200 protein-coding genes, 5 tRNA genes, 1 other RNA gene, 4 pseudogenes and 1 riboswitch (1 of these 211 cut by a window edge) are annotated in these 230,686 nt (G+C 40.6%); of the genes and pseudogenes, 141 read left to right on the plus strand and 69 right to left on the minus strand.

Annotation, left to right across the window (positions count from 1 at the left end):
- Window positions 1–522: 522 nt before the first annotated feature.
- Complete coding sequence (gene glsB / locus KG708_RS00005; RefSeq protein WP_213607568.1) at window positions 523–1,446, plus strand: glutaminase B; 924 nt, start codon at window positions 523–525, stop codon at window positions 1,444–1,446.
- A gap of 22 nt (window positions 1,447–1,468) precedes the next feature.
- Here glsB and KG708_RS00010 read toward each other — a convergent pair whose 3' ends face one another.
- Window positions 1,469–2,773: an inosine/guanosine kinase gene (locus KG708_RS00010; RefSeq protein WP_213607569.1), complete on the minus strand. Its 1,305-nt coding sequence runs from the start codon at window positions 2,771–2,773 to the stop codon at window positions 1,469–1,471.
- Between the two features lie 177 nt (window positions 2,774–2,950).
- Between KG708_RS00010 and tadA the strand changes: the two genes are divergently transcribed.
- Window positions 2,951–3,457 carry a tRNA adenosine(34) deaminase TadA gene (gene tadA, locus KG708_RS00015; protein WP_213607570.1) on the plus strand — a complete coding sequence of 169 codons (507 nt, stop codon included), beginning with the start codon at window positions 2,951–2,953 and terminating at the stop codon, window positions 3,455–3,457.
- Here tadA and KG708_RS00020 read toward each other — a convergent pair.
- Both KG708_RS00020 and mltF read right to left on the minus strand, forming a co-directional pair.
- Window positions 3,454–3,624, minus strand: a complete 171-nt coding sequence (locus tag KG708_RS00020) for a hypothetical protein (protein WP_213607571.1) — start codon at window positions 3,622–3,624, stop codon at window positions 3,454–3,456. The genes tadA and KG708_RS00020 overlap by 4 nt on opposite strands.
- Window positions 3,625–3,749: 125 nt before the next feature.
- A complete protein-coding gene (gene mltF / locus KG708_RS00025; protein ID WP_213607572.1) occupies window positions 3,750–5,189 on the minus strand; it encodes a membrane-bound lytic murein transglycosylase MltF in 1,440 nt (479 codons plus the stop codon).
- 211 nt (window positions 5,190–5,400) lie between these two features.
- On the opposite strand from mltF, the gene purL reads away from it, so the two are divergent.
- From purL to KG708_RS00045, 4 genes are all read left to right on the plus strand, one after another.
- Window positions 5,401–9,291, plus strand: coding sequence for a phosphoribosylformylglycinamidine synthase (gene purL, locus KG708_RS00030; RefSeq protein ID WP_213607573.1), 3,891 nt, complete (start codon window positions 5,401–5,403; stop codon window positions 9,289–9,291).
- Between the two features lie 96 nt (window positions 9,292–9,387).
- Window positions 9,388–11,844, plus strand: coding sequence for a YdbH domain-containing protein (locus tag KG708_RS00035; protein WP_213607574.1), 2,457 nt, complete (start codon window positions 9,388–9,390; stop codon window positions 11,842–11,844).
- Entirely contained in the window at window positions 11,841–12,038 is a 198-nt protein-coding gene (locus tag KG708_RS00040) for a YnbE family lipoprotein (RefSeq protein WP_028835526.1), read from the plus strand. Before KG708_RS00035 ends, KG708_RS00040 begins: the two co-directional genes overlap by 4 nt.
- A gap of 11 nt (window positions 12,039–12,049) precedes the next feature.
- Window positions 12,050–12,379, plus strand: coding sequence for a YdbL family protein (locus KG708_RS00045; RefSeq protein WP_008468219.1), 330 nt, complete (start codon window positions 12,050–12,052; stop codon window positions 12,377–12,379).
- 35 nt (window positions 12,380–12,414) lie between these two features.
- Here the strand turns inward: KG708_RS00045 and KG708_RS00050 are convergent, their stop codons facing one another.
- Together KG708_RS00050 and waaA are read right to left on the minus strand one after the other, a co-directional pair.
- Complete coding sequence (locus KG708_RS00050; RefSeq protein ID WP_213607575.1) at window positions 12,415–12,963, minus strand: DUF1415 family protein; 549 nt, start codon at window positions 12,961–12,963, stop codon at window positions 12,415–12,417.
- Window positions 12,960–14,243 (minus strand): lipid IV(A) 3-deoxy-D-manno-octulosonic acid transferase, encoded by a 1,284-nt coding sequence (gene waaA, locus KG708_RS00055; protein WP_213607576.1) that lies wholly within the window; start codon window positions 14,241–14,243, stop codon window positions 12,960–12,962. The genes KG708_RS00050 and waaA overlap by 4 nt, the downstream gene beginning before the upstream one ends.
- Window positions 14,244–14,927: 684 nt before the next feature.
- Here waaA and KG708_RS00060 point away from each other — a divergent pair.
- The 3 genes from KG708_RS00060 to KG708_RS00070 all read left to right on the plus strand — a co-directional run bounded on the left by KG708_RS00060 (window position 14,928) and on the right by KG708_RS00070 (window position 18,638).
- On the plus strand, window positions 14,928–15,518 hold the full coding sequence (locus KG708_RS00060; RefSeq protein WP_213607577.1) for an SIS domain-containing protein: 591 nt from the start codon (window positions 14,928–14,930) through the stop codon (window positions 15,516–15,518).
- Window positions 15,518–16,957: a bifunctional D-glycero-beta-D-manno-heptose-7-phosphate kinase/D-glycero-beta-D-manno-heptose 1-phosphate adenylyltransferase HldE gene (hldE, locus tag KG708_RS00065; RefSeq protein ID WP_213607578.1), complete on the plus strand. Its 1,440-nt coding sequence runs from the start codon at window positions 15,518–15,520 to the stop codon at window positions 16,955–16,957. The genes KG708_RS00060 and hldE overlap by 1 nt, the downstream gene beginning before the upstream one ends.
- A 265-nt stretch (window positions 16,958–17,222) precedes the next feature.
- Window positions 17,223–18,638 (plus strand): IS4 family transposase, encoded by a 1,416-nt coding sequence (locus KG708_RS00070; protein ID WP_213607579.1) that lies wholly within the window; start codon window positions 17,223–17,225, stop codon window positions 18,636–18,638.
- A 97-nt stretch (window positions 18,639–18,735) separates the two neighbouring features.
- On the opposite strand, the gene KG708_RS00075 is transcribed toward KG708_RS00070, so the two are convergent.
- Window positions 18,736–19,849, minus strand: a protein-coding gene (locus KG708_RS00075) for an IS630 family transposase (protein ID WP_213607580.1) whose coding sequence is annotated in 2 segments (ribosomal slippage) — window positions 18,736–19,408 and window positions 19,407–19,849 — 1,116 coding nt in all. Because the reading frame shifts where the segments join, the coding sequence is not laid out codon by codon here.
- A gap of 59 nt (window positions 19,850–19,908) precedes the next feature.
- Here KG708_RS00075 and KG708_RS00080 point away from each other — a divergent pair.
- Both KG708_RS00080 and KG708_RS00085 read left to right on the plus strand, forming a co-directional pair.
- A complete protein-coding gene (locus tag KG708_RS00080; RefSeq protein WP_213607581.1) occupies window positions 19,909–20,160 on the plus strand; it encodes a MarR family transcriptional regulator in 252 nt (83 codons plus the stop codon).
- A gap of 121 nt (window positions 20,161–20,281) precedes the next feature.
- Window positions 20,282–21,042, plus strand: a pseudogene (locus tag KG708_RS00085) (glycosyltransferase); the annotation flags it as partial.
- Here KG708_RS00085 and KG708_RS00090 read toward each other — a convergent pair.
- Window positions 21,039–21,761: a 3-deoxy-D-manno-octulosonic acid kinase gene (locus KG708_RS00090; protein WP_213607582.1), complete on the minus strand. Its 723-nt coding sequence runs from the start codon at window positions 21,759–21,761 to the stop codon at window positions 21,039–21,041. The pseudogene KG708_RS00085 and the gene KG708_RS00090 sit on opposite strands and share 4 nt — an antisense overlap.
- Window positions 21,762–21,884: 123 nt before the next feature.
- On the opposite strand from KG708_RS00090, the gene KG708_RS00095 reads away from it, so the two are divergent.
- The 4 genes from KG708_RS00095 to tdh all read left to right on the plus strand — a co-directional run bounded on the left by KG708_RS00095 (window position 21,885) and on the right by tdh (window position 25,950).
- On the plus strand, window positions 21,885–22,946 hold the full coding sequence (locus KG708_RS00095) for a glycosyltransferase family 9 protein (protein WP_213607583.1): 1,062 nt from the start codon (window positions 21,885–21,887) through the stop codon (window positions 22,944–22,946).
- Window positions 22,943–23,512, plus strand: a complete 570-nt coding sequence (gene gmhB, locus KG708_RS00100; RefSeq protein WP_213607584.1) for a D-glycero-beta-D-manno-heptose 1,7-bisphosphate 7-phosphatase — start codon at window positions 22,943–22,945, stop codon at window positions 23,510–23,512. Before KG708_RS00095 ends, gmhB begins: the two co-directional genes overlap by 4 nt.
- A gap of 163 nt (window positions 23,513–23,675) precedes the next feature.
- Window positions 23,676–24,872, plus strand: coding sequence for a glycine C-acetyltransferase (locus KG708_RS00105; protein WP_213607585.1), 1,197 nt, complete (start codon window positions 23,676–23,678; stop codon window positions 24,870–24,872).
- A 52-nt stretch (window positions 24,873–24,924) separates the two neighbouring features.
- On the plus strand, window positions 24,925–25,950 hold the full coding sequence (gene tdh, locus KG708_RS00110) for an L-threonine 3-dehydrogenase (protein ID WP_010390995.1): 1,026 nt from the start codon (window positions 24,925–24,927) through the stop codon (window positions 25,948–25,950).
- Between the two features lie 78 nt (window positions 25,951–26,028).
- On the opposite strand, the gene KG708_RS00115 is transcribed toward tdh, so the two are convergent.
- A complete protein-coding gene (locus tag KG708_RS00115) occupies window positions 26,029–26,997 on the minus strand; it encodes an IS30 family transposase (RefSeq protein WP_213607586.1) in 969 nt (322 codons plus the stop codon).
- A 105-nt stretch (window positions 26,998–27,102) separates the two neighbouring features.
- Here KG708_RS00115 and glpE point away from each other — a divergent pair, with 105 nt between their 5' ends.
- Window positions 27,103–27,420 (plus strand): thiosulfate sulfurtransferase GlpE, encoded by a 318-nt coding sequence (gene glpE / locus KG708_RS00120; RefSeq protein WP_008468201.1) that lies wholly within the window; start codon window positions 27,103–27,105, stop codon window positions 27,418–27,420.
- The gene (gene glpG / locus KG708_RS00125; protein ID WP_213607587.1) at window positions 27,417–28,238 is read left to right on the plus strand and encodes a rhomboid family intramembrane serine protease GlpG; all 822 of its coding nucleotides are present in this window, start codon (window positions 27,417–27,419) and stop codon (window positions 28,236–28,238) included. Before glpE ends, glpG begins: the two co-directional genes overlap by 4 nt.
- Here glpG and KG708_RS00130 read toward each other — a convergent pair.
- Complete coding sequence (locus tag KG708_RS00130; RefSeq protein ID WP_213607588.1) at window positions 28,235–28,633, minus strand: flagellar basal body-associated protein FliL; 399 nt, start codon at window positions 28,631–28,633, stop codon at window positions 28,235–28,237. The two genes, glpG and KG708_RS00130, sit on opposite strands and share 4 nt — an antisense overlap.
- Window positions 28,634–29,035: 402 nt before the next feature.
- Between KG708_RS00130 and KG708_RS00135 the strand changes: the two genes are divergently transcribed.
- Window positions 29,036–29,581, plus strand: a complete 546-nt coding sequence (locus KG708_RS00135; RefSeq protein ID WP_213607589.1) for a chorismate lyase — start codon at window positions 29,036–29,038, stop codon at window positions 29,579–29,581.
- Window positions 29,578–30,456 carry a 4-hydroxybenzoate octaprenyltransferase gene (ubiA, locus tag KG708_RS00140; protein WP_213607590.1) on the plus strand — a complete coding sequence of 293 codons (879 nt, stop codon included), beginning with the start codon at window positions 29,578–29,580 and terminating at the stop codon, window positions 30,454–30,456. Before KG708_RS00135 ends, ubiA begins: the two co-directional genes overlap by 4 nt.
- On the opposite strand, the gene KG708_RS00145 is transcribed toward ubiA, so the two are convergent.
- From KG708_RS00145 to KG708_RS00155, 3 genes are all read right to left on the minus strand, one after another.
- Entirely contained in the window at window positions 30,453–31,073 is a 621-nt protein-coding gene (locus tag KG708_RS00145; RefSeq protein WP_213607591.1) for a 2OG-Fe(II) oxygenase, read from the minus strand. The two genes, ubiA and KG708_RS00145, sit on opposite strands and share 4 nt — an antisense overlap.
- Before the next feature lie 265 nt (window positions 31,074–31,338).
- Window positions 31,339–32,217: a LysR family transcriptional regulator gene (locus KG708_RS00150; protein ID WP_213607592.1), complete on the minus strand. Its 879-nt coding sequence runs from the start codon at window positions 32,215–32,217 to the stop codon at window positions 31,339–31,341.
- Window positions 32,218–32,391: 174 nt separating this feature from the next.
- On the minus strand, window positions 32,392–32,829 hold the full coding sequence (locus tag KG708_RS00155) for a DUF2721 domain-containing protein (protein ID WP_213607593.1): 438 nt from the start codon (window positions 32,827–32,829) through the stop codon (window positions 32,392–32,394).
- A gap of 84 nt (window positions 32,830–32,913) precedes the next feature.
- Between KG708_RS00155 and KG708_RS00160 the strand changes: the two genes are divergently transcribed.
- From KG708_RS00160 to tsaD, 3 genes are read left to right on the plus strand one after another with little or no spacing between them, the layout of a single operon-like run.
- Window positions 32,914–33,276 (plus strand): DUF2007 domain-containing protein, encoded by a 363-nt coding sequence (locus tag KG708_RS00160; RefSeq protein ID WP_213607594.1) that lies wholly within the window; start codon window positions 32,914–32,916, stop codon window positions 33,274–33,276.
- On the plus strand, window positions 33,260–33,850 hold the full coding sequence (locus tag KG708_RS00165; protein ID WP_213607595.1) for a YjaG family protein: 591 nt from the start codon (window positions 33,260–33,262) through the stop codon (window positions 33,848–33,850). Before KG708_RS00160 ends, KG708_RS00165 begins: the two co-directional genes overlap by 17 nt.
- Before the next feature lie 40 nt (window positions 33,851–33,890).
- Window positions 33,891–34,904, plus strand: a complete 1,014-nt coding sequence (gene tsaD / locus KG708_RS00170; protein WP_213607596.1) for a tRNA (adenosine(37)-N6)-threonylcarbamoyltransferase complex transferase subunit TsaD — start codon at window positions 33,891–33,893, stop codon at window positions 34,902–34,904.
- Window positions 34,905–34,907: 3 nt separating this feature from the next.
- On the opposite strand, the gene plsY is transcribed toward tsaD, so the two are convergent.
- Window positions 34,908–35,513, minus strand: a complete 606-nt coding sequence (gene plsY, locus KG708_RS00175; RefSeq protein ID WP_213607597.1) for a glycerol-3-phosphate 1-O-acyltransferase PlsY — start codon at window positions 35,511–35,513, stop codon at window positions 34,908–34,910.
- A 207-nt stretch (window positions 35,514–35,720) separates the two neighbouring features.
- Here plsY and folB point away from each other — a divergent pair, with 207 nt between their 5' ends.
- The 8 genes from folB (at window position 35,721) to KG708_RS00215 (ending at window position 41,923) form a co-directional block, all read left to right on the plus strand.
- Window positions 35,721–36,080, plus strand: a complete 360-nt coding sequence (gene folB, locus KG708_RS00180) for a dihydroneopterin aldolase (RefSeq protein WP_213607598.1) — start codon at window positions 35,721–35,723, stop codon at window positions 36,078–36,080.
- Window positions 36,081–36,569: a 2-amino-4-hydroxy-6-hydroxymethyldihydropteridine diphosphokinase gene (folK, locus tag KG708_RS00185; RefSeq protein WP_213607599.1), complete on the plus strand. Its 489-nt coding sequence runs from the start codon at window positions 36,081–36,083 to the stop codon at window positions 36,567–36,569.
- Window positions 36,566–37,366, plus strand: coding sequence for an undecaprenyl-diphosphate phosphatase (locus tag KG708_RS00190; RefSeq protein WP_213607600.1), 801 nt, complete (start codon window positions 36,566–36,568; stop codon window positions 37,364–37,366). The genes folK and KG708_RS00190 overlap by 4 nt, the downstream gene beginning before the upstream one ends.
- Window positions 37,367–37,580: 214 nt before the next feature.
- Complete coding sequence (gene mpl / locus KG708_RS00195; protein ID WP_213607601.1) at window positions 37,581–38,936, plus strand: UDP-N-acetylmuramate:L-alanyl-gamma-D-glutamyl-meso-diaminopimelate ligase; 1,356 nt, start codon at window positions 37,581–37,583, stop codon at window positions 38,934–38,936.
- A 1-nt stretch (window position 38,937) separates the two neighbouring features.
- On the plus strand, window positions 38,938–39,561 hold the full coding sequence (locus tag KG708_RS00200) for a flavin prenyltransferase UbiX (RefSeq protein ID WP_024601858.1): 624 nt from the start codon (window positions 38,938–38,940) through the stop codon (window positions 39,559–39,561).
- Window positions 39,558–40,487 carry an ABC transporter ATP-binding protein gene (locus KG708_RS00205; protein ID WP_213607602.1) on the plus strand — a complete coding sequence of 310 codons (930 nt, stop codon included), beginning with the start codon at window positions 39,558–39,560 and terminating at the stop codon, window positions 40,485–40,487. The genes KG708_RS00200 and KG708_RS00205 overlap by 4 nt, the downstream gene beginning before the upstream one ends.
- Window positions 40,488–41,255, plus strand: a complete 768-nt coding sequence (locus KG708_RS00210; RefSeq protein ID WP_213607603.1) for an ABC transporter permease — start codon at window positions 40,488–40,490, stop codon at window positions 41,253–41,255.
- Window positions 41,255–41,923 carry a methyltransferase domain-containing protein gene (locus KG708_RS00215; RefSeq protein ID WP_213607604.1) on the plus strand — a complete coding sequence of 223 codons (669 nt, stop codon included), beginning with the start codon at window positions 41,255–41,257 and terminating at the stop codon, window positions 41,921–41,923. Before KG708_RS00210 ends, KG708_RS00215 begins: the two co-directional genes overlap by 1 nt.
- A 14-nt stretch (window positions 41,924–41,937) precedes the next feature.
- On the opposite strand, the gene KG708_RS00220 is transcribed toward KG708_RS00215, so the two are convergent.
- Window positions 41,938–43,791, minus strand: a complete 1,854-nt coding sequence (locus KG708_RS00220) for a GGDEF domain-containing protein (RefSeq protein ID WP_213607605.1) — start codon at window positions 43,789–43,791, stop codon at window positions 41,938–41,940.
- A gap of 260 nt (window positions 43,792–44,051) precedes the next feature.
- Between KG708_RS00220 and panP the strand changes: the two genes are divergently transcribed.
- On the plus strand, window positions 44,052–45,677 hold the full coding sequence (gene panP, locus KG708_RS00225) for a pyridoxal-dependent aspartate 1-decarboxylase PanP (RefSeq protein ID WP_213607606.1): 1,626 nt from the start codon (window positions 44,052–44,054) through the stop codon (window positions 45,675–45,677).
- Between the two features lie 58 nt (window positions 45,678–45,735).
- Here panP and argE read toward each other — a convergent pair whose 3' ends face one another.
- Window positions 45,736–46,881, minus strand: a complete 1,146-nt coding sequence (gene argE / locus KG708_RS00230; RefSeq protein WP_213607607.1) for an acetylornithine deacetylase — start codon at window positions 46,879–46,881, stop codon at window positions 45,736–45,738.
- Between the two features lie 221 nt (window positions 46,882–47,102).
- Here argE and argC point away from each other — a divergent pair, with 221 nt between their 5' ends.
- The 7 genes from argC (at window position 47,103) to KG708_RS00265 (ending at window position 53,937) form a co-directional block, all read left to right on the plus strand.
- A complete protein-coding gene (gene argC, locus KG708_RS00235; protein ID WP_213607608.1) occupies window positions 47,103–48,116 on the plus strand; it encodes an N-acetyl-gamma-glutamyl-phosphate reductase in 1,014 nt (337 codons plus the stop codon).
- A complete protein-coding gene (gene argB / locus KG708_RS00240; protein WP_096038244.1) occupies window positions 48,113–48,880 on the plus strand; it encodes an acetylglutamate kinase in 768 nt (255 codons plus the stop codon). Before argC ends, argB begins: the two co-directional genes overlap by 4 nt.
- A gap of 7 nt (window positions 48,881–48,887) precedes the next feature.
- Window positions 48,888–49,820, plus strand: coding sequence for an ornithine carbamoyltransferase (locus KG708_RS00245; RefSeq protein WP_016900252.1), 933 nt, complete (start codon window positions 48,888–48,890; stop codon window positions 49,818–49,820).
- Window positions 49,817–51,019, plus strand: a complete 1,203-nt coding sequence (locus KG708_RS00250) for an argininosuccinate synthase (RefSeq protein WP_213607609.1) — start codon at window positions 49,817–49,819, stop codon at window positions 51,017–51,019. The genes KG708_RS00245 and KG708_RS00250 overlap by 4 nt, the downstream gene beginning before the upstream one ends.
- Before the next feature lie 52 nt (window positions 51,020–51,071).
- Window positions 51,072–52,937 carry an argininosuccinate lyase gene (gene argH / locus KG708_RS00255; protein ID WP_213607610.1) on the plus strand — a complete coding sequence of 622 codons (1,866 nt, stop codon included), beginning with the start codon at window positions 51,072–51,074 and terminating at the stop codon, window positions 52,935–52,937.
- Between the two features lie 253 nt (window positions 52,938–53,190).
- The gene (locus KG708_RS00260; RefSeq protein ID WP_213607611.1) at window positions 53,191–53,388 is read left to right on the plus strand and encodes a hypothetical protein; all 198 of its coding nucleotides are present in this window, start codon (window positions 53,191–53,193) and stop codon (window positions 53,386–53,388) included.
- A 15-nt stretch (window positions 53,389–53,403) separates the two neighbouring features.
- Window positions 53,404–53,937, plus strand: coding sequence for a hypothetical protein (locus KG708_RS00265; RefSeq protein ID WP_213607612.1), 534 nt, complete (start codon window positions 53,404–53,406; stop codon window positions 53,935–53,937).
- Window positions 53,938–54,916: 979 nt separating this feature from the next.
- Here the strand turns inward: KG708_RS00265 and coaD are convergent.
- Window positions 54,917–55,408, minus strand: coding sequence for a pantetheine-phosphate adenylyltransferase (gene coaD, locus KG708_RS00270; protein WP_213607613.1), 492 nt, complete (start codon window positions 55,406–55,408; stop codon window positions 54,917–54,919).
- Window positions 55,409–55,579: 171 nt separating this feature from the next.
- On the opposite strand from coaD, the gene KG708_RS00275 reads away from it, so the two are divergent.
- Together KG708_RS00275 and thiI are read left to right on the plus strand one after the other, a co-directional pair.
- Window positions 55,580–56,233 (plus strand): TetR/AcrR family transcriptional regulator, encoded by a 654-nt coding sequence (locus tag KG708_RS00275; RefSeq protein WP_213607614.1) that lies wholly within the window; start codon window positions 55,580–55,582, stop codon window positions 56,231–56,233.
- A 100-nt stretch (window positions 56,234–56,333) separates the two neighbouring features.
- Window positions 56,334–57,791 carry a tRNA uracil 4-sulfurtransferase ThiI gene (thiI, locus tag KG708_RS00280; protein ID WP_213607615.1) on the plus strand — a complete coding sequence of 486 codons (1,458 nt, stop codon included), beginning with the start codon at window positions 56,334–56,336 and terminating at the stop codon, window positions 57,789–57,791.
- 20 nt (window positions 57,792–57,811) lie between these two features.
- On the opposite strand, the gene KG708_RS00285 is transcribed toward thiI, so the two are convergent.
- A complete protein-coding gene (locus KG708_RS00285; protein ID WP_213607616.1) occupies window positions 57,812–58,714 on the minus strand; it encodes a 2-dehydropantoate 2-reductase in 903 nt (300 codons plus the stop codon).
- A complete protein-coding gene (locus KG708_RS00290) occupies window positions 58,707–59,060 on the minus strand; it encodes a VanZ family protein (protein ID WP_213607617.1) in 354 nt (117 codons plus the stop codon). The genes KG708_RS00285 and KG708_RS00290 overlap by 8 nt, the downstream gene beginning before the upstream one ends.
- 150 nt (window positions 59,061–59,210) lie before the next feature.
- Here KG708_RS00290 and KG708_RS00295 point away from each other — a divergent pair, with 150 nt between their 5' ends.
- Both KG708_RS00295 and KG708_RS00300 read left to right on the plus strand, forming a co-directional pair.
- On the plus strand, window positions 59,211–59,693 hold the full coding sequence (locus tag KG708_RS00295; RefSeq protein ID WP_013464315.1) for a YajQ family cyclic di-GMP-binding protein: 483 nt from the start codon (window positions 59,211–59,213) through the stop codon (window positions 59,691–59,693).
- A 225-nt stretch (window positions 59,694–59,918) separates the two neighbouring features.
- Window positions 59,919–60,082: riboswitch (cobalamin riboswitch) on the plus strand.
- A gap of 36 nt (window positions 60,083–60,118) precedes the next feature.
- Entirely contained in the window at window positions 60,119–61,948 is a 1,830-nt protein-coding gene (locus tag KG708_RS00300) for a TonB-dependent receptor (RefSeq protein ID WP_213607618.1), read from the plus strand.
- 56 nt (window positions 61,949–62,004) lie between these two features.
- On the opposite strand, the gene msrA is transcribed toward KG708_RS00300, so the two are convergent.
- The 3 genes from msrA to KG708_RS00315 all read right to left on the minus strand — a co-directional run bounded on the left by msrA (window position 62,005) and on the right by KG708_RS00315 (window position 66,772).
- On the minus strand, window positions 62,005–62,541 hold the full coding sequence (msrA, locus tag KG708_RS00305) for a peptide-methionine (S)-S-oxide reductase MsrA (RefSeq protein WP_213607619.1): 537 nt from the start codon (window positions 62,539–62,541) through the stop codon (window positions 62,005–62,007).
- Window positions 62,542–62,617: 76 nt separating this feature from the next.
- Complete coding sequence (locus KG708_RS00310; RefSeq protein WP_213607620.1) at window positions 62,618–65,716, minus strand: efflux RND transporter permease subunit; 3,099 nt, start codon at window positions 65,714–65,716, stop codon at window positions 62,618–62,620.
- A gap of 3 nt (window positions 65,717–65,719) precedes the next feature.
- Complete coding sequence (locus tag KG708_RS00315; RefSeq protein WP_213607621.1) at window positions 65,720–66,772, minus strand: efflux RND transporter periplasmic adaptor subunit; 1,053 nt, start codon at window positions 66,770–66,772, stop codon at window positions 65,720–65,722.
- A 303-nt stretch (window positions 66,773–67,075) separates the two neighbouring features.
- On the opposite strand from KG708_RS00315, the gene KG708_RS00320 reads away from it, so the two are divergent.
- The 6 genes from KG708_RS00320 to KG708_RS00345 all read left to right on the plus strand — a co-directional run bounded on the left by KG708_RS00320 (window position 67,076) and on the right by KG708_RS00345 (window position 72,471).
- On the plus strand, window positions 67,076–67,780 hold the full coding sequence (locus KG708_RS00320; RefSeq protein ID WP_213607622.1) for a DUF2982 domain-containing protein: 705 nt from the start codon (window positions 67,076–67,078) through the stop codon (window positions 67,778–67,780).
- A gap of 32 nt (window positions 67,781–67,812) precedes the next feature.
- A complete protein-coding gene (locus tag KG708_RS00325) occupies window positions 67,813–68,145 on the plus strand; it encodes a hypothetical protein (protein WP_213607623.1) in 333 nt (110 codons plus the stop codon).
- 62 nt (window positions 68,146–68,207) lie between these two features.
- Entirely contained in the window at window positions 68,208–69,851 is a 1,644-nt protein-coding gene (locus KG708_RS00330) for a DUF1566 domain-containing protein (protein ID WP_213607624.1), read from the plus strand.
- Between the two features lie 9 nt (window positions 69,852–69,860).
- Window positions 69,861–70,376, plus strand: coding sequence for a DUF1566 domain-containing protein (locus tag KG708_RS00335; protein WP_213607625.1), 516 nt, complete (start codon window positions 69,861–69,863; stop codon window positions 70,374–70,376).
- Window positions 70,377–70,525: 149 nt separating this feature from the next.
- Complete coding sequence (locus KG708_RS00340) at window positions 70,526–71,443, plus strand: AAA family ATPase (RefSeq protein WP_213607626.1); 918 nt, start codon at window positions 70,526–70,528, stop codon at window positions 71,441–71,443.
- Window positions 71,444–71,454: 11 nt separating this feature from the next.
- Complete coding sequence (locus KG708_RS00345; protein WP_213607627.1) at window positions 71,455–72,471, plus strand: general secretion pathway protein GspB; 1,017 nt, start codon at window positions 71,455–71,457, stop codon at window positions 72,469–72,471.
- A 7-nt stretch (window positions 72,472–72,478) separates the two neighbouring features.
- Here the strand turns inward: KG708_RS00345 and KG708_RS00350 are convergent.
- Window positions 72,479–73,335: pseudogene (locus tag KG708_RS00350) on the minus strand (HD domain-containing phosphohydrolase).
- A 111-nt stretch (window positions 73,336–73,446) separates the two neighbouring features.
- Window positions 73,447–77,250, minus strand: coding sequence for a bifunctional proline dehydrogenase/L-glutamate gamma-semialdehyde dehydrogenase PutA (putA, locus tag KG708_RS00355; RefSeq protein WP_213607628.1), 3,804 nt, complete (start codon window positions 77,248–77,250; stop codon window positions 73,447–73,449).
- Window positions 77,251–77,420: 170 nt separating this feature from the next.
- On the opposite strand from putA, the gene KG708_RS00360 reads away from it, so the two are divergent.
- Window positions 77,421–77,903, plus strand: a complete 483-nt coding sequence (locus KG708_RS00360; protein ID WP_008110899.1) for a winged helix-turn-helix transcriptional regulator — start codon at window positions 77,421–77,423, stop codon at window positions 77,901–77,903.
- A gap of 91 nt (window positions 77,904–77,994) precedes the next feature.
- Here the strand turns inward: KG708_RS00360 and KG708_RS00365 are convergent, their stop codons facing one another.
- Window positions 77,995–78,600 carry a TIGR04211 family SH3 domain-containing protein gene (locus tag KG708_RS00365; RefSeq protein WP_213607629.1) on the minus strand — a complete coding sequence of 202 codons (606 nt, stop codon included), beginning with the start codon at window positions 78,598–78,600 and terminating at the stop codon, window positions 77,995–77,997.
- Between the two features lie 212 nt (window positions 78,601–78,812).
- On the opposite strand from KG708_RS00365, the gene KG708_RS00370 reads away from it, so the two are divergent.
- The gene (locus tag KG708_RS00370; protein WP_213607630.1) at window positions 78,813–80,333 is read left to right on the plus strand and encodes a CYTH and CHAD domain-containing protein; all 1,521 of its coding nucleotides are present in this window, start codon (window positions 78,813–78,815) and stop codon (window positions 80,331–80,333) included.
- Window positions 80,334–80,458: 125 nt separating this feature from the next.
- Here KG708_RS00370 and KG708_RS00375 read toward each other — a convergent pair whose 3' ends face one another.
- The gene (locus tag KG708_RS00375) at window positions 80,459–81,976 is read right to left on the minus strand and encodes a carboxypeptidase (protein WP_213607631.1); all 1,518 of its coding nucleotides are present in this window, start codon (window positions 81,974–81,976) and stop codon (window positions 80,459–80,461) included.
- Window positions 81,977–82,460: 484 nt separating this feature from the next.
- Here KG708_RS00375 and KG708_RS00380 point away from each other — a divergent pair, with 484 nt between their 5' ends.
- The 3 genes from KG708_RS00380 to mrcB all read left to right on the plus strand — a co-directional run bounded on the left by KG708_RS00380 (window position 82,461) and on the right by mrcB (window position 86,510).
- Window positions 82,461–82,799 (plus strand): P-II family nitrogen regulator, encoded by a 339-nt coding sequence (locus KG708_RS00380; protein WP_010391070.1) that lies wholly within the window; start codon window positions 82,461–82,463, stop codon window positions 82,797–82,799.
- 9 nt (window positions 82,800–82,808) lie between these two features.
- Window positions 82,809–84,038, plus strand: a complete 1,230-nt coding sequence (locus tag KG708_RS00385; protein WP_213607632.1) for an ammonium transporter — start codon at window positions 82,809–82,811, stop codon at window positions 84,036–84,038.
- Between the two features lie 138 nt (window positions 84,039–84,176).
- Window positions 84,177–86,510 (plus strand): penicillin-binding protein 1B, encoded by a 2,334-nt coding sequence (gene mrcB, locus KG708_RS00390; protein WP_213607633.1) that lies wholly within the window; start codon window positions 84,177–84,179, stop codon window positions 86,508–86,510.
- 229 nt (window positions 86,511–86,739) lie between these two features.
- Here mrcB and hemL read toward each other — a convergent pair whose 3' ends face one another.
- The 4 genes from hemL to KG708_RS00410 form a co-directional block, all read right to left on the minus strand.
- The gene (gene hemL / locus KG708_RS00395; protein WP_213607634.1) at window positions 86,740–88,020 is read right to left on the minus strand and encodes a glutamate-1-semialdehyde 2,1-aminomutase; all 1,281 of its coding nucleotides are present in this window, start codon (window positions 88,018–88,020) and stop codon (window positions 86,740–86,742) included.
- A gap of 38 nt (window positions 88,021–88,058) precedes the next feature.
- Window positions 88,059–89,075 (minus strand): aspartate carbamoyltransferase, encoded by a 1,017-nt coding sequence (locus tag KG708_RS00400; RefSeq protein ID WP_213607635.1) that lies wholly within the window; start codon window positions 89,073–89,075, stop codon window positions 88,059–88,061.
- Between the two features lie 111 nt (window positions 89,076–89,186).
- The gene (locus tag KG708_RS00405) at window positions 89,187–89,621 is read right to left on the minus strand and encodes a CopD family protein (protein WP_213607636.1); all 435 of its coding nucleotides are present in this window, start codon (window positions 89,619–89,621) and stop codon (window positions 89,187–89,189) included.
- Between the two features lie 16 nt (window positions 89,622–89,637).
- Window positions 89,638–91,320, minus strand: coding sequence for a chloride channel protein (locus tag KG708_RS00410; protein ID WP_213607637.1), 1,683 nt, complete (start codon window positions 91,318–91,320; stop codon window positions 89,638–89,640).
- 238 nt (window positions 91,321–91,558) lie between these two features.
- On the opposite strand from KG708_RS00410, the gene erpA reads away from it, so the two are divergent.
- Window positions 91,559–91,897: an iron-sulfur cluster insertion protein ErpA gene (erpA, locus tag KG708_RS00415; RefSeq protein ID WP_002958911.1), complete on the plus strand. Its 339-nt coding sequence runs from the start codon at window positions 91,559–91,561 to the stop codon at window positions 91,895–91,897.
- A gap of 57 nt (window positions 91,898–91,954) precedes the next feature.
- On the opposite strand, the gene KG708_RS00420 is transcribed toward erpA, so the two are convergent.
- Complete coding sequence (locus tag KG708_RS00420) at window positions 91,955–92,143, minus strand: hypothetical protein (protein WP_013464338.1); 189 nt, start codon at window positions 92,141–92,143, stop codon at window positions 91,955–91,957.
- Window positions 92,144–92,504: 361 nt separating this feature from the next.
- Between KG708_RS00420 and KG708_RS00425 the strand changes: the two genes are divergently transcribed.
- Complete coding sequence (locus tag KG708_RS00425) at window positions 92,505–92,744, plus strand: helix-turn-helix transcriptional regulator (RefSeq protein WP_008111877.1); 240 nt, start codon at window positions 92,505–92,507, stop codon at window positions 92,742–92,744.
- A 64-nt stretch (window positions 92,745–92,808) separates the two neighbouring features.
- Here the strand turns inward: KG708_RS00425 and KG708_RS00430 are convergent, their stop codons facing one another.
- The 4 genes from KG708_RS00430 to KG708_RS00445 are packed head-to-tail and all read right to left on the minus strand — an operon-like array spanning window position 92,809 to window position 96,572.
- Window positions 92,809–94,188, minus strand: a complete 1,380-nt coding sequence (locus tag KG708_RS00430; protein ID WP_213607638.1) for an MFS transporter — start codon at window positions 94,186–94,188, stop codon at window positions 92,809–92,811.
- A 51-nt stretch (window positions 94,189–94,239) separates the two neighbouring features.
- Complete coding sequence (locus KG708_RS00435) at window positions 94,240–94,860, minus strand: peptidylprolyl isomerase (RefSeq protein WP_213607639.1); 621 nt, start codon at window positions 94,858–94,860, stop codon at window positions 94,240–94,242.
- Window positions 94,861–94,862: 2 nt separating this feature from the next.
- Entirely contained in the window at window positions 94,863–95,423 is a 561-nt protein-coding gene (locus tag KG708_RS00440; protein WP_213607640.1) for a YajG family lipoprotein, read from the minus strand.
- Complete coding sequence (locus KG708_RS00445) at window positions 95,424–96,572, minus strand: methyltransferase (RefSeq protein WP_213607641.1); 1,149 nt, start codon at window positions 96,570–96,572, stop codon at window positions 95,424–95,426.
- 43 nt (window positions 96,573–96,615) lie between these two features.
- Here KG708_RS00445 and KG708_RS00450 point away from each other — a divergent pair, with 43 nt between their 5' ends.
- From KG708_RS00450 to cyoE, 17 genes are all read left to right on the plus strand, one after another.
- The gene (locus KG708_RS00450; RefSeq protein WP_213607642.1) at window positions 96,616–97,209 is read left to right on the plus strand and encodes an alpha-ketoglutarate-dependent dioxygenase AlkB; all 594 of its coding nucleotides are present in this window, start codon (window positions 96,616–96,618) and stop codon (window positions 97,207–97,209) included.
- 72 nt (window positions 97,210–97,281) lie between these two features.
- Window positions 97,282–97,593: a BolA family protein gene (locus KG708_RS00455; protein WP_213607643.1), complete on the plus strand. Its 312-nt coding sequence runs from the start codon at window positions 97,282–97,284 to the stop codon at window positions 97,591–97,593.
- 109 nt (window positions 97,594–97,702) lie between these two features.
- Window positions 97,703–98,896: an enoyl-ACP reductase FabV gene (gene fabV / locus KG708_RS00460; RefSeq protein ID WP_213607644.1), complete on the plus strand. Its 1,194-nt coding sequence runs from the start codon at window positions 97,703–97,705 to the stop codon at window positions 98,894–98,896.
- A 354-nt stretch (window positions 98,897–99,250) separates the two neighbouring features.
- Window positions 99,251–100,594 carry a Na(+)-translocating NADH-quinone reductase subunit A gene (locus KG708_RS00465; RefSeq protein ID WP_213607645.1) on the plus strand — a complete coding sequence of 448 codons (1,344 nt, stop codon included), beginning with the start codon at window positions 99,251–99,253 and terminating at the stop codon, window positions 100,592–100,594.
- A 1-nt stretch (window position 100,595) separates the two neighbouring features.
- The gene (locus tag KG708_RS00470; protein ID WP_213607646.1) at window positions 100,596–101,801 is read left to right on the plus strand and encodes an NADH:ubiquinone reductase (Na(+)-transporting) subunit B; all 1,206 of its coding nucleotides are present in this window, start codon (window positions 100,596–100,598) and stop codon (window positions 101,799–101,801) included.
- Window positions 101,794–102,546 (plus strand): Na(+)-translocating NADH-quinone reductase subunit C, encoded by a 753-nt coding sequence (locus tag KG708_RS00475; protein WP_213607647.1) that lies wholly within the window; start codon window positions 101,794–101,796, stop codon window positions 102,544–102,546. The genes KG708_RS00470 and KG708_RS00475 overlap by 8 nt, the downstream gene beginning before the upstream one ends.
- Entirely contained in the window at window positions 102,546–103,178 is a 633-nt protein-coding gene (locus KG708_RS00480; protein WP_213607648.1) for an NADH:ubiquinone reductase (Na(+)-transporting) subunit D, read from the plus strand. Before KG708_RS00475 ends, KG708_RS00480 begins: the two co-directional genes overlap by 1 nt.
- Window positions 103,179–103,188: 10 nt before the next feature.
- Window positions 103,189–103,797: an NADH:ubiquinone reductase (Na(+)-transporting) subunit E gene (gene nqrE / locus KG708_RS00485; protein ID WP_213607649.1), complete on the plus strand. Its 609-nt coding sequence runs from the start codon at window positions 103,189–103,191 to the stop codon at window positions 103,795–103,797.
- Window positions 103,798–103,814: 17 nt separating this feature from the next.
- Window positions 103,815–105,038: an NADH:ubiquinone reductase (Na(+)-transporting) subunit F gene (gene nqrF, locus KG708_RS00490; RefSeq protein ID WP_213607650.1), complete on the plus strand. Its 1,224-nt coding sequence runs from the start codon at window positions 103,815–103,817 to the stop codon at window positions 105,036–105,038.
- A 100-nt stretch (window positions 105,039–105,138) separates the two neighbouring features.
- Complete coding sequence (locus tag KG708_RS00495; protein ID WP_213607651.1) at window positions 105,139–106,161, plus strand: FAD:protein FMN transferase; 1,023 nt, start codon at window positions 105,139–105,141, stop codon at window positions 106,159–106,161.
- Window positions 106,162–106,258: 97 nt separating this feature from the next.
- Entirely contained in the window at window positions 106,259–106,471 is a 213-nt protein-coding gene (gene nqrM / locus KG708_RS00500; RefSeq protein WP_010391098.1) for a (Na+)-NQR maturation NqrM, read from the plus strand.
- Window positions 106,472–106,781: 310 nt separating this feature from the next.
- Window positions 106,782–107,210, plus strand: coding sequence for a hypothetical protein (locus KG708_RS00505; RefSeq protein ID WP_213607652.1), 429 nt, complete (start codon window positions 106,782–106,784; stop codon window positions 107,208–107,210).
- A gap of 326 nt (window positions 107,211–107,536) precedes the next feature.
- Window positions 107,537–108,490, plus strand: a complete 954-nt coding sequence (gene cyoA / locus KG708_RS00510; protein ID WP_213607653.1) for a ubiquinol oxidase subunit II — start codon at window positions 107,537–107,539, stop codon at window positions 108,488–108,490.
- A 2-nt stretch (window positions 108,491–108,492) separates the two neighbouring features.
- Complete coding sequence (cyoB, locus tag KG708_RS00515; RefSeq protein WP_213607654.1) at window positions 108,493–110,481, plus strand: cytochrome o ubiquinol oxidase subunit I; 1,989 nt, start codon at window positions 108,493–108,495, stop codon at window positions 110,479–110,481.
- Window positions 110,478–111,110, plus strand: a complete 633-nt coding sequence (gene cyoC / locus KG708_RS00520) for a cytochrome o ubiquinol oxidase subunit III (RefSeq protein ID WP_213607655.1) — start codon at window positions 110,478–110,480, stop codon at window positions 111,108–111,110. The genes cyoB and cyoC overlap by 4 nt, the downstream gene beginning before the upstream one ends.
- On the plus strand, window positions 111,110–111,466 hold the full coding sequence (gene cyoD, locus KG708_RS00525) for a cytochrome o ubiquinol oxidase subunit IV (protein WP_013464355.1): 357 nt from the start codon (window positions 111,110–111,112) through the stop codon (window positions 111,464–111,466). The genes cyoC and cyoD overlap by 1 nt, the downstream gene beginning before the upstream one ends.
- A gap of 9 nt (window positions 111,467–111,475) precedes the next feature.
- Entirely contained in the window at window positions 111,476–112,360 is an 885-nt protein-coding gene (cyoE, locus tag KG708_RS00530; RefSeq protein ID WP_008111919.1) for a heme o synthase, read from the plus strand.
- A 95-nt stretch (window positions 112,361–112,455) separates the two neighbouring features.
- Here the strand turns inward: cyoE and KG708_RS00535 are convergent, their stop codons facing one another.
- From KG708_RS00535 to ettA, 4 genes are all read right to left on the minus strand, one after another.
- Complete coding sequence (locus tag KG708_RS00535; RefSeq protein ID WP_213607656.1) at window positions 112,456–113,121, minus strand: hypothetical protein; 666 nt, start codon at window positions 113,119–113,121, stop codon at window positions 112,456–112,458.
- A 51-nt stretch (window positions 113,122–113,172) separates the two neighbouring features.
- Window positions 113,173–114,081, minus strand: a complete 909-nt coding sequence (locus KG708_RS00540) for a histone deacetylase (protein ID WP_213607657.1) — start codon at window positions 114,079–114,081, stop codon at window positions 113,173–113,175.
- Window positions 114,082–114,138: 57 nt separating this feature from the next.
- Entirely contained in the window at window positions 114,139–114,501 is a 363-nt protein-coding gene (locus KG708_RS00545; protein ID WP_013464365.1) for a PilZ domain-containing protein, read from the minus strand.
- Between the two features lie 136 nt (window positions 114,502–114,637).
- Window positions 114,638–116,311 (minus strand): energy-dependent translational throttle protein EttA, encoded by a 1,674-nt coding sequence (gene ettA / locus KG708_RS00550; protein ID WP_213607658.1) that lies wholly within the window; start codon window positions 116,309–116,311, stop codon window positions 114,638–114,640.
- Between the two features lie 224 nt (window positions 116,312–116,535).
- Between ettA and metA the strand changes: the two genes are divergently transcribed.
- The 4 genes from metA to ggt all read left to right on the plus strand — a co-directional run bounded on the left by metA (window position 116,536) and on the right by ggt (window position 123,591).
- On the plus strand, window positions 116,536–117,483 hold the full coding sequence (gene metA, locus KG708_RS00555) for a homoserine O-succinyltransferase (protein WP_008111930.1): 948 nt from the start codon (window positions 116,536–116,538) through the stop codon (window positions 117,481–117,483).
- Window positions 117,473–118,543 carry a homocysteine S-methyltransferase family protein gene (locus KG708_RS00560; protein WP_213607659.1) on the plus strand — a complete coding sequence of 357 codons (1,071 nt, stop codon included), beginning with the start codon at window positions 117,473–117,475 and terminating at the stop codon, window positions 118,541–118,543. Before metA ends, KG708_RS00560 begins: the two co-directional genes overlap by 11 nt.
- A gap of 10 nt (window positions 118,544–118,553) precedes the next feature.
- On the plus strand, window positions 118,554–121,184 hold the full coding sequence (gene metH / locus KG708_RS00565) for a methionine synthase (RefSeq protein ID WP_213607660.1): 2,631 nt from the start codon (window positions 118,554–118,556) through the stop codon (window positions 121,182–121,184).
- A 742-nt stretch (window positions 121,185–121,926) separates the two neighbouring features.
- On the plus strand, window positions 121,927–123,591 hold the full coding sequence (gene ggt / locus KG708_RS00570; protein ID WP_213607661.1) for a gamma-glutamyltransferase: 1,665 nt from the start codon (window positions 121,927–121,929) through the stop codon (window positions 123,589–123,591).
- A gap of 69 nt (window positions 123,592–123,660) precedes the next feature.
- Here the strand turns inward: ggt and KG708_RS00575 are convergent, their stop codons facing one another.
- Together KG708_RS00575 and KG708_RS00580 are read right to left on the minus strand one after the other, a co-directional pair.
- Window positions 123,661–124,863 carry an aromatic amino acid transport family protein gene (locus KG708_RS00575; protein WP_213607662.1) on the minus strand — a complete coding sequence of 401 codons (1,203 nt, stop codon included), beginning with the start codon at window positions 124,861–124,863 and terminating at the stop codon, window positions 123,661–123,663.
- Window positions 124,864–125,152: 289 nt separating this feature from the next.
- On the minus strand, window positions 125,153–126,031 hold the full coding sequence (locus tag KG708_RS00580; RefSeq protein ID WP_213607663.1) for an OmpA family protein: 879 nt from the start codon (window positions 126,029–126,031) through the stop codon (window positions 125,153–125,155).
- A 200-nt stretch (window positions 126,032–126,231) separates the two neighbouring features.
- On the opposite strand from KG708_RS00580, the gene rnt reads away from it, so the two are divergent.
- Window positions 126,232–126,906 (plus strand): ribonuclease T, encoded by a 675-nt coding sequence (gene rnt, locus KG708_RS00585; protein ID WP_213607664.1) that lies wholly within the window; start codon window positions 126,232–126,234, stop codon window positions 126,904–126,906.
- 331 nt (window positions 126,907–127,237) lie between these two features.
- Here the strand turns inward: rnt and KG708_RS00590 are convergent, their stop codons facing one another.
- Window positions 127,238–128,863, minus strand: coding sequence for a FapA family protein (locus tag KG708_RS00590; RefSeq protein ID WP_213607665.1), 1,626 nt, complete (start codon window positions 128,861–128,863; stop codon window positions 127,238–127,240).
- 246 nt (window positions 128,864–129,109) lie between these two features.
- Between KG708_RS00590 and ssrA the strand changes: the two genes are divergently transcribed.
- Both ssrA and KG708_RS00600 read left to right on the plus strand, forming a co-directional pair.
- Window positions 129,110–129,466: a transfer-messenger RNA gene (ssrA, locus tag KG708_RS00595) on the plus strand.
- 265 nt (window positions 129,467–129,731) lie between these two features.
- Entirely contained in the window at window positions 129,732–130,490 is a 759-nt protein-coding gene (locus KG708_RS00600) for a sulfite exporter TauE/SafE family protein (RefSeq protein WP_213607666.1), read from the plus strand.
- Here KG708_RS00600 and KG708_RS00605 read toward each other — a convergent pair.
- Together KG708_RS00605 and mnmC are read right to left on the minus strand one after the other, a co-directional pair.
- Window positions 130,483–131,118: an SDR family oxidoreductase gene (locus KG708_RS00605; protein WP_213607667.1), complete on the minus strand. Its 636-nt coding sequence runs from the start codon at window positions 131,116–131,118 to the stop codon at window positions 130,483–130,485. The two genes, KG708_RS00600 and KG708_RS00605, sit on opposite strands and share 8 nt — an antisense overlap.
- Before the next feature lie 290 nt (window positions 131,119–131,408).
- Window positions 131,409–133,418, minus strand: a complete 2,010-nt coding sequence (gene mnmC, locus KG708_RS00610) for a bifunctional tRNA (5-methylaminomethyl-2-thiouridine)(34)-methyltransferase MnmD/FAD-dependent 5-carboxymethylaminomethyl-2-thiouridine(34) oxidoreductase MnmC (RefSeq protein WP_213607668.1) — start codon at window positions 133,416–133,418, stop codon at window positions 131,409–131,411.
- 179 nt (window positions 133,419–133,597) lie between these two features.
- On the opposite strand from mnmC, the gene fabB reads away from it, so the two are divergent.
- The 10 genes from fabB (at window position 133,598) to purF (ending at window position 148,214) form a co-directional block, all read left to right on the plus strand.
- A complete protein-coding gene (gene fabB / locus KG708_RS00615; protein WP_213607669.1) occupies window positions 133,598–134,809 on the plus strand; it encodes a beta-ketoacyl-ACP synthase I in 1,212 nt (403 codons plus the stop codon).
- Window positions 134,810–134,917: 108 nt separating this feature from the next.
- Window positions 134,918–136,039 carry a 4-phosphoerythronate dehydrogenase gene (locus tag KG708_RS00620; protein ID WP_213607670.1) on the plus strand — a complete coding sequence of 374 codons (1,122 nt, stop codon included), beginning with the start codon at window positions 134,918–134,920 and terminating at the stop codon, window positions 136,037–136,039.
- A gap of 45 nt (window positions 136,040–136,084) precedes the next feature.
- Window positions 136,085–137,101 (plus strand): aspartate-semialdehyde dehydrogenase, encoded by a 1,017-nt coding sequence (locus KG708_RS00625; protein WP_213607671.1) that lies wholly within the window; start codon window positions 136,085–136,087, stop codon window positions 137,099–137,101.
- A 349-nt stretch (window positions 137,102–137,450) separates the two neighbouring features.
- The gene (locus KG708_RS00630; protein WP_213607672.1) at window positions 137,451–141,944 is read left to right on the plus strand and encodes a FimV/HubP family polar landmark protein; all 4,494 of its coding nucleotides are present in this window, start codon (window positions 137,451–137,453) and stop codon (window positions 141,942–141,944) included.
- 158 nt (window positions 141,945–142,102) lie between these two features.
- Window positions 142,103–142,897, plus strand: a complete 795-nt coding sequence (gene truA, locus KG708_RS00635; RefSeq protein WP_213607673.1) for a tRNA pseudouridine(38-40) synthase TruA — start codon at window positions 142,103–142,105, stop codon at window positions 142,895–142,897.
- Window positions 142,898–143,061: 164 nt separating this feature from the next.
- The gene (accD, locus tag KG708_RS00640) at window positions 143,062–143,937 is read left to right on the plus strand and encodes an acetyl-CoA carboxylase, carboxyltransferase subunit beta (RefSeq protein ID WP_213607674.1); all 876 of its coding nucleotides are present in this window, start codon (window positions 143,062–143,064) and stop codon (window positions 143,935–143,937) included.
- Window positions 143,938–143,962: 25 nt separating this feature from the next.
- Window positions 143,963–145,228, plus strand: a complete 1,266-nt coding sequence (gene folC / locus KG708_RS00645; RefSeq protein WP_213607675.1) for a bifunctional tetrahydrofolate synthase/dihydrofolate synthase — start codon at window positions 143,963–143,965, stop codon at window positions 145,226–145,228.
- A gap of 11 nt (window positions 145,229–145,239) precedes the next feature.
- On the plus strand, window positions 145,240–145,860 hold the full coding sequence (locus tag KG708_RS00650; protein ID WP_213607676.1) for an SPOR domain-containing protein: 621 nt from the start codon (window positions 145,240–145,242) through the stop codon (window positions 145,858–145,860).
- A 314-nt stretch (window positions 145,861–146,174) separates the two neighbouring features.
- Window positions 146,175–146,669 carry a CvpA family protein gene (locus KG708_RS00655; protein WP_028834032.1) on the plus strand — a complete coding sequence of 165 codons (495 nt, stop codon included), beginning with the start codon at window positions 146,175–146,177 and terminating at the stop codon, window positions 146,667–146,669.
- Between the two features lie 18 nt (window positions 146,670–146,687).
- A complete protein-coding gene (gene purF / locus KG708_RS00660) occupies window positions 146,688–148,214 on the plus strand; it encodes an amidophosphoribosyltransferase (protein ID WP_213607677.1) in 1,527 nt (508 codons plus the stop codon).
- 88 nt (window positions 148,215–148,302) lie between these two features.
- Here the strand turns inward: purF and KG708_RS00665 are convergent, their stop codons facing one another.
- Window positions 148,303–148,902 carry a Yip1 family protein gene (locus KG708_RS00665; protein ID WP_213607678.1) on the minus strand — a complete coding sequence of 200 codons (600 nt, stop codon included), beginning with the start codon at window positions 148,900–148,902 and terminating at the stop codon, window positions 148,303–148,305.
- 199 nt (window positions 148,903–149,101) lie between these two features.
- On the opposite strand from KG708_RS00665, the pseudogene miaE (KG708_RS00670) reads away from it, so the two are divergent.
- The 8 genes and pseudogenes from miaE (KG708_RS00670) to KG708_RS00705 all read left to right on the plus strand — a co-directional run.
- Window positions 149,102–149,236 (plus strand): annotated as a pseudogene (gene miaE / locus KG708_RS00670) (tRNA isopentenyl-2-thiomethyl-A-37 hydroxylase MiaE); the annotation flags it as partial.
- Window positions 149,237–149,276: 40 nt separating this feature from the next.
- Window positions 149,277–150,953, plus strand: coding sequence for a recombinase family protein (locus KG708_RS00675; protein WP_213607679.1), 1,677 nt, complete (start codon window positions 149,277–149,279; stop codon window positions 150,951–150,953).
- Complete coding sequence (gene miaE, locus KG708_RS00680) at window positions 150,953–151,723, plus strand: tRNA isopentenyl-2-thiomethyl-A-37 hydroxylase MiaE (RefSeq protein WP_213607680.1); 771 nt, start codon at window positions 150,953–150,955, stop codon at window positions 151,721–151,723. The genes KG708_RS00675 and miaE (KG708_RS00680) overlap by 1 nt, the downstream gene beginning before the upstream one ends.
- 271 nt (window positions 151,724–151,994) lie before the next feature.
- Complete coding sequence (locus tag KG708_RS17415) at window positions 151,995–152,339, plus strand: hypothetical protein (protein WP_301002928.1); 345 nt, start codon at window positions 151,995–151,997, stop codon at window positions 152,337–152,339.
- Window positions 152,336–152,683 carry an IS66 family insertion sequence element accessory protein TnpB gene (gene tnpB, locus KG708_RS00690; protein ID WP_213607681.1) on the plus strand — a complete coding sequence of 116 codons (348 nt, stop codon included), beginning with the start codon at window positions 152,336–152,338 and terminating at the stop codon, window positions 152,681–152,683. Before KG708_RS17415 ends, tnpB begins: the two co-directional genes overlap by 4 nt.
- 87 nt (window positions 152,684–152,770) lie before the next feature.
- A complete protein-coding gene (locus tag KG708_RS00695; protein ID WP_301002929.1) occupies window positions 152,771–154,354 on the plus strand; it encodes an IS66 family transposase in 1,584 nt (527 codons plus the stop codon).
- 54 nt (window positions 154,355–154,408) lie between these two features.
- Window positions 154,409–154,954 (plus strand): hypothetical protein, encoded by a 546-nt coding sequence (locus KG708_RS00700; RefSeq protein WP_213607682.1) that lies wholly within the window; start codon window positions 154,409–154,411, stop codon window positions 154,952–154,954.
- Window positions 154,947–155,918 (plus strand): hypothetical protein, encoded by a 972-nt coding sequence (locus tag KG708_RS00705; protein ID WP_213607683.1) that lies wholly within the window; start codon window positions 154,947–154,949, stop codon window positions 155,916–155,918. Before KG708_RS00700 ends, KG708_RS00705 begins: the two co-directional genes overlap by 8 nt.
- A 116-nt stretch (window positions 155,919–156,034) precedes the next feature.
- Here KG708_RS00705 and KG708_RS00710 read toward each other — a convergent pair whose 3' ends face one another.
- From KG708_RS00710 to KG708_RS00750, 9 genes are all read right to left on the minus strand, one after another.
- Window positions 156,035–156,796, minus strand: a complete 762-nt coding sequence (locus KG708_RS00710; RefSeq protein ID WP_213607684.1) for a phosphoribosyltransferase — start codon at window positions 156,794–156,796, stop codon at window positions 156,035–156,037.
- Between the two features lie 320 nt (window positions 156,797–157,116).
- Window positions 157,117–158,406, minus strand: coding sequence for a hypothetical protein (locus KG708_RS00715; RefSeq protein WP_213607685.1), 1,290 nt, complete (start codon window positions 158,404–158,406; stop codon window positions 157,117–157,119).
- A 646-nt stretch (window positions 158,407–159,052) separates the two neighbouring features.
- Entirely contained in the window at window positions 159,053–162,166 is a 3,114-nt protein-coding gene (locus KG708_RS00720) for a CusA/CzcA family heavy metal efflux RND transporter (RefSeq protein ID WP_213607686.1), read from the minus strand.
- A 53-nt stretch (window positions 162,167–162,219) separates the two neighbouring features.
- Window positions 162,220–163,158: an efflux RND transporter periplasmic adaptor subunit gene (locus KG708_RS00725; protein WP_182752807.1), complete on the minus strand. Its 939-nt coding sequence runs from the start codon at window positions 163,156–163,158 to the stop codon at window positions 162,220–162,222.
- Window positions 163,155–164,477: a TolC family protein gene (locus KG708_RS00730; RefSeq protein WP_213607687.1), complete on the minus strand. Its 1,323-nt coding sequence runs from the start codon at window positions 164,475–164,477 to the stop codon at window positions 163,155–163,157. The genes KG708_RS00725 and KG708_RS00730 overlap by 4 nt, the downstream gene beginning before the upstream one ends.
- Window positions 164,478–164,550: 73 nt before the next feature.
- Complete coding sequence (locus KG708_RS00735; RefSeq protein ID WP_182671361.1) at window positions 164,551–164,946, minus strand: hypothetical protein; 396 nt, start codon at window positions 164,944–164,946, stop codon at window positions 164,551–164,553.
- Between the two features lie 87 nt (window positions 164,947–165,033).
- Window positions 165,034–165,918: a cation diffusion facilitator family transporter gene (locus tag KG708_RS00740; RefSeq protein ID WP_058549644.1), complete on the minus strand. Its 885-nt coding sequence runs from the start codon at window positions 165,916–165,918 to the stop codon at window positions 165,034–165,036.
- Complete coding sequence (locus KG708_RS00745; protein WP_058549645.1) at window positions 165,911–166,270, minus strand: DUF3703 domain-containing protein; 360 nt, start codon at window positions 166,268–166,270, stop codon at window positions 165,911–165,913. Before KG708_RS00745 ends, KG708_RS00740 begins: the two co-directional genes overlap by 8 nt.
- Window positions 166,267–166,902, minus strand: a complete 636-nt coding sequence (locus KG708_RS00750; protein ID WP_182671358.1) for a cation transporter — start codon at window positions 166,900–166,902, stop codon at window positions 166,267–166,269. Before KG708_RS00750 ends, KG708_RS00745 begins: the two co-directional genes overlap by 4 nt.
- Before the next feature lie 81 nt (window positions 166,903–166,983).
- Between KG708_RS00750 and cadR the strand changes: the two genes are divergently transcribed.
- Window positions 166,984–167,373 carry a Cd(II)/Pb(II)-responsive transcriptional regulator gene (gene cadR, locus KG708_RS00755; RefSeq protein WP_058549647.1) on the plus strand — a complete coding sequence of 130 codons (390 nt, stop codon included), beginning with the start codon at window positions 166,984–166,986 and terminating at the stop codon, window positions 167,371–167,373.
- Between the two features lie 596 nt (window positions 167,374–167,969).
- Window positions 167,970–169,150 (plus strand): IS3 family transposase gene (locus KG708_RS00760; protein ID WP_213607688.1). Its coding sequence is split into 2 segments (ribosomal slippage): window positions 167,970–168,228 and window positions 168,228–169,150, totalling 1,182 coding nucleotides; the frame shifts between segments, so codons are not numbered across the junction.
- Here the strand turns inward: KG708_RS00760 and KG708_RS00765 are convergent.
- Window positions 169,143–170,162, minus strand: coding sequence for an AAA family ATPase (locus KG708_RS00765; RefSeq protein WP_213607689.1), 1,020 nt, complete (start codon window positions 170,160–170,162; stop codon window positions 169,143–169,145). The genes KG708_RS00760 and KG708_RS00765 overlap by 8 nt on opposite strands.
- 182 nt (window positions 170,163–170,344) lie before the next feature.
- Here KG708_RS00765 and miaE (KG708_RS00770) point away from each other — a divergent pair, with 182 nt between their 5' ends.
- Window positions 170,345–171,010: a tRNA isopentenyl-2-thiomethyl-A-37 hydroxylase MiaE gene (gene miaE, locus KG708_RS00770; protein WP_301002930.1), complete on the plus strand. Its 666-nt coding sequence runs from the start codon at window positions 170,345–170,347 to the stop codon at window positions 171,008–171,010.
- A 35-nt stretch (window positions 171,011–171,045) separates the two neighbouring features.
- Here miaE (KG708_RS00770) and KG708_RS00775 read toward each other — a convergent pair whose 3' ends face one another.
- Both KG708_RS00775 and KG708_RS00780 read right to left on the minus strand, forming a co-directional pair.
- Window positions 171,046–171,780: a UDP-2,3-diacylglucosamine diphosphatase gene (locus KG708_RS00775; protein ID WP_213607690.1), complete on the minus strand. Its 735-nt coding sequence runs from the start codon at window positions 171,778–171,780 to the stop codon at window positions 171,046–171,048.
- 67 nt (window positions 171,781–171,847) lie between these two features.
- The gene (locus tag KG708_RS00780; protein WP_213607691.1) at window positions 171,848–172,339 is read right to left on the minus strand and encodes a peptidylprolyl isomerase; all 492 of its coding nucleotides are present in this window, start codon (window positions 172,337–172,339) and stop codon (window positions 171,848–171,850) included.
- 569 nt (window positions 172,340–172,908) lie between these two features.
- On the opposite strand from KG708_RS00780, the gene cysS reads away from it, so the two are divergent.
- Window positions 172,909–174,288, plus strand: coding sequence for a cysteine--tRNA ligase (gene cysS, locus KG708_RS00785; protein WP_213607692.1), 1,380 nt, complete (start codon window positions 172,909–172,911; stop codon window positions 174,286–174,288).
- 115 nt (window positions 174,289–174,403) lie between these two features.
- The gene (locus tag KG708_RS00790; protein ID WP_213607693.1) at window positions 174,404–175,300 is read left to right on the plus strand and encodes an EamA family transporter; all 897 of its coding nucleotides are present in this window, start codon (window positions 174,404–174,406) and stop codon (window positions 175,298–175,300) included.
- A 196-nt stretch (window positions 175,301–175,496) separates the two neighbouring features.
- On the opposite strand, the gene folD is transcribed toward KG708_RS00790, so the two are convergent.
- A complete protein-coding gene (gene folD / locus KG708_RS00795) occupies window positions 175,497–176,351 on the minus strand; it encodes a bifunctional methylenetetrahydrofolate dehydrogenase/methenyltetrahydrofolate cyclohydrolase FolD (protein ID WP_213607694.1) in 855 nt (284 codons plus the stop codon).
- Window positions 176,352–176,697: 346 nt separating this feature from the next.
- On the opposite strand from folD, the gene KG708_RS00800 reads away from it, so the two are divergent.
- The 11 genes and pseudogenes from KG708_RS00800 (at window position 176,698) to KG708_RS00850 (ending at window position 186,146) form a co-directional block, all read left to right on the plus strand.
- Window positions 176,698–176,774: transfer RNA gene (locus tag KG708_RS00800), tRNA-Pro, on the plus strand.
- 54 nt (window positions 176,775–176,828) lie between these two features.
- Window positions 176,829–176,905, plus strand: a tRNA-Arg gene (locus KG708_RS00805).
- Between the two features lie 24 nt (window positions 176,906–176,929).
- Window positions 176,930–177,005, plus strand: a tRNA-His gene (locus KG708_RS00810).
- 18 nt (window positions 177,006–177,023) lie between these two features.
- Window positions 177,024–177,100 (plus strand) — tRNA-Pro (locus KG708_RS00815).
- Between the two features lie 54 nt (window positions 177,101–177,154).
- Window positions 177,155–177,231: transfer RNA gene (locus KG708_RS00820), tRNA-Pro, on the plus strand.
- A gap of 352 nt (window positions 177,232–177,583) precedes the next feature.
- Window positions 177,584–178,888 (plus strand): trigger factor, encoded by a 1,305-nt coding sequence (gene tig / locus KG708_RS00825; RefSeq protein ID WP_213607695.1) that lies wholly within the window; start codon window positions 177,584–177,586, stop codon window positions 178,886–178,888.
- 159 nt (window positions 178,889–179,047) lie between these two features.
- The gene (gene clpP / locus KG708_RS00830) at window positions 179,048–179,665 is read left to right on the plus strand and encodes an ATP-dependent Clp endopeptidase proteolytic subunit ClpP (RefSeq protein ID WP_013465450.1); all 618 of its coding nucleotides are present in this window, start codon (window positions 179,048–179,050) and stop codon (window positions 179,663–179,665) included.
- A gap of 130 nt (window positions 179,666–179,795) precedes the next feature.
- The gene (gene clpX / locus KG708_RS00835; protein ID WP_213607696.1) at window positions 179,796–181,079 is read left to right on the plus strand and encodes an ATP-dependent protease ATP-binding subunit ClpX; all 1,284 of its coding nucleotides are present in this window, start codon (window positions 179,796–179,798) and stop codon (window positions 181,077–181,079) included.
- Between the two features lie 149 nt (window positions 181,080–181,228).
- Window positions 181,229–183,589 carry an endopeptidase La gene (gene lon / locus KG708_RS00840; protein WP_213607697.1) on the plus strand — a complete coding sequence of 787 codons (2,361 nt, stop codon included), beginning with the start codon at window positions 181,229–181,231 and terminating at the stop codon, window positions 183,587–183,589.
- A 176-nt stretch (window positions 183,590–183,765) separates the two neighbouring features.
- Window positions 183,766–184,071: pseudogene (locus tag KG708_RS00845) on the plus strand (HU family DNA-binding protein); the annotation flags it as partial.
- A 173-nt stretch (window positions 184,072–184,244) separates the two neighbouring features.
- On the plus strand, window positions 184,245–186,146 hold the full coding sequence (locus tag KG708_RS00850; protein WP_213607698.1) for a SurA N-terminal domain-containing protein: 1,902 nt from the start codon (window positions 184,245–184,247) through the stop codon (window positions 186,144–186,146).
- A 52-nt stretch (window positions 186,147–186,198) separates the two neighbouring features.
- Here the strand turns inward: KG708_RS00850 and KG708_RS00855 are convergent, their stop codons facing one another.
- The 6 genes from KG708_RS00855 to pspF are packed head-to-tail and all read right to left on the minus strand — an operon-like array spanning window position 186,199 to window position 192,550.
- Window positions 186,199–186,960, minus strand: a complete 762-nt coding sequence (locus tag KG708_RS00855; RefSeq protein ID WP_213607699.1) for an ATP-binding cassette domain-containing protein — start codon at window positions 186,958–186,960, stop codon at window positions 186,199–186,201.
- A complete protein-coding gene (locus KG708_RS00860) occupies window positions 186,960–187,952 on the minus strand; it encodes an oligopeptide/dipeptide ABC transporter ATP-binding protein (protein WP_213607700.1) in 993 nt (330 codons plus the stop codon). Before KG708_RS00860 ends, KG708_RS00855 begins: the two co-directional genes overlap by 1 nt.
- Window positions 187,953–188,846, minus strand: coding sequence for an ABC transporter permease subunit (locus KG708_RS00865; RefSeq protein WP_213607701.1), 894 nt, complete (start codon window positions 188,844–188,846; stop codon window positions 187,953–187,955). It abuts the gene before it with no gap.
- The gene (locus KG708_RS00870; protein WP_213607702.1) at window positions 188,833–189,867 is read right to left on the minus strand and encodes an ABC transporter permease; all 1,035 of its coding nucleotides are present in this window, start codon (window positions 189,865–189,867) and stop codon (window positions 188,833–188,835) included. The genes KG708_RS00865 and KG708_RS00870 overlap by 14 nt, the downstream gene beginning before the upstream one ends.
- Window positions 189,867–191,474: an ABC transporter substrate-binding protein gene (locus KG708_RS00875; RefSeq protein WP_213607703.1), complete on the minus strand. Its 1,608-nt coding sequence runs from the start codon at window positions 191,472–191,474 to the stop codon at window positions 189,867–189,869. The genes KG708_RS00870 and KG708_RS00875 overlap by 1 nt, the downstream gene beginning before the upstream one ends.
- Before the next feature lie 11 nt (window positions 191,475–191,485).
- Complete coding sequence (gene pspF / locus KG708_RS00880; RefSeq protein ID WP_213607704.1) at window positions 191,486–192,550, minus strand: phage shock protein operon transcriptional activator; 1,065 nt, start codon at window positions 192,548–192,550, stop codon at window positions 191,486–191,488.
- Between the two features lie 186 nt (window positions 192,551–192,736).
- Here pspF and pspA point away from each other — a divergent pair, with 186 nt between their 5' ends.
- From pspA to KG708_RS00920, 8 genes are all read left to right on the plus strand, one after another.
- A complete protein-coding gene (gene pspA, locus KG708_RS00885) occupies window positions 192,737–193,396 on the plus strand; it encodes a phage shock protein PspA (RefSeq protein ID WP_213607705.1) in 660 nt (219 codons plus the stop codon).
- A gap of 63 nt (window positions 193,397–193,459) precedes the next feature.
- Complete coding sequence (gene pspB, locus KG708_RS00890; protein WP_008111014.1) at window positions 193,460–193,693, plus strand: envelope stress response membrane protein PspB; 234 nt, start codon at window positions 193,460–193,462, stop codon at window positions 193,691–193,693.
- Entirely contained in the window at window positions 193,690–194,088 is a 399-nt protein-coding gene (gene pspC, locus KG708_RS00895; RefSeq protein ID WP_013465440.1) for an envelope stress response membrane protein PspC, read from the plus strand. The genes pspB and pspC overlap by 4 nt, the downstream gene beginning before the upstream one ends.
- A gap of 62 nt (window positions 194,089–194,150) precedes the next feature.
- A complete protein-coding gene (locus tag KG708_RS00900) occupies window positions 194,151–195,569 on the plus strand; it encodes a YcjX family protein (protein ID WP_213607706.1) in 1,419 nt (472 codons plus the stop codon).
- Complete coding sequence (locus KG708_RS00905; RefSeq protein WP_213607707.1) at window positions 195,566–196,594, plus strand: TIGR01620 family protein; 1,029 nt, start codon at window positions 195,566–195,568, stop codon at window positions 196,592–196,594. Before KG708_RS00900 ends, KG708_RS00905 begins: the two co-directional genes overlap by 4 nt.
- A 135-nt stretch (window positions 196,595–196,729) precedes the next feature.
- Window positions 196,730–197,911, plus strand: a complete 1,182-nt coding sequence (gene megL / locus KG708_RS00910; RefSeq protein ID WP_213607708.1) for a methionine gamma-lyase — start codon at window positions 196,730–196,732, stop codon at window positions 197,909–197,911.
- A gap of 238 nt (window positions 197,912–198,149) precedes the next feature.
- Complete coding sequence (gene phhA / locus KG708_RS00915; RefSeq protein WP_213607709.1) at window positions 198,150–198,947, plus strand: phenylalanine 4-monooxygenase; 798 nt, start codon at window positions 198,150–198,152, stop codon at window positions 198,945–198,947.
- Between the two features lie 34 nt (window positions 198,948–198,981).
- A complete protein-coding gene (locus KG708_RS00920; protein ID WP_013465435.1) occupies window positions 198,982–199,326 on the plus strand; it encodes a 4a-hydroxytetrahydrobiopterin dehydratase in 345 nt (114 codons plus the stop codon).
- Between the two features lie 63 nt (window positions 199,327–199,389).
- Here the strand turns inward: KG708_RS00920 and KG708_RS00925 are convergent, their stop codons facing one another.
- Window positions 199,390–201,420 (minus strand): BCCT family transporter, encoded by a 2,031-nt coding sequence (locus KG708_RS00925; protein WP_213607710.1) that lies wholly within the window; start codon window positions 201,418–201,420, stop codon window positions 199,390–199,392.
- A gap of 254 nt (window positions 201,421–201,674) precedes the next feature.
- Here KG708_RS00925 and KG708_RS00930 point away from each other — a divergent pair, with 254 nt between their 5' ends.
- The gene (locus tag KG708_RS00930) at window positions 201,675–202,466 is read left to right on the plus strand and encodes a hypothetical protein (RefSeq protein ID WP_213607711.1); all 792 of its coding nucleotides are present in this window, start codon (window positions 201,675–201,677) and stop codon (window positions 202,464–202,466) included.
- A gap of 144 nt (window positions 202,467–202,610) precedes the next feature.
- Here the strand turns inward: KG708_RS00930 and KG708_RS00935 are convergent, their stop codons facing one another.
- The 4 genes from KG708_RS00935 to map all read right to left on the minus strand — a co-directional run bounded on the left by KG708_RS00935 (window position 202,611) and on the right by map (window position 208,307).
- A complete protein-coding gene (locus tag KG708_RS00935) occupies window positions 202,611–203,633 on the minus strand; it encodes a tetratricopeptide repeat protein (protein ID WP_213607712.1) in 1,023 nt (340 codons plus the stop codon).
- Between the two features lie 265 nt (window positions 203,634–203,898).
- A complete protein-coding gene (gene dapD, locus KG708_RS00940) occupies window positions 203,899–204,726 on the minus strand; it encodes a 2,3,4,5-tetrahydropyridine-2,6-dicarboxylate N-succinyltransferase (protein WP_008467531.1) in 828 nt (275 codons plus the stop codon).
- A gap of 9 nt (window positions 204,727–204,735) precedes the next feature.
- Window positions 204,736–207,354: a [protein-PII] uridylyltransferase gene (glnD, locus tag KG708_RS00945; RefSeq protein ID WP_016899280.1), complete on the minus strand. Its 2,619-nt coding sequence runs from the start codon at window positions 207,352–207,354 to the stop codon at window positions 204,736–204,738.
- Window positions 207,355–207,521: 167 nt separating this feature from the next.
- A complete protein-coding gene (gene map, locus KG708_RS00950) occupies window positions 207,522–208,307 on the minus strand; it encodes a type I methionyl aminopeptidase (RefSeq protein WP_213607713.1) in 786 nt (261 codons plus the stop codon).
- 272 nt (window positions 208,308–208,579) lie between these two features.
- Between map and rpsB the strand changes: the two genes are divergently transcribed.
- The 19 genes from rpsB (at window position 208,580) to KG708_RS01045 (ending at window position 230,127) form a co-directional block, all read left to right on the plus strand.
- Window positions 208,580–209,308 (plus strand): 30S ribosomal protein S2, encoded by a 729-nt coding sequence (gene rpsB, locus KG708_RS00955; protein WP_008467525.1) that lies wholly within the window; start codon window positions 208,580–208,582, stop codon window positions 209,306–209,308.
- A 104-nt stretch (window positions 209,309–209,412) separates the two neighbouring features.
- Window positions 209,413–210,264 carry a translation elongation factor Ts gene (gene tsf, locus KG708_RS00960; RefSeq protein WP_213607714.1) on the plus strand — a complete coding sequence of 284 codons (852 nt, stop codon included), beginning with the start codon at window positions 209,413–209,415 and terminating at the stop codon, window positions 210,262–210,264.
- 158 nt (window positions 210,265–210,422) lie between these two features.
- Window positions 210,423–211,172: a UMP kinase gene (gene pyrH, locus KG708_RS00965; protein ID WP_016899281.1), complete on the plus strand. Its 750-nt coding sequence runs from the start codon at window positions 210,423–210,425 to the stop codon at window positions 211,170–211,172.
- Between the two features lie 14 nt (window positions 211,173–211,186).
- On the plus strand, window positions 211,187–211,744 hold the full coding sequence (gene frr, locus KG708_RS00970; RefSeq protein ID WP_008467521.1) for a ribosome recycling factor: 558 nt from the start codon (window positions 211,187–211,189) through the stop codon (window positions 211,742–211,744).
- 77 nt (window positions 211,745–211,821) lie between these two features.
- Complete coding sequence (locus KG708_RS00975; RefSeq protein ID WP_213607715.1) at window positions 211,822–212,583, plus strand: isoprenyl transferase; 762 nt, start codon at window positions 211,822–211,824, stop codon at window positions 212,581–212,583.
- Between the two features lie 21 nt (window positions 212,584–212,604).
- Complete coding sequence (locus KG708_RS00980; protein WP_213607716.1) at window positions 212,605–213,471, plus strand: phosphatidate cytidylyltransferase; 867 nt, start codon at window positions 212,605–212,607, stop codon at window positions 213,469–213,471.
- Window positions 213,468–214,670: a 1-deoxy-D-xylulose-5-phosphate reductoisomerase gene (gene ispC / locus KG708_RS00985; RefSeq protein WP_213607717.1), complete on the plus strand. Its 1,203-nt coding sequence runs from the start codon at window positions 213,468–213,470 to the stop codon at window positions 214,668–214,670. The genes KG708_RS00980 and ispC overlap by 4 nt, the downstream gene beginning before the upstream one ends.
- A 1-nt stretch (window position 214,671) precedes the next feature.
- On the plus strand, window positions 214,672–216,024 hold the full coding sequence (gene rseP, locus KG708_RS00990; RefSeq protein ID WP_213607718.1) for a sigma E protease regulator RseP: 1,353 nt from the start codon (window positions 214,672–214,674) through the stop codon (window positions 216,022–216,024).
- 105 nt (window positions 216,025–216,129) lie between these two features.
- The gene (bamA, locus tag KG708_RS00995; protein ID WP_213607719.1) at window positions 216,130–218,601 is read left to right on the plus strand and encodes an outer membrane protein assembly factor BamA; all 2,472 of its coding nucleotides are present in this window, start codon (window positions 216,130–216,132) and stop codon (window positions 218,599–218,601) included.
- A gap of 11 nt (window positions 218,602–218,612) precedes the next feature.
- A complete protein-coding gene (locus KG708_RS01000; protein ID WP_213607720.1) occupies window positions 218,613–219,131 on the plus strand; it encodes an OmpH family outer membrane protein in 519 nt (172 codons plus the stop codon).
- Between the two features lie 7 nt (window positions 219,132–219,138).
- On the plus strand, window positions 219,139–220,161 hold the full coding sequence (lpxD, locus tag KG708_RS01005) for a UDP-3-O-(3-hydroxymyristoyl)glucosamine N-acyltransferase (RefSeq protein ID WP_213607721.1): 1,023 nt from the start codon (window positions 219,139–219,141) through the stop codon (window positions 220,159–220,161).
- A gap of 27 nt (window positions 220,162–220,188) precedes the next feature.
- Complete coding sequence (gene fabZ / locus KG708_RS01010) at window positions 220,189–220,641, plus strand: 3-hydroxyacyl-ACP dehydratase FabZ (protein ID WP_008110974.1); 453 nt, start codon at window positions 220,189–220,191, stop codon at window positions 220,639–220,641.
- Window positions 220,642–220,643: 2 nt separating this feature from the next.
- Window positions 220,644–221,414: an acyl-ACP--UDP-N-acetylglucosamine O-acyltransferase gene (lpxA, locus tag KG708_RS01015; protein WP_213607722.1), complete on the plus strand. Its 771-nt coding sequence runs from the start codon at window positions 220,644–220,646 to the stop codon at window positions 221,412–221,414.
- Between the two features lie 719 nt (window positions 221,415–222,133).
- Complete coding sequence (gene lpxB / locus KG708_RS01020; protein WP_213607723.1) at window positions 222,134–223,291, plus strand: lipid-A-disaccharide synthase; 1,158 nt, start codon at window positions 222,134–222,136, stop codon at window positions 223,289–223,291.
- Window positions 223,281–223,880, plus strand: coding sequence for a ribonuclease HII (gene rnhB / locus KG708_RS01025; protein ID WP_213607724.1), 600 nt, complete (start codon window positions 223,281–223,283; stop codon window positions 223,878–223,880). The genes lpxB and rnhB overlap by 11 nt, the downstream gene beginning before the upstream one ends.
- 2 nt (window positions 223,881–223,882) lie before the next feature.
- Window positions 223,883–227,374 carry a DNA polymerase III subunit alpha gene (dnaE, locus tag KG708_RS01030; protein WP_213607725.1) on the plus strand — a complete coding sequence of 1,164 codons (3,492 nt, stop codon included), beginning with the start codon at window positions 223,883–223,885 and terminating at the stop codon, window positions 227,372–227,374.
- Between the two features lie 16 nt (window positions 227,375–227,390).
- The gene (gene accA, locus KG708_RS01035) at window positions 227,391–228,347 is read left to right on the plus strand and encodes an acetyl-CoA carboxylase carboxyl transferase subunit alpha (RefSeq protein ID WP_008467493.1); all 957 of its coding nucleotides are present in this window, start codon (window positions 227,391–227,393) and stop codon (window positions 228,345–228,347) included.
- A gap of 122 nt (window positions 228,348–228,469) precedes the next feature.
- A complete protein-coding gene (gene tilS / locus KG708_RS01040) occupies window positions 228,470–229,780 on the plus strand; it encodes a tRNA lysidine(34) synthetase TilS (protein ID WP_213607726.1) in 1,311 nt (436 codons plus the stop codon).
- Window positions 229,777–230,127: a hypothetical protein gene (locus tag KG708_RS01045; RefSeq protein ID WP_213607727.1), complete on the plus strand. Its 351-nt coding sequence runs from the start codon at window positions 229,777–229,779 to the stop codon at window positions 230,125–230,127. The genes tilS and KG708_RS01045 overlap by 4 nt, the downstream gene beginning before the upstream one ends.
- 52 nt (window positions 230,128–230,179) lie before the next feature.
- Here the strand turns inward: KG708_RS01045 and KG708_RS01050 are convergent, their stop codons facing one another.
- Window positions 230,180–230,686: the 3' portion of a diguanylate cyclase gene (locus tag KG708_RS01050; protein WP_213607728.1), read on the minus strand. Its footprint extends 390 nt past the window's final position; only the last 507 of its 897 coding nucleotides appear in the window; the start codon falls outside the window, past its right edge; its stop codon occupies window positions 230,180–230,182.

The raw sequence follows: 230,686 nt of genomic DNA on the forward strand, positions 1-230,686 counted from the left end.
ATGGCTTGCTCAATCGGCGTTTAGAAAATAAACCGAAGGGATAGAAGAATACAGGAGCCGTATACGAGGCCCGTACGTACGGTTCTGTGAGAGGGATGAGGCAAAAGCCTCACCCTACTCGATGTTGTCTGAGCTAAAGTAAAGCATCAAGCCAAGACTGTATATTGAACTCAGTAGTGGCCGTTCTTGCACATCCTATGCTTCACGGCATTCGTATTCCTATACATCAAACAAAACAGCTCGAAGCTCAACAAAATAGTAGGACACTTTACTGTATTGTCGCTATAAATTAGCGCACTGGCTCCAAATAACAGAACCACGTTACAGCAAAATGCTGTTTTTTATTGTTTTAAATTTAAAGATAAATTACTTAATATCTTAAAAAATAGACTGTCCGCTAATCTCATCATGTATATGCTCCCTATCAGATTACTAATAACTTATAGACTCAACATTCTCATGCAGTTATAGATCCTACGTGTTAAAATTTGATTTTAACTTTGCATATTATTGAGGTGTCTATTGCCAACCAGTGATTATCAACGAGTGCTAAATGAGATAACTCAAGAGGTTAAACCTTTATTGAGCCAAGGTAAGGTTGCTGATTATATCCCTGCTCTTGCTGAAGTTGATCTTGAGCAGTTTTCTATTGCCATTTACACCACTGAGGGGGAGATATTTTGCGCGGGTGATTGTGAACAGCGTTTTACTATTCAATCTGTTTCTAAAGTAATGACTCTTACATTAGCGCTGCAACGTTATGGCGATGAACTATGGAGTAGAGTGGGTAAAGAGCCCTCAGGAACAGCATTTAATTCACTGACACAGCTTGAGTTTGAAAAAGGCATACCCCGTAACCCATTTATTAATGCGGGTGCCATAGTTACCTGTGATGCGTTATATAGCCGTTTATCTGCACCTATGCACTCAATGCTGGAAACATTCCGCAATTTATCAGGTAACCGAAGTATTGTCATTGATAAACAAGTGGCTAATTCAGAATATGAATTTAGGCATAGAAATGCGGCAATGGCACACTTGATGAAATCCTTTGGTAACTTTGAGAATGAAGTGGATGATGTGCTTTGGTCATACTTTAACTTTTGCGCAATAGAACTTAATTGTATTGAGCTTGCTAAGGCATACAATTTTTTAGCTAATAAAGGGATAGACTATAGTTCTTCTAAACGAGTGCTTTCTAGTCGTCAGAATAAGCAACTAAATTCGTTGTTGTTTACTAGTGGTTTATATGATGCGGCTGGGGATTTTGGTTATCGAGTAGGTATGCCAGGTAAGTCAGGGGTTTCTGGCACTATATTAGCGGTATTACCCAATAGATTTACAGTGGCTGTATATTCTCCTGGGTTAAACTCTTTTGGTAACTCAGTAGCGGGAATAGCAGCATTAGAGCTGCTATCTAAAAAGCTTGATATATCGATATTTTAATTACATTTAGTGTAATGGGATCTTATTGATCCCAATACACTTGCTCTAAACAATCTTCACGCTCTGGTAGGCCACGCGATAAGCGTGGAGAGTGCTGAACCAGGACCTCAAAACTTGCGCGATTAGCGTATTTGCTAATTTGTGCAAGTGAAGAGTAAGTAATTGCTTTTTGCTGATGCTTTGCTGAGTTAGCCACATTTAACTTATGATAAACATTAGCTGATAAGTCATGTAAAACAGCGGCAAGGGCACAATCACCTGCGCCATTAGTATTTTTTATCGAGTCAGGTCCGCCCATGAACGGAGCAGTATGACTGTAAGCTTTTATTGGATTTTCACAGTCAACTTTACGCATTCCACGTGAAAACTCATAACGATTAAAATCAGCAATCGCACCAGGCAAAAGTGGGTATTCTGTTTCGCGTTTACAGCTGTCATCAACATAACCGGCCATAAATAAACCTTTTTCTCCCGCGGTACAAATCACTAAATCAACCCAGTCTAATGCTTTGTCGGCAGCAAGTAGTGGATCTTCAAATCCAGTAATTGCTTGGCCTTCTTCTTCGTTCATAGCAAGAATATCAACATGCTTTTCTACAAAGTTAGCCCACCATGTCGGATCCTGCTCGATAAGAAACTTAGTACCGAGTGTTAATACAACCGGTACATCTGCATCGTTAGCATACTTGATTGCTTGCATGGTCGCTTCGGTCATGGTTTCATCACCTTGAGTACGCATTAAATAAGCGCTAATCACTAATGCCGATGAACCTTCTATTAGTTCTTTATCAATTGACTCTGGTTTTAGGTAATTCATTAAACCAGCACTAATAGCAAAGGTGCGCTCACCTGTTTCATCAATCAAGGTAAAACAGCGACCTATCGGACCATCTACAGGTTGTAAGTAATCTAAGTCTACGCGACTTGAGTTATTACATAAAAAACGATAAGCATAACTGCCTATTTTTATGTTTTCACTCATTACACCTAATAATACCGAGCGGTCATCAGCAAGTACGGAATAATTGTGCATCGTATTGCCAACGGTCCCCCCTGCGAATTCGTAATCGACCATATCATTTAGTTTTAAGCGATCGTATAAAGCATTGGTGATGTCATTATCTATAACTTGCGACATCCCTCGGCGCAATTGAAATTCATCAAGAAAAGCTTGGTCAACCTTAGCTTCTATATCAACAACGATTTGATCGATCCCCGTAATATAGCTGCGGTGTAATCGCTCAGTGGCGTTCAGTTGATTGGTCAGTGGATCTTTGGCTTCCACTGGAAAATAATGTTTATGCCTGCGGCGTCCAGGAAATTTCATTTGCTACCCGTGTTGTGAGCTAAATAAAAAAAGCGTGAGATTATAGCGTAAATCCTGCCTTATGAGCCATGGCAAACCACTTAAATTTGTTTTATTTTTGCAATAAAGTGATCAATTGCGCATTTTATTACGCTAAGTTGGTATAATTACGGCATAAAAAATAGTTAAGAAATAACAATGACAGAGCCATTTGACGACCAATATTGGATGGAACAGGCGCTTGTGTTCGCTAAACAAGCAGAGCAGCTAGATGAGGTCCCAGTAGGGGCTATTATTGTCAAAGATAATCAGCTAATTAGTGCAGGTTATAATCGCTCAATTACCGATAATGACCCATCGGCTCATGCTGAGATGATAGCGGTACGTGAAGCAGGAAAAGTACTTAATAACTACCGCTTAATTGATTGCACTCTTTATGTCACATTAGAGCCATGCTCTATGTGCGCAGGCTTATTAGTACATAGTCGAATCAAACGTTTAGTGTACGGTGCTGCTGATGGTAAAACGGGTTCTGCTGGTTCAATTATGAACCTTTTACAAGAACCTCGTTTAAACCATCAAGTAGAAATAACGGGTGGGGTATTAGAAACACAATGTGCGGAAACTATTTCTAGTTTTTTTAAGTGTCGCCGAGCACAAATAAAAGCAGCAAAGCTAGCCGCTCGTAATTATAAATGCGATTAATCAGCGGCTGCTATTAAAGCGTCTAATTCGGCCATTTGCTGCATTGCGAACATGCGACGGCGCCATATTACTTTTTTGTGTAAATTTTTTAACATTATTCGACGACGCGTAGCCGTTGAATGTTTTATGCAACGTTTAAGCTGGTGTGTACGTCTACGTTTAAGCATAACTTATCCTTATGTACTTGGCGATAGTATAATATTTTATACAATCGAAGCAGGTTATTGAATAATGGATTACAAGTAAACAACTAATTAACTCTCTATGACTTAATTTAAGTAACGATTTATTTTTATTTTTTATCCTCACTCTCATTACGTAACGTTGAATCATCTGGTTTGGTTGTTTGCTTTTCTATTTTATTTGATGAAGTGGCCGGCGTCATTGCATTATTTTCATCAAGCCAAACCAGCGCATCATAATAGCGGCGTATATTATCAACATAAGTAACCGCTACGTCACCGCGAGCATAACCATAGCGCGTGTTACGGTAGTAACGCTTTTTTACTAATAGTGGTAAACGCTTTTTAACATCTGCCCACTTGTCCGGGCTAGCTCCTTGCTGTTTTGTTATTATGCGTGCGTCATTTACGTGTCCCCAGCCTACATTGTAAGCTGCAAGTGCAAGCCAAGTACGATCGGGCTGAGGGATTCTATCCGGAACACGTTTAATAAGTTTGCTGAGATACAGCGCGCCTCCGCGTATATTCTGCTCAGGCTCTAGTCTATTTGTTACTCCGACATACTTTGCGGTGCGTAGCGTTAGCATCATGATACCCCGAACCCCCGTTGGTGATTTAGCTCGCGGATTCCACATTGATTCCTGATAACTCAACGCTGCGAGTAATCGCCAATCAAGGCTACCTGCATATTGCATAAACCAAGGTTGATACTTAGGCAGTGTTTTTTTGATTGCATCTATATAGGCTAAGGTATTGACATAATTAAATTGGCGGACATGACCGAAGTATTTTTCTTCGAGCACATAAAGTTGATTATTTTGTTTTGCTTCACCAAAAAAAGGGACTAATAATGCGTATAGGGAATCATCATTCGACTTTCTTAGTATCCATGCAATTGAATCATTTCGGGTAACTGAAAAGCCAATACTTAAATTAGGGTGATAGCGACGAAATAGCGCTAAAGTATGTGAATCCGCTAAGGTGTAATCTATTTCGCCGTCAATAACTGCTTGCAGTAATTCTTCTTCATCAAACTCTTCGGTTTCATTCCAGCTTAAGTTTGGGTTTGTTTGCTGTATTTCTTCTAATGTTAATGAATGGCTACTTTTAGCGATAACGGTGAAGTTTCCGGTTAAATCATCAAAATCACGAGGGCGTTCACGGCCTTGTTTAAAGACTAGTTTTTGGCTAATTGTTCTGTATGTAGGGCCATAGCGATAGCGCTCAGCACGAACTTTATTGTAGGTAAGGCCTGAAGCAATTAAATCTAAATCACCACTGTCTAAACGCGCAAACATGTCAGATAGATTAAAAAAGGGCACAATTTCAAGCTCTACACCTAAGTAGTCGGCAAACGCTTGGGAGAGCTCAAATTCAAATCCTTGTTCCCCTTGAACGGCTTGATAGTAATTACTTGCACTGGCAAGTGTGCCAACACGAATTTTATTGTCAGATTTGATTTGGGCAAGCTGTGTTGATTGCTCTTGTGTATTACATGCACACAAAAGTATGACTAACGTAATGATTGTTATTAGCTTTATCTTCAACATATTCGCCTCTTTAGCATCGTATCTCCTGTTATAACAAAACTTACTGATTACGTCACTTATCGTTTAATCGCAGTGAGTAAAAAATAGGTGTAAACAAAAAGAAAAAGTTAATTTAATGAAAAGCGCATTTTTGAGTTAAATCTGAGAGTAATTTGGACTATAATACGCGCCTAAAATATCGTTCAATCCCTAACCCCGGGTGAAATTACTTATGTTGATCCTTCGTGGTGCACCAGCACTTTCAGAGTTCAGAGTTAATAAAATTTTAGCGCGTTGCCAACAATCGCAACTTCCTGTCACCAATGTATATGCCGAATACGCTCACTTTGCCGATTTAACATCGCCATTAAACGCTGATGAGCACACCAAACTTGAAAAGTTATTAACCTATGGCCCAACAATTGCTGAGCATGCGCCAGCAGGTCAGTTGGTATTAGTAACGCCTCGTCCTGGTACAATTTCGCCATGGGCTTCAAAAGCGACTGATATCGCTCATAACTGTGGGCTTAAACAAGTTCATCGCGTAGAGCGCGGTATTGCTTACTATGTTGAAGGTGATTTAAGTGCAGAACAGTTAGCACAAGTTGCAGCACTTCTTCATGACCGCATGACTGAAGCTACTCACAGTAAATTAGAGGATGCCGCGCAGTTATTTCGCAGCGATGCACCTCGTCCAATGTCATCAGTTGATATTTTAGGTGGCGGCCGTGAAGCATTAGCCACAGCAAATATAGAGCAAGGGTTTGCGCTTGCTGATGATGAAATTGATTATTTAGTTGAAAACTTTATTAAGTTAGGGCGTAACCCTAACGATATTGAACTGTTTATGTTTGCTCAAGCGAACTCAGAGCATTGTCGTCATAAAATATTTAATGCTGATTGGACTATTGATGGCATTGAACAACCAAAGTCGTTGTTCAAAATGATTAAAAACACCTTTGAGCATAATCCTGAAAATGTATTATCTGCTTATAAAGATAATGCAGCCGTAATGAAAGGCTCAAAGGCGGGTCGCTTCTTCCCGAATGCACAAGGTGAATATGCGTATCACCAAGAAGACATTGAAATATTAATGAAGGTTGAAACCCATAACCACCCAACGGCTATTGCGCCTTTCTCTGGTGCGGCAACAGGGTCGGGTGGTGAGATTCGCGATGAGGGCGCAACTGGTCGTGGTTCAAAACCAAAAGCGGGTTTAGTGGGCTTTACTGTATCTAATTTACGTATTCCTGGTTTTGAACAACCTTGGGAAAGTGATTTTGGTAAGCCTGGCCGTATTGTTAATGCTCTAGATATTATGACTGAAGGCCCATTAGGTGGTGCTGCGTTTAATAACGAGTTTGGCCGTCCTAATTTATTAGGTTATTTCCGTACTTACGAAGAAAAAGTGACCAGTCACAATGGTGAAGAGGTGCGTGGTTACCACAAGCCAATTATGCTTGCCGGTGGTTTAGGTAATATCCGTGCTGATCATGTTCAAAAAGGCGATATTCCAGTTGGTGCAAAACTCATTGCACTAGGCGGCCCTGCAATGAACATTGGCTTAGGCGGTGGCGCTGCATCAAGTATGGCATCGGGTCAATCAAATGAAGATTTAGATTTTGCCTCTGTACAGCGTGAAAACCCAGAAATGGAACGTCGTTGCCAAGAAGTCATCGACAAATGTTGGCAGCTAGGTGATGCAAATCCAATTGCGTTTATTCATGATGTGGGTGCAGGTGGTTTATCTAACGCATTCCCTGAACTTGTTAGTGACGGTGGACGTGGCGGTAAATTTCAGCTTCGCAATATCCCAAATGATGAACCGGGCATGGCACCACACGAAATTTGGTGTAATGAATCGCAAGAGCGCTATGTACTCGCTGTCGCTGTTGAAGATTTTGATCGTTTTGAAGCTATTTGTAAGCGTGAAAGAGCGCAATATGCTGTCATTGGTGAAGCAACTGCAGAGCCTCATTTAACGGTTGCTGATAGTCACTTTGAAAATAATCCTGTTGATTTACCGCTCGATGTTTTATTAGGGAAAGCACCTAAAATGCATCGTGATGTAACATCACAACAAGTGTTAGGTAAAGCACTCGACGTTGAAAATATCAGTGCTGCTGATGCTGCAGAACGTTTATTACGTTTACCAACCATTGCTGAAAAAACCTTCCTCATTACTATTGGCGATCGCTCGGTAACAGGTTTAGTAGCACGCGATCAAATGGTAGGCCCATGGCAAGTACCAGTAGCTAACTGTGCAGTAACCGCAGCAACGTATGACACTTACCATGGTGAAGCAATGTCACTGGGTGAACGTACGCCTGCAGCACTACTTAACTATGGCGCTTCAGCGCGTTTAGCAGTGGCAGAATCGTTAACGAATATTGCCTGTGCAAACATTGGCTCTCTTGAAAATATTAAGTTATCTGCAAACTGGATGGCCGCAGCGGGACACCCAGGAGAAGATGCCGGTTTATACGAAGCGGTAAAAGCGGTGGGTGAAGAGTTATGTCCGGCACTTGGGTTAACAATTCCTGTAGGTAAAGATTCTATGTCGATGAAAACGACATGGAAGAACGAAGATGATGCTACAGAGCAATCTGTAACATCACCGTTATCGCTTATTATCACTGCGTTTGGTCGTGTTGAAGACGTACGTAAAACAGTGACCCCACAGTTACGAACAGATAAAGGCGATACATCGCTTATTTTAGTTGACTTAGGCGCGGGCAAAAATCGACTGGGCGCATCAAGCCTTGCTCAGGTTTATAAGCAATTAGGTGATACAACACCTGATGTAGATAGCCCAGAGCTACTAAAAGGCTTTTACAATGCTATGCAAGCACTTGTCGCTGATAGTAAGTTACTTGCGTATCATGACCGTTCAGACGGTGGCTTGTTTACTACTATCGCAGAAATGGCGTTTACCGGACATACCGGTGTTACGGTTGATTTAGCGACTTTGACCGGCTCTGATATTGAAGCGCTTTATAACGAAGAGCTAGGTGCTGTAATTCAAGTAGCGAATAGCGATTTGGAGGCTGTAAATGCGGTATTTGAGCAGCATGGAGTTGCCGCAATTAGTCATGTGATTGGCTCGCTAAATAACGACGATAACATAGTGTTTAATCGTGGTGAGCAAACAGTACTTAATCATACTCGTACTGAACTTCGTACAATGTGGGCTGAAACAACGTATCAGATGCAAGCGCGTCGTGATAACCCTGATTGTGCTAAGCAAGAGTTTTACGCTAAGTTTGACGCAAAAGATCCTGGCTTAAATGTAAAACTTAACTTTGATTTAAATGAAGATGTTGCAGCTCCATATATTGCAACCGGTGCTAAACCGCAAATGGCTATTTTACGTGAGCAAGGTGTAAACTCTCATTTAGAAATGGCAGCTGCATTTAACCGTGCAGGCTTTGCAGCGGTTGATGTGCACATGAGCGACATTTTAGAAGGGCGCTTAACACTTGAGCAATTTAAAGGCTTAGTGGCGTGTGGCGGTTTCTCTTACGGTGATGTGCTTGGTGCGGGTGAAGGTTGGGCTAAGTCAATATTGTTTAATGACGTGGCACGCGATCAGTTCCAAAGCTTTTTCCACCGTGAAGACACCTTTAGCTTAGGGGTTTGTAACGGTTGTCAAATGCTATCAACATTAAAAGAGTTGATCCCGGGTACTGAGCATTGGCCACGTTTTGTAACGAACAAGTCAGAGCGTTTTGAAGCACGCTTTAGCTTAGTTGAAATACAAGAGAATCCATCGGTATTCTTTAATGGTATGGCGGGCTCGCGGATGCCAATTGCGGTATCTCATGGTGAAGGCCATGCAGAGTTTGCAAACGACGCAGCAACAAAAGCAGCGCTTGCAAGTGGTACTGTAGCGGTTAAATTTGTTGATAACTACGGCAACCCTACAACGCAATACCCAGCGAACCCGAACGGCTCGCCAGAAGGTATCACAGGTATTACTTCAACAGATGGTCGTGCAACTGTAATGATGCCACATCCAGAGCGTGTATTTCGTACTGTTGCTAACTCTTGGCACCCAGATGAGTGGAAAGAGGATAGCCCATGGATGCGTATGTTCCGTAATGCACGTAAAAATGTAGGTTAATATACACACTAGATTCATGATCTGGATGTAAAATAAAAAAGGCTGCCTTGTGCAGCCTTTTTTGATTATAGTGATTAAAAAACATGTAAGGATAATATGTTTAAGCGCATTGGTTTAATTGTCGGCACTCTTTTACTGAGTCTATTATTACTCGGGTATGTATTTCGCTTGCCTTTATTACAATGGGCCATTGCCCCTGAGCTTAAAAAAGCAGGTGTCACATTAAGCTGCCTCGATTTTTCAATTACCTCAAAGCTAAATGTTCATGCCGACACAGTGTGTTTAAATTACCAAAACCAACAATTACAACTCTCTGATATTACTGCAAATACAAAGCATGTCAGTGTTCAAAGTGCAATATTAACGCTCAATCCATTACCTAAAAGTGATAACGCTAATCAACCGGCTAAACAGCTTAAGATAACGCTACCTTCAAATCGCCCACTCATTAATATTAAACAGCTTGTAGTAAACAGTGAACAGCTCAATAAACCATTAAAATTTAGTGTATTAGAACCTGTGCTAAATCAATTTAATGTAACGGGCGATATAAATGCGCGTGCTACTTTAACCTCCAATAAAATAAGTGGTCAGCTAGCAGTTGATGACATTCTTTTAAAACAGGTAATAAACACTAAAAACACCTTACTCGATGCTGTTAACTTTAATACTCAACAAGCGTTTAGTTTTGACGGGATTGAGCTTAAGTTGAACGGGGGGATTAGCGCTCAATTTGCTCATACGTTTGAGCAATGCCAATTTAATTTATTAACCACTGGCCAGATGGCTACTCGCTTTAATTTAAATAACCAAGCGTTAATCCTAGATACCGGTTCACTTAATAACAAAATTAATTTAACCCCTCGCTGTACTGAGTTAATCCCACCAACTGAGTACGCAGATTTTGTAAGCAAACAAGTTCCTTTAAATTGGCAGGTTAAGCTTTCTCAAGCTCTTCGCATAGAAGAGGGGGAGCTGAGTATTCCAGTAATCAATTTGATGAGTGAAGGTAATAAACACTTTGATATTTTAATAACAGATACCGCCCTCACTATTAACGCTTTGCTTGATAATATGCAGGCAAAGGTGTCTGCTCAAATAAGCACGCCAGATATAAACAGCATTAATATAAGCGCTCAGCTAAATGGTACTAAAGTTAAAGGTGATTACAACGTTGAGCTTGAAAGGCTACCCGCATTTATCCCTGTTACTGCTAATATGCTTAATTTCAGTGGTTACTTTGAATTAAGTGAATTTATTGACTCAAAACCCGTCGGGTACACACAGAGTAAATTTTCCGTTGCTAGCTTTGAAGCTTTTGATGTAAAAGCAGTGCATTATCAAGGTGGTTTAACCGCGAAAATGGATAAACAACTAAATGCAGAGATTACATTAACTAATCAGTTAAAAAATGCGGCATATAAAGAATTTAAACTTACCAATATAAATAATAGTCTCACGGCAAAAGCAAACCTAGGTGTAGGTGAGTTATTTGCTCATTTAACTGCGAAAACGCAAATTAAGGCTCTTAATAGCGCTGATATAAGACTGAATAATATAAAAATAGACTCGAGTGGATTACAAAGCCGTGCACTTAAAGCGTCGCACCATGCGTTTATAGATGATATTGAGTTGGTGGTAAATCATCATATATCGTCACAGGCACATCCGTTTGAGGTGATTGTGCCAGCGCAAAGTGTGTTGCCATTAAACACCTTTATTAATCAGTTTTATCCACTTGCTAAGCTGACAAAAGGTACTTTTAACGGCAATATTAGTGGCGATGTCAATTTACAAAGGGCATCCTTTGGTATAGATATTCGCCAATTAAGTGGACTTTATAATGACTACCTTGCAAGTGATTTTAGTAGTGTATTTAGCGGGGAGTTTAATTCAGGTAGGCTTAATGTAAAACCGACTACCTTTCATTTAAATGAGTTTAGAGCGGGCGCAGTTATCAAAGGCCTTAAAGGGCAATGGCTCGTCAATAACAATAATGTGCTTGTTAGTAATGTTGAAGGTAATGTGCTTGGCGGTACATTTTTATTAGATAACTATACGCTTGGACAAGAAACCCAAGTTAGCACTTTAACGTTTAATAATATTGATGCAAGTAAGCTGATCACCCTTGATGATAAGTCGGGTATTACTTTAACAGGGCGTTTGGCAGGTACACTGCCAGTGAGCGTTAATAAAAATGGTGTGCACATTAGCCAAGGCAGTCTGTTTAGCCAAGGTGAGGGCAATTTAAAAATTAGCAATAATGCTGCATTTGATTCTGAGATGCAGCACCAGCAAGAGTTGCAACCTGTACTAGGGTTATTGACTGATTTAGATATTCAAAAACTCAATAGCAGCGTTGTACTTAAAAATGATGGTTGGTTAAAGCTTGGAGTTAATTTACAAGGTTATAATCAGCAAGCGCAGCAGCAAGTTAACTTTAATTACAACCATGAAGAAAACATATTTACGCTTTTACGAGCACTGCGTTTAAGTGATGAAATTACCCAAAAAGTTGAGCAACAATTTTCACAAAAAGGAAATGGGCAATGAGACAGTCGTTATCGATAAAAGTGCTGCTCGCGTTAGCAGCAATATCAGCGCTAAGTGCGTGCACGCATCGTGTTGAGGTGTCGGCTAAAGAGCCAATCACTATTAATTTAAATGTTAAGGTTGATCATGAAATTCGTGTCAAAGTAGATAAAGAGCTCGATAATTTATTTAGCGATGACAGTGAGTTATTTTAAGGAGCTAGAATATGAATATTAAAAATAAATTAAATATAGTAACCCTAATCAGTGCCGTTTGTATGTCATTTTCAGTTTGGGCTATGAGTTTAGATGAAGCTAAAAGCCAAGGCTTAGTTGGTGAAAACAGCTCAGGCTACCTTGGATTAGTTGTACAAAATACAGAAGCAAAAGCGGTTGTTGATGACGTTAACGAAAAACGTAAGGCACAGTACTTAAAATTAGCTAAAAAGAATAACTTGTCACTTGCACAAGTTGAGGCATTGGCAGCGGCGAAAACAATCGAAAAAACGCAAAGCGGCCACTACATTGAAGTAAATGGTAGCTGGGTCAAAAAATAACCCTACGTATCATTTAAAGAAACTAAAAACCGAGCTTATACGCTCGGTTTTTTACAGCTCTCTAATAATTGTTGCCAAAAATCAATACCTTTTCGGCGTGCTAGGTTTATATTATGCTCAGGAATAGACTCAGGTTCGTCATAATTTTCAAGTGCTTCACTCATACTTGCTTCACGAATTAGGTGCAAGGTAGGAAACGGCGCTCTATTTGTGTAGTTGGCCGCATCGGTTTCATCGCTATCGGCAAATACATAATCAGGATGAAAATTAGCAATTTGATATTTACCTTCAAAGCCTTGTGCAACCAATAGCGCATTTGCTAAATCGACTAAATCTAAAAAGTATTCAAAGTCACTAAAACCGTTATCGAACATGATTAGCGTGGTTTCTCGTTCGCTCTCGCGGTCAAGCTCGATACATTGCTCAAGCATATCCATTACAGCATCATCGATAGTATTGGCGTTACTTACAATGTAATGAATACAGTTGTTTTCGACTTCTTTACGGGCAAACGGGCAAAAGTTATATTTTACAATAACGGACGAAACCCATTCTCGGGTTTGGCTAATAGCTATGTTAGTCACTGTTTTGGCTCTAAGTATTGATTAATAATAGTGAGTGTTTTTTTTATGGCGCCTTGGTTTTTAGCAACACATTGCGCAGCTTTTGTGCCGAGCGTTTGGCATGCCTTTTTATTTTGGCTAAAGGTAATGAGTTGTTGTGCCAGTTCACCTGCATTTTCTACCACGCATGCCCCTTTAAGCTTTGTTAACTCAGGATAGACATGATCAAAGTTATATGTGTGAGGGCCTGTTATTACACCGACCGAAAATGCGGCAGACTCAAGTGGGTTATGACCACCACGACGAATTAAACTACCGCCAATATAACTAACACTAGCCGCGCCGTATAAGCACTGTAATTCACCTAGCGTATCGGCAAGTAAAACGTGTTCGCTTTGGTAATTATTTTGGCTACGACGACTAAAGCTTAAAGTACTTTGTGTGAGCAGTTCAGCTACTTTATCAAATTGCTCTGGGTGTCGTGGGGCAATAATCAATAAAGCATCAGGCTGCTTTTTTAACAACTGCTGGTGGGCATCGAGTATTAATTCATGCTCTATAGGATGAGTAGAGCCTGCCACCCATATAAAACGCTGCTCGCTATTATAAAGCTGTTTAAGCGCGCTTATTTTTGTTAATTGCTCTTGGTTTGGGGTTATATCAAACTTGATTGAACCTGTTACATGGCTTTTTGAAGGCTCAAGTCCTAGTGTAATAAAACGCTCTGCATCGGTTTTGTTGTGACTGGCTAACGCAGTAATAGAGTGCATTATAGTCTGGGTTAACTGGGGCACTTTTTGATAACCCTGCTGCGACTTCTCAGAAAGCCTGGCATTAACAACCAATACGGGGATTTTTTTGTTATGCGCATTAGCCATGATATTTGGCCACAATTCAGTTTCTAAAATGCACAGTAACTTAGGTTTAAGACGTTTTAAAAATCGCGCTGTGGCAAAAGGAAAATCAATAGGTAAATAGCTGACAGCGACGGTATCTTTAAATTGTGCGGTTATTTGTGCGCGCCCTGTGGGGGTGTTGCACGTGATCAGCATATTTAGCTGCGGGTGCTCATTTTGCAATGCTTTAATTAATGGCGTTGCTGCCAATACTTCACCTACAGAGGCACAATGAATAACAACAGGTGTCGTGTCATTAGAAAATAGGCTGTGACTTACAAAACCAAAGCGTTCCTTAAAATGCGCGCGATACCCCGAATTTTTTTTACCACGTAATACATATAAATAAAATATGATCAAAGGGCTAATAATGATTAGTGCAAGTGAATAAAAAGTGCGTGCCATACTGAGCTTTGTTTAAGGTGATTGTAGCTAGTTTATCGTGAAACGGCTTATTTCTAAACATACAAAGTATAAAAGTTGGTTTGAGTTCAGTTACTAGGGTATAAAATAGGGTCTGTTGACCTTTCAAGGTTGAATTTGCAGCAGTTTGTTTGGTATTTAGGCAAGGCAGAGCCTATGTGGTGTGGTTATTCCCCATAAATAGGCGATAACGCAGCATCAATGCCAAACAGGCGCTGCCCTTCGGGTTCTGCCTAGGAGCGATTTACTCTTTATTGCCACCATGGATGGTGGTAAGGGGCGTGAGCAGGACGCACAAGCTTTGCTCGGTTTTTACTTATTCTTACAGGGATGTAAGCCAGTAGAATAACGCAGGAGCAGTTATCGAGCCCACTAGGTTACAAACCTCTTGGGGCGATTAAACAGCTCCTAGTTTGAACAAATTTTAATCCGCAAAGGTCAACAGACCCTAAATGAATGTTATTCAAATCACGCTATTGCATCAGTTTCATGATATTAGGGAATGCTTATGGTTACATTTATAACAAAACGACTTCCATGCAGTAAGTCCTTGATATTAGTTTCTGTAGAACATTTAATTTAATTATATTGAGGTGATTTGGGTATAAAATTATGGAATAATGAAATTAATTTTTCCTGCCATTTCGGTTCCAAGAGGAATATCTCATGTCAATTATAGATTCAGTGGCAACCAGCTACCTAGAAAGTTTAAACCGTCATCAAGAGTTGTTTGAAACAATGGAGGCGTATCATCACGAGGTAATGCAGTTGCTAGAAGCATGTCATAGTGCTTTACAAGCTGGTGGTAAGGTTGTTTGGTTTGGTAATGGCGGCAGTGCTGCCGATGCTCAGCATTTAGCTGCAGAATTTGTGGTGCGTTATAAATTAGAGCGCGGGCCGTTAGCGTCTATTGCTTTAACCACAGATACCTCTATTTTAACCGCGCACAGTAACGACTACCATTTTGATACCGTGTTTGAACGCCAAGTGCAGGCATTGTGTAAACCTGAAGATATCGTGATTGGTTTAACAACATCAGGCACCAGCAAAAACATCAACTTAGCATTAAACGCAGCTAATAAAATAGGGGCGTTCACGGTTGCATTTACTGGACGTGACGGCGGACAAGTAAAAGATATCGCAAAGTTACCTATTATTATTAAAAACGACGAAACCGCGCGCATTCAAGAAGCGCACATGTTTATTGGCCATTGGTTATGTGAAGCCATGGATATGGTTGTTGCGGAGCAGCAGTAATGGATTTATCTTTACTAAAGAACTTATCAGCAGCACGTATTTTAGTGGTGGGCGACGTGATGCTCGATCGCTATTGGTATGGTGATTCAGGGCGTATCTCACCAGAAGCGCCAGTACCGGTTGTGAAGGTAAGTAAATTTGAAGACAAGGCCGGCGGTGCGGCTAACGTGGCTAAAAATATAGCCCGTTTAGATGGCAAAGTGGGATTGTTAGGCCTTATTGGTGAAGACGAAAGCGGACAAATTTTAGAAAACATTCTTGAAGGTGAAAAAATAAACTCACAACTTGTCAGCGTGTGTGATTTACCAACCATCTCTAAAATGCGGGTGATCAGTCGTCATCAGCAAGTGGTACGTTTAGATTTAGAGGAAACCTTTAAGGACTCTCATAGCCAGCTTTTATTAAATCGATTAGAGCGTGTGCTGGATGATTACGACTTTATTGTGTTTTCTGATTACAACAAAGGCTCGCTATCGCTGATCAAACAGATGATCAGTGTTGCTAAAAAAGCAGGTAAAACGGTACTTGTTGATCCTAAATCATCAGATTTACACTTATACCGAGGTGCTGATTATATAACACCAAATTTAAATGAATTTAAATTAGCGGGCGGGCTGGTTGGCTCCGAAGAGACGCTTGCGAGCAGTGCACGAACCCTGATTAATGATGCAGGTATAAAAGCGATGTTACTTACCCGTTCAGAGCAAGGTATGTCGCTAATTAATGCCACTGAAAAACACGATTTTGCAGCTCAAGAGCTTGAAGTCAGTGACGTAACTGGCGCTGGGGATACTGTTATTGCAACCCTTGCAGTCATGTTAGGTGCTGGCATGACACCTAAAGATGCGGTAGAAATTGCTAATTTAGCAGCTGGTATTGCGGTAAGTAAATTGGGGGCGGCTACAGTTTCTCCAGAAGAGTTAAGCCGTAAACTGGGGCAATACTTACAAGCCACTGGCGAGCATTACCAAACTCCGTTTGATGATGTACTCCAGCATATAGAATTTGCCAAGCAAAATGGTGAAACGATAGTATTTACTAATGGTTGCTTTGATATTTTGCATGCAGGGCATGTGCGCTATTTAGCACAAGCTAAAGCCCGTGGGGACAGATTAGTCGTTGGTTTAAATAATGATGAATCTATTGCTCGTTTGAAAGGCCCAGAACGCCCAATTAACCCATTGGATGAACGCGCCATGGTTCTCAGTGCGCTTGCCTCCGTTGATTGGGTTATCCCGTTTGGGAGTGCTGATGAAAATGACACGCCGGCAAAACTTATCGAGCAAATAAGTCCTGATATTCTCGTCAAAGGTGGCGACTATACGGTAGAACAAATAGCTGGTGCGGAGCATGTGCTGCGCCATGGTGGAAAAGTCGAAGTGCTTGAGTTTTTAGATGGCTGTTCAACATCAAAAGTGATTAGCAAAATAAAAAGCTAGTTTAGGGCCTGTTAATCTTTCAAGGTTAAATTTGCAGCAGTCTGTTTGGTATTTAGGCAAGGCAGAGCCTATGTGGTGTGGTTATTCCCCATTAATAGGCGATAACGTAGCATTTATGCCAAACTGGCGCTGCCCGAAGGGTTCTGCCTAGGGGCAATTTACTCTTTGTTGCCTACAAGGATATAGGTCTGTCTCTTATACACAAGTCTTTGAATATCGATAAATCTGTGATCTAATCGATCATCATCACTCATAGATTTATCGTATGCACATAAACACTTCTGAAGAATGGGCTCAATTAATTTTTGGTAATGCTAATTTAGGAGATCCGAGACGCACCCGACGATTAGCTCTACTAGCAAGCGATATGGCTGAGAATGCAGACAGCTCAATTGTTAAGGCTTCTGATACACCCGCAAAAATTGAAGCCGCTTATCGTTTCATTAGAAATGAGAAAATATCCCCTCAAGCGATTGCCGATTCGGGGTTCTCACAAACGAGTGAAGCGGTAAAGCAGTTGCCTTTGGTTCTCGCTATCCAAGATACGACAGGATTGACATTTAAACACAGTGTTTGTAAAGAATTAGGCGATGTGAACTGTGCAAATACATTAGGAAAACCATCAAAAACAAGAACGCTATATGCGCATTCAACTTTAGCAATTGATGCAGATACGGAGCACGTTATTGGTTTACTCGACCAATACTATTGGTTTAGGAAATCAAAGGTTAAAGGGACTAAAGATCAACAACAGCAACGCCCTTACGAAGAGAAAGAAAGCTATCGCTGGCAACAAACATTAATGGATATAAAAAAACGTACAGGTGAATTATCAAATATACTTAACATCTGCGACAGAGAGGCTGACATTTATGAGTACATGACTTACCAAAAAGATGAAGGGCATCGATTTTTAGTCAGAGCAAAAGAAAATAGAAAATTAATAGAGCCTCAATGCAATCTCAACCAGTTAATAGAAACAGCGCAGGGTCAGTGTTGTTACACTATTAATATAGCGCAACGTGCGGGAAGAAAAGCGCGTCAGGCCCGAATTACATTGAGCTATCAACCTATAACACTAGCCAAGCCTAAGCGAGTTCAAGGGCAAGAATCACCGACATTGAGTGTTAATGTCATTGTCTGTCAGGAAAAAGAAAGCACGCAAAAAAATCCATTATGTTGGATTTTATATACGACAGAGCCCATAAACACAGCAAAAGATGCCCAGAAATTAGTAAGATACTATGAACTTCGCTGGCGTGTAGAGGAGTTTCATAAAACATGGAAAACAGATGGAACCGAAGTAGAAGATTTACGTTTGCAGCACAGTGATAATATTTTACGAATTGCGATCATTAAAGCGTTTATTGCTGTCAGGTTATTACAGCTGCAAAATATGGCGCAAAGGAGTGAATTAGACAAAGAAGTGAGATGTACAGCTTGTGTTAAAGAGATGACGTGGAAATTACTATGGGCAAAGGTTGAAAAGGATGTGTTGCCGGATAAAGTACCGTCTCTTCATTGGCTATACTATAGTTTAGCGAAATTGGGAGGGTGGTATGACAGTAAAAGAAATGGTCGAGTTGGCGTAAAAGCACTCTGGAAGGGGTGGTTGAAATTAGCAGAAATGGTCGAATCTGCCGAATTGTTAATATCAATTCAGCAGACAGAAAAGTTGTGATCAAGAGACAGGGATGTAGGTAAGGGGCGTGAGCAGGACACAGAAGCTTTGCTCGGTTTTTACTTAGCCCACTAGTACTTCGTCACACAAATTTTGACTAGTTGAGAGCACCGTAAGCTCTCTCTAGTTTTTCACGTGCTGAATCAACATTAAACATCCAATTTATACTGGCGCCTTCTTTATTTCGGCGCCATTCCCACGCCGTGAGCTCCTTCTTTAACTCTTCCATACTTGCTATGCGCCGATCTAAGCATTGCTTATTCATATTGCCAATTTCTATCTCGACCATATTCAACCAACTCGCATGTTTAGGTGTGTAATGGAACTCTATTTTATTTAAAATACGTCGTGCTTCTTGCGGTGAAAATGCTTTATATAACGCACCTTCCGTATGAGTCGATAAGTTATCTAGCACGACACGAACTTTATTCGCATGTGGGTAGTGTTCATCGACTAAGTCCTTCATACAGTGAGCAAAATCAACTTTCGTTTTCCTCTGTGTTGCTTTAACGTGCCGCCAACCCCGATGACGGTCAAAGAATACAAATAAGTTAGCCACGCCAACCCGTTTATATTCATAATCTAGGCGTTTTACCTGTCCCTTTTTCATCGGTTGTACTGGCCGTGTATCATCAATAAGTTGCTTCATCGCCTCATCAAAATTAATAATAGGATTGAGCTCATCCGCTGGCTCAGCATATAATTCAAGTACATGCTCCATTCTTGCAATATACTCAGCGTCTATTGTCGCCACACACCACATTTTTTTGCCATGGCTTTAACGCATTTTCTTTAAGGCGTCTACGAACCGTTTCATATGAAATACTGTCTAAATCCGTTAATGTTATTAATCGCTCGCCAAGTAACGCTAATGTCCATCGGCAGTGTCCTGTTGGCGGCTCAGAACAGGCTGTGGCTATTAAAGTTACTTCATCTTTCGCGGATGTTTTTCTCATAGCACCACTTCGTGCACCTTCATTTAAAGCGGCTTCTAAACCGTCTTCGACAAACTGACGTTTGACTCGAAATACAGTTGAAGAGCTCACTTGAACCGCTTCACATATTTGATCTGTTGTATATCGACAACGGTCCGCTTTTAATAAAATGGCGGCTCGTTTGTACTTTCGAACATTGACCATGCCTTTTTTGCAGTAGTTAACTAATTCGCATTTTTCTTCTGCTGATAATTCAACAATATACTTTCGGTTCATAGCAATATTAAATGAGTAAATATGAGTTAAAGGATCGTCAATTAGGATAAAAGTTCATTATGAATAAAGAAGAGTTGCCGTCGTTCACTGTGAAACAAGGGCAGTATTTGGCATTTATTTATTACTACACAAAAGTGAATGGTGTTGCACCTGCTGAAAATGATTTTGAGCGTTATTTTGGAACTGCATCATCAAGTGTTCATGCAATGATTTTAACGCTTAAAAAGAAAGGGTTCATCACTTCAACTGGTGGAAAAAGCCGAACGATAAAGCTATTGATAGGAATAAATCAGTTGCCTGAATTTAAGTAAGGCAACTGATCAGAACTTCTGTGAACGAGTAATAGGTTACAAACCTCTTGGGGCGATTAAATCGCCCCTAGTTTGAACAAATTGTAATCCACAAAGGTCAACACGCCCTGGCAAAGAGTAAAATATCCATTTTGTTGTTCATAACTCAGTGAATGCTGAGCTGGCTAGGCAAAAAAATTAGGTCCGTTTTCATATTTATACCTTAAAAAGAGTAAACAAAACTTAAGTGGTAAATCACTGATTTGTGTTTCCAAAGGGGTGGAAGAAGAAATACAACAAGGTAACTTAATAACCCCTAGTGCTATTACCACTATTTATAACCCGTTCAACTTTGCGGTTATTAACGAGCAAGCAAATGAGGCTAATACCCAAATACCCGACTCACCTTACCTTATTCATGTGGGGCGTTTAGCAAAGCAAAAACGTCACGATATTTTGTTTGCAGCGTTTGCTAAGCTTGATAAAAAATATAAGCTGGTATTGTTGTGTAATAAAAAAGATAAAGCGTTTAAGCTAGCTAAACACTATGGCATCGAAGATCAGCTTATTGTTCCTGGATTTGTGCAAAACCCATATAACTGGATTAAGCACGCTACAGCATTGGTTTTAAGTTCTGACTTTGAGGGATTGCCGACAGTATTAATAGAAGCTTTAGCGGTAGGCACACCAATTGTCAGTACTAACTGTTCTCATGGGCCTAGTGAAATATTGACCGGTGAGCTTAGTAAGTATTTAGTGCCAACAGGGGAGGTTAATCAGTTAGCGCAGGCTATTGAGCAGGTGATAGCTGATAACCCTGATGTAACACGTGCAGCCATTTTGAAACAAGTGTCTGCCGATACAGTTGCTGAGCAATATTTAGCTATGGCGCACTCTATTTAACACATTAGTGTTTGAATATAATAGTTATTTAAAGTTTGCCAATCTGATATTTGCCAGTGAAAAGTGCTATTACGGCCTTGCTCCTTTAAAAAGGAGCGCTTTAGGCGCAACATATTATTTTGCTGCCATTTTTTATCAGGTGTTTTTATTTCGCCGCGGTCAAAATCGATAATAAAAACGTTACCACTGTCATCAAATAAAATATTATTAATATTTAAATCAGCGTGATAAACCCCTTTATTATGAAATTGTGCAATAGTTTGCGCTATTTTTTTAATCTCAATATCACTCAATGCGCGTTCAATCAATATATCTAATACGCTTTTAGCGCCGCTTACCGCTTCGGTAATAATATCACCGCGATAAATAAGACCATGGCGGCTCACCTTAGCGGCGATAGGCTTAGGTACATTTAAACCAAGCTCTATTAATTGCGTCATTAAGCTAAACTCTTGATAAACACGGGTATGTTTAAGTCCCCGATATAAGTATTGGTCACTGAGTAGCTTGCCAATTAGGCCACCACGCCAATAATGGCGCAATACAGCCGTTATATCTGCGTGTTTAAAAAACCACGCGGTTGCACGTCCCTTTTTAGCGCCAACAATTTTTTGCTGTTGCTGCCAGAAGTCGGGGTTAAACCAATCTAACTCTATCTGGCTGCTATATTGAGGATGGCTCAAAATGACATGGTTATTTTTGACGTGTTGATTAAACATAGCTCATAGGGTTCGCGTTAATATGTGCACATATTAACGTGTTTTAACGCTAAGGATAAGTACTTGCAATGACGCGATTATAATTTAAGATCAGGGTTTATTATTTTACCTCCAAGGAAACGTGTGATTTCAGCGCCTATTTACACTTCTATTTGTATTTTACGTCTTTCTGCTATTGGTGATGTATGCCATGCAGTGAGTGCGGTACAAGCCATTCAAAAAGCGCATCCAAACGCTAAAATTACCTGGGTGATAGGTAAAGTCGAGGCGATGCTGTTAGCTGATTTACCTGGGGTTGAGCTTGTTGTATTTGATAAAAAACAAGATAAAGCCGAATTTAAACACTTAAGGCAAACCTTTAAAGGACAGCATTTTGACGTATTACTTAATATGCAAGTGGCATTAAGAGCTGGCTTTGTTGCGCGTTGTATTCCTGCCAAGGTAAAAATAGGTTTTGATTGGGCTCGTTCAAAAGAGCTACATAGTTTATTTATTAATAAACGCATTAAAGCCCAATCTCAGGCGCATGTTTTAGAGGGATTTAAAGGGTTTGCCCAAGCGATTGGTGTTGATGATTATGTCCCTGTATGGAGTATGCCCTTTACCAACAAAGATCAAGCTAAAGCTGATGAGCTGTTAGGTGACGATTATTTATCAAATAAGCTATTTGTTATTTCGCCAGCAGCAAGTAAAGCACAGCGTAACTGGTTAGCCGATCGCTATGCTGCGCTTGCGGATTATGCACATACACAGGGGTTTAAAATAGTATTAACTGGTGGACCGACTGAACTGGAAATTAATTTAGCAAATAACATCATTAAACACTCTGATTCACCCATTCTGAACTTGGTGGGTAAAACAAAACTCAAAGAATTATTGTGCGTACTTAAGCGTGCAGACTTAGTACTGGCACCTGACACAGGCCCAGCTCATATGGCGGTGACTGTGGGCACACCGGTTATTGGCTTATATGCGCATTCAAACCCAGCGCGAACGGGGCCTTATTTATACCAAGACTACGTGGTTGAGGTTTACCATCAAAACTTAGTAAAGCAAACAGGTAAAACCGCCGAGCAATTGCCTTGGGGTACTCGTGTTAAAGGCGATGATTTAATGAGTCAAATAACCACGGATGCAGTAAAACAAATGTTTGATCATGTTGTTAAAAAAGAGTCACTGTTATGAATCAAGAAAGCATTAACAAGGCGCTTTTTTTAGATCGTGATGGCGTAGTAAATGTTGACCATGGTTATGTGTTTAAAAGCGAAGAGTTTGAATTTATAGACGGTGTGTTTTCAACATGTAAAGCGTTTTATGATGCGGGCTATAAAATAATTATAGTGACTAATCAGTCAGGCATTGGCCGTGGTTATTATTCTGAGAGCGAATTTTTAGCGCTTAGCGAGTGGATGAAAGCGCAGTTTAGCGCTCATCAAATTGAAATTACGGACGTTTATTTTTGTCCCCATCATCCTAAAAACGCATTACCAGATTATTTAAAAGAGTGCGATTGCAGAAAACCAGCGCCTGGCATGTTACTTCAAGGAATAAAAGATCATCATATCAACCCTGCACTTAGTGTGATGGTGGGTGACAAATTAGGTGACATGCACGCTGCCATTAGCGCTAATGTGCGTACCAAAGTACTGGTACGTTCAGGGCAAAAATTTGATGACAAAGCTGTAAACTCTGCCGATTATGTGTGTGACTCAATCAACGACCTTCCGGCTTTGTTTGCTGATCTAACGTAGTACACACCTCAAGCCTGTAAACTGGCAGCTTTTCCTGCCAGTTAGGCAATTTGCGACGAATGACAAACAGTGCAATTTGGCGCTTAAACTTTTACAATACCCGCATTATAAATAGCAGCAACACGTCTGCTGTTTAACCCGTTCAACCAAATGGAGATCACAGATGAGAGCATCTGCTTTTTTTAGCCAATTACAACAGCAAATCGAAGACGTTAAAGCGGAAGGTTTGTATAAAAATGAACGTGTTATCACTTCGCAGCAGCAAGCTCAAATTGAGGTTGCATCCGGCGATACAGTTATTAATTTTTGTGCTAATAACTACTTAGGTTTGGCTAATAGTCCAGAGCTTATCAAAGCTGCCCAACAAGGCTTAAATGATCACGGTTTTGGTGTAGCGTCTGTGCGTTTCATTTGTGGTACACAAGATATTCATAAAACGCTCGAGAAAAAAATCAGTCAATTTTTAGAAACTGAAGACACCATTTTGTACTCATCATGTTTTGATGCCAATACGGGGTTGTTTGAAACCATATTAGGTGCAGACGATGCGATTATTTCTGATTCATTAAACCATGCTTCTATTATTGATGGAGTACGTTTATGCAAAGCAAAACGTTTCCGTTATGCAAATAACGATATGGCTGATTTAGAAAAGCAATTAATTGCAGCCGATGAAGCCGGCGCTAAAACTAAATTAATTGCAACCGATGGCGTATTCTCAATGGATGGCGTTATTTGTAACTTAGAAGCCGTATGCGACTTAGCTGATAAATACGACGCACTTGTTATGGTTGATGACTCACATGCAGTTGGTTTTGTTGGCGAAAACGGTAAAGGTACACCTGAGTACTGCAACGTGCTTGATCGTGTTGATATTATTACTGGTACCTTAGGTAAAGCACTAGGTGGAGCCTCGGGTGGTTATACCTCAGGTAAAAAAGAAATTGTTGAGTGGCTTCGTCAGCGTTCTCGTCCTTACTTATTCTCAAATTCGTTAGCGCCTTCAATTGTAACGGCGTCAATTAAAGTGTTAGAAATGCTTGAAAATGGCGGTGAGATTCGCGCTAAGCTATGGTCAAATGCTAAATACTTCCGTGAGCAAATGGAAGCGGCTGGTTTTACCTGTGCAGGTAAAGATCATGCGATTATTCCTGTGATGCTAGGAGACGCCAAAGTAGCGTCACTTATGGCTGATAAATTATTGGCTGAAGGGATTTATGTAACCGGCTTTTCATTCCCTGTTGTACCAAAAGGGCAGGCGCGTATTCGTACCCAAATCTCTGCAGCGCACAGCAAAGAACAGCTTGATACAGCCATTGCAGCATTTACCCGTATTGGTAAAGAGATTGGTGTTATTTAATTTTCTTGTTAAATCGCGGCTAAAGTCGCGATTTTTTAATTGAGTGTGAATTATGAAAGCATTATCAAAGTTAAAAGCAGAGCCAGGCATTTGGATGACAGATGCACCAAAGCCTGAAGTGGGTCATAACGACCTGTTAATTAAGATTCGTAAAACGGCTATTTGTGGCACAGATGTTCATATTTATAAGTGGGATGAGTGGGCACAAAATACCATTCCGACCCCTATGGTGGTTGGCCACGAATACGTGGGTGAAGTAATCGACATGGGACAAGAAGTTCGCGGTTTCGAAGTTGGCGACCGTGTATCAGGTGAAGGTCATATAACCTGTGGCCATTGTCGTAACTGTCGTGCTGGGCGCGTTCACTTATGTCGTAATACAACAGGGGTCGGTGTAAACCGCGAAGGCGCATTTGCAGAGTATTTAGTGATACCTGCATTTAATGCGTTTAAAATCCCAGATAATATTAGCGATGAACTTGCCTCTATTTTTGACCCATTTGGCAATGCAGTACACACGGCTTTATCTTTCGATTTAGTCGGTGAAGATGTCTTGATCACAGGTGCTGGCCCTATTGGTATTATGGCAGCAGCAGTGGCTAAGCATGTGGGTGCACGTCATGTGGTTATTACTGATGTAAATGAATACCGCTTAGACTTAGCACGTAAAATGGGCGCAACGCGTGCTGTAAACGTCGCGAATGAAAAGCTTGAAGATGTAGCTAAAGAGCTGGGCATGACTGAAGGCTTTGATATTGGCCTAGAGATGTCAGGTGTACCAAGTGCATTTAATGCCATGCTAAATAACATGAATCATGGCGGCAAAATTGCCATGTTAGGTATTCCTCCATCAGATATGGCGGTCGATTGGAATCAAGTTATTTTTAAAGGCTTAGTGATCAAAGGTATTTACGGTCGTGAGATGTTTGAAACTTGGTACAAAATGGCCAGTTTGATTCAATCAGGGCTTGATTTAAAACCAATTATTACTCATCAGTATTCAATAGATGACTTCCAAGCTGGCTTTGATATGATGATTTCAGGCCAATCGGGTAAAGTAATTCTTAACTGGGATTAATTACCCCTTGTTAAGAGAATTAAAGGCGGCATTTGTCGCCTTTTTTGTAATCTTGAATTCAAGTATTAAGTGCAATCATTATGCAGCCACCAGAACTTCTGATTGCCCGGTAAATAATTCATGAGGAGTTTTATACCCTCTTGTCTTTCTTGGCCGATGGTTGAGCTTATCAACTGCCGCCTGTATTTCTGACTCACTTAGCGCCATAAAGTCAGTTCCCTTGGGGAAGAAGCGCCTGAGTAAGCCGTTGGTATTCTCATTTATGCCCCTTTCCCATGATGAATATGGGTGAGCGAAATACACATCCGCTTCTAATTTTTGTGCAATATGCTCATGGTAAGCAAACTCTTTTCCATTATCTAAAGTCACGGTAATAACCTTATCTTTATATGGTGTCATACACTTTATCAGCGCATCGGCTGTTATTTGCGCATGTTTGCTTTCAATTCTGTGAACGATTGTATATAACGTTTTACGTTCAACCATTGTGACAAAGGCATTTTTACGCCCTTTGCCTATCACTGTGTCACCCTCCCAATCACCAATCCTAGACTTTGCATCCACAATACTTGGGCGTTCATCAATACTGACTCGATTAACTATCTGCCCACGTTTATCGTAGCTTCCATAGCGTTTTTTATACTTTTTACATGCACGAGTGAGTGTCTTATGTAGTTCACCACCACGCGCCTTGTCCCTGTAAATATATTGATAAATCGTTTCATGATGTAAAACGACCTTTTTCTCTAAAGCTAAGCGACCTGCCACCTGCTCTGGCGAAAGTCCGTTAAGCAACAATTTATTAATCCATTCAGTAACTTCATCTGTTAACTTACTTGCTTTGAAAGATGATTTGCGTCTTTGCTCTGCAAAATTATTGGCTTGGTTAGGCCGATAGCCTTTAAGCCCTTTATTGCGTTTTAACTCTCTGGAAATAGATGACGGTGAACGAGTTAGTTCATCAGCAATTTGTTTTTGGTTATTTCCTGCTTTTATTAACGCGTAAATCTGGTATCTTTCTTCTTGTGTCAGCTGTTTATATTTCATTAAAGCAATTTCCTTTGGCGAGAAAATGGCCGAATTATAACAGCTGGCCATCTAATCTGAGAAATTGCACTTATTATCCGAATTTAGGAATTATAAGAGAGTACTATGGCATTTAAACATATATCAATCGCACAAACCCTTGAACTACTCGATAAAGAAGATGTAGTGATTGCTGATATTCGCGATCCTAATTCTTATCAAGCGGGTCATATTCCGGGTTCAGAGGCATTATCTAATGCGAATATTGCCCAATTTATGATGGAAAAAGAGTTTGACCAGCCGATTATTATTGTCTGTTATCACGGTATGAGCTCACAAGGCGCTGCCAGCTACTTAGTAGAGCAAGGCTTTGAAGATGTTTACAGTATGGATGGCGGTTTTACTGCATGGGAAGCCGCTTACAAGGATAAAGTATCACGATGATAGAGCTAGGCAGCCTAACTAACCCTCGCGCTGCACAGGGCTTTATAGATTACTTAAAAAGCCAAGGGTTTAGTGGGCAAATTCGTACTGAGGATGGCCATACGCTTGTCATTAGTGTGGCGCCTGAGGACTTTCATGCGGTGCAACCGTTGTGGAATGAATTTGCTAAAAACCCTAATCATGAACGTTATCAACAAGCGTCATGGCAAGTAGGCAGCACGCAATCACCATTAAAATATCAAGGCCAGTCGCTTAATTTAGTCGCGCGGTTTAAAGCCTTAAGTTGGCTTAATCAAAGCGTTAGTATTCTCAGTATTATTGTTTATATTGCCTTTTTATTTGGTGCGTTTGAACCTATTTACATGGCGTTGCAGTTTAATCCTGCGTCACCACTTACTTGGTTAACCCCGGCTATTGTGCATTTTAGCGCCATGCATATCGTGTTTAATCTAATTTGGTGGGTTTCACTGGGTGACAATATTGAAAAGCAATGTGGCAAGTCAAGTTTAATAGGCTTATTTTTAGTGACTGCTTTAATAAGTAATTGGGCACAGTACTTAATGGTCGGTCCTAACTTTGGTGGGCTTAGCGGTGTTGTATATGGGTTGTTAGGCTTTTGTTGGATTTACAGCACCCTTAACCCTAAACAGCCTGCACTGGTTACAACTGCAATTGTTGGATTTATGCTGGTATGGTTAGTACTTGGTTTTGCAGATGTATTATTTGTTGGAATGGCTAATTGGGCACACTTAGGTGGATTACTTAGCGGTATGGGGTTTGCCTATACCGCTTGGCTTTTTAAAACAAAAAGTAGCTAATGATATAAATACTTAGTGAATAGGAGATCACGGATGATCTCATGGCCTGTTTCTTCTTTGAGTAAGCTTTTTAGTTTTTCTGTGCTTTTAACGCGGATTTGTTCGCGTCCAGTTAAAGACTTTATTTTGTTTTCAGGTTCTTTTGATAATATCTCCACCAAGGCATCACGTAACAGTGGTGTGTGGTGTTCCACTATTGCAATATCAGATGTTTTGTTGACCATTAAATCAACAGTGACGCGTACGTAGCCCATTTTTTTATTGGATGAGCCAATGTAGTTGGTAATAATATCAGGCTCGAATCCAAAGTAACCCACAGTAGATTCAGCCCGTGCTGATAAGCTAGTTAGGCTAACTAAAAGAATAAAAAGGCCTGCAAATACTGTTTTTTTCATTTCAAAAGCGTTTCCGTAAACTGGGTATAAATAGTTTATACCTATTAATGAGTAATACCAATTTAATTAAAATATCATCATTCTAGTAAATAACTACCTGCGTTAAAAATTATTTATATAGAACAATGACGTGTCATAACTTTTGCTGTGTTATTGAGTTATTTTCTCGTCGCTATTAAAGCTCACTCATTAAATACAATTGGTATAAGATACAGCGAGATAGCGTTGTTTATTGTGTTATATAAAAGCACTAGGCCTCAAGTTTGAAACAGGAAATTACCAGAGTCAAATGTTGATTAGCTTTTTATAACAACAGGGTGTACTTGGTAGTGAGTAAATCACGCTTTTTCAAATCTGTCAGCAATGGTATGATCTTGCTGATTTTTATCAAGTAGAGTTATTGTGATTACGTTTCCTCTTTCTTTATCTGCTCATTGGCAGAGCATCTGTGAAGTTCGTGGCTTATCTAACACTGAGCAAGAGTGGTTATTTGAACCGCATTCTTTAACAGCTAAATTAAAAAGTCAGTCGCAGCGCTTTGCTGTAAAAGTGCTGAGCGAGCAAAAAATTATCCTCTCGCAACCACAGCAAGCTTTATTAAGTAATGAGGCGAACAGCGTGCTTAATCGTGAGGTTTTATTATTGTGTGATGATAAACCGATTGTTTATGCTCAAAGTTGGTTGCCAATAAGTAGTAATAATATAAATAATCAGCTGCACAATATGGGAGAGCGCCCGTTGGGTGATGTTATATTTCAAGACTCAGCTTTAACACGTGCAGGTATTGAAATAGCGCGCTTTGATAAAAATCATCCTTTGCAATCACTGGTAAGAGAGCTTAATTTACCGATACATTCTTTATTAGGACGGCGTAGCGTATTTTCTTTACATGATTACCAATTTTTGGTCTGTGAAGTTTTTTTACCAGGCGCCCATTTATACTCATGAAACTAGCCCCTTTATCAATAAACCATATTTCGTACTACATTCAGTTAATGCGAATAGATAAGCCAATAGGTACGTTATTGTTACTTTGGCCGACGTATTGGGCGCTGTGGATAGCAAATGAGGGAATACCAAGCCTAACAAACTTCATTGTATTTACTCTTGGGGTAATTGTTATGCGCAGTGCTGGCTGTGTTATTAATGACTTTGCAGACAGAAAAATAGATGGCTCTGTAAAGCGAACGTGCCAGCGCCCATTAGCAACTGGGGCTGTAAGTAGTGGTGAAGCGATTAGCTTATTTTTGCTGTTGGTTATTTTTGCTTTTGTATTAGTGTTAATGCTCAATGCCAATACTATTTTGTTGTCTTTTGGCGCGCTTGGGCTCGCGTTTTGTTATCCTTTTATGAAACGTTACACACAACTTCCCCAAGTTGTACTAGGAGCGGCTTTTGGGTGGGCCATTCCTATGGCTTTTATGGCATCAACAAATTCATTGCCTGTGCAAGCTTGGCTGTTATTCGTTGCTAATATTTGTTGGACAGTCGCTTACGACACTATGTATGCCATGGTTGATAGAGACGATGACTTGAAAATAGGAGTGAAATCAACCGCTATTTTATTTGCCAGTTATGATCGCCATATTATTGGGCTGCTCAATGTTAGCTTTTTTGCTCTGATGTGCTTAATTGGGTTTATGAATGAGCTAGGGGAAAGCTTTTGGTTTGGATTGGCAGTTGCGGCGGCGTTACTCATTTATCAACAGCGTTTGATTCATTTGCGCCAACGAGACGACTGTTTTAAGGCGTTTTTAAACAATCATTACGTGGGGCTTGCCATATTCACTGGCTTGTTGTTTTCTTACCCCGTTTTATCTTAACGGGGTGGGTCGATAATACCACTTATTGATGCATTTTTTCGGAACCAACCAGCGATCGAATAGCGATTATCAAATGCGGGAAGTACTTCATGCACAAAGCGTTCGCTTTCAAATAACACTAATGTGCCTGCAGTGGGTTTTATTACAACCTCTATGTCTTTGCTTTTGGGCTTGTAAATAACGAGCTCACCTCCTTTTTCAGGAGTATTTAAATATAATACCGTGGTGAAAACACGATTTGAGCGGCCTTTAAATGCATCTACATGCTTTTTATAAAAGTCGCCTTGGGTATATTTTGCATAGTGACATTCGTAATCAAATAAACCCATGAAAAAGCATCGGTTAAGGGTGATACGAATAGTTTCCATTATGTGTTGATACTCAAGCTGTGCATTTGAGCTGCCATCAAACCAGTAGGTTTTGTCTTTACGAATGGAATCGTCAATTTGTAAATTGTTTAATCGTCCAATACCAGCAAGGCTAAAGTGGGGGTTTATTCTATAACAATCAGCCATTAACTCAGAGATTAAATTACTATCAATGGCGTTTTCAATAATGGCGTAGCCTTGTGCTTCAATGTGCTCTAGGTACGTACCACAGGGTGTAAAGTTGTTCATTAACGCTAGTCATAATATAAGAGAGCGTTAGTTTAGTATAAAAAAACTTTAAAGCTACAAATTTATTAGGATTGAGCTTAGGTTAAAAAATTTACAATCTCGTGAACCATTATGAGATTGGTGTTTATTATTCTGATGGCCCACTTGTAGTAACAATAAGGCAGATTTACGTGTCAATAACGAACCTATTGCAAGTAAATTCAGCGCTGTTTACGCTAAAAATAGTTGCCTAAGAACCCGATTTATTGACACGTAAAGCGTGTTTTTATGCCTTGGATACTTTCTTAATTAGCGACAGTAGATGGTCAACATGTTCGCCTGCCTCTATCTGTTTGCTAGTTTGTACTATAAGCTGTTCATGGCTAAGATCGTTATTGGTTTTGAGCTGAATTAAGTTGTGGTTTTCTGCTACTGAGTTAGTGTGTTCAATGCCAGCAATTGCAAAATGATCCGACTTTTCAAGCCCTGCCATAACCTGCTCAATACTACCTACTTTAATGGTTGATGTTTTATTTAACGAGTCAATGACTTCATTAAGCATCGATTGCACTTGTTTTGATTGCGAAAAACAACTAAACATGGGGTAGCTTTCAAGCTCTTTTTTACTAATATCGCTTTTATTTGCTAACGGGTGTTGTTTTGAGCAAAACAAAATTAGTTGATCAGGTAATTGTATATCGCTGCCAATACTATTGACTACCTGTGAGCAGACGCTGATATCAATTTCGCCTTGAAGCAGTTTTCTATTGAGATCAGTTTTATTTTGCAGCTGCATTTCAATTTTAATATGAGGATACTGATTCAAAAACTCACCACAGGTGATTGGTACTATGCTACTGGTTGTGGTGGTATAACCGATAACGAGCTTTTTCTCTTCAGTCCCATTAATCGACTGAAAAGCTCGGTGTTTTATTTGCTCTAATTCATTTAGGGTGTTTTTAGCAAAATCGAAAAAGAGTTCACCTGCTTGAGTTAATTTAACCGAGCGGGTAGAACGTTTAACGAGTTCGTAACCGAGTTCTGTTTCAAGAGTTTGAATACTGCGCGTTAAGGCTGATGTGCTAATTTGAGTTTGTTCGGCGGCTTGTCTAAAGTGACGAAGTAAGCCAAGTGCAACAAATTGTTCTAATTGTTCGAATCTCACTATATAGTCCTTTTTTATAAGTAAGGTTGGGATCTTACAGATTTAATACTGATATTTATCCCTACAGATCAGTTGAAACAAGGTTTTAAACCTTTTGTTAAGATTAACTTTCTTTTTACTTTAATTAAAGAGAATTGTTGCTAAATATTGCTATAACTTTGTTCGTTACTGTTTTTATTTTTTGTTATTAGGCCCTATAAAGTTTTTGCTTACTCGATTGCTCAAAGGTTTATTTTCAATGTTTTGTAATTCAATCTCTATTGCATCGCAAGAAATATGAATTTCAAATAAAGAGGTAAGTAATGATAAGCTCAAGCAGCTTAAGCTCACACCAAATAAAATAATACCTGTGGTATTAAACTCTATAAATAATGCGAACATCGATAACGTACACAATAAAAAAGAGGCCACTCCATATACTTGCATAGTTCTTATTAGTTTTATTCGTTTTCTGAGGTTCGTTATTTGCGCCACTACAACAGGACGAATAGACTCACCTTCACGGGCATTGAGCTCTCGTATTAGTTGCGCGAGTACTAAAAATCGGTTTGTATAGGCAAGCAATAACAGCGAGATGGCTGGAAAAAGTAAACCAGGGGTCGTCAGCGTCATAATGTGTCCTCAAATCATATTATTGGCTTTAATTACTATAGGTTATGCTGGTTTATTGTATAGATAAAGTAAATGAGGTGGATATTGCAAAATATTAATAATAGCGACTCAAAGGTAACATCATTTGATTGGGTAACACTTTATAACGCAGAAAATAGTTTAGAGGCCAATATAATAAAAGGGCTGATCCTTAATGCGGGAATCGAATGCCAGATTAAAGGAGAAATGCTACAAGGGGCAATGGGCGAGATCCCGTTTGAGCAAACACAGGTTAGTGTGCAGGTTTATGCGATAAAAGAGCGCCATGCACGTGAAATATTGGTAAACTACCAACAAGTAAAACAATCCGCTCCAGATTGGGTATGCACTCACTGTAGCGAGCATAATGGATCAACATTTGATTTTTGTTGGTCATGTGGGACCTTAAAGAATGACAAAAGCGAATAATTTTCAGCGTATTAGAGAGCTAAATTACTTACAAAAAGCGGTATTAGCCAGTGCGTTAATAGAGCGTATGTTGCCTAATTATGGGTTATTTAGTGAGGCCACCGGTTTTGGTGATGAAGTTATTTTACGCAATGCTTTAAACGTTTGTTGGGAAAAAATACTTCTCCCTAAAAGTAAAATAGATTTAGAAAAACAAGTTGAAAAAATAGAGCCCCATGTACCTGAGCTGGCTGATTTTGATATGTTTGGTACTTATCCGGCAATTGACGCCGCTACTTCATTGTTGAGCTTAATGCATGGTTTGTTAGCGCAAGATGAGCAAGAGTTTGTTAACGTGAGTAAAATATCACAGGCTACAGTGGCGCGCTTTATTGAGTACCAAATGACGGTTGAAGGTGATGTGGCTGATAATAAAGCGGTGCGTGAGCACCCGTTAATGAAATACGAAATTGAGGTATTAGGTGAACTAATCGATTTTGTAGAAGCAATGGGACGTATCACTGCTGAAAATGTAAAAGCATTGAAAAAGCATGTCCTTGCTGATGGCCAAACTAACATTGGTTTAGCGCTTTAAGTTTTTTGTTTTAAACACCTTGTTAGCAGGAGAATAAACAATGCGAATTTTAGGCATTGAGTCATCATGCGATGAAACTGGTATTGCTATTTATGATGATGAAAAAGGGCTATTAGCTCATCAATTATATAGCCAAGTAAAAGTACATGCTGACTATGGTGGTGTAGTGCCTGAACTTGCATCTCGCGATCATGTACGAAAAACACTGCCGCTCATCGATGCAGCATTTGCGCAAGCGGGTTGCGGGCCTGAAGATTTAGACGGTATTGCTTATACCGCAGGACCTGGTTTAGTGGGGGCTTTGTTAGTGGGCACCTCAATTGGCCGTTCTTTAGCGTATGGTTGGGATATCCCCGCGGTGGCAGTGCATCATATGGAAGGGCATTTATTGGCGCCCATGCTCGAAGAAAACGTACCTGAATTTCCGTTTATTGCTTTACTCGTATCTGGCGGTCATACCATGATGGTAAAAGTCGCCGGTATTGGTCAATACGAAGTATTAGGTGAGTCGGTAGATGACGCCGCAGGTGAAGCATTTGATAAAACAGCTAAGTTACTTGGGCTTGATTACCCTGGAGGCCCTCGTTTAGCTAAAATGGCTGAGCAAGGTGTTGCCAAGCGATTTATTTTTCCGCGGCCAATGACTGACAAACCTGGCCTAGATTTTAGTTTTAGTGGTTTGAAAACCGCGGCTTCGATTGCTATTCGTGAAAACGACAGTGATGAGCAAACCAAAGCCGATATTGCCCATGCTTTTCAAACAGCGGTTATTGATACTTTAGTAATTAAGTGCAAACGTGCATTAAAACAAACCGGTATTAAGCGCTTGGTGATAGCCGGTGGTGTAAGCGCCAATACACAGCTACGTTTGCAACTAGAGCGTGTTATGCAGGGTATGAAAGGCGAGGTTTACTACCCGCGTACTGAGTTTTGTACAGACAATGGTGCGATGATAGCGTATGCCGGTATGCAACGTTTAAAAGCGGGGCAGTTTGCTACGCTTGATATGAAAACTAAACCGCGCTGGCCAATCGATAGTTTAGAAGCAATTTAGTGATTACTTATTTTCATCAGTAGGGGCTTGCTTAGTCCCTACTTTTGGTTCTTCCCCTTTGAATAAACGCACAATATTAGTTCGATGCCTAATAATTATCAGTAGCGTAATAAAAGTGACGGGTAAGGTGTATAACGGTTTTATCCACCATGTATATAAAGGCGCTAGCGTCACAGCCACTAACGCTGCAAGCGATGAGTAGCGGGTAATAGCGACAATAATCAGCCAAGTAGCAATCAATAGCCCACCTAACGAAAGTCCTATAGGTAGTAACGACCCAAATGCAGTCGCAACCGCTTTACCACCTTTAAAACTAAAGAATAACGGGTACATATGCCCCAAACATGCAGCTACGGCAATTAAACCAAGCGCTAATGGTTCAAGTTTTAAAAAGTAAGCTCCCCAAACAGGAATGGTGCCCTTTAAAATATCGAAGACTAAAACTAAACAGGCAGGAAAAGCGCCGCCTAAGCGGAAGACGTTAGTAGCACCGGGGTTATTGGAGCCATTAGTGCGTGGATCGGGAAGTTTGAATAGCCGCGACACTAAAATGGCCGATGAAATCGAGCCGAGCAAATAGGCTAAAACAAACATTAAAATGACTAACACGCGCTTCCTTATTTTTTAATCATTACTTTTACGCTATTATTGGCGTCAAAATTTACAGACTTCTTAAATTACGCGCAATTTTGTAACTATTCTGTTGTAGAAGTAATTTTAGCATATTTAAACACTGATTAAAGTATATACAGTATTAATTTGATTGATACAATATGTAATTAACTCAGTGACTTGTTATGGTCATTTGGAGTATCAATGGACAAGGTATTTATATCACAATTGCATGTCGAAACGATTATCGGGGTGTATGATTTTGAAAAGAAAAGTAAACAAAGCCTGTACTTTGATATTGAAATGTTAAGTAACATCAAGCCTGCAGCACAAAACGATGATATTAACTTAGCATTAGATTACGCCAAAGTGAGTGAGCGAGTCATCGAGCACAGCACGGCTAAACCAGTCGAGCTTTTAGAAACGCTGGTGGAGCAATTAGCGCAAATAATCTTAACCGAATTTAATACTCCTCAAGTAACGATAAGAGTTAGCAAGCCCGCCGCAGTTTCACAAGCGCAAACTGTGGGTGTAGAGATAATCCGCAACAAGGCTTCGGCTTAAATGGCGCAGATATATATTAGCCTTGGTTCAAATATTAACAAGGCAGAGCATATTCGTCGTGCTTTAGTGGCGTTAAATCAACACTTTGAAAACACAGTGCATTCATCTGTATTTGAAAGTGAAGCAGTGGGTTTTGCCGGTAATAATTTTTATAACTCCGTGCTTGCTGCTACCACCGATATGGCGCTTACCGATGTATGCGTGTTGCTAAAAAAAATAGAACGGGATAATGGTCGCACAGCAAATGATAAAAAATTCAGCCCGCGTACGCTCGATTTGGATTTACTCTTTTACGATGATGTAATTTGCGAGAGCCCAGCTCAACTACCGCGTGACGAAATTACTAAAAATGCCTTTGTATTACAGCCTTTAGCTGAGGTGGCTCCTGATTTTTACCACCCTGTGGCAAAACAAACGATTGCCCAAATATGGAATGCATACAACAACCCTCAACAAAAACTATGGAAGGTGGAGTTTTCTAACCCATGAGTATTATAGAAATAATTGTTTTAGCCCTTATTCAGGGATTTACTGAGTTTTTACCTATATCGAGTTCTGCGCACTTAATTTTGCCCTCGCAAATTTTGGGTTGGGAAGATCAAGGGTTAGCCTTTGATGTTGCTGTGCATGTAGGAACCTTAATTGCCGTTATTATTTATTTTCGTAAAGAAGTCGTTGATATACTCGATGCTTGGTTTAAGTCATTCGGGGCACAAGGTACCACAGATGATAGTAAACTAGGCTGGTGGATCATTTTAGGCACTGTGCCTGCCGCTATTTTAGGGCTATTGCTAAAAGATTTTGTTGAACTGTATTTGCGCAGTGCATGGGTGATTGCAACCACAACAATCGTTTTTGGCTTGTTGCTTTGGTACGCCGATGCCAAAGGTAAACAAATAAAAACGATTTATCAGCTCAACTGGAAAACCGCTCTTGTTATTGGTTTGGCACAAGCCGTTGCGATGATCCCGGGAACCTCTCGCTCAGGTATTACCATGACCGCGGGTTTAATGCTAGGTATGAATAAGCAAAGTGCAGCCCGTTTTTCGTTTTTGCTGGCTATTCCGATTATTTCAATGATGGGCCTTTATTACACAGCAGAGCTAGCGCTTGGCGATCATATTGTTGATTGGACTGCTTTATTGTTGGGTGTAGTGCTGTCGTTTTTATCAGCTTATGCCTGTATTTTTATGTTTTTAAAAGTAATAGAACGCATGGGTATGCTGCCATTTGTTATTTATCGTTTGTTATTAGGCATCGGCTTAATATTCTTTTTAATGCTATGAGCCATTAATTTTTAAAAAGCCTCCCACCGTGGGAGGCTTTTTTATTTGCACCAAACACCACATAGGCGCTGTCTTGTCGAAATACCAAACATCTGCTGCAAATTTACCTAGAAAGCTCAACAGACCCTGATGGTAACTTGATCTAAATTTTGGCATTATAGCGCCATTAAAGTTCGCCTTAGAGCACATTCCGCGCAGGATGAAAGGATAGTAAATGCATATACATATTTTGGGTATTTGTGGCACATTTATGGGTGGTATCGCCGCTATAGCTAAATCATTAGGTCATCACGTTACCGGGTCTGATCAAAACGTTTACCCACCAATGAGTACACAATTAGAAGAGTTAGGAATCGAGCTAACCCAAGGATATGATGTATCTCAACTAGAACCGGCACCCGACATCGTCGTCATAGGTAATGCTATGAGCCGAGGTAACCCGTGTGTTGAATATGTATTAGATAAAGGCTTGCCTTATACCTCAGGCCCAGAGTGGCTTAAGCATAATTTATTACAAAACGCATGGGTGTTGGCGGTGGCCGGAACCCATGGAAAAACAACCACTGCCAGTATGCTGGCCTGGATACTTGAATATGCAGGCTTAAAACCGGGTTTTTTAATTGGTGGAATTGTGCAAAATTTTGGTATTTCAGCTCGGGTCGGACAAACGCCATTTTTTGTAATAGAAGCCGATGAATACGACACCGCCTTTTTTGATAAACGTAGTAAGTTTGTTCATTATTTACCACGAACACTTATTTTAAATAATCTTGAATTCGATCATGCTGATATTTTTGAAGATTTAAATGCGATTAAAAAACAATTTCATCATTTGATACGTACATTACCGCAAAGTGGGAAAGTAGTGTGGCCAAAAGATGATGAGGCTCTGAGCGATGTTATAGCAAAAGGGCTGTGGAGCGAGAGCGAAACATTAGGCGATGATTGGGATTATCAGCTACTTAAAGCGGATGGTTCTCAATTTAATGTGTTATTAAACACGCAGCTGCAAGGTGTCGTTAACTGGCAGGCAATTGGTGAGCATAACGTTAAAAACGCCATGATGGCCATTGCTGCAGCGCGCCATGTGGGTATTGCTATAGAGCACAGTATTGCGGCTTTAGGTGAATTTATTAGCCCCAAAAGGCGCATGGAGCTTAAAGCGGATATAAACAATATAAAAGTGTATGATGATTTTGCTCATCATCCAACGGCAATACAAACAACGCTTGCGGGGCTGCGAGCGAAAGTGGGCGATGACAAAATTATTGCAATTTTAGAACCGCGATCTAACACCATGAAAATGGGAGTTCATCAATTTACATTACTAGACTCATTACGCGATGCAGATGAGGTGCTACTGTTTGAACCAGAAAACTTAAGCTGGTCGCTCAAGGAGCAAGCAGAAAAAGCCGGTATGCAATGCTTTGCATCTACAACCGCCATTATCGACACAGTGCTTGAAAATATTGAGCCAAATCAACATATTTTAATTATGAGTAATGGTGGTTTTAATGGCCTTCATCAGCAGCTTGTTGATGGTTTAGCCGATAAATACAGCGGAGAATAATGTGCAATTTAAAGATAAAATCACCTTGGCATTTAGTGGCGCATCAGGCGCGCCTTACGGACTAAGGTTATTAGAGGTGCTGCTTGAGCAGCAGTTTCAAGTGTATGTGCTTATTTCAAGTGCCGCGCGGGTAGTCTTTGATACCGAATCAAATGTTAAACTATCAGCAAATGAAGACAAAGCCACAGAGCAATTAAGCCTGTTATATAACGCAAAACCTGGGCAGTTAAAGGTATTTGGTAAAGATAATTGGTTTAGTCCGGTGGCATCGGGCTCTGCAGCCCCCAAAAAAATGGTAGTATGTCCATGTAGCGCAGGCTCTGTGTCTGCCATTGCAGTCGGCGCATCAGATAATTTATTAGAGCGCGCCGCCGATGTGGTGATAAAGGAGCGAGGCCAGCTTATTTTAGTGCCACGCGAAACGCCATTTAGCGAAATTCATTTAGAAAACATGCTTAAATTATCGCGTTTAGGTGTAACAATTATGCCTGCAGCACCTGGGTTTTATCATCAACCACAAAGTATAGAAGACTTGGTTGACTTTATGGTGGCGCGAATTTTAGATCATTTAAATATTGAACATAATCTCACAAAGCGCTGGGGTTATGGTGAGGGTAAGAAATGAATAAGCAAAATATTGCTTTAAATATTGAAGGCCTTACCAAGGTTTACAAAAATGGGGTTGAGGCAGTAAAAGGGGTTGATTTACAAGTTCACGAAGGTGACTTTTTTGCATTACTTGGCCCGAATGGGGCCGGTAAATCAACCACTATTGGGGTGATTTCTTCACTGGTGAATAAGACCAAAGGCAAAGTTGAAGTATTTGGTCACGATATTGATACCGACCTTGAAGCGGCTAAAGCGAATTTAGGCTTAGTGCCACAAGAGTTTAACTTCAGTCAGTTTGAAACCCTAACCCAAATACTCGTCAATCAAGCAGGTTATTACGGTGTACCGCGCGGCGAAGCACATAAACGTGCAGATAAATACTTAGCGCAGCTTGGCTTAATTGAGAAAAAAGATAAGCAAGCGCGTACCTTATCTGGTGGTATGAAACGCCGTTTAATGATTGCACGTGCCTTAATGCATGAGCCCAAATTACTTATTTTAGATGAGCCAACAGCGGGGGTTGATATAGAGCTTCGTCGCTCAATGTGGGAGTTTTTAAGACATATTAACGAACAAGGTGTGACCATTATTTTGACCACACACTACCTTGAAGAAGCTGAACTGCTTTGTAAAAATATCGCCATTATTGATACTGGGCGAATTGTTGAAAACACCACTATAAAGGCGTTACTTGCAAAGTTAGACAAAGAAACCTTTGTACTAGATTTAAAACAACCCACCAATCCAGTGACCCTTGAAGGGTATAGTTTTACTATGACCGACGAGCACACCATTGAAGTGGAAGTAGCTAAATCTCAGGGGCTAAATGCTGTGTTTAGCGCATTAACCGAGCAAGGTAATACCGTGCTGAGTATGCGCAATAAAGCGAATCGATTAGAAGAATTATTTGTAGGTTTATTAGAGCAAGGGCGGAGCGAATAAATGTTTAAATATGGCGTAGCCTTAAAAAGTATTTGGATCAAAGAGTGTATTCGCTTTTTACGTATTTGGGTGCAAACCTTAGTACCGCCTGCGATTACTATGAGCTTATATTTTGTTATTTTTGGTAACTTAATTGGCTCTCGTATTGGTGATATGGGTGGTTTTAGTTATATGGAGTTTATTGTCCCTGGGCTTATTATGATGTCGGTAATTACCAACTCTTACTCCAATGTAGCTTCAAGCTTTTACTCAACTAAGTTTCAAAAAAGTATTGAAGAGCTCTTAGTTGCGCCAGTACCTAATTATATTATTGTGTTAGGTTATATGGCTGGGGGAATGACTCGCGGTATTATGGTTGGTTTTATTGTAACGTGCGTTTCTTTATTTTTTGTAGATATACAGATAAATAATTTTTTTGTGATTATTGCTACGGTTATTCTTACCTCGGCGGTATTTGCGCTAGGTGGATTAATTAATGCTATTTATGCAAACAGCTTTGATGACATAAGTATTATCCCCACCTTTATTCTAACGCCGTTAACCTATTTAGGCGGAGTGTTTTATTCTATCTCTTTGCTGCCTGATTTTTGGCAAACGGTGTCACAAATAAATCCAATTATTTATATGGTAAATGCCTTTAGATATGGGTTTTTAGGTGTTTCGGATGTCGATTTAACGGTTGCAATGGGGGTATTGTTAGTATTTATCAGTGTATTGTTTACGGTAGCACTTACACTAATTAAAAAAGGTGTGGGGTTAAGACACTAATGAGCGATGCAAATTCACGTAGTATTGTATCTAATCAAGGCGGACTTCACGAAAAGCTTGATGAAATAGTTAATAAGCATTTACAGGCTGAGTTTAAAAAACCAATTGCAACGCATACGCAAACCGCATTTGATGAAGTAAATGCAAAGGTCCAAGCCTTTAATGGGCCGTTAATTTTAGATTCATGTTGCGGGGTGGGCGAAAGCACCGCTAATTTAGCCAAGCGTCATCCTGAAGCGTTAGTCATAGGTATCGATAAATCTTCTCATCGACTTGATAAGCATGATGTAGAATATAAACAAAGCGAGTGTGGCCAGTATATTTTAGTGCAAGCAGATTTAAATGACTTTTGGCGTTTAGCGGTGGCGGCTAACTGGCAGCCAACACATCACTATTTGCTATACCCTAACCCGTGGCCTAAGTCTAAGCATATACAAAGGCGTTGGCATGGGGCGGCAATATTTCCATTTATTGTAAGGCTCGGAGGTGTACTTGAGGTACGCAGCAATTGGGATATTTATGTTAAAGAGTTTGCCAGAGCGCTTGAATTAGCAGGGCATCCATGCGAAACCGAATTGTTTGAGTCAAGCGAAGCAATTACGCCTTTTGAACGCAAGTATTGGGCCAGTGGCCAGCAAAGCCACCGACTTGTTATAAAGCTATCTTAAGACGCTGCTTGTATTTAAAACGGAGACACATGTGGCGTTGGTTTGCTTAGGTAACTGCCTTGCATCAACGTCACATTTAGTTCATTAAGTAATTCAGCAACTGTGTTACTTTCTACCGCTTCAACAACTAACTCTAGTTTAAGCTGCATGGCTACATCAGTAATGTATGCTATAAACTGTGACGTATTTTCATCATTTATCAGCTGCTTTGTTATTTCGCCGTCGAGTTTAATACCATCCACCTCAATTTTTAAGGTATTAAGTGTATTTATAAACTCATTCCCCCAACAATGCATCACTATTTTTGCTCCTTTGCTTTTTACCATTGTAATAAATGATTTTATTTCATAATAGTGTGTAATCACCTGCGACTCTAATATTGAAATAGTTATGTTTTCAGGATTAGGGTAACGATGTAGCTCATATGCAATGTGATCATATATGGTTGGGTCTGCAATATTTTCAGCACACACGGTTAATCCCCAACGGGTTGTTGATTTACGAAACCGCGAAATACACTGACTAAACAAGGTGCGTGTTAGCATTGTGTCCATACGTAGCCTTTTTAATACATTTGTAAACGTATCAGGCGTTAAAATTTCTCCTTGTGAGGTAACGATTCTCGGTGAGCAGTCATATCTAATAACGGTATTAGTATTGGTATTAATAACGGGTTGAAAGTAAGGAACAACACGATTAGCGTCAAATGCTTCGCGAATTTCTTTTGCTATTTCAACATTATATAAATACAACGATTTAGTGTCGTTAATTGCTTCTACATAGTTTACGATAGGTTGTTCGCCTTGCTTTGATTGCAGTAAGGCAATGTGTGCATTTTTAAGTAGTAATGATTTATTTCCTCTTGCGACTCCGGCGTTTAGCGTAATATAAATAAATGGCTGTGTAAAAAAAGGTGTATTTTTATTGTGGGACTGAATAACACTGTAGAGCTCATCAAAAGGTGTTTCTTTACTGGTTAAAATAGCCAGCTTATTGGTGGTAATTCGATAAACACGTGACTGTAACCCCGGCTGTTGCTTAAAGTGAGTGAGCAACTTTCTCATGACCTCGTCTGCTATTTTTGTGCCGAAAAAGCGACTAATATTATCAATTTCGTTGACCAAAACAATTGCGATTTGCAAATGATGCTCATTACTTTTATTGAGCTGTTTTTCCAAGGCAATATGATTTGAAAACCCCGTAGCATGGTCCCTCATTAGTGAGCGGCGAACTCCATAACAGTAAATAATATACACTAATAACAATATCAACAGTATGCAGCAAAAATGAAATAGAGCCTGATTTAAGCGTTTAATTAAAGCCGTGTTGATTTTATCAAGGCTAATATCTGCAGCAGTTACATAGGTTTTGCCATTTTTAGCTATATGGCGAATATACACCGTTTTAGAATGACCTCGATGCGCAGTTGAGACTTCAAAAATAGGGGCTGTTGATAAAAATGCCGCCATATTATTGGGCGTAGCTTCAGGGTAAAGGTCTAAAAATTGGGTAACTTTCCCGTTATTTTGATCATCTTGGGTGTAGCTAGAAGCAGTAAAGTATATATTTTCATCAATCAGTATCATTGAATACAGATAATCTATATTTAAATCATTGGCTAAGGCTGAGAGCTGTTTGGCCTTATTTTGATAGCTTGCAAAGCTGATTTCTTGCGATGTTTTGTCGTGGTAATCACTACCTAAAATATATTTTACGCTGGTGGCTGCATTTAATAAGCGATTATCAATGCCGCGCATTACTTCATTGTGGATGGCAGAGTATGTGTAATAACTATAAATAATTAAGCTGACCAAAAAAAAGACGGTCCCCAGCGCTAACCGTGTCAATTTTAGATTTCCTTTGAGCATGTATAATCCTTATTTTTTGTTCAATTTATTATACTTAAAAATTATAAATGCCCAATATTTTAATCACCCTTTGTACTAATTTTAGAAAATAGTGGCATGTTATCTATTTTGTATTGTCTTTTATGGCTTAAAACGAGACATTTTTGTCATATTGCAGTAAAGTTAGCGCAATTTTTTAGAAATGCCGTTGCTTAAAAAACACCTTAAATTAGCGTGTTTTACAAACTAACAGGTGTTTTAGCCACACACTAGGTATGAAGATGGATCAAAAGCGTTGTGCCGTCGCCTCTAAAGAAAGTCTCAAACGGATATTTACCGTTCCAGAGGCACCAGACTCAACTTTGAGCAAAATAGAGCTTGAAATTTCGAGTAATTTAGCAGGTTTCTTAAACGAAAATATCGCGGCAATTGAAAAACCATTACATGAAATAGAAAAAGATTTTCAATCGGCGTCGATCCCAGAAGAACCGACGTTTGTGTCTTGTTATGCGCAAGATATTATGGAACAGCTGGTTGCTCATTCTGTGCATACCGCAGCGCCAAGCTTTATTGGTCATATGACATCGGCTCTGCCACACTTTTTACTCCCGTTATCTAAATTAATGGTCGGGTTAAATCAAAACCTAGTAAAAATTGAAACCTCAAAAGCGTTTACGCCATTAGAACGTCAAGTCTTAGGGATGATGCATCATTTAGCTTATGGTCAAAATGATGATTTTTACTCTAAATGGATGCACAGTGCAAAAACGTCGTTAGGGGCATTTTGCTCTGGCGGTACAGTGGCAAATATTACTGCACTTTGGATAGCTCGAAACCGCTTATTAAAAGCGGATGGCAATTTTAAAGGCATTGCTGCACAAGGTTTAGTTGCAGGAATGCTTCACTATGGTTACAAAGGGCTTGCAGTTTTAATTTCTGAACGCGGTCATTACTCACTAGGTAAATCGGTTGATTTATTAGGCATTGGCCGAGAAAACTTAATTGGTATAAAAACATCGGCTGATAATAAAGTTGACGTTAATGCTATGCGAGAAAAAGCATTAGAGCTTGAGGCGCAAGGCATTAAAGTAATGGCAATTATTGGTGTTGCAGGAACAACAGAAACCGGTAATGTTGACCCACTTGAAGACATGGCTAATTTAGCACAAGAGATTAATTGTCATTTTCATGTTGATGCAGCGTGGGGTGGAGCAACTTTACTGTCTAATACCCATAGGCATTTATTAAAAGGAATTGAGCAAGCGGATTCAATTACCATTGATGCGCATAAGCAAATGTATGTGCCGATGGGGGCCGGTTTAGTCTTATTTAAAGACCCTGCTGCAACTGATGCCATCGAGCATCATGCTGAGTATATTTTACGTAAAGGCTCTAAAGATTTAGGTAGTCATACGCTTGAAGGTAGCCGCCCAGGAATGGCAATGTTAGTTCACGCTTGCTTACGTGTTATTGGTCGTAAAGGCTATGAAATGCTTATCGATCGCAGTATTAAAAAAGCGCGTTATTTTGCTGATTTAATAAAGGCCGATGAAGATTTTGAGTTAATATCAGAGCCAGAACTTTGCTTACTAACCTATCGCTATGTACCAAAACAAATTAAACACGCGATAGCCCAAGCTGATGCACAAACCCGTTTAGACATTTTTGCCGCGCTTAATCGTTTTACTGCCAGCATGCAAAAACGTCAACGTGAATCGGGTCGCTCGTTTGTATCGCGTACACGTTTAACGCCAGTTCAATATGATAACCAACCAACCGTGGTATTTAGAGTGGTACTGGCAAACCCGCTTACATCGGGCGCTATTTTAAAAGAGATACTAGAAGAGCAGAAAGAACTGGCACAAACTGATCCGGTGTTTAAAAAGTATTTACGAAAATATATGTAACTACAATTACAAATGCAATGACAAAAAAGGCGCGATTAAGCGTCTTTTTTGTTACTGATTAAAAGCAACTCGCCTTTATAAGGTTGCTGATAATTTGTTGAGAAGGTTTGATTTTTTCCATTGCTAAAAACTCATCGGGCTGATGCGCTTGGTTAATAGAGCCTGGTCCCATTACGATGGTTTCACAACCGAGTTGCTGTATAAATGGCGCTTCGGTACAGTAATTAACAGCCACCGCTTTTTGCCCTGCTATATTTTCGGCTAATTTGACTAACGCGCTATCTGTGCTTCCCGTAAATGCTGGAATTGGCTCATGCAAATCAATTACGCTCACAGAGTTAGGGTATTGCTGGTTTATATCGTAGGTTGCATCAAGTACCAGTGCTTGAAGCTCTTGCACGCTTAAACCGGGAAGAGGGCGCATATCAATGTGCATTTCACAGCAGCCACAAATTCGGTTGGCATTGTCACCCCCATGAATATTGCCTAAGTTGAGTGTTGGATAAGGAATTTCAAAGTGATTTATTGAATATTTATTCTTAAGTTGTTCTTTTAAGATCAATAATTTTGTAATCACTTTATGCATTACTTCGATGGCATTAAGGCCCCGTTCGGGATCAGAGCTATGTCCTGAGCGACCAACGACTCTGATTGCTGTACTCATATGGCCTTTATGGGTAAATACCGGGGTCATATCAGTGGGTTCACCAATAATACAGCGGCTTGGCTTTAAATTTGGGTGTTTACAAATTTGCTGTGCGCCAGCCATAGTGGTTTCTTCATCGGCGGTCGCTAATATTAAAATAGGTTGAGTTTGTTGCTTTTCATCAAGCTCACTAATAGCTTGCAGTACAAAAGCAAAAAAGCCTTTCATATCAATACTGCCTAAACCATATAATTTGTTATCAAGTTCAGTTAATTTAAATGGGTTTTGATTCCAGCGGCTGTCATCAAACGGCACCGTATCGGTGTGCCCCGCAAGCATTAACCCGCCATCGCCTTGTCCGCGTTTTGCTAATAAGTTGTAGCGGCCTTTACCATCTTCTAACTCTATTATTTCACAGGTAAAACCTAAGCTTTCACACCACTGAGCGAGTAGTTCAATCACGCTTTTATTGCTCATACACAAATGCTCTTCAATAGCGCTAATAGAGGGGGCAGCAATCAATTGCTGATACATCGAGATAAATGACGGCAGAGACATAAAAAAATCCAAAATAAGTATTCAATTTAATTGCATAACAATATAAAAGTATTTATGATGAATATCAATTCACTTTTTAAGCATAAATATATTAAAGTTACGCCATGAAAATAATACGACGATAGTTATCACTCATTAATTTAATCAGTTTAGCTAGGTTGCAACCTAGTGTAAGTCAATAACATGGAATGTAGTCACTAATTTTAGATAAAGAGTAAATAATGAACGTAGTAATTATAGGTGCCAGCGGTTACAGCGGCGCAGAATTGGCTAGCTTAATTGCCAAACATCCAGCATTAACATTATCAGCATGTTATGTATCAGCGCAAAGCTTGGATAAACATAAACTGCTCAGTGAATTATACCCTGAGCACTTAGGGTTACTTGACTTACCTTTGCAACCACTTGATGAGAGTGCATTGAGTGATATAGCGCATTCAGCAGACTATGTGTGTTTATGCACTGACCATAAAGTAAGTGTTGATTTAGCCCCTCAGTTTTTAGCGATGGGCAAAAAGGTATTTGACTTGTCTGGTGGTTACCGTCTTGAAAGTAATGAAGATTACGTCACTTATTATGGTTTTGAACACCAGCATCCAGAGCTCCTCAATGAAGCTGCATATGGCCTTGCAGAGTGGAATAGTGAGGCCATTGCAAAGGCGCAGTTAGTCGCTGTAGCTGGCTGCTACCCAACTGCCGCATTAAACGCATTAAAGCCTCTTCAGCAAGCTGGGTTACTTAGTGATGAGCGGATTATTATTAATGCTGTATCGGGAGTAACTGGAGCAGGTCGTAAAGCAAGTATTGGCACGCATTTTTGCGAAGTATCGCTAGCTGCTTATGGTTTGTTTAACCATCGTCATGGGCCTGAGATACAGCAGTATCTTGGCCATAACGTGTTATTTACTCCTCATTTAGGTAATTTCCCGCGCGGTATTTTAGAAACCATTTATGTACAGCTAAAACCGGGTGTGACCAGTGAGCAAGTAACTAAAGCGTATCAAGTATTAGCAGATGAGCCGTTAATTCGATTGCTTGGTGGCAAAATTCCCTCCATTAAAGGGGTAGCAAAACAACCCTATGTTGATATTGCATGGCAGCAGCAAGACTCACAATTAATAGTAATGGCAGCGATTGACAATTTACTAAAAGGGGCGGCTGGTCAGGCTCTGCAATGTATTAATTTGTCAATGGGTTTGCCTCACACTACAGGTTTAGTAGGAGCGTTTAAATGAGCAGTAAAACGTGGGTTATTAAACTCGGTGGCGCAGTACTCAATACTGAAAATGCCGCTAAAGCGCTTTTTGAGGTTCTTAATGAGCAACATGATGCACAATTTGTCATTGTTCATGGCGGTGGCTCATTAGTTGACCATTGGCTAGCAGAAGCCGGTTTTGCCAGTGCTAAACACCAAGGTTTGCGTATCAGCCCTAAAGAACAGATGCCTTATATTGTAGGAGCATTAGCGGGAGCAGCAAACAAACAATTAATGGCGCAAGCAATGACTGCTGGGCACAAACCCGTTGGCTTGAGTTTATATGAAGCTGGAATAACAGCATCACAAAAATTAAAAGCGCTAGGGCAAGTAGGTCAATGCCATAGTAATGATGATTCTATTATTAATGAATTACTGAGTGGCGGGCGTTTACCTATAGTCAGCTCCATCGGTTTTGATGAGCAAGGGCTTTGGTACAACGTCAATGCTGACGAAGCAGCAGCCGCGATTGCGAGTAATTTAAACGCCGAACTTATTTTTATGACAGATGTAGAAGCGGTGCTTGATGTGAATAAGCATCCACTACATCAACTTGACACAAAACACATTGATACTTTAATTGCAGAGGGAGTAATTGTGGGCGGGATGGAGGTCAAAGTTAAGACCAGCCTTCACGCTGCCCAACATTTACGACGCGGTGTGTACATTTCCAGCTGGCAAAAGCCAGAAAATTTAACGGCTTTGCTGCAAGGCGAGCACGTCGGAACTAAAGTGACACCATAGGTTGAATATGTTTAAAGATTTTATAACGGGTCTAGAATTAGACCAACAAGGCGCCCTTAATTTATTAAAATTAGCGCAAGATATTAAAGAAAGCCCTGCAAAGTATAGCCAAGTGTTAGCTGGTAAGTCAGTGGTTACTCTGTTCGAAAAGCAAAGTTTACGTACGCGTTTATCGTTTGATATTGGTATAAACCGTTTAGGCGGTCATGCGGTTTATCTTGATCAACAAAACGGCGCGATGGGGGCACGTGAATCAATAAAAGATTTCGCCTTGAATATTTCAACTTGGGCTGATGGTATTGTTGCCCGGGTCAATCAGCACAGTACGTTAACTACCTTAGGTGAGTATTCGTCTGTTCCGGTGGTTAATAGTTTGTGTGATTTATATCACCCATGCCAAGCCTTAGCTGATTTTTTAACGCTTCAAGAAGTGCACGGTGATGTTAGTCAGCTAAAGTTGGCTTATTTAGGTGAAGGTAATAACGTAACGCATTCACTGATGCTACTTGCAGCAACTTTAGGGACTGATTTTGTTGCTGTGACGCCAAAAGGCAGTTCGCCCGATTCGCAAATTCTTAAAAAAGCGGAGCAAATTGCCGCAATGAATGGGGCGTCTGTGATGGTAAGTGACAGAGTTGAGGCTGCGGTAGGTGCTAACGCAGTTTACGCTGATACCTGGGTTTCTATGGGAGACACCACACCGCTTGAGCAAGTGAAAGAAAAATACATGCCTTATCAATTAAATCAGGCATTACTTAAAAAAACTGGGGCTACCACGGTATTACATTGCCAACCGGCACACCGTGAGTTTGAAATTACCTCTGAGGTAATGGATGGCCCCGCATCAAAAATTATTCAACAAGCAGAAAATCGTATGCATGCGCAAAATGCTCTGCTCGTTACATTATTAAATCCAAATTTTGTTAAGGAACACCTATGAGTTCAATTAAAAAAGTCGTTTTAGCCTATTCAGGTGGTCTTGATACATCGGCTATCGTGCCATGGTTAAAAGAAAACTACGGCTGTGAAGTTATTGCCTTTGTGGCCGATGTTGGCCAAGGCGCAGAAGAACTTGAAAGCGTAGAAGCGAAAGCCATTGCATCGGGTGCATCTGAATGTTACGTAGTTGATTTGAAAGATGAAATGGTAAGTGATTACATTTACCCAACACTTAAAACAGGCTCTATATACGAAGGGACCTACTTACTAGGTACTTCTATGGCACGTCCAATCATCGCCAAAGCCCAAGTTGAAATTGCCCGTAAAGTGGGGGCAGATGCACTTTCTCATGGCTGTACGGGTAAAGGTAACGACCAAGTACGTTTTGAGTCATGTTTTGCAGCACTGGCTCCTGATTTAAAGGTGATTGCGCCATGGCGTGAGTGGGATTTATCAAGTCGTGAATCATTGCTTGATTACCTAGCCGAGCGTGATATTCCGTGTTCTGCATCAGCAACTAAAATTTACAGTCGTGATGCTAACGCATGGCATATCTCCCACGAAGGCGGCGAGCTTGAAGACCCTTGGTGTGAGCCAAGTGAGCAAGTATGGACCTGGACTAATTCACCAGAGCAAGCGCCCGATAAAGCTGAACATGTCACTTTATCAGTTGTAGAAGGTGAAGTGGTTGCTGTAAACGGCGAACAATTAAAGCCTTACGACTGTTTAGTTAAACTAAACGACATTGCAGCTCCGCATGGTATTGGTCGTGTTGATATTGTAGAAAACCGTTTAGTGGGTATGAAATCACGCGGTTGTTACGAAACACCAGGCGGTACAGTGATTATGGCGGCGCTTCAAGCAATTGATGAGCTCGTACTTGATAAATCAAGCCGTAAATGGAAAGAGGTACTCGGTGGTGAATTTTCGCATTTAGTCTACGACGGTCGTTGGTTTACGCCGCTTAAAGATTCTATTTTAGCCGGTGCAGAAGCGCTTTCTACGTTAGCGACAGGTGAAGTGGTACTTAAACTTTATAAAGGGCAAGTAACAGCGGTTCAGAAAAAATCACCTAACAGTTTATACAGCGAAGATTTTGCTACTTTTGGTGAAGACGATGTTTATGACCAATCGCACGCAGAAGGCTTTATTCGTTTATTCTCACTATCAAGCAGAATTTCAGCATTAACTAAAAAGTAATTTTTTATGCCCCTTGGAATTAAGGGGCTATTATCGGGTTTGGAGAGATTTCATGGCATTATGGGGCGGGCGTTTTTCTACGGGTCCAGATGAAGCGTTTAAACAATTTAACGATTCACTTCCCTTCGATTATCAATTAGCAGAGCAAGATATTATTGGCTCTGTTGCATGGGCTGGCGCACTTGAACAAGTCAACGTGTTATCTAATGACGAACACCAAAAGCTGGTATCGGCATTATATGAATTACTTGAAGAGGTAAAAGCAGATCCACACGCTGTTGCCACCTCAGGTGCTGAGGATATTCACTCGCATGTTGAAGCCGCGCTAATTGAAAAAGTGGGTGATTTAGCTAAAAAATTACACACAGGCCGAAGCCGTAACGACCAAGTTGCTACTGACTTTAGATTATGGTGTCGCGATACTGCCGATCATATCTTAAAAGCGATTGCACAACTAAAAGCTGAATTTATTAGCTTAGCTGAACGTGAGCTTGGCACAATATTGCCAGGATACACGCACTTACAGCGTGCACAGCCGGTGTTATTTAGTCACTGGTGTATGGCTTATGTAGAAATGTTAGAGCGTGATGAAAGCCGGTTGCAAGATGCCCAATCACGAATGAACTATTGTCCACTCGGCAGTGGCGCTCTTGCGGGAACTGCCTATCCGATTGACCGTCACGCACTTGCACAAGGGTTAGGGTTTACAGGCGCGACTAAAAACAGCCTTGATGGTGTATCTGATCGTGACTTTGTGGTTGAGCTATTAAGCTGTGCGTCTATCTCTATGATCCACTTATCGCGCATGTCTGAAGACTTGATTTTTTATAACTCAGGAGAAGCTGGGTTTATCGAACTGGCTGATAATGTTACATCGGGCTCATCTTTGATGCCGCAGAAAAAGAACCCAGATGCATTAGAGCTTATTCGTGGTAAAACAGGGCGGGTATTTGGTGCGTTTAGTGCAATGATGATGACGCTAAAAGCCCTGCCGCTTGCCTACAATAAAGACATGCAAGAAGATAAAGAAGGCATTTTTGACGCTATGCCAACGTGGCTTGCGTGTATTCATATGGCACAAGCGTGTATTAAAGGCATAAAAGTTAACGCAGACAAAACCTTAGCAGCGGCAAAAGGTGGCCACGCCAATGCAACAGAACTTGCCGACTACCTAGTAGCGAAAGGTATTCCTTTTAGAGAAGGACACCACATTGTTGGTGTTTTGGTACAGCTAGCCATTAGTGAAGGTAAAACGTTAGAGGAGCTTTCACTTGAGCAGTATAAATCAGTAAACCCCGTGTTTGAAGATGATGTGTATCCGGTACTTGAAATTGATGCCTGTATTAAAGCACGTCAAGCACTTGGCGGAACCTCATTAGAACAAGTAAGTAAAGCGGTGAAAGACGCGAAAAAAAAACAGCAAATAACAGTTCGTGATGCAAACCTAGATGACGTGGAAGCAATCGCTAAACTCGTGCAACACTGGGCAACAGTCGGCGAAAACTTACCGCGTGCTAAAAGTGATATGGTGCACTCAATTAATGAGTTTGCTGTAACCGAGATAAACGGTCAGGTTTCGGGCTGTGCGTCATTGTACATTTACGATACAGGTTTAGCTGAAATACGCTCCTTAGGAATTGACCCAAAAAGCGCAGTAACAGGGCAAGGGCGTGAGCTGGTAGAACATTTATTAGTAAAAGCCAAAAAATTGGCACTCAATCGTGTCATTGTTCTGACTCGTGTACCTGACTTTTTCGAAAATCAGCGGTTTAGTTTCTGTAGCAAAGAGAGTCTACCTGAAAAAGTAATGAAAGATTGCGAGCTCTGTTTACGAAAAGAAAACTGTGATGAGGTCGCGATGGAATACATTTTAAAGCCAAGTAACAACATGGCGATCCCTTGTAAAAACGTAGCTTGAGCTTCCCTAGAATGAAAAAACGCACGGTGATCCCGCTGCGTTTTTTTTGAGCGGTATAAAGTGATTATTTAAATAAGTTGATTGTTAATTTAAAGTTGGCATATCGGTTGCATTTACTATTTAGGTAACGTGTTGTTATGTTAATAAACTAACATAAGCAATACATTGCAGCAGTTATTTAGTAACTGCTTCAGGTGGTGTGATTTAAATTTGCGCCAATAATAAAATTTAATACTTAATAAGGATTAATCACATGCAAATTTCAGCTAATAGCCAAGTACAAATGCAAGCATACAATAAAACGCAACAATTAAAGCCTGCAATGGAACAAACTGCTAGCCCTAAAACCCTACAATCTGATACAGTTAGTATCTCTCAAGAAGCGATGGCAGCCGCAAGCGGTGCAGAGCTTCAGCGTGGTGGAATAATTTTGCCTACCAGACCTAAGTAATAATAAAGGTTATGAATGTTTTTAACTGAATTTTTTGGTTTTTTTTCGCTATCAGCCCTAGTAATGTGGGGATTTCTGATGGCGTTCTTCTTTAATTTATTCGTATACAGTCTTGGCGTAAAACGCAATACAACCTTATTGCTCAGTTCTTTTATTTTATTTATTTCATACTCATCTTCAGACTACTTCTTAACATGGTTGTCGATTTATAAAATTACTTATTTGGATTGGGCTTTATATGATTTAGCGACTCTTATAGCACTCGCTATTGCTTATAAATTGATAAAGAAAACTACACCATCATTTTTTTACCTTGTACTCGGCCTTTCAATAAATATGAACTTATTATTTTTCATGTATGTCGACGTTTTTATAAACAACAATAACACACCTTGGTTTTTCTGGGATATATACACTTTTGGTGTTACTAGTATTGATTTTGTCATGATTGTAGCATTGATAGTGGATAGAGATTTTTTAGGTATACACAAACTTAAAAATAAAGTTTTTGGTCAATCTAATATAAATACTGAAAACCACTTTTCATAATCATGTGCAACAGCTTCATTTTTATCGAGTATGTGAGTATATTCAAACAGAAAGGCTTTTGATGGTATTTCTCTATTGTTTAGTTGGTAAGTATTAATAAGCCACATAACCTCCCCTGTATTTAGCTGCAATAATGCTGTGCTCATATGTATTAAGTGATTAGGTAACTATTATTTTTGCTACTAAAAGGTCAATAGTCACTTTTCTATTTACATATTCTATAGTTATAGATTTAATTATCAATAGGTTACTAGTTAGTCGTGTTTACTATAATTTATACCTTTTTTAAATACGTAAATATGCTGTATTTAGGATTTTATCTTGTCTGCGTTAACGCGGTTCATTTATTAATGATATTTTATTTGGTGATACGTATAAAACTTATCAATATAGAGCAATATGTAGTAAATTTTAGGTTAAGAGATAAAAGAGATATTTTAAATGGATGACTTCTTGCTTAACCCATATGTATCTCTTTATATAGGCGCATTTGTTCAATGGAGTTTTTTAATGGCTTTTTTATACTCATTAGTAACGAGTATTAATAACCCTAAAAAAGAGGCTTTATGGTTATCGTTAATAATGTCAATTTCATACTCTTCAAGCATGTTTATTGATATTCAAAATATTTCTTATATACAACTTTTTTTTTCTGACTTAATAACGTTTCTTGCTATTCTGATTGTAAGTAACTTTCTTACGAAAAACATTTTTTCTACTTATTTATTGTTAGGACTAAGTATTAATTCATTGCTATTTTTTTGCATGCATCTAGATGTATCGGTTTTTAATAACAGCACACCATGGTGGTTCTGGTCGTTTTATTCTTTAGGGATTAACTTGATTGATTTTATAATGATATTGGTATTATTCATTAATAAAGATTTCTTGGGCTTAGTTAGGCTTAAAAAAGCTTTTTTTCAGTGAGATAAAAATAACCTAGCGCAATGTAATTAAACGATACGCTAGGCAGGTATGTTTAATGCTTGGTTTTCCCGAGTCTTGATTGCAATGCTTTCATTACTGTGATGTCTACAAACTCACTAACATCACCGTTATGGCGTGCAACTTCCTTTACTAACGTTGATGATATAAAGGTATTACGCTCGGCAGGTGTTAAAAATACGCTTTCTAAATCAGGGTTTAAACGGCGGTTCATGTTCGCTAGTTGAAACTCATAATCAAAATCAGATACAGCTCTTATACCTCTAATCAACACATTCGCGTTATGGTCGCGAGCCAGATCGGCGAGCAGGCCTGAAAAGCCAATTACTTTTACGTTATGTAAATGCTTTAATATAGTATTAGCTAAGTCCACGCGCTCATCTAAGGTAAAACAAGGCTTTTTACTTGGGTTATGAGCAATAGCAACAATAACGGTATCGAACATTTTAGCCGCACGCTGAATTAAATCAGTGTGGCCATTGGTAAGGGGATCAAATGTGCCTGGGTAGATTGCGGTCACTTTCATAATAGTTACTGTGTTATTATTTTTAGCCGTAGTGTAGCAGTGTTTAGTGCGCAAAGCAGCATTGTGAGTAAATTGTGAAAAAGCTAGAGTGTTTTAACGCTGACTATTTGTTTATACTAGGCGGATTATTTTAATGCAGCATCGTATTTTCGAAAATTGAGTAATGAGTATATGAGTACCAAGGATAAGATAATTCAAACCAGTATTTCATTGTTTAATGAGCATGGTGAAAGAGCAATATCTACTAATCATATTGCTTCGAGCTTAGGTATGAGTCCTGGGAATCTTTACTATCACTTTAAGAATAAAGAAGACATTATTCGTCATATTTTTGTGCTTTACCGTGATCATTTAAGCACCCACTTTAAACCAATAAATAAAGGCGATGATGCCTTTAGCCATTTAACTGCGTATTTAGACTCATTGTTTGAATTAATGTGGCGTTACCATTTTTTTTACGACAATCTTGGTGATATTCTCGCTCGCGATAGTCATTTAAAACAAGGGTATATTGATTTTCAACAAGAGCTACTAGAACAGGTACGCGCTATTATTCTTGGTTTACGTGATAGTGAGATTATTGCTATAGATGAACTAGATGCCATTGAACTTGCTCATACTTTAAAATTAACGGTCAGTTTTTGGACTCCCTACATGAAAACGAGAAGATTAAGTGGTGTACTGGTTGAACAAGATATTTATCCGGGCATAGTAAAAGTACTGACATTATTTAAAGCCTACAGCACAGAAAAAAGCGCACATAAAATTAATCAGTTAAGAGAAAAATATTTACATTTGGCCAATACAGAACCTCTTAGTCATTAAGCTCTTCGAGCTGGTTAGTTCCTAGGCGTTAAATTTTTTGCTATAATCCGCCGCGCCCAATGCCTGGGTGCGCGAATCCCCGCAGTCTAAGAGTTGAATTATGCTTAAATTTATCGTCAAACTACACCCTGAAATAGCCATTAAAAGCCGTTCAGTCCGTAAACGCTTTACCAAAGTGTTAGAAAATAACATTAAAATTGTATTGCGTCGTGTTGACGAAAAAGTACAAGTACGTAATAACTGGGATAATATTTCAGTTGTAACAAAACTGGACGATGCTCAAACTCGCCTTGATTTTATCGATAGTTTGCAGCGCATTCCTGGTATTGTTCAGTTTATTGAAGTAACTGAAACAGACTTTAAAACCCTTGATGATATTTATCAAAAAACCATTGAGTTAGTAGGTAACACCATCATTGGTAAAACCTTTTGTGTGCGTGCTAAGCGCATAGGCCAACATGACTTTACTTCAACTGAACTGGAGCGCTACGTAGGTGGCGGGCTTAACCAACATGTTGAAGGGGCCCGAGTAAAACTAAGCCGCCCAGAGGTAACGATTCGTTTAGAAATTAAAGACGAAAAAGCTTACATAGTAACGCAAACCCATTTAGGGATGGCAGGCTTTCCGCTGCCAACACAAGACGATGTATTATCGCTTATGTCTGGTGGTTTTGATTCGGGCGTTGCGAGTTATCAAATGATCCGTAAAGGTGCTCGTACGCACTTTTTATTTTTTAACTTAGGTGGCGCTGCCCATGAAATTGGGGTTAAACAAGCGAGTTACTATCTTTGGAAACAATACAGTTCAACCCATAAAGTTAAGTTTATTACCGTTGATTTTGAGCCTGTGGTGGCTGAGATTTTAGAAAACGTTGAAAACAGCCAAATGGGTGTGGTGCTTAAACGCATGATGATGCGTGCCGGAAGTACCGTTGCTGAAAAACTAAATATTCAAGCATTAGTGACGGGTGAAAGTATAGGTCAGGTATCCAGCCAAACGTTAGCTAATTTAAGCGTGATTGACCGCGTAACCGACACACTGATTTTACGCCCACTTATCCAACATGATAAGCAAGAGATCATTAACATAGCGCGCCAAATAGGCACTGCAGAAATGGCAGAGACGATGCCTGAATACTGTGGTGTGATCTCTAAAAAGCCGACGGTTAAGGCAAAAATTGAAGTAATTAAAGCAGAAGAAGAGAAATTTGATTTTGATGTTTTAGATACCGTAATCGATAACGCCCGTGTTATGGATATACGCGATATCGATGTTGAAGCTAAGCAAGAGCTTAAAGAAGCCGAATCAGTAACACAACTACCTGAAGAGGCCGTTGTTGTTGATATTCGATCGCCTGAAGAAGAAGATGCGGCACCGCTTGAAATTGACGGCATTGACGTTATCCACTTACCGTTTTTCCGCTTAGCAACAAAGTTTGGCGATTTACCAAAAGATAAGGATTACTATTTATACTGTCAAAGAGGGGTTATGAGCCAATTACAGGCGCTTATCCTCCATGAAGCAGGTTTTACAAGGGTTAAAGTTTATCGTCCTTGAGGCATAATAGATGCGCGGATTTAATCCGCGCTTTTTTTTGCCAAAATTTCAACAAGTAAGGCATCGTTATACGGGGTCGCAATATTATGCTTTTTACCTTGCTCACTAATATAGCCACAAATTGCCACGATCTCAGTTTGCCTATTATGCATGACATCTTGATGCATAGATGAGTAATTTTCGGCAGTTAAACTCATTACCTTGTAGGCGCGCTCTAGGGCATCAATAAGCTTAATATTAAGTTTAAGCGCGGTTGCAATATGGCAAGCCTCAGTTAATAAATTAAAAATTGCACTACTGTATTGCGGTGCGCGCAGTTGCCCATTTTTTATATTATGGTGAGCGGTCAAAGGATTTATAGCAATATTAACCAGCAACTTTTCAAACCGAAGTTGTTCAATGTGATTACTAATAATTAATTGTGGGATGGCTTTAAATACAGTGCTGAGCGTTTGGCTATTTTTAACTGCTAAGGGAGTGCAGCCACCGAGTACACTTTGCCCATGGCCAGTATGTTGCACAATATTAGGGTTAGACTTAAATCCCGCCATACTGGTGGTTAAAAAATACAGCGTTTGTTGTTCTTTAAGTTGTGCAGTTAACTGTTCAATATTACCCATGCCATTATGACTAAGAATGATATGGGTATTATTACCCAAATAGGGTTTTACTTGTGTAAATACTTGCTGCACGGCAAAGGCTTTTACCGTAAATAAAACGATGTTAAATTTAGGCGTTTGAGATAACTGCTCGTGTGAGATAAAAGTGGCGTTAATCTTTTTAGATACGGCGTTACCTTGCCTATAAAAGCGAGTGTTTACAGTGCCTTTTCGGGTAAGTACATAAACAGTGTGATGTTTTGCTAAAAAGTAGCTAAATAACAAGCCAATAGCGCCATCACCCACAACCAGAATATTAGTCATGGTGTTTCTTTTTACCAAGTGCTAACAAGGCTTTAGCTAAAAAGTAGCTAGCAGCGCCTAAAAAATCAGCAATAAAATCGCCCAATGATGCTTGTCTGTAGGGTAGGGTATCTTGCATAATTTCTATTGCTGCGCCATAACCTGCAAGTAACAGTATTTGTGAATATAAGGGCAGTTTAAACGCTTTATCCATAATAATGGCAAGTAAAAAGAAAATGCCAAAATGAGCCACTTTATCAACATGTGGAAATAAGTTAGTTACACCGCCCTTAATTTCTTTTACGAATAAAAAAGTAAATGCCACAATACAAATTAAAAAAACTGCTTGGTAAACACGCCTCGTCACGAAAACACCTAAAATCGTATAAAAAGAAGCTTAAGTATATCAAACTAAATTAGTATCGCACCTGAACAAGATGCAGAAAAATGTAAAGATTTATCATTTTAACGTTATAATTGGCGCATAAAATTAAGATTAGATAGTTAGGAGAACGCTATGCCTTCATTTGATATTGTATCTGAAGTAGAAATGAACGAAGCAAAAAACGCGGTTGATAACGCCAACCGTGAACTAGAAACGCGCTTTGATTTTAGAGGCGTTGATGCCTCAATAGAGCTAAACGATAAAACTATTAAATTAAAAGCTGAAGCTGATGCTCAGGTTATGCAGTTATTTGATATTTTAGCGAGCAAAATCTCTAAGCGTGGGATGGATGTTGCAAGCTTAGAGCTACAAGATATTTCTCGCGCAGGAAAAAATGTTTTTCGTAACGTTGCACTTAAACAGGGTATCGAAAAAGACATGGCTAAAAAAGTAGTAAAAGCCATTAAAGACTCTAAAGTAAAAGTACAAGCGGCCATTCAAGGTGAAGAAGTTCGCGTAACAGGTAAAAAGCGTGATGACTTACAAGCGGCTATGCAAGTTGTGCGCACGGCAGATTTAGGTCAACCATTTCAGTTTAAAAACTTCCGCGATTAATTTATTGCCTCGAGCTTTGCACTATAGATGCTAAGTTCAAAGGAACATGTATAAAGCCAAGCACGTAATATTGTTTGGCTTTTTTATTTTTAAATTTATGATAATTATCGAACCCCGAACCCCGAACCCCGAACCCCGAACCCCGAACCCCGAACTTATAGATGTTTAGACGTCCGTTGACTTTTTAAAGTAAACAGATAACAATAACAGCCTATTTTCAAGGTGCTTGCTAAACACTTCAATGGTGTGATTTTTTTAGTAGGATAATCGGGAAGTTGGTGCGTTTTCATTGATGAAGTCAATCCCAACACTGCCCCCGCAACGGTAAAGTTATGCTGTTTAACTATGGCAACTGAGTCCGGAGACCGGCCTTGATGTAATCTTACTTACTAACATCTTTGCGGTGGGCAAAGATAGGGGACATGATGTTAAATAAAACCGCACTGGGTGTGGCCATTTCGGCTGCACTGTCTTTTTCTGCATCTGCTGCAGAACAATCAATCGAAACAATAACCGTAACCGCTAATAAGTTCGAACAACCACTCAATAATGTACTTTCCAGTGTTAATGTTATTAAACGCAGTGATATTGAGCAAGGTAACTACCGAGATTTGCCCACACTTTTAAGTACTCAGGTAGGCTTTCAAATAAACTCAAATGGCGGCTTTGGTCAAAACGCTGGTGTGTCGCTGCGTGGCACAGGCTCTGGTGATACGTTGATTTTGATTGATGGTGTTCGTACCGGCTCTGCAACGCTTGGCCAAAAAGCATTGAGTAACGTGCCTTTAAATAGTATTGAACGCATTGAAATAATTAAAGGATCGCGTGCCGCTGTCTACGGCTCTGATGCACTTGCTGGTGTTATTAACATTATTACGCGTGAGTCAGATAACCTTTCTGTTAGTGCAACATTTGGTTCTGACGCTTACCAAGATTATCAACTGGCAGGCTCTGTAAAGTCAGGCGATATGAAGAGTGCATTTAATGCAGGCTTTGAAAAAACAGATGGTTTTGATGTATTGCAAGGTGTAGCGCCAGATGAAGATGGTTATGAGAACAAAAACCTTGGTTTTAAAGTAAATTTTAATGATGCACATTACGGTAATTTTAAGTTATTAGGTCAATACAATGAAGGCTTTGCTGATTACGATAGTCGCTTTAGTCCGGCCGATAGCACCATTGAGCGCAATGACTTTAAAAATTATCAATTGTCTGCTGGTTGGAATAAAAACTATAAAAATCAGTCTCACAGTGTTGATATTGCACTTGTAACTGATGACTCAGATAACACTTATGTTAATTTTTCTACTGGTCTACCAGTGACAAGTACGTTTATAACTAAGCGCACTCAAATTGATTACAATGGCCAATATCGTTTAGATGATACTTTAAATATTAGTGGCGGTATTAACTGGTATAAAGACGATGTGTCGCGCAGCTCTCAAGTATTTACTGAAGATAGCCGTGACGTGCTTGCAGTATTTGTAGGTGCCTACTACGATACAGATAGGGTACTTGCTAATCTAACTGTTCGCCAAGATGATGATGAACAGTTTGGTGATGAAACAACGTATACTGCGGCAGCGGGATATCATTTATCGAGTAATGCAACAGTGCGTTTAAGCCAAAGCACAGGATTTAAAGCGCCTACCTTTAACGATTTATACGACCCTGATTTTGGTAACCCTAATTTACAACCAGAAAAGTCCGTTAACCGTGAGCTTGGCTTAAATGTAGGTTTTGATATTGCGCAAGTTGATGTCGCTATTTTTAGAAACGACATTGAGGATAAAATTGATTCTGATGCAAACTTTGCATTAGCTAATATTGACGAGGCTCGCTTTGAAGGAGTTGAGTTAAGTCTTTCTCAACAGATTTTTGGCTTTGATAGTCACCTTAATTTTGCATATTTAAGTGCGCAGAACAAAGAAACAGGTGCACAGTTGCGTAATGTTGCCAAGCGTACAGTTAATTGGGAGCTTAAAAAACAGTTTGGTGACTTTGATGCACGTATCGATATGCAGTATCGCAGCGATCGTCAAGGTGCACAAACCCGCTTAGGCTCTTACACACTATGGAATTTAGCGGGTAACTATCAAGTTAATCAACATATTGAAGTATCGCTTCGCGTAGAAAATCTGTTCGATAAACAGTACAACGCCGTTGATTCACATGTAAGTTCCACAACAGCTCAAGCATATTACTATAACACACCAGAACGCCGCTTTTTTGTCGGTGTAAGTTATGAGTTTTAATGACTGAATTAGTTCGTATAATCAAAGCCCGAATTTAAATCGGGCTTTTTAATGTGTTATTCAGTTAAAAACTCGTTAAACTCAGTTTCAAACTTATGTAATTTGGGCGCAATTAACATACTGCAATACCCTTGCTCAGGATTTTCAGTGTAATAGTCCTGATGGTAGTGCTCTGCGGGGTAAAAAGTGGTTGCTGGGCTTATCTCTGTCACTATGGGTTCGCTAACATGAGTTTGCAGCTCTGCAATAGCAGCCTGTGTTTGCGCTTGTTGTTGCTCATTATGATAATACACAACGCTGCGGTATTGAGTGCCTATATCGTTACCTTGGCGGTTTAATTGCGTGGCATCATGTAGAGTAAAAAACATCGCGAGTAAGGTTTCATAGCTTATCACATTGGAGTCAAATTCAACCCTAACCACCTCAGCGTGCCCGCTAGTACCAGAGCAGACCGATTTATAAGTCGGGTGCTCAGTTTGCCCACCTGTGTACCCAGAGCAAACACTGAGTACACCTTTAACACGCCTAAATGCTGCGTCAATACACCAAAAACAGCCGCCGCCGAGTGTCGCTACTTCTATGGTCGAACTCATAAGTATTTCCTCAATTTTTAGGGATATGTGCGCTGAATAAAGCGCCGTAACAGTCCGTTACGACGCCCAAGATAGCTTAGATCTCTTTAAGCGGTTTTTCAGCGGCTTGCTGATCAAGTTTTTGCTGTAAAAACTCTGGCGATTGTGTATTACGTGCTAGTGCATAATAAGCCGCGGGTACTACAAATAGTGTTAATATAGTGGCTACCGTTACTCCAGTAAACACCACCACACCAATAACCATTCTGCTTTCTGAGCCTGGGCCTGAAGCCAATACTAAAGGTACAGCACTCATAACCGTTGTTAGGGAGGTCATAATAATAGGGCGCAAGCGCTGTGTAGCCGCTTGTAAAATGGCCTCACTAAACTCTACACCTTTATCACGTAACTGGTTGGTAAATTCAACAATGAGTATACCGTTTTTAGCACTTAACCCAATGAGCATTACAATGCCTATTTGACTGTATATATTAAGCGTTAACCCCATGCTCCACAGGCCAAACATGGCCCCCATTAAACCAAGTGGCACAGTTAGCATAATAACAAGTGGATGCATAAAACTTTCAAACTGCGCTGCCAGCACTAAGAAGGTTACGGTCAGTGCTAGCACAAACACATAGGTCATGGCTGAGGCTCCTTCATAAAACAATTGCGACTCACCTTTGTAGTCAATGGCACCATCAATGTCGTTTTCCTCTGTGGCAACCTTGTTTAAAAAGTTGAGTGCTTGTTCTAGGGTGTACCCTTCAGCTAGATTAGCGCTTAAAGTGATTGCACGCATACGGTTATAACGGTTTAAACGTGAAGCGGTGGCTTCTTCTTTTAAGCTAATAAGGCTATCAAGAGGAACAAGCTCATCACTTCGTGATTTTAAATATATATTTGAAATATCAGTTGGGTTTGCAAAGTCCTCTTTTGTCCCTTTTAAAATTACATCGTATTCTTCACCGCGGTCAATAAAAGTAGTAACACGACGCTGACCAAGCATGGTCTCGAGAGTGCGTCCTACATCAGAGACGGATACCCCTAAATCGGCAGCTTTGTTTTTATCAATGCTGACTAAAAACTGTGGGAAGGTTTCTTTATAATCATGATCAATACGCACTAATCCAGGGTTTTTTTCAGCGCGTTTAATAATTCTATCTCGCCAATCGGCAAGTTGAGCATAATCATTACCTTGCAAAACAAATTCAATAGGGCGAGATGAACCACCTCCGCCAATACCACGGCGCATAATAGCAAATGCACGAACGTCGGTGACCTCTTGCATTTTGCCGCTTATTTCATCCATGACTTCCCATGTTGAGCGTTTACGTTTATCCCAATCAGCCATGCCAACAATGGCTACGCCGCCACTTCCCCCCCAGCCTGGCACGCGAACGAGCACTCGGCTCAGTTCGCCAGATTCTGAATAAGGTAATAAGTGTTCTTCAATTTTTGCCATATTAGCGGCGTTGTTTTCATAGCTTGCCCCTTCAGGGCCGTTCATAAGGACAAAGAAGGTGCCACGGTCTTCTTTTGGCGTGAGCTCTGAGGGTATTTGTAAAAACAATGAATAACTAACAAACCCAGCTAACACTAAGCTAAGCATTAATCCCCATTTACGGGTCATGTTTGACGCTAACGTGTTCCGGTATCCATTTTCTAATTTAGTAAAAAAGCGATCCATTGCTTGGCTAAATTTACTTTCTTTTTCAGATGCTTTTAACACTTTTGAACACAATGCAGGGGAGAGCGTTAACGCAGTGATACTTGAGAAAAACACCGCAGCACTCACCGCCATAGCAAACTCTGTAAATAGCGCGCCTATTCGTCCATCCATAAACACGAGAGGAACAAATACTGAAATAAGCACTAAGGTGGTGGCTATAATTGCAAAGCCCACTTCACGAGCACCGCGATAAGCTGCCAATAACGGTGGTTCGCCAAGCTCTATTCGACGGTGAATGTTCTCTAGCATTACAATGGCATCATCTACCACTAAGCCTATTGCTAATACCAGTGCTAGTAGCGTTAATAAGTTAATTGAATAACCCATAGCTAATAAAAACATAAAACTACTGACTAGGGCGACAGGTACGGTGATCGCGGGAATAAGAGTGGCGCGAATGTTACCTAAAAATATAAAGATAATTAGTACCACTAATCCCATAGAAATTGCTAAGGTTTTATATACTTCGTTAATTGACTCTTTAATAAATACTGAGGAGTCATAACTGTCTTCTATGGTAGTGCCTTCTGGTAAATTGCGCTTTATTTTTTCCAGTTCACTACGGGCGTTATCAACTACAGTTAGCGTATTGGCTTTGGCTTGCTTAACAATACCCATACCAATCATATTACGGCCATTACCTCGGAATAAACTTTCATCATCGGCGGCTTCGAGTTTTACGTCAGCGACTTCCCCCAAACGCACTAAATAACCATCTTCGCCTCGTTTAATAACTAGGTTTTGAAAATCACGTTGGTTTTTATAACTGCGAGCAGTGCGAACGGTAAAGTCACGATCGACGGATTCAATTTCACCGGCCGGAAGTTCTACATTTTCACTACGCAGTGTTTGTTCTATATCATTAGAGGTTATACCACGGGCAGCCATTGCTTGGCGGTTGAGCCATACTTTCATAGCGTATTTTCGCTCACCGCCAATGCGCACATTGGATACGCCATCAACAACCGCTAAACGGTCAACAATAAAGCGCTGTGCATAATCGGAAAGTTGTAACGAGTCCATGGTTTCACTATTAAGTACAAACCACGCGATTGGGCTGTCATCACTATCTGATTTTGATACTTCAGGAGGACGCACTTGTTCGGGAAGGCTATCAAGTGCACGCGCTACACGTTCACGCACATCATTAGAGGCGGCATCTATGTCACGGTTAATATTAAACTCAATAGTAATATTTGAGCGGCCATTACGACTCGATGAGTTAATACTTTTAATCCCTTCAATACCGGAAATGCGGTTTTCGATGACTTGCGTTATTTTAGTTTCAATAATCTCTGCAGATGCACCGGTATATTCAGTACTAATATTGACAATCGGTGTTTCAATATCAGGATACTCACGCAGTGGCAGCATGCTAAAGGCAACCAAGCCAAAAGTGAGCAATAGTAAGTTAATAACAATCGCAAAAACGGGGCGTTTGACGCTAGTATCGGTAATTTTCACGTGTTACCCCTTAACGCTTACTTTACTACCTGAGCGAATTTTAATTATTCCCTCGGTAACAATTTGCTCGCCATTACTTAACCCTTTGTCTATCGCAACCCAGCCATTATTTCTACTTGTAACATGTACTTCTTTACGGTTTGCTATGCCATCTTCAATTTGAAAAACGTAATGCTTATCTTGCAGAGGAATAATGGCCTTTTCAGGCACCATCAGCGCTTGGTTACTGCTCAGTTCTAAAGCGGTATTAAGCAACATACCTGGGCGAAGTAAACCTGATTTATTAGCAAAACTTGCTGTTACTTCAACACTGCGAGTTATTGAGTCGATACGTGAGCTTATATGGGTTACTTTACCGCTGAAGGTTTGATCAGGGTAAGCATCGTTTTGAGTATGAACCGTCATGCCGTTTTTCAGTTGAGCTAAATACTTTTCAGGCACTTTAAAATCAACTTTTATAGTACTAATATCATCTAACGTTGTTATTACCGTGCTGTTATTTACATAAGCGCCTACTGATATTTCTCGTTTGCCTAGTAACCCCGAAAAAGGCGCGGTGATCGCCATTTCATTGAGTTTTGTTTTGGCGCTTTCAAGTTGGGCTTCGGTAGCATCTACGCGAGCGAGTTGTTCCTCTAATAATGACTTGGCAGTCGCTTGTGAGCGAGAAAGTTCGGTCAATCTAGCTAGCTGACGTTTTTCTTCTTGTAAATTAATGCTCAGCTCTTTTACTGCAAATTGTTCTTGCTGATTTTGCAATTGCACTAATTTTTGCCCTTTACTGACCAAGTCGCCGTCTTCAAAGTAAATACTGGTAACATAATCATTTTGCGCACTTTTAATATATATCGCCTGATTGGCACGAGCGCTGCCAATGGCTTCAATCATAATTGCGTTTTCTTGTGATTTAACTGTATGAGCAGATACTTGAGTGGTCATTGCTGAATAATCAGCTTGTTCTCCCTGTGATACGGGGAAATACAAATAAACGCTAAAAATTATAAGTAACGAAATAATAAATGGAAATAAGGCTTTACCTGATTGTTTAGAGTGCATTGTTTTCATACCTGAAAATAGATTATAAGTATTGTACGAAATCAGGACAAAAAAAGGCGGTTATGTATCTCATTAATTTGTGCGTTAAGCGTAAAAATAATAGGGTCTGTGTAACTTTTGAGTTTGAGCTTTGAGCAAAGTGCATGTTTTTTAGACGGCGCAGACCTTGACAGTGTAGTAGCAAACAAATAAAGGACGTTAATATAATGAATTTTAAGACATCATGTAAAAACTGTTTAACGCTGAGAAAACTAATATTATGGGCTATTATTATGTTTATATTGTATATGGCGTTTTTCCAGTATGGCTAATTTAAATAAATGCGTACTTAAATACAGAGCATATGGCGCTAAAAATGGCATGGAAATATTGCTGGTAGGTAGCATAGGTTTAATATTTATTATGCTGTTTAATTTATTGCGCCCGGGTGAAATAAGCATAATTGAAATTTTTTTAGTAAGTTTATGTATTGCTGCAATTTTGATTGGCTTTTTTAAAACACAAGAACCTTTTTATAGTATTATTTTAACTGAGCAGCAATTAATATATCAGCATAAGTATGGGCAATGGCATTTAAACCAAGAGAATTTGCACCATTGTGGTATACCTAAGGTTGATAATGGCATTGATTACCTTGAGCTTAATGCAATTGGCATTAAGCTCAATGATGTAGATATGTTTTTGTCTGTTTTAGACCCAAGAATTGCGGGCAAATTATTAATAGAGCAGCGGCACTTTTTTATGCAAGTTGTTCAAAAAAATTGCAAAAATGGGCATTGCCCATCAGAGTGGCTAGCTGAAGATAATAAATATAGGTCAAAAAAAGGAATTGATTATAATGGGCTTATAGCGATGTTTGCTAATAGAGCAAAACATCTTCAGCTTCTAACAGGGTATGATCTACTATTACCAGCAAGTGTGATAGAAAATGATATTTGGGAATTTAGCGCAAAATTAAATAAATGGAAGCGTGATCCCTCTGAGTTTATAAAGTCGCAGCTTGAATAATATTAGTACTTACTGCGGAATCAGGAATAACTATGAGCCAAGATAGATCGTTTATTAAAAGTGGTCGAAATACCATCATACACAAAGATAAAAAACTAGATTTAGTGATCGTCAATGGTGAAAACCACCCTCGAATAAAAGTAACAGCTAATGGCCTTGAGCCATTTAAAGAAGAGCTACCAAAAAACCGTCGAGATGCGAAAGAGCGTTACTTAGACATTATTTATGTAACGAGTGCTGACGTATTTAGCGAAGAAAAACAGTTGTTGTTTATTCAGTCCTTAGATGGTCGTGAATATAAAGTCGATTATAGTAAGGTTGGCACTAGATTATTTGTCCGTATTCATCAAGATAGCTATTTATGAGTGTATAGTGGCACCTTTTTTGCTTGTCTTATTAGATGATTTTAGACAAAAAGGTGTTTAGTATGAGAGTAATTTCGTTAATACCTCTTTTACCATGTTTGCTGTTGGCAGCATGCGGAGGAAGCGATACTGATAACAGTAGTATTAATACGTCGGTATTTGCAGGTAACGATCTTCAAGTTGTAGAAAAGTCAGAATTCACCATCTCTGCCAAAGGCTCCCCTGCTGATGGTACATTTACTTGGCAGCGTGTAAGCGGCCCTATTATAGATGTATTTCCGCTTGAAGGGGCAGAGCAAACGCTCACCGCTCCAGACGTGAAATCAGACAGTGAGCTAATCCTAAGAGTGAGTTATCAAACACAGAACGGTAGTTTAGTCAGTGATGATTTAACTGTTTTTATTGCCTCTAACAACCAGCTTCCCGTCCCTATTGTGACTCAAATTGCCCCAGAAAATTTACCCTCAGTATACAAAGATACAGTCACCCTAAGTGCTTTGGAGTCCACGGATCCGGATGAAAATGGCAAAATCAGTAGTTATTTATGGCAACTATTATCAGGACCTGATTTGGTCGTAGATAGTTTTACCAATCCAACGTTAAGCTTTTCGCATCCATTGTTAGAAAATAACAGCAACTTAAAATGGCAGCTTACCGTCACTGACGACGAGGGTGGGGTGTCTGCATTGCAATATGATATGACGCTTAATAAAACAGCTCAAGTGATAATTGCCAATGCAGGCGCTGATCAAACAGTGGAAGAGTTTGATAAGGTTATTTTAGATGCCACTGCCAGCGAAGCGGCCACCCAGTCGTATCAATGCAAGTGGCAACAACTTACCGGAAATACAGAAGTCCTTATTAAGCCGCAGTCATGTACTGCTAGCTTTTATGCCTCTGATATTGATGTAAATGCAACGCTTAGTTTTGAAGTACAAGTGATGGATTTAAAAGGGCGTACCGACACAGATACCGTGTTTGTTAATGTAACACCCAAAGCGCTGGGGTTAATAAATGATACCGGGATAGGGGAGTGTTATAACAATAGTCAACGAATTAACTGTAACAATGATGAATTTCCCAATCAAGATGGCGATGTAGGACGAGATAGTTTTGCTAACCGTTTAGGTAAAATTGGAAAAGGCGATCTTGCTTTTGATTACACAAAACTCGATGAATTTGCTGATGAGTTATCTGATGATGCGTCAAACTTTAGCTGTATTCGTGATAATACCACGGGCCTTGTTTGGGAAGTCAAAGGCCCTTATTCCGGTGTGTTACCAAATACCACTTTACGTGATGGGCAAAATCGCTACATTTGGCAAGGACCTTTAAATAGCGGTGATGTAACTGGTAGCGCCAATACTTCGTGCCCGAGCAATACTGATTGTGGATTGCAAACCTATATTGATGAGGTTAATGCACTTGATTTTTGTGGTGGTAGCAACTGGCGTTTACCGACTTATACTGAGTTGTTAGGGTTAATTGACTACGGAAAAGATGGGCAAAATCTATTAATAGATACTGCTTTTTTCCCTAATACACCCGCAACTAATATTTTAGGGCATTTACGCTATTGGACCTCACAAACAGCGGTCGATGGCACCAGTTTATCACAGGCTTACATTATCGATATGATGGATGGCAACGACTTAGCTTACCCTAAAGATAATGTCGCTTTTGTGCGCTTAGTTAGAAACCGCTAGGGAGTTAATATGAAATTAATGAAAGTTTTTATGTTGTTCGCTTTTGGGTTGAGCTCATCACTTGTTGCACAGCAATGTTATGATGAAGTGGCTGTAACTGATAACACAGATCGGTTTGTGGTTAATATTGATGGCACTGTATCAGATACTCGTACAGGGTTAATGTGGCAGCGCTGTAATTATGGACAAGTTTATAATCGCGAAACAAACAGCTGCGATGGCGTTACCCAACGTTTAAATTGGCAAGCCTCTCTCAAAGGTGCGCTGAATGACACTACCGCGGGTTATAATGATTGGCAAGTACCAAGTATTAAAGAGTTGGCCAGTATTGTTGATCATCGTTGCACTGATCCAAGCATAGATAGTGACATTTTTTTAGCCACTCAATCACAAAATTATTGGTCAAATACCTCGGGCATCCGCAATATGAGCGCGGCTTGGGTTTATCAATTTGCTAGTGGTTTAAATAGCTTACATGCCAAAACAAGTAACGTGTATTTACGCCTAGTACGCTATGAAAAGTAATGTGTAAATATATCAGTTAGACACGTTACGTTATTTTACAGCTGATGCTTTTATTTACACTATTTAATAATAAAGCCTGGATGTAGTTGTCATTCAGGCTATTTTTTTGCCATTATAGGCCCTGAATTAACAACCAAGGACTCTACAAGGTGTATTTAAGCTATTTTGGTCTACAAGAAAAGCCATTTTCAATTTCGCCTAACCCCCACTATTTATTCTTAAGTGAACGTCATAAAGAGGCATTGGCGCATTTAACTTATGGCTTAGGTGAAGACGGTGGCTTTGTATTGTTAACGGGTGAAGTAGGCACAGGTAAAACGACAATAACTCGAAGTATGTTAGAGCGACTGCCTGAAAACACCCAAGTAGCGATGATCCATAACCCTGCATTATCAGAACTTGAATTATTAGCAAGTATCTGTGATGAACTCAAAATAACGTACGATACTGAAAAATCTACGCTTAAAAGTTTAACAGATGTTATTAAAAAGCACCTTGAGTTTAATAGTAAAGCGGGTGGTCATACTATTTTAATTATAGATGAAGCCCAACTGCTTGCGCCTAATGTGTTAGAGCAGCTAAGGCTGTTGACTAATATTGAAACAGATCATAAAAAATTATTGCAAATAGTATTGGTCGGTCAACCTGAGTTACAGGCACTTTTAAAGCGTAATGAGTTAAGGCAACTAGCACAGCGGATAACCGCTAGGTACCACTTGCTGGCGCTGACACCCGGACAGACCATTGCTTACATTCAACATAGGTTACATATTGCTGGCTGTGATAAAAAAATATTCTCAATAGAGGCAATGCAAATGGTGCATCAGCTCACAGGTGGTGTGCCACGTTTAATGAATTTAGTGTGTGAACGTGCATTGGTGGGGGCTTTTTCTAAACAGCAGGCGGTCGTTGATAGCGATATTGTTAAGCAGGCTGCAAGTGAGTCTTTACCTATCGACTTTATTGCAACAAAAAATGAGTCCAACAAAACTCGTTCTATTTGGCCTTATGGTGCTGCTGCGTTAACGCTTTTCGTTGCAGGCATTGGCCTTTCATTTATTTTTTAGTTAGGTGATTCATGTCTTATTTATTAGATGCGTTAAAGCAGTCAAAGCACGATACCATGAGCGCAGAACAGTATGATTTACAGGCGCAACAATTAAAGCAACAACGTCAGCTGATGACTTATCGTCGTATTAGTTTTTTACTTGTAGGAGGTATACTAGCAACAAGTATATTGGCCAGTGGTTTTTTTGTAGGCAAGTGGTTACAAAAAGAAAATATAACAGTAAAAACTAACCTTGTTCAAAATGACGTTATTGAAACAGAACCAGTATTAGTTGTAGAAGAACCAACTAATACAGAAGAAAAAACAGCGGCAAAAGTAGCGCCAATACAAACAGTCACTACTTCACCTCCAGCAGTTACTACTTCGCTTAACAGCACGCCTGCATTAGCAGGGCAACTAGTTTATGTGCAAACCCCAACCGGTATTCAACAAATGTTACTTACACCGCAAGGTCAGTATTTATCTCTGAGTGCTAATCAAGAGCTCCAGTCGCAAACGCAAAATTTCTCGGCGCAGAATAACGTTTCATCTAGTTTTCAATCACCGAGCAGCCAACCGCAAAGTGTACCAACTCAACCAGCGAAAAGAACACTCACTGCAAATGAGTTGAGTAAATACAAGGTGTTAGGTAAACCACTTAATCAAAGTGTGCCTGCGCAGCCAGAGGCAAATGATGAACTCGATACGGTTCCCGACACGCTGAAAAATGCGTTTGCGCAAGCAGTCAATGACACAGAGACAACGACCGACTACGAAGTAACTCAAGGTTCTCGTCATTCATCACGGGTACAACCCGTTGAGCTACTTCCTGACGGTTTGCAAAGCATGCTGCCGAGCATTAAATATCAGGCGCATATTTATGCTTCTACTGCAGATAAGCGCTGGATAAAACTCAATGGCAGAGAGCTCTATGAAGGAGAGTCTATTGGTGCGTTGAAGGTGTTAGAAATAACACCCGATCAGAGCGTTCTTGATTTTGATGGCTATGAGTTTAGTTTAAAAGCCTTGCAAGATTGGCCACAATAGTGGCTTATTAACTAAAAATAGAGTGCTTATAAAAACCTTCTAAATCTATATTATATTGTTTGGGTTTTACTGCTGATTCAAGTGTGTCTTGGATTTTTTTATTTGATAGGTCAATATCTTGAACTTCAGTATAGCGCCCGTGTTTTGCGTTAAAAAACGTTTTTACTACTGGTTTTAATAGCGTAGTGGGGTTACTTTTGGTTACCAGCCCCACTTTTTGGCTAGAAAGTTTTACCAGCGTTCCCATAGGGTGAATACCAATGCATTGAATAAACTTATTCAGCAGCGCGCCATCAAAGCTATCAGGTCAGCCTTGTTTTAATATTTTAAACGCTTTTATGGGCTCCATGCCCGCTTTATAAACGCGTTCAGCGGTTAATGCATCATAAACATCAACAATAGAGGCCATACGAACGTACTGGCTTATTTCATCGCCCTTTATACCAAAGGTATAGCCCTTGCAATCTAAGCGTTCATGATACATAACTGTGATATCTACGGCGATTCCGGTTAATCCAGCATCTTCTAATATTTCTTTGCTAAAGCGCGCATGGTTTTGTATCACTTTAAATTCTTCGTCAGTGTAGCGACCGGGTTTGTTGAGAATAGCATCAGGTATTTTATTTACCCCATTTCCTGCCCAGCACTGTGCTTTGTAAGCTAAGTGCTGGGTTTGATTTTGTGTTTAGCCGTTGAAGTGAGTTGTTTTTCAACTTCTTCAGAGAGCAACATTCTATCTGGATCGATTTCAACCTCTAAAACCCTAGACTTTATCAATTTATCAATTCCACTTTGCGTTTCTAGTCAGCCATTGATTTTAATTCTAATATTGCTAGCTTGCTTAATAACTTTTTGTACAAACATACTCGGCTTTAACTGAGCAGTAGGAATAGTTTTTAAAGTAAACTTTAGTTTACATTTAGCAATAAAAAAGGCATCAAATTGATGCCTTTTTAATTAAATGATGACTATTTTCTATTCATCATCTTCAACAAGCGTCATCAACGAGGTGTTACCGCCTGATGCCGTTGTATCGATGCTGATTGTTTTTTCAGTAATAAGGCGCTTAATTAGCGTGTCGTAATACTCAGAGCTGATCACTGGCAGTATTGCGCCTTTACGTTGTGCAAGCTGTTGGCTGAAGTAGCCTAAGCGAGAAGAACGTGCAGCAACTACCGCACCCGCTAGGTGAGGGTGTGCCAATATAGCTTGTAACTGGTTTGGTTTAGCTACTTGAAAAACACCTTCAGCAACGCCGGTTGCAATAAACTTATCTCTAAAGGCAACCGCTTCGTCATAAAATATTTCAGAGGCTACTGTAATTACCGTATTACCAGCCGCTAGTGCGGTAATAATCGACAGTGCCCAAAAGTTAAATGAGGTGCTTTTATCTGCGTAACAAACCACACAACCACGAGCTTCAAGGTGAAGTGTATTCGACTCACCTGTTGGCCCTGGCAATGTTGTATATTTACGCATGTGCTTTTCTAAGCGGTTTAACTGAGCGCGAGCATCGGCAAGTGTTAACGCTAAATCGTCCGCGAGGTCGTCAATAATTTCAACCGTCGCTACTTTCGCTAATAACTGACGTACCGCAGAAACACGGTCATTCAGTGGCGTTGCACGCCAGATTTTTTCATCGCGCATAGAGTTAACCATCAGCTTTTCTACTTGCTCATTTGCGCCACTGTAGTGGTGTAAATCAAGCTCATCTGGCGTTAGGTTAGTCATTTGTACGTTATCTGGTGATGCTTTTTCTTTCACTAGGCGTTGTAGGTAGTTTGGTCCACCGGCTTTCGGGCCAGTACCAGAGAGTCCACGGCCACCAAACGGTTGCACGCCAACAATAGCGCCAATCATGTTGCGATTAATGTATACGTTACCGGCGCGCGACATTTTAGCTAAATGCTCACAACGTTCTTCAATGCGAGAGTGGATACCCATGGTTAAGCCGTAACCCGTGTTGTTGATTTGATCGACAACACTATCTAGTTCACTCGCTTTAAAGCGGATTACATGAACACACGGGCCAAATACTTCACGTTTTAACACTGATAAGTCTTTAATTTCGTATAAACGTGGTGCAAAGAAAAATGCGCCATTTTCACTGTTATCAGGAATTTTGCATTCATAGTGAAGTGTTGCATTACCTTTTAGGTATTCAACATGGTCGTTGAGTGTTTTAAGTGCTTTTTCATCAATTACAGGGCCTACATCAGTAGAGAGTAATGATGGGTCGCCAATGTGCAACTCAGCAAGTGCGCCTTTAAGCATCTCGATAATGCCATCAGCTACGTCTTCTTGAATAAAGAGTACGCGTAATGCTGAACAACGTTGACCTGCACTTTGGAAACCAGAACTGATAACATCATCAACAACTTGCTCAGGAAGCGCTGTTGAATCAACAATCATACAGTTTTGGCCGCCAGTTTCTGCAATTAAAGGCACCTGAATATCGTTACGTGCCGCTAATGTTTGCGAGATAAGCGTGCCTGTTTCAGTTGAACCTGTAAACATAACAGCTTGAATACGCTCATCAGGAACAATGGTTTTACCCACTTCGCTACCGCGAGCAATGACAGGCTGTACAACGTGCTCAGGTAAACCAACTGATAGCATTAATTCAATAGCACGTAGTGCGATTAAGCTGGTTTGCTCTGCTGGTTTTGCAATAACCGTGTTACCAGTCACAATGGCCGCAGCAACTTGACCCAAGAAAATCGCTAGCGGGAAGTTCCATGGGCTAATACATAAAATAACACCACGGGCTTCAAAGCGCTCATCTTGTGCAAGCTCTTCAGCACGGGCTGCGTAGTAGCGGCAAAAATCAACCGCTTCACGTACTTCATCAATACCATCTTGTGCTACTTTACCTGCTTCTTTAATACAGATAGCCACAAGCTCATCGTGATGGCGTTCTAAGATGTCAGCAACGCGACGCAACAAATTAGCGCGCTCTTTTACCGGTGTTTGTGACCATGATTCAAATGCGGTTTCAGCGTTGGCTAGCAACACTTTCATTTCATCGCTATTTTGTAATTTTACATGGCCAATAATTTCTTTATGGTTTGCTGGGTTTTTAACTGCCAATGCACCCTCTGGCACTTGGCTTTCATCAATTAAGTGCTCTTCAAACCACGCGTCTAAATTTTCTTTAAACGGGGTTATTACGTTAATGTCAGTTAAGTCCATGCCTTTTGAGTTGGCGCGTTCTTCACCGTATAAATCAATAGGCATTTTTATTTGCGTGTTGTATTTGTTACGTAAACCTTGCAGTGTTTCAACAGGATCTGGTAATAATGCTTCAACCGGTTGTGTGGTATCCACAATGGCATTTACAAACGATGAGTTAGCGCCGTTTTCTAGTAAACGACGTACAAGATAAGCAAGTAGGTCTTCGTGTTGGCCGACCGGTGCGTATACGCGGCACTGAATTTTTTCTTCATCAACGATTTGGTCAAATAAAGATTCACCCATACCGTGAAGGCGTTGAAATTCAAACCCTGTGTTATCACCTTTGGCTACTTCCAAAATAGTGGCGGCGGTGTAGGCGTTGTGTGTTGCAAATTGCGGGTAAAGTACATCACGTGCTTCAAGCATTTTAATCGCACACGCTTTGTATGACACATCCGTAGTTGCTTTACGCGTAAATACGGGGAAGTAATCTAAACCATCTTGTTGTGTGGTTTTGATTTCTGTGTCCCAGTATGCGCCTTTTACTAAACGCACCATCATTTTGCGACCCACACGAGTTGCTAGGTCGGTTAGCCATTCAATCACAAAAATAGCGCGTTTTTGATAAGCCTGAACAGCTAAACCAAAACCTTGCCAATTGCCTAAATCGTCATCACTAAATACGGCTTCAATAACATCAAGAGAAATATCTAAACGGTCAGCTTCTTCTGCATCCACAGTAAAACCGATGTCGTATTTTTTAGCGGCAAGGGCCAGTTCTTTTAGCTTTGGAACGATTTCTTCTATAACACGCTCTTTATGAGTGAACTCATAACGAGGGTGAATAGCTGATAATTTTACAGAAATACCCGGGCTCTTAATTGGACCACGCCCGTTTGCTGCTTTACCGATAGCATGAATTGCATTCATGTAGCTATCAAAGTAACGCTGGGCGTCTTTCATTGTGCGAGCACCTTCGCCTAGCATATCGTATGAATACACATAGCCTTTTTTCTCTGTATCTGCTGCACGCTCAATGGCTTCGTCAATGGTACGGCCCATTACGAATTGTTTACCCATTATTTTCATAGCAAAGTTAACAGACTTACGTATAACCGGTTCACCTAAGCGGCCGATGGTTTTTTTAAGTATGCCAAACTGTTGTTCTTTAGTTTTATCGTTATAGTTAACCATTTTACCGGTTACTAATAACCCCCATGATGAGGCATTTACAAATAACGAGTCGCTACTGCCTAAGTGAGAGCTCCAATCGCCATTGGCTAATTTATCGCGTATTAATGTTTCTTGAGTTGCTTTATCTGGCACGCGAAGCAAAGCTTCGGCTAAACACATTAATACCACACCTTCTTCACTCGAGAGTGAAAATTCATTTAATAGCGCATCAACACCGCTTTGACCGTCTTGATCTCTGCGAATATTGTGTACCATTTGGCGAGCTCTTTCCCATGCACGACTTCGTGCTTTAACACCGACTTCAGCAAGTGGTAAAATATGATCAATAACCGCATTTTCATCAATACGGTAAAAGTCACGGATCTTTTGTCTAATTGGACAAGTAGTCGTTAAATCGCCATTAAATAACATAAGCAACCCTCAAGAGTGTTAAGACTTAGGATAATTATTTATTACCGCTAAATAGTTATTAGTGTAAAGCGTGCATTCTAATGAAAATCCAGCAGAATATGCTGGTTAATTTTGCCGTTTTACGATAATTTACAGGGTATATTATCAACTTATCCATATAAAATACTGATATGACTAATCCGAATAGATTACGCCTGCTCGATCGTATCGATATATCAATTTTAGACGTTTTGCAGCGCAATGGGAGAATTTCAAATGTTAATCTGGCAAAACAAGTGAATTTGAGCCCCAGCCCGTGCTTAGACAGGGTTAAACGTCTAGAGCAAGAAGGCTACATTGAGGGCTATTTTGCAAAGTTAAGTGAGGAAAAGCTCAATCAAAGCTTAGTCGCGCATGTGCAGGTATCGTTAGTCACTTCAAATACGGCGGTATTTAAAGTGTTTCGTGAACACATTCTCAAAATTAAGCAGGTTGTTGAGTGCGATATGGTAGCCGGTGGTTACGATTATTTACTAAAAATTCGTGTCTCTAATATGGATGAATACAGAGAAGTGTTAGGTGATTTAGTCGATATACCTGGTGTGGGTACGCATCATACCTATATGGTAATAGAAAAGATTAAACAAGATACTGGGCTGCGTTTAGATATGTAATCTTTGAGTAAATTATTGCAGGTATAAAAAATAGCAGGCATAAAAAAAGCATCTTTCGATGCTTTTTTTATGCCTGCTATTGAGGTGGCGCTTACGCCCAGCCTTCATAGCGTTTTCTGCGCGATAACACGATGGTTAAAATAATTCCTAAGAACAAACCTAAAAATGCGATAGCACCGCCATAAGTGAGTAGCTGACGCTTTTCTTTAGCACTGGTTGCTTGCTTTAATTGTTGTTCTTGGGTAAGCGAGTCTTGTAATTGACTTATTTGTGCTAACAGCTGAGTATTTTGTTCGGTTAGCTGTGAGTTTTGTTCTTGTAGTTCAGGTAATTCTACTTGCGCTTGGCGTAATTCATTTTGCATAGCGCTAATTTCGTTGTTAAGCGCTTGATATTGCTGCTTTAAACCAGCTGATTCGCTGATAAATTTAGCCTCTACCCAGCCCTCGCGCTCTTTATCATCTTTAACTTTTATAAAACCGTTTTGTTCATCAGATAATAAAGTTAGTTGGGTGCCTGCATCAATAGAACCGAGTAAGCGATAGTCTTTACTGGCGCCTGAACGCATAAAAGTATACAAGTTATCGATTATATAAGCTGTTTTGGCATTAGGAGGCGGCGTTGATTGAGCTTCCTCTGCTTGGCTCATAAACGAGGCGGCTGTAAAAAGCAGCCATAGTAAACAGTGTTTTAGCATTTATCTACCTTGTTAATCTAGCAGTGTCCGTTGTGAACGTGATTTTTGTTTCGCATAAGTATATAGATAGTATGGATTTAATAGTTTAATAGCAAGACAGATATTGTAACCAGAGCATTTTGCTTGTGTGTTTATGACTAAAAAATTTGCAATATAGGGCTGCTTTGTTTATTTTGAGCACTTATTAATTTTAAGGGTAATCCGCAAGCCTAATGGATACTGAGATAGAACTGAAATTTTTGGTATCAGATGACGTCATTCCACTGATCCCCTCGTTAATTACTCAATTTGCAAAAACAGTCACAAACAAGCCTTCTAAAAGTTTGCAAAATGCTTACTTTGATACGCCAAGCAGAGAGCTAAGAGCACTCGATATTGGTTTTAGAACGCGTTGTACAGACGAGCGCTGTGAGCAAACAATTAAGCTTGCAGGAGATGTGGTGGGAGGATTACATCAACGTCCAGAATATAACCTTCCCATAGAAACAAATCGACCTAATTTAATGGCGTTTGATTCATCAATTTGGCCACACGGCATGCAAATTGATGTTATATCACAAAACCTCTACCCTATATTTAGTACTAATTTTATCCGCCGTACGTGGTTAATTGAAACGCAAAATGGTGCCAAAATTGAAGTGGTATTAGATAAAGGTGAAGTGGCCGCCTCGGGTAAAGTGGAGATTATTAGCGAGCTTGAAATTGAGCTCGTCGAAGGTAGTCGAGACGAGTTATTTGCTCTAGCAGATAAATTAATAAGCCAAAGCAGTGTGCGCTTGGGGCTTTATTCAAAAGCAGCAAGAGGGTATCGCCTTGCCGATGACACACCATTACAACCGAGTAAATCTATCGGTTTTGTTAAACTTACTAAGCAAGCCACTCAAGAGCAAGCGCTTATTGAGGCCATGGGCTTTGGTATTCGCTTTGTGCAAAAACATGAGCAGTGTTATTTTGATAAGCCAAGTTTAAAAACATTAAAACGTGTGACCGACGGCATTAGTTTAATTCGTCATAACTTTTGGTTGTTTGACGATATTGTTAGTAAAGACAGCACCGAGCATCTCAGAACGGAACTCAAGTGGTTATTAAGTGAGTTAGCATGGGTTGAAAATGCCATTCAGTTAAAAACTTACACCTCTAAGCGCCATGCTTTTTATAAAAAAATAAACAGTGCGCCTGCTTTAACTCAAGTTATTAACGATTTAAAAGAGTTACAACCGAGCATTGACGATATTTTTGCGCTTTTTCATAGTGCGCGTTACAACCGTTTATTGCTAAGCTTAACCACGTGGCTAATAAATAAACAGTGGCGTAAAGACTGGAGCCAAGCTGAGCTACAAAATGCTGAGCAGCTCGTTATCGATATTGCTCCGCGCTTATTTGATAAAGATTGGAAAAATCTACACCGCTCTTTGCCTAAAGAGCAAAGCCTAGCGTGTAATGATTACTTAAACTTTCGTACTCAATTAGAAAATAGCTTGCTCAGTGGCAATTGTTTAGGTGCATTGTTTAATAAAGATGAGCGATTAGAGTTTAGGCTCCCTTGGCTGGATATTTCTCATGGTATGTATGAGCTAAGTACGCTTGATTATTTAAAGCAATTGTGTGCTGGGCAAGAGGATACTCAACTGGCAAAAATACAACAATGGTTAGAGCAAAAATCTGAGTTTTTAGTCAGTGCCATGGAGCAAAGTCGACATGCTTCATTTGATACAGAACCCTATTGGATCTAATGATTAGTTTGCGCGCTTTAAGAAGTCGCGGGGATATTAGTACACGCATAAGGCGTAAAATAGCTTAGACTTAATTTGTTTATAGGTAAAAAGTGACCTGCGCGGTCACTTTTTAATTTATTATATTAGTATTTAGCAGATTCACCTTCTTTAGGTAAAGATTGTTTTATAAACTCGCGTAAATCGTTGTTAGAGCTTTTTAAATCTGCATGGCGTAGATACATCATGTGGCCACTGCGGTAACCTTTAAAGCTTAGCCTATCTTGCATTTTACCACTTGGGTCAAGTTGCCACATAGTATATTTGGCATCAAAGTAATTGGTTGCACCGTCAAAATAACCAGCTTGCACTAAAACGTTTAAATATGGGTTTTGGGCCATTGCTAAACGCAAATTTTCACCGGTGTTATTTCCGCTTCTGTCCCATGGATGAACGTTACCAAATAAGTTATATTTGATATCGGTTTTGTAATTAAGCTCTTCACGCAGGTAGTAGTTAATTGCAGGGGTAAAAGAGTGCAGCCACGATGTAAGCTCTGCCCAGTAATCTGGTGATTCACCGGCATCGCGTTTATCAATTCCTAAATAGCGAGAGTCGAGGCGACCAACCATTTGCCCGCGTTCACGTAATAACTCTTTCCAAAAAAATTGTGTCGGAATATCTAAGTTATTTTGGCTAACAAATGTTTCAGATAGACCTGCATATTTGGCCATTTTTTTGATAATACGACGTTTTTCATCTGGGGCAATAAAGCCGCCTTTTGCAAGCGCTGGAATAAGCTCATTTATAGTAAACTGTTCTACTTCAGGTAATAGTTCGTCTAAATCTTTAGCTTGTAAATCAGTGTTTAATGCCTTGTGGTACCACGCTGTGGCTGCAAAGTAGGGTAAGCGGTTAGCGGCTTTTACAGGGCCGTCGCGTTTAATACCAATGTCTGTAGGTGAAACAAGTACCACGCCATTAATATACATCCACTGGCTATTTTGTAGCTCATGCGCCAAGCCTGATACACGAGTAGTACCGTAGCTTTCACCAATTAAAAATTTAGGAGAGCGCCAACGTTCATTGCGAGATACAAAAGTATTAAGCCATTCTGCTAGGTATTTTATATCGGCATTCACACCAAAAAATAACTCTTTTTGTTTGTCTTTAGGTAGAAGATTACCGTTTTTATCTTCAACGACGCGGGAATAACCCGTGTTTACAGGGTTTACGTAAACGATGTCGGCCACGTCTAAAACCGAATAAGGGTTATCTTTAACGCCATAAGGTTGAATTGGGTAGCCTTCGTCATCAATTTTTAAAACACGAGGGCCGGTATAAGCTAAATGCATCCATACCGATGCTGAACCTGGGCCACCATTAAATGAAATAAGTAATGGACGCTTTGCTCTATCATCTACTTTATCGCGGGTGTAGTAAGTGTATTGAAGGGTTGCGATAGCATCTCCTTTGTTATCCCACACCGGTTGTGTGCCAGTTGCTACGGTATACGAAAAGCGTTCGTTATTTATTTTTGCTTTGTGCTGAGTAACCACTTTACTGTCGATATCAATACGGCGTTGGTTATCGGCAAACGAGGCGCAGCTTAGGGTAAGCGCAATGGCGGCAATGGGTAAGAATAAACTTCGGCTAAATCTCATAAGTGACTCTTTTTTATTTTATGTACTGCAGTTATAGCGATATTTAGCTAAAAAACCAAAATATTGAGACTAGCTGTAGATAATAATCGTTGAGTCTATGTAATTACTGATTAAGTTTTTTAAGTAATCAGTCGCTAAACTGTGCTTAATATCAAAGTGATTTTTTAAAACGCACAACCACTTGCTATGGCAAAGTGGTGCTAAAAAATCTGCCATGCCTCTCGATATGACAGAGTAACTCTAATCGTAAATATATTATTAATGTGTATTTTACGAGAATGAAATGGTTACTGTTTGTATATTTATCGACTCGCACCAATGCAGTATTTTGTTTAAAAAAAGCGCACCTAAATGGTGCGATTTTTTGTTTTATATATTATTTATTTTTTTAAGTCTATGTTTTTATTGTTAATTTAAAAATGGCACAAAGGTTGGATTGTATAGAGGAAATACAATAACAAGCTAGCGTCCTAAGGGGGCCTTTGTGAAAATGATCAGTGCAATAATAAAGCCATTCAAACTAGATGATGTGCGTGAAGCACTCGCTGATTTAGGCATCGAAGGAATGACAGTGGTTGACGTTAAGGGATTTGGACGTCAAAGAGGGCATACTGAGTTATACCGTGGTGCTGAGTACCAGGTTGACTTTATACCTAAAATTAAACTTGAAATTGCTACCCGTAGTGAAAATTGCCAACGCGTTGTAGAAACCATTACCAAAGTCGCTGGAACGGGCAAAATTGGTGACGGCAAAATTTTTGTTTACGACCTAGATCAAATCGTCCGTATTCGTACTGGCGAGCTTGATGATGATGCAATTTAAGGGGGCAACATGGAAAATACAATTATAGAGCTGAAGTTTTCGCTCGATACGTTTTACTTTTTAATGTCTGGCATCTTAGTCATGTGGATGGCAGCCGGTTTTGCAATGTTAGAAGCGGGTTTAGTGCGCTCTAAAAATACCACAGAAATTCTAACTAAAAATATCGCGCTTTATTCTATCGCGTGTACTATGTTTTTGTTGATAGGCTACAACATTATGTACGTAGATAATGTTGAAGGCGGTGTTATTCCTTCGTTTGGTGGCCTAATAGGTAGCCAAGCAGCAGATGCTGATCACTCATTAGAATCTGACTTTTTCTTTCAGGTTGTGTTTGTTGCAACGGCCATGTCTATCGTATCAGGCGCCGTTGCAGAGCGTATGAAGTTGTGGGCTTTCCTCGTATTTACCGTGGTGTTAACAGGGTTAATTTACCCAATTGAAGGTTACTGGACATGGGGCGGCGGCTTCTTATCTGAGCTAGGCTTTGTTGATTTTGCAGGCTCTGCCATTGTGCATGCAACGGGTGCGGCTGCAGCGCTTGCGGGTGTAATACTACTAGGTGCACGTAAAGGTAAATATGGTAAAAATGGCGAAATTTACCCAATTCCAGGTTCAAACTTGCCACTTGCTACATTGGGCACATTTATTTTATGGATGGGTTGGTTTGGCTTTAACGGCGGATCACAGTTATTAATTTCCGATAAAGAAAATGCAACTGCAGTAGGTCAAATATTACTTAATACTAACGCGGCAGCGGCTATGGGTGCAATTTCGGCCTTGTTCTTATGTAAACTTTTATGGGGCAAAGCCGATTTAACCATGGTACTTAATGGTGCACTTGCAGGCTTAGTGGTTATTACTGCAGACCCATTATCACCATCACCATTAATTGCGTGCTTATTTGGCTTACTAGGTGGCTCATTAGTCATACTCAGTATTGTCGCATTGGACAAAGCTAAGATTGATGATCCTGTGGGTGCTATTTCTGTTCACGGTGTGTGTGGCATTCTAGGTGTTGTTTTAGTTCCGGTGACTAATGCGGAAGCTAACATTATGACGCAGCTTATTGGTTTACTATGTATTATTGGTTTTGTGTTTATTGCTTCATTCATTGTATGGGCAATCCTCAAACAAACCATGGGTATTCGTGTTACCGAAGAAGAAGAGTTAAACGGCATGGATCAACACGATTGTGGTATTGATGCTTATCCAGAGTTTGTATCAGTTAGAAGTAATTAATTAAAAGTATTGTGTGTTCAATCAAAGCCCTACTCTGTTAGGGCTTTTTTGATTTCAGGGGAGGTTAATTTTTCAGGTGCTAGAGTAATGTGATAAGCTCCTCGCGTTAAATTAACCTTCGGAATATATTACACTTAAATGGCTGAAAAAAAGAAAACATCGACCAGTAAACCCTCTACTAAGCGCGCTACTAAGTCATCTAAATCATCGGCGCGAAAAAGTGCGACTAAAAAAACTTCAAGCACCGAAAAACGGCCACTTTTTAAAACGTTGTTTTCTATTTTTTGGAAACTGAGTTTGGCGACTTTTATAGCCGTTGCATTTTACTTTATCTACCTTGATGCAAAAATAACTCGCCAGTTTGAAGGCAATAAATGGCAACTTCCGGCACAAGTATATGCCCGCTCAATGACTTTTTTTCCTGGGCAGTATTTATCTAAACAAGAAGTATTGTGGGAGCTGAAGCGCTTAAACTATACAGCAGTTAACCGCTTAAGCCGAACAGGGCAATATATTAAAACTACCAATAGTATTGAGATTTTTCGTCGTGATTTTGAATTTTCTGATGGTTTAGAAAGTGCTCATGTTATTGAACTACGTTTTTCTGGAGAAAAAGTAGCTAGTATTAAAGATAAGTTTGGCCGTCGATTAAATACCGCCAGATTAGAGCCTGTACAAATAGCCCGTATTGGTAATGACTCAAAACAGGATAGAGAGTTTGTACCATTAGATAAATTTCCTGACATGCTTAAAAATGCCTTATTAGTGGTAGAAGACCGCGATTTTTATGATCATCACGGTGTATCGGCTTTTTCTATTTTACGCGCTTTGTATACCAATATTCGCGCAGGGCGCACCGTACAAGGGGGAAGTACATTAACCCAGCAGCTGGCTAAAAATATTTACCTTACCCGTGAACGTTCGTTAGTACGTAAAGTGAATGAAGCTTTTATTGCGCTTATTCTTGATTACCGTTACTCAAAAGATCAAATTCTTGAAGCTTACTTAAACGAAGTTTATCTGGGACAGTCTTATAACCAAGGCGTGCATGGGATGGGATTGGCGGCTGAGTTTTACTTTGCAAAGCCAGTTGACGAACTCGAGTTCGACCAAATTGCTTTGCTGGTGGCCATGGTTAAAGGGCCTTCTTATTACAACCCAAGGCGTTACAAAGAGCGTGCCATGGAGCGCCGTGATTTAGTGCTGCGCTTAATGGTTGAAAATAAACTTATTTCTACAAAAGAATATCGGGCCTCGTTAAAACGCGCAATTGATATTGCGCCGATGAAAGCAAGTTTACAAAAATCTTACCCCGGTTATTTGGAGTTAGTTAATCGTGAGCTTAAACAGCTGTTGCCCGAACAAAAAGTATTGGATGCGGGTGTGCGAGTGTTTACCTACTTTGATTTACAAAAACAAACCGCGATGGAAGAGTCGATTCAGGCCAGTTTACCTTATTTAGAAAGGCGCCCAAATACTAAAGAGCTAGAAGCGGCGATGATCTCCGTTAATGTTGAAAAAGCGGGTGTATCGGCGCTGGTGTCTGGTCGTGATGTACGCTATTCAGGATTTAACCGCGTGCTCGATACCAAACGTAATATTGGCTCACTTGTTAAACCTGCCGTGTACTTAAGTGCACTGCAATTACCTCATTATAACTTAGCGACGTTACTTGATGACTCGCCTGTTCAAGTTACCAACGAAGAGGGCAATGTATGGCAGCCAGAAAACTTTGATCGTCAATACCGTGGCGCCATACCTCTTTATAAAGCATTTAGCCATAGTATTAATATTCCGGCAGTTAATTTAGGGCTTGATGTAGGGGTCGACAAGGTAGCCAACACCCTCAGAGGGTTAGGTGCCAAAGGATATATTAATGAATACCCATCGTTATTATTAGGGGCCATTGAAATGTCGAGCTTTGAAGTTGCTCAACTTTATACCACCATTGCAGCAGACGGTGAATACAGAGAACTGACGTCTATCTCGGCATTAACAGACGCTGTTGGCAATGTACTTTATAAGCATAAAGTGAGTAACGAACAACGTTTTGATAAAGATGCCATGTATATGACCAAGTACGCTATGAAGCGGGTAACTAAAGATGGCACCGCACAGCGCTTAAATTTACATTTCCCGTCAATCCAGTTAGCAGGTAAAACAGGCACTAGTAACGAATTACGCGACAGCTGGTTTGCTGGATTTGACCAAAATACAGTAACGGTTGCATGGATAGGCCGTGACGATAATAAAAGCACAGGCTTAACCGGCAGTGTTGGCGCGCTTGAAACCTATATTCGGTATTTAAAACCGCTAAATCCGCAAGCTATTGCCGATACGCGTCCGCCTTCAATTCGGTGGGCATTTGTAAACGAACAAACAGGCAATCAAGCACCACCGGGCTGTGGCAAAGTGATTCAGCTACCGCTTAGAGCCAGTGAGTTTAAACCAAGACCAGAATGTATTCGTTAAATAGTAAAAACAAAAAAAGCCCGAAAGGGCTTTTTTTATGGGGAAGCGTTTTATAATACCAACCCGCAATAATACTTAATTATTTTACGGGGCTAAACGTGTCACTACCTGCGTTAAAAAATTCTCATTTAGAACAACTAAATAGCAAATTTTTTGCCTAGCTATCAACACGTTTTTCCAGCCTCAAAATAGATCACTTAATTAAGCGAATTGGTATGAAAACTAAACGTTATAGCTTAGCAAAAGCGCGCTCTGCCGCTTCAATCGTTGCTTGAACTTCTTGCTCTGTGTGCGCAGCACAAACAAAACCAGCTTCAAACGCTGAAGGCGCTAAATAAACCCCTTCTTCAAGCATAAAGTGGAAGAACTTTTTAAAGCGCTCTAAATCACATTCAGTAGCTTGTTTGTAAGTAGTTACTTTTTCTGCATCGGTGAAGAAAAAGCCATACATACCGCCAGCGTAGTTAGTAGTTAACGCAATGTCTGCTTTTTTAGCTGCGGCTTCAAAGCCTTCACAAATCGCTTTACTAATTGCTTCTAACTTATCATGCACGCCAGGAGCGCTTAGTAGCTCAAGTGATTTTAACCCTGCAGCCATAGCAATAGGGTTACCTGAAAGTGTACCTGCTTGATAAACAGGGCCTACAGGAGCAATGTAATCCATGATTTCTGTTTTACCACCAAACGCGCCTACCGGCATGCCGCCGCCAATCACTTTACCTAAACAGGTTAAATCTGGTTTGATGTTGTAATACGCTTGAGCGCCACCTAGGGCAACACGAAAGCCTGTCATTACTTCATCAAAAATAAGCACAGATTGGTACTGATCACATACTTCACGTAGCCCTTCTAAAAAGCCTGGTACCGGTGGGATACAGTTCATGTTACCGGCAACCGGTTCAACAATAATACACGCGATTTCATCGGCGTACTTAGCAAAAATCGCTTTCACTTCTTCAATATTGTTAAACGAAACGGTGAGTGTGTGCTTAGCTAAGTCTTCAGGAATACCTGGAGAGTTAGGTACACCCATAGTTAATGCGCCAGAGCCTGCTTTTACTAATAATGAGTCTGCATGGCCGTGGTAACAGCCTTCAAACTTTAAAATTTTGTCGCGCCCTGTAAAGCCACGAGCTAAACGAATTGCACTCATTGTTGCTTCAGTACCAGAGCTCACCATGCGTACTTTTTCGATTGATGGGACAAGTTGTTTCACTTTTTCAGCCATTAAAATTTCAGCTTCAGTAGGCGCTCCGTAGCTTAAACCATTTTCTACCGCGTCATGCACTGCTTGTTTAATTTCAGGGTGATTGTGGCCCATAATCATTGGACCCCAAGAGCCTACATAATCGATGTAACGGTTGCCATCAGCATCAAATGTAAACGCGCCCTGTGCTTTAGTGATAAACAGCGGGGTACCACCTACACCATTAAATGCACGCACTGGCGAGTTTACTCCACCAGGAATAGAGTCTTGAGCTCGTTTAAATAAGTCTTGGCTAATTGTCATGAAAAATCCTATTGTTTTGTCACTTTAAAATTAAAAGCTTAGCTGTCGCGTTTACGGCTAAACCAAGGAACGCTTACTTCATACTGTTCGACTTTGTTTTCTACGCCGAGGGTTAAAGCAAACAGTGCCATACGAATGAGTACACCATTTTGTACTTGACGGAATATTGCTAGATTGTCGTTAGCATTTAAGTCGTTATCAAGTTCGTTTGCTTCTAGGCGACTATCGCGAGGAAGAGGGTGCATTAATACTGAATTAGGTTTGCAATGGGTATTGTAAATAGACTGGCTAATTCTAAATCCACCGCGGTACTTATTGGCTTCTTCTTGTGATGGAAAACGCTCTTCTTGGATTCGTGTTTGATAAACGATATCGGCCGCTAAGTTACCTTCCATTTTATCAACCAACTCAATTTTATGACCGGCATTTTCAACTGCAGATAAAATTGAGTCAGGCATTTGCAAGCCACTAGGGGCGACCATCGAAAATTTAATGTTTTTGTAATGGCATAATAACTTTGATAGCGAGTGAACGGTACGGCCATATTTTAAATCACCGACTAAAGCAATGTGCATGCCATCAATATTTTGCTCAAAGCGGTTTAGTTCACGCTCAATCGTTAATAAGTCAAGCAGCGCTTGGGTAGGGTGCTCATTGGGCCCGTCTCCACCGTTTATTACCGGTACGCTGCAACCTGTTGCAAATTCAGCCACCGAGCCTGAGTCAGGATGGCGCATAGCAACCGCATCAGCATAAGCTGAAATAACACGTGCAGTATCATAAAGGGATTCTCCCTTAGCAAGCGCAGAGCTTTGCATGCCGGTGGTTTCACGAACTAGTCCACCGAGTAAGTTAAACGCAGTGCCAAAACTAACACGAGTACGTGTACTGGGTTCAAAAAACAGGTTTGCTAAAATAGCGCCTTCAAGCACGTTGGTACGCTTCTGTTTTTTAGCATAGGGCTCCATTTTTTTTGCTACAGCAAATATACGTTCAATACAGTCTCGGTCGAGTTGATTAACAGAGAGTATATTTTCACCTTGGAAACTGAACATGGGATTATTCCTAGTAATTCAAAAAGGCGCGATAATCCATAAAGGAGCACGCAATCGCGCGTATTATACAAACTTAGTATGCGACTTGGCAGCGTAATTTATACGCCTTTGTTAAAAGCTTGGCTTAATAATCGCCAAAGCGACAATAGCAAGTAATGCTAAAACCGGTAGCTCGTTGAAAATGCGGTAAAACCGATCGCTTTTAGTATTTCTATCGTGTTTAAAATCAGCTAATAATTTGAAACAGTAGCCATGATAAATATATAAAATGATCACCAGTACTAGTTTGTAATGCAGCCACATACTGTAACGAAACCATTCGCGACCGTATTCAATGATAAGCAACACGCCAAATACCGCAGTAAGTACGGCAAATGGAGTAACAAAATAAAGTAATCGGCGTTCCATTACCTTAAGCATTGAGTTACACGATTTTTCTTCACTCATAGCGTGATAAACAAAAAGTCGAGGTAGGTAAAAAATTCCTGCAAACCAAGCAATCATAAAAAACACATGCAAGGTTTTATAAATTAATAATGCGCTCATATTGTTCTCATTATTGTTAAAGTAAACTGTTGCGTATGGTTAAAATATGGTGGATTTGATCCCACCTTAATAATCCCATAATTTGTTGATTATCAAGTAAGTTGTAAACGTAAATAGCACCGCCTCGCTTATCATTTAATATCTCAAATGCATCAGCAAGCGTAGCTTGACTGCTTACCCCCTGTAAACTCACGTACTTGATATTAATCGCTTGATCAGACATTAAACTTAAATCATATTCAGCCAAGCGATAGCCATTTTCTTCATCAAACACAATTAATGGTGTTTGGCTGTCCATAGCATCAAGGCTGTTTTTTATTTGCTCTTTGTCGTCGGAGTAGAGCAGTTTGAAGTTTTCATCCATGTCATCCATAACACCGACCTTTTGGAGTGCTTCAGTCGCGGGGGACACATGATAAGGCAATCCCTGAAAGTCTAATTGTTGTAAAAATATGGAGCGATTGCCAAACACTTGCAAAGCTGTAACGTAGGCGGTAGTAATGACGATCATCGCCGGTACAATAATTTCCGGTGAAGAGGTCAGTTCCATAACCGTGGTCAGAGCTGCTAAGGGGGAGTGCAGTGTGGCCGCTAGTAAGCCTGCCATACCCAGTACCCCATAAGTGCCCGCTATATCAGTGCCTGGGCTAATAAATTGGGCAAAAAATGCCATTAAAGTACCGGTTAAAACGCCCAGCCCAATAACCGGACCTATCAACCCACCTGGAATACCTAAGCCAATTGCGAACAAAGTAGCTAATAACTTAGCAATTAAAATAGTGGTGAGTAGTTGAATATTTTCAGGTGACTCAACCGCAATAGTTATAGCACTCATACCCGAGCCCATTGCTTGTGGCACTGCATAGGCAATTAAACTGGCAATACATCCTGCAATGATTAAACGTGGAAACATACTAAGTGGTTTAAAGGTTTTAATAATTAGCATTAAGTTTTGGTTAAAAGCATACGCCACCGCACCAAGCCCCATGCCGCATAAAATTAAATAAGGATAATGCCAGCCACTCAGTGGCGCAATGCTAATTAGCGCAAGCTCTGATGCATCACCAAATACAAACTGCGTCGCTAAAGCCCCTGTCACAGCTGCAAGCATAATAGGCACAAAAATATGCACTTTATACTCTCTCAGTACCACTTCCATTACAAATATAACGGCAGCAAGTGGGGTATTGAATGATGCGGCAATGCCTGCGGCAACGCCACAACCACTGAGGGTACGCATAGCGTTGTGGGGTAAGTGTAGTTTATTTGCTAATATGCTTGCCCCCGCTGCTCCCATATGAACTGAGGGACCTTCGCGGCCAACAGAAAAACCGCTGATCAGTGCCAGCGCACCACCAACAAACTGGTTGACCGTATTATAAAACGGCATTTGCCCGTAATGGCGTTTTATTCTGTGTATTACAAAAGGGATCCCTAATCGATAATGTTTAAAGCCAGTTAATGCTGCAAATGTAGCTATAAGAAGTGCAGCTACTAAGGGCATCAATACACGTTCTAGGGTCGGGAGAGTAGTAAAGTCGTCAGGAGTTTCTAAAAATAAGCTTTGAAAAAATAAAATAGTTAAACGAAACAGAATAATAAAAAATGCAGCGATTAATCCGGCACTTACGCCCAATAAGCATAATTGTACGGATGTTTTTGGTTTTGCTAATCGACGTCTCAGTCGCTCAAGCCACATGCTTTATTTCCCCGTAGCATTTTTGGAATTTGAGTTTATCAAAATAGTCTAGGGAAGTCCTTGAGATTTTTAACAACAGATTAATTTAAATTAAATTTATAGCATATTGATTCACAGAACAGATTAAACGCACATTGTTTTAATTAAAGCTTATAAACGCGCGCTTACTATACTTGATTAAAACACTCAGGTATTAGATAATCTCGCGCATTAGTATAAAGGTATTGAGGGTTATAAAATGTCTGAAGAATTACCCATTAAGTTTAGCGACGCAGCCGCTGTGCGTGTTAAACAGTTAATCGACGAAGAAGAAAACCCAGATCTAAAACTGCGTGTTTATGTCACAGGCGGTGGTTGTTCAGGTTTTCAATACGGTTTTACTTTTGATGAAAAAGCGAATCCTGGCGATTTAGAAATTGTTAAAAACGGGGTTACCTTAGTCATTGACCCCATGAGTATCCAGTATTTAGTTGACGGCGAAGTCGATTACACCGAAGGGTTAGAAGGGGCACGCTTTTTTGTCTCTAACCCTAATGCCACAACAACGTGTGGCTGTGGCGCTAGTTTTAGCGTGTAAAAATACCGTTATTTGAAAAAAACCGCTTAATTAGCGGTTTTTTTATGTGTTTAAAAATCATAACTCAGTTGGTCTGTATTCTGTGATTTGCATTATTAACACAAAAAAACCAAGTACAAATGCAGAGAAAGCTAAAATATAGATAAAGCCTTTTTTACCCTGTTTGATTGGAATTGCATAATGGCGCAAAAAAAAGTACCAGCCCAAGCATAAAATAATAGGCAGTAAAAAGAGTAGTCTAAACATGATTTAGCCTTTTTAAGCAAATAATAAGTTAATAATAAACGGCTTATATTTAAATGAAACAAAAAAGTTATAAAATATTCAATCTTATTCAGAGTTAGTAAATATTTGTTGTTAAACTTTAATCGCATAATTACTAATTAATCATTCAGATCAACGGTGAATGGTATATAATGTATCCAAGAGTGAAACGGGCAAGGTTTCATTTTTCACAATAATAAAGTGTTAATACATATTTGAGCGTTTTTATTGGTTGAATTGTAAGCGTTTACACAGCGCTTTAGTGAGTGGTTGTAGGTTTACAGTGTTGGCGATTTTAAGCGCTTAGCTATATGTATAGTTAAACAACGAGTAGGAGTTGTATATGATGGGTAAAACCGTATCTTCGGAAGAAAATGCAAAATTAACAAAGTGGCTTAAAACTAAGCGCCATGAAAAAGGCTACACCATGCGCAGCTTAGCGCAAATATTGGGTACGCCACATTCTTTTATTGGCAAAATTGAAAATCAAGAACGTCGTTTAGATGTAATTGAGTTTGTTCGCTACTGTAATGCATTAGAAGTCGATCCGTATGAAGCATTGAGCTTAATTAAAGCTGACTAACGCTTTTAGGCTGTAACCGTAAAGTTAAATTATCGTGTACAGCCAACACTAGTGCAGGGAAGCATTAGGTATTTTTATGATAATTTTGCTCTAGTGCATATAGTTTGTGTCTAATTAGGTATAAAAATACTAATGAAGGTAAAACCATAAGCGCTGTTAATACAAAGAACAATGACCAATTCCCCATTAGCCAATCATCAATAACTACGCCGCTGTAACTCGATAATAACGTACGCCCTAAGTTCCCCAAGGATGCCAATAGCGCGTAATGAGTAGCGCTAAATGCTCTGTCACACAGCATAGATATAAAGGCAACCATTGCCACTAAAGACCAAGCTTGGGTAAAGCCATCAACCACAATTGCCATTGCATATAAGTGTTCTTGTGGACCAGCTAAGGCAATCCAAGAAAACATTAAGTTAGATGCTGCCATGGCTACGCCACTGATAAATAAGCCTTTCACAATGCCATATTTATGGTTAAAAATACTGCCCAAAAAGGCAAATACAATGGTAATTAACCCCGTGCCGAGTTTTGAGTAATTTGCTATTTGCGTATTACTAAAGCCGACTTCTTTATAAAATACAATCGACATCCGCGCTAAAAATGCTTCACCAATCTTAAATAAGAAAATAAACGCAAGCAACGCCAACGCGGTTTTAACTCCATTTTTAGCAAAAAAGGTTTTAAACGGATCAACCACGGTAACCCCCAGCCATGCGAGCGTTTTTGTTAGCGGTGTTTGTTTAGTGGCTGCGAGTTTTTCAAGATAAACACGTTCTAGCTCGGCATGTACGGCTTCGCGATTTGATTGCGGTTCTTTAGCCCAAAATACACAGCTAATTAATAACAGCATAATCGCGGATAAAAAATAATACACCTGTGGCCAGCCAATATTTGGTATATCTGCCATGTAAAAAGGCACAGCTCCTAATAAAGCATAGCCAGTCCACCAACCTGAGGTGGCCATTGCAGCAGCCGCGGTGGCTTTGTGAGATTCATTTTCACTAAGGGTGTCTATTCGAAAGGCGTCAATTGCAATATCTTGCGTGGCAGAGGCTATGGCGATTAACAAGCAAAGTGCGGCGGCAACCGCTAGGTTTGCTTTCAAATCAAGTCCTGCAAGTAGCAATGTGCCAAGCAAAATAAAGCTTTGGCAAAACAGTATCCAACTACGGCGCTGACCAAGCCAATTATATAAAAAGGGCAGTTTAGTGCGGTCGATTAAAGGTGACCATAAAAAGTTGATGCTGTAGGCACCAAACACAATACCAAATAGGCCAATCATGCTGCGGCTCAGACCTTCATCTTTAAGCCATGCCGACATTACTGAGCCAATTAATACCCACGGAAAGCCACTGCTCATCCCAAATATAAAAACATTAATTAAACGTTTATCTTTAAAATAAGAAAAGTATTCGCTGACAGAAAGTGTGCTATTCATAAGGGCTCATTGGCTTATACAAAGGGCAGCCAAGGCTGCTCTTATAAAAAGTTATAAAGGAACTTGCTCAAGTACCTTGATATTTAATATAACTACTGGTTTTTCAGGAACAAAGTTGTAGCCAATTTTGTCATTAAATCCGGTTTTTACAGCCATGATTTTATCGAGTGTTTCATAGCCTTCCATTACGCTGCCAAACACCGCAAACCCCCAATCTCGGCCCGGATTTAAGTGGTCATTGTCATCCATATTAAAAAAGAACTGACGAGTACCAGAGTGTGGTTCACGGTCTTGATAAGCCATCGCAATGCTATACATATCGTTTGTTAAGCCGTTACCGCTTTCATTAAAAATAGGGTCGTTTTCATGTAGACCGTCGTAATCTTTATCATAACCACCGCCTTGGATCACAAAGTCACGGTCATTCTCTTCGTCGCGTTCTACACGATGAAATACACTGCCTTGATAGCTTTTATCTGACACGTAAGTCAAAAAATTATTGACCGTAATAGGAGCTCTTGAGCGGTCTAACTCAACCACAATACTGCCCAGCGATGTCACAATTTCTACCCGAGGGAAAATGTTATCTTTTTGCACAAAACGGCCTTCTTGCGCCGCTAAGCTACTAACACTAAACAATAAGCTTACGCAGATTAAAAAAAGTTGCTTCATTATTAACCTTCTAAAAATGCAATTAATTCAGGGTCTGATACAATGCGGGTAATTAACTGCTCAGTCAACTTATTGAGCTGACTTTCAATTTTTGCTCTATCGTGGCCAAATAGGTCAGATAAATTCGCATTACCGCTATAGCGTTTACTAAAATTGCTTGTCGGGCGAATCACCCGCACTTCAAATTCAATCTTGGCTTCACTGGTATGGCTCATTAGCGTTTCTGTAACTACCGCTTGCAGCGTGTGAATATCTAACTCAAAACGCAATTGCGCTAAATTAGAAATGCTGGCGCCATTGCGACTCAGCGCACTGTCTAGCGCACTTTTAACCGACTCAGTGATACCCGTGCTGGCAATGGTTTTTGTTTTGCTTGACTCAACCAGCTTTAAAGTTGCGCTGTCACTACGTAAATCAATCACGCTGGTGTTTAAGCTGCTATTTATTGAGCTTATTTGCCCACTTTTATACACAGGGTTGAGGATCAGTTGGTTAGGCTGGCTGGCACATCCCGAAAAAACCACTAATGTACAACAGCTCAATAATGCTTTTAAGCGTTTCATTTATAACGTTCCACTATTTTTAGTTGCGCTGAGTACCACAAACTTTTTATTAGAACCTAATAAAGTACAGTTACCAAACATACGGTTTAGTTTGTCGTGGTAATCTAAATGGCGATTACCAATAATACGTAATTCGCCACCTTCTTTTAATGTGTCTTTTGCTTGTTTAAACATCTGCCACGCTATGTGGTCAGTAACCGCTTGTGCTTGGTGAAATGGCGGATTACATAATACAATATCAGCGCTGTCACGTTCAAAGTCGGTTAAACAGTCATTCTCTATAAAGGTGCATTGCTCAAACTTGTCTTCCATGTTGAGTTCAATATTCAGCCGAGCTGATTCGACCGCCATATATGACTCATCAACAAAGCTGATGTAGGCGTTAGGGCAGCGCGCTAATGTCATTAAACCAACCACGCCATTACCACAACCTAAATCAATAATGTTTTTGACTTTATTTGTTTGTGGTAAATAATTAAAAAAGAAACGCGCACCAATATCAAGTGAATCACGTGAAAACACATTGGCATGATTACTTATTGTAAAATCAGTGCCTTCAAGAGGCCAACTCACCGGAAAATCAGCGCTTTTATAGCCGCCAGCGGCTTTGCTAATAATTAAACGTGATTTTTTTACCGCAAGGCTTGTTTTGGTCTCACCAATAAAATTTTCAAATGCTTTTATAGTAGAGTTATGCACGTCTTTAGTTTTTGCTGCGCCAATAACAGGTGTACCAGGTGCAAGCACTTCGCTTAATTCAGATAACTGGTACTGTAAAAAAGCCAAGGTGCGGGGTACTTTTAGTAACACTAAATCGACTTGCTCAGGTAAGGCCGATAAACTATCAAGCTGGCTAAACGCAGTCGTCGCGATGTTGTTTTGCGCTAAGTTATAGGCAGCCGCCTGATGGCTAATATAAGAGTCGTTTACTGAACAAACTGTGAGATGCTGTTTACTAAAATAACAGCTAAGTGCACCAAAGCTGTCGTTTAAGATAAGCAAAGAGCGACAATCAGGGTAATGCTCATTAACATAGTCAATGAGGTATTCGTCTGCTGAATCCCACGCTTGTAAGCTGCGGTTTTTTTGATCCAAAGGAAAACGTTCAAGAGTAAAAGTGTTATCGCCGAGCGTAGCTTGCGTAGTCATAATAGTTTAATGATCGGTAATCAAATGATAGGTAAATTCTAACATGCAACCGCCAAACGCCAACCCCCAACTGTTACCAAATGGCTTTTCTTATCAAAGTAAGGTGCTTAGCGCGCAAAAAAGCCTCGACTTATTTTATTATTTGCAGCAAAACTTAAATTGGCAACAACCAAATATCACGGTGTTTGGCAAAACGGGGCCAATACCAAGGTTGCAATGTTTTATCAGTGAAGGGAATCTTGAGTACGGCTATTCTGGGCATAAGCTCGATTTAGAGCCTTGGCCAGACGTATTACTTGCTATGCGAATACGTTTAGAGAATCACCTACAGCAACCGTTTAATTCAATTTTGGTTAATTATTATCGTGATGGCCACGATAGTATGGGCTGGCATAGCGATGATGAGGTTGAACTAGGGCCTGAGCCTACAATAGCCTGTGTATCGCTTGGCGCAGAGCGATTATTTAAACTTAAACACAAAGTAAGCAACAGCATTACTAACATTAAATTACAAAGTGGTAGCTGTTTAATCATGAACGGCCAAAGCCAACAAAATTACCAACATGCATTGCCCAAACAAACAACGCTTAAACATCCTCGAATAAGTTTAACTTTTAGATATATCCATGCTAAGTGATAATAAGCATTAGCCATGTAACAGCTCCGGTTGTTATAGTAAGGGGACAATTTTGTTTTTAGGATGGTTTTTATGTCAATGCAACAACAAATACGTAACAAGCTAGCCGATGCGATTGCGTGCAAGCATTTAAATGTGATAAACGAAAGCCATATGCACAGTGCAGGCACTGAATCACACTTTAAAGTGATTGTAGTTAGTGAGGAATTTGCTGGTAAGCGATTATTGCAGCGTCATCGTGAAATTAACGAAATTTTAAAAGATGAGCTGGCAAATCATATTCATGCGCTTGCGATGCACACTTACACCCCTGAAGAATTTACAGAGCACGACGGCGAAGCGCCGCAGTCACCTAATTGCATGGGCGGCTCAAAAGTTGGATAACAGGTAATAGTGGATTGGTTTGAGCTGTGAGTAACTGATCAGATCAGTTTTTTTTGTTTTAGCCTTTAAACTAGCGCTAATTTTTATTGTAAAAGATATAGGATGATCAATGGTCATTAAGCCTAAAATTCGCGGATTTATCTGCACCAATGCACACCCAGTAGGCTGTGCAGAGCATGTACAAGAACAAATTAATTATGTTAAGCAGCAAGGGACGTTAAAAAATGCGCCTAAAAATGTATTAGTTATTGGTGCGTCTACAGGTTATGGCCTAGCGTCTCGCATTACCGCTGCATTTGGTGGTGGCGCTAAAACATTAGGTGTTTTCTTTGAAAAAGAAGGCACTGATCGTAAAACAGGTTCTGCGGGTTGGTATAATACGGCGGCGTTTCAAGCAGCCGCTGAAGCTGAAGGTTTATGGTCAAAAAATATTAATGGTGATGCGTTTTCTAACGAAATTAAACAAAAAACAATCGACACCATTAAAGCTGAATTAGGTAAAGTTGACTGTATTATCTACAGCTTAGCATCACCACGTCGTACTGATCCAAATACCGGCGAAGTGTTTTCTTCAACGCTTAAGCCAATTGGTAATGCGGTGACCACCAAAAACTTAAATACGTCAAAGCGTGAAATTGATGAAGTAACCGTTGAAGCGGCAAATCAAGACGATATCGACAACACCATTAAAGTAATGGGTGGCGAAGATTGGGAAATGTGGATTGATGCCCTTAAAGAGGCCGATGTACTCGCAGATAACTTTAAAACCACGGCTTACACTTATATTGGTAAAGAACTAACGTGGCCAATTTATGGTCATGCAACAATTGGTAAAGCCAAAGAAGATTTAGACCGTGCCACTGCTGCTATTAAAGCTGCTACCCAAGATTTAAACGGTGAAGCCTACGTTTCATCGCTTAATGCGGTTGTTACTCAAGCAAGCTCGGCAATTCCAATTATGCCACTTTATATTTCTGCATTATTTAAAGTGATGAAGGCTGATGGCACGTATGAAGGCACTATTGAGCAAATTCATGCATTATTTAGTGAAAACCTATACGGTGATTCACCACGCTTTGACGAGGGCGGGCATTTATTCCAAAACTATAAAGAACTGGAAGATGACGTTCAATCTCGCGTTCAAGCTATTTGGGATAGTGTAGATACAGACTCAATTGATGAGTTAACCGATTACGTTGGTTACCATAATGAGTTTTTACGCTTATTTGGTTTTGGTATTGACACGGTTGATTATGAACAAGATGTAAATCCTGTTGCGCCCATTGCCAATATGATTGACTGATTAGTACATTATTAATGATTTTTGAAAAAGTCGCCTTGTGCGGCTTTTTTTATTTTTTAGCCTTGATTTGAAAAAATATTTGCTAAATATTGGCTAATTTACCACTTTGGTCTAGCTTGTATTTTATTAATTATGAATTACAAAACTAAATAAACGTTTCTCTCGTATAATTTTCATAAATACACTCGCATAGTCAGTCACAATAATGTTAAAATCAAAGCAATATGTGAGGAGTTTTACTGCGCTGCTTGTTTGGTATTTATAGCGAGTCATTTTATAGCTTGCAATAATACAAATAGCGGCGTGGTTGATACGATTTTTCAGTTTCTTTCCGTTAATGTAGTGCAAGTGCGTATGATCAATATAAAAAAAGGTCTGGATTTACCCTTAGAGGGCGCACCTCAGCAAGTTATTCATGATGGTTCTGCCGTCAAACGTGTAGCTGTGCTAGGTGAAGAGTTTATCGGTATGCGTCCAACCATGCATGTTCGTGTGGATGACCAAGTCAAAAAAGGCCAGGTACTTTTTGAAGATAAAAAGAACCCAGGCGTATTATTTACTGCACCAGCTTCTGGTACAGTAAAAGAAATTAATCGCGGTGCTAAACGTGTTCTGCAATCTGTTGTTATTGAAGTAAACGGCAGTGAGCAAATCACCTTTGGTTCTTTCTCGGAAACTGAGCTTAACAGCTTAGACCGTGAAAAAGCTAAAGAAGTACTAGTTCAATCGGGTCAATGGGTAGCACTTCGTGCTCGTCCATTTAGTAAAGTAGCAGCGTTGGATGCAAATCCGAGCTCTATTTTTGTGACAGCTATCGATACCAATCCACTTGCTGCAGATCCTGCAGTAATTATTGCTGAAAATGCGAAAGCGTTTGAAGCAGGTTTGGCTGTTGTGTCACGTTTAACCGATGGCAAAGTATTTGTTTGTAAGCAAGCAGGCAGTCAAGTTCCTAGTTCACCTATTGCTCAAGTAGAAGTACATGAGTTTGGTGGCGTGCACCCAGCTGGCCTTGTTGGCACTCATATCCATCACCTTGACCCAGTATCTGCTAGTAAGCAAGTTTGGCATATTGGTTACCAAGACGTTATTGCGTATGGTCACCTTTTCCTAACTGGTGAAATTTACACAGATCGTGTAATTTCGCTTGCAGGTCCGCGTGTTAAGAATCCTCGTTTAGTGAAAACACAATTAGGTGCTTCATTAGATGATTTAGTTGCAGGTGAATTAGAAGACGGTGATAACCGTGTTATTTCTGGTTCTGTACTTGCAGGTGCTACGTCGTCTGGTGTTCATGCATTCTTAGGTCGTTACCACGTTCAAGTATCTGTATTACTTGAAGGTCGCGAAAAAGAATTGTTTGGCTGGATTGCACCAGGTAGTGATAAATTCTCTGTAACGCGTACATTCTTGTCTCACCTTACACCGAGTCGTTTATTTAAAATGACAACGTCTACAGGCGGTTCAAAACGTGCCATGGTTCCACTTGGAAGCTATGAACGTGTTATGCCACTTGATATTTTGCCAACGCTTTTATTACGTGACTTATTGTCTCGTGATTTAGATGGTGCAATTTCATTAGGTGCGCTTGAATTAGATGAAGAAGATTTAGCGTTATGCACCTTCGTTTGTCCTGGCAAATACGAGTACGGCGCAGCCCTACGCGATTGCTTAACTACGATCGAGAAGGAAGGCTAAAATGGGCTTAAAAACTTTCTTAGAAGATATCGAACCACATTTTGAACCAGGTGGTAAGCATGAAAAATGGTACGCGCTGTATGAAGCCGCTGCGACTATTTTTTACACGCCAGGTTATGTAAACAAAGGTTCAACTCACGTTCGTGATAACATCGACCTAAAACGCATGATGATTTTAGTGTGGATGGCGACGTTCCCTGCCATGTTCTTTGGTATGTTCAACATTGGTCATCAAGCTGCAATTGCACTTGGCAATGGCTTTGAGCTAGCGAATATTTGGCAAGTAGGTTTATTCCAGTTACTTGGCGGTGAATTAACCGTTGATGCAGGCTGGGGCGCAAAAATGTTCTACGGAGCCTGTTTCTTCCTACCTATATATGCAACTACTTTTATTGTGGGTGGTTTTTGGGAAGTATTATTTGCTTCTGTGCGTAAGCACGAAGTAAATGAAGGTTTCTTTGTAACGTCGGTATTATTTGCATTAATTTTGCCTGCAACGATTCCTTTATGGCAAGTTGCACTAGGTATTACTTTTGGTGTCGTTATCGCAAAAGAAATATTTGGTGGAACAGGCCGTAACTTCTTAAACCCTGCATTAGCGGGCCGTGCGTTTTTATTCTTCGCATACCCAGCGCAAATTTCAGGTGACACAGTATGGACTGCCGTAGATTCATTCTCTGGCGCGACTATGCTCGGTCAAGCGTTTGCGGGTACGTTAAATTATGCTACAGACATGGAATTATGGTGGAATGCGTTTTACGGATTCATTCAAGGTTCTATGGGTGAAACATCGACACTAGCTATACTCATTGGTGGTTTGTTCCTAATTTATGTGCGTATCGCGTCTTGGCGTATCGTGCTAGGTGTATTCCTAGGTATGGTGGTAACGTCATCACTACTAAACACTATTGGTTCTGAAAGCAATGCAATGTTTGCTATGCCTTGGTACTGGCACATGGTATTAGGTGGTTTTGCATTCGGTATGTTCTTTATGGCAACTGACCCTGTATCTGCTGCATTTACTGATAAAGGTAAATTAGCATACGGTGCGCTTATTGGCTTTATGGTTATTATGATCCGTGTTGTTAACCCTGCATACCCAGAGGGCATTATGCTAGCAATCTTGTTTGCTAACTTGTTTGCACCTTTATTCGATCACTTTGTAGTGCAAGCTAATATCAAGCGGAGGTTGGCACGTAATGTCTAGTAATAACGAATCAATCGGTAAAACGTTAACCGTAGTTGTATCACTTTGTTTAGTGTGTGCAATTATTGTATCTTTCGCCTCAGTTCAGCTTCGCCCTTTACAGCAAGCAAACAAGACCAAAGATATTCAAAGCAATATTTTATCTGCTGCGGGTATAAGTAAAGTTGACGATGTTTTTGAAACATTTAACACCAATATTGAAGCGCGAGTTGTTGATATGTCTACGGGTGAATTTGTAGACACAGATCCAAGCACGTTTGACTTTGAAAAAAGCAAATATGACGCTGCTTTAAGTTATTCACTTAAAGAAAAAGGTATTGAAGACATTGCGGGTATTCAGCGCGCTACAACACAAGCACCTGTTTACATTTCTAAAAAACAAGATGGCTCTACTGATACTATTATCTTGCCAATTCAAGGGTATGGACTTTGGGGTATTATGTATGGCTTCTTAGCTCTAGAAAGTGATGGCGAAACTGTTAAAAGCATCAATTTTTACAAGCATAACGAAACTCCAGGTTTAGGTGGTGAAATTCAAAACCCGCAGTGGACCGCTAAGTGGGAAGGTAAAGAATTACCAATTCAAATTGTTAAAGGCACTGCTGGAAGTGATGAGCATAAAATTGATGGCCTTTCTGGTGCGACGCTAACATCAAACGGAGTTGAGTATGCGGTAGATTTTTGGACTGGTGAACATGGCTTTGGCCCTTTCCTTGCGAAAGTACGTGAAGGAGCATTAAACTAATGGCTGATACTAAAGAAATGAAGGCGGTCCTATTTGGTCCCGTTTTCGCTAATAACCCAATCGCATTGCAAGTACTGGGTATTTGTTCTGCGCTAGCGGTAACCTCTAGCTTAAAAAATGCACTTATTATGTCAATTGCTTTGACGTTGGTTGCGGGTTTTTCGAGTTTGTTTATTTCAACAATTCGTAACCATATTCCTTCGTCGGTGCGTATTATTGTACAAATGACGATTATTGCATCCTTAGTAATTGTTGTAGACCAGGTTCTGCAAGCTTTCTCCTACTCAACGGCAAAAGAGTTGTCTGTATTCGTTGGCCTAATCATTACTAACTGTATCGTAATGGGACGTGCTGAAGCATATGCAATGAAATCGTCGCCTGGTATGTCGTTCTTAGATGGTATAGGTAATGGTTTAGGCTATTCAGTAGTACTGCTTACAGTAGGCTTTATTCGCGAGCTGTTTGGTAAAGGTACTTTATTTGACGTTAGTATTATTCCACTTGTACAGGATGGTGGTTGGTATCAGCCTATGGGCTTACTCATATTACCGCCAAGTGCATTCTTCATTATTGGTTTATTCATTTGGGTACTCCGTACTTATAAGAAAGACCAAGTAGAAGCTAAAGCGTAAGGGGTGATAAGTGGAACATTATATTAGTTTATTTGTAAAAGCCGTTTTCATTGAGAACTTGGCGTTAGCATTCTTCCTAGGTATGTGTACATTTTTAGCGGTATCTAAAAAAGTAACTACTTCGATGGGTTTAGGTGTAGCGGTTATTGTTGTTTTAGGTATTTCAGTACCGGTTAACAACTTGGTTTACCATGCAGTATTAGCACCCGGCTCACTTGAGTGGCTTGGCTACCCAGAGGCGGATCTTAGCTTTTTACGTTTCTTAACTTTCATTGGTGTTATTGCAGCACTAGTGCAAATTCTTGAAATGGCATTAGATAAGTTCTTCCCACCGCTATACAACGCATTAGGTATTTTCCTACCACTAATCACAGTTAACTGTGCAATTTTTGGTGCGGTAGCCTTCATGGTTGAGCGTAACTATAACTTCGGCGAGTCTGTTGTTTATGGTATTGGCGCTGGTGTGGGTTGGGCGCTTGCAATTACATTACTTGCAGGTATCCGTGAGAAAATGAAATATTCAGACGTACCAGATGGTTTACGTGGTTTAGGTATTACCTTCATCACTGTTGGCTTGATGGGTCTTGGCTTTATGTCATTCTCTGGTATTTCACTGTAATAATAGCGAGGTCAATCATGGATATTTTCTTAGGCGTTGGTGTGTTTATCGCTATCGTTGTAATACTAGTTTTAATCATCATTGGTGCTAAATCTAAGCTAGTTGCAAGCGGTGACATCATCATAGGTATTAATGGCGATCCAGACAAAGCCATTAAAACATCAGCAGGTAGTAAGTTATTAGGTGCACTATCTGAGTCAGGTATTTTCGTATCTTCTGCGTGTGGTGGCGGTGGCTCTTGTGGTCAGTGTCGTGTGCATATTAAAGAAGGTGGCGGTGATATTCTGCCAACTGAACTTGACCACATCTCTAAAGGTGAAGCCCGTGAAGGTTGTCGTTTAGCGTGTCAGGTTAATGTTAAAAACGACATGGAAATTGAACTTGAAGAGTCAATTTTCGGTGTTAAAAAGTGGGATTGTGAAGTTATCTCAAACGATAACAAAGCGACGTTCATTAAAGAACTTAAGCTACAAATTCCAGATGGCGAGTCAGTGCCGTTCCGTGCGGGTGGTTACATCCAAATCGAAGCGCCAGCTCACCATGTTAAATATGCTGATTTCGATATTCCTGAAGAGTATCGTGGCGATTGGAATCATTTTGGTTTCTTCGACCTGGAGTCAAAAGTAGACGAAGAAACAATTCGTGCTTACTCAATGGCTAACTACCCAGAAGAAGAAGGCATCATTATGCTTAACGTGCGTATTGCTACGCCGCCGCCAAGAAACTTAAGCCTACCATGTGGTAAAATGTCTTCGTACATTTGGTCACTCAAAGCAGGCGATAAAGTAACTATTTCTGGTCCATTTGGTGAGTTCTTCGCTAAAGACACAGACGCTGAAATGGTATTCGTAGGTGGTGGTGCAGGTATGGCACCAATGCGTTCACATATCTTTGACCAACTTAAGCGTTTAAACTCTAAACGTAAAATTAGTTTCTGGTATGGTGCGCGCTCTAAGCGTGAAATGTTCTACGTTGAAGATTTTGACGGCCTAGCTGAGCAAAACGAAAACTTCGTTTGGCACACCGCGCTTTCAGATCCGCAACCTGAAGATAACTGGGAAGGCTACACTGGCTTTATCCATAACGTGTTATTTGAGAACTATCTTAAAGATCACGAAGCGCCTGAAGATTGTGAGTTCTACATGTGTGGTCCTCCAATGATGAATGCGGCAGTTATCTCTATGCTTAAAGATTTAGGCGTAGAAGAAGAAAACATCTTACTAGATGATTTCGGTGGCTAATACCCAAACTGATTAAATTTAGTTAAAATACCAGCCTAGTTACATTCTGTGTGACTAGGCTTTTTTATATTAATATTTTAACCTATTAATTAGGGTTGTTATGAATAAAGTAAATACTCCCCAAGGCATAATTGTCTTATTTATAATTATGCTGACTGTATTGTTATCTGGATGTGGAAAATCAGTCCCAGAGGAAACCTACTTAGAAGGTAAAACGATGGGAACAACTTACAACATCAAGTTTTACGCTGAGCAAGTTGATTCTAAAAAAGTACAAGCAGAAATAGATGCTGTGTTGGTCGATATTAACCAGTCTATGTCGACCTATATTGAGGATTCAGAAATAAACACCTTTAACCGTTTAGGTGCTAATCAAGTCATGCCAATCAGTGATGATTTTAGAGCGGTTATTACAGAATCTATACGAATTGGTGATTCAACTAAAACACTCGATGTGACTATGGGTCCGCTAATCGATTTATGGGGATTTGGTCCAGATAAAAAACCAACCAAACGCCCAACGGATGAAGCACTGGCAAATATGGTTAGTAAAATTGGCACAGATAAGCTGATTCTTAATGAGCAAGGGTTAGTTAAAACAGTGGCTGATTTAGAGTTGTCGTTTTCGGCTACCGCAAAAGGTTATGGTATTGATAAAGTGGCTGAGCTATTACAAAGTAAAGGCATTACAGATTACATGGTTGAAATTGGTGGAGAGCTTCGTGTGGCTGGGAAAAAGCCAAGCGGGCAAGATTGGCGAATAGCGATTGAACAGCCAGATGCAAACCCGGGTGAGCGAAAAGTACACCGTGTATTAACACCGGGTAATAATAGCATTGCCACCTCAGGCGACTATAGAATATTTTATGTCATGGATGGTGAAACCTATACGCATCTCATTGATCCAATGTCAGGCATGCCGATTAAGCACGACTTAGTCTCTGTAACAGTGTTACACCCTAGTGCCATGACTGCTGATGGTTTAGCGACTGCTTTAACGATAATGGGTATGGAAAAGGCACAACGTTATGCGCAGCAGCATGATTTGCCTGTGTATTTAATTGCGAAATCGGCGCAGGGGTTAGTTACCTATTCAAGCCCTGCGTTTAAGCCTTATTTATAGTTTTTAGGTTTATATCCTTATCATGGGGGTATATAATGCAATGAGCCCAGATATGATGTTTGGGTTCATTTTATTGCTGAACAATAGGGGCTAAGCAATGTCACTTTTTTTTCTAACTTTTGGCTTACTTATTTTAATTGTCGCTGCGATGGCGATAGGCATGATAGTACAAAGAAAATCAATGGCGAGTAGCTGCGGTGGCTTAGGCTCTGTAGGTATAGATAAAGCATGTGATTGTGATGATCCATGTGATAAACGCAAAAAGCGTCTGGCCAAAGAGCAAGTATGGAAAGAAAACCAAATTCTTTAAATAGATTTATTTCTGTTTAAACAAAAAACCTCTCGTAGCTCACTACGGGAGGTTTTTTTATTTATATCTTCAGCCAGTAAAATAATTGTGTTTTTATCTTGAACAGAAAATTCTCTTTGTTATACTCATGTTCGAACTTTCAGTAAGTTTTGAAAGTTCGATTGATGCGGATCAAAATCAGCTTAGCAAAATAATGCTAATGCGTTGAGATTGTATTTAATGCCATTGTATAAGGCTTTACGGCTGCAACCTTTTTCGTTGCCAGTGTTATACCTAATTTTGTTATTAGTCATTTTATAGGTTGATGTTTTTGAACTCACTTTCTTTTTTTCATAGCAGCGCTTTGCTTACTTTAGGTAAGTCGGTGTTGCCTGAGCGCTTGAAAAAAGCGAAGAAGGGCGTGAGTGTGGCTATAACATTATTAGTTTTTAATGCCGTTATGTTACTAAGTGGCGCTATTGAGGATGCTTTTAGGCTTGAAGCATTAGTGTGTGATGGTTTATTTATAGAACCGTTACTACACACTATTGTACAATTTTTAGCTCATCCTATCTTATCGTGTCAGTTACTTATTGGCCTTTGTTGGCTCTTGTTCCACATGTTTCCAGCGCGTCGTGCTGGAATAATCCTCCGTAAAGCAGCCTTTGCTTTTAGCGAGGCTAAAGTTCAGCAACCGGTGCAAGCTGCACATGGTTGTCGTGCTCCACCTAGCTTTACAGGTTGTCTGTTTACTCATTAATTTTATGGGTATAGGTTACACCTGTGGTATCTAATTATTTATTCTTGCTGTAAATAACGATTACTTTCATTGTAGCTTAGTGTTTTTACACACTCTCAGCCAACCACTCCTCACCCAAGTTAATTTTTATTGCGTTATATTAATGTGTTTAAAAAAGCTGGGTTGGTTCTGCTTGGTGGTTTTATTAAGCCAGTGGTCAATACTTCATGCTTGCATTCGCTCTGCATTATTGTAATTCAATCTTAATTAACTTGGGTTTTTATCAAATATCGTTGCTAACTATTTTTGGCAGCTAATAAAAACTCTTTAGGTTTTAGGATAGTCCCTTGTTAATTCGTAACCTTTTTAATATTGCTTTAGCTAGTATGGCGCTGATCTTATCAGGCTGTAATGGCGGGGTACTCGACCCAAAAGGACAGATAGGTATTGATGAGAAAAATCTGATCATCATCGCCACTGTGCTTATGTTGTTAGTTGTGATCCCCGTTATTGTGATGACTTTATATTTTGCTTGGAAGTATAGAGACACACAAAACCATGAAATTTACGCACCAAAATGGGCTCACTCAAATAAGATTGAGGCTGTTGTATGGGCGGTTCCTATCGTTATTGTTATTATTTTAGGTGTGATCACCTGGCAGTCAACTCAAGAGCTCGACCCTTATAAACCGATAGAGGGTAAGGGCGATCACCTTACCGTTGAAGTGGTGTCACTTAATTGGAAATGGCTATTTATTTACCCTGAACAAGGTATTGCTACGGTAAACGAATTGGTATTTCCAGCTAATGTTCCGGTTGAATACAAAATCACGTCAGAAAGTACCATGAACTCGTTTTTTATCCCTCAGTTAGGTAGTCAAATTTACTCTATGGCGGGCATGGAAACTAAGCTGCATTTAATTGCTAATGAGCCAGGTACGTTTAAGGGCTTTTCGGCTAATTACAGTGGCGCCGGCTTCACTGGAATGAAATTTAATGCCATCGCAACACCAACAAAAGCTGACTTTAACCAATGGGTTGAACAGGTAAAAACCAACGCTAATAGCCTCACTCATGCCAATTATGTTGAGCTTGCAAAGGCAAGTGAGAACAACCCAGTTACTTATTATGGCAAGGTTGATGACGGTTTATTTCATACCATAGTGATGAAATACATGCAGGCGCATGGCGATATGAACAAAAAACATCATGCTATGGGAAAGCATCAGCAGATGAGTAATGAGCATCAGACAATGGGTAGTCATTCAATGCCATCATCACACAGCCAGGGCGAGGAATAATCATGTCGTTTTTAGGTAAATTATCTATAGATGCAATTCCGTTTCATGAACCTATTATCATGGTTACCATGGCGGTAATTGCTGTTGTCGGGCTTATTATAGCTGGGCTAATAACAAAATATAAAAAATGGGGTGTACTTTGGCGCGACTGGATCACTTCGGTTGATCATAAACGCTTAGGCGTTATGTACATTTTATTAGCGCTAATCATGCTGTTTCGTGGTTTTTCTGATGCCATAATGATGCGTGCGCAGTTAGCGCTTGCTACCAGTGGTGCGCCAGGTTACCTCCCGCCAGAACATTACGACCAAATCTTCACCGCCCATGGCGTGATTATGATCATCTTTATGGCGATGCCATTTATGATAGGTTTAATGAATATTGTTGTACCATTGCAAATTGGTGCCCGCGATGTGGCTTTTCCATTTTTAAATAACTTAAGCTTTTGGTTTACTGCCAGTGGCGCTATTTTAATAAATTTATCACTTATATTTGGTGAGTTTGCAAAAACAGGTTGGGTTGCTTACCCACCGTTGTCGGAGTTGACCTTTAGCCCTGGGGTGGGGGTCGATTATTATATTTGGGCCTTGCAAATATCGGGACTCGGTACGCTATTAACTGCGGTAAACTTTCTAGTGACCGTATTTAAAATGCGTGCCCCTGGTATGACACTAATGAAAATGCCTATTTTCACATGGGCATGTACGTGGGCAAATATCTTAATTGCGGCATCATTTCCAATTTTAACCGCAGTGCTTGCCATGTTAACGCTAGACCGTTATTTAGATTTCCACTTTTTTACTAATGAAGCAGGCGGTAACGCCATGATGTATATCAACCTGTTTTGGGCATGGGGTCACCCAGAGGTATACATTTTAGTATTACCCGCTTTTGGTATCTTCTCTGAAATAGTATCGACCTTTACTGGTAAGCGTTTATTTGGTTATAAATCGATGGTATATGCCAGCGGCGCCATTTCTATTCTTGGCTTTATTGTATGGTTACACCATTTCTTTACTATGGGTTCAAGTGCTAATGTAAATGCCTTCTTTGGGGTGATGACCATGGTCATAGCTGTGCCTACTGGGGTTAAGTTATTTAGTTGGTTGTTTACTATTTATCGTGGTCGCTTGCGTATCACTGTACCCGTACTGTGGACACTTGGCTTTATGGTTACCTTCAGTATTGGTGGTATGACGGGGGTATTATTAGCAATCCCTGGTGCCGATTATGTATTACATAACAGCTTATTCTTAATCGCTCATTTTCATAACACCATTATTGGTGGCGCAGTATTTGGCTACTTAGCTGGTTTTGTTTTTTGGTTTCCAAAAGCAATGGGCTTTAAGCTTGATGAACGTTGGGGTAAAGCATCATTTTGGTGTTGGTTAATCGGTTTTTTCGTAGCCTTTATGCCATTGTACGTACTCGGCTTTTTAGGCATGACTCGTCGCTTAAATCACTCAAATAATCCTGATTGGAATATCTGGCTTTATATTGCTGCAGTGGGTGCCGTGATTATTATGTTCGGTATTATTTGCCAAGTTATTCAGCTTTATGTGAGCTTTAAAAACCGCGATGCGCTTGATGATACCACCGGCGATCCTTGGAACGGTCACACGCTTGAATGGTCAACGTCATCACCACCACAATATTATAACTTTGCTGAAATCCCGCATGTTGATGATATTGATACATGGACTGACATGAAAGAAAAAGGCCTAGCTTATCAAGGTAAATCTAGCTATAGCCCAATTCATATGCCAAAAAATACCGCATCGGGTGTGCTTATTGCTGCGAGTTTAACGGCGTTTTGTTTTGCCATGATCTGGCATATTTGGTGGCTAGCAGGGCTTGGTTTTATTGGCGCAATTGCGCTGTTTATTAACCGTGCTTACACCATCGATGTTGATTACTACGTGCAAAACGATGAAATATTACAAATTGAAGGCGTGCATATTGCCAGTAATACTAAGGAGGTAAGCGCATGAGTACGTTATCTGCAACTCAAGGCCATGTAAATTTAGAGCCTCATAGCGTAAGTCATACGCATGAACATCACGATACCTCTGGCGATACAATCTTTGGCTTTTGGCTTTATTTAATGACCGATTGCCTTTTATTTGCCTCGTTTTTTGCAACCTACGCAGTGCTTTATATGAACACGGCAGGTGGTGTATCGGGCAAAGATATTTTTGAGCTTGATTTTGTTGCCTTAGAAACTGCGGCGCTACTTATAAGTAGTATTACCTTTGGTTTTGCCATGATTGCCGCTCAAGGGCAAAAAAAGTCGCTGACGCTTGGTTGGCTCGCGGTCACTTTTTGTTTAGGCGCGGTGTTTATTGGCATGGAAATTTATGAATTTCATCATTTAATTGTTCATGGCAATGGCCCACAGCAAAGTGCTTTTTTAACATCGTTTTTCTCATTAGTGGGTTTGCATGGCTTACATGTAACTGCAGGCCTTATCTGGATGAGCATAATGATGATAGAAGTGATCAAGCGCGGTTTAGGTAAACAAACCGTCACGCGCTTAAGTTGCTTAAGCTTATTTTGGCACTTTTTAGATATTGTGTGGATTTGTGTATTTACCGTTGTTTATTTAATGGGAGCAATGTAATGAGCCATAGCGAAACGCATGCTTTAGCGCAAATGCAAAGCCAACATCATGATCAGTCACACGGCAGTGTTAAAACCTATCTTATTGGTTTTGTCTTGTCAGTGATTTTAACGGCCATTCCATTTTGGATGGTGATGGAGGGCGATTTTTCAAAAGTCACCACGCTTTGGAGTATCGTTACTTTTGCAATCGTGCAAATTTGGGTGCATTTAAAATACTTTTTACACCTTAATTTCACCACCGATGAAGGCAAAGCGAATACCTTTACCTTTTTGTTTAGCGCGTTGATCATCGTCATGGTGGTTGGACTGTCTGTTTGGATCATTTATGAATCAAACGCAATGATGATGTATTAGAGGTTTCAGATGTTTCGTCGTTATTTAGCTGTTACTAAGCCAGGTATTATTATGGGGAATTTGATCAGCGTTGCCGGTGGTTTTTTACTCGCCGCTCGCGGTGATATAGACCCATGGTTAATGTTGGTTACCTTGGTTGGTTTATCGCTTGTTGTTGCATCGGGATGTGCCATAAACAATGTTATTGATAGAGACATTGATGTTGCTATGGCGCGTACTCGCTCACGTGTAACTGTAACGGGCGAAATGTCTGCAAAAGCCGCTTTAAGCCATGGCGTGTTATTAGGGCTAATTGGCTTTGGCTTATTAATCGCCTTTACCACTCAAGCGGCGGTATTTTTTGCCGCCTTTGGCTATGTCATTTATGTAGGGGTGTACAGCCTCTACATGAAACGCAACTCTGTTTACGGCACCTTTATTGGTAGTCTATCGGGCGCAGTTCCACCTGTTGTTGGCTATTGCGCCGTTACGGGTGTGTTTGATATGGGCGCATTAATACTGCTGGTGATGTTTAGTTTGTGGCAAATGCCGCATTCATATGCGATTGCTATTTTTCGCTTTAAAGATTATCAAGCCGCTAATATTCCAGTATTGCCCGTGGCGCAAGGTGTTAACAAAGCTAAGCGCCATATTGTGCTTTATATTGCGGTATATGCTTTAGTGGTGATGCTATTGCCAATTAGTGGTTATACCGGTGCTGCCTTTATGGCCGTTGCCTGTATTACGAGTTTTTGGTGGTTATTAATGGCACTTAGAGGGTATCGCTACAATATAGATACCACCCGTTGGGCACGCCAAGTGTTTGCGTTTTCTATTATTAATATTACCGCTTTGAGTATTGCCATGGCGGTAGATTATCAAACAATTGCGCCACAATTAGTGGCGCTAAACTGATCTTATACGATCAATGAACCGAGTTAATTCCCAAAGTTAACCAAAGGCTCTGAGCATTGCGAGGAGCCTTTTTTCATTTCTAAAATAAAGCTAAATTATTGACTTAAGCTTTCAGCATCATAAAACATGGGTTTCAATGTGCCACAATTTATAAACTTATAATTGAGCTCACCAGCAGAGGGCACTTCAGTTGAGGTGCGAAATTTTTGTAAACAGGCGCCACTTAAATCAACAAACATAATATGATGATAGCTTGGCGGTTGAGTTATTTGGTGAATATAAATACGCTCATTATTTTTTAACGTAACCATATCGTACTGCTGCCATTTTGAGGCTGGGCTTAAATCAGTTAGTTCACGAGTAAATAACTGTTCGCTAAGCTCTATTAATTTATCACTGTAAACTAAGCTACCTCCTTGTCTATAATCTCCAAGGTACACATCTGCGGTAATCGCGACTTCTTCGCCTCGCATTAAGCGTTGAATATTAAACGGTTTGGGTTTTACTGTAACTAACTCAGCATCACGTACTAAGTCTAAAAACGGAATATCTGATACATCAACCTTGTACATAATGTGCATATTATAAGGAGGCTCATAGTCTGGAATACTAATGGCGTATACACTTGAACCACTGTTAACCAACACCATGGCATGCTCTGCTTCATATTTAGGGTCTAAAGGAGGGAGCTCGGGCGGCTCTTCTGCGGCTATCGGCGCAATTAAACCAAAAAACAATAATACTAATGTGAATAACCGCATAATAATCTCAACTTTTACCTTAAAGAGTAGCTTGATTTAGGTGTTTTTTATTTAAAAGCTAGCCGCTTGTTCTATGACAATACCATGGCGTTTTGCAAGTCGTTGGTGATCTCTGTCATAACCTCCGCCAATCACAGTGGCCACCGGGGTGTTATTTGCTAGGCAGCGCTTAAGTACTAAGTGATCGCGTTTTTCTATTCCCTGCCAGCTAATATCGAGTTTGCCTAAGCCATCCTCTTGCCAAATATCTACACCAGCATCATACAAAACTAAATCGGGGTTTAGCTCGTTTAGTAAAAATTGCAGCGTATCATCAACTATACCTAAGTATTCATCGTCTTGCATATTATTGGCTAAACCAATATCTAAATCGCTAGGAGACTTTCTAAATGGGAAGTTTTTTTCACAGTGTATTGAGCAGGTAAACGCATAAGGTTGATGAGCCAACATGGCTGCTGTGCCATCACCTTGGTGAACATCTAAATCAAAAATCAGTACGTTTGTGACTTCACGGTTTTGAATTAACGTTTGTGCGGTAAAAGCTAAATCGTTCACCATACAAAAGCCTGAGCCAAAATCACTATGGGCATGGTGAGTGCCGCCCGCTAAATGGCACGCAAGGCCGCTTTTTAGCGCTAAACGCGCGGTTTGCAATGTCCCTAATGGGGCGGTAAATGTACGATTCATAAGTTCTTGCGACCAAGGTAGGCCAATTCGGCGCATGGCTTTTTCACCTAGGCGGTTATGCCATAAATCGTGAATGTAGTTTTCACAGTGCACTATTTCTAACTCTTCAACACGACCATGTGGTGGCTCAATGATATTATCGCCAGCTAACCCAAGCGTTTTAACATGCTGGTGTAGCTGCGCAAATTTACTCATTACAAAGCGGTGCTTGGGATCAAAACTAAACGAGTAATTAGGATGATAAACTAAAGGTAGATTGGGATTTAAACTCATATCTGCGTCGTTTAATTATTTTTGATTATGGTAATCAACTTCACGCAGTGCGTCTATTTATGTTTGGTAAATAAGCGTTTCAAGCTCACGGTGTAATAATGTTTCATCAGCAAGGTTTAGTTCAACCAAGCGCTTTAAATGCGTAATGCTGTCTATATCAATGTTATGACATTTAAGACCAATATGATTTTCTTCTATATGACGAATAACCACCGGCATTTTTATTTCAATATCGCTTTGTGGCAAGGTAAAACGTAATATTGCTTCGTCATTTTTGTTGCCTGTAAAGGCATCGCTTTTAGTGATCAGTGCACCATGTAAAGAAATATCTAATAGGGTACATGCATACTGGGAGCTAGCCGTTTCCAATTGCGCTGCTGTAGAGAACATAATACGAGAAAATTGCCGACGGTTTTGCATAATTACCCAATAAAGTTTTTATTTATAACAATCATAGCTGGTAATGCTCAACACGCCAATTTGCTTAGAGATAAAATAGCTCGCATAAAAAAGCCCCGCATAAAATGCAGGGCTTTTAGCTTATTCAATGTGGCTGTTAGCCAATTTTTTTGTACTTAATACGCTTAGGCTGTGCAGCTTCTGCGCCAAGGGTCTTTTTAAGCCACTCTTCGTACTCAGTGTAGTTACCATCAAAGAAGTTAATTTGGCCTTCGTCGCGGTAATCTAAAATGTGTGTAGCAATACGGTCAAGGAACCAACGGTCATGCGAGATACACATTACACAACCAGGGAATTCTAAAATAGCATTCTCAAGAGCACGTAATGTTTCAACGTCCAAGTCATTGGTTGGCTCATCCAGTAGCACCACGTTGCCGCCTGCTTTTAACAGCTTAGCAAGGTGTAAACGGTTGCGCTCACCACCTGATAAGTCTTTAACAAACTTTTGCTGATCGTTACCTTTAAAGTTAAAACGGCTAACGTAAGCACGGCTTGGGAACTCAAAGTTACCAATTTTTAGTACATCTTGGCCATCAGAGATTTCTTGGAATACCGTTTTGCTTTCGTCCATGTTGCCACGGAACTGATCAACAGTTGCTAGTTCTACTGTTTCACCAATGATGATATTACCGCTATCTGGCTGCTCTTCACCGCTTAACATTTTGAATAGGGTTGATTTACCTGCACCATTGGCACCAATAATACCCACAATAGCGCCTTTAGGCATGCTAAAGCTTAAATCATCAATTAAAACACGGTCGCCAAAGCTTTTACGTAAGTTGTTTACTTCTAATACTTGGTCACCTAAACGTGGGCCAGGTGGAATAAACAATTCGTTGGTTTCGTTACGTTTTTGGTAATCAGACTGTTGTAGCTCGCTAAACTGTGCCATACGTGCTTTTGACTTAGCTTGACGACCTTTAGGGTTTGAACGCACCCATTCAAGTTCTTGTGCAATTGATTTTTGACGTGCTTTTTCAGATTTTTGCTCTTGCTGTAAGCGGGCATCTTTTTGCTCAAGCCAAGACGAGTAGTTACCTTCCCACGGAATACCTTCACCACGGTCAAGCTCTAAAATCCAGCCAGCAACATTATCAAGGAAGTAACGGTCATGCGTTACTGCCACAACGGTGCCTTCGTAGTCATGTAAGAAGCGCTCTAACCAGGCAACCGACTCAGCATCTAAGTGGTTAGTTGGCTCATCGAGAATCAGCATATCTGGTTTTTCGAGTAATAAACGACAAATAGCAACACGGCGGCGCTCACCACCCGATAGGTGCTCAATTTTAGCATCCCACTCAGGTAAACGCAGTGCATCGGCAGCACGCTCTAATACGTTATCGATATTATGGCCATCATGCGCTTGAATAATCGCTTCTAATTCACCTTGCTCTTTAGCCAGTGCGTCAAAGTCAGCGTCTTCCATTGCGTATTCGTTATACACTTCGTCAAGACGGTTAAGTGCATGCTTTACTTCGCCTACAGCTTCTTCAACAATTTCACGAACTGTTTTGCTTTCGTCCAAAACAGGCTCTTGCGGTAAGTAACCAATTTTAGTGCCTGGTTGAGGGCGAGCTTCACCTTCAAACTCTTCATCAACACCCGCCATAATGCGAAGTAATGATGATTTACCAGAACCATTTAAACCTAGCACACCAATTTTTGCGCCTGGGAAAAAATGCAACGAAATATCTTTTAAGATAGTGCGCTTTGGTGGCACAACCTTAGATACTCGACTCATCGAGAATATAAACTTATCAGGTAAAACCATGGAAGGAGCCTTCAAATAATAATAAAAATTTCAATGCTGTATTGTAGTGGCTCACAGGTGAAACAGTCAACGAATGGGGCTGTTTTAAAGTACATATTCAATTTGTACAAACCGCGTGAATAAATTCATTTAGACATCTATACATCTAGAGGTTGATATTTTTCACATTCTGTTCATAATGAGAGCGTATTAAATTTCAGTTTTTATGAGCAGGAGCTTTAAGGATGCCAATTACAGTAGAAGACGAATTGCCGGCTATTGCACGATTACGCCATGAAAACGTGTTTGTTATGCCTAAAACGCGTGCAAAAACCCAAGAAATACGCCCTATGCGTTTGGCTATTCTTAATCTTATGCCTAATAAAGTAGAAACCGAAGTACAGTTTATTCGCTTGTTGGCTAATTCTCCGCTGCAAGTAAATGTAGAGCTTTTGCGCCTCGATACGCATCGCAGCAGTAGCAACTCAGAGCAACACTTAGATACCTTTTACCGCTATTTCTCAGAAGTGAAAAACAATAATTACGATGCACTATTAATTACCGGTGCCCCTTTGGCACATTTAGAGTATGAAGAGGTGGCGTATTGGGAAGAACTCAAAGTGATTATTGATTGGGCCGAGCAACATGTAACCTCTACCTTGTTTTCGTGTTGGGCGGCTCACGCTGCTTTGTACCACCGTTATAATTTAAAGCGCGATTTAAAAGACAATAAACTGTGTGGGGTGTTTACCCATCAATGCTATTTTGCCCATGGTGCACTTACTCGGGGTTTCGACGATACCTTTTTAGTGCCGCACTCACGTTATGGCCACATAGATATTAATAAAATAAACGCCTGTGAAGAGCTGGTAGTATTGGCGGGCTCTGAACGAGTTGGCGCGTATTTACTTAAAAATAAATCGGGCAGCCAAGTGTTTATTACCGGCCACCCAGAATACGATGCCGACAGTTTAAAAGCCGAATATGAGCGCGATTTACAAAAAAGCCCTGATGCGCCAAAGCCCGAAAACTATTTTCCCGATGACGATGCCAGTAAACAACCGTCTAAAACATGGCAAAGCCACGCGTTTTTACTGTTTTCAAACTGGTTAAATTATTACGTTTACCAAACCACACCCTATGATATTAACTTAGTTAGCCAAGACGTAAGGACTAACAACTATGCCGAATAATTCTCAAAACAATAAGCATGAACAGCTGAGCGCTGCGCTCAAACAGCGCATTTTAATTTTAGATGGTGCAATGGGAACCATGATCCAAGCGCATAAGTTTGAAGAGCAAGACTACCGTGGTGAACGTTTTAAAGATTGGCATGTGCTTATTAAAGGTAACAACGATTTATTAAGTCTAACCAAGCCTGAAATTATTACTGAAATACACCGCAGCTTTTTAGCGGCTGGTGCCGATATTATCGAAACTAACACCTTTAACTCGACCACCATTTCGATGGAAGATTACGACATGGCAAGTATAAGCCGTGAAGTTAATTTAGAGTCAGCTAAGTTAGCTCGCGCTGTATGTGATGAATTTAGCGCTAAAACCCCAGAGAAACCGCGCTATGTAGCAGGTGTTTTAGGGCCAACATCTAAAACCTGTTCGTTATCGCCGGATGTAAACGACCCCGGCTATCGTAATATCACCTTCGATAAGTTAGTGACTGCGTATGTTGAGTCGACCCTTGCGCTTATGGAGGGCGGTGTAGATATAATTTTAATCGAAACCATATTCGACACGCTTAATGCAAAAGCCGCCTCATTCGCAGTAGAAGAAGCGTTTGAACAAGCAGGGCGTACATTACCGGTAATGATATCGGGCACAATTACCGATGCCTCAGGCCGTACGCTTTCAGGGCAAACCACCGAAGCATTTTATAACTCTATTCGCCATATTAAGCCGCTTTCAATTGGCTTAAATTGCGCCCTTGGGCCAGATTTATTGCGCCAATACGTTGAAGAGCTATCACGTGTGTGCGAAACCTTTGTCTCTGTTCATCCTAACGCGGGCTTACCCAATGAGTTTGGAGAATACGACTTAGAAGCAGACGACATGGCAAAAGAGATCATAGATTGGGGTAAATCGGGCTTTATTAATATTGTTGGCGGTTGCTGCGGCACTACGCCTGCGCACATTCGTGCCTTTGCCAAAGGGCTTGAAGGCACAGCACCACGAAAATTACCTGAGCTTGAAGTGCGTATGCGTTTATCAGGCCTAGAAGCCTGTAACTTAAATTAAGGAGCCGCCAATGACCCAACAAATTGCAGTATTTACCAATGTCGGCGAGCGTACTAACGTAACTGGCTCGGCCATGTTTAAACGTTTGATCATGGAAGAAGACTACGAGACCGCCCTAAATGTGGCCCGCGAGCAAGTAGAAAATGGCGCCCAAGTTATTGATATCAACATGGACGAAGCCATGCTGGACTCAAAAGCCGCCATGGTGAAGTTTTTAAACTTAATTGCCTCAGAGCCTGATATTTCTAAAGTACCTATTATGGTCGACTCCTCAAAATGGGAAGTAATAGAAGCAGGCTTAAAGTGTATTCAAGGCAAGGCCATTGTTAACTCCATTTCACTCAAAGAGGGTGAAGAGCCGTTTAAACACCAAGCTAAAATTATAAAACGCTTTGGCGCCGCTGCTGTTGTAATGGCGTTTGATACCGAAGGTCAAGCCGATACCGCCGATAGAAAATACGAAATATGCGAACGTAGTTACAGAATATTAGTTGATGAAATTGGCTTTGCGCCAGAAGACATTATATTCGACCCCAATATATTTGCCGTTGCCACCGGCATAGAAGAGCACGACAACTACGCTGTAGAATTTATTGAAGGCACCCGTCGTATTAAGCAAAACTTACCGTACTGTAAAGTGTCGGGTGGGGTATCGAATGTATCGTTTTCGTTTAGAGGTAATAACCCAGTACGCGAAGCGATTCACTCGGTGTTTTTATACCACGCTATAAAAGCGGGTATGGATATGGGCATAGTAAACGCAGGGCAACTTGCGGTTTACGACGACATCCCCGAGGAGCTTCGCAAAGCTGTAGAAGATGTAATTCTTAACACCGACCCCGGTGCGGGTGAGCGTCTTGTTGAACTTGCGCCTAAATATTCAGGCATGGCACAAGCTGAGCGGGTAGAAGATTTAGAATGGCGCACTTGGTCGGTTGAAAAACGCCTAGAGCATGCCCTAGTAAAAGGCATAACCACCTTTATAGATGAAGATACAGAAGAGTGCCGTGCTGGCGCAGATAAACCTATTCACGTCATTGAAGGGCCACTCATGGATGGCATGAACGTGGTTGGGGATTTATTTGGCGCGGGTAAAATGTTTTTACCCCAAGTGGTTAAATCTGCTCGGGTAATGAAACGCGCGGTCGCTTACCTTGACCCATTCATTGAAGCCGAAAAAGAAGAGGGCGCCACCAACGGTAAAATTGTTATGGCCACCGTAAAAGGTGACGTGCACGACATAGGTAAAAACATTGTAGGTGTAGTACTGCAATGTAATAACTACGAAGTAATCGACCTTGGGGTAATGGTGCCAGCAGATAAAATACTGCAAACCGCGATTGACGAAAAAGCCGATATTATAGGCCTTTCGGGCTTAATTACCCCATCGCTTGATGAAATGGTACACGTTGCCAAAGAAATGAAACGTCGTGGCTTTGAGCTACCGCTCATGATTGGTGGGGCAACCACCTCAAAAGCGCATACCGCAGTAAAAATAGAGCCGCAGTATAATAAAGGCGTGGTGTATGTAAATAACGCCAGCCGCGCGGTGGGTGTGGTGTCTAATTTACTTTCTAAAGAGCATAAAGCAGAATTTTTAGCTAAAACCACCGCCGAGTACGACAAAGTACGCGAACAACAAGCACGCAAAAAGCCGCGCTCAAAACCAGTTACCATACAGCGCGCCCGCGATAATGCTGCAAAGCTCGATTGGGATAACTACACACCACCCGTGCCGAAAAAGCTGGGTGTGACCGAGTTTAAAAATGTATCAATTTCGACTTTACGTAAATACATAGACTGGACGCCGTACTTTATGACCTGGTCAATCGCCGGTAAATATCCGCGCATATTGACCGACGAAGTAGTGGGCGAACAAGCACAAAGCTTGTTTAAAGACGCCAACGACATGCTCGATGAACTTGAAAAGTCAGGCAGTTTACAGCCATTAGGTGTTATTGGTTTATTCCCTGCAAACCGCGTGGGCGATGATATAGAAATTTACACCGACGAAACGCGAAAAGAGCTATTAACTACCTCATGTCATTTACGCCAGCAAACCGAAAAAACCGACTTTGCTAACTACTGCCTAGCCGATTACATTGCGCCAAAAGGCACACCCGATTACTTTGGTGCGTTTGCGGTAACAGGCGGCCTAGAAGAAGACGACCTCGCCAATGCGTTCGATGCCAAGCAAGACGACTATAATAAAATAATGGTAAAAGCGGTTGCTGATAGGCTCGCTGAAGCGTTTGCTGAATACTTGCACGAACAAGTGCGTAAAGAGTATTGGGGTTATGCACCCGATGAAAACCTGCCTAACGATGAACTCATTCGCGAAAACTACCAAGGTATCCGCCCAGCACCGGGTTACCCAGCGTGCCCAGAGCACACCGAGAAAAAGAAAATTTGGCAACTACTCGATACCGAAAAGCGCATTGGTATGCAGCTCACCAGCTCATACGCCATGTGGCCAGGTGCTGCGGTTTCGGGTTGGTACTTTTCACACCCACAAGCGAAATACTACGCCGTTGCTGCAATACAGAAGGATCAGGTAGAAGACTACGCCAAGCGAACAAATATGACGCTCGCAGAAGCCGAAAGGTGGTTATCGCCTAACTTGGGGTATGAGCCGGAGTAAAAGAGCAGCGCTCAGTTTTTAGCTGTTAGCTATCAGTAAAAAAAATCGAGCCCAATCAGGCTCGTTTTTCTATTTTAGGAACTTGGTTGTTTACAAATAGTTTGTTTAGTAGAACTATTAATCAATGTATAAACTCCCGTTTTAGGGGAGGGGCTAACTACAATAATGGGTCATGTTAAGCTATTAGCTTTTTTAAAAGGATTTACATGAATAAAAAAACTTCAAACTTAGTCGTTATATTTTTATCTGCAATCATTACATCGTTTGTTAGCAGCTATTTAACTGATTCAATAATAAACCTAAAAGATCTACCTTTTTATATAGAATTTTTACTTTTCTTAGCTATTTATTTGGTAATTTATTTCCCACTAAATTGCGTATTTGGAAAATTCGTTATCGAGCCAAAAAGGCATAGCTAACAAAGCACTATAGTAGAATAAAAGCTAACAGCCGTCAGGGGCTCTCTTTTTTTAGTTTTGGTAAAATACAAGGCCAGCTCAACTAGATTTTGAATAAAAAGTTGTAGAAAACACAGTTGCCTGTTTAATCGGAACTTTTAATGAATGCCCATACAAATTTTGACGATGACGGTTCAAATTTAACTGCTGTATTTTATTCAAAGCCATGTAGTTAAGTTAAAAACCTCTAAACCCTGTAAATGTTGCGTTTAAATATTGACCTGGCGTTTGTTGCTATGCATTAATGTTGTCATCGATGTATAAAAATAACCTAAGGATATGGTATGAGATCACTCTTTTCACCAAGCAAGTTAATTATCAGCACTGTTGTGATCATACAATTATGCTTTTTTAATCTTGCTGCCAAACAAAGTGCCGTTGCTATGCCTGATACTTTTAGCGCCGATGTTGCAAAGGCCGTGTTACAACAGGGCGGTAACGCGGTTGATGCCGCTATTGCAGCGCAATTTGTACTAGCCGTTACCCTTCCTGAGGCGGGTAATATTGGTGGTGGCGGGTTTATGCTTATTCATAAAGATGGCGAAGGTGATTTTATAGATTACCGCGAAACCGCGCCCAGTGCCGCGCATCGCGATATGTATTTAGATGAGCAGGGGCAAGTAATTGAAAATAAGTCTATTTATGGCATTCATGCTAGTGGCGTGCCTGGCAGTGTCGCAGGGATGTGGTTAGCCCATAAAAAGCATGGTACGTTACCGTGGAAAGCGTTAGTGCAACCTGCGGTAACATTAGCAGAGCAGGGCTTTATTGTGCCTAAGAAGTTGGCAGCGTTAATTGAAGACTACATAGCGCATCTAAATAATAAAAAAATTAATGTAAATTTTGCCAGCTATTTTGCAAGCGCCACGGCAGGTACGCTTTTTAAACAACCCGATCTTGCAGCGACACTAAAACGCATTCGCGATAATGGCCAAGACGGTTTTTATCAAGGTGAAACTGCAGCCATTATCACTCAGTTCATGAAGCAACATGGCGGGATCATTAATCAAGATGACTTAAAAAATTACCGTGCAAAATCGCGGACTCCCATAAAAGCGAACTGGAATGGCTACCAAGTGCTTACTTCACCGCCTCCAAGCTCTGGTGGTATTGCAATATTACAATGGCTGAAAATGTATGAGCTAAAAAAGTCTACAGCTACACACTCACATAATTCATTAGAATATGTGCACTTACTTGCTGAAATAGGCAAGCGAGTGTTTGCCGATAGAGCAGAATACTTAGGCGACCCTGATTTTTACCAAGTACCAACAACAAAATTACTTGCTGAAAATTACCTTAAAAACCGCAGCAGCAGTGTTGATGTAAAGGCTATTTCAATCACCGAAAATATTAAACCCGGTTTAAAAGAAAGCGAGCAAACTACTCACTTTTCCATTGTCGATAAAATGGGTAACGCTGTAGCTAATACCACCACCATTAATTTAGGTTTTGGTAGTGGTGTGGTGGTTGAAGGTGCAGGCTTTATTTTAAATGATGAAATGGATGACTTTAGCGCCAAGCCTGGAGTTATGAATGTGTTTGGTGCCATTGGCGGCAAAGCAAATGAAATTCAGCCGCAGAAACGTATGCTTAGCTCTATGACCCCAACCATATTACTAAGTAAAAACCAAGTAAAAATGGTAACAGGGTCGCCGGGCGGTACCACCATTATTAGCTCGGTGTACCAATCGATACTTAACGCGGTTGAATTTAAAATGAGCGCAGATGATGTAGTAAATAGCCCGCGCTTTCATCATCAATTATGGCCAAAAAATGTGATCAGAGCACATACAGGCTTAAAGCCGTCAGTAAAACAACAGCTGATAAAAATGGGTTACACAGTGGATGAACACCACTTTGGTGATATGCATGTGATTATTAATAACGATGGCAAATTAGATGCAGCGTCAGAGCAAAGCGGTCGAGGAAAAGCGATGGTATTTTAACTTTGGCTTTTTAATGGCAATCACCCCAAGCTGATATTTGGGGTGATAAATATTACTTATTATTGGGTATTAGCCTATTGCAGGTATTAGCCCAGCCATTTGGAGACATTGCGCACTAATAATTGAAATGCCACACAAAGCGGCTATAGCTAAACCAATATTACCACTACGTACCTTATAACCCTCTTTTTCAACACTTTGGCGTTGTTTATACACCATACTAACGGGTAAAAATACTGCCAATATTACTAAAGCAATGGCTGCGTAGCCTAATGCCATAATAAACCCCTGTGGGTAAAATAAAGCAAATCCAAGCGGAGGAATAAAGGTAATAAGCGCGGTTTTAATTCTATCAGCACCGGTGTCTGCTTGTTTGAATGTGTCGGCAAAAAAATCGAATAACCCCAAGCTCACCCCTAAAAATGAGGTTGCCAGCGCTAAATCAGCAAAAAGTTTAACCGCGGTAGAAACGCTCGCATTATTAGCAATACCTGCCACACTGGCTACAAAACCAGTTAATCCTTCACTTTGTAGTAATTGCTCTTGGCTCATTATGCCTTGGCTTAATATTTGCCAAAATATATAAATAACCAGCGGTAAAGAGGCACCTGCAATCATGACTTTGCGTAAGGTTTTTATTTCAAGGCCAACGTATTTAACAATAGAGGGAATAGAGCCATGAAACCCAAAAGAGGTAAACACCACAGGAATAGCTGATAATATAAGCCCCTTTTCAACCGGCATTTCCAGCAAGTGCTGGCCATGCACATAGGGCGTTAACATATAAAATAAGCTAGCTAACACCACTATTTTTATACTAAACAGCACACGATTAAGCTTATCGACTTTACTGGTGCCTAAAGTGACTACGCCTGCAATCACCACCGCTAAAATAATGGAGCCTAACTGGGGGGCAATAGTTAAGTTAAGCCCCGTATTAATTCGCTCTTGTAGTTGAGCACCGCCGCCAGCAATATACGCAGCACATAACGCATAAAATAAGAATATCATTGAAAAGTTTGCTACATATTGGCCGCGTTTACCAAGCCAAAGTTTAGCCAAGGTATTTAATGTGGCGTCGCGAGGGGCATATTGGTGTAGCTCAAGCATGAGCAACGCGGTGTAAGTCATAAGTAACCAACAACCGACAATTAACACCATCGCGGTATTAAAACCCAGCCCTGCAGAGGCGATAGGTAAGGCGAGCATGCCTGCACCTATGGTGGTTCCTGCAACAATTAACATGCTACCTATTGTTTTATTTTTAAGCACTTAATGATCCTGATCAAACGTAAGAGACACGCAAGATATAACTAGTTATGCAAAACTTAAATAGTTTTGTCATAAAAGAGACAAAATAAAATGTAATTTTCTATTTACAACTGTATTTAAAAAGCCCAAATTATCAATAGACCCTAATATAAATGGAAAAATAAAAATCTAAATGTTAATGACTTAATAACAAGGTTGTGCGCTATAAAAATTTTTGACGTCTCTTAAATGATAGGTGTTGACCGAAAGCGTTGTAAACTACACTGTCGGTCGAGGAGGGAGCGGCAATTTACATTTTTGCGATTTGAATCACTAAACGACGGTTTTTATCACGGCCTAAAATATTATCATTGGTATCTACAAAGCGCTTTTCACCAAAGCCTTCAGTAATCACCTTAGCCTCGTCTACACCTAAAGTCACCATGTAATCTTTAATTGCTTTAGCACGAGCTCTGGATAGATCTAGATTAGTCCAGCGACCACCGTAACTATCGGTATAAGATGCAATATTAATTGACTCTATGCTGGGATCGTTTTTCAAATATTCAGCAATTTTATCAAGGCGTTGCTGCGATGATTTGGTTAATTTACTGCTATTTGATTCGTAGTTCATTATAGTGAACGAAATATCTTCAAAATTATACGGCAGTAACTCGTCGCGACATTGTAAAAACGCCCAATATGCGTGCTTAAAGTTGATATTAGACATGCCCACGGCAATTTTATCGGTACTATTTTGCCAGTCTTGGTAATAAAAGGTAGGTTGATTGCCTTTTTCAAGCTCAGTGAGCATTTCCCACGCTGTTTTGTTGCCTAGTTCACCATCAAACTTTTTAAGTAATTTCATATCGGCAATATCACGGGCGGGGTGTCCCGCTCGCCAGCTTGGCGGGACAGCTTTTAAAGCGGCAATAGAATAATTCTCTGGGCGTACCACCATGTCTAAATTAAAAGTGAGATCTTTGTTTTTACTTGCAGATGCTTTAAAGATAGCCTCACCATAGTAGGGAACTTCATGATTTAATTGGCATTGTAAGCGAGTTGTTTTAACTAAGTTCCAGTTTGAATTATCTTGGTCAGCAGTATATTGGCGCATCGCCGCAGTTGTATTCAAACTATACAGTATACTGCTAATACTGAGGCTAATAAATAACGACTTATACTTCATAAGAACTCTCCAATAAGCTCTGCCAAAAAAGTGACAAAAACCATAAAACCTTACGCAACAGCAAATAACTTGGCGTAAACGCTAATTACTTAGCAAGTAACATGCCTATAGTTTAACTGTAATTAATCAATAAATCCCCTAGCCGACAGGCCCTCAATTTTGACATAATAGTCAGCTGATACCTATAAACCAAGAAGACTATGTCAAATACTGAGCAAACCCTTTTCGCACAACGCTTTCGCGGCTTTTTTCCCGTTGTTATAGATGTTGAAACCGCCGGCTTTAACAAAGAAACCGATGCACTATTAGAAATTGCAGCATCTGTTTTAAAAATGGATGACGAAGGATTACTTAGTATAGATCATACTGTTCATTTTCATGTGCAACCTTTTGAAGGGGCAAACATTGAGCAAGCCGCCATCGAGTTTAATGGTATAGAGCCTTTTTCAGCACTTCGCGGTGCAGTCCCCGAAGAAGAAGCGATTAAAGAAATTTGTAAAGTGGTGCGTAAAGCGCAAAAAGCAGCAGGTTGTCAGCGCTCAGTAGTAGTTGCCCACAATGCCGCTTTTGACCATGGCTTTTTAAATGCGGCTATTGAGCGCAATAATATCAAGCGCACACCATTTCACCCGTTTGTAAGCTTTGATACAACCTCGCTCGCAGGTTTAGCATTAGGGCAAACGGTATTAGCTAAAGCGTGTCGTGCTGCAGGAATAGAGTTTGATAACAAACAAGCGCATTCGGCGCTATACGATACAGAGCGCACCGCCGAGCTATATTGTTTAATTGTTAATCGTTGGCAGCAACTAGGTGGCTGGCCACTTGCCGAAGACGAAACACAACAAAACGAAGACGAAGTAAGCAACCAAGATTAGGGTCTGTTGACCTTTGTGGATTAAAATTTGTTCAAACTAGGAGCGGTTTAATCGCGGCGCGAGGTTTGTAACCTAGTGGGCTAAGTCAAAACCGAGCAACAAAGAGTAAATCGCCCCTAGGCAGAACCCGAAGGGCAGTGCCTGTTTGGTATTGATGCTGCGTTATCGCCTATTTATGGGGAATAACCACACCACATAGGCTCTGCCTTGCCTAAATACCAAACAGGCTGCTGCAAATTCAACCTTAAAAGGTCAACAGACCCTATCATAAACTCAGCTCATATTAGTGAGTGTTCACTTTGTGAGCTGAGCCAGTTTTAAATAAGTATTATTAAAACGATTGCGTTATTTTCCCTTCACTGTGGGTGATTAAATGCGCAGGGTAATTTCGTGAAAAGCTAATTGATTCCCTTGCAATTTTAAGCTCCACCCCTGGGTGCATAAGCTCATTAACTTTTAAGTGGCTGAGTGCTAAAAGCTGCGCCATTTTTTTCCTTATTAATTGCTTTTGCTGGCTAATACTCGCACTTCGCTTAGCCAAGTGTTCTTCGTTAATTTTTATTTTGTTTAAAAACTGTTGATGCTCTGAACATCCAACACGTTTGTTAATGCGTTCTCGTGCTTGCTGCAATTCAATTGATTTACTTATCAGGACCTTTTCAAAGTCGGTAATTTGTGCTTGTTTTTGCTTTAACTCATACCAGCGCTGCGCTATACAAACGCGCGTTTTTGTTCCTGCAGGCGCCCCTAATTCACCGGTTTCAATGCGCATAGCATCTAAAATATGACCACCAATGATCTTACCTTTAGAATCGCTAGCTTTACCCACTCTGATGAGGTTTCCAGCACTTAAGTTACAATGTAATGATTGGCGCTCTATTAATAAATTTTGCTGAGTTTTTATGTCGCAGTATTGAGTGTAACCAATGGCGATAGTTCGTTTAGCAAAAATAGAGCACGTGAAGGGATCATCGGCTTCTCGTTTTCTGCCAATCGCGCCTTTTCCTATTGTGATCGCGCTATCACTTTTTAACTGCGCCGATTCAACAAAACCTAAAACAGTAATATCGCCGGTAGCAGTCACGCGCATGCCATCTTTTATATCACCACTGACTATAATACTGCCATCAAATTCAACATGGCCCGTGCTTGGGTCAATATTATGAAAGCATAAAACATCATCAACGCGCATACCACGAGAGAGTGCCACCGGCACACCAGTACAGTCTGCTATTAATAAGTTGGAGTTATCGGGGGCAATTTTAGTGCCGTCAAAAGGTTGTAATTTATGCTCTTTGCCTGGGTTTGCCGTCAGTACATCACCAAAAACAGTAAAGCCATCAACCCCCAGCGTTGCTGGAATGCGCCGCATTAACTCATTGCCTGGTTTTACAGTAATAATATCACCTAGGTTTCTCATATCGACCTTACCACCGCCTTTAGCTTGCGGGCTGAGGATACGGTCTTGCGCTGTGCAGCAAAGGCGCACAAATTTTGCGTCATTGCCTACTTTAGGTGTTTTGCCAAAAGCGACTTCTGCAGTATGTAAACTACCGGATGGCTGTTCAAACTGTTGCGCTAATAATTGCTCTAACGCATGAGAACTAATACCTTTTTTAACGCCTGCTTGAGTTAAAACTTCAATTGCTTGTTCCATATTAAGCAGTTTGCCGCCTTTGGCAGTTACAAGGCTTGCTTCAACTAACATATTCTTTTCATCAATGTTGATAGTTAATTGGGCATTAATCGCTTTTGCAATGACTAAAGAGGGAGCAGCTTCGGTATTTGTTTGAGCAAATAGCTTACCAATATTACTAGCTATAATGTCACACTCACAATATTCTGACTGCCCAATTAATTCAATAAGCTGAGTTGCTGTTGAAGCCAAACCCGAAACGGCAGGGTGTTCAAGCAAAGATACGTTCCCTGTTTGCTCATCAAAGGAAAAAACCGACATGTATACATCCTCTAGGTAGCTTGTTATTATTTTTATAATGCATTAGACCAAAGTCTAACCCTGCATTTGAGCATAAAGCCTCTGTTTTGTTAAGTAATTGTTTATTTATTATTTAAAAATTTACATTTAAACGTGCGTGTTTGATGCATGATTAACCACCCAATAAAATAAAACGCCTAAGGTGTTGAGTATTGATAGGTTACTCGGTTATACTGCTCGCACGCTCTGAATGAGTTTACTAATTCAGGGGCTGATTAGGATTCGACGGAATTCAAGAAGCCCAAGGTGCATGTCGAGGTGCGGTTTGCCTCGTAAAAAAGCCGCAATTTAAAGTAATCGCAAACGACGATAACTACTCTCTAGCAGCTTAGGCTAGCTAGCGCTCCTTCCATGTATTCTTGTGGACTGGATTTTGGAGTGTCACCCTAACACCTGATCGCGACGGAAACCCTGGCCGGGGTTGAAGCGTTAAAACTAAGCGGCCTCGCCTTTATCTACCGTGTTTGTCCGGGATTTAAAGGTTAATTAAATGACAATACTAAACATGTAGTACCGACGGTCGAGGCTTTTCGGACGGGGGTTCAAATCCCCCCAGCTCCACCAATAACGGTTTTTAAATTCGTTTGTTTAAAAACCCTAAAAAACCCGCAACTTGAGCAATCAAGTCGCGGGTTTTTTTATGGCTAAAATTATTGAATTTATTGTGCTTTGATTTATCTTGCGCTGACCGCTGACCGCTGACCGCTGACCGCTGACCGCTGACCGCTGACCGCTGACCGCTGACCCCGAACCCCTTACAACTAATAGACTAGTCGCTTACTTGCCTATTTTTTGTATTATGAGCCAATGATTAACTGCGGGCATGGGTATGGATATTTTTACAGCTGAACACATTTCTCTTTTGATCTCGCTGTTACTCATTGTACTGGCGGGGTTTACTTCGTTTGTATCGGCGGCTTTTGGTGCGGGCGGCGGATTAATGTTGCTGGTGGTAATGGCGTCGGTTATGCCGATGGCAGTGGTTGTGCCGGTACATGGATTAGTGCAGTTAGGCTCTAATGCCAATCGATTATTGTTAAGTATTGCCCATCTTGATAAGCCGATGTTGTTGTATTTTACGCTGGGTGGATTAATTGGCGCGGGGTTGTCGAGCCAAGTAGTGAGCGATATTAACCTTGATAGCATGAAGTTGTTTGTGGCTTTATTTGTGATTTATTTACTGTGGGGAACAATCCCTGAATTTAATAAAGACTCACGATTAGGGCGTTTAATGGCGGGCGTAATTACAGCATTTATTTCTACTTTTGTGGGGGCAAGTGGGCCTTTGGTGGCGAGTTACTTACATATTAATCATTACGATAAGCTTAAATTTACCGCGACTTTTTCAAGTATTATGACCTTGCAGCATAGCTTAAAAGCCGTTGTTTATGGGGGGCTTGGTTTTAGCTTTTGGCAATGGTTGCCGTTAACACTGGCGATGATTTTAAGTGGAGCCATTGGTACCTGGTTGGGGATTCGATTGCTTAAGCGGCTCTCGGTGGCGCGTTTTAAGTTGATTTTTAAAGTGATTTTAACTCTGCTTGCCATGCAGCTTGCATGGCAAGGGGTGAGTGTAATGCTTACTTAATAGCGGCTTTTATTGGTTTATCGCCATCAAATAACTCAAAAATACGATTGCTATTAAATGAATTTATAGCAACGTGAAGCAATGCGTTGGCTACATTTTCGCGGCTAATTTTAGCCTTTGACTGATCGCTAGGGCGCTCTGTTGTTACTTCCAAAGAGGCACTGTCGTCGGTTAATGTTCCTGGGCGGACAATTGTATAATTGAGTCCGCTATTAATTAAATGCTTATCTGCCATATGTTTTGCTACAAGATAAGGCTTTAAGTCGCTATCTATTGCATCTGGATCGTCTGCGCCAATAGAGCTGACCATAATAAAGTGTTTTACATCGTGCTCTTTAGAATAAGTTGCCGCTCTTGTCGCTGCCCACAAATCAATAAGTACGGTTTTATCTGTGCCTGTACTTCCACCGGAACCAGCCGCAAAGATAACTTGGTCGCAGCCATTAATGGCATTTGAAAAGTCACCTTCTAAGTCCTGTTCAACAATACTTAAAAATGGGCTATCTAAATCACGCAGTTTGCTTTTGTCTCTTACAAGTGCAACAACATTTTGCTCATTTTCTAAAAGTAGTTTGGTAGCCATTTTACCAATCTGCCCACTTGCGCCAATAATTAAAGTCTTACTCATAATTAATTCCTTCTCAATATAGTGTAAAGATTGCTCGTACAAACAGACCTTGGGGTAGGGAATTATTTTTAAAGGGTAAATGGGATTTAAATGAGCTTATTAAAAAAAACATATTTGTTAAAAAGTCATTACTTAACTGAGTCTTAAAATTAGCTGCTTTAAAGATGTTTTTTAGAACTTTTTACTCGATCATTATACTTACTTCGGTTACATAGTTACGGTGGTATAAGCTAATACGTACATTGCGTTCTTGATAATTACAATAAAGGGTTTTGTAGGTATTATTACCTTTAAATTTTATTGCGAATAAGATCACGAACAATAAAACGTCCTGGATGAATTGCTTGGCTTACACGCTCGCTTAGTGGGCGAGGCTCATTGTTTAAACTACTAATTAAATGCTCGGCACACAGTGGTGCGCTACACAATGCCCGTGCGCCAAACCCGGTAAAAATATGTAAGCCTTGTTGTGGTTTTTTTAATGTTTGATATTGATAGCGTTTGCCCAAGCGTAAATTAGCAAATGCATGTGTATAATCATCTTGCTCCACCCATTCACCGGTCATAGGTAAGTGGTCAATAAAACTGCATCGAACAGCGGCTTTAGCCGAGCTAATATTGCCTAAGCTGGTGGCAAATTCAGTGTTGTTATAAAAACTCAGTAATTGTTCACGGTTAGTGTGGTTATCTTGCTCGGTTACTTCACGGCTTTTGCTATTTTTTTCAAAGGTGGCGCCCATACAATGGTGATCTAAATAGGCTGGGGTAAAATACCCCTTGTGACACAATACGGTTTTTAGCTTACGTGATTGCTCGCTTGCTTGAACATGCGACACCTGTCCGCGTACACCAACAATAGGAAGCGTTTTAGTTTGCGCAAATGCATCGCTGTGCTCACCGGCGCAAATAATCACATCGCTAAAGGGGCCAAATGTTTGTTTTTGCGTGGTTAAATACCAACCATCGGGTTGCTTACTAAGTTGCTCAATGTGGTAGTTAAATAGGCTTTCAAACGAATTTAATTGCTGTGCGGCATCTAGCATTGCACAGACTAACTGGGGGGGATTAACCCAGCCGCCTTGTTCAAAAAACACCCCTGAGTAACCTGTTTTTACGCCTGCAATTGCATCGCCTTCATCAGCGGTAACATTACGCATGAGCTGCTCTGGCCACAGTTGTTTATTGGCGAGATTTTGATGACGCTCTGTCAATGGCTGTTTTACTGCGTGTTGCAATACGCCACACCACTGGTGATCAAACAAAAAACCATTGTTGAGTAAGTGATTGTAAAGGCGCTTTGCATATAGAAAGCTGTGAGCAAACAGCTCACTGTGTGGCGAATTTTTTGCTTGTAAATGCGGATACACCGCCCCTTGCACATTGTGTGATGCACCCATTGCAGGTTTTTGATCTTGGCAAAATAATTGGCTCTTTATCCCACGCTTTGCGAGGCTATAAAGAACACAACTGCTGGCTATGCCACCACCTATTACAGCCACATTTGAAAGCGCTGAAGAATGGTGTTCAAAATAGCCAGGGGCTGACTGTTTTGGGTTAGCTTGAGCGAGTATACCAATGAGCATTTCACGCTTTCGGCCAAAACCTTTAGCTTTTTGCATGCTAAAGCCCGCTTCAATTAAGCCCCGACGAACAAAACCCGCAGCGGTAAATGTAGCTAATGTGGCATTACTTCTAGAAATATCGACCATGGCATTAAATACACTTTGCTGCCACATATCGGGGTTTTTACTTGGTGCAAAACCATCTAAAAACCACGCATCAACCAGCCCACTTTGCGGATAGCTCATACTATTAATGCATTCGAGCACATCGCCAAAGTATAAGTCGAGCACCACACGGCCATTGGCAAATTCGAGCCGATGACAACCGGTTAAATTAATCGGATAGTAGGAGACGAGTTGGTCGCTCAAATGACTTAAACTTGGCCAAGCTTGTAATGCTTGTTTTAAATCATTTACTGTAAGTGGGTATTTTTCAAAAGAAATAAAATGCAGTCGTTGTACGTTATTAGGGTGTTTACCTTGAACTTGTGAGCATTGCAAGTGGTCAGAAAACTGCTGCCATGCGTTTAAAAAATTAAGCCCAGTACCAAATCCGGTTTCGGCAATCACAAAGTGTTCACGGTCATGATTTTGTAACCGCACATCTATATTGTTTTGTTGATAAAACACATAATGCGATTCAGCAAGGCCATCGTCATTAGAAAAATAAACATCGTCAAAGTCATTGGCAACCGGTGTACCTAAATCGTTAAAGTGTATATGGGCGTTTTTTATCATGACTAATTCAATTTATAGATAATTTTTTTAATTATTTTACGTGTTTTCTTTGAAATAGTCTGGCGTTATTTATAAGCTGTAGCTTCAGAGTACAAGTGTACGCTAGAAAGCTGACCACTTAGGTGATTAAATTCGCGTAAAATAAAACACAATTAAGTATTAAGCTAAGGGAATTACCCATGAGAAGAGCCGTAATAACAGGCATCGGTGTTGTATCAAGCATCGGTAACAATAAACATGAAGTATTAGAGTCATTAAAAGCGGGTAAAAGCGGTATTGCTTTTAACCAAGAATTTGCTGATTACAAATTACGCAGTAATGTATCAGGTAAAATTGATATTGATGTCAAAGAGCATGTTGATCGCAAAGCAATGCGCTTTATGGGTGATGCAGCGGCTTATTCTTATATTTCAATGGCGCAAGCAATTGAAGATGCAGGTTTAACTGAGGAACAAGTATCAAATGAGCGTACTGGTTTATTAGTGGGCTCTGGTGGCGGTTCATCAAAATGGCAAGTAGAAGCAGCCGATATCCTGCGCGAAAAAGGCGTTAAGCGCGTTGGCCCATACATGGTGCCACGCACTATGGCGAGCACCACCTCTGCGTGTTTAGCAACACCGTTTAAAATTAAAGGTGTTAATTATTCAATTAGCTCTGCGTGTGCAACCTCTGCGCATTGTATTGGCCATGCCGTTGAGCAAATTCAACTAGGTAAGCAAGACGTTATTTTTGCAGGTGGTGGTGAAGAACTTCACTGGACGCTAGCAATGGAATTTGACGCTATGGGCGCGCTTTCTACTAAATATAACGACACACCTGAAAAAGCATCACGTACCTACGACGCTAACCGCGATGGTTTTGTGATTTCAGCCGGTGGCGGTATTGTGGTTGTTGAAGAGCTAGAACATGCACTTGCTCGTGGTGCACATATTTATGCTGAAATTACCGGTTACGGTGCCACCTCAGATGGTTACGACATGGTTGCACCATCGGGTGAGGGCGCAGTACGTTGTATGCGCCAAGCAATGCAAAACGTAGATACCATCGATTACTTAAATACTCATGGTACGTCAACCCCAGTAGGTGATGTAAAAGAGCTGGGCGCTATTCAAGAAGTATTTGGTGGTAACTCGCCAATGATCAGTGCCACTAAAGCAATGACAGGCCACGCATTAGGTGCAGCTGGCGTACACGAAGCCATCTTTTCTTTGTTAATGCTTGAGCATGGCTTTGTTGCACCATCTATTAATATTGATGAGCTAGATGAACAAGCAACAGGTTTGAATATTATTACTGAGGCAAAAGACGTTGAACTTAACACAGTTATGTCTAACAGCTTTGGTTTTGGTGGCACCAATGCCACGCTAGTAATGAGCAAATACAAAGGCTAAAAGCATAGCTTAGTCTGTAAAAGCCGAGCAAAATGCTCGGCTTTTTCGTTTGTGTAAATGGGCGGTTGTTCGTTACAATAGAGTCTCATTTTGCCAAACGGATTCACAATGAACATTCTTGCCGATCAAAATATGCCTTTAGTTGAGCAATTCTTTAAAGATATGGGTGAGGTTAAACGGTTTGATGGTAGGCAATTAACCCCTGAACAACTCATTGATGTTGATGTATTACTTACTCGTTCTGTCACTCAGGTCAATAGTAAATTACTCGCCAAAGCCAATAAGCTAAGTTTTGTGGGTACGGCCACAATAGGAGTTGATCACATAGATACTGATTTACTCAGCGCAAAAAATATTGATTTTACCAGTGCACCTGGTTGCAATGCGATTGCGGTGGCTGAATATGTGATTAGTAGTTTATTTGCATTAAGCCAAGAAAACGCCAGCCCATTAAGCGGTAAAACAATTGGTATTGTTGGTGTGGGTAATATTGGTAGTTGTCTTGCGCAAAAATTAAAAGCGCTTAACGTTAACTTACTACTGTGTGATCCAATTAAGCATGACCAAGGGCTTTTAACCGAGCATGTTGAGCTCGATGAGCTGTTAGCGAAGTCAGATATTGTCACATTTCATGTGCCATTAGTGAAAACGGGCCCGCACAAAACCCTGCACATGCTTGATAAAAAACGATTAGCCACACTTAAACCTGGGCTAACTTTGATCAATGCCAGCCGAGGTGATGTCATCGATAACCATGCTTTACTTGAAGTGATGGAAGCCGGTGCGCAGCTCGATTTAGTGCTGGATGTGTGGGAAAATGAACCTAACATTTTGACCGAGTTACTTGAGCACGTTCGCTATGCCAGTGTGCACATTGCCGGACATACGCTTGAGGGGAAAGCGCGGGGTACACAAATGTTGTACCAAAGCGTGTGTGAGCTAAACGGGCTCAAGGCGAACAAGTCACTCAGCGACTTTTTACCTCCAGCAGCCATTGCACGCGTTACTTTAGCGCCAAGCTTTACTGAAGCTGACATCGCTCGCTTAGTGCACTTAACTTATGATGTTCGTCGCGATGATGGCATTTTATTGCGTCACTTAGCCAATGAAGGGTTCGACAGCTTACGAAAAAACTACCCAACCCGACGTGAATTTAGCACCGTGATGGTTGAAGGTAATAGTACCGAGCTTGCCGCGCTTGCGCAGCTTGGTTTCACTACAGCAAACTAATTTAATTAGCACGGTTGTTTTAACCGTGCTTACAGAGGATAAACTATGTCGCAAAAATATAACGTTGCCGTACTCGGTGCTACAGGCCTTGTTGGTCGTCAAATCATTGAAACTTTGGAAGAGCGTAAATTTCCGGTCGATCAGTTGTTTTTATTAGCAAGCAGCCGCAGTGCTGGCGAAGACATAAAGTTTCGTGGTCAGAGTATAGAAGTACGAGATGTTGAAGGCTTTGACTTTAGCCAAGCGCATATCGGTTTATTTTCTGCTGGTGGCAGTGTATCTGAAAAATATGCCCCTATTGCCGCAGACGCTGGCTGTATCGTTATTGATAACACATCTCACTTTAGAAATGACTTTGAAGTGCCGCTTGTTGTGCCAGAAGTCAATGCAGCGAGCTTAGCCGATTTTAGAAACCGTAATATTATCGCTAATCCCAATTGTTCAACCATTCAAATGATGTTGGCGCTTAAACCTATTTATGATGAGTACGGGATTGATCGTATTAACGTTTCAACTTATCAAGCCGTATCGGGTGCCGGTAAAGAAGCCGTTGATGAACTGGCTAAACAAACTGCAAATTTAATGAATGCACGGCCAATGGAAAACGAGATATTTCCTAAGCAAATTGCGTTTAATGTCATACCGCAAATCGATAGCTTTGAAGATAACGGCTACACGCGCGAAGAAATGAAAATGGTAAACGAAACGCATAAAATTTTAGGCGATACAACTATTGCGGTAAACCCGACTTGTGTTCGTGTACCCGTGTTTTTTGGCCACTCTGAGTCAATTAATATTGAAACACGTATGCCTTATGACTTTGAGCACGTTAAGCAACTATTGAGCGATGCCCCAGGTGTTGAGCTAATTGATGATGCAGGCGATTACCCAACAGCTGTATCAGATGCCAGTGGCAATGATACTGTTTATGTTGGTCGTTTACGCGCGGATATTTCTCATCCGCATGGATTAAATATGTGGGTAGTGAGCGATAATACCCGTAAAGGGGCAGCAACTAATAGCGTGCAAATAGCAGAAGAGTTAATTGCCAATTACATGTAATTAGCTAAAAATTTAAGCCCCATTTAAAAACGGCAAGCTAAAAAAGTTTGCCGTTTTTTTATGCTTTTTTGCCATTTTTTTGCCACTTATCAACAGTGATAGTGTAAACATACTGATAAACAACATAAAAATACGTTTATCTTGATGTTTAAGGTATTTATTTTCAATGCGTTGCGATGGATATTATAGCTTAACTGGTTTATAGTTTGTTACTGGAATAGAGCTTGCAACAAAAATAGATTGTAATAAAAATGTGCGTTAGCCACTTGGCTAACAACGGCAAGAATAATCAATGTTTAAGCGCCAACTTTAAAGCGCTATGTTAACATTTAAACATTAAAGGATCAGCATGCGCGGTTTCGTTTCACTTATTTTATTAGCGTCTGCACTGATGGTAACGACTGTTTACTCTCAAGACAGTACCCAATTAAGAGGGCCTAAAGGCGCAGATTACGGCGAGCAAGGCCGCTCTATAGGGCCAATAAAACCAACCGATACACTATGGCGCATTGCCGCTAAAGTTCGTCCTGATGACTCCGTCAGCATTTATCAAGTTATGCAGGCCTTGTATAACAAAAATCCAAATTCATTTTTAGAACAAAATTTAAATCACATGCAAAGCGGTTCGTATTTAAAAATACCGACGCTGGCAGAAATTAGACGAGTAAATCCGCAATTAGCTAAACAACGTTCTGAGCAAGACGATGACCTATGGGAAAAAAAGAAAAATGGCACGCTAACGCAAGCAGAGATTAATTCAGCTCAAACACAAGTAACCCAAGCCCGCAAAGCAGACGTTGATGAAGCAAAAAAAGAGTTACAACAAGAATTAAAAGCGATAAAAACGGATCAAGGTAATAAATTAGTTGAGCTTCAGCAACAGTTTAAAAGTTCTGTTAGTAACGTAGAAGAAATTTTAGTTGAAAACAACAACCTAAAAAAACAGTTATCAGGTATTTCAAACGAGTTAGAGAACGTTCGTTTACAACTTGGGCAAGACAGTGAAATACAGCAACAATTAAAAGAACTAATCATTAAACAGAATGAAATTATTGCGCAGCAAAAACTCAAAGATGCACAGCAAGAAAGTGACGTTAGTTTTGCGCAGTTATTATCAAACCCTTTGGTACTTATTTTATTAATGACCATACCCGCCTTATTAATCATTTTTGCTGTTGTTATGTGGTTAAGAAAGCGCAGTAATGAAGAGCAGCAACTTACTGACGATGATGAATTTATTCCTCAAACACCCATAAATAGTTCCCCCGTTGATGAAGTCTCAGAGCCGGTTATTGATGAGACACCAGCCCCGGATCCGCTTGATGATACAAGTGTGCAGCTAGACGATAACCTAGACGATGTGTTACTCGACGATGATGTCGCATTTAGTGATGATATCGACGATGATAGTTTATTAGATCAAAATGAGCTAGAAAGCTTACTTAGTGATGATGTTGTTTTTGAAGACGAAAATACTGAAAACGACGAACTTGATGTTTTCATGCAACAAGATTTTGATAGTACAGATACCGATGACGCGGGTGACACAATTGACGTTGATGAATCGGATGACATTTTAAGCGCAGATGATCTCGACAGCCTGTTTGACGAAGACGTTGAGGATACATTGCCTGATTCTCCCGATTTTGAATCGAACGATGATATGGCGGCACTTAGTGAAGAGCTCGCAGAAGAAGGCGAAGACTTTGACATTGATGACTTACTTGATGAAAACAATGAACAAGCAACTGACGCTTCTGCAGACGAAGACGAGTTTGATATTGATGACTTGCTTGACGAAGCGCAACCCGCTACCGAGGCAAGCGCAGAAGAAGCGGACGTTGACAGCTTAGTTGATGAAGATGACGACATTGATATTGACGACTTGCTTGACGAAGCGCAACCCGCTACCGAGGCAAGCGCAGAAGAAGCGGACGTTGACAGCTTAGTTGATGAAGATTACGACATTGATATTGATGACTTGCTTGACGAAGAACAGGTAGATAAAGAAACTGAAGTAGACATCACTGACGCTCATAATTCTGAGATTGATAACGCCTTGGCTGATTCAATTGAAGACTTATCTGAGGCAGAAGAAGAATTAAATAGTGACAATATTGAATCTATAGCCTCATCTTTAGCTGATACACACGCAATGCCTGACACTGAGGCTGAGCTTGAATCCGCAGTTGCAACAGATCCAGAAGTTGAAGCTGAGCCAGAGCTTGAAACTGAATCAGAAACTGAAGATAAACCAGAAGCTGAAGTTGAGCCTGAACTTGAAGCAGAGTCAGAAGTTGAACCAGAGGTTGAATCCAAGTCTGAGCCTGATCCACAACCAGAGCCAAAGTTAGAAAATAATGATGATCTTTTGAATGAGTTAACTGAAGAAGATGATGATTATGTGGATAAACCTGATTGGCATGCTGAAAATAATGATGCAAAGCCAGAACTTGAATCTGAGCCAGAATTTGAATCTGAGGCAGAGCTTGAACCAGAGTCTGAACTTGCAGCAGAACCAGAACTCGCAGCAGAACCCGAAGTTGAAGACGAATCAGAGCTTGAAGTAGAACCTGAACTTGAAGTTGAGCCAGAAGCTGAGCTAGAGCTTGCAGCAGAATCCGAAGTTGAAGACGAGCTAGAGTTTAAAGCAGAGCCTGAACTTGAAGATAAATTAGAAGTAGAACCTGAACTTGAAGTTGAGCCAGAGGTTGAATCTGAGCCAGAAGCTGAGTTAGAACTTGCAGTAGAACCTGAGCTAGAAGTAGAACCTGAGGTTGAAGCAGAGCCTGAACTTGAAGATGAATTAGAAGTAGAACCTGAGGTTGAACCAGAAGTTGAAGATGAACTAGAAGATGAATTAGAAGTAGAACCTGAGGTTGAACCAGAGCCAGAAGTTGAAGATGAACTAGAAGCTGAGCAAGAGGTTGAATCTGAGTCAGAAGTTGAATCTGAGTCAGAAGTTGAATCTGAGTCAGAAGTTGAAGCTGAGCCAGAAGCTGAGCTAGAACTTGCAGTAGAACCCGAAGTTGAATCTGAGCCTGAGTCAGAAGTTGAAGCAGAGCCTGAACTTGAAGATGAACTAGAAGTAGAACCTGAGGTTGAACCAGAGCCAGAAATTGAAGATGAACTAGAAGCTGAGCAAGAGGTTGAATCTGAGTCAGAAGTTGGAGATGAACTAGAAGCTGAGCAAGAGGTTGAATCTGAACTCGAAGTTGAACCCGAGCTAGAGCTTGAATCTGAGCCAGAAGTTGAGCCTGAACTTGAAGATGAATTAGAAGTTGAACCTGAGGTTGAACCAGAGCCTGAACTTGAAGATGAACTAGAAGTAGAACCTGAGGTTGAAGACGAGCAAGAGCTTGAAGCTGAGCCAGAAGCTGAGTTAGAACTTGCAGCAGAACCCGAAGTTGAATCTGAGCCTGAGTCAGAAGTTGAAGCAGAGCCTGAACTTGAAGATGAGTTAGAAGTAGAACCTGAGGTTGAACCAGAGCCAGAAGCTGAGCTAGAACTTGCAGCAGAACCCGAAGTTGAATCTGAGCCTGACTTTGACCTAGAGGATGATTTTACCGATACGTCTTCAACGTTACTCGATCCTGAAGATGCATTAGATGAATACAACGATGAAAATTTTAAAAGTGTAGATGAGCTTTTAAACGAGCTTGAACAAACAGATAACGAAAGTGAGCAAGAATCCGATTGGACGCTCGATGGCTTAGATGATGAGCTTGAGGATGATGAAATTGATTTAGGTGATGATCCCCTCGCAGGCGATGTCCAAAACAATGATCTATCGACTGATGATCATGAGCTTTACGAGCCAGAAACAGTAACACCGAGTGAAGAGCTTGAAGAGTACCCTGAGTTAGAACTTGATGATGAGCTGCCTTTATCTGATGAGGAGCAACAGTCGCTCACTCCTGAAGAGCTTCAAGGTGATAACTTAGACGGTGATGCAACTGGGTTGTCACCTAGTCAAGCGGAACAAGATCTTGCCAATGCACTTTCTGCGGGTAATGACCTTAATAGCTTAGAGGACGACTTTGATGATGAATTATTGCTAGATAATGAGTTTTCAGAATTAGATGCTGCACAAGATCTAGACGATGATGCATCAGAGTCTGAAACGCTCTCAGCACCGACTGAAAATAGTCGCGATGATTTAACAGATAAACAAGTAGACGATATTGATGATGACTTAGGCGATGAACAACTTGATACGTTAGCTGAGTCGTCAGAGTTTGCTGACGAGCAAACTAATGCTGATCGTGAGGCTGATTTAACGCAAACTTTAACGTCGTCAGAGTCAGACATGATTTCAGATGATCAGCTTGATGATCAGTTTATAGATGAGCTAACGCATACTGATTTTGATGCTTTACTCAATGAATTAGCAGAGCCTGAAAACCTTGATTTGAGCGACAGTGATGATTTTGATGTTGATTTTAATAGTTTACTAAGCGAAGACTTAGCTGACGATAAAACATCATCGTCACAAGAGCCAATTGAGCAGCCAAAGGTGCCTGAGACATCAGAACAAGATGATTTTGTGGATATTGATGCATTGCTAGAGCAAAGCGATGAGGCTGATTTAGATCACGAACCTTATACCGACGTTGATATGGATGTTGGTTTAGGTGAGTATGATTCATTACTTGCCGGTGACAACCCTATGGATGTTGACTCCCAAAGTGGCGGTTATTCGGCGAAGCTTGATCTTGCCCATGCTTATATAGAAATTGATGATGCTGATTCAGCACTTAAAATCTTGGATGACATTATTAACAATGGCCCAGATGAGGTGCAAGAAGAAGCACAAAGTTTAAAAGCTAAACTTAACAACTAGCAATAGCGTACCTTATAGAGGATGACTAAGCTGAAAACCCGTTATTACTAATTCCAATAGCGGGTTTTTTGTATTGCATAGTCAGTTCGCTGCTTTTATTGGGACGCTATATAGCATAAAATGCAGCGTCGATTAGCACAGTAGGTAAAGCAGTAATTATGCGAGTAGCACTTGGAGTAGAATACAACGGCGCACGTTACAGTGGTTGGCAGCGTCAATCACACGTTAATAGCGTACAACAAGAAGTAGAAAAAGCGTTGTCGCGCATTTGTAATCACCCAGTTGAAATTGTATGTGCAGGGCGAACCGATGCAGGTGTTCATGGCACAGGACAAGTGGTGCATTTTGATACCCATGCTGAGCGTGAAATGGTGGCCTTTACACTCGGTATGAACACCTTACTACCCAAAGACATTGCTATTCGTTTTGCACAACCTGTTGTTGAAGACTTTCATGCCCGCTTTAGTGCAACAGCGCGTCGTTATCGTTATGTTATTTATAATTATGCGTTTCGTGGTGCGGTGTTAAATGAAGGCGTGACTCATTTTCATCATCCGTTAGATGAAGCGAAAATGCAGCAGGCTTGTCAGTACTTATTAGGTGAGCATGATTTCACCTCGTTTAGGGCACTTCACTGCCAAGCAAATACGGCAACGCGTACTATTCATCACTTATCAGTACAACGACAAGGTGCATATGTCATTATTGATATTAAAGCCAATGCGTTTTTACACCACATGGTACGTAATATTACGGGGTGTTTGATGGATATTGGCTTACATAAACATGACCCAATTTGGTTAAAAGAGCTACTTGATGTTAAAGAGCGTGCAAAAGCGAGCGCAACAGCAAAAGCGGCGGGCTTATATTTAGTGGATGTTGATTACCCAGAGCATTTTAATATTCCTAAAACGCCGCTAGGGCCTGTATTTTTAGCTGATACTGATATTTAATCGGTAAATTAGGTACGTGTTTTTATTCGCTGTTATTCACTGGGCTAACTACTAAGACCAGTTTTTTATACCGTGACAGCGTAATTCATGTTTTAATTGGAAAAATCTGTTTGCATGGTTAACATGTAGACTCGCGACACAGAACAGCATTAAGAGAGTTGCAAATGAGTTGGCTAGAAAAAATCTTACCAAAAACGACTAAGTCTTCAGGTCGTAAAGAAATTCCAGAAGGTGTATGGGCTAAATGTACGTCATGTGATTCAATTTTATATAAAGCAGAATTAGAAAAATCACTGAATGTATGTCCTAAGTGCGATCACCATATGCGTGTTAGTGGTCGTAAACGTCTTGAACAGTTTTTAGATGAAGGCGATCGCCAAGAGATAGGTGTGCAACACGAACCTAAAGATGTGCTTAAATTTAGAGACTCTAAAAAATACTCAGATCGCATCAGTGCAGCTCAAAAATCAAGTGGTGAAAAAGATGCGCTTGTCGCAATTAAAGGAAACCTAAAAGGTATTCCTGTTGCTGCGGTTGCATTTGAGTTCTCATTTATGGGTGGCTCAATGGCATCGGTAGTGGGGGCTCGTTTTGTTGACGCGGTTGACCAATGTTTAGCGCATAATATGCCGCTGATTTGTTTTTCAGCATCGGGCGGTGCGCGTATGCAAGAAGCCCTTATGTCTCTTATGCAAATGGCTAAAACTAGTGCATCGCTGGCTAAAATGACTGAAAAAGGCCTCCCGTTTATTTCTGTAATGACAGATCCAACAATGGGTGGTGTATCAGCATCATTGGCAATGTTAGGCGATATTAACGTTGCAGAGCCTAAAGCTTTGATTGGTTTTGCCGGTCCGCGTGTTATTGAACAAACTGTGCGCGAAACGCTGCCAGAGGGTTTCCAACGCAGTGAATTCTTGTTAGAGCACGGCGCAATTGACATGATTATTGACCGTCGAGAAATGCGTGATACGCTTGCGCGTATTTTAGCAAAATTTATGAACTTGCCTTCTACCGAACAAGAGCATAGAGTAGCGTAAATTTCAGCTTTACTGATTACATGCTATGACAAAAACAATCCCTAGCCAATCATCAAGCCTTGATGATTGGCTTTGTTATTTAGAGAGTGTTCACCCTGCTAATATAGAAATGGGCTTAGAACGCGTTGCTCGTGTTGCTAACAACATTGGGCTTTTAACCTCCTCAAGTAAAATCATTCTTATTGCAGGCACTAATGGCAAAGGCACAACTGCACGTTGTTTAGAGTCTTTGCTTTTAGCACAAGGTTTTAGTGTTGGTACATATGCCTCTCCGCATTTAATTCGTTACAACGAACGCGTACGTGTTAATGGCGCAGAGCTTGATGACCAATTCCATGTCGATGCGTTTAATTTACTCGAGCAAGGTCGTGGTGACACCCCACTGACTTATTTTGAATATGGCACCTTAGGCGCATTGGCACTATTTAAGCGTCTAGAAGTTGACTACGTGTTGTTAGAGGTCGGTTTAGGTGGGCGTTTTGATGCGACTAATATTGTTACCCCCTATGCTAGTATCATCACCACCATCGACTTAGATCATAAAGAATACTTAGGCGACACGCGTGAGCTGGTGGCTTATGAGAAAGCGGGTATTTTTCGAGAGAGCACGCCTGCCATTATCGGTGACTTAGACATTCCGCATACAATGACCGATTATGGCAAAGAAATTAACGCTAACATGGTGTTATCTGGCAGTGACTTTATTTTTAAAGAACATGCGCAGAGTTTTAGTTGGCAGTTTAAAGATCATAAGCTTGAGTTACCCAAACCTGCAATTCCATGCCAAAATGTGGCCACGGCATTAACCGCATTATCGGTACTAAATTTATTACCGAGCGATGAGGTGATTACTCAGTGTTTAGCGAATTTAGTGGTTGAGGGGCGCTTCCAACAATTAAACACAGAGCCATTAGTGTATACTGATGTGGCACACAACCCAGAATCCGCCCGCTATTTAGCGACAAAATTAGCCAGCTATAAAGATAAAGGCTTTAAAATTCATGCATTAGCCGCTATGCTTGCTGATAAAGATAAAGTCGGCGTGCTTAAAGAAGTCAGTGATATAGTAGATGAATGGTCGTTGGCAAGCCTAGACGGCCCACGTGGCGATAGCGCTGCTAATTTACAACAAGCACTGTTAAGCATTCCCAATAGTGACTTTAAACAGGGTTATAATAGCGTAGAGGCCGCATTAGATGCTATTTTGCCAAACCAGCCAAATAATACACTATTAATTGTATTTGGTTCATTTTTTACTGTGGCTGGCGCTATTCATTACTTTAAAAAATAGAGAGGATGTCGGTGAACTCAGGTTTTATTAATCGCTTAGTCGGAACAAGTATTGTGGTGATCGCAGCAATTGTGTTTATCCCAAATATACTTGATGGTGAAAAGGTGCACTATAAAGAAGGCTTTAAAGCGATTCCTGAACGCTCTGAGTTCAAAACCATTGATCTGCAACAATCAATCGATCAAAAAGTAGCTGATGCGCAACCATTAAAAGAGGATGAAATTGAAGATATCCAACCTGATGATACCGCATATGAGCAACAAAACAGCGTGACTCAAACAGGCAATACCGCGCAGCCAGCAATGGTTGAAGCGGTAATACCAGATACAAATAATACAGTTACTGTTAAAAATACACCAATGCGCCAAACTAACGAAAACTTAACGAGCATGGCGTATGTTATTCAGTTAGGGAGCTTTTCACATGCGGCTAATGTAAAAGCCCTGCAAGCTAAACTCAAAGCGAAAGGCTTTAAAACCTTTACTAGGCCAGTTAAAACGCCAAATGGGACGTTAACGAAAGTTTTTGTGGGGCCATCACTGAATAAGCAAGAACTGCAATCTCAACTTCCTGCATTGAAAGAGTTGACCAAACTCAATGGTAAAGTCACTCAATTTGAAGTAACTAAATAATTTAAGAATAGGTAAGTGTGTTTAGCCTCAGATATTATGCACCTGCCTAAGTTATACTTTATCAGCTTAAACTTGCTCTACATTTAGGTTTATACCTATTCCCATAGTATACCAACCCGCATAAATAGTTGAACAATTTAACGAATTAAACTCCCCAATAACTTAAAAAGTGTGCCTTGTTATAAAACAATTTTCTACTCGTTAATAATCTAAAAATAGGGCGTGTTTGCTCACCCGTCATCTCACGCTTATACTTGCATCACAAGGAGGTTTAGGTATAGAATGCGCCCAAAATTAGCGACTAATTGGTTCTTATGATCTGGGTTGATTACGCCATTATTGGCATTATTGCGCTCTCTACCATCATCGGTTTAATACGCGGCTTTGTTAAAGAAGCTATGTCATTAGCGGTATGGGCAGGGGCTTTCATCATCTCCAGCTTATTTTATCAATATTTAGCTTCCTTCCTAACATCCATTTCTGAACCCCTTTTAAGAAATGCGGCGGCCATTGCCATATTATTCTTTGCGACGCTATTGTTAGGCGGTTTACTAAACTATATTTTGGGTGAGCTTGTACAGCGAACCGGATTATCCGGCACAGACCGTGTTTTTGGTGTGGTGTTTGGTGCTCTTCGAGGCGTGTTGGTCGTGAGCGCGTTACTCTTCTTTCTTGATGCTTTTACTGGTGCGCCAAGTACGCATTGGTGGGGCAACTCTATTTTGATTCCAGAATTTGGCTTTGTAGTTGAATGGTTCTTTTCGTACCTAGAAAACAACTCTAGCTTTTTAAATTCAGTAAACCGTTAATCGGCGAGGATAAATTACATGTGTGGTATCGTTGGAATAGTCGGAACATCGCCAGTTAATCAGGCGATTTATGATGGCTTAACTGTTTTGCAACACCGTGGCCAAGATGCTGCGGGTATCATAACTATTGAGAACAATACATTTAGCTTGCGCAAAGCAAATGGCCTAGTGAAAGATGTATTTCACACTCGTCATATGAAACGTTTGCAAGGCAACATTGGCATTGGCCATGTGCGCTACCCAACCGCGGGCTCTTCAAGCTCGTCAGAGGCTCAGCCATTTTACGTGAACTCTCCATTTGGTATTGCGCTTGCGCATAATGGTAACTTAACTAATGCCGAGTCGTTAAAAGAGCAGTTATTTTCAGAGGCACGCCGCCATGTTAATACCACCTCTGATTCTGAAATTTTACTTAACATTATGGCGCATGAGCTAAGTAAATCAGACAAACTAAAATTAGACCCTGAAGATATTTTCACAGCGGTTACTGAAGTTAACAATAAAGTCAGTGGCGGTTATGCCACTATCGCCATGATTATTGGTCATGGTATTGTTGCGTTTCGCGATCCTAACGGCATTCGTCCATTGGTGTTTGGTAAGCGTGAATCTGCAAACGGCACTGAATACATGTTTGCCTCAGAAAGCGTGGCGTTAAAGCCTGACGGTTTTGAGTTTGTTCGTGACGTTGCCCCAGGTGAAGCTATTTATGTCACTGAAAGTGGTGAATTTCATTCATTAAGCTGTGCAGATAAAGTCGCTTATTCACCGTGTATTTTTGAATTTGTTTATTTTGCGCGTCCTGATTCAACCATTGACCGTATGTCGGTTTATGCAGCACGAGTAAACATGGGAACCAAGCTAGGTGAAAAAATAGCCAGAGAGTGGAGTGATAAAGACATAGATGTTGTGATCCCTATTCCAGAGACCTCATGTGACATTGCTTTGGAAATTGCACGCGTGCTTGATTTACCGTATCGTCAAGGATTTGTTAAAAATCGTTATATTGGTCGTACGTTTATTATGCCGGGCCAAGAAATGCGCAAAAAATCAGTACGTCAAAAACTCAACGCGATTGACCGTGAGTTTAAAGGTAAAAATGTCCTACTTGTTGATGACTCAATTGTACGTGGTACCACCTCAGCACAAATTGTAGAGATGGCACGCGAGTCAGGCGCTAAAAATGTTTACTTTGCATCAGCAGCACCAGAAATACGTTTTCCTAACGTGTACGGTATTGATATGCCATCGGCTGCTGAGCTTATCGCGCACGGCCGTGAAGTAGAAGATATTAACCAAAGCATTAGCTCTGATGGTTTAATTTTTCAGTCGTTACCCGATTTAATCACCGCGGTTAACCAAGAAAATCCTGAGATCACTAAGTTTGAAACCTCAGTGTTTGACGGACAATACATTACAGGCGATGTTGATCAAGATTACTTAAATCGTATTGATAAGCTACGTAACGATTCTGCAAAAAGTACTCGCGAAAATGCGATGTCATCTGGTTTAGAAATACATAATCAAGATGAAAACGAATCTGATTAATAAAGTAATGTCAGCCTGATTGCATTATCAAGGCTAATAAAAAAGGAGCTGTTAAGCTCCTTTTTTTGCGTCTATTATAAAAGAATATTTAAGTAAACATGGGGCTGATAATACCGTTGGTCCATAGCATAGCGGTAAGTGCTAATATAATAACCAGTAAAATTAATCCACAGGTAACAACAGAACTTGCGTAAATAAAGCCGCGCTCCTGCGGAATATGCATTAAAATTGGTACGCCGGTATACAGTAAATAAACAGAGTAGGCCAGTGCCACTAATCCAACACACACCACAAACCACAGCTCAGGCCAAAAAGCAGCCAATGCTGACATAAATACCGGTGTAGCGGTATACGCTGCCAGTTCAATAGTTTGGGTAAAGGTCGGCTTAGCGCCAAAAGTAACTGCCATCCAATGCGCTAAATAAGCCAGCGCAAATACTCCGCCAATTAAAGCAACATACATGGCTGCGCCAATCATCAACGCGCTTTCATGGGTTAAAAATACCGGGCTACCTGTGCCTATACTCCAACCTAGATACACTGACGAATAATATCCCATTACAGAGGGAAATAAAGCGATAAGCATAATGTGCGATAAGCTATATTTTAAGCTTTCGTGGCGGTTGTCAATTGTTTGCCATTCTTCGAGTGGGTGGGCGTATAAGCCCCATAAGTGATTTAGTATCATTGCGTGCTCTCCATAAAAGGATATATTACTGTTTGGTTATAATTGGTTTGTTTTTATACAGTCTATTTAGTTATGGTTCAGTAAGTATACAAAGTCAAGTTGTACACATGCATGGAATAAGGGCGAGTGTTTATTTTATTCATGGCAATATTTCATGTTAAAATGTCGCAATCGCAATTTTTAGCAATGAGTAGTCAGTGTGCCACATAGCCAGCTTTTAGAGCCAATTAACAATTTTTTATTATGCCGTACCCCCGATGAATGGGTTGAACAAGCAATCAAAAAAGAAAACTTACCCATCATATTAATTGATCACTTAATTTGTGAGCTAAAAGATAATATGTGCAAGTAATTAATTTAAATCAGGACTAGTTATGTCAAATGATAAATTGTCAGGTAACGTTTATTTGTATCAGCGCTTTAGTTCCCAAGCCCAAGAGGGAAATAGCTCCTTGTTTAGGCAAGGGGAAGCACAAAGAGAATGGCTTAGAAATCACCCAAATTGCTCGGTTGTTGAGCTTGAAGGTGAGCCGCTTATTGACTCTGGTCTTTCAGCCTTTTCTGGAAAACATTTGAGTTCAGGCTCTCTTGGAAGATTAGTTGCAGCAATTGAGTCAAAGGTAGTACCTAAAGGTTCAATTATTCTTGTTGAGCACTTCTCTAGACTATCTCGTATGACGATTACTGAAACAGGAAAGTTACTTGATAAAATATGGGATCATGACATCTCAATTGTTACAGCACGCGATCATACTATCTATTCACCGAGTATGCGTGACGATGTAGCTACACGCATGCGACTAATTTTTGAAATTGATAAAGCGCACTCAGACTCAAAATGGCGCTCTGAAAAAGTAAAAAGCTCTTGGAGTCGACGAGAATATAACGCTAAAGAAAAGAAAATAGCGCCTAAGATGCGGATGCCTTTTTGGCTAGATCAAGAAGGTCAGTTAAATGAATACGCTGATGTAGTACGAGATATTTTCAAATTGCATGCTGAAGGATTAGGTCAAGTTTTGATTGAAAGAGCATTGAGAAAAAAATACGGTAATATAAAGCCTCTTAAAAACATAAACCCGACAAAGATTATAAGGATAATTCAAAATCCTAAGTGTATAGGCCTGGTTTATAAAGAAAAACTTTATGAAGCGGTTGTTAAAGATGACGTTTTTTATAATGCCCAGCGGATATGTAAAGAGCGATTATTTACGAGCGTAAGACCTGATAGGAAGTGGCCGTTGCACGGCTTAGTTAAATGTGGGCATTGTGGCTCAGGAATGAGTATTCAACAATCAGCAGAGTCTTTACCGCTGCTTCGGTGCAGTAGAAAGCAGCGATCTGGAGGAGAAAGTTGTGATGCACCAACAACATTTCCATACGTTGTAGCTTATCATTTCTTTTCTGTTTATGTTGAACCTTTAATACTTGCTAAAATTAGCAATGTAAAACGCAGTTCTACCAGCCATGCGCAAAAAGTGGAACTAAAACATAAATTAAAAGAGCATCAAGAAAAGTTGGCTGATTTAAAAGATCACTTTAAAAATAGTGAAAAGTTGTCAGTAACAATATTTAGTTTGATGGAAGAGTTAGATGCTGAAATAAATGATATTGTAAATCAACTAGCTGAAGTACAAGCAGAAATTGAAAGAAACCTTAATTTAGCTGCCATTTCTAATGAAATAGTTGAATTATCATATAGCGACCCTTTACAGTATAATCTCGAGTTAAACCGAATAGGTAATAAGATTTTTTTAAAGAATAAAGAATTATCTTTTAGCTTAGAAGAGGATAACGTTGTAGCTAGGTTTAAATTTAGCCAATATGATCGAAAACGCAAAGCCTACCAATGTGTTTTTTATGGTTCAAAAGAGTATTATAGAAAAAGTGAATATGTTACTGAAGTACGAACTTGTGATTGGGATGTTGATAGATTATTAAACCCTCACAAAGACAGAGATTTTTCTGCTAAAGATGCAGCTCGTACTTTCTACTACAGTAAATTGTACTCAGAAAGTAGCAATTTAGATATATTATTGCAAGATGATAAGTAATGAACAAAAATGAAATAAACAAGCTATTAGAACCAATCAACAGTTTTTTAAAGTGCAATACACCTGAAAAATGGATTGAAAAAGCACAGAAAAATGAAAATCTCGACATAGTATTATTAGACCACCTCGTGTGTGAATTGAAAGCGGCGCAATCAGCGATGTTTTTGATTCGTAAGTATGCCGTAGATAAAGAGAGCGGTAATGCGCTACTAGATTGGCTTAAACCCTTTGAAACTCTAATATACAAGCGTCAGGGTGACTGGCGTGACCTTGCAAACAAGAACAAACTCACTAAATCAATGATCCCGAAGTCAAATACACCTTACGGGCAAAACTTGATAGACAAAATGGTTATGCTAATCAAAGAAGAGTTACATCATTTCTATCAAGTGCTCGAAATTATGGATGAATATGGTGTTGAATATAGAAGTATTACTCCATGTCGTTATGCTAAGGGCATGTTACGTCATGTCAAATCGTATGAGCCAGATGCATTAGTCGATAAACTTATTATCGGCGCTTACATCGAAGCCCGCTCGTGTGAGCGCTTTGCTAAATTAGCACCGCATGTGGACAAGCGTTTAGGTGACTTTTATATCTCATTACTTCGTTCTGAAGCTCGGCACTATCAAGATTATTTAACTCTAGCGCAAGATATCGCTGATTTTGATATAAATGACCGAGTTCATTTTTTTGGTTTGATTGAAGCTGAACTTATTTCAACACCTGATGAAGACTTTAAGTTTCACAGTGGTCTGCCTTCTTCTTAATAAATACTATATATCACAGTGCAAATTTGAACACTGAGTAACCCCCCTCAAATTTTAACCCACTAAAGCCTATGTCCATAGGCCGCTTCGCGGTGGGTTTTTGCTCTGCAAAAAAAATCTAAAAAACATTGAAAAAAATAAAATATGATATAATACGTTATAACGTATTAAGGAGGTGGTTATGAATACTTGGTAAGCGTAAATAGAACCACACATTCCTCAAAAGTCCAACACAATAGAAAATAGGGTTTTCAATCAACGAGAACTCAACATGATCAAACGCACTAAAAAACAATGGCAACACATCATGCAAGCGCATGCTGAATATACTGGCACGACTAAGCAATTCTGTGCTGAGCGCAAGATACCCATGCAAACCTTCTACTCGCGTCGGCATGCCATGGGGCTATCTGTGTCGTTGCAAAATAAAAAAAGCCCGTGTAAAAAAGCAATGGCAACAACCTCGCCTACGCCACAAACTGGACAATTCGTCAGAGCACAAGTAACAACAGCACCTAGTTCAATTGTGCTGCAGACAAAACATGTCCAATTGTCGTTGTCCACACAATGCGATCCGATTTGGCTGGCAACTTTATTAAAAGGACTCGCCGCATGAGAATGTTTGTTGAGCCAAGCGCTGTATATTTATATCCTAAAACGGTGGACTTTAGGCGACAATTTAACGGCTTAGCGTTAATTGTTGAACAAGAGCTTGATGTACCCTTGATGTCTGGCGCGTTGTTTGTATTTACGAATCGTACCCGCAAGCGATTGCGGATATTGTACTGGGACAGCACAGGCTTAGCCATGTGGTCTAAGCGTTTAGAAAAAGAAGTCTTTAAATGGCCTAACAGCAAGCAAACGGCAATCAGCCTGACCGAACAACAACTCAATAGTTTACTAGGTGGCTTTGATATACATGGTCACCAGCCCCTATTCTATGCCTCTGCTGGCTTATAACTTGCGATCATAAGTAGCGATTATTGATCACGATTTAGTCTAAGTAAAAACAACACCTTAGGAATGGTTTGCGGTAAAATACGTGTCATGAAAATACGTACCGACAAGCCTAACAAACGAATGGAATTGCTGCTGCAAAAACAGGTAGAGCAAGGCTTGTCGGCATGTGAAAAAGACACGCTTATTGCCTTGCAACAAGCTCGCTTAGATTTCCTAGAAGAGCAGTTCAGGTTAGCCCAGAACAAACTCTTTGCTAGCAAAAGCGAAGCACATTCAGGGCAAGGTGACTTGTTTAATGAAGTGGAAGAAATTGCCCAGTTTGAACAAGAAAAAGCCGATAGTGAAGACGAGCCAGCGCCAGAGAAGAAGAAACGCACACGTAACACCAAACCCTTTGCTGACCATATCCCGCGTGAAGTGATTGTGCACGATATTGATGAAGCCGATAAAGTCTGTGAATGCTGCCAAGGTGAGATGCACTGCATGGGCAAAGACGTGACTGAAAAGTTCGTCTTCGTGCCGGCCACTACCAAGGTAGAAGAGCATCATCGCTTAAAATATGCGTGCAGAGGCTGTGAGAAAAACGGCACCAACACACCGATTAAACAAGCACCGCCGGTAGCTAGCATATTACCGAAAAGTTACGCCACACCCAGCATCATCGCGCAGTTAATTACGGCCAAATACCAGCATGGGCTGCCCCTATATCGCCAAGAAGTCATCTTTAGCCAACTGGGCATTAATCTATGCCGACAAACGATGTCAGATTGGCTGATTAAAATCGCTAATGTGCTCCACCCAATCTTGTATGAGTATTGGCATAAGGTACTGCTGCAACAAGACGTGATTAAGGCAGACGAAACTACGCTGCAAGTGATTGAAGATGACAATATTAAATCCTACATGTGGGTATACTGTAGTGGGGCCGATACGCCTGCGGGTAATATTCATGGTGACACTGCGCCTAATATTGTTTTATACGATTACCAACCCTCACGGGCGGGTAAATGTGCGGCTGACTTTTTACAAAACGATAATCAGCAAGACTATACCGGCTATTTGCAAGTCGATGGTTATCCAGGCTATCACCAATTGCCTGCAACCCTGGTGGTGTGCATGGCGCACATCCGCCGCAAATTCAAAGAAGCCGATAAAGCACAAAGCAAACACAGTCAGAAAACCGGCAAAGCAACATGGGCGCTTAACCATATTCAGAAGCTTTATCGTATTGAAGAGGCTATTAAGACGCTGCCAATAGAAGAGCGCTACAAAATACGTCAAGAAAAGTCAGTGCCACTACTTATTCAATTTAAAACCTGGCTGGACAAGTCTGCGCCGCATGTATTGCCCGAAAGCTTACTAGGCAAAGCGCTGAACTATGCACTTAACCAATGGGAAAAAGCCATTCGTTACTGTGACGACGGTCGGTTAGACATAGATAACAATAGGTCCGAGCGCGCCATTAAGCCCTTCGTGATGGGCAGAAAAGCCTTCTTGTTCTCAAAAACCGCCAAGGGTGCTAACGCGAGTGCGACACTCTATTCGATTGTTCAAACAGCCATAGCTAACGGCTTAGTGCCGTATGATTACCTTATGCATGTGATGGAAAAAATTATGCATGGCGAGAATGATCCTGAGAAACTAGCACCTTGGAATGTCACATTAAGCTAGTGTGGTTCTCTTGACGCTCACAATACTTGCAAAGTAAATGATGAAAATCTTAAATTGGAGATCACTGATATTGAGCTTAAAAACCTTTTATTAAACACAGGGTCGGAAAAAGTTATTGCATATGTTTCTTCTTTGTATGAAGAAAAATTTACACAATTTCAGCGTCTCAATTCTACAAATGATAAACTTAAAAAAGGAGAGGCATTTTTTGAGTTGGTTGATTTCGGCATACTTCATCGAGAAATTTTTGATGATCTTAAATGCTATAGATTCTCTTCAGAGCGAGAGGTAAAAAAAATTAAACTCTGGGAATCTCTATTATTAGATATGAAGTTATCTGAACAAAAGAAACTGGAAATTACTACATGCGTATCTTTATGGGTTGATGAAAATGCAGAGGTAGACTTAGAGCAGTTAAAGAAAGTTTGTTATTCCTTAAAATTAATATCTACATGTTTTTTGTGTCAAAATGGTCAATTTTTAGGTGATGATGATTACAGTAATAATGAATTTGTTAATTGTTTAGCAGACATACCGATAGGTACTGAAGTTTATAAAAAATGCACTGCGTTTGAAATACGAGTTAGTGACAATGAATAAGCAAAACAAGAAAGCTTTTGCTTCTGTCAGAACTAAGTATTACAAAGCAGACAAAGCTTATAATGTATTAGATCACTCAAATGCGAACAGGAACGGGTTTACATGCTCAGCAAACGTAAACCCTAAATTTAGCCATGACAATGTCGGTTTGTATACCAAAGGCTGTAAGAACGGCGCTGAGGCTCTTAATAAAGCATGCGCTCGTTACAAGGGGGTTACGGGTAAAAAAACTCGGAAAGATTTTAATTTATTGTTTGAACATATTGTTATCTTAAGTGAGCAACAGTATGTAAAAATTGAAAAAAAATATGGAGATATTAAAGCGAAGCAGCTTTTAGTTAAATATTTACGTAAATACGCTGTGCAGATAAAAAATGAGTTTGGATTTGAGCCATTAGGGATCGATTTGCATTTAGATGAAGGGCGACATGAAGGAGGGCGTTTTGTTCGTAACATTCATGCTCATGTGTCTTTTTTTAATTATGACTTTAAAAACAAAGTTGCTCCTTTACGCCACCTTATGGCAAAAGGAAAAAACTCAAAATCAAGAACTAATCAGCTCAACCCTAATTTTGAAAAGATGCAAGATATTGTTGCTAATACATTTAAACCACTTGGTTTTGAACGAGGTGAGTCTAAAAATGTAACTGGCCGAGAACATTTACAAAAAGAGAAATTTGTAAAAGAAAAACTCAATGAAATGACGCAAACAGTCGAAGTGCTTAATAGTCGTAATCAAGAGCTTGAAAGCCAGTTAACATTACAAAAATATAAGTCAGATCAACTTTCAAATGAAATTCAGTTACAAGAAAATAAAAAGAGTTGGCTAGAAAATAAAATTAGCAATCTTACTAATATGGCCGATGAGCTTGAGCTGGCAATTAAAAAGCGCTGTAAAAGAACACTAAATTTTATTTCTAGGAAAGTGGCAAACTCCTACAAATCATCGGGTCTGAAAAGATAATTGTAGATATCTAAACTATATTTCAGACACAAAAAAGCCCGTGACAACACAGGCTTGTTTTACGTCGTGGTTATGCTTCAATAAGATTAGAGTCACTTCGAGCAAACGCACTAAAGCTATTCTTGAGGTCTGCCCTCAACAATTCTATTTCGGATTTCTTCAAAGCTTGGTTTCTTAAGGTGTCCTGCTTCACCTTGCGTGAGTTTGTCCACACCAAAGCCAACTTCTTTTTTCCACCATTCATCAAGTTCATCTCCATGCTTTCTACGTATTTTTTCAAGCATTGCTTCTTTAATATTAAGTAAAGCAGCGCCACAGTGTCCTGTCAAGGCAACGGCTAGTAAAACATTACCGCCTTTGTTCTCAATATAGCCCCTTAGTGAAGCTAATGTACCACCCATCGATAATGTGTCATCCAATATAACATAGTTGGATCCTTTTTGTACATCCCCATCAAAAAACGGATATTGAGATAAACGATAAAATGCACCTTTATCCGTTCTTTGGGGTTTATTTGCTTGTACGATGTCACTGCATAGAGGGCATTTAAGTTTTTCGGATAAATAATAGGCTAATGCGGCTGGAATCTTATTTGTTCCAAATTCTTCTATAGCATGAACAGGAAGAATTAAAGGGGTTGATTCGCCTAAAATATTTTTTAACTCATCTAACTTGTCTAGTGGAACAGTATCCTTTACTAGCCTATAAGCTGCCTCATTATTTCCATTCTTTTTAGCTTCATCATAATCTACATGTTCTTTAGCAGTCCCAAGAGGGCTAAAGATAAAAACAGGAGGAAAATCATTCCAAGGTACACGCGTTTCTAGTTTTTGTATTCTTTCTCTATATTCCGCGAGAGAAATAATTTTACCGGGCATTTATAAACCACTTATTATGAATTTTTTGTAGTATACATAAAGTTAAATTACCTACACAACATTATTACTTACTCTTACCCTTGTTTAAACAAGGGTAAGAGTAAGTAATAATTTTAATCTATATTGTAGTAGCTCATATCTGATCGTACAGTTTCGATAAATAAGTTTGGACTTCATCTGACAGGAAGTTATGAGCGAAGTACGGGCGGTCGGACAAACTCTTTTTTGGACAAAAACACGTTAGAGTATTTATTCGGCAACGCGCGTATTTGCGGCTGGTTTGGAGCGCAGCGGAAAATCAGTCCGACAACATGCGTTTATTATGACTTCTTTCCTTCTAAACTGTTCTCTGTTTGCTTTGGCATAAACATCCGTTTTGGTGTTTCATCGAAAAACTCAATATTAAATGACGAAAAACCTCCAGCAGGACGAACTCTAGCCCAAGGGTCTTTCAGTTCATCCTCACTAAAAACGACTGGTATTTCTGGGTCGAATTCAGTGAGATCTATTTCTATATCACTGGGAGAAAGCTCTTTAATCTTATAGCCGTTGGAATAGATGTGAATAGCCTTAATTTTTTCTGCTAAAGATTTATTGCAAAACGGTAATAGCATTGCCTCATCAATATCTCTAAGCGTAAGGCTGTCAGGATTTCTAATTAAGCTGTTCTTACTATATTGAATGGGAATAAACTCTACATGATCCATGCCTATGCTAGAAGACGAACCCACTTTAGTATATTCCTGTTCTTCGTCTTCAATGTCTATAATTTGCTCCCATTGCCCACCACCAATACCATATTTAATACCGCTTTCTTGCTTTGTGAAATCCGCTGCAACATCTTCCATCATTCGATTTGATCTATCTGTGCGGCCAAATAGTACTGAAAGGATCTTGTTTTTTGGTTCTTTTAAGTACAGGAAGCAAAAGAGTCTAAAATGTCCGATCTCTTCAGCGGCATACTTTTGGTTAAGCTCAATAGATAAAGTCAAATGAGATAAAGTACTTGAAGCTTCTTGGAAGAACAAAATTCGATTCAATGTATTTTCAACTCTTTGAAATCCAGTTGATATTACAGATTGAATATCATCACCCCACTTGGCAAAAAAGCTCGCTTGCTCTTCCTCGGACAAGGGAATATTTAAATGCTGAAATCTAATTGAAAACCCGTCTGGGCTATCAAGGGATATTCTTATTCTTTCCCTATCAATAATTTCACAATGAATCATTCCATGCGCTTTGGCTTTATCTATCAGCTGGTTTTTTTCGCCTATTGTTAGATTTATGTTTGTAAAAAACACAAATACCTCTGGCTTTTTATCAGCAGACAAAGCGCTGTTTAAGTCTTCCTTAAATTTTTCAGTAATGGTTTTCTTTTGCTCCTTAGAGTCATTTGCTTGATTCACAAATCCCACAGCACCAAACGCAACATGATCATTGCGATAAATGGCTTCTATATCACGACCACCGTCGGGTCCACCACGGGGATGTCTTGGGCGAACATCAGAAAATCTATTATCTAATGCAAGAACTGATCGACACAATTGTTCTCGACTTAGCTGATTTGTATCTAAATAGTTCTTTATTCTTTGATCAGTCTCGTAGCTCAATAGATAATCCCTGCCTTTTAGTCATAACATTTTATAGTGAGCACACCGCGTATCTTTCTGCCGATGTTACGCGCATGTATTAATAGATCTATTTTTAACAAATAACGTAATGCATTGCCAACTATAATATTTTTAATGACGCTAAAAGTATTCAGAAAAAGAAAATGCGCTCGTCGTCCATTTTCTTGAATATGGGAGCACAATAAAACCGTATATTAATGCAGTTACTCATATCATCACCAACATAAAAGTTAGTGGAATATCAGATTATGGAGTAGAACCAATATCATTAGATGAATAAGACTGTATCTGATAGCTCAAAGCGACCTATAGAGTAATTACGTTAACTCATCTTGGGGCAGAAATGAGTTAGGACGAATGCGTGCTTTGTGCTAATTGCAGTTGTTGAGCAGAAATTCTCTGACGGTCTGCTTTGAGCCTAAAAGCGGACAGTCGAACGTTAGACCTGACTGTTAAATTTGTGTCATTTGCAGATCATCATTCGACCTTGATTGAATTGGTGGTAATTGTAGTATTCCGGACAATCAGCTTCTTATTGGTGAATATACAGTTCAGTAATCATTTTCAGTTGTTTTAAATTTCCAGACGAAGAGCACCGTATTTTCTGCAATACGGTGCCCAACATTCACTCCTTAGTTAATTTCGAGTGCATCATCCGATATAAAATAGGCAAAACGACCAATGTTAGGATGGTGGACGAGATGATCCCGCCAATCACTACCGTTGCAAGCGGTCTTTGCACTTCAGCGCCAGTCCCGACATTCAGTGCCATGGGGATGAAACCTAAACTTGCTACCAGTGCCGTCATCAGAACCGGACGCAATCTTGTGATAGCTCCATCAACGATTGAGTTAATCAAGTCACCTGTTTCTAGTACTCGCTGTTTAATAAATGACAACATCACTAAGCCGTTTAGTACCGCAATACCAGAGAGCGCAATAAACCCGACTCCGGCAGATATAGACAGTGGCATGTCACGCATCCAGAGTGCGAAAACACCTCCTGTTAAGGCTAAAGGCACACCAGTGAAGATGATCAAGGCATCACGAAATGAGCCAAACACCACCACTAGTAACACAAGTATCAGGAAAAGCGTGGCCGGCACCACGATAGACAGTCGCTGACTGGCACTTTCAAGCTGTTCAAACGTGCCGCCATAATCCAGCCAGTAGCCTGCTGGTAGAGCTACCTGTTCGGTTATTTTGATTTTGGCTTCGTCAACAAAACTCCCCAAGTCGCGCTCTCTGACATTGGCGGTAACCACGACTCTGCGCTTACCGTTTTCTCGACTGATTTGATTGGGAACAGACGAGTACCCCAGCGTAGCGACTTCTGATAACGGCACAAATTCCCCATCCGATGTAATGATAGGAGTGCTGCCAATGGCATCTAAATCTGTGCGGATACCTTCACCAAATCGCACAAGCAACTCAAAGCGTCTATCTCCCTCAAAAATTAAGCCAGCAGTATTACCACCGATAGCTGACGCCAACCACTCCTGCAAATCGGCCACGTCCAATCCATAACGTGCCAACTCGACTAGCTTAGGGTTGATAGTGAAGATAGGGATATCATCGACCTGTTCAAGTCGTGCATCCGCCACGCCGTCAATTGATTGTAAAACCGTTAAGATGTCGTTTGCAGAAGCAACCAGCGTGGTTAAATCATCTCCGAAGACTTTTATACCAAGGTCAGCCCTTACCCCACTTATCAACTCGTTAAAACGCATTTGGATAGGTTGGGTAAACTCATAGTTATTGCCTGTCACCGCTTGTAAATCTCGCTCAAGGGTTTCCACGAAATCAGCTTTTGATAGGTTAGGATCAGGCCACTGCGCTCGTGGTTTTAGCATCACAAAGGTATCGGTTACGTTGGGCGGCATCGCATCGGTAGCTACTTCTGCGGTACCGGTTTTCGCAAACACTGTGAGTACCTGTTCGTATTCCATCAAGGTAGATTCAAGTGTTTTTTGCATTGCGACGGCTTGTTCAATACCTGTGCCCGGTATTCGCATGGCGTGCAGTGCGATGTCTCCTTCGTCAAGCTGGGGAACAAACTCAGAGCCTAATCGCGTTGCCAACCATAAGCTGCCCACTACCAGCACGCCTGAGCCGAAAAGCACTATCCAGCGTAATTTCAGTGCAAGATTAATGATAGGACGATAGGCGGATTTAGCTGCAACAATAATGAAGCTTTCTTTCTCACTGACTTTACCTGCCATAAACATCGCGACTGCCGCCGGTACAATGGTAATGGAGAACAGCATCGCTGCTATCAGCGCCATGATGACCGTTGCCGCCATTGGTTGGAACATCTTGCCCTCAACGCCTGTCAATGAGAACAGCGGGATATACACGACAGTAATAATCAATACACCGAATAAGCTAGGACGAATGACTTCGTTGGTCGCTTGAAAAACCAGTTCTAGCCGCTCTTTAAGTGGCAAGACTGTGCCTGTGCGTTTCTGAGACTCGGATAACCGCCTGATACAGTTCTCTACGATGATCACCGCACCATCGACAATTAATCCAAAGTCCAATGCGCCAAGGCTCATTAGGTTGGCAGACACACCTGTATTAACCATCCCTGTAATGGTCGCCAACATCGCCAGCGGTATAACTGCCGCAGTGATGAGCGCGGCGCGAATATTGCCAAGCAATATGAACAAGATCACTATGACTAATAACGCACCTTCTACTAAATTCTTCTGAACCGTTTCGATAGCTTTATCGACCAATAGGGTACGGTCATAGACTGGCTCAATGACAATACCATCAGGTAAGCTGGATTGAATGTCCTTCACCTTTTTGGCAACGGATTGAGCAACGGCTCGTGAGTTTTCGCCGACTAGCATCATTGCCGTACCTAAAACGGTCTCTTCACCCTCCTGCGTTGCCGCACCAGTTCTCAGCTCCTTACCAATAGCCACACTGCCAATGTCTTTCACCGCAACGGGGACAGTATTAATGCGTTTTATTACCACATTTTCGATATCGCTAAGTGTTTGAAGTTGACCTTGTGAGCGCACCAGTATTTGTTGCCCATTTCGCTCAACAAACCCCGCCCCCTGATTGGTGTTGTTTCGCTCCAGAGCACGATGGATATCGCTTAGACTAATGTCAAAATTCAGCATAAGCTGTGGTTCAGGATTCACATGGTATTGCTTAACATAGCCTCCAATGGCGTTGACTTCAGTGATCCCCTTAACCAGTGCGAGCTGCGGTTTTACAATCCAGTCGTGTATCTCGCGAAGCGCCATTGCATTGTAAGGCTCACCATTTTTTTGCATCGCATTTTGCTTGGCTCGCAAGGTATACATGTAGATTTCGCCCAACCCAGTAGCGATAGGTCCCATTTCAGGCTCTAACCCTTCTGGTAGCTGACTTTTGATTGCGCCTAATCGCGTATTGATGAGATTACGCGCAAAATACAGATCAGTGCCTTCATCAAATACCGCTGTTACCTGAGACAGGCCGTAGCGTGATAAAGAGCGGGTGTAGGACAGGTCAGGTAATCCCGCCAGTGCTGTTTCTACTACGAATGTGATCCGCTGCTCGGTTTCCAAAGGCGAATAGCCCGGTGCTTGTGTATTGATTTGCACTTGCACGTTAGTGATATCGGGTACCGCATCGATAGGTAATTTTTGATAACTGAATATCCCCATGCCCAGCACAAGGAAGATCAACATCAGCATTATCCCTCGTCGCTCTATGGATAAACGTAATATGGATTCAATCATATGTTCGTCCCCCAATAACTGAGACGCATGACCAAGTAAATAGCATTGAGTTATTAGTGGTCATGACCGGCCTCCGACTTTTCTAAATCGGCTTTAAACAGGTAGCTGTTCTGGCTGACAATCACATCTGCAATGTGCAGACCTGATAACACTTCAATATTGTAGTTATCTTGTTGACCTAAGGTAACGGGCACGGGACGGTATTCATCACCTTCTTTGACAAACACGACAGAAGCCCCTTCAAACTCTTGAATCGAAGCTTTAGGCACCATCATGGCGACATCAAGTTTGTTGATTGTGACAAGCCCTTTGATAGCCGCGCCAACCGGCCACTGACCTGAGGTATTAGCTATTTTGGCATACGCCAATACATACGGTTTTTCATCTGGCGAGGGTAAGATATGCTGGATAGTGGTTTCTAACGATGAGCCTGCCACACTAAGTTGAACACTTTGCTGCTCTGCAATATCAGAGAGCTGTTGTGGGAAGACTTTAAGCTGTGCCCACACGTCATCATAGTTTGCGATTGAAAATAACACTTGGCCATTAGATAACTCGCCTTCATTGGCATGTCTGGCAATCACGGTGCCTGAAAACGGCGCGGCAACGGGATAACTTTTCAGGCTTTCGTTGGATTCAACTACCGCCAGTGTCTCGCCTTTTTTAACTTTTTTACCTAAATTTGCATTGACCTTGGTCACCATACCGTCGAATCGTGCACGCACATGACTCAGTGAAGCAGGGTCGGTCACGATATTTCCGTAGACAGTGGTGGTAATATTGAGACTACCCGTTTGCACACTTTGCGTCATTACGCCCATTTTTTGCGCCATGCTATCTGACATGAATACGCGTTCATCCTTATGGGCTTCCTCTTTACCATGTTCGCCTTCTGATGCTTGTATTGTGGTGCTTGAAAAAAATCCCAACGCACTGCAAACAATGAAAACTAACAGAGCGTTTTGCTTCTTATTTAATATATTTTTGTTCATTTTGTTTTTCTCGAAAAAGAGGTGTTGATCGTATCCACAAGTGGCTGTGCAGTCAGTGATTCGATATCTGCACCGCGCTGATGAGCTTGCTTCGCTGATTGAATTAAGGCTTGTTTGGCATTGAGTAGTTCTTGACGTGTACTCACCCATTCAAGGTAGCTGAATCGACCGTTGATATAGGCTTGTTCTACTAATTCCAGCGCTTGAACTAAGGGTGGGATAATAGAGTTTTGCAGTGTATGTACATTGAGCAACGCATTGTTTCTGACCATCAAGGCCATATTTAGCTGATGGTATAGGTTTTGCGTCGCTGACTCTTTTTGTTGTTCCAGCTGTGCCTGAATTGCTCGCTGCTTTTGGTACTCGCCAAGATTTCGGTCACCGGCAAACAGAGGCATACTCACGCCTGCTACAAAGGCTGTTTCATCTATGCCATTCATGCGCCTGATACCGGCCGTCCAGCTTAAATCCGATTGATTAGCTGCTTGAGTAAGGCGGACTTGGGAAGCCTGCAATCTCGAACCTTGCGTATAGACCTCAAGATTGGGACTGTCCAATAGAGTGGTGAAAAGCGCGGTTAACGAAGGAGACGATTGCAGCGCAAATAAGTCACCCTCCACATCAGTAAAAGTGGGATCTTTTTCCCCCCACATAATAGCCAGACTATTTATCATGCCTTGCTTAGTTTGCTGTGCCGTCACCACATCCAGTCTAGCTCTTGCTAGCGCTGCTTCAGCGCGTTTCTGTTCAAATGCAGGGGAAGCACCTGCATCCACGCGTCTTGTGACAGCCTGATAGGTATATCGAGCAAGTGTTTCTGCCTCTTGTTGCGCGTCAATTAACGCTTGTTGCGCCAATACATCGATGTAGCGACGTGTCACTTCAGCCAGTACATCCAAGGTGTGCACTTGTTTTTGCGCTTCGACTAAGGTGGATTGCGCCTTAGCAAACTCCTTACGTGAGTTGAGTTTATTGCCCAATTCAATGACCGACGACAATGTGAGAGTCAACTCGGTGTCCTTAATGCCAGAGACCTCGCCTGTTCCTAAGAAGTTTTCCATTTCAATGCCTACGTTGAGGGCTGGTTTGAGAGAAGCAGTTTTAATTTCTCCCTCAATCGCTTGTTGCCTATATGTGAACTCATGCAACTCGGGTGAATTCGCTAATGTTCGCTGTATGGCGCTTTGCAAGGTCATTTCGCGATTGGTGATACTGTTTGTTTGTGCTACTACCACGGTGTGTGTTGTCAAAAGAACAAGCATCGTGGAAATCACCCAAGCGTGCACACGCATAGGGCGACTCAATGAAAAATGCATCATTGTTTTATTCCTAAATTATCAAAAAAATATATATCGCCAAACTGTTGGCGAACGGTGTTTGATTAGTTCAGGGTTATGCTTTAGGTGGGCGTAGTAATTGCGTGATCGGTGCATCTATTACTTTTGATAAGTAATAGAAATTGTGATGGGTGGCAACAGAATCGAGTTCGATACCATTGGTGCTTACAATCCATTGGGCATGGGTTCCGTGACAATGGCCACAGTGGTGGCAATCAGCAGGATTGTGAGATTTATCTACGGGGACGTTATCAGCATCAGGTTGTTCGCTAGATTTTAGTTGAACCTGCGCATGTTCAGTAGCGATGTTATCGCCCAATTGATGTTCGTGTATTTCATTTAGATGTTGTGAGTCGACAGTATGAGAATCCAATGTATTGGCGACAGCAGAAAACGACTGAAACAAAATCAGCGAAATCAGCAGGTAACTTGTCACCCTTACACTAAACATATCTATCTACTCTCATCTTTTTCATATTAACAGGTAATCGAACTAAGACCAATCGACCAACCTAAACAAAGTATTTCAATCATTACATTACTCATCACGACAATCTTCATTGGCAAATTCAATTTCAATGGTAGTGTGCACAAAATCAAACTCATCAAGACCTTGGCGAAGTTCGTCTTTAAGTGTTCTCAATTGAGAAACCGAAACATCTTGTTTCAACTCCACATGTGCCGTCATGACGCTATGTTCACCGTCCAAAGACCAGATATGAAAATGATGTATATCCGCCACATCATCAAATGACATGAGTACTTTACGCACTTCCTCCATCTGCTTAGCATCGGGCGTGGCTTGCAGGAATAACAATAAGGTTTCTTTTAGATTTCTAACTACATTGAATAAAATGAATAACGTGAAGCCAATGGATAAGATAGGATCTAAAATTGGCCATGGCTTAAACATCAGCACGATCGATACGATCAGCACTGCCACCCAACCCAAAACATCTTCAAGCAAATGCCAGTTTAAAATACGTTCGTTTAAGGAATTCCCTTCGCTAAGTTTATACGCAGCAAATCCATTAACGGCGATGCCAAAAATTGACAGGAGTATCATGCCTTCGACTTGCGGCATTTCGGGTGCAGAAAGCCTTGGGATAGCTTCGAATAAGATCCATATTGAGCCAGTCGTTAACACTAACCCGTTAATCAATGCACCAAGAAGTGAAAAGCGTTTATAGCCATAGGAAAATGTATTGGTTGCTTGTTTATCACTGAGTTTATTTAAGCCCCAAGCGGTGCCAATGGATAAACTATCGCCCAAATCATGCACTGCGTCGGCCATAATAGCCGTGCTGTTTGTCAGCCACCCGCCGATAAATTCAATGATAGTGAACACGACATTCAAGAAAAATGCCCAGCCAATACGTTTTGATGCGCTGTTATCACTGTGACTGTGGTTATGATTATGCATGGTTGATTTTGTCCAATATCGCTTGATTTTCAGCACTGATTGGCAGTCGCTTAAAGGGGCTGATGTCAGTGCCACCTGTATTCCCTTTAGGTACAAGGCCGATAGCTGTTTTGGTTGCAGCACCAACTATTCTTATTACTTGTCCAAAAACGGCTCTCCAATCTTTGTTTAGAAGACCGTGTCGCAGCATTTTACAATGAATTAAACAATGATAATAAGTAGAGTGCTGACCAATTACATGCGCATCCTCCAGCGCTGCAAATGCCTGCCTCTCATTATTGTTAGACATTGCATCTGAGTAATCTGTTAATTTGGAATCGATATGTGGCTTAACCGCTTTGTTGTATGTCATAGTGGATCACCCGCTTTACCTTTCTGTACTTCGCTATTAAGTACTTCCTGCTTGGCATCTTTGAGGATCATCCACGCTCCGCGCAGCACGACAATCGACACAATACAGCCGATAACCAAATCCGGTACTCTGCTATCAAGCCATACCACTAAAACTCCGGCGATAATGACACCCATGTTGGCGATGACATCGTTGGCCGAAAAAATCCAGCTGGCTCGCATATGTACTTCGTCGTTTTTATGATTACGAATGATCACCAAGCAAACGACGTTTGCAATTAGTGCAATGAACCCCATTCCTATCATTAGTGATGAGATAGGCTCACTGCCCAAGAATAACCTTCTGGTAATATCAATAAGAATAATTACGCCCAGCAATAGCTGAAAGTAACCACTGATTTTCGCAGCTTTGGCTTTGTGAAGTATAGATTTGCCCACAGCATAAATACCTATGCCGTATACAACTGCATCCGCTAGCATGTCCATAGAGTCTGCTATTAAAGCAGTAGAGTCAGCCAAAATACCCACGGTCATCTCAACGAAAAACATCGTCGCATTGATGCCGAGCAGCCAATACAGAACCCGTTTTTGTGAGGCATCTTTGATTTCCACTTCACAGCCGCAACCACTCATTGTTCAACTCTTATTCCCAAAACTATAGGTACAGTGTAAAGTCTATACCTAGTATAGAGTCAACAACACAAAGGCACGTTTATGAAAATAGGTGAGCTATCAAAAAAAAGTGGGTGTTCTATTCAGACGATCCGTTTTTATGAAAAACAGGATTTGTTTGAGGCTTGCAATCGCAGTGAAGGCAACTACAGAATTTACGACGCATCATCGTTGAGAGCACTGCGATTCATTAAACAATGTCGCTCATTAGATTTGACCATAATAGAAATTAAACAGCTGTTGGATACAAAAAATAATCCCGATAAAAGTTGTTCTAGTGTGAACAATTTGATCCATCAACATATGGTTGACGTCACGCATCGCATTGCAGAGCTTGAGGAGCTAAAGGCTACCCTATCTGAGATGGCCTCGGCATGCACAGATGATAGAAAAGTTAAAGAATGTGGGGTATTGCAGTTGCTTGAAGAGTGATACTTATATCTACAAGTCTTGTAGTTTACGTTTGCCTAAGGTTTCATAATTGTACATGGTTCGCTAATTGATATTAGATAAAGTAACCAATACACAATAAATAGCTATGTCCGCATTTTTGGGCTAAGCAGTCGTTCGACTGAGGTAGGTCGAATGTCCGTTGATCGCTCGAAGCGGCCCGTCAACATTCCAGTTTGTAAATCGTTTTGGGGCAGAAACGAGTTATACCTTAATGGCTCCTCACAGCACAAATTGGCTATTCACTGTCAGATTTGATTCAACTCTAAAAATCAAATCTGACAAATCAAGTTAATATTTATTCATCTGTGTATAAAAAAGGCAAAGTTACCTTTGCCTTTTTAAGTATGGAGATAAAGATAAAGCTATTCTGGCAAATCACAAGTTGCGAGTGTGTATGCTTTATTTCGCCCAGACTTCTGTTCTAGTATTTTACCTTCGTTTATTAATTCCCTACATGAGCAAGAGATATTTTTCTTTATAGTACTAATGTTTAATGTTTGTAGTGGTACAGTGATTTTGGCCACCCATTAAGAAAGAAATGTTATGCTAATAAGCATACAAATTTGGGTGAAAAAATGACGAAATTAAAACGCGCAACGTATTCTGCGGCAATCAAATTAGAAACAGCTCAGCTTGTAGTCGACCAAGGTTATACGCAAGAAGATGCAGCCAAGGCTATGGGTGTTGGTAAATCAACCGTAAGTAAGTGGGTTACTCAATTAAAACAAGAGCGTAATGGTCAGTCACCATCGGCTTCACCAATGACGCCCGAACAAATTGAAATTCGTGAACTTAAAAAGCAAATCCAACGCATTGAATTAGAAAAGGACATATTAAAAAAGGCTACCGCTCTCTTGATGTCCGACTCCCTGAACAATTCTCGTTAATCGAGAAGTTAAATCAACGAGAGCATTATCCAATTAGCGTGCTGTGTAGCGTATTCGATGTGCATCGCAGCAGCTATAAATATTGGGCTATACGCGATACAACGCCGACACCTGAGCAAGTAAGGTTAGAGGCTGAAGTTAAAGCAATACATAGAATGAGTGGAGGCTCAGCAGGTGCAAGGACAATTGCTACAATAGCGACAAACAATGATTTTGAATTGAGCCGTTATCGCGCCGCTAAGCTAATGGTTAAGTTAAAGCTTGAAAGTTGCCAAGTTCCTCAACATTCATATAAGCGCGGTGGTAATGAACACCTTGAAATTCCAAACCTGCTTGATAGGCAGTTTGATGTTATTGAACCGAATACTGTGTGGTGCGGTGATGTGACGTATATTTGGACAGGCAATCGCTGGGCTTATTTAGCGGTCGTTATTGATTTATTTGCGCGTAAAGTGGTTGGTTGGGCAATGTCGTTGTCGCCAGATACTAATTTAACACTAAAGGCGCTTGAACTCGCGTATGAAAGTAGAGGTAAGCCAAGTGGATTGATGTTTCATTCAGACCAAGGAAGCCATTATACAAGCTTGAAGTACCGCCAACGTTTATGGCGCTATAAAATTACACAAAGTATGAGTCGACGTGGAAATTGTTGGGATAATGCGCCTATGGAGCGATTTTTTAGAAGCTTTAAAACGGAATGGATGCCAAAGGTTGGATATGAAAACTTTAAAGAAGCTAAATATAGTGTAAGCGATTACATAAATGGATATTACAATAATGTTAGGCCGCATCATTATAATGCTGGTTTAGCGCCAAATGAATCTGAGGTTAGATACCAAGATTCTAAAATTGTGGCCAAAATTAGTTGACCACTACAGTTGGCATTTTAGATTTGAATGCATCATTTAAATCTGATTGTTCTACATACTCTTTATCTGAATCCTTTAAGAAAGAAACAATAAAATCTTTTGCGCAATTGTTCGAGCTGTTCGCTGTTTTTTGAACACTTGTCACTTTATCAAGTACTAAAGTTGTGAGTGTATTTCCAAAGTTATCTTCTATACCCAAAGATCTTTCACTAAAGTCTAGCAAATGAGACACATTTGTTGATGAGTCTTTTGATTTTGTTAAGCTTAGCTTTGTTGAAATTTTTTCCTCCGTGTCAGATGAATTACGCTTTTCTTTTTTTGTTTCCATAATGAAATCAACGTTCCCATAAAAAGCACTGCTACCCCTATATTTACCTTCTTTATTTTTATGATGAACATTTAGCACTGTTATATTGTGTTGTTCAGAGATTTCTTTGCAAGTGTTTATATACCTTGCGATATCCCCAGCGTTATTTTCATCAATACCAGCACTACATTGTGAAAATGTATCTATTACTAGTAGTTTAGGACTTTCACCAAGTGTGCTTTTTAATTTATCTAGTAAATCATGTAACATCTCTACTTCTTGCTGAATTAGCATTGCAATAGGGCGATTAACCGTAACTATTTTGTCTTCAACATTTATACTATGTTTATCTTCGATAGCTTTTATTCTTTTGGGAAAACTGTTTGAGCCTTCTGCGCATACAATGACAACTGGTCCTTGATTTACTCGAAGATCGCCAAATGGTTTTCCCGTAGCGAGATTAAATGCCCACTGTGCTACCAAAAAAGATTTTAAATCTTGTGAGTCACCAATAATAAAGCCTACAGAGCGGCAGGGAACATAACTTTCAATTAACCACTCAGTTCCATTTTTCCACCCTAAGCTACCAAAAGACAGAGCCAATGGAGTATTAATTCTTTTCCTTAAATTTAAGACTTTTGTCCATAAGCTGTACTCTTTTGAAGAGATTAATTTCTTGAATGCATTACTTACAAAACTATTCATAACGAATATCCTTTATTTGTTTAAAATAGTTGTGGTGACGAATTATATATATGTTCATTTGAAAGAATTACAAAGAATATTTTCTTCAAAAAAACACTTTTAATATAACTTATAGTTATCGTTGATTTAATACAATGCACTTTATGTTATAAGTGGTTACTTAAAAATCCAATATTTAATATATGCACATATTTACATTTAGTGAATTAAAAGCGGCGCAAAGTGCCATGTTTTTAATTCGTAAGTATGCGGTAGATAAAGAGAGCAGTGATGCACTGCTTGAGTGGCTTAAACCGTTTGAAACGCTTATTTATAAACGTGAAGGGAATTGGCGTGATTTAGCGGCTAAAAATAAACTCACTAAATCCATTATTCCTAAATCTAACTCGCCTTACGGGCAAGATTTAATTGATAAAATGGTCATGCTGATAAAAGAAGAGCTGCATCATTTCTATCAAGTGCTCGAAATTATGGATGAATACGGTGTTGAATATAAAAGTATAACGCCCTGTCGTTATGCCAAAGGCATGTTACGTAATGTTAAAACCTTTGAGCCCAATGCCTTAGTTGATAAGCTTATTGTGGGTGCATACATAGAAGCTCGCTCGTGTGAGCGCTTTGCCAAGCTTGCCCCCCATGTAGATAAACGATTAGGTGATTTTTATATTTCACTGCTGCGCTCTGAGGCACGTCATTATCAAGATTATTTAACCCTTGCTCAAGACATTGCTGATTTTGATATTACTGAACGAGTAAAAGAATTTGCTGAAATAGAAGCACAGCTAATTTTATCTGCTGACGAAGACTTTAAGTTTCACAGTGGTATGCCGTTTACTAAAAGCGCTTAGTTTAGGTATGCAGAGCACAGATTGAGTGCTTTAACTTACAGTGGTGTAAATATGAGTTGCTGAGAGTTGGCGGTTACTACTAAATAAGAACCTTGGGTATACCAATCACCTAATACCGTGCGGGTGAGTGTTTGCCCATCAACATTGTATTGATGCACATTAGGTCTGTGCGTATGACCGTGGATCATATTAGCCACGCCATGTTTTGCAAAGGTTTCTAAAACGGCACTTTCAACAACATCAAGTATTTCTGGCGGTTTATCGGCTTGGCTAAGTTTACTTTTTTCACGCGCATCGCGGGCTATTTTTTTACGATACCAGAGCGGCATTGCGAGCATTAATTTTGGCCACCACCATCCTCGGCTTTTTCGACGAAACTTTTGATACTCAACATCCTGGGTACACATTTCATCACCATGTAAAATTACAGTAGGTGTGCCGTAAAGGTCGATCACTGTTTGTTCATCGAGTAGAGTCATTCCTGCCATATTGGCGTATTTTTCACGCATGATAAAATCGCGATTACCGTGTACAAAGTAAATGGGGATCCCTGAGTCACTAACTGCTTTTAATTGTTTTGCCACTGCTGCTGAGAGTTCGCTAACATAATCGTCACCAACCCACACTTCAAAAAAATCACCTAAAATATATAGGGCGTCTACTTTTTGAGGAGTAATATGGGCGTGTAAAAATTTAAAAAATGCCGCTGTAATATCAGGGCGATTTTCACTCAAATGTAAATCGGCAATAAAGTAGGTTTGGCGAGTCATGGTGATTCCAGTTAAATAAAAGCGGGTGAATACCCGCTTTATGTATTCTGTGAAGAATAAGGGGGTTTTAGCTTACAGTTACACTTTCAATTACTACATCTTCAAGTGGTACATCTTGGTGAAAACCATTGCTACCTGTAGCAACACCTTTGATGTTATTGACAACGTCCATGCCTTCTACTACTTCAGCAAACACACAGTAACCCCAGCCTTGCGACGTTTCGCTGCTGTGGTTTAAAAAGTCGTTATTATTCACGTTAATGAAAAATTGCGCAGTTGCTGAATGTGGATCAGGCGTGCGTGCCATGGCTAAAGTACCTACTTTGTTAGATAGGCCGTTGTTAGCTTCGTTTTTAATTGGGTCGTTTACTTCTTTTTGTTCCATGCCCGGTAAAAAACCACCGCCTTGAACCATAAAACCATCAATTACACGGTGAAAAATAGTGCCGTTATAAAAGCCTGATTTTGCATACTCTAAAAAGTTTTTTACTGTATTTGGCGCTTCGCTTTCGTGCATTTTAATGGTGATATCACCAAAATTTGTGTGTAGAACAACCATGGGATTTCCTGTAGCTGGTTTAAATATTGGCAGTATTTTATCGTAGTTAGCTAAGATTAACAAAGTAGATGTTTCAAATACCTAAATTACCTCAAGATACAAAATTCAGCGCTTTACAGACCCTAATACCAACCTGCATAAATATTTGAACAATTTAACGAATTAAATCCACCTTATAACGTTGTTAATTTTTTTTCATTTAGAACAGCTAGATATCAAAAACCCGTCTAGTTATAGCGCCATTTTATTATCGTAAAAATAGATCCTATATCCAAGCAGATTGGTATAAGGCGTTATTTTGCAGTAATGGTAGTCTCTTTTAAGGTATAGCAACAATGAGAGTGAATTTCTGTCAAACGGCCAAAGGGGTGGCTTAAAAACACTGTATACTGCGTTATTGATTTTAACAATAGGGCGTCTGTTACTTGCAATCAATGCCTTGCTTAAATCGTTTTTAATTTTAACGCAAACATAAAAATTGCGGTGGTTTAGGTATAAAAAACCGCTAGAGCCCATGCTTGGCAAGTGGTAACATAGCTTTTTTGTTAATCGTGAAGGAAAGCAGCTAAATGGTACAAATATACAACACACTGACACGCCAAAAAGAACAATTTAAACCTATGGTCGATGGAAAAATCGATATGTATGTGTGTGGTATCACCATTTATGATTACTGTCACATTGGCCATGCACGTACATTTGTGGGTTTTGATGTCATTGTTCGCTACCTACGTCACTTAGGTTACGATTTAAAGTACGTGCGTAACATCACCGACGTTGATGATAAAATTATCAAGCGTGCAAATGAAAACGGTGAAGCGATTAACGATTTAACACTGCGCATGACCAAAGCCATGCACGAAGATTTTGATAGCTTAAATATGTTGCGTCCTGATGTAGAGCCAACTGTAACCGGTCATATGGACGAAATTATTGCTATGGTTGAGCGTTTAATTGCTAAAGGCCATGCTTACGTTGCAGCCGATGGTGATGTATTGTTTGATGTCTCTACTTTTGAGCAGTACGGGGCGCTTTCGCAACAAGATTTAAGCATGCTGCAATCAGGTTCACGTGTTGAAGTGGCGCAAGATAAAGACGATCCTCTAGATTTTGTTTTATGGAAAAAAGCCAAAGCAGGGGAGCCATCGTGGTCATCGCCTTGGGGTGAGGGGCGCCCTGGCTGGCATATTGAGTGTTCAGCAATGAGCTCTAAGCACTTAGGCGAGCATTTTGACATTCATGGTGGTGGTTCTGATTTACAGTTTCCCCACCACGAAAATGAAATTGCCCAATCATGCTGTGCCAATAACGGTCAATACGTTAATACTTGGATCCACACCGGTATGGTACAAGTGAATAAAGAAAAGATGTCTAAATCGTTAGATAACTTTTTTACCGTTCGTGAGGTATTAAAGCAATACGATGCTGAGTCGGTTCGTTACTTTTTAATATCAGGCCATTACCGCAGTCAACTTAATTACTCTCAAGAAAACCTAGATCAAGCACGCTCGTCTCTTGAGCGCATTTACACGGCGCTGCGTGGCGTTGAGCCAGTTGAATGTGAGCTTGAGGGGAATGAGTATGTGGCAAAGTTTAGAAAAGCCATGAATGATGACTTTAATTCACCAGAAGCATTACCGGTTGTATTTGAAGTGGCCAAAGAGCTTAATCGTATAAAAGATAGCGATGGCGAAAAAGCAGGACATTTAGCCTTTATTCTACGTAGCTTAGGTGAAATACTCGGTATTGCTCAACAAGCACCTGAGGCATTTTTACAAGGCGGTCAAAACGATGACGAAGTGGCTCAAATTGAGGCACTGATAGTCAAGCGTAATGACGCACGAGCGAGTAAAGATTGGGCTGCAGCAGATGAAGCCCGTGATGCGCTAAATGCATTAGGTGTGGTACTTGAAGATTCAGCGGGTAAAACAACGTGGCGTAAAGCTTAGTTACAACACGCGAATCAAAAAAAGGGTTGCCGTTGGGTAACCCTTTTTTGGTTATTGACCTCAATCATGGTTGAGGTTTTAAACTCGCATTCATCAATTTAAAAATGGAAAATTAATGAATATTTTACTTGCCATGATCCCCGCTTTTTTATGGGGCACAACTTACGCCGTAACTAAGTATGCAACGCCAGAATGGCCGCCAATCCTATTAGGCGCAATTCGTGCACTTCCTGCCGGTTTATTATTGTTGTTATTTAAACCTTCTTGGCCAACGGCTAAACAATGGCCGGGTATTTTTCTAATAGGCGCAATCAATATTGCGTTGTTTTTTAGCTTTATTTTTGTAATGGCGATTAATTTACCTGCTGCGATAGCTGGTGTCGGTATGGTATCTGTGCCTGTGGTTGCATTATTATATGCATGGCTCGTAAAGCGACAACAGCCAGCGCTAGTGCAAGGTTTTTGTGCCCTTGCTTTAGTGGTTTTGGCATGGCGCTTATTTGATCCACAGCATGTTGCACTTAATGTATTGGGAGTCGTAGCACTGATAGGGGCGCTACTAACGATTGTTATAGGCAGTACTTTGGTTAAAAAAGTGACGGCTAAAATACACTGGTGGACAGTATTAACCTGGCAATTAATTATTGGCGGTAGTTTGCTCGCACTTGCAGCTGCAATACAGGCTTTATATTTTGCTCCGCTGCAGTATCAATTTTTAACTGAGCAAATAAATACAACACAATGGTTGGCGTTATTTTGGCTGGTGGTACCTAATACTGCTTTAGCTTATATTTTATATGTGTGGTTATTAGGGCGAATGACGGTAGTTGAATTTACTTTTGGTACTATTGCCAACCCAATCGCTGGCATTTTATGTGCAGGTCTTTTGATAAATGAGCAGTATGAAAGTTGGCAGTATGCGATTATGTTATTGATGATCGTGTTTTCGGTATTGCCACAAGGCTTAGATTTATTAAAACGAAAAATGATGATAAAAAAAGCCCGTAATTAAACGGGCTCTATCACATAATAATACCAATTTTATTAAAAACATGACCATTCTAGCGTATTAAATAATCCGCTATCTGCGTTAAAAATTATTTATATAGAACAACTATGTATCATAATTTTCGCCTTGTTATCGACTTATTTCTTTGTCGCTATAATAGATCACTAATTTAATGCAATTGGTATAATTTCAGTATTTATTAGCTATGGTATTTCTCACACGCTTCTAACGTATTTTCAATTAAGCTGGCAACCGTCATTGGGCCTACACCGCCTGGTACTGGGGTAATAAAGTCAGCTTTTTGCTCTGCAACGGCGTATTCTACGTCACCGACTAATTTACCTGATTCTAAACGATTTATACCCACATCAATAACAATGGCGCCTTGTTTGATCCAATCGCCGGGAATAAATTCAGGTTTGCCCACAGCAACGACTAATAAATCTGCGCGGCGTACATGGGTTTCTAAATCTTGAGTAAACTTATGACAAACGGTCGTAGTGCAACCTGCAAGTAACAGCTCAAGCGACATAGGACGACCGACAATATTAGAGGCACCAACAACCACAGCGTGCATCCCTTTGTAACGCACACCGGTTGAATCTAATAAGGTGATAATACCTTTTGGCGTGCATGGACGCAGGGCAGGCATACGTTGTGCCAACCGGCCAATATTATAAGGATGAAACCCATCGACATCTTTGTGAGGGGTAATTCGCTCTAGAATTTTTTCTGCATCTAAGCCTTCGGGTAAAGGGAGTTGCACTAAAATACCATCAATTTCACCATCAACATTCAACTCATCAATCAATGCTAATAGTGCCTGCTCAGTGGTATCTGCTGGTAAATCGAAAGATTTGGAGATAAATCCTACTTCTTCACAGGCTTTACGTTTTGAACCGACATAAACTTGGCTTGCTGGATCTTGTCCAACGAGTACTACAGCTAATCCTGGGGCTCTAAGGTTTTGTGCTACACGTTCTGAAACTCGTTCAGCCACTGCGCTACGTACTTGTTTTGCTACTGCTTTACCATCAATGATGTTTGCCGTCATGGGTGACCTTTAATTAGGTTAATTAACTTGATACCGATACATTTAAAAAACGAGTGCATATAAAGGGGTTAAAATGCCGATAAAGAAAAACAACGCTATCTTACTCATTTTTAATATGACAGCTATTTTCGCAGAAAAGCGGTTGAGCGCCAAGTTGCTTTTAAAATATAAGCGCTCAAATTATAAAAAGGGTTTAAATTTTATCCCTGTATCGTAATATTTGACCATTATGAACTAAAAATGAGCAATTGATTTGTTTTCTTAAAAAAACGTTTGACCTAACCCAGCCAAATCACTATTATGCACCCCGTTGTCAACGAGGTCACTCGCAGACAATAGTAAGTATCGGCGATTAGCGCAGTTTGGTAGCGCACTTGGTTTGGGTCCAAGGGGTCGCAGGTTCAAATCCTGCATCGCCGACCATTTTTATATTATATATAACAATTTAACTTACTAGTGAACTATGAAGTTTTCGATGCGCCCATAGCTCAGCTGGATAGAGCAACGCCCTTCTAAGGCGTCGGTCGAAGGTTCGAATCCTTCTGGGTGCGCCATTTTGAAAACACTGTAATACCGTGGTGATTGTAGCTCAGTTGGTAGAGCCCCGGATTGTGATTCCGGTTGTCGTGGGTTCGAGCCCCATCAGTCACCCCAATTTACAAAAAAGAATATCGGCGATTAGCGCAGTTTGGTAGCGCACTTGGTTTGGGTCCAAGGGGTCGCAGGTTCAAATCCTGCATCGCCGACCACTTTCTTATAGGTGGTCTTAAATTCTAAGTTTAAGTATTCAACACCGTTTATATCGGCGATTAGCGCAGTTTGGTAGCGCACTTGGTTTGGGTCCAAGGGGTCGCAGGTTCAAATCCTGCATCGCCGACCATTCTCATCTAAAAAACATATCTAAACTCTACTTTTTTATTACTTAACATGCTCAATTTTATCTGTGTTAGTTGTATTTTTACTTAATTAGTTTGTTTTTTATTCGCTTGAGCGTTATCTAAGCTGTTCTACCTCAAATAATTTCCCCCTACACTCGACTATCAAAAATATTAGGTTATAATGCCGCGTCTATTTGTTTAATAATATAGTGCCCTAAGGGCAGAGCAGCAATGGTATCTCCTGGTAGGACGGATTTTTTTAAGCTCCAAAGCTTGAATTTTATCAAGACGCCTATAGTTACTTTGTTTGTAAGGAAGGCGAACAGTCGCCAAAATTGAATATTGAGGTAAATCATGCAAGTTTCTGTTGAGACGACTCAAGGCCTTGAGCGCCGTCTGACCATCACCGTTCCTGCAGAGAACGTTGAGACCGAAGTAAAAAAACGCTTACAACAACTGTCAAAAACGCAGCGTATCGACGGTTTCCGTGCTGGTAAAGTACCAGTATCAGTAATCAACAAGCGTTTCGGATTAGCTGTTCGTCAAGAAGTTGCTGGCGAAGTAATGCAACGTAATTACATTGAAGCAATTGTAGCTGAAAAAATTAACCCTGCTGGCGCACCTACATTTGCTCCTAAAGCACTTGAAGCAGGTAAAGATTTAGAGTTTTCAGCAACATTTGAAGTTTACCCTGAAATTGAAGTTCAAGGTTTAGAGAAAATTGCTGTTGAAAAACCAGCGGTAGAAGTGACTGATGAAGACTTAGCAAATATGCTAGAAACACTTCGTAAGCAACATGCTTCTTGGGCTGATGTTGATGCAGCTGCTGGCGAAAAAGATCGTGTAACAATTGATTTTGTTGGCACTATTGATGGGGAAGAGTTCGAAGGTGGTAAAGCTGAAGACTTCCCTCTAGAGCTTGGCCAAGGTCGCATGATCCCAGGTTTTGAAGATAACATCGTAGGTAAAAAAGCAGGCGAAGAAGTGGTTGCTGATGTAAACTTCCCTGAAGATTACCATGCTGAAAACTTAAAAGGCAAAGCAGCTCAATTTACTATCACAGTGAAAAAAGTTGAAGCGCAAGAGTTACCTGAATTAAGCGAAGAGTTTGCAACTAAGTTCGGTGTTACCGAAGGCGGCGTAGACGCGCTTAAAGAAGAAGTTAAAAAGAACATGGCACGTGAGCTAGACCAAGCGGTTAAAGCTAATGTAAAAGACCAAGCCATTAAAGGTCTTTTAGAGCAAAACGACGTTGAAGTGCCTAAAGCATTAATCGACCAAGAAGTTAACGCATTACGTGAGCAAGCGGCTCAACGTTTTGGTGGTAACGGTCAAAATATGCCTGAGCTTCCTGCTGAATTGTTCCATGAGCAAGCTGTAACACGTGTTAAAACTGGCCTATTATTAGGTGAAGTGATTAAAGCCAACGATATCAAAGTTGATGACGCTAAAGTTGAAGCATTGATTGCTACTGTAGCTTCTGCATACGAAGATCCAAGTGAAGTTGTAGAATACTACAAAGCAAATGATCAACTAATGCAGCAAATGCGTAATGTAGCAATGGAAGAGCAAGCTGTTGAAGCTATTTTAGCTAAAGCAACTGTGACTGATGTTGAAAAAGCATTTGATGACATCATGAATCCACAGCAAGGTGCATAATAAGTCATTGACTTAAGCGCTCGCTAACGATTAAATGGCTCGTGTTACTCTGTTTATGCAGTGTGCCCGGGCCATTTTAGTTTGTGGTTCTTAATTAGCTAAAAATGATCATTATGCTTTTCTTAGAATAAGTATAAGCGCATAAGGAATTAAATAAGTATGAACACTGGTATGACAGATCCCCTAAACGCATTAGTCCCTATGGTTGTTGAGCAAACAGCTAAAGGCGAGCGCTCGTTTGATATTTATTCGAGGCTATTAAAAGAGCGTATTATCTTTTTAACGGGCCAAGTTGAAGACAACATGGCAAACCTGATCTTAGCGCAAATGCTATTTTTAGAATCAGAGAACCCAGAAAAAGATATCTTTTTATATATCAATTCACCGGGTGGCTCTGTCACTGCGGGAATGGCTATTTACGATACAATGAATTTCATTAAACCAGATGTAAGTACCATCTGTGTAGGCCAAGCGGCTAGCATGGGCGCATTTTTACTGTCTGGTGGCGCGAAGGGTAAACGCTTTTGTTTACCAAATTCACGCGTGATGATTCACCAACCGTTAGGTGGATTCCAAGGTCAAGCGTCTGACTTTGAAATACACGCAAAAGAAATCCTGTCTATTAAAGACAAGTTAAATCGCTTAATGGCTGAACATACAGGGCAACCGCTTGACGTTGTTTCACGCGATACAGACCGTGACAATTTTATGAGTGCAAGCCAAGCTGTAGATTACGGTATTGTTGACTCAGTATTTACTAATCGCGGTAGCAAGTAAGTATGCCTGCAAGCAATAATGCTTGTTAATGAGAGTTACTATGCGAAAAACACTAAATTTGGTATAGTTAAAGCGTATTAAAATAGCCACCAAGACTTTGGTGGCCAACGTAATAAAATGAGGTAGCTGAATGTCTGATACTCCTACAGACGGCGACAAAAGTAATAAATTGTTATACTGCTCTTTTTGTGGCAAAAGCCAGCATGAAGTTCGAAAATTAATTGCAGGACCTTCAGTATACGTTTGTGATGAATGTGTAGAGCTGTGTAATGATATTATCAGGGAAGAAATTAAAGACATCGCGCCTAAGCATGATGCCGCTGATAAATTACCTGTGCCAAAAGAAATCCGTAACCACTTAGATGACTACGTTATTGGTCAAGACCATGCCAAAAAAGTGTTATCTGTAGCGGTTTACAATCACTACAAGCGTTTACGCAATCAATCAACAAAACAAGACGTTGAACTAGGTAAAAGTAATATTTTATTAATAGGTCCAACGGGTAGTGGTAAAACATTATTAGCTGAAACGCTCGCGCGTTTACTCGATGTACCCTTTACTATGGCCGATGCCACTACACTAACCGAAGCCGGTTATGTAGGCGAAGACGTTGAAAACATTATTCAAAAGCTTTTACAAAAATGTGACTACGACGTAGAAAAAGCACAACGTGGTATTGTTTACATTGATGAAATTGACAAAATTTCTCGTAAATCAGACAACCCATCAATTACACGTGATGTATCAGGTGAAGGTGTACAACAAGCCTTACTTAAACTGATTGAAGGTACAGTGGCATCTGTTCCTCCGCAAGGCGGGCGTAAGCATCCACAACAAGAGTTTTTACAAGTAGACACCTCTAAAATACTGTTTATTTGTGGGGGGGCATTTGCTGGTCTAGATAAAGTGATTGAACAACGTAGCCACAAAAACACCGGTATTGGTTTTGGTGTAGACGTTAAAGAGTCGGCAGCGAGCCGTTCTTTAAGTGAAACATTTAAAGATGTTGAGCCAGAAGATTTAGTTAAATATGGCTTAATCCCAGAATTTATTGGCCGTTTACCTGTGGTTGCTACTTTAACCGAGCTTGATGAAGCTGCGCTGGTGCAAATTTTAAGTGAACCTAAAAACGCTATTACTAAACAGTTTTCAGTGCTGTTTGGCATGGAAGATGTTGAGCTTGAGTTTCGTGATGATGCATTGCGTGCAATTGCTCATAAAGCGATGGAGCGTAAAACCGGTGCGCGTGGTCTTCGTTCAATTGTAGAAGGAGTATTGCTTGATACTATGTATGAGCTTCCTTCAATTGATAATGTAAGCAAAGTAGTTGTTGATGAAACTGTGATTAAAGGTGAGTCTGATCCTATCTTGATTTATGACAGCAGTAATCAAGAGCAAGCAGCGGCAGATTAAATTCTGAACGAATAATTTTAAAAAGGAGCCAACGGCTCCTTTTTTTATAATTAATTTAACCGAGTTGACAAAAATTGTTGAACTTTAATTAGGTTATCCCCATATACTTGAGTAATCTTTAAATAAATGAAGTGCAAAGAGAAAATACAATGACGCTTGAGAGAAACGATCGAGTCGAAATCCCTGTGCTAGCACTACGCGATGTGGTGGTGTATCCACACATGGTGATCCCGCTTTTTGTAGGCCGTGAAAAATCAATAAAATGCCTTGAAGCGGCGATGGATAAAGACAAACAAATTTTCTTAGTTGCACAAAAAGATGCAACCGTAGATGAGCCAGAAAAAGACGATATTTATCGTGTTGGGACAATTGCCACTGTACTTCAATTATTAAAGCTACCTGATGGTACAGTAAAAGTATTAGTTGAAGGCACGCAACGTGCGAATATTGAAGAATTTGTTGATAACGAAGACTTTTTTGTTGCAAATGCACAGTTTATTGAATCGAACTCAGTGAACGAGCAAGAACAAGATATTTTTATTCGCAGTGCATTGAGCCAGTTTGAAGGCTATGTAAAATTAAATAAAAAAATTCCACCTGAAGTAATGACCTCAGTCTCTGGTATTGATGAGCCTGCGCGTCTTGCTGACACTATGGCTGCACATATGCCATTAAAAGTGCCTGAAAAGCAAAAAGTACTCGAAATATCAAGCGTGACAGAGCGATTAGAGTATTTAATGGCGCTAATGGAAGGTGAAATAGATTTATTGCAAGTTGAGAAAAAAATTCGTACCCGCGTTAAAAAGCAAATGGAAAAATCGCAACGTGAGTATTACCTCAATGAGCAAATGAAAGCGATTCAAAAAGAGTTGGGTGAAATTGATGACGTACCGGATGAATTTGAAGCGTTGAAAAAGCGCATTGAAGAGTCTGGCATGCCATCAGAAGCGAAAGAAAAAGCCACAGCTGAGTTAAATAAGCTTAAAATGATGTCGCCAATGTCGGCAGAAGCCAGTGTTGTTCGCTCATACATAGATACGTTAATTAACGTACCGTGGAAAAAACGCTCTAAGGTGAAAAAAGACTTAGCCGGCGCGCAAAAAATATTAGATAGCGATCACCACGGCCTTGATAAAGTCAAAGAGCGCATTATTGAGTACCTCGCAGTACAACAGCGTACCAATAAACTTAAAGGGCCAATCTTATGTTTAGTTGGACCGCCGGGTGTAGGTAAAACATCACTTGGGCAGTCTATTGCGCGTTCAACGGGTCGTAAGTACGTTCGTATGGCACTCGGTGGCGTTCGTGATGAAGCTGAGATTCGTGGGCATCGTCGTACTTACATTGGCTCTATGCCTGGTAAGTTAATTCAAAACATGACTAAAGTGGGCGTTAAAAACCCATTATTCTTGTTAGATGAAATTGACAAAATGTCAGCGGATATGCGTGGTGATCCTGCATCAGCGTTATTAGAGGTGCTCGATCCGGAGCAAAATAGTCACTTTGCTGATCATTACCTTGAAGTTGATTACGATTTATCTGATGTGATGTTTGTTGCAACTTCAAATAGCTTTAATATTCCAGGCCCTTTATTAGATCGTATGGAAGTTATTCGTTTATCGGGTTACACCGAAGACGAAAAGTTAAATATTGCAAAAGAGCATTTAATTCCTAAGCAAATTAAACGTAATGGCCTCAAAGACAAAGAAGTTGAGATTGCCGACAGCGCCATTATTGGGATTATCCGCTATTATACGCGAGAAGCAGGTGTACGTAATTTAGAGCGAGAAGTCTCTAAGTTATGTCGTAAAGCGGTTAAAAACATCTTAATCGAAAAAGACATTAAAACTGTCACTATTGATGCAGATAATCTTGAAGAATACTTAGGTGTTCAGCGCTTTGATTATGGTAAAGCGGAAGATGGTGACCGCATTGGTCAAGTTACTGGCCTTGCGTGGACAGAAGTCGGTGGTGATTTACTCACTATTGAATGTGCTGCGGTACCGGGAAAAGGTAAGCTAACTTACACCGGCTCGTTAGGCGATGTAATGCAAGAGTCGATTCAAGCGGCAATGACGGTAGTACGTAATCGCGCAGATGAGCTGCGCATTAACAGTGACTTTTATGAAAAACGCGACATTCACGTACACGTACCTGAGGGTGCAACTCCTAAAGATGGCCCAAGTGCGGGTATTGCCATGGTTACATGCTTGGTTTCAAGCCTAACCGGTAATCCGGTACGTTCTGATGTCGCTATGACAGGTGAAATTACCTTACGTGGAGAAGTATTGCCAATTGGAGGCTTAAAAGAGAAATTATTAGCCGCTCATCGTGGTGGAATTAAAACCGTCGTTATTCCTAAAATCAATGAACGTGACCTAAAAGAGATACCTGACAATGTTTTGGCGGGTCTTGATATTCACCCAGTTACTTGGATTGATGAGGTATTAAAGCTGGCTCTAGTGCATCCGGTTGATAGTTTTTCAGTCGAAACATCGAAAAAGCAGTAAAAAAGCCAAAAAAAGTGCTTTTAGGGGCTTTTCAAATCTAAACGGTATGATAAGTTAAGCACTGGTTTTCAAGCCTAGCCCTTGTAGGGCCTAGGCTTAAGAAAAATATAATCATGTGAGCTTTAAAAAAATGCTCAAAATTTCAAAACAGTGATGTTAGTTTAAAAAAACAATCGCTCTTGATAACAACAATGAAAGAGGATGATATTGTGAATAAATCTCAATTAATCGATCAAATCGCAGCTGATGCTGACATTTCTAAAGCGGCTGCTGGTCGTGCTCTAGATTCATTCATCGAATCTGTATCTGGCGCGCTAAAAGATGGCGACTCAGTTGCACTTGTTGGATTTGGTACGTTTTCTGTACGCGAGCGTGCTGCTCGTGCAGGCCGTAACCCACAAACTGGTGAAACAATTCAAATTGCTGCCGCTAACATCCCTGCTTTCAAAGCCGGTAAAGCGCTTAAAGACGCAGTAAACTAATCACTGTATAAACAAATTAGTTATGGCGAGTTAAATTAACGCTTAATTATTCTAATTGATGAATTAAGTTACTTTACCGCCAGTTACTTCAAGTGAAAAAGCGTATCTGGTAAGATACGCTTTTTTTACATGTGACAAGGTAAAAATGCCTTGATCAGAAAAGAGATTAACAAATGCTTGAGAAAATCAGAGAAGGTTCGCAAGGACCGGTAGCCAAAGTCATTTTAGGCGCGGTGATTTTATCTTTTGCCTTAGCTGGGATTGGTAGTTATTTGGGTCAAACCCCAGAACAACCCGTTGCTGAAGTAAATGGAATTAAAATTAGCCAAACAGAATTTAGCCGTGCGTTTCAAAATGAACGTAGCCGCTTAGAGCAACAATTTGGTGAGTATTTTACCCAAATAGCAGCTGATCCAACCTACATGGCTCAAATACGCCAAGGCGTGATTGACCGTTTAGTACAACAAGAATTACAAAGTCAGTTAGCCTCTGAGCTGGGTCTTCGTGTGAGTGATGAGAGTATTCGTCAAACAATTTTAGAGCTACCTTACTTTAAGATTGGCGATCAGTTTAATAACGACCGCTACTTACAAGTTATTCGTCAAATGAATTTCCAACCGGATTCATTTAGAGAATATCTGCGTGATGATATGACACGAAGCCAGTTAGTATCTGCGGTTGCAGGGACTGATTTTGCGTTGCAAAACGAGCTTAAGTCAGCCATTGCACTACAACAACAAACGCGAAGCATTGACTATTTAGTAATTGATAAACAAGCAATGAAAGCTGATGTTGAAGTCACAGAGCAAGAAGTTGCAGATTACTATGAATTAAATGCAGGGCAATTTTTATCACCTGAACGTATTTCGGTTAATTACATTGAGCTTAATGTAGCCGATATTGATGTTGCATCAGTAACTGAAGACGATGTAAAGGCTTATTATGAGCAGAGTAAAGCCCAGTATGTTGAGCCTGAAAAACGTCGTGTATCGCATATCTTAATTGATAACAGCGAAGATGATGATATGGCAAAAGAGAAAGCGGAGTCTTTGCTAGCACAACTAAATGCTGGCGCTGATTTTGCGCAATTAGCAGAATCGTCGTCAGATGATATTGTTAGCGCCGAAATGGGCGGTGATTTAGAGTGGATTGAACGTGATGTTATGGAGCCTGCATTTGAAGAGGCTGCTTTTGCTCTGCAAAACAAAGGTGATTACTCGGATGTAGTTGCCTCTGAGTTTGGTTACCATATTATTAAACTGACAGACATTCAATCGCAGCAAGTTAAACCGTATGACGAGGTTAAAGCAGATTTACGTGCTGAGCTTGAGCAAGCTGAAAAAGTGGACGCGTTTTACGAGAAACAAACAGAAATGGGTGCGTTAGCATTTGAAATTTCTGACCGCTTAGACGATGCCGCTGAAGTTGCGGGTGTTGAGGTTCAATCTACACCATTACTAGCGCTTAACGCACTTCCTGAGCCACTTAATAACCCAGGGGTTATTACAGCCTTATCATCAGCTGAACTACTTGAAGATAAAGTAAATTCAGAAGTGATTGAGCTAGGTAGTGAGCACGTAATTGTGGTTCGTGTAAACGAGCATCAACCGGCTGCAACCAAAGCACTAAGCGAAGTAAGTGAGCAAATTAAAACACGCTTAGTAAATGAAAAAACCTCAGCGCTTGCTAAAGAAAAAGCCCGTACCTTATTTGCTCAGATTAAAGACGGTAAGAGCTTAAACGACATTGCTGCTGAGCAGTCACTGAGCGTGCGTAAAGAGTCGCAACTTACTCGTCAAAGCCCAGGTGTTTCACCAGCTATTGTAACTCAAGTATTTAAAATGGCGCATCCAAACGATGGTGCAGTTTATGATGTTGTTAATTTAAATAATGGTGATGCGGCTATTGTGGCACTTAATTCAGTCACAGACGCACCAGTGAGTGACACCATTGAGCCACAAATGAAGCAAAATATTACCATGGCCCAAGCACAGAAAAACTACACGGTATTTATTGAGTCACTCAAGCAACAAGCTGATCTCAATGTACCAAAAACAGCGCAACCTGTTGAATAAGGCATGAGCTAAATTAAAAAAGGCGCCATCTGGCGCCTTTTTTGTTTTTGTCTTAACAGCTTAGTAAGCGTTGAGTGATCTTTGATTGTGGGCTTTGAAAAATAGTTTCTGTGTCACCGTATTCAACAATTTCACCTTTGTTGAGCACAACTAGTTGGTCGCTAATATGACGTACTAAACTTAAATGATGAGTGATCAAAATATAGGTTAAACCAGTTTCTAGCTGCAGTTTGAGTAATAAGTTTACTATTTGCGCTCTTACAGAGGGGTCAAGCGACGAAAGCGCTTCGTCGAGTACAACAACCTTAGGGTCTAAAATAAGTGCACGAGCGAGCGCTACACGTTGTAATTGCCCAATACTAAACATATGCGGATAATATTGTTGGTGATCAACCAATAAACCCACCTTAAGTAACGTACTATCAATTTTTTCGCTGCGCTGAGCTTGATCAAAATCAGTATTAAATTTTAGGCAATCATCAAGCATTTCTGCAATGGTCAGTGCTGGGTTTAGTGAGGTGGCTGAATCTTGAAAAATCATCCGAATATAACGACACTGAGCATCGCGCTGACCGTTATTTTCAATGGTGTTATTTTCTAATAATATTTGTCCGCTGTCTGCACTATAAGCACCGACTAACAGTTTAGCAAGGGTACTTTTTCCTGAGCCCGTTTCACCAATAATGGCAATCGTTTCACCTTTACCAATACTAAATGAGATATTTTTTAGTACCTCAAATTTTTTACGGTTAAATAAGCCCGCACGTATGTTAAAGGTTTTTGACAAGGCCTGAACTTTTAACAGAGGTTGCATTATTTTACTTCCTTGATCAATGGAAAGTGACAGGCATAACTATGGCCATGGTGCTTAGAGAGTTTAGGGGCAACCACACACTCTTTTTGTGCTTGTGGGCAACGTGGGCCCAAACGGCAACCAATAGGTAGATGTTGTAATGTCGGTATGGTGCCCTTAAGCGCGTAAAAAGGTTCTTTATGGGCTAAGCCATGCTCATAATCAGGTAAGCTTTTTAATAGCGCTTGTGTGTACGGATGACGTGGTTGACTAAAAATGCGCTGCGTTGGTCCAGCCTCAACCATTTGTCCACAATATAAAACATGAATACCGTGCGACCAATTCACTATTTCTTCTAGCTCGTGAGAAATCATCAAAATAGACATGTTTTTTAGCTGATTCAGACTTTTTAATAACCTAAATACTTGCGCACGAGTGGTACTTTCTAGCGCGGTTGTTGGCTCGTCGGCGATCAACAATTTAGGTGTACGTGCAATGGCCATGGCTATCATGACTTTTTGGCAAACGCCCTCGGAGAGTTCATGTGGGTAGCTATCAAGTACCGCTTCATGATTTTTAATACCCACTTTGTGTATTAAGGCTTTAACACGGTCTTTACGCGCTCGGTTTCGTTTTAAGAAAAACCCTGTGGTGGCCACTTCGGGCAGTGTTTCAGCTATTTGATTAAATATTTTTGCGGTAGGGTCAAGGCAACGACTTGGGTCTTGATAAATCATCGCAATATCTTGGCTGACGGTTTTACGGCGCTGCTCTGGTGTTAGGCGCATTAAATCGACACCACGCCAATGCATTCTATCGGCGGTTATCACCCAGCGCTCATTCAGCACACCTACAATCGCTTTTGCAATTAAGCTTTTGCCTGAGCCTGATTCTCCCACTAGAGCGTGTACTTCGCCTTCTTTTAAACTAAAACTTACGCGGTCAACTGCGCGAATTGTCGTTTCAGCTGTTTGCAGCTCAATAGTTAAGTTTCGAATATCTAGTAAATGCATTTAATCAGCCTTACGCGCTTGTAAAACTTTGCGAAGTCCATCACCCACTAAGTTTGTTGAAAGTACGGCTAAAAATAATAATACACCCGGAAGCGCGACCGTCCATGGTGCTAAATAAATAAGCCCTAAGTTTTCGGCTAAAATAGCGCCCCATTCTGTCGTGGGGGGTTGAGCGCCAAGCTTTAAAAATCCCAGTGCGGCAATATCTAAAATAGCTGTAGAAAGTGCCATTGTAAAAATAACCACAATATACTCATACACATTAGGAAAAATACCACGGGATAAAATATGCCAATTTGAGGCGCCATCAAGTCGATACGCAGTGACGTAATCTTTACCTAGCTCATCAACGATTAGATTTCTGATGGAATGAATAAATTGTGGTAACAGTGCTAAAATAATTGCCCAAACGGTATTCATCAGTCCAGGACCGAGTATGGCAATAATAATAATGGCCAGTAATAATGACGGAATGGATAAAGTCACATCAAGTAAATGGTTCAAAAAACTAGCGCGTAGTCCTTTGCTAATACCAGCAAATGTACCAACTAATACACCAATCATGGTGGTAATTAGCGCAGCCACTACCGACAAACCAAAAGTATAAGTTGCGCCATTCATTAAACGTGAAAGTACATCTCTGCCTAAATCATCAGTACCTAAAATAAACCGCACATCGCCCATTTCATTCCACGAAGGAGGCAGTAACAAGGCATCACTGTGCTGTTGATTTACCCCATAGGGGGCAAGAAAAGGCGCTGTTGCGGCTAAAATACAAAAGGCAATAAACACCCATAGGCCAACCAATGCAGGGTGGTTATTTTTAAATTTTCGCCATAGTCTTGCTAATGGCGATTTATTTGCATCTTCTGAAAATAAATTAAACTTTGCCATGCGCTTGGTTCCGTGACAGAGGATCGAGTAGGGTGTATGTTAGCTCGGCCATAATGGTTGCAATAATAATAAATAAAGAGACGGCCATTAACCCGCCTTGTATGGCAGGATAGTCACGTTGGTAAATACTGTCGATTAACCAACGGCCAATTCCTGGCCATGAAAAAATAACTTCAGTGATCATAGCAAGGGTTATTAAGGTGCTAAACTGTAAGCCAATCTGCTTTATTACCGGTAGTAATGCATTTCTAAGGGCATGATGAATAATAAGTTGTCCACGATTAAGCCCTTTAGCTCGCGCTGTTTTTATATAGCTTTGATCCATTACTTTTAACATCGACTCGCGAGTAAACCTCACTAGTACAGTTGTTGGATACATAGCCAGTACAATAGTGGGTAAAGTCAAGTGATGAAGCGCATCAAGCATTGCCATGCCATTGTAGGGAAAATCAGCTAGTAAAATATCAACCAAGATAAACCCCGTACTGGCGGGTATTTCGTAAAGTAAGCTAACCCGGCCCGACATAGGAAACCAACCAAGCTTGAGAGAAAACACCATGATAAGGAGTAAAGCGAGCCAAAAAATAGGCATAGAATAGCCAACGATAGCTGTTGAGCTAATTAGTTTATCAGGCCATCTTTTGTAATAAGCCGATGCCAAAATACCTAAAGGTACGCCCACTACAACAGAGATGAGTAGCGCATAAATGCTTAGCTCCAATGTTGCAGGAATTAAATCAAGGATATGCTTAAATACACTATCGCCAGAAGCAAACGATACTCCCCAGTCGCCTTGCAGTATGCGGTCTAAAAATGCAATGTACTGAATAAAGTAGTTGCTATTAACGCGATATTTTTCTTCTAATAGCGCGCTTTGTGCGAAGTTAGTGTTTGATACTCCACTTAAGTTACTTAATACATCGCCAGGGAATAAATAGCTTAGCGAAAAAGTGAATATGCTTAGTAATAACACCATAAAAAACAACAGTCCGAGGCGGCGTAAAATATAATCTAATATCATTACTTTTTCCTCGCATTCGCTAATGAAATCGCGCCAAACGGACCTAATGTGATCCCTTCAACCTCAGCACTGCTAGCCTGGAAACGCATGCCATGCGCTATTGGATACAAAGGTAATTGGTCAATAATCATACTTTGTGCAGCGTCATAGTACTGTTTGCGCAAATTTAAATCGGTAGTATCCAACGCTTTGGTTAATAGTAAATCAAATTCAGGGTTACACCAGTTTGCTGGGTTTTTACCGCTAAATGTTGCGGTACAACTTAATAAAGGGCTAAAAAAGTTATCAGGATCGGGCGTATCAGCAGCCCAACCTAATAAAACGCTGTCGTGGCGATGCTCACCAATACGTTGAATAAAGGTGTTCCATTCGTACTCGACAATATTGACCTTAACACCAATTTTGCTTAAATCGCTTTGCATTAGCTCAGCCATTTTTCGCGCATTGGGATTGTAAATACGGCTGACAGGCATAGCCCAAATGCTCATATTAAACCCTTTTGGAAACCCAGCTTCAGTTAATAGTTTTTTTGCAAGTTGTGGATCGAAAGTTGGCATGTTCTTCTGTGGTTCAAACGCCCACGACGTTGGCGGCAACATGGATTGCGCTCGAAGCCCATTACCGTAGTAAACTGCTTGCATTATTTTATCTACATCAATGGCATGAACGAGAGCTTGGCGAACCTTGAGGTTATCAAACGGAGGGCGCTCGGTATTAAATGCCCAGTAACCAATATTTAAGTTAGTTTCTTTTTCAACATTTATGTCCTCACGCTGAGCTAAAATACTCAATTGGGCACTGCTAGGGTGCGCAGTTACATCGCATTCTTTAGTTAATATTTTTGCAATACGGGTGGTGCCATTAGGCGTAATATCGTAAACCAACTGCTCAAGTGCTACCTCATGCTTCCAATAATCAGGGTTCTTATAAAAGCGAACTAAATGGTCGCGCCGATACTCTTTGTAAATGAAAGGGCCAGTACCAACAGGGTATTGATCAAATAAGTTTTCTTGATTATTAGCTTTGAGCGCCATCGCGTATTCTTTAGAGAGTACGACGGCAAAGTCGGTGGCCATATTGGCTAAAAAACTGCTTTCAGGGTTAAATAATTCAAATCGCACTTGGTGATCAGACACTCTGACAATTTTACGGATCAGTTGGTCAAGACCGACGCTTTGAAAGTAGGGATAATTAGCATCACCGACAAAATGATAAGGATTGTATACATCAAATAAGCGGCTGAAAGTGAAAATAACATCATCAGCGTTAAACTCGCGGGTTGGAGTAAAATACGCGGTGGTATGAAATTTAACACCTTTGCGTAGTGTAAAAGTAACAGACTTACCGTCTTTACTAATTTTCCAGTCGGTGGCTAGTTCGCTTTTAAATTGGGCGGTTACGGGGTCAATACTAATTAACCGGTCGTATAACTGGTTAGCAATTATATCAATAGTCGACCCTGTCGTTGTAACTTGTGGGTTAAACGACACAGGATTTGCCTCGGCGCAATAAACAAGGCCTTGACTCTTCTCTTCTAAGATTTCTTCTTTACTATCAATGCAACCGAATAAACTCAATGATAGTAAAGCAAGTAATAATTTATGCACCCGCACAACCTCTATTGTTCAAGCAAATTGTATTTTTTCAAATAACCACGTAGTTGATGATACGTCAAACCCAGTACTTCTGCAGTCTTCTTTTGATTAAATTGGCTATGTTCTAATGCTTTTTTTATTAATGTTATTTCAAATTCATTAGAGAGCGTTTTTAAGTCACAAGGAAACTCTGGTTCTTGGCTATTTGAGCTTTGCATTTCAGGTGTGTGTGTAGGCTGAGTTTGAGTCGGTTCAGTGTGAACTGCAACAGGAGTTTGTGCATGTTTAATACGTGCTTTGGGTCTAAAACGACTTTCAAAAGGGTCTAATATAATTTTATGTACAGGAATATGCTCATTGCCATGGCGGTAAAGGCTGCGTTCTACTACATTTTTGAGCTCACGCACATTACCCGGCCACTCATAACTGAGCAAACTTTCTTGTGCGCTGCGCGTAAAGCCACTAAATAGTGCCCACTCTAGATCGCGTGCCATGTTCATTGCAAATTGCTCAGCCAGTAACATAATATCGTCTTGGCGTTCGCGTAGCGGCGGAAGGGTAATGACATCAAACGCGAGTCGATCGAGTAAGTCGCTTCTAAATTCACCTTGCTGTGCTAAATGGGGTAAGTCTTCATTCGTTGCACAGACTAAGCGAGTATCTACTTTAACTGTTTGTTTGCCACCCACACGCTCAAACTCACCGTACTCGATTACCCTTAACAGCTTTTCTTGCACTAAGGCAGAAGTATTTGCCAACTCATCTAAAAACAAGGTGCCGTTATTAGCACGCTCAAAACGGCCTTCATGGCGTTTACTGGCGCCGGTAAATGCACCGCTTTCATGACCAAATAACTCGCTTTCGAGTAGGTTTTCGTTTAATGCCGCACAGTTGAGTTTTATATAATTTTGGTCCCAGCGCTTGGATAAAAAGTGTAAACGTGCTGCAATAAGCTCTTTACCAGTACCGCGTTCACCAATAATAAGTACGGGTTTATCTAGGTGTGCTAGCTGCGAGACCTGATCAAGAACCGATAAAAAGCTATCTGATTGGCCGAGCAAATTATCCTGTTGGCGGTATTGACTCATATTTCCTAACTCTTAGTCATTTTTACTAACAGTTAGTGTATTTCATTATGGTAGATAACAAAAGTAATTTGTAGTTTTCATTTAAGTGCTTGAAACTTATTGCTATTTTTAAATTTTAAAAGTTGGCAAGCATATTGATACTAATAAAAGCAGACACATTTAGATTAAATAATAGAGGTATATGTTATGGGAATTTTTTCACGTTTTGCAGACATTGTTAATTCTAATATCAATGCCATTTTAGATAAAGCAGAAGACCCTGAAAAAATGGTTCGTCTTATTATCCAAGAGATGGAAGATACACTGGTAGAGGTACGCTCTACATCAGCAAAAACACTCGCTGAGAAAAAAGAATTAGTACGTCGCGTAGATACACTAAAAGCCCAAGTAAACGATTGGCAAGACAAAGCCGAACTGGCACTGAGCAAAGATCGTGACGATTTAGCACGCTCAGCCTTACTTGAAAAGCAAAAATCAGCCGATGCTGTCGCTGCCCTAGAAAGTGAACTTGATCATGTAGAGTCTCATATTGAAAAGCTTCAACAAGAGGTTACTACATTACAAGAGAAGCTAGCGGATGCCAAAGCACGTCAAAAAGCGATCATTTTACGTCAACGCTCGGCTGAGTCGCGCCTTGAAGTTAAAAAAGCGCTTGATAGTTCAAAAGTAGAGGATGCACTTAATCGTTTTGAACGCTACGAAACTAAAATTGATGGACTAGAATCTCAGATAGAGTCTTACGATTTAGGTAAAAAAACGTTAGCGGATGAAATTGCAGACTTACAAAAGAATGAAAAAATTGATGACGAGTTAGCTGAACTTAAAAAGAAACTCGCGAATAAATAAAAGTATATCAGGGGCCACGTGCCCCTGAGATTAACATTGAATACGGATTGTCAGGAGAGGATTATGTTTGATCCAGAGATATTAGTTGCCCCCTTTATCTTGTTTATGATTTTTGTTGCACCACTTTGGCTAATTTTACACTACCGAAGCAAAAAGCAAGTAAGTCAAGGGTTGAGTGAGCATGAACATCGCCAGTTATTAGAGCTTGCACAAAAAGCTGAAAAAATGGCTGATAGAGTAGAAACATTAGAAGCGTTGCTTGATCAAGAGTCACCTCAGTGGAGACAAAAAGTATGAACACTAAACGCGAATTATTCAGAGACCCACAACGCGGCAAAATAGCGGGCGTATGTGCCGGTTTAAGTGACTACTTTAATATGGAGTTATGGTTAGTTCGCATTATATTTGTTAGTGCGGTTCTGCTAACGGGTGGCCCATTATTTGTGGTAGCGTATATTGCAGCGTGGTTTATTTTAGATAAAAAGCCTGCCGCAACCCATAAAACGCATTCAACGTACAGCGATGACCCACTAGAAGTGAAGTTTAAAGTATGGCAAAAGGGCGAGCCACCTCGACGCGCATTACAAGATTTAAAAGAACGTTTAACGCGTGTGGATGTTCGCTTACAGGAAATGGAACGTTATGTTACTTCAAGCGAATTTACGGTCAGTCGTGAAATTAATAAACTTTAAGGATTGATAAGCACCTTGTTTGTAACGTGACTAATTACGGCAGATAGGGTGTAAAACACTTTATGAGCCAATCATTTGCAAAAAAGACCTTTAAAAGTGTTAAAGGCAAAGCACAAAAAGCCCTGCATCGTAGTTTAGATCAACACGTTAAGCTTGCCGTAACGGGGCTAAGTGGCAGTGGTAAAACCGCATTTATAAGTGCGCTAGTTAAGCACTTAACCTCTCAGGCCAATGACAACAACTTACCGTTTTTTGATGTGATGCGTGAACATCGTCATATTGCTACCAAAATTGTGCCCCAAGAGGCATTAAACGTCCCCACTTTTGATTATAACCGTGCCATAAATACCTTATTACCAATAGAAGGTGAGCCTGCTTGGCCGGCATCTACAGAACGAATAAACACCTTACGTTTGGCAATTAAATACCAAAGTAATGCGGGACTGCGAGGTCATTTTTCACCGCAATCAACGTTATACCTAGATATTATTGACTACCCAGGCGAATGGCTGCTCGATTTACCTATGCTTGAACAAAGCTATACTGCGTGGTGTGAACAGCAATACCCGTTATTAAATCAGTCTCCTCGCAGCGCTACCTCAGGCGATTTTTTACACGCCGTAGAGCAGCTTGATTTACATGCCCCTGTGGATGAAAGTGAGCTTGCTAACATTGCACAACTTTATCAACGCATGCTAGTAGGGCTAAAAAAAGACACCAAACTTGCGATGCTACAACCCGGACGAATGTTAATGCCAGGCGACTTGCAAGGTGCGCCGTTATTGTTATTTTTTCCAATTAACCCTGAAATGATGAAAGATGATGTGGTGGCGGGTTCTAATTTAGCGCATTTAATTAAACGCTTTAATGCATACGTAAAAGAAGTGGTTAAGCCATTTTATAATGAGCATTTTCGTCACTTTGACCGCCAAATTGTGTTGGTTGATGTACTCAGTGCATTAAATGAAGGCCATGACACTCTGCATGAGCAAAGTCGTGTTATTAATCAATTGTTGGCACATTTTAGTTATGGAGAGTCTGGCTTTTTTAAACGTTTATTCAAACCGAATATTGATAAAATATTGTTTGCAGCTAATAAGTCAGATCACATCAGCGCTAAGCATCATAAAGCGTTAGCCTTGTTACTCGATTCGTTAGTTAAAGAGCAAAGTAATCATTTAAAGTTTGATGGGGTACAAATTGAAACTATGGCTATGTCATCAATTACCGCAACCCAGCCTCGCCAAGTGGTTGATAAAGGTCAAACCCTTGATTGCGTTTACGGTAAACCTTTAAATGAGCATGAGTGGCTGACTTATTTACCACCAGAGCCGCCAAGTAGAATGCTTAATAAAAGTGAGTGGCCAGCGCAAGGGTTTGAATTTTTGTCATTTTCGCCGATGCCAAGCCCCGACAAGCAACTTAAACATATTCGATTAGATCATGTGATGCAGTACTTGCTAGGAGATAAATTAACATGAGTGAGTCAACGCAACAGTTTCAAGCAGGGCGTCGTATTAGTGCACAAAGTATTGAGCAAAACGAGCCTGCGTTAACACCCGCTAAAATTATTGAACACGGACAAAGTGATTACACCTCTGAGTTTGAGGATGATGCGCTTGAGCCTGAAGTTGATTTAGAGCCGGTGTATAAAAAGTCAAAATGGCAAACGCTCAAAGGTGTGTTTGCGCTCAGCTTTATTATTTTAGTACTGCTAGAGTTTGGGTTTTCTATTGTGCTTGCTTATCAGCAATCGCTTATTTTGGGCAGTGTTTATTTAACCGCCGTGGTAAGTGCTCTGCTATTAATAACAAGATTGTTATGGCGAGAGTATCGGATGTTGCGCAGTTTAAAACGTAATCAGCTGCATCGCCATGAAGCCGATAGGCTATTAAACAGTGAGCAAGTGGGTGGTGCACTCCCTTGGCTTGAAAAATTGAACAAGCACCAGCAGTTAGATAATTTTGAAAACTTTAAAAACCAAGTTGCTACGCACCATAGTGATAAAGAAATAATGACACTTTACGCTAATAGCTTACTGGTAACGCAAGACACCCAAGCTAAAAAGCTTATAAACCGCTTTGCAACAGAGTCAGCCTTATTAGTCGCATTAAGCCCTCTTGCGCTGGTGGATATGATAGCGGTGCTATGGCGCGGTACAAAATTAATTGAACAAATAGGTAAAATTTATGGCATTGGTTTTGGTTACGCCAGTCGCATTAAACTCTACCGAATGCTGTTAAAACAAGTCATGTTTGTAGGCAGTGCAGAGCTTGTATCTGATTTAGCGGCCACGGCACTTAGTGCTGAGCTATTAGGCAAACTTTCAGGGCGAGCCGCACAAGGCGTCAGTGCGGGTATATTTACAGCTCGTATAGGCTATAAAGCCATGGAATTAAGCCGACCATTACCGCGTCTTGAAAATAAACGCAGCTTGTTAAAAGAAACTGTTCAAGGGATTGCGAGTAAAATTATGAGTCGCACAAAGAGAGCCCAGAGTAAATAGTTGGCAATATTTGTGTACAGCTTTTTGAGTAAAGTTTGCACAAATAGCCATCTGAGCATCCGGCATGCTTGTGATTTAAAGTGCGGTGCGTTTTATTTATGTAATTGACACACATAATAAAAACGAGAGCACACAATGAGCAAGCATCATCCACACACCCAATGTATCCATGGCCCACAAAAAGCCAATGATCCCCATGGCGCATTAACCTCGCCATTATACCAAACATCGACATTTCATTTTGAAAATGCCGCCCAAGGTGCTGCACGGTTTGCTGGCGATGAGCCCGGTTATATTTATACGCGTTTAGGTAACCCTACCACCACTGAACTTGAACAAAAAGTAGCGCAATTAGAGGGCTGTGAGGCAGCGGCGGCAACAGCTACAGGTATGGGGGCGGTATCGGCTTCGGTACTGAGCTTTTTATCACAAGGCGATCACTTAGTTGCATCAAGTGCGCTTTATGGCTGCACCTTTGCCTTTTTTGCGCATATGTTGCCGCGTTGGGGCATTGAAGTCACCTTTGTGGATATGACCAATGAAGATGAGTTACGTGCTGCAATACAGCCTAATTCAAAAATGATATTTGCAGAGACACCGATAAACCCAACGATGGCCGTTATTGATTTAGCACTTATTGGTGATGTAGCAAAACAGCATAATTTAATAAGTGTGGTCGACAATACCTTTTTAACGCCGCTGCTGCAGTCACCTAAACAATACGGCATCGATATTATTATGCACAGTGCTACCAAGTATTTAAATGGTCACGGCGATGTAGTCGCAGGTATTGTGTGTGGATCCCTTGAGCACATTACACATATTAAAATGACGGTGTTAAAAGATATAGGCGCGACGATTAGCCCACACGATGCATGGTTAATTAACCGAGGTTTAAAAACATTAGCTATACGGGTAGAGCGTCATTGTCAGAGTGCGCAAACGATTGCTGAATATTTAGAGGCTCACCCTCAAGTGAGTAAAGTGTACTATCCTGGGCTTAAGTCACACCCAGGTCATCGGTTTATTGGTAAGCAAATGAAAGCCGCTGGCGGTGTTATTGCTTTTGAAATTAAAGGGAGTTTAACCGACGGTGAGCAGTTTATTGATAGCATGAAGCTATGTACCTTAGCGGTTAGCTTAGGCGATGCCGAAACGCTTATTCAACACCCCGCATCGATGACCCATTCGCCTTACACACCCGATGAAAGATTAGCAGCCGGAATTAGTGATGGTTTAATTCGTTTATCAGTTGGGCTTGAAGATGTTAACGATATTATTAACGATCTCAACCAAGCATTTACTAAAATAGCGTAAGGTGTAATTTATTATTTACGGTAATTTCGATCTGTAAGTGCTTATATATATAGGGTGTGTTTTTATCTTTGCTTTGGTGTAATCATAAATTTACGATCTGCGTGATCTGCGAAAGTATTGATCTAAGTCAAGCTATTAAACTTTTGTTCACTTTTGCATAGTATGGCTACATCGAATAGCCGAGCACGTGGCTATTATTTTGACACCGATTTAGGGTTTAAACCCAAAGAAGGTATTTATGGCTAAAGCAAGTAATTACACCTCTAAAACACCAGATGAAAATGGCGTTATACACTGGAGCGATGAAGAAAATAAAATTTGGTCTGAGCTTGTAGCACGCCAACTTGCGTGCATTGAAGGCAAAGCCTGTGACGAGTACATGCAAGGGTTAAAAAAAATCAATCTACCGCATGATCGTATTCCACAGCTAAGTGAGCTAAACGAAGTGCTATTGGCAACAACAGGTTGGCAAGTAGCCCCTGTACCTGCACTAATCGACTTTGATGAGTTTTTTAGACTACTGGCCAACAAGCAGTTTCCTGTTGCTACGTTTATTCGTAGCCGTGAAGAATTTGATTATTTACAAGAGCCCGATATTTTTCACGAAATATTCGGCCACTGTGCCATGCTAACAAATCCTGACTTTGCTGAATTTACGCATAAGTACGGGCAACTAGGTTACGCGGCAGAGAAAAAAGACCGCGTTTATTTAGCGCGCATGTATTGGTTTACGGTTGAATTTGGCTTGATGCAAACCGAAAAAGGGTTACGAATTTACGGCGGCGGAATTTTATCAAGCCCAGGAGAAACCCAATACGTGTACTCAAATACACCAGAAATCAATCCAATGAATGTGTTAGACGTGCTGCGCACGCCATATCGTATCGATATTATGCAGCCTTTGTACTACACCATTAATTCGATTCATGATCTGTTTGAAATATCGCAAATGGATATAATGACTTTAGTTGAGCAAGCTAAATCGCTTGGTTTGCACGACCCTAAGTTTCCCCCAAAAGAAAAATTAGCTAGTTAATTTTTAAAAAGTAACGCTAAACTAAGGATTTAAAATGTCTTCATTAAGTGAACAAAAATGTGAAGCCTGCCATGCAGATGCGCCAAAAGTATCAGATGCAGAACTGGCTGAATTAATAAAAAAAATTCCTGACTGGGTGCCAGAAGTACGCGACGGTATTATGCAATTAGAGCGCGTTTATAAGTTTAAAAACTTTAAGCAAGCCATTGCATTTACTAATAAAGTTGGCGATATGGCGGAAGACGAAGGCCATCACCCAGGTCTATTAACCGAATGGGGCAAAGTAACCGTGACTTGGTGGAGCCATTCAATTAAAGGTTTGCATAAAAACGATTTTATTTGTGCCGCTAAAACAGACGATGTATTTAACGCGCTGTAATTAATTAGATTAGAATAAACAAAAAGGCACTGCAAAGTGCCTTTTTTATGTGTGGTTAGTTACTTAGGTTTTATCTGCGTTTAACATGTCATCATGCTCAGCCATATCCCAAGGAAGTTCGCCTGGGCTATTACCTAGAAAGTGTAAGTAGTTCTCAAACTGATCAAGAATATCTTTCACAATACCATCTTCACTATAGCCATAAACATCGTATGACAGACCACCACGACGTAAAAATACATCAGCCTTATAATACATTTCAGTATTATCATTATCTGTCCGCAGCTCTGAGTAAGCAAAGCTCGGCATAGGGTGTTCAGTGAGGCGAATATCGTAAACAAAGTCAACATGTTCATGGCGCAGCACCGTTAAATGAGCGCGGCCTAAATTCGTATCAAATTCCACCACTGCATGCCATTTTCGAGACTTTAATTCAGCTTGTACGGCTTTCATTGCCTCTACCACCACAGTGCCAATAAATGTGTGCACTTTTTCTTTATTAGGGTAGTCAACCATGGCTGCTAAACGACGCTTCCAATGAGATAAATTAATGTTACGGTTACTTAGAGTATGTGCTTGTAAGCTGTTGTCTCGGTGGCCTTCAATTTTTAGAGCGCGCCATAGCCCCGTAGTTGCGATAAGCATAATAATAGCAAAGGGTAAGGCGCTGACTATAGTCATAGTTTGCAAAGCACTGAGGCCGCCTGCAACTAATAGAACAGATGCTACAGCGCCTTCAAGTATCGCCCAAAACACGCGTTGCCAAGCCGGCGTATTAATGCTTCCTCCAGAGGCGAGTGAATCAATGACTAAAGAGCCTGAATCAGATGATGTAACAAAAAAAGTTATGATCAAAATGACAGTGAGCAGTGAAATGAAAAATGACAGTGGTAACACTTCAAATAATTGAAATAATGCGACGGCATGATTTGCTTGTACATCGCCAATAAGCGTATCAAACCCCTCATTCATAATTAAGTTAAGTGCCGTATCACCAAAGACTGAAAACCATAAAAAGGTAAAAATAGTGGGAACTAACATTACCCCAACAACAAATTGTCGGATGGTCCTGCCACGGCTAATTTTTGCGATGAACATACCCACAAACGGTGCCCACGCAATCGTCCAGCCAAATATAAATAAAGTCCAGTTACCAATCCAATCACTGCGACTATAAGCTTGTAAATTAAAAGTACGCTCAACAATACCGCTTAGGTAGCTGCCGGTATTTTGTAAAAATGATTCTAAGATGTGAATAGTTGGGCCAATTAAAAACACAAAAGTCATTAGTGAAACCGCTATGGTCATATTCACAATTGATAATCGCTTGACCCCTTTATCCATACCGGCTACCACTGAGAGTGTTGCTGCCGCAGTAATTACGGCGATCGCGGTAATTTGCACTGTGGTATTAATAGGGATGTTTGGCCATAAGTAATGTAGGCCAGCATTTATTTGGGTAACCGAAAGCCCTAGTGTAGTGGCAATACCAAATAAAGTACCTAATATGGCAAATACATCCACAGTATGGCCGATTGGGCCATAAATTTTATCGCCAATAAGTGGATACAAGGCAGAGCGAATAGACAGTGGTAAGCCATGGCGAAATGCAAAATAAGCAAGCACTAAACCAACAATTCCATAGATAGCCCAAATATGAAATCCCCAATGGAAAAAGGCAATTTGCATTGCCTGCTTGGCGGCATCAACGGTTTCAGCCGCACCCGATGGCGGGGATGCGTAATGCAGCACAGGTTCAGCAACACCAAAGTAAAGCAGTGCCACGCCATAACCGGCAGAAAAGAGCATGGCAAACCATTCACCAAAGCTGTATTGTGGCTCTGCATGATCAGGGCCTAGTTTTATATTCCCCCAGCTAGAAGCCGCGACTGAGACAATAAATACCAAGAAAATAGCGACAGACAACATATAAAACCAGCCAAAGGTTTCTGTTATCCACGCAAGGGCGACACTAAATACCTGACCAGCGAGTTCAGGGTTACTACTTGTACCAATCACCAAAAGTAGAATAATAAATACTGCAGGCAAAAATACAGGTAGCAAAATGGTTGAGCGTAAAGCAGTTTTTGTCATATTAATCCTTAATATTAATTGCTAACTTTCAAGTATGCTTGCCTACCTTATTATATCTTACACTTGTTGGCTAATTCAGTTGCTTGTTTTATATACTTATATCGGATGAAGGTATAAAGTTTAGAGTAATTAGCTGAGTGCGATAAAGCCAGATGATGTTGGTCGTTATTTTGTGCTTTTACTTTTCCAGTTACAAAATGAAAGATTAGGTACTGTGAAATTTATACAATTGTTGAGTCTGATAAGGAAGTTAAATGTTACCTAAAGATAATGAAATGATTTTTATAGAAAAAAGTACAAGATGGGTATTAGGGTTTATCCTAATTTCAGTTTCAATTGCTTTTTATTATTATAATAATGCTTTTGGTTGGTTTAGCCCTGCAGCAAATCGGGGCGATTGGGGAGCTATGGGGGATTATTTCGGTGGTTTAGTTAATCCGATTTTATCTTTCGCGACTATTTTACTTCTCTTATTCTCTATAAAAATTCAAGTTAAAGAATTAAAAGCGACTACACAAGAATTAAAAGAGACTAAGGAGGTACATCAGGAGTCCGTTATAGCTCAAGATCGAAACTTGATGTTTACTCCCCTTACAAAAAGAATAGATCAAATTATTAATGATATTCAGGAGCTAAATGGTCAACCAATAATAAGTATGGACAATATAGAAAGTAACATCCAGTTTGTAGAAAAGCATTCAAATTTATTTGATTTAAATAAAAAAGGGCTAAAAGGATTTGAGTCCATGAATCACTCCTTCAAAGCAAAGTATAAAGAGGGCTTAGTTAAGAATTTAAACGAGTTAAAAAGAAGTCTTTTTAAAATGAATATGATTTTAAGTGAACTATATAGAGTTAGAACACCAAAGATAGCATTTATTACTGATGACTTAGAGAATTTAGCTAACTTTTTAATAGGACTAACTAGTAATTTGGAAGCTGAATTTGATGCTAGTTTAAAATACAATGATATAGACGTTATCGCAGGTTTAAAAAAGGATGTTTCAAAGCTAGATGAGTATTTATATTCAGAAAGATTTCAATAAGATTAAAAAGGTCCCTAAGGGTCCATTCCCTATCAATATACAATTAAAGTTTAACTAATACGCGTTTATTTTAAAATTTTTAAGGTCTCGGTATATGTATAGCCTACGTTTAACCCAGAAATACTCAGCGCTGACAACTTAAAGCTATAAACTTTTCTCCCAATCACATTGTTTTACCAGCTCAAACCAAGGGCTGTTAAAGTCTTTAGCGACAATAGGAGCGGGTAAGGTTACAGCTATATCTAGTTTGTTGGCTAAATAGCGCGCGACCAGTTGTTTCATTTTATCACTTTCTAATTGCTCATACGCTGTTTGTAACTGTTGTTTGTCTTTTTGACGTATAAAGCCCTCAGTCAAATTTTTGTAGCCTATTTCAAGCCAAAGAAGTAATGCTTGTTTTGTTTCGTTGGGAAAGGCATGGGTTAATGTGGCTGTTGGGCTATAGAGTCGCTCAAAGTTAATTTGCTGCTCTTGGATCAAAAAAACCATTAATAAATTAAGTCCGGTTGAGATTTGCCCCGCGCGCTTATCAATGTTTTGGTTATTATTTAATGCACTTCTAAAATAGCGTTCAGCGTCGGCTATATTGCCTTCATCAAGTGCTATATAACCTAAATTACTTTCTATGAGCGCAATTATATTTGTTAGCGCTAAGCGTTTAGCCAATGGATAGCTCTTTTTGTAAAGTGCCTTTGCTTCAATAAGATCGTTCTGTGATCTTGCCAAAAGAGCCATGCTGTTCGTTAAAGTTAACCGTTGGCGGTCGTTGTGTGCATATTGATAAGCACACTTAAACGAATGGTGTGCATCGGTTAGATACTCTGCATGGCGAAGCCAAATACCTAACGCGCTCAAAATAGTGGTCAAATTTTGTTTGAAGTAGTCAGTTTGGTGATAATTAAATACGTCCTCAATAGACTTGTAGAGTTGATCGTACTGACTTGTAGGTACAGCTGCTCTGGCATATAAAAGATGCCATCGAATGGCCAGTTTAGGCGGTAATTTATCTCGTGCTGAAAGACTTTCTAGAATTTTAATCGACTGAGCGGGGTTTACGATAAGATAATCTTCAGCTTCATCTAAGTGACGCTCAAAGTCAGCGAAATCACTAGCAATGACTTGTGTGCAAATTAATAATGCAAAGCAACAAACAATGAATAATCGCAACAGCGTCACCTTTACAGCATAGTATTGTACTTATAACTATAGTTATCGGTGTTGACAAAGCAATACTATTAAAAGGTACAGATGTTGAAAAAAGGTATTATAAAGCGACTAAAAAGCCCTAATGCTATAAAAGTTTAGGGCTTTTTTATACAATTAAGTTTTCGCTAACACATTTAACTTTAACGTGTCGTTGGGTTTCGTTTTACTCAACCCAACCTAGGTTTAAAATCAATCTGCTTAGTAGCGGATAGCTAAAAACAGCTCTTTAATCATCAATCGAGCGCAGTAGGGCATTAATGCCCACTTTTTCGCGAGTTTGTTTGTCTACTTTTTTCACAATAATAGCCGCATACAAGCTATGGCTGCCATCTTTTGAAGGCAGTGCACCTGGAACCACAACTGCGCCGGCAGGTACGCGGCCATAGTGAATTTCACCGGTTTCACGGTCGTAAATACGGGTACTTTGGCTGATGTAAACACCCATTGAAATAACGGCGCCTTCTTCAACAATTACGCCTTCAACAATTTCTGAACGTGCGCCAATAAAACAGTTGTCTTCAATGATGGTAGGATTCGCTTGTAACGGCTCTAAAACGCCGCCTATGCCTACGCCGCCAGATAAGTGTACATTCTTACCAATTTGAGCACATGAGCCCACAGTCGCCCATGTATCGACCATGGTGCCATCGTCAACAAATGCACCTATGTTTACGTACGAGGGCATTAATACGACATTTTTACCTACAAAGCTGCCTTTACGAGCAACGGCGTTGGGTACGACGCGCATGCCGCCTTGCTGAAATTGCTCCGGCGTGTAGTCGCTAAATTTAAGCGGTACTTTGTCGTAAAATTGGTTTACGCCGTCGTTCATTGGCTGATTTTCACGAATTCTAAATGAAAGTAGTACTGCTTTTTTAAGCCACTGGTGAACAACCCATTCGCCTGAAATTTTCTCTGCAACGCGAGCAGCGCCGCTATCTAATAGCTCAAGCGCATCTATAATCGCTTGTTTAACATCGCTTGATACTGTAGCAGGGCTAATGCTATCGCGGTTATCCCACGCATTTTCAATCATGGTTTTTAAATCTGACATAGTGTCCTCTTATTCAATTTCGGCGTTGAGTTTTTTACGTAATGCCTGATGAATTTTTGCTTGCTCTTCATCAGTCAGCGCTTGATATTCGTTATTTGATACCACAAAGAAATCTTCTGCACGTTCACCTACCGTGGTAATACGTGCGGCATGTATGTGGAGTAAGTAAGCTTGAAAAACCTCGGCTATTTTAGTTAATAGCCCAGGTATATCGACCGCTTGAATTTCTATTAAGCTACGATCCTTACGAGGGTGCGGGCGCAGTACAATTTTAGGTTTAATATTAAAGTCTTTAAAACGTTGTGATCGGCTCTTTTTAAAGCGTATTTTTTTACGTGGATCATGAAGCGCTTGCTCTAATCCGCGTTTAATCGATTGTGCGCGGCTACTGGCAATCGGGTCGCCATTAACTTCTAAAATAACAAAGTTAAATAGTACGTAGCCATCTTTGGTGGTCAGTACTTGGGCGTGCTGAATTTGCGCTTTTTTAGAGCCAATAACACTAACCAGTCGAGCAAAGAGCGCGCCTGAATAGGGGCTATAAGCAAACACTTGGGTACCGCCATGCATCGCTTTATTAGAAACGATAACACTGGGCTGGCTTAAATCAGTACACTTGAGTAAGTGCTCAGTATGCCAAGAAATTTGTTGCTCACTAAAAGCGGTAAAGTAATTTGCTTTAAAACGGCTCCAAATTAAGTCAATTTGCTCCTCGTGATAATGCAAATTAAGCAGGCGTTGCTTAGCTTGGTGCTTTTTATCACGAATTTGGTCGCGTTGATCCATTGGGTTTTCAAGCCCAAGGCGCAAGGCGCGCTGTGTGTGCAAATAAAGCTCGCGCAGCAGCGTGTTTTTCCAGTCATTCCATAGGTTGTCATTGGTGGCTCGAATATCAGCCACTGTTAAACAATAGAGGTAATCGAGTTGGCGTTCGGTTTTTACTCGCGATGCAAAATCTTTTATTACATCGGGATCGTTAATATCTTTACGTTGCGCAGTTACTGACATAAGTAAGTGATTGCTTACTAACCACGCTATGAGCTTACCATCTGAAGAGGCAAAGCCATGCAGCTTTGAAAACGCTATGGCATCAACAGCGCCCAGCTCTGAGTGATCGCCACCACGCCCCTTAGCAATATCATGAAAAATACCAGCCAAATACAGTAATTCGGGTTTATCCATGCGCGTAACTATTTCACTGCAAATTGGAAAGTCACTAATGCTGGTTTTATCGAAGTATTGGTAAATATTATTAATTAATTTATGGGTATGTTCATCTACGGTATAGGCATGAAACAAATCAAACTGCATTTGGCCAAAAATATTGCGCCACTGCGGAAGGTAAGCCGCAATCATGCCGTGCTTATGCATCAGCGTAAACGCACGGCCCATGCCGTTAGGGTGCTTTATAATGCGTAAAAAAGCTTCGCGGCACGCGGCGTAATCTTGTAAGTCACCTAATAAGCGACGACGTACTTGGCGGATAGTTCGAATGGTGCTTGGGTATATATGGGTAATTTCTGGGTGATCAGCAATGTGCTCAAATAATACAAAAAGTTGGTCACGCCTAAAAAATACTGACGGACTTTTTACCCGAATTTGATGGCCAACGCGTTCAAAATTACGATCAAGTTCTTCAACAGTGGCTTGGCTGCTGTCTGGTGAAATACTTTGCTCAAAGTACGAAAGTAGCATTTGATTAAGTTCACGAACCCGGCTCATTATTCTGAACAAGCGTTTCATCATGCGCTCAACAGAGGCTTTACCATCACTACCAAAACCCAAAATTTCAGCCGCTTGCGGCTGGTGATCAAACAATAAACGGTTTTCTGAGCGACCTGCGGCTAAATGCAAAGCAAAGCGAATATTCCATAAATTTTCAAGGCACTCTAACAGTTCTTGGTATTCTTCGTGAGTTAGGTAGCCGTGATTTATCAGCTCTTGCAGGGTTTCGGCTCTAAAGTGTTTTTTTGCAACCCAAATAATGGTTTGTAAATCGCGCAGCCCGCCTGGATTTTCTTTTATATTAGGCTCTAAATTATAAGCCGTACCATGACATTTTTTGTGGCGTAAATTTTGCTCTTGTACTTTTGCAACAAAGAACTCTCCAGAGCCCCATACAGGCCTTTCGATGAGGTGACTTTTGAGCTTTTCGAATTCAATATGGTTGCCGAAAATTAATCGGCTTTCTAGTAGGCTGGTGGCAAAGGTAACATCTTCACGTTTTTGCTCTATGGCTTGTTCAATGGTGCGTACACTGTGACCTATTTCTAAATTAAGATCCCACAGCATAGTGACAAACTGGCCAATTTTTTCGCAAATATCGTCATTGGGTTGCTGGGTAACAAGCAGTAAAAAGTCAATGTCGGAGTAGGGATGAAGTTCACCGCGACCATAACCTCCTACAGCAATTAAAGCGAGATCTGGCTCGTGGGCTAAATCGAAAACATGAAAGAGTTTAATCAGTAACCGGTCTATAAATTCTGCACGGGCGTTTATTAGATTACCAACGGGTTGTTTTGAGAATTCATTATGCAACCATTTATAAAAATAGGCGGAGCAATCGCGGTATTCGCTAAGTTGCTGAGCATCATTGAGCAACTTTTTTACTTTGTTAGGTAATGCCACTTAGGCTGGCTCCTATATATGGACTGCATTATAAGTCTTGGATTAAGTTATTTTTATACAGTGTTTGCTGCAAAGGGAATAAATCATGTTATTTCCCTTTGCAGCAAACCACTTAATCTGTACGCAGGCTAAAGCCTGTTATTACTATGATTAAGCACACACTACTATTAGTGCTCGATGATTCTATCGATAGTATCATCCGATCGTAGTGTTAAAATTTCAACACCATTTTCAGTTACCAGTAAGGTATGTTCCCACTGAGCTGATAAACTACGGTCTTTTGTTACCACAGTCCAGTCGTCTTTTAGTAATTTACATTGGCGTTTGCCTGCATTGACCATGGGCTCGATTGTTAAACACATACCGGCTTGTAATGTTTCGCCTGTACCTGGTTTTCCGTAATGCATTACTTGAGGTTCTTCGTGAAATTCTTTGCCAATACCGTGCCCGCAGTATTCACGTACGATAGAGTAATTAAAGCTCTCTGCATATTTTTGAATAGCTGCACCAATATCACCAAGGCGAACACCCGGTTTTACCATTTTAATCGCAAGGTAAAGGCTTTCTTGAGTTACCTCTGCAAGGCGTTTACCTTGAATGTTAGGTGTGCCAACATGAAACATTTTTGAAGTATCACCATGATAGCCATCTTTTATAACGGTAATATCAATGTTAACACTGTCGCCATCTTTTAGTGGTTTATCGTTTGGGATCCCATGACAAATGACATGGTTTACCGAGGTACAAATTGATTTTGGAAAACCATGATAATTTAATGGGGCAGGGACTGCATCTTGCACATTAACAATATAATCATGACAAATTGTATTTAGCTCATCGGTGGTGATACCCGGTACCACATGTGGTTCGATCATTTCTAGCACATCAGCAGCTAAACGGCCAGCTACACGCATTTTCTCGATTTCTTCAGGGGTCTTAATCACAGCGCTCATTGAGGCTCCAAAGTTGCGTTTTTAGATGATTATCGTCGCACAATTTTTGCACGAGACGTTGAGTATTTATTTTTAATATGGTATAAAGCGCGCCGTCTTTTTACAAATAAATTCTTTAATGATTTTTTGTATTTAAGGCAAACACAATTTTATTTTAACACACACACGTATCGTCACATACACTTGGGTGCATTTCAGTTTCATTTAACTGCGGTGTTGGTGCTATGGGATATGTGGAGGCCTAACCCTAAACAACTTAGAGGATTTACAAAATGGCAAACGTTTCAATGCGCGATATGCTTCAAGCTGGTGTTCACTTTGGTCACCAAGCACGTTACTGGAACCCTAAGATGAAGCCTTTCATCTTCGGCGCACGTAATCGTGTACATATCATCAACCTTGAGCAAACTGTACCAATGTTCAACACTGCACTTAAGTTTTTATCAAGTGCTGCTGCAAACAAAGGTAAAGTTCTTTTCGTTGGTACTAAGCGCGCAGCAAGCGAAGCAGTAAAAGAAGCTGCTTTACAAAGCGATCAATTCTTCGTTAACCACCGTTGGTTAGGCGGCATGTTGACTAACTGGAAAACAGTTCGTCAATCAATCAAGCGTCTTAAAGACCTTGAAGCTCAAAGCCAAGACGGTACTTTCGAGAAGTTAACTAAGAAAGAAGCGTTAATGCTTACTCGTGAAATGGAAAAGCTTGAAAAGAGCCTTGGTGGTATTAAAAACATGGGTGGCCTTCCAGACGCTATCTTTGTAATCGATGCTGACCACGAGCACATTGCTATCCGTGAAGCTAACAACCTAGGTATCCCAGTTGTTGCAATCGTAGATACTAACTCTAACCCAGACGGTGTTGATTACATCGTACCTGGTAACGACGATGCTATCCGTGCAATCAACCTTTACACTAGCGCTGTTGCAGCTGCGATCACTGAAGGCCGTGAGAGTAACATCGTTGCTCAAGCTGAAAAAGATGACTTCGTAGAAGCTGAATAATTAGCTGTCATCAAGTCTTCATCTTTTTAAGATGAAGACTTGCTATTCTTGTGGAGCGGGTAACCCGCTTATCTAAACCTGATTTCAGATTTGAGGATTTACTAATGGCTGTAACTACTGCCCTAGTTAAAGAATTACGCGAGCGTACTGGCGCTGGCATGATGGATTGTAAAAAAGCGTTAACTGAGACTGATGGTGACATCGAGTTAGCGATTGAAAACATGCGTAAGAGCGGTGCTGCAAAGGCTGCTAAAAAAGCAGGTAACATCGCTGCTGAAGGTACTATCATCATCAAGCAAAACGCGGGTGTTGCTGTACTTGTGGAAGTTAACTGTCAAACTGACTTCGTTGCTAAAGATGCAAGCTTCTTAGCATTTGCTAATAAAGTAGCTGATGCTGCGATTGCTGACACGACTTCTATCGAAGACTTACAAGCTAAGTTTGAAGAAGACCGTGTTGAGCTAGTAACTAAAATTGGTGAAAACATCAATGTACGTCGTCTTCAGTACATCACTGGTGAGCAACTAGTTGAGTACCGTCACGGCGAGCGTATTGGTGTTGTTGTTGCAGGTGTTGCTGATGAAGAAACACTTAAGCACGTTGCAATGCACGTTGCTGCTTCAAGCCCAGACTACCTAACGCCTGATGACGTACCTGCTGATGTTGTTGAAAAAGAAAAGCAAGTACAAATCGACATCGCGATGAATGAAGGCAAGCCTGCTGAAATCGCTGAGAAAATGGTTGTTGGTCGTATGAAGAAATTTACTGGTGAGGTTTCGCTTACTGGTCAAGCTTTCATCATGGAACCTAAAAAATCTGTTGGCGAAATTCTTAAAGAGAAAAATGCAACAGTGACTGGCTTTGTACGTATGGAAGTTGGTGCAGGTATTGAGAAGAAAGAAGAAGATTTTGCTGCTGAAGTTGCTGCTCAAATTGCCGCTGCTAAAGCTAAGTAAGATTGACTATTTGTGATGCAAAAGGAAAATACATGCAATTAAAGTACTATTTGCTTTTGCGTCACGCTTAGAAATTCTTTAAAATAACCGCGCTTTTATGTTTAACATAAGCGCGGTTATTTTTTATCCATAATTTAATAAAAGTTGGCCCCAAAACTATGACTATCAATCGCAAACCTATTTTTAGACGTGTTCTTCTCAAATTAAGTGGTGAAGCTTTAATGGGAGACGAAGGCTTCGGCATCGACCCTAAAGTTTTAGATCGTATGGCACAAGAAATTAAAGAACTTGTAGAGCTCGACGTAGAAGTGGGTTTAGTTATTGGTGGCGGTAACTTTTTACGTGGAGGCTCACTCGCTGAAGCGGGTATGAACCGCGTTGTTGGTGACCACATGGGTATGCTTGCAACCGTCATGAATGGCCTTGCTATGCGTGATGCGTTGCACCGTGCCTTTGTAAATTGCCGTTTAATGTCAGCCATTCCTTTAAATGGCGTATGTGATGCATATAACTGGGCAGAAGCCATTAGCTTATTAAAAACAGGTCGCGTTGTTATTTTTGCAGCCGGTACGGGTAACCCGTTCTTTACGACTGATTCAGCAGCGTGTTTACGTGGCATTGAAATTGAAGCTGACACAGTCATTAAAGCGACCAAAGTAGACGGAGTATTTAGCGATGATCCGGTTAAAAATCCAGATGCGACACTTTACCGTCACTTAAGCTACAATGAAATTATTGATAAAGAACTAAAAGTAATGGATTTAGCGGCATTTACATTAGCTCGCGACCATAATATGCCATTGAGCGTATTTAATATGAATAAATCAGGCGCATTAAAACGCGTAATAATGGGTGAAGAAGAAGGAACCCTTATTTCTTCACAAGCCTCAGATGAAGTTAGTAACTAGATTAGGATTAAACCGTGATTAACGATATTCAAAAAGATGCGCAAGCGCGCATGCAAAAAAGTGTAGCAGCACTTGGTAGTCAATTATCTAAAATTCGTACTGGCCGTGCTCATCCTGCAATTTTAGACGGCATCATGGTGTCGTACTACGGCGCACCAACACCGTTAAACCAAGTTGCAAATGTAACAATTGAAGACTCACGTACATTGGCTATTGGTGTATTTGATAAATCATTAGCGCAAGCTGTTGAAAAAGCCATTATGGCCTCTGATCTTGGTTTAAATCCAATGTCTGCAGGTACAGTGATCCGTGTACCACTTCCTCCATTGACTGAAGAACGTCGTAAAGATTTAATTAAAATCGTACGTGGTGAAGTAGAAGGCGGTCGTGTTGCTATTCGTAACATTCGTCGTGATGCAAATGGCGATATTAAAAACTTATTAAAAGATAAAGACATCTCTGAAGATGAAGCACGTCAAGCTGAAGATGCAATTCAAAAAATCACAGATAAGTTTATTAAAGAAATGGATACACAACTAACAGCAAAAGAAGCTGAGTTGATGGAAATCTAAGCGCGTAAAATTATTAGTTTTGAAACGCCGTCTGGGGTATACTAGGCGGCGTTTTTTTATGGAATACACAAAAATTTATGGTTCTAGACGCTGATACAATTTCACAGCAATGTTTACCTAAACATGTTGCCATCATCATGGATGGTAACGGGCGTTGGGCGCAAGCTAGAAATAGACCTCGTGTATATGGGCATAAAAAAGGCGTGGATGCAGTTCGTCAATCCGTGCAGTTTTGTACTAAATTAGGAATACAATCGTTAACCTTATTTGCTTTTAGTAGTGAAAACTGGCGCCGCCCTGAAGACGAAGTAAATACTCTTATGGAGCTTTTTTTATTTGTATTAAGCAAAGAAGTTAAAAAGCTGCATAAAAATAACGTAAAACTAACCATCATTGGAGATTTATCTCGATTCTCTGAAAGCTTGCGCGCTAAAGTACATACAGCTCAAGAACTAACAGCGAACAATACTGGGCTGCACTTAAATGTTGCGGCAAATTACGGTGGTCGCTGGGATATGACTCACGCTGCTAAGCAAGTTGCTTTACAAGTAGCGAATGGAGAAATTGACCCAGCAGATATTACAGAAGAACATATTGCACAGCATATGAGTATGGCAGATCAAGCTCAGCCTGATTTATTGATCCGTACCGGTGGCGATGTCAGAATTAGTAACTTTTTACTTTGGCAGGCAGCCTACGCTGAGCTTTATTTTACCAATACACTTTGGCCTGATTTTAATGAAGCTGCTTTTGCAGAGGCCATTGCATGTTACGTTGCCAGAGAGCGACGTTTTGGTTGCACGGGCGAACAAATAAAACAATTACTCGCTCAAACCTAAAATAGATTAAGGGTCATCATTTTGTTAAAACAACGTATTTTAACCTCACTCGTGCTAGCGCCATTAGCACTGGCTTTGGTTTTTTACACCCCACTAACGTTATTTAGTTATTTTGCGGGTGCTATTGTATTAATGGGCGCGTGGGAATGGTCTGCCTTTATGGGACTATGCGATAAGCTAAAACGTGGCGCCTTTGTGTTATTAGTGGCTGTATTACTAGGGTTACTCAATTTGCATTGGCCTATAGAGACTTTATGGCAAGATGGCAAGCTTGTAGGCGATGCTAATTACTTATTCACTTTATCGTTTTCGTGGTGGTTGGTAGCCAGTTATTTAGTGTGGCGTTACCCTGCTATGGCGAAAGGGTGGAACGAAGGGGTTGTGATGCGCGGCATTGCTGGTTTTTTGACCTTGGTACCGCTATGGCTTGCACTTAACACACTGCGTAGTGCGCAATATACGGAATCTACTCACTATGGCTCTATGCTCATTTTAGTTGTATTAGGTATTGTATGGAGTGCCGATATTGGCGCTTACTTTACAGGTAAAAACTTTGGAAAACATAAACTAATGCCTAAAGTTAGCCCAAATAAAACCATTGAAGGCCTCGCAGGTGGTGTGGTCGCTGCGGTTTTATTTGTACTGGCTTTTTGTTATTACACCGATGTTGATACTTCTGTATGGCCTATTTATGCTGTTATGACGGCATTTATTGCCTTGTTTTCGGCGGTAGGTGATTTACTCGAGAGTATGTTTAAGCGTGAAGCGGGGCTCAAAGATAGCGGCAGTTGCTTACCAGGACACGGTGGTATTTTAGATCGCATTGATAGCTTAACGGCAGCAGCACCCATGTTTGTTATTTGCTTTGCGTGGACACTTAGTTTATGAGTGCTGTGCAACAACTGGTTATTTTGGGTGCAACGGGGTCGATAGGCCTTAGCACGTTAGATGTTGTTGCAAGAAACCAACAGCAATTTCAAGTTTTTGCATTAGCCGCAGGGCAAAATGCAAAAAAAATGGCTGAACTGTGTATAGCTCATCAGCCTCGTTATGCTGTAATGGTATCTGAATCGGCGGCTAAGCAGCTTTCTGCGCTTTTAAAGCATGAGAGTAAAACGCAAGTAATGCATGGCGAGAAAGCCATGAGTGAGCTCTGTGCTCATGTTGATGTTGATACGGTTATGTCAGCGATTGTTGGTGCAGCCGGATTACTACCTACCTTGAGCGCTGTTGAAGCGGGCAAAAAAGTACTGCTTGCCAACAAAGAGTCACTGGTGATGTCGGGTCAGTTATTCATTGATAAAGTTAAAAAGCATCAAGCAACCTTATTACCCATCGACAGCGAGCATAATGCTATTTTCCAGTGTTTACCCAGTGCTTTACAAAATACGCAAGGGCAAGCAAGGCTTGAGCAACATGGGGTTAGCAAAATTTTATTAACTGGCTCAGGTGGCCCGTTTTTAAATCGCGATATCAATACCCTTAACACCGTTAGCGTCAGTGAAGCCGTTGCTCATCCTAATTGGTCTATGGGGCAAAAAATATCAGTAGACTCAGCGACGATGATGAACAAAGGTTTAGAGTTTATTGAGGCTAAGTGGTTATTTAACTGCAATGCAAGCGATATTGATGTGGTGATTCATCCACAAAGTATTATCCATTCTATGGTGCAATACCAAGATGGTTCTATTTTAGCGCAAATGGGCAATCCTGATATGCGTACACCTATTGCACATGCACTTGCGTATCCAGAGCGTATTGATGCGGGTGTTAAGCCGTTAAATTTTTCTGATATTTGTGATTTTTCGTTCACTAAACCTGATTTCTCGCGTTACCCCAATTTAAAGCTTGCGATTGCAGCCTGTGATGCAGGCCAAGGAGCCACCACGACCGTTAATGCAGCAAATGAGATTGCAGTCAATGCGTTTTTACAGGGGCAGATTGGGTTTACGGATATTTACAAAGTCAATGCGAAAACATTAGACGCTGCAGCGTTTTCCAATGTGCAAACTCTCGATGAAATTTTAGAGTGTGACCGTTTGGCACGTATGAGCGCAACCCAGTTTATAACCGAAATGGTGCACTAAGATGTTTGATTTTTTTTGGAATTTAGGTTCGTTTATACTCGCGTTAGGCATTTTAGTAACCGTTCACGAATATGGTCATTTTTGGGTTGCGCGCAAAGCGGGTGTAAAGGTGCTGCGCTTTTCAATTGGTTTTGGTAAACCCTTATTAAAATGGCACGATAAATATAATACTGAGTACGTTATTGCGGCAATCCCATTGGGCGGTTATGTGAAAATGCTCGACGAGCGTGTTGATGAAGTACCTGCCAGCCAACGTCATTTATCGTTTAATGCAAAATCTGTTCAAGCCCGCATAGCCATTGTGGCGGCAGGGCCTGTGGCGAACTTTTTATTCGCTATTTTTGCTCTAGCAGTGATGTACATGGTGGGTGTGCAAACCATAAAACCAGTTGTGGGCAGTGTTGTTGAAGGAAGCCGAGCTGAACAGGCGGGTATTATGCCGAGTCAGCAAATTATTAAAATTGGTGATGATGAGATTGCTAATTGGCAAGATGCGACCTTTTCTTTGATGTCTCATTTAGGTGATAAAAGCGTTGCCGTAACCTTACGCAACGAAAATTATCAGCAAACAGTGCAAACGCTTAACCTTGATGGTTGGAAGCTTGATCAACAAGATGTACCACCGCTCAGTTCGATAGGTATTGTACCGTTTCGTCCTCAGGCAACCTTGGTTATTGCCGCTATTACTAAAGACTCAGCTGCCGAACAGGCTAATTTACAAGTTAACGACGTTATTTTAGCTGTGAATGGTGAAACAATGAGCAGTTGGCAGCAATTAGTTAATCTTATTACTCAATCGGCTAACAAATCCTTACAATTTAGTGTAAAAAGACAAGATAGTATAAAAACAATAACAGTCACTCCAAAGAGCAGGGTCGTCAGTAATGGCATAGAGCAAGGTTTTTTGGGTGTTGCTCCGGTTGTAGAGCAGTGGCCTGATGATTTTGTAGAGACTAGACATTATGGGCCACTAGATAGTATTGTGCTGGGCACAAAAGAAACATGGCGTTTAATTACGCTGAGTTTTGACATGATAGGTAACTTAGTAACTGGTCAAGTGTCAGTTAAAAACCTAAGTGGGCCGGTCGGCATTGCAGTAGGCGCTGGTAATAGTGTTAGTTATGGTTTTGTTGCATTTTTAAGCTTTTTAGCTTTGATAAGTGTTAATTTGGGAGTATTTAATTTACTTCCTCTGCCAGTGCTAGATGGCGGGCACTTAATGTATTACATAATTGAACTTTTTCGTAAAAAACCAGTCTCTGAAAAGACACAAGAGTTTGGTTTTAAAGTGGGAGCCCTGCTACTCATTTTTCTAACATGTTTCGCTTTGTTCAATGATGTATCGCGCTTATAACTTTTTAGTGTGGTAACGACAAATTAGAACACGATTGTAAAGCTCGTAACTATTTAGTTTTCGATGCTAAGCGGTAATACAGTTGTAAAGGATATAGATAATAAAATGGCTATAAAAAAACATTTGGTGGTTTCAAGTTTATTGGGTGCAAGCTTTGCAGCCCTAGGCCAAAACTCCTTTATTGTTGAAGATTTAAAAGTTGAAGGGTTGCAACGTGTCGCACTAGGTGCTGCATTAACGCATATTCCTATTAACGTGGGCGACAATATTGATGAATATACAATTTCAAAAACAATTAAGTCACTTTATCGCTCAGGTCACTTTGACAATATAAAAGCGTTGCGTGATGGTAATAACGTTATTTTTAAAGTAACTGAACGTCCAACCATTAGCTTTATTGAATTTGAAGGCAATAAAGACATAAAAGATGAGCAGTTAAATCAGTCACTCGATCAACAAGATATTCGCCAAGGTGAGCCGCTTGATAAAACGGTTATTGATAACATTGAAAAAGGCTTAGTTGAGTTTTTCCACAGTATTGGTAAATACAATGCAAAAGTGGACATCAGTGTTACAAAATTGCCACGTAATCGCGTTAAGTTAAAACTTGAATTTGATGAAGGCGATGCGGCCTCTATCCGTCAAATTAACTTAGTAGGTAACGAGCTTTTCTCAAACGAAGAGTTATTGCAACTTGTTGAGTCTAAGCAAGATTTACCTTGGTGGCAGTTTATGGGTAGCGACCGCTATCAAAAACAAACCATTGAAGGCGATTTAGAGAAGATTCGCAGCTTTTATTTAGACCGTGGCTATTTACGTTTTAACATTGACTCAACTCAGGTATCAGTTAGCCCTGAGCGTGAATCTGTGTATGTAACGGCAAATATTACCGAAGGCGTTAAATACAAAGTCAAAGGCTTTGATTTTATCGGTGATTTACTCGGTCGCGAAGAATTAATCAAAAGTGTTATTCCACTTCGTACCGGCGAGCTTTATAACGGCTCAGTGGTAACTTCTTCAGAAGAATTTATCAAAAGCTACTTGGCGCGTTTTGGTTATGCCAATGCAGAAGTTCGTACGATTCCTGAAATTGATGATGAAAATCAAGAAGTACAATTGACTTTGTCTGTTGATCCAGGCAAGCGTGTATACGTTCGTCGTATCATTGTTAGTGGTAATCAAAATACGGCTGATGAAGTATTGCGCCGTGAAATGACACAGCTTGAAGGGGCATGGTTATCAAATCAAAACCTCGAGCGCTCTAAATTACAAATTCAACGCCTACCTTATATGGAAACAGTTGATTTTAATGTGGTGCCTGTCCCTGGTGTTGACGATCAGGTTGACGTTGATTTTAATGTAAAAGAGCAATCAGCTGGTAGCTTTAATGCAGGCCTTGCTTATGGTTCATACTTAGGTTTGCAATTTAATATTGGTGTAACTGAATCTAACTTTTTAGGTACAGGTAACCAAATTGGTTTTAACATCAATACCTCACGCGGTTCTGAACGTGTCAGTGTGTCTTATACCGACCCTTATTTTACGCCTGATGGTGTATCACAAGGTAGCAGTATTTTTTACAGTAACTACGATGCCAGCCAGTTTAGCTTGATTGATTATAAGTCAAAAAGTTACGGCTTAGGAACAAACATTGGTTTCCCAATTGATGCCATTAACCGTATTAACTTTGGCGCACGTTGGATAGAAGAAGAGTTATCAGACATTGCTGAATATGAGCAAACGCGGGTATTACGAGATACTTTTCGGGATCCTAACAACCCAGATAAGGGCTTTGAGTTTACAAAGTACGAGTTAAGTGTTGGTTGGTCACGTATCACAGTTAACCGTGGTTTATTCCCAACGGCAGGTTCACGACAAACACTAAACTTAACAGCGACAACACCAAACTCTGATTTAAAGTACTTTAAATTAAATTATGACTCGCGTTTTTACTGGCCGATTTCTAACGATCATCGTTGGGTTTTCTCAACGCGTGCTGCATTAGGTTATGGTAATGGTTATGGCTCTACCAACGGCTATGATCAAACTTTACCGTTCCAAGAATACTTCCGTATCACTGAAATGGAATTACGTGGCTTTGATAGAAATACCATTTTACCGCGTGCTGTTTCGCGTATACCGCAATCAATACCAGGTACGCCAGATGCAGATGGTGGTTCAACAGGCAACATAGGGGCAGCACCTGAATTTGACATATTAGTACCACAAGGACGTATAGGTGGTAATGCCAAAGCCGTGGCGGGTATGGAACTTATTGTTCCTACACCGTTCTTGGATGAAGAAAATACCAGTTCAGTACGAACCAGTTTTTTTGTTGATGCTGCTAACGTATGGGATACAGAGTTTAGCGTTGATCGTTATCAAAACTTAGATATCGATGAGCGCGCTAAATTAGATGACTACTCAGACCCGATGCGCTTTAGGGTTGCAACCGGTTTATCATTACAGTGGATCTCACCTATGGGTCCGATGCTGATCAGCTTTGCGTACCCGTTGCAAAAAGAAGAAGATGACGATACCAAGACCATCAGTTTCAATATTAGTAACACTTTCTAAAGGAGTTTTTTGTGAAAAAATTATTTAAATCAACAGCAGTTGTAGTTTTAGCGACACTTATGATGGGTACATCCGTTAATGCTTTAGCCCATAAAGTAGGTGTTGTGGATATGCAAGAAATCTACAAGCAGCTTCCACAAATGGCTAAAATTGAACAGTCATTACAAACTGAGTTTGCTGAGCGCCGTCAAGAGCTTGAAAAGCTACAAGGCGACATTCGTTTTGAAGCTGAAAAATTTAAGCGTGAAAGCACCACAATGAGCCAAGAGCAAAAAGATGCATTACGTGATAAAATTCAAGGTATGCAACAGAATCTTGCTGAAAAAGGTCGTCCTCTAGAGCAAGAAATTAAAGCACGCCAAAATCAAGAGTTAGCTAAGATACAAACTTTAATCATTGAAACTATTCAAGAGATTGCTAAAAAAGGTGACTTCGACGAAGTAAAAGTAAAAGACACAACAATTTACTTTAATCCTAAGAAAGTAACGGATCTTTCTGAAAAAGTTGTAGCAGCTGTAAGTAAGAAATAATAAATCTATGCAAAATTATACGCTTTCGCAAATTGCGGAACTTCTAAGCGCCGAGCTACAAGGTGATGGCGCTTTAGAAATTAAAAAAATAGCAACACTTGCAAATGCCCATACTGGGCATATTGCATTTTTAGCGAACAAGAAATATCGCTCTCAGCTTGAAACAACGAAAGCCAGTGCTGTGATACTGAGTCCTGAGGATGCGCCTTATTTTTCAGGCAACAAAATCATCGTCGCCAATCCGTATGTGAATTACGCTAAACTCGCTCAGTTAATGGATACCACGCCACGTAGTGCCATTAGTGGTATACACCCAAGTGCGGTTATACATGCCAGTGCGCAAGTCAGTAAAAGCGCAGCCATAGGCGCAAATGTTGTAATTGAAGCTGACGCTGTGATTGGCGATAACGTACAAATTGGTCCGAACAGTTTTATTGGTGAACGTGTTAAAATAGGCTCAGGCACCAAACTATGGTCAAGTGTGAGCGTTTATCATGATGTTGAGATTGGCGCAGACTGTTTATTTCAAGCGAATACTGTTATTGGCAGCGACGGTTTTGGTTATGCGAATGAACGTGGTCAGTGGCTTAAAATTCCGCAACTGGGCTCTGTGATTATTGGCGATAAAGTCGAAATTGGTGCAAGCACCACCATAGATCGTGGTGCACTCGATGACACTATTATTCACAGTAACGTTATTATTGATAATCAGTGTCAAATAGCACACAACGTTGAAGTTCAGTCAGGCACGGCTATTGCCGGTTGTACTGTACTTGCAGGCAGTGTCAGCATAGGTAAAAATTGCCAGATTGGCGGCATGACCGCAATTAACGGTCACATGTCTGTATGTGATGGTGTTATAATTACTGGTATGAGTATGGTGACTAAATCAATCACCGAACCGGGTATTTACTCATCCGGTATGCCTCATACGACTAACAAAGAATGGCGAAAATCAATTGCTCATTTGCGTAACCTTTCAGACATGAAGTCACGTCTAAAAGCGCTTGAAGCATTGAATAAGTCATGAACGTTGAACACTAATAAGGATGCTATTTTGGCAAACGAATTAAATAGCCTTGATATTCAAGAAATTTTAAGTTTATTACCACACCGTTACCCGATGCTATTGATTGATCGCGTTATAGATTTCACCCCAGGTGAATCGTTACATGCAATTAAAAACGTATCGATTAATGAACCCATTTTCACCGGCCACTTCCCAAATCAGCCGATTTTTCCTGGTGTGCTAATATTAGAGTCAATGGCGCAAGCAACGGGTCTATTAGGGTTTAAAACGGTTGAAAATCGTAGTGAAAACGAACTTTACCTATTTGCAGCCGTAGACAATGCTCGTTTCAAGCAGCCGGTTGTGCCAGGTGATACCATGCATCTTCATGTTAAGTTTTTAAAAGAGCGTCGTAACATATGGAAATTTGCGGCTGAAGCTAAAGTTGACGGCAAAACAGTGTGTAGCGCCGAAATCATGTGTGCTAGAAGAGAGTTTTAATTGTGATCCATGCTACGGCAATAATCGAACCGGGTGCAAAACTTGGTAACAATGTGTCAGTTGGACCATACAGTTACATCGGTAATGATGTTGTTATTGGTGATGACTGTATTATTGAGTCTCACGTTGTTGTTAAAGGGCCTGCTACTATTGGCTCTGGTAACCATATTTTTCAGTTTGCTTCTGTGGGTGAAGCCTGCCAAGACAAAAAATATAACAACGAACCAACAAGCTTAATTATTGGCGACAATAATGTTATTCGTGAATGTGCGACTATTCATCGCGGTACAATCCAAGATGAAGGTGTTACCAAAATAGGTAGCAATAACTTATTTATGGCTTATACTCACGTTGCACACGATGCAGTGATTGGTGATAACGTTATTTTTGCAAATAATGCCAGTGTAGCGGGTCACGTTCATGTTGGCGACTGGGTTATTTTAGCGGGTAACTCGGGGATACATCAATTTTGTAAAATTGGTGCGCATGCATTTGTTGGTATGTATTCAGGTGTTAATAAAGACGTCCCTCCCTTTGTTACCACCATTGGTATGCCCGCAGGGCCTGCTGCAATCAATACCGAAGGCATGAAACGTCGTGGTTTTGAGAGCGATGAGATAATGGCTGTGCGCCGTGCTTATAAAGCGTTTTACCGTAGGAGCTTAAGCGTTGATGAAGCGATAGAATCGCTTTCAGAAGACGCAGAAAAATACCCAGCGGTGCAGCTGATGATTGATTTTGTTAAAAGCTCAGAGCGCGGTATCGTGCGTTAATACAGAGCATTTTAATTTATAAAAAACCACCTCTGAGTAATCAAGGTGGTTTTTTATTAGCTGATATTTGATTAATAACTCAGCCATGAAGAGCGTGTTGCTATGTTTATTAAATTCAGTCTCTACTCAGGCTTACCTTATTACACTCCCTACACATTTTCCTATAAGTATAAACAATGAAACTGACAAAGTGGGTTCAATAGTGTCGGTTATTTTGATTGCATTTAGTACTCTAATAGCGAGCGCTTTAGTCAGCAATAAAACGGTTAAGGACTAAAAACGGACACGGCTAGCGCATTTTAATTCCAAATTCTAACAGGGTTGAGCGATAATCATCGTTTAGCCTGCCATTTTCTTTTTTCTCGCCATACTGGCTGTTTTAGTTATATTTCGTTTAAATAACGCCATGGCTAATTTTACGTGACTAAGGTGATTACTATGCCTTGATCTGGTCACTACATGTTCTATAAGTTCAATTTATAATGATTTTGCCGTGATAACGCTATGTTTTTAAAAACGAAAAGTGTAGCAGCAATAGTTGTACTGCGCTAAAGGGTATCTAGCGCGGCAAATACCCCTACTTAAGTGACAGTCATGAGGTTAGGTCAGTAAAACTAATGAGCTGCGTTAAAACGGCTAATTTAAAGCGTTTAACCTAGCCTTAAAACACGGTAAACTAACCGGTATGAACGCCGGGTTTACTTGTGAAAAAATAGCAAATGAAAAAAGATAAAAAACAACTACGAATTGGTATTGTGGCAGGTGAGCTGTCGGGCGATATTTTAGGTGAAGGCTTAATTAAAGCACTCAAAATATACTTTCCAAATGCTATTTTTGAAGGAATAGCTGGGCCTAAAATGCAAGCACAAGGCTGCAAAACGCTGTTTGATATGGATGAGTTGTCGGTTATGGGCTTGGTTGAAGTCCTAGGCCGTTTACCGCGTTTGCTAAAAATCCGCAAACAGTTAGTACAGCACTTTATTGATAATCCTCCTGATGTATTTATAGGCATTGATGCGCCGGATTTTAATTTACGTGTAGAAAAACCGTTAAAAGACGCAGGCATCAAAACCGTGCAATACGTAAGCCCTTCAGTGTGGGCGTGGCGTGAAAAACGCATTCACACTATAAGTGCAGCAACTAACTTAGTATTGGCTTTATTGCCTTTTGAAAAAGAATTTTACGACAAACACCAAGTACCTTGTACTTTTGTAGGTCATACATTAGCTGACGACATTGCACTTGAGCACGACGATAGCCAAGCCCGCAGCCAACTAGGCTTAAGTGCTGATGACAAGGTGTTAGCGTTATTGCCCGGGAGCCGTGGCTCAGAAGTGGGCTTGTTAAGTGAAACTTACATAAAAACAGCGGCGCAGTTACAAGCGCAGAACCCAGCGCTTAAAGTCGTTGTGCCACTGGTGAACGAAAAGCGTAAAGCCCAGTTTATTGCTATTTTAAATGCCACAGCGCCCTCACTTAATGTTAACCTACTAGATGGCCAATCAAATTTAGCCATGCAAGCTGCCGATGCTATATTGCTTGCATCAGGCACAGCGACCCTAGAGGGCATGTTATATAAAAAGCCAATGGTGGTGGGTTATAAAATTAAACCCATGAGTTATTGGATTTTTAAAACCTTATTTACTTTTAATATTAAATATTTTTCGTTACCCAACTTATTGGCAGACGAAGAGTTAGTACCAGAGTTTTTACAAAGTGAATGTAATGTGGCTAATTTAACCGCGGCGCTCACTCCTATGCTCAATAGCGATAATACAGAATTAAAAGCCCGCTTTTTAGCCATACATGAAAAAATTAGATTAGATGCAAGTAAACAAGCAGCAAATGCCGTGGCGGAGTTAATAAATGCAAATTGAACGACCTAATGTAACCTTAATAGCTGGTGTAGATGAAGTGGGTCGTGGACCGCTGGTAGGCGATGTGGTAACTGCTGCTGTTATTTTAAACCCTGCTAAGCCAATTGTAGGCCTTGCCGATTCTAAAAAGTTAACGGATAAAAAGCGTCAATTATTAGCCATTGAAATAAAAGAAAAAGCGCTTTGTTATGCTATTGGCCGTTGTAGCTCCAGTGAAATAGATGAGCTAAATATATTACAAGCCACCATGCTTGCCATGAGCCGCGCAGTGGAAGCACTTAGCACGGTGCCTGAGTTTGTGTTTGTAGATGGTAACCGCCTGCCTAAATTAGCTATGCCTGCGCAAGCGGTGGTGAAAGGCGATAGCCTAGTAGCTGAAATATCTGCAGCCTCAATCTTAGCTAAAGTTGCTCGCGACGATGAAATGATTGAACTTGATGCGCGCTATCCACACTATGGATTTGCGGGGCACAAAGGCTACCCAACTAAAGCCCATTTTGCAGCGCTTGAACAATACGGTGCGATAGATGAGCATCGCAAGAGCTTTAAACCTGTGCAGCGTGTGCTTGCGCTTTCGGGTAAGGAGTAAGTATGGCGGCTCCTGAATTTGTACATCTAAGAGTTCACTCAGACTTTTCAATGGTTGATGGTTTGGCAAAAACCAAACCAATAGTCGCTAAAGCACAAGAGCTTGAAATGCCAGCGTTGGCAATTACCGATCAAATGAACTTTTGTGGTCTGGTGCGTTTTTATGGCGCAGCGCATAATGCGGGTATTAAGCCGATTGTTGGTGCGGATTTTTGGGTACGTAGTCCAGAATTCCCCGACGAACCAAGCCGATTAACATTATTAGCCAAAGATAATATTGGCTATAAAAATATCACTTTATTGATCTCGAAGGCTTATCAACGCGGCCATGTGTTTCATCGTCCGGTTATTGACCGTGAGTGGTTAGTTGATTTAAAAGAGGGGCTTATCATACTCTCGGGCGCCAAAGATGGCGATTTAGGAAAAGCCTTAATAAAAGGTAACCCCGCTATTGTTGAGTCGGTGGTCAGTTTTTATAAGCAGCACTTTAGCGATCATTATTATATTGAACTTATTCGTAGTAACCGCGCTCAAGAAGAAAATTATTTGCACATGGCGGTGGAGCTTGCAACAAATGAGCAATTGCCAGTAGTGGCCACCAATGAAGTGGTATTTTTAAAACCTGAAAACTTTGAAGCTCATGAAATTCGAGTGGCTATTTTTGATGGTTACACGCTAGATGATAAACGTCGACCAAAGCGTTTTTCACAAGAGCAATACCTGAAAACGCCTGAGCAAATGGCCGAGTTATTTAGTGATATTCCAGAGGCACTGCAAAACACCGTAGAAATTGCAAAACGTTGTAATGTTACTGTGCAATTAGGTGAATACTTCCTACCTGATTACCCTACAGGCTCACTAAAAATTGATGAGTTTTTGGTTAAAGTCTCACAAGATGGCCTTGAAGAACGATTACAATTTTTGTTCCCTGATGAACAAGAACGCCAAGAAAAACGTGGCGAATACGATGCGCGTTTAAAAACTGAACTTGACGTAATTAACCAAATGGGATTTCCGGGTTACTTCTTGATCGTTATGGAGTTTATTCAGTGGAGTAAAGATAACAATATTCCTGTAGGCCCAGGGCGTGGTTCAGGTGCGGGCTCGTTAGTGGCTTATGCGCTTAAAATTACCGACCTCGATCCGCTCGAGTTTGACTTACTCTTTGAGCGCTTTTTAAACCCTGAGCGTGTTTCTATGCCCGACTTTGACGTCGACTTTTGTATGGATAGACGTGATGAGGTAATTGATCACGTATCGGCCTTATATGGCCGTGATGCAGTATCGCAAATTATTACCTTTGGTACCATGGCAGCAAAAGCGGTAATTCGCGATGTGGGCCGTGTACTTGGCCATCCGTATGGGTTTGTTGATCGTATTTCTAAGCTTATTCCGGGTGACCCTGGGATGACACTGGCAAAAGCATTTGACGTAGAGCCCCGCTTACAAGAAGCCTACGACGGCGATGAAGAAGTTAAAGACTTAATCGACATGTGTCGTATTCTTGAGGGCTGTACCCGTAATGCCGGTAAACACGCCGGGGGTGTTGTTATATCGCCCACCACGATTACCGATTTTGCGGCGCTTTATTGTGATGACGAAGGTAAGTTTCCAGTTACCCAGTTTGATAAAAACGATGTAGAAACTGCAGGTTTGGTTAAGTTTGACTTTTTAGGCTTACGAACGCTCACCATATTACAGTGGGCGCTGGATATGACCAATGAGCGCTTAAAGCGTGAAGGCAAACAGCCGGTTGATATCAACACCATTCCATTGGATGATAAAAAAAGTATTGAGTTACTGCTGCGCGCTGAAACCACCGCGGTATTCCAGCTAGAATCACGCGGCATGAAAGACCTAGTTCGCCGATTAAAGCCCGATTGCTTTGAAGATATGATAGCCCTAGTGGCCTTGTTCCGCCCAGGTCCACTGCAATCAGGCATGGTAGATAACTTTATTGACCGTAAATTGGGTCGAGAAGAAATTTCATACCCCGATGCGCAATATCAACACGAAAGTTTAAAGCCCATTCTTGAGCCGACATACGGCATTATTTTGTATCAAGAACAAGTTATGCAAATAGCGCAGGTGCTGGCCGGTTATACACTGGGCGGTGCCGATATGCTACGTCGTGCTATGGGTAAGAAAAAGCCCGAAGAAATGGCAAAACAGCGTTCAACCTTTGAAGAGGGCGCACGTAATAATGGCATTGATGGCGAGCTGGCGATAAAAATATTCGACTTAGTTGAAAAGTTTGCGGGTTACGGGTTTAACAAATCTCACTCAGCAGCTTATGCATTAGTATCGTATCAAACGCTGTGGATGAAAACGCATTATCCGGCCGAGTTTATGGCGGCGGTAATGTCGGCTGATATGGACAACACCGACAAAATAGTAACGCTGGTGGATGAGTGCGAAAACATGAAACTCACCTTGTTACCGCCTGATGTAAACGCGGGTGAATACAAGTTTACTGTTAACCTTCAAGGTGAAATTGTTTATGGCATAGGGGCAATTAAAGGTGTGGGTGAAGCCCCCGTTGATGCCATATTGGAAGCACGAGCAAAAGGCGGTCCATTTAAAGACCTATTTGATTTTTGCGCCCGTGTTGATTTAAAACGCTTAAATAAACGTGTCACTGAAAAATTAATTTATGCAGGTGCATTAGACCAACTAGGGCCTGAAAAAAATCAACCTGGGCGAGCAACGCTACTTGCCAGTTTAAAAGATGCGATGCGTGCTGCCGATCAGCACAACAAAGCTGAGTTATTAGGACAAAGTGATTTATTTGGCTTACTTGCTACAGAGCCAGATGAAGTAGAGCAAGCGTTTATAAAAGCCACACCGCTTACGGATAATCAGTGGCTAGACGGTGAAAAAGACACCCTAGGCCTTTACTTAACAGGTCACCCTATAAACCAGTATCGACGAGAGCTTGGGCATTACACCAGTGGTCGACTCATCGATTTACAACCGACTAATCGCGATGTGGTCTCAACTGGTGCAGGTTTAGTGATTGCAGCGAGAACCTTAATTAATAAAAAAGGAAATCGTTGGGGGCTGATAACTTTAGATGACAAAAGCGCCCGAATTGATGTACGCTTGTTTCCAGAACAGTTTGAAATGTACCAAGATATGTTGCAAATCAACAATATTTTGGTGATATCCGGACAGGTCAGCTTTGATAACTTCTCTGGTGGTATTACAATGACCGCCAGAGAAATAAACACCATTGCTCAGGCGCGTGAAAAGCGTATAAAAGCGATTAAGATGACGCTGAATATGGTGCAGATCGAGGCTGGTTTCTTCGATAAATTACAAAAAGTACTCGAACCATACAAAATGGGAACGTGTCCGATCAAGGTATATTATCAACGCCCCGATGCGTTGGTGCAATTAACCCTAGGGATCGAATGGTGTGTTACGCCAAGTGACGACTTAATTCATAAGTTATCGCTGATGGCAGCGCAAAATGTAGAACTAGAATTTAACTAATTAGGTAGTTTAGAGCATGAGCCTCAATTATCTTGATTTTGAGCTTCCAATTGCAGAATTAGAAGCAAAAATTGAAGAATTACAAAATGTAAGCCGCGCTGGCGAATTAGACCTTGGATTAGAAGAGGAAGTCAGCAAACTTAAAGAAAAGAGCGCACAAATGAAGGAGAAAATTTTCTCTGAACTAGGCGCTTGGCAAGTATCACAGTTAGCACGTCATCCGTTGCGTCCTTATACTCGAGATTACATCGAGCGTATTTTTACGGAATTTGACGAATTTGCTGGTGATCGCACGTTTGCTAACGATCCTGCAATTTTAGGCGGCGTAGCCCGTTTAGATGGTGAGCCAGTAATGGTGATCGGTCAGCAAAAAGGCCGTGGTACTGCTGAAAAAATAAAACGTAATTTTGGCATGCCAAAACCTGAAGGTTACCGTAAAGCATTGCGCTTAATGGAAATGGCTGAGCGTTTTAAAATGCCAATCATGACCTTCATCGACACCCCGGGTGCCTACCCAGGTGTGGGCGCTGAAGAGCGTGGTCAGTCTGAAGCAATTGCACGTAACCTAAAAGTAATGGCTGCACTTAAAGTACCAACAATTTGTACTGTTATTGGTGAAGGTGGTTCAGGTGGTGCATTAGCCATTGGTGTGGGCGACAGAGTAAACATGTTGCAATACAGCACTTACTCGGTTATTTCACCAGAGGGTTGTGCGTCTATTTTATGGAAAAGTGCTGACAAAGCGCCATTGGCTGCAGAGGCAATGGGTGTAACAGCAGAGCGTGTTAAAGAGCTAGATTTAATTAATAATTTAGTTGAAGAGCCTTTAGGCGGCGCGCACCGTAATTATGATGCCATGGCACGTAACTTAAAAGTACGCCTTAAGCGCGATTTAGCAGACCTACAAGCGTTGTCGCTTGAAGAGATGCTTGATCAACGTTACAAGCGTTTAATGTCGTTTGGTTATTGTTAAAAATAGCTAAATGTAGCTAAATATAGAAAAAAGCCGCCTATGCGGCTTTTTTTGTTTTAAAATACCGTAACGTAGAGCCTTTATTGTTCGGGTTATTAGCAATTTACTCATTGGGTATATTAATGCACAAAACACCTATTTATCTGCAGGTAAAAAAAGCCCTTAATCACTACTTAGAAAATGGGCAATTCACATTTACAGTAGCCTTATCTGGTGGGGTAGACTCGGTGGTGCTGTTGCAGGTAATGCATGCGTTAAAAGAGCAGTGCCCACATTTAAATTTAAGTGCAATTTATGTCAATCATGGCTTAAGTGATAACGCCCATCACTGGCAGCAATTTTGCCAAGCACGCTGTGAGCAGCTTTCAATTGATTTTAAGGCGGCAAACGTCATTATTGAGCCGAAATCGCGCACCAGTATTGAAGCGCAGGCTCGCGAAGCGCGTTATCAAGCGCTTGATGAACACAGCCCAAGTGATAGTGTTATTTTGCTAGGCCAGCATTTAAACGACCAAGTAGAGACATTTTTACTTCGATTAAAGCGCGGTTCAGGCTTAAAAGGGCTCGGCGCTATGCAGCAAACACGCGTGCTTGAAAGTGGCCGTGAGTGCTATAGGCCATTACTTGCGGTAAAACGCAGCGACATAGAAGCGTTTGCTCAGCAATTTAATATTAGCCATATTACTGATGAATCAAACTCCAATGAACGCTTTGATCGTAATTTTTTGCGTCAACAAATAGTGCCTAAGTTGGCAGAGCGTTTTACTGGGTTTGAGCAGTGTACAGCCCGTAGTATTGAATTATTACAGCAGCAACAAGCACTGCTTGATGAATATACCCAGCAAGATCTCGCACAGTGTATTAACCAACATCAGTCGCTTAATATACAAAATATGGCTCATTACAGCGCTATTCGCATTGCGAATCTTCTGCGCGCATGGCTGGCTTTATTTACCCATACCATGCCTTCGCAAAAACAGTTAATGCAAATAATGAGTCAGGCTATTCATGCCAAAGCTGATGCGCAAATGGTTATTGAGCTCACCGATGGGCAAATACGCCGCCATCAAGGCTTTTTATATTTTGTGCAACCAAGGCCCCAAGCCGTTGATATTGAGCATGTAACAAGTCATGAATTAGTTTTGCATAACGGGCTAACACTGAGATGCCTGCAGGGAGAAGGTGTACGTGCACCTAAACCAGATGAACGCGTCAGCGTGCGTTTTAACTGCAATAGTGCGCGTATTAAACCATTAAACAAACCCGGCAGTAATACGCTTAAACATTGGTTAAAAGATGCAAAGGTTGCACCTTGGTTACGTGCTAATATTCCATTAATTTATTACAATGATGAGCTAGTTCAAGTGGTTGGTTATTTTATTAGTGATAATCACAAAGATAAGAATGGTGTTTTTTGGGAGTATAAATCATGAGTCAACAACCCCATGTTGGGCTTTCACTTGTTAATAAAGCGCCTATTGGCATGTTAATAACGTTTTTAATTAGTGTATTAGTCAATGTCTTTTTAACACTCAACCTTATTACCTTGGCTTACGCCGTGTTTGGGGGGATATTATGTGCTGCTATTTTACTTGCATACTGGTTGGGTAAAGGAGGAATATTTTTCATTATAGGGCTAAGCATGCCCTTGCTGCTAGTGCTTTTTACTCCGCTTGCCACATTAGCAGGATTACTTAACTTACTCAGTGGCTTCTTTTTTGGCTTTTTTGCCATGTTGCTAATTTACAAGTACTTTATATTAAATAAAAAAGTAGCATAAAAAAGCCCAGCGGGGGAGGCTGGGCTTTTCAAATATTATGCTCTTTTATTGCTTAGTAAGCTTTTGCGCAGTTTCGCCCTGATGCCTTTGCTTTATATAACCCCTTATCCGCGCGAGAAAATATCTCGTTTTGGCAATCACCGCTGTTAGTTAGGGTAAAACCAATGCTGGTTGTTACATTGTACTTAGACATAATCGGTGAGTTTCTTACTAAACGCATAATACGTTCAGCGATCACTTTATTGGTGGTAAAAGCGGGGTCTTCGACTAGTATTGAAAACTCATCGCCACCAAAACGAAATACCGAATCTGTGCCTCTAATACTACTAGATAAAACCGAAGCGAATTCTATTAAAACGTCATCGCCAATTTTATGACCATAGTTATCATTCACTTGTTTAAAGTTATCTAAATCAAGCAGCATCAAACTAAACGGATGGCCGTTACGTCTATGATTTTCAAGCTTTTGTTGTAACATGTCATTAAATTGACTTCGGTTGTTTAACCCCGTCAAAGAGTCTTTAGTTGCTAGCTTTAATACACGGTTGTACATTATGGC

The organism is Pseudoalteromonas sp. (assembly GCF_018402495.1).
Taxonomy (GTDB): Bacteria; Pseudomonadota; Gammaproteobacteria; order Enterobacterales; family Alteromonadaceae; genus Pseudoalteromonas.

Coding starts and splice junctions, on each gene's coding strand:
- KG708_RS00010 (WP_213607569.1), bottom strand. CDS start 2,773: ATGAAATTTCCTGGACGCCGCAGGCATAAACATTATTTTCCAGTGGAA.
- tadA (WP_213607570.1), top strand. CDS start 2,951: ATGACAGAGCCATTTGACGACCAATATTGGATGGAACAGGCGCTTGTG.
- KG708_RS00020 (WP_213607571.1), bottom strand. CDS start 3,624: ATGCTTAAACGTAGACGTACACACCAGCTTAAACGTTGCATAAAACAT.
- mltF (WP_213607572.1), bottom strand. CDS start 5,189: ATGTTGAAGATAAAGCTAATAACAATCATTACGTTAGTCATACTTTTG.
- purL (WP_213607573.1), top strand. CDS start 5,401: ATGTTGATCCTTCGTGGTGCACCAGCACTTTCAGAGTTCAGAGTTAAT.
- KG708_RS00035 (WP_213607574.1), top strand. CDS start 9,388: ATGTTTAAGCGCATTGGTTTAATTGTCGGCACTCTTTTACTGAGTCTA.
- KG708_RS00040 (WP_028835526.1), top strand. CDS start 11,841: ATGAGACAGTCGTTATCGATAAAAGTGCTGCTCGCGTTAGCAGCAATA.
- KG708_RS00045 (WP_008468219.1), top strand. CDS start 12,050: ATGAATATTAAAAATAAATTAAATATAGTAACCCTAATCAGTGCCGTT.
- waaA (WP_213607576.1), bottom strand. CDS start 14,243: ATGGCACGCACTTTTTATTCACTTGCACTAATCATTATTAGCCCTTTG.
- KG708_RS00060 (WP_213607577.1), top strand. CDS start 14,928: ATGTCAATTATAGATTCAGTGGCAACCAGCTACCTAGAAAGTTTAAAC.
- hldE (WP_213607578.1), top strand. CDS start 15,518: ATGGATTTATCTTTACTAAAGAACTTATCAGCAGCACGTATTTTAGTG.
- KG708_RS00070 (WP_213607579.1), top strand. CDS start 17,223: ATGCACATAAACACTTCTGAAGAATGGGCTCAATTAATTTTTGGTAAT.
- KG708_RS00080 (WP_213607581.1), top strand. CDS start 19,909: ATGAATAAAGAAGAGTTGCCGTCGTTCACTGTGAAACAAGGGCAGTAT.
- KG708_RS00090 (WP_213607582.1), bottom strand. CDS start 21,761: ATGTTTAATCAACACGTCAAAAATAACCATGTCATTTTGAGCCATCCT.
- gmhB (WP_213607584.1), top strand. CDS start 22,943: ATGAATCAAGAAAGCATTAACAAGGCGCTTTTTTTAGATCGTGATGGC.
- KG708_RS00105 (WP_213607585.1), top strand. CDS start 23,676: ATGAGAGCATCTGCTTTTTTTAGCCAATTACAACAGCAAATCGAAGAC.
- tdh (WP_010390995.1), top strand. CDS start 24,925: ATGAAAGCATTATCAAAGTTAAAAGCAGAGCCAGGCATTTGGATGACA.
- KG708_RS00115 (WP_213607586.1), bottom strand. CDS start 26,997: ATGAAATATAAACAGCTGACACAAGAAGAAAGATACCAGATTTACGCG.
- glpE (WP_008468201.1), top strand. CDS start 27,103: ATGGCATTTAAACATATATCAATCGCACAAACCCTTGAACTACTCGAT.
- glpG (WP_213607587.1), top strand. CDS start 27,417: ATGATAGAGCTAGGCAGCCTAACTAACCCTCGCGCTGCACAGGGCTTT.
- KG708_RS00130 (WP_213607588.1), bottom strand. CDS start 28,633: ATGAAAAAAACAGTATTTGCAGGCCTTTTTATTCTTTTAGTTAGCCTA.
- ubiA (WP_213607590.1), top strand. CDS start 29,578: ATGAAACTAGCCCCTTTATCAATAAACCATATTTCGTACTACATTCAG.
- KG708_RS00145 (WP_213607591.1), bottom strand. CDS start 31,073: ATGAACAACTTTACACCCTGTGGTACGTACCTAGAGCACATTGAAGCA.
- KG708_RS00155 (WP_213607593.1), bottom strand. CDS start 32,829: ATGACGCTGACGACCCCTGGTTTACTTTTTCCAGCCATCTCGCTGTTA.
- KG708_RS00165 (WP_213607595.1), top strand. CDS start 33,260: ATGACAAAAGCGAATAATTTTCAGCGTATTAGAGAGCTAAATTACTTA.
- tsaD (WP_213607596.1), top strand. CDS start 33,891: ATGCGAATTTTAGGCATTGAGTCATCATGCGATGAAACTGGTATTGCT.
- folB (WP_213607598.1), top strand. CDS start 35,721: ATGGACAAGGTATTTATATCACAATTGCATGTCGAAACGATTATCGGG.
- folK (WP_213607599.1), top strand. CDS start 36,081: ATGGCGCAGATATATATTAGCCTTGGTTCAAATATTAACAAGGCAGAG.
- KG708_RS00190 (WP_213607600.1), top strand. CDS start 36,566: ATGAGTATTATAGAAATAATTGTTTTAGCCCTTATTCAGGGATTTACT.
- mpl (WP_213607601.1), top strand. CDS start 37,581: ATGCATATACATATTTTGGGTATTTGTGGCACATTTATGGGTGGTATC.
- KG708_RS00205 (WP_213607602.1), top strand. CDS start 39,558: ATGAATAAGCAAAATATTGCTTTAAATATTGAAGGCCTTACCAAGGTT.
- KG708_RS00210 (WP_213607603.1), top strand. CDS start 40,488: ATGTTTAAATATGGCGTAGCCTTAAAAAGTATTTGGATCAAAGAGTGT.
- KG708_RS00215 (WP_213607604.1), top strand. CDS start 41,255: ATGAGCGATGCAAATTCACGTAGTATTGTATCTAATCAAGGCGGACTT.
- KG708_RS00220 (WP_213607605.1), bottom strand. CDS start 43,791: ATGCTCAAAGGAAATCTAAAATTGACACGGTTAGCGCTGGGGACCGTC.
- panP (WP_213607606.1), top strand. CDS start 44,052: ATGGATCAAAAGCGTTGTGCCGTCGCCTCTAAAGAAAGTCTCAAACGG.
- argE (WP_213607607.1), bottom strand. CDS start 46,881: ATGTCTCTGCCGTCATTTATCTCGATGTATCAGCAATTGATTGCTGCC.
- argC (WP_213607608.1), top strand. CDS start 47,103: ATGAACGTAGTAATTATAGGTGCCAGCGGTTACAGCGGCGCAGAATTG.
- argB (WP_096038244.1), top strand. CDS start 48,113: ATGAGCAGTAAAACGTGGGTTATTAAACTCGGTGGCGCAGTACTCAAT.
- KG708_RS00245 (WP_016900252.1), top strand. CDS start 48,888: ATGTTTAAAGATTTTATAACGGGTCTAGAATTAGACCAACAAGGCGCC.
- KG708_RS00250 (WP_213607609.1), top strand. CDS start 49,817: ATGAGTTCAATTAAAAAAGTCGTTTTAGCCTATTCAGGTGGTCTTGAT.
- argH (WP_213607610.1), top strand. CDS start 51,072: ATGGCATTATGGGGCGGGCGTTTTTCTACGGGTCCAGATGAAGCGTTT.
- KG708_RS00260 (WP_213607611.1), top strand. CDS start 53,191: ATGCAAATTTCAGCTAATAGCCAAGTACAAATGCAAGCATACAATAAA.
- KG708_RS00265 (WP_213607612.1), top strand. CDS start 53,404: ATGTTTTTAACTGAATTTTTTGGTTTTTTTTCGCTATCAGCCCTAGTA.
- coaD (WP_213607613.1), bottom strand. CDS start 55,408: ATGAAAGTGACCGCAATCTACCCAGGCACATTTGATCCCCTTACCAAT.
- KG708_RS00275 (WP_213607614.1), top strand. CDS start 55,580: ATGAGTACCAAGGATAAGATAATTCAAACCAGTATTTCATTGTTTAAT.
- thiI (WP_213607615.1), top strand. CDS start 56,334: ATGCTTAAATTTATCGTCAAACTACACCCTGAAATAGCCATTAAAAGC.
- KG708_RS00285 (WP_213607616.1), bottom strand. CDS start 58,714: ATGACTAATATTCTGGTTGTGGGTGATGGCGCTATTGGCTTGTTATTT.
- KG708_RS00295 (WP_013464315.1), top strand. CDS start 59,211: ATGCCTTCATTTGATATTGTATCTGAAGTAGAAATGAACGAAGCAAAA.
- KG708_RS00300 (WP_213607618.1), top strand. CDS start 60,119: ATGTTAAATAAAACCGCACTGGGTGTGGCCATTTCGGCTGCACTGTCT.
- msrA (WP_213607619.1), bottom strand. CDS start 62,541: ATGAGTTCGACCATAGAAGTAGCGACACTCGGCGGCGGCTGTTTTTGG.
- KG708_RS00315 (WP_213607621.1), bottom strand. CDS start 66,772: ATGCACTCTAAACAATCAGGTAAAGCCTTATTTCCATTTATTATTTCG.
- KG708_RS00320 (WP_213607622.1), top strand. CDS start 67,076: ATGGCTAATTTAAATAAATGCGTACTTAAATACAGAGCATATGGCGCT.
- KG708_RS00325 (WP_213607623.1), top strand. CDS start 67,813: ATGAGCCAAGATAGATCGTTTATTAAAAGTGGTCGAAATACCATCATA.
- KG708_RS00330 (WP_213607624.1), top strand. CDS start 68,208: ATGAGAGTAATTTCGTTAATACCTCTTTTACCATGTTTGCTGTTGGCA.
- KG708_RS00335 (WP_213607625.1), top strand. CDS start 69,861: ATGAAATTAATGAAAGTTTTTATGTTGTTCGCTTTTGGGTTGAGCTCA.
- KG708_RS00345 (WP_213607627.1), top strand. CDS start 71,455: ATGTCTTATTTATTAGATGCGTTAAAGCAGTCAAAGCACGATACCATG.
- putA (WP_213607628.1), bottom strand. CDS start 77,250: ATGTTATTTAATGGCGATTTAACGACTACTTGTCCAATTAGACAAAAG.
- KG708_RS00360 (WP_008110899.1), top strand. CDS start 77,421: ATGACTAATCCGAATAGATTACGCCTGCTCGATCGTATCGATATATCA.
- KG708_RS00365 (WP_213607629.1), bottom strand. CDS start 78,600: ATGCTAAAACACTGTTTACTATGGCTGCTTTTTACAGCCGCCTCGTTT.
- KG708_RS00370 (WP_213607630.1), top strand. CDS start 78,813: ATGGATACTGAGATAGAACTGAAATTTTTGGTATCAGATGACGTCATT.
- KG708_RS00375 (WP_213607631.1), bottom strand. CDS start 81,976: ATGAGATTTAGCCGAAGTTTATTCTTACCCATTGCCGCCATTGCGCTT.
- KG708_RS00385 (WP_213607632.1), top strand. CDS start 82,809: ATGGAAAATACAATTATAGAGCTGAAGTTTTCGCTCGATACGTTTTAC.
- mrcB (WP_213607633.1), top strand. CDS start 84,177: ATGGCTGAAAAAAAGAAAACATCGACCAGTAAACCCTCTACTAAGCGC.
- hemL (WP_213607634.1), bottom strand. CDS start 88,020: ATGACAATTAGCCAAGACTTATTTAAACGAGCTCAAGACTCTATTCCT.
- KG708_RS00400 (WP_213607635.1), bottom strand. CDS start 89,075: ATGTTCAGTTTCCAAGGTGAAAATATACTCTCTGTTAATCAACTCGAC.
- KG708_RS00405 (WP_213607636.1), bottom strand. CDS start 89,621: ATGAGCGCATTATTAATTTATAAAACCTTGCATGTGTTTTTTATGATT.
- KG708_RS00410 (WP_213607637.1), bottom strand. CDS start 91,320: ATGTGGCTTGAGCGACTGAGACGTCGATTAGCAAAACCAAAAACATCC.
- erpA (WP_002958911.1), top strand. CDS start 91,559: ATGTCTGAAGAATTACCCATTAAGTTTAGCGACGCAGCCGCTGTGCGT.
- KG708_RS00420 (WP_013464338.1), bottom strand. CDS start 92,143: ATGTTTAGACTACTCTTTTTACTGCCTATTATTTTATGCTTGGGCTGG.
- KG708_RS00425 (WP_008111877.1), top strand. CDS start 92,505: ATGATGGGTAAAACCGTATCTTCGGAAGAAAATGCAAAATTAACAAAG.
- KG708_RS00430 (WP_213607638.1), bottom strand. CDS start 94,188: ATGAATAGCACACTTTCTGTCAGCGAATACTTTTCTTATTTTAAAGAT.
- KG708_RS00435 (WP_213607639.1), bottom strand. CDS start 94,860: ATGAAGCAACTTTTTTTAATCTGCGTAAGCTTATTGTTTAGTGTTAGT.
- KG708_RS00440 (WP_213607640.1), bottom strand. CDS start 95,423: ATGAAACGCTTAAAAGCATTATTGAGCTGTTGTACATTAGTGGTTTTT.
- KG708_RS00445 (WP_213607641.1), bottom strand. CDS start 96,572: ATGACTACGCAAGCTACGCTCGGCGATAACACTTTTACTCTTGAACGT.
- KG708_RS00450 (WP_213607642.1), top strand. CDS start 96,616: ATGCAACCGCCAAACGCCAACCCCCAACTGTTACCAAATGGCTTTTCT.
- KG708_RS00455 (WP_213607643.1), top strand. CDS start 97,282: ATGTCAATGCAACAACAAATACGTAACAAGCTAGCCGATGCGATTGCG.
- fabV (WP_213607644.1), top strand. CDS start 97,703: ATGGTCATTAAGCCTAAAATTCGCGGATTTATCTGCACCAATGCACAC.
- KG708_RS00465 (WP_213607645.1), top strand. CDS start 99,251: ATGATCAATATAAAAAAAGGTCTGGATTTACCCTTAGAGGGCGCACCT.
- KG708_RS00470 (WP_213607646.1), top strand. CDS start 100,596: ATGGGCTTAAAAACTTTCTTAGAAGATATCGAACCACATTTTGAACCA.
- KG708_RS00475 (WP_213607647.1), top strand. CDS start 101,794: ATGTCTAGTAATAACGAATCAATCGGTAAAACGTTAACCGTAGTTGTA.
- KG708_RS00480 (WP_213607648.1), top strand. CDS start 102,546: ATGGCTGATACTAAAGAAATGAAGGCGGTCCTATTTGGTCCCGTTTTC.
- nqrF (WP_213607650.1), top strand. CDS start 103,815: ATGGATATTTTCTTAGGCGTTGGTGTGTTTATCGCTATCGTTGTAATA.
- KG708_RS00495 (WP_213607651.1), top strand. CDS start 105,139: ATGAATAAAGTAAATACTCCCCAAGGCATAATTGTCTTATTTATAATT.
- nqrM (WP_010391098.1), top strand. CDS start 106,259: ATGTCACTTTTTTTTCTAACTTTTGGCTTACTTATTTTAATTGTCGCT.
- cyoB (WP_213607654.1), top strand. CDS start 108,493: ATGTCGTTTTTAGGTAAATTATCTATAGATGCAATTCCGTTTCATGAA.
- cyoC (WP_213607655.1), top strand. CDS start 110,478: ATGAGTACGTTATCTGCAACTCAAGGCCATGTAAATTTAGAGCCTCAT.
- cyoD (WP_013464355.1), top strand. CDS start 111,110: ATGAGCCATAGCGAAACGCATGCTTTAGCGCAAATGCAAAGCCAACAT.
- cyoE (WP_008111919.1), top strand. CDS start 111,476: ATGTTTCGTCGTTATTTAGCTGTTACTAAGCCAGGTATTATTATGGGG.
- KG708_RS00535 (WP_213607656.1), bottom strand. CDS start 113,121: ATGCGGTTATTCACATTAGTATTATTGTTTTTTGGTTTAATTGCGCCG.
- KG708_RS00540 (WP_213607657.1), bottom strand. CDS start 114,081: ATGAGTTTAAATCCCAATCTACCTTTAGTTTATCATCCTAATTACTCG.
- KG708_RS00545 (WP_013464365.1), bottom strand. CDS start 114,501: ATGCAAAACCGTCGGCAATTTTCTCGTATTATGTTCTCTACAGCAGCG.
- ettA (WP_213607658.1), bottom strand. CDS start 116,311: ATGGTTTTACCTGATAAGTTTATATTCTCGATGAGTCGAGTATCTAAG.
- metA (WP_008111930.1), top strand. CDS start 116,536: ATGCCAATTACAGTAGAAGACGAATTGCCGGCTATTGCACGATTACGC.
- KG708_RS00560 (WP_213607659.1), top strand. CDS start 117,473: ATGCCGAATAATTCTCAAAACAATAAGCATGAACAGCTGAGCGCTGCG.
- metH (WP_213607660.1), top strand. CDS start 118,554: ATGACCCAACAAATTGCAGTATTTACCAATGTCGGCGAGCGTACTAAC.
- ggt (WP_213607661.1), top strand. CDS start 121,927: ATGAGATCACTCTTTTCACCAAGCAAGTTAATTATCAGCACTGTTGTG.
- KG708_RS00580 (WP_213607663.1), bottom strand. CDS start 126,031: ATGAAGTATAAGTCGTTATTTATTAGCCTCAGTATTAGCAGTATACTG.
- rnt (WP_213607664.1), top strand. CDS start 126,232: ATGTCAAATACTGAGCAAACCCTTTTCGCACAACGCTTTCGCGGCTTT.
- KG708_RS00590 (WP_213607665.1), bottom strand. CDS start 128,863: ATGTCGGTTTTTTCCTTTGATGAGCAAACAGGGAACGTATCTTTGCTT.
- KG708_RS00600 (WP_213607666.1), top strand. CDS start 129,732: ATGGATATTTTTACAGCTGAACACATTTCTCTTTTGATCTCGCTGTTA.
- KG708_RS00605 (WP_213607667.1), bottom strand. CDS start 131,118: ATGAGTAAGACTTTAATTATTGGCGCAAGTGGGCAGATTGGTAAAATG.
- mnmC (WP_213607668.1), bottom strand. CDS start 133,418: ATGATAAAAAACGCCCATATACACTTTAACGATTTAGGTACACCGGTT.
- fabB (WP_213607669.1), top strand. CDS start 133,598: ATGAGAAGAGCCGTAATAACAGGCATCGGTGTTGTATCAAGCATCGGT.
- KG708_RS00620 (WP_213607670.1), top strand. CDS start 134,918: ATGAACATTCTTGCCGATCAAAATATGCCTTTAGTTGAGCAATTCTTT.
- KG708_RS00625 (WP_213607671.1), top strand. CDS start 136,085: ATGTCGCAAAAATATAACGTTGCCGTACTCGGTGCTACAGGCCTTGTT.
- KG708_RS00630 (WP_213607672.1), top strand. CDS start 137,451: ATGCGCGGTTTCGTTTCACTTATTTTATTAGCGTCTGCACTGATGGTA.
- truA (WP_213607673.1), top strand. CDS start 142,103: ATGCGAGTAGCACTTGGAGTAGAATACAACGGCGCACGTTACAGTGGT.
- accD (WP_213607674.1), top strand. CDS start 143,062: ATGAGTTGGCTAGAAAAAATCTTACCAAAAACGACTAAGTCTTCAGGT.
- folC (WP_213607675.1), top strand. CDS start 143,963: ATGACAAAAACAATCCCTAGCCAATCATCAAGCCTTGATGATTGGCTT.
- KG708_RS00655 (WP_028834032.1), top strand. CDS start 146,175: ATGATCTGGGTTGATTACGCCATTATTGGCATTATTGCGCTCTCTACC.
- purF (WP_213607677.1), top strand. CDS start 146,688: ATGTGTGGTATCGTTGGAATAGTCGGAACATCGCCAGTTAATCAGGCG.
- KG708_RS00665 (WP_213607678.1), bottom strand. CDS start 148,902: ATGATACTAAATCACTTATGGGGCTTATACGCCCACCCACTCGAAGAA.
- KG708_RS00675 (WP_213607679.1), top strand. CDS start 149,277: ATGTCAAATGATAAATTGTCAGGTAACGTTTATTTGTATCAGCGCTTT.
- miaE (WP_213607680.1), top strand. CDS start 150,953: ATGAACAAAAATGAAATAAACAAGCTATTAGAACCAATCAACAGTTTT.
- KG708_RS17415 (WP_301002928.1), top strand. CDS start 151,995: ATGATCAAACGCACTAAAAAACAATGGCAACACATCATGCAAGCGCAT.
- tnpB (WP_213607681.1), top strand. CDS start 152,336: ATGAGAATGTTTGTTGAGCCAAGCGCTGTATATTTATATCCTAAAACG.
- KG708_RS00695 (WP_301002929.1), top strand. CDS start 152,771: ATGAAAATACGTACCGACAAGCCTAACAAACGAATGGAATTGCTGCTG.
- KG708_RS00705 (WP_213607683.1), top strand. CDS start 154,947: ATGAATAAGCAAAACAAGAAAGCTTTTGCTTCTGTCAGAACTAAGTAT.
- KG708_RS00710 (WP_213607684.1), bottom strand. CDS start 156,796: ATGCCCGGTAAAATTATTTCTCTCGCGGAATATAGAGAAAGAATACAA.
- KG708_RS00720 (WP_213607686.1), bottom strand. CDS start 162,166: ATGATTGAATCCATATTACGTTTATCCATAGAGCGACGAGGGATAATG.
- KG708_RS00725 (WP_182752807.1), bottom strand. CDS start 163,158: ATGAACAAAAATATATTAAATAAGAAGCAAAACGCTCTGTTAGTTTTC.
- KG708_RS00730 (WP_213607687.1), bottom strand. CDS start 164,477: ATGATGCATTTTTCATTGAGTCGCCCTATGCGTGTGCACGCTTGGGTG.
- KG708_RS00735 (WP_182671361.1), bottom strand. CDS start 164,946: ATGTTTAGTGTAAGGGTGACAAGTTACCTGCTGATTTCGCTGATTTTG.
- KG708_RS00740 (WP_058549644.1), bottom strand. CDS start 165,918: ATGCATAATCATAACCACAGTCACAGTGATAACAGCGCATCAAAACGT.
- KG708_RS00745 (WP_058549645.1), bottom strand. CDS start 166,270: ATGACATACAACAAAGCGGTTAAGCCACATATCGATTCCAAATTAACA.
- KG708_RS00750 (WP_182671358.1), bottom strand. CDS start 166,902: ATGAGTGGTTGCGGCTGTGAAGTGGAAATCAAAGATGCCTCACAAAAA.
- cadR (WP_058549647.1), top strand. CDS start 166,984: ATGAAAATAGGTGAGCTATCAAAAAAAAGTGGGTGTTCTATTCAGACG.
- KG708_RS00765 (WP_213607689.1), bottom strand. CDS start 170,162: ATGAATAGTTTTGTAAGTAATGCATTCAAGAAATTAATCTCTTCAAAA.
- miaE (WP_301002930.1), top strand. CDS start 170,345: ATGCACATATTTACATTTAGTGAATTAAAAGCGGCGCAAAGTGCCATG.
- KG708_RS00775 (WP_213607690.1), bottom strand. CDS start 171,780: ATGACTCGCCAAACCTACTTTATTGCCGATTTACATTTGAGTGAAAAT.
- KG708_RS00780 (WP_213607691.1), bottom strand. CDS start 172,339: ATGGTTGTTCTACACACAAATTTTGGTGATATCACCATTAAAATGCAC.
- cysS (WP_213607692.1), top strand. CDS start 172,909: ATGGTACAAATATACAACACACTGACACGCCAAAAAGAACAATTTAAA.
- KG708_RS00790 (WP_213607693.1), top strand. CDS start 174,404: ATGAATATTTTACTTGCCATGATCCCCGCTTTTTTATGGGGCACAACT.
- folD (WP_213607694.1), bottom strand. CDS start 176,351: ATGACGGCAAACATCATTGATGGTAAAGCAGTAGCAAAACAAGTACGT.
- tig (WP_213607695.1), top strand. CDS start 177,584: ATGCAAGTTTCTGTTGAGACGACTCAAGGCCTTGAGCGCCGTCTGACC.
- clpP (WP_013465450.1), top strand. CDS start 179,048: ATGAACACTGGTATGACAGATCCCCTAAACGCATTAGTCCCTATGGTT.
- clpX (WP_213607696.1), top strand. CDS start 179,796: ATGTCTGATACTCCTACAGACGGCGACAAAAGTAATAAATTGTTATAC.
- lon (WP_213607697.1), top strand. CDS start 181,229: ATGACGCTTGAGAGAAACGATCGAGTCGAAATCCCTGTGCTAGCACTA.
- KG708_RS00850 (WP_213607698.1), top strand. CDS start 184,245: ATGCTTGAGAAAATCAGAGAAGGTTCGCAAGGACCGGTAGCCAAAGTC.
- KG708_RS00855 (WP_213607699.1), bottom strand. CDS start 186,960: ATGCAACCTCTGTTAAAAGTTCAGGCCTTGTCAAAAACCTTTAACATA.
- KG708_RS00860 (WP_213607700.1), bottom strand. CDS start 187,952: ATGCATTTACTAGATATTCGAAACTTAACTATTGAGCTGCAAACAGCT.
- KG708_RS00865 (WP_213607701.1), bottom strand. CDS start 188,846: ATGGCAAAGTTTAATTTATTTTCAGAAGATGCAAATAAATCGCCATTA.
- KG708_RS00870 (WP_213607702.1), bottom strand. CDS start 189,867: ATGATATTAGATTATATTTTACGCCGCCTCGGACTGTTGTTTTTTATG.
- pspF (WP_213607704.1), bottom strand. CDS start 192,550: ATGAGTCAATACCGCCAACAGGATAATTTGCTCGGCCAATCAGATAGC.
- pspA (WP_213607705.1), top strand. CDS start 192,737: ATGGGAATTTTTTCACGTTTTGCAGACATTGTTAATTCTAATATCAAT.
- pspB (WP_008111014.1), top strand. CDS start 193,460: ATGTTTGATCCAGAGATATTAGTTGCCCCCTTTATCTTGTTTATGATT.
- pspC (WP_013465440.1), top strand. CDS start 193,690: ATGAACACTAAACGCGAATTATTCAGAGACCCACAACGCGGCAAAATA.
- KG708_RS00900 (WP_213607706.1), top strand. CDS start 194,151: ATGAGCCAATCATTTGCAAAAAAGACCTTTAAAAGTGTTAAAGGCAAA.
- KG708_RS00905 (WP_213607707.1), top strand. CDS start 195,566: ATGAGTGAGTCAACGCAACAGTTTCAAGCAGGGCGTCGTATTAGTGCA.
- megL (WP_213607708.1), top strand. CDS start 196,730: ATGAGCAAGCATCATCCACACACCCAATGTATCCATGGCCCACAAAAA.
- phhA (WP_213607709.1), top strand. CDS start 198,150: ATGGCTAAAGCAAGTAATTACACCTCTAAAACACCAGATGAAAATGGC.
- KG708_RS00920 (WP_013465435.1), top strand. CDS start 198,982: ATGTCTTCATTAAGTGAACAAAAATGTGAAGCCTGCCATGCAGATGCG.
- KG708_RS00925 (WP_213607710.1), bottom strand. CDS start 201,420: ATGACAAAAACTGCTTTACGCTCAACCATTTTGCTACCTGTATTTTTG.
- KG708_RS00930 (WP_213607711.1), top strand. CDS start 201,675: ATGTTACCTAAAGATAATGAAATGATTTTTATAGAAAAAAGTACAAGA.
- dapD (WP_008467531.1), bottom strand. CDS start 204,726: ATGTCAGATTTAAAAACCATGATTGAAAATGCGTGGGATAACCGCGAT.
- map (WP_213607713.1), bottom strand. CDS start 208,307: ATGAGCGCTGTGATTAAGACCCCTGAAGAAATCGAGAAAATGCGTGTA.
- rpsB (WP_008467525.1), top strand. CDS start 208,580: ATGGCAAACGTTTCAATGCGCGATATGCTTCAAGCTGGTGTTCACTTT.
- tsf (WP_213607714.1), top strand. CDS start 209,413: ATGGCTGTAACTACTGCCCTAGTTAAAGAATTACGCGAGCGTACTGGC.
- pyrH (WP_016899281.1), top strand. CDS start 210,423: ATGACTATCAATCGCAAACCTATTTTTAGACGTGTTCTTCTCAAATTA.
- KG708_RS00975 (WP_213607715.1), top strand. CDS start 211,822: ATGGTTCTAGACGCTGATACAATTTCACAGCAATGTTTACCTAAACAT.
- ispC (WP_213607717.1), top strand. CDS start 213,468: ATGAGTGCTGTGCAACAACTGGTTATTTTGGGTGCAACGGGGTCGATA.
- rseP (WP_213607718.1), top strand. CDS start 214,672: ATGTTTGATTTTTTTTGGAATTTAGGTTCGTTTATACTCGCGTTAGGC.
- bamA (WP_213607719.1), top strand. CDS start 216,130: ATGGCTATAAAAAAACATTTGGTGGTTTCAAGTTTATTGGGTGCAAGC.
- lpxD (WP_213607721.1), top strand. CDS start 219,139: ATGCAAAATTATACGCTTTCGCAAATTGCGGAACTTCTAAGCGCCGAG.
- lpxB (WP_213607723.1), top strand. CDS start 222,134: ATGAAAAAAGATAAAAAACAACTACGAATTGGTATTGTGGCAGGTGAG.
- rnhB (WP_213607724.1), top strand. CDS start 223,281: ATGCAAATTGAACGACCTAATGTAACCTTAATAGCTGGTGTAGATGAA.
- dnaE (WP_213607725.1), top strand. CDS start 223,883: ATGGCGGCTCCTGAATTTGTACATCTAAGAGTTCACTCAGACTTTTCA.
- accA (WP_008467493.1), top strand. CDS start 227,391: ATGAGCCTCAATTATCTTGATTTTGAGCTTCCAATTGCAGAATTAGAA.
- tilS (WP_213607726.1), top strand. CDS start 228,470: ATGCACAAAACACCTATTTATCTGCAGGTAAAAAAAGCCCTTAATCAC.
- KG708_RS01045 (WP_213607727.1), top strand. CDS start 229,777: ATGAGTCAACAACCCCATGTTGGGCTTTCACTTGTTAATAAAGCGCCT.